This window comes from Enterobacter cloacae complex sp. R_G8 (genome assembly GCF_024599795.1).
GTDB classification, from domain to species: domain Bacteria; phylum Pseudomonadota; class Gammaproteobacteria; order Enterobacterales; family Enterobacteriaceae; genus Enterobacter; species Enterobacter dissolvens.
This window is the reverse complement of record NZ_CP102246.1, coordinates 4529527-4760212: the sequence shown is the minus strand read 5'-3', so window position 1 is coordinate 4760212 and position 230686 is coordinate 4529527. Positions and strand designations below refer to the sequence as shown.

At 54.8% G+C, this 230686-nt stretch carries 208 protein-coding genes, 6 tRNA genes, 3 rRNA genes and 1 pseudogene (2 of these 218 running past the window's edge); 128 read left to right on the top strand and 90 right to left on the bottom strand.

Going from position 1 to position 230686, the window contains the following annotated elements:
* From NQ842_RS22485 to yjdP, 3 genes are all read left to right on the top strand, one after another.
* On the top strand, nucleotides 1–1083 hold the 3' end of the coding sequence (locus tag NQ842_RS22485; protein ID WP_257256352.1) for a hybrid sensor histidine kinase/response regulator. It extends 1194 nt beyond the left edge of the window; 1083 of the gene's 2277 nt are visible here — the last part of the coding sequence; its start codon lies beyond the left edge, outside the window; it ends in the stop codon at nucleotides 1081–1083.
* A 120-nt stretch (nucleotides 1084–1203) separates the two neighbouring features.
* Complete coding sequence (locus tag NQ842_RS22480) at nucleotides 1204–1827, top strand: N-acetyltransferase (RefSeq protein ID WP_063411718.1); 624 nt, start codon at nucleotides 1204–1206, stop codon at nucleotides 1825–1827.
* A gap of 78 nt (nucleotides 1828–1905) precedes the next feature.
* A complete protein-coding gene (gene yjdP / locus NQ842_RS22475; RefSeq protein ID WP_047360190.1) occupies nucleotides 1906–2235 on the top strand; it encodes a DDRRRQL repeat protein YjdP in 330 nt (109 codons plus the stop codon).
* Nucleotides 2236–2287: 52 nt separating this feature from the next.
* Here yjdP and phnP read toward each other — a convergent pair whose 3' ends face one another.
* The 16 genes from phnP to NQ842_RS22395 form a co-directional block, all read right to left on the bottom strand.
* On the bottom strand, nucleotides 2288–3046 hold the full coding sequence (gene phnP, locus NQ842_RS22470; RefSeq protein WP_046889693.1) for a phosphonate metabolism protein PhnP: 759 nt from the start codon (nucleotides 3044–3046) through the stop codon (nucleotides 2288–2290).
* Nucleotides 3047–3055: 9 nt separating this feature from the next.
* The gene (gene phnO, locus NQ842_RS22465; RefSeq protein WP_014830318.1) at nucleotides 3056–3490 is read right to left on the bottom strand and encodes an aminoalkylphosphonate N-acetyltransferase; all 435 of its coding nucleotides are present in this window, start codon (nucleotides 3488–3490) and stop codon (nucleotides 3056–3058) included.
* Complete coding sequence (phnN, locus tag NQ842_RS22460) at nucleotides 3483–4034, bottom strand: ribose 1,5-bisphosphokinase (protein WP_096928758.1); 552 nt, start codon at nucleotides 4032–4034, stop codon at nucleotides 3483–3485. Before phnN ends, phnO begins: the two co-directional genes overlap by 8 nt.
* Nucleotides 4031–5167: an alpha-D-ribose 1-methylphosphonate 5-triphosphate diphosphatase gene (gene phnM, locus NQ842_RS22455; RefSeq protein WP_257256350.1), complete on the bottom strand. Its 1137-nt coding sequence runs from the start codon at nucleotides 5165–5167 to the stop codon at nucleotides 4031–4033. Before phnM ends, phnN begins: the two co-directional genes overlap by 4 nt.
* Nucleotides 5164–5844, bottom strand: a complete 681-nt coding sequence (gene phnL, locus NQ842_RS22450; protein WP_257256349.1) for a phosphonate C-P lyase system protein PhnL — start codon at nucleotides 5842–5844, stop codon at nucleotides 5164–5166. Before phnL ends, phnM begins: the two co-directional genes overlap by 4 nt.
* A gap of 85 nt (nucleotides 5845–5929) precedes the next feature.
* Nucleotides 5930–6685, bottom strand: a complete 756-nt coding sequence (gene phnK / locus NQ842_RS22445; protein ID WP_013095105.1) for a phosphonate C-P lyase system protein PhnK — start codon at nucleotides 6683–6685, stop codon at nucleotides 5930–5932.
* On the bottom strand, nucleotides 6682–7527 hold the full coding sequence (phnJ, locus tag NQ842_RS22440) for an alpha-D-ribose 1-methylphosphonate 5-phosphate C-P-lyase PhnJ (RefSeq protein ID WP_013095106.1): 846 nt from the start codon (nucleotides 7525–7527) through the stop codon (nucleotides 6682–6684). Before phnJ ends, phnK begins: the two co-directional genes overlap by 4 nt.
* Nucleotides 7520–8584: a carbon-phosphorus lyase complex subunit PhnI gene (locus NQ842_RS22435; RefSeq protein WP_058681253.1), complete on the bottom strand. Its 1065-nt coding sequence runs from the start codon at nucleotides 8582–8584 to the stop codon at nucleotides 7520–7522. The genes phnJ and NQ842_RS22435 overlap by 8 nt, the downstream gene beginning before the upstream one ends.
* A complete protein-coding gene (gene phnH / locus NQ842_RS22430) occupies nucleotides 8584–9168 on the bottom strand; it encodes a phosphonate C-P lyase system protein PhnH (RefSeq protein ID WP_014830323.1) in 585 nt (194 codons plus the stop codon). The genes NQ842_RS22435 and phnH overlap by 1 nt, the downstream gene beginning before the upstream one ends.
* Nucleotides 9165–9617, bottom strand: coding sequence for a phosphonate C-P lyase system protein PhnG (gene phnG, locus NQ842_RS22425; protein ID WP_096928762.1), 453 nt, complete (start codon nucleotides 9615–9617; stop codon nucleotides 9165–9167). Before phnG ends, phnH begins: the two co-directional genes overlap by 4 nt.
* Entirely contained in the window at nucleotides 9618–10343 is a 726-nt protein-coding gene (gene phnF / locus NQ842_RS22420) for a phosphonate metabolism transcriptional regulator PhnF (protein ID WP_013095110.1), read from the bottom strand.
* A 20-nt stretch (nucleotides 10344–10363) separates the two neighbouring features.
* The gene (gene phnE / locus NQ842_RS22415) at nucleotides 10364–11143 is read right to left on the bottom strand and encodes a phosphonate ABC transporter, permease protein PhnE (RefSeq protein WP_014830325.1); all 780 of its coding nucleotides are present in this window, start codon (nucleotides 11141–11143) and stop codon (nucleotides 10364–10366) included.
* 52 nt (nucleotides 11144–11195) lie between these two features.
* The gene (gene phnD, locus NQ842_RS22410) at nucleotides 11196–12212 is read right to left on the bottom strand and encodes a phosphonate ABC transporter substrate-binding protein (protein ID WP_257256348.1); all 1017 of its coding nucleotides are present in this window, start codon (nucleotides 12210–12212) and stop codon (nucleotides 11196–11198) included.
* A gap of 23 nt (nucleotides 12213–12235) precedes the next feature.
* The gene (gene phnC, locus NQ842_RS22405; RefSeq protein WP_047360183.1) at nucleotides 12236–13024 is read right to left on the bottom strand and encodes a phosphonate ABC transporter ATP-binding protein; all 789 of its coding nucleotides are present in this window, start codon (nucleotides 13022–13024) and stop codon (nucleotides 12236–12238) included.
* Nucleotides 13025–13160: 136 nt separating this feature from the next.
* Entirely contained in the window at nucleotides 13161–13598 is a 438-nt protein-coding gene (gene yjdN / locus NQ842_RS22400) for a VOC family metalloprotein YjdN (RefSeq protein ID WP_063411711.1), read from the bottom strand.
* Between the two features lie 80 nt (nucleotides 13599–13678).
* Nucleotides 13679–14014 (bottom strand): zinc ribbon domain-containing protein YjdM, encoded by a 336-nt coding sequence (locus NQ842_RS22395; RefSeq protein WP_014830329.1) that lies wholly within the window; start codon nucleotides 14012–14014, stop codon nucleotides 13679–13681.
* A 598-nt stretch (nucleotides 14015–14612) separates the two neighbouring features.
* Between NQ842_RS22395 and crfC the strand changes: the two genes are divergently transcribed.
* Nucleotides 14613–16967 carry a clamp-binding protein CrfC gene (gene crfC / locus NQ842_RS22390; protein WP_257256347.1) on the top strand — a complete coding sequence of 785 codons (2355 nt, stop codon included), beginning with the start codon at nucleotides 14613–14615 and terminating at the stop codon, nucleotides 16965–16967.
* Complete coding sequence (locus tag NQ842_RS22385) at nucleotides 16964–17839, top strand: diguanylate cyclase regulator RdcB family protein (RefSeq protein ID WP_043951548.1); 876 nt, start codon at nucleotides 16964–16966, stop codon at nucleotides 17837–17839. The genes crfC and NQ842_RS22385 overlap by 4 nt, the downstream gene beginning before the upstream one ends.
* A gap of 43 nt (nucleotides 17840–17882) precedes the next feature.
* On the opposite strand, the gene kdgT is transcribed toward NQ842_RS22385, so the two are convergent.
* Nucleotides 17883–18875, bottom strand: a complete 993-nt coding sequence (gene kdgT / locus NQ842_RS22380; protein ID WP_014830332.1) for a 2-keto-3-deoxygluconate transporter — start codon at nucleotides 18873–18875, stop codon at nucleotides 17883–17885.
* 649 nt (nucleotides 18876–19524) lie between these two features.
* On the opposite strand from kdgT, the gene proP reads away from it, so the two are divergent.
* Nucleotides 19525–21027: a glycine betaine/L-proline transporter ProP gene (gene proP, locus NQ842_RS22375; RefSeq protein WP_014830333.1), complete on the top strand. Its 1503-nt coding sequence runs from the start codon at nucleotides 19525–19527 to the stop codon at nucleotides 21025–21027.
* A 33-nt stretch (nucleotides 21028–21060) separates the two neighbouring features.
* Here the strand turns inward: proP and NQ842_RS22370 are convergent, their stop codons facing one another.
* Complete coding sequence (locus NQ842_RS22370; RefSeq protein ID WP_257256346.1) at nucleotides 21061–22014, bottom strand: nickel/cobalt transporter; 954 nt, start codon at nucleotides 22012–22014, stop codon at nucleotides 21061–21063.
* A 497-nt stretch (nucleotides 22015–22511) separates the two neighbouring features.
* Between NQ842_RS22370 and NQ842_RS22365 the strand changes: the two genes are divergently transcribed.
* From NQ842_RS22365 to NQ842_RS22265, 21 genes are all read left to right on the top strand, one after another.
* Nucleotides 22512–24051, top strand: a 16S ribosomal RNA gene (locus NQ842_RS22365).
* An 84-nt stretch (nucleotides 24052–24135) separates the two neighbouring features.
* Nucleotides 24136–24211 (top strand) — tRNA-Glu (locus NQ842_RS22360).
* A gap of 183 nt (nucleotides 24212–24394) precedes the next feature.
* Nucleotides 24395–27299 (top strand): 23S ribosomal RNA (locus NQ842_RS22355).
* Nucleotides 27300–27368: 69 nt separating this feature from the next.
* A 5S ribosomal RNA gene (gene rrf / locus NQ842_RS22350) occupies nucleotides 27369–27484 on the top strand.
* The 16S, 23S and 5S rRNA genes sit together here with 1 tRNA gene alongside, the layout of an rRNA operon.
* 488 nt (nucleotides 27485–27972) lie before the next feature.
* Nucleotides 27973–28503 carry a fimbrial protein gene (locus NQ842_RS22345; protein WP_047360725.1) on the top strand — a complete coding sequence of 177 codons (531 nt, stop codon included), beginning with the start codon at nucleotides 27973–27975 and terminating at the stop codon, nucleotides 28501–28503.
* A gap of 219 nt (nucleotides 28504–28722) precedes the next feature.
* Nucleotides 28723–31197, top strand: a complete 2475-nt coding sequence (locus NQ842_RS22340) for a PapC/FimD family outer membrane usher protein (protein WP_014830336.1) — start codon at nucleotides 28723–28725, stop codon at nucleotides 31195–31197.
* A gap of 41 nt (nucleotides 31198–31238) precedes the next feature.
* Complete coding sequence (locus NQ842_RS22335) at nucleotides 31239–31982, top strand: molecular chaperone (protein ID WP_373371733.1); 744 nt, start codon at nucleotides 31239–31241, stop codon at nucleotides 31980–31982.
* A gap of 18 nt (nucleotides 31983–32000) precedes the next feature.
* Nucleotides 32001–33044 (top strand): fimbrial protein, encoded by a 1044-nt coding sequence (locus NQ842_RS22330; protein ID WP_257256345.1) that lies wholly within the window; start codon nucleotides 32001–32003, stop codon nucleotides 33042–33044.
* 9 nt (nucleotides 33045–33053) lie between these two features.
* Entirely contained in the window at nucleotides 33054–33602 is a 549-nt protein-coding gene (locus tag NQ842_RS22325; protein WP_014830338.1) for a fimbrial protein, read from the top strand.
* A gap of 23 nt (nucleotides 33603–33625) precedes the next feature.
* Entirely contained in the window at nucleotides 33626–34285 is a 660-nt protein-coding gene (locus NQ842_RS22320; protein ID WP_047360722.1) for a transcriptional regulator, read from the top strand.
* Between the two features lie 89 nt (nucleotides 34286–34374).
* Nucleotides 34375–34575 (top strand): DUF4762 family protein, encoded by a 201-nt coding sequence (locus tag NQ842_RS22315; protein WP_013095127.1) that lies wholly within the window; start codon nucleotides 34375–34377, stop codon nucleotides 34573–34575.
* Between the two features lie 114 nt (nucleotides 34576–34689).
* Nucleotides 34690–35307 (top strand): DsbA family protein, encoded by a 618-nt coding sequence (locus NQ842_RS22310; protein ID WP_182382022.1) that lies wholly within the window; start codon nucleotides 34690–34692, stop codon nucleotides 35305–35307.
* 4 nt (nucleotides 35308–35311) lie between these two features.
* Nucleotides 35312–36268, top strand: a complete 957-nt coding sequence (locus tag NQ842_RS22305; protein ID WP_257256344.1) for an ABC transporter — start codon at nucleotides 35312–35314, stop codon at nucleotides 36266–36268.
* 2 nt (nucleotides 36269–36270) lie between these two features.
* Nucleotides 36271–38385, top strand: a complete 2115-nt coding sequence (locus NQ842_RS22300) for a peptidase domain-containing ABC transporter (RefSeq protein ID WP_257256343.1) — start codon at nucleotides 36271–36273, stop codon at nucleotides 38383–38385.
* Entirely contained in the window at nucleotides 38375–39526 is a 1152-nt protein-coding gene (locus tag NQ842_RS22295; protein WP_014830342.1) for an efflux RND transporter periplasmic adaptor subunit, read from the top strand. Before NQ842_RS22300 ends, NQ842_RS22295 begins: the two co-directional genes overlap by 11 nt.
* Before the next feature lie 3 nt (nucleotides 39527–39529).
* Nucleotides 39530–41461: an ABC transporter permease gene (locus NQ842_RS22290; protein WP_257256342.1), complete on the top strand. Its 1932-nt coding sequence runs from the start codon at nucleotides 39530–39532 to the stop codon at nucleotides 41459–41461.
* Nucleotides 41458–42840, top strand: a complete 1383-nt coding sequence (locus NQ842_RS22285) for a TolC family protein (RefSeq protein ID WP_046887427.1) — start codon at nucleotides 41458–41460, stop codon at nucleotides 42838–42840. The genes NQ842_RS22290 and NQ842_RS22285 overlap by 4 nt, the downstream gene beginning before the upstream one ends.
* Nucleotides 42818–44071 carry a beta-ketoacyl synthase gene (locus NQ842_RS22280; RefSeq protein ID WP_014830345.1) on the top strand — a complete coding sequence of 418 codons (1254 nt, stop codon included), beginning with the start codon at nucleotides 42818–42820 and terminating at the stop codon, nucleotides 44069–44071. Before NQ842_RS22285 ends, NQ842_RS22280 begins: the two co-directional genes overlap by 23 nt.
* Nucleotides 44068–44871, top strand: a complete 804-nt coding sequence (locus NQ842_RS22275; RefSeq protein ID WP_013095135.1) for a MaoC/PaaZ C-terminal domain-containing protein — start codon at nucleotides 44068–44070, stop codon at nucleotides 44869–44871. The genes NQ842_RS22280 and NQ842_RS22275 overlap by 4 nt, the downstream gene beginning before the upstream one ends.
* Nucleotides 44858–45109 (top strand): acyl carrier protein, encoded by a 252-nt coding sequence (locus NQ842_RS22270; RefSeq protein WP_050859778.1) that lies wholly within the window; start codon nucleotides 44858–44860, stop codon nucleotides 45107–45109. The genes NQ842_RS22275 and NQ842_RS22270 overlap by 14 nt, the downstream gene beginning before the upstream one ends.
* A gap of 1 nt (nucleotide 45110) precedes the next feature.
* Entirely contained in the window at nucleotides 45111–45848 is a 738-nt protein-coding gene (locus NQ842_RS22265; protein ID WP_050859779.1) for an SDR family oxidoreductase, read from the top strand.
* 36 nt (nucleotides 45849–45884) lie between these two features.
* Here the strand turns inward: NQ842_RS22265 and NQ842_RS22260 are convergent, their stop codons facing one another.
* The 3 genes from NQ842_RS22260 to NQ842_RS22250 all read right to left on the bottom strand — a co-directional run bounded on the left by NQ842_RS22260 (nucleotide 45885) and on the right by NQ842_RS22250 (nucleotide 48297).
* The gene (locus NQ842_RS22260; protein WP_257256341.1) at nucleotides 45885–47006 is read right to left on the bottom strand and encodes an HD domain-containing protein; all 1122 of its coding nucleotides are present in this window, start codon (nucleotides 47004–47006) and stop codon (nucleotides 45885–45887) included.
* 102 nt (nucleotides 47007–47108) lie between these two features.
* The gene (locus tag NQ842_RS22255; RefSeq protein ID WP_046887422.1) at nucleotides 47109–47576 is read right to left on the bottom strand and encodes a FidL-like protein; all 468 of its coding nucleotides are present in this window, start codon (nucleotides 47574–47576) and stop codon (nucleotides 47109–47111) included.
* A complete protein-coding gene (locus NQ842_RS22250) occupies nucleotides 47569–48297 on the bottom strand; it encodes a winged helix-turn-helix domain-containing protein (protein WP_257256340.1) in 729 nt (242 codons plus the stop codon). The genes NQ842_RS22255 and NQ842_RS22250 overlap by 8 nt, the downstream gene beginning before the upstream one ends.
* A gap of 168 nt (nucleotides 48298–48465) precedes the next feature.
* Here NQ842_RS22250 and NQ842_RS22245 point away from each other — a divergent pair, with 168 nt between their 5' ends.
* The gene (locus NQ842_RS22245) at nucleotides 48466–48786 is read left to right on the top strand and encodes a FaeA/PapI family transcriptional regulator (protein ID WP_014830351.1); all 321 of its coding nucleotides are present in this window, start codon (nucleotides 48466–48468) and stop codon (nucleotides 48784–48786) included.
* A gap of 366 nt (nucleotides 48787–49152) precedes the next feature.
* Here NQ842_RS22245 and NQ842_RS22240 read toward each other — a convergent pair.
* The 6 genes from NQ842_RS22240 to aspA form a co-directional block, all read right to left on the bottom strand.
* Nucleotides 49153–49228, bottom strand: a tRNA-Phe gene (locus tag NQ842_RS22240).
* Between the two features lie 119 nt (nucleotides 49229–49347).
* Nucleotides 49348–49923 carry a transcriptional regulator gene (locus tag NQ842_RS22235; protein WP_096927890.1) on the bottom strand — a complete coding sequence of 192 codons (576 nt, stop codon included), beginning with the start codon at nucleotides 49921–49923 and terminating at the stop codon, nucleotides 49348–49350.
* A 48-nt stretch (nucleotides 49924–49971) separates the two neighbouring features.
* Nucleotides 49972–51672, bottom strand: a complete 1701-nt coding sequence (locus NQ842_RS22230) for a protein-disulfide reductase DsbD (RefSeq protein ID WP_257256339.1) — start codon at nucleotides 51670–51672, stop codon at nucleotides 49972–49974.
* Complete coding sequence (gene cutA / locus NQ842_RS22225) at nucleotides 51648–51971, bottom strand: divalent cation tolerance protein CutA (RefSeq protein WP_257256338.1); 324 nt, start codon at nucleotides 51969–51971, stop codon at nucleotides 51648–51650. The genes NQ842_RS22230 and cutA overlap by 25 nt, the downstream gene beginning before the upstream one ends.
* Before the next feature lie 113 nt (nucleotides 51972–52084).
* On the bottom strand, nucleotides 52085–53386 hold the full coding sequence (locus NQ842_RS22220; protein WP_014830355.1) for an anaerobic C4-dicarboxylate transporter: 1302 nt from the start codon (nucleotides 53384–53386) through the stop codon (nucleotides 52085–52087).
* Between the two features lie 116 nt (nucleotides 53387–53502).
* Nucleotides 53503–54939, bottom strand: a complete 1437-nt coding sequence (gene aspA, locus NQ842_RS22215; protein ID WP_014830356.1) for an aspartate ammonia-lyase — start codon at nucleotides 54937–54939, stop codon at nucleotides 53503–53505.
* A 335-nt stretch (nucleotides 54940–55274) separates the two neighbouring features.
* On the opposite strand from aspA, the gene NQ842_RS22210 reads away from it, so the two are divergent.
* Nucleotides 55275–55739 carry an FxsA family protein gene (locus NQ842_RS22210; RefSeq protein ID WP_050859783.1) on the top strand — a complete coding sequence of 155 codons (465 nt, stop codon included), beginning with the start codon at nucleotides 55275–55277 and terminating at the stop codon, nucleotides 55737–55739.
* A 36-nt stretch (nucleotides 55740–55775) separates the two neighbouring features.
* Here the strand turns inward: NQ842_RS22210 and yjeH are convergent, their stop codons facing one another.
* On the bottom strand, nucleotides 55776–56996 hold the full coding sequence (yjeH, locus tag NQ842_RS22205; RefSeq protein ID WP_050859784.1) for an L-methionine/branched-chain amino acid transporter: 1221 nt from the start codon (nucleotides 56994–56996) through the stop codon (nucleotides 55776–55778).
* 178 nt (nucleotides 56997–57174) lie between these two features.
* On the opposite strand from yjeH, the gene NQ842_RS22200 reads away from it, so the two are divergent.
* The 3 genes from NQ842_RS22200 to NQ842_RS22190 all read left to right on the top strand — a co-directional run bounded on the left by NQ842_RS22200 (nucleotide 57175) and on the right by NQ842_RS22190 (nucleotide 59634).
* The gene (locus tag NQ842_RS22200; protein ID WP_003855929.1) at nucleotides 57175–57468 is read left to right on the top strand and encodes a co-chaperone GroES; all 294 of its coding nucleotides are present in this window, start codon (nucleotides 57175–57177) and stop codon (nucleotides 57466–57468) included.
* 31 nt (nucleotides 57469–57499) lie between these two features.
* Nucleotides 57500–59146: a chaperonin GroEL gene (gene groL / locus NQ842_RS22195; RefSeq protein WP_014830359.1), complete on the top strand. Its 1647-nt coding sequence runs from the start codon at nucleotides 57500–57502 to the stop codon at nucleotides 59144–59146.
* 134 nt (nucleotides 59147–59280) lie between these two features.
* Nucleotides 59281–59634, top strand: coding sequence for a DUF4156 domain-containing protein (locus NQ842_RS22190; RefSeq protein ID WP_014830360.1), 354 nt, complete (start codon nucleotides 59281–59283; stop codon nucleotides 59632–59634).
* Nucleotides 59635–59681: 47 nt separating this feature from the next.
* On the opposite strand, the gene epmB is transcribed toward NQ842_RS22190, so the two are convergent.
* On the bottom strand, nucleotides 59682–60710 hold the full coding sequence (gene epmB, locus NQ842_RS22185; RefSeq protein WP_063427024.1) for an EF-P beta-lysylation protein EpmB: 1029 nt from the start codon (nucleotides 60708–60710) through the stop codon (nucleotides 59682–59684).
* A 40-nt stretch (nucleotides 60711–60750) separates the two neighbouring features.
* On the opposite strand from epmB, the gene efp reads away from it, so the two are divergent.
* The 3 genes from efp (at nucleotide 60751) to ecnB (ending at nucleotide 61751) form a co-directional block, all read left to right on the top strand.
* Complete coding sequence (efp, locus tag NQ842_RS22180; protein ID WP_014830362.1) at nucleotides 60751–61317, top strand: elongation factor P; 567 nt, start codon at nucleotides 60751–60753, stop codon at nucleotides 61315–61317.
* Nucleotides 61318–61364: 47 nt separating this feature from the next.
* A complete protein-coding gene (locus tag NQ842_RS22175) occupies nucleotides 61365–61496 on the top strand; it encodes an entericidin A/B family lipoprotein (protein ID WP_014830363.1) in 132 nt (43 codons plus the stop codon).
* A 108-nt stretch (nucleotides 61497–61604) separates the two neighbouring features.
* Nucleotides 61605–61751: a lipoprotein toxin entericidin B gene (gene ecnB / locus NQ842_RS22170; RefSeq protein ID WP_003025482.1), complete on the top strand. Its 147-nt coding sequence runs from the start codon at nucleotides 61605–61607 to the stop codon at nucleotides 61749–61751.
* Between the two features lie 37 nt (nucleotides 61752–61788).
* On the opposite strand, the gene NQ842_RS22165 is transcribed toward ecnB, so the two are convergent.
* Nucleotides 61789–62388 carry a LuxR family transcriptional regulator gene (locus NQ842_RS22165; protein WP_047360715.1) on the bottom strand — a complete coding sequence of 200 codons (600 nt, stop codon included), beginning with the start codon at nucleotides 62386–62388 and terminating at the stop codon, nucleotides 61789–61791.
* Between the two features lie 262 nt (nucleotides 62389–62650).
* Between NQ842_RS22165 and sugE the strand changes: the two genes are divergently transcribed.
* Entirely contained in the window at nucleotides 62651–62968 is a 318-nt protein-coding gene (sugE, locus tag NQ842_RS22160; protein ID WP_014830365.1) for a quaternary ammonium compound efflux SMR transporter SugE, read from the top strand.
* On the opposite strand, the gene NQ842_RS22155 is transcribed toward sugE, so the two are convergent.
* Nucleotides 62965–63495: a lipocalin family protein gene (locus NQ842_RS22155; protein WP_014830366.1), complete on the bottom strand. Its 531-nt coding sequence runs from the start codon at nucleotides 63493–63495 to the stop codon at nucleotides 62965–62967. The two genes, sugE and NQ842_RS22155, sit on opposite strands and share 4 nt — an antisense overlap.
* A 108-nt stretch (nucleotides 63496–63603) precedes the next feature.
* The gene (blaCMH, locus tag NQ842_RS22150) at nucleotides 63604–64749 is read right to left on the bottom strand and encodes a CMH family class C beta-lactamase (RefSeq protein ID WP_257256337.1); all 1146 of its coding nucleotides are present in this window, start codon (nucleotides 64747–64749) and stop codon (nucleotides 63604–63606) included.
* Between the two features lie 133 nt (nucleotides 64750–64882).
* On the opposite strand from blaCMH, the gene ampR reads away from it, so the two are divergent.
* Entirely contained in the window at nucleotides 64883–65758 is an 876-nt protein-coding gene (gene ampR, locus NQ842_RS22145; RefSeq protein ID WP_014830368.1) for a LysR family transcriptional regulator AmpR, read from the top strand.
* A gap of 29 nt (nucleotides 65759–65787) precedes the next feature.
* Here ampR and frdD read toward each other — a convergent pair whose 3' ends face one another.
* Genes frdD through frdA form a run of 4 tightly spaced genes read right to left on the bottom strand, consistent with a single transcriptional unit; the run spans nucleotide 65788 to nucleotide 69081 of the window.
* Nucleotides 65788–66147, bottom strand: a complete 360-nt coding sequence (gene frdD, locus NQ842_RS22140; protein ID WP_013095272.1) for a fumarate reductase subunit FrdD — start codon at nucleotides 66145–66147, stop codon at nucleotides 65788–65790.
* Between the two features lie 10 nt (nucleotides 66148–66157).
* Nucleotides 66158–66553: a fumarate reductase subunit FrdC gene (frdC, locus tag NQ842_RS22135; RefSeq protein ID WP_014830369.1), complete on the bottom strand. Its 396-nt coding sequence runs from the start codon at nucleotides 66551–66553 to the stop codon at nucleotides 66158–66160.
* Between the two features lie 10 nt (nucleotides 66554–66563).
* Nucleotides 66564–67298: a fumarate reductase iron-sulfur protein gene (gene frdB / locus NQ842_RS22130; RefSeq protein ID WP_013095274.1), complete on the bottom strand. Its 735-nt coding sequence runs from the start codon at nucleotides 67296–67298 to the stop codon at nucleotides 66564–66566.
* Nucleotides 67291–69081 (bottom strand): fumarate reductase (quinol) flavoprotein subunit, encoded by a 1791-nt coding sequence (frdA, locus tag NQ842_RS22125; RefSeq protein ID WP_047360712.1) that lies wholly within the window; start codon nucleotides 69079–69081, stop codon nucleotides 67291–67293. The genes frdB and frdA overlap by 8 nt, the downstream gene beginning before the upstream one ends.
* Before the next feature lie 309 nt (nucleotides 69082–69390).
* Between frdA and epmA the strand changes: the two genes are divergently transcribed.
* On the top strand, nucleotides 69391–70368 hold the full coding sequence (gene epmA / locus NQ842_RS22120; protein WP_014830371.1) for an elongation factor P--(R)-beta-lysine ligase: 978 nt from the start codon (nucleotides 69391–69393) through the stop codon (nucleotides 70366–70368).
* A 43-nt stretch (nucleotides 70369–70411) separates the two neighbouring features.
* On the opposite strand, the gene mscM is transcribed toward epmA, so the two are convergent.
* The 3 genes from mscM to rsgA form a co-directional block, all read right to left on the bottom strand.
* Nucleotides 70412–73735 carry a miniconductance mechanosensitive channel MscM gene (mscM, locus tag NQ842_RS22115; protein ID WP_014830372.1) on the bottom strand — a complete coding sequence of 1108 codons (3324 nt, stop codon included), beginning with the start codon at nucleotides 73733–73735 and terminating at the stop codon, nucleotides 70412–70414.
* A 19-nt stretch (nucleotides 73736–73754) separates the two neighbouring features.
* The gene (gene asd, locus NQ842_RS22110) at nucleotides 73755–74723 is read right to left on the bottom strand and encodes an archaetidylserine decarboxylase (protein WP_014830373.1); all 969 of its coding nucleotides are present in this window, start codon (nucleotides 74721–74723) and stop codon (nucleotides 73755–73757) included.
* Between the two features lie 97 nt (nucleotides 74724–74820).
* Nucleotides 74821–75873, bottom strand: a complete 1053-nt coding sequence (rsgA, locus tag NQ842_RS22105) for a small ribosomal subunit biogenesis GTPase RsgA (protein WP_013095279.1) — start codon at nucleotides 75871–75873, stop codon at nucleotides 74821–74823.
* 107 nt (nucleotides 75874–75980) lie between these two features.
* Between rsgA and orn the strand changes: the two genes are divergently transcribed.
* The 4 genes from orn (at nucleotide 75981) to NQ842_RS22085 (ending at nucleotide 77029) form a co-directional block, all read left to right on the top strand.
* On the top strand, nucleotides 75981–76526 hold the full coding sequence (gene orn / locus NQ842_RS22100) for an oligoribonuclease (RefSeq protein ID WP_013095280.1): 546 nt from the start codon (nucleotides 75981–75983) through the stop codon (nucleotides 76524–76526).
* A gap of 185 nt (nucleotides 76527–76711) precedes the next feature.
* Nucleotides 76712–76787, top strand: a tRNA-Gly gene (locus tag NQ842_RS22095).
* A 45-nt stretch (nucleotides 76788–76832) separates the two neighbouring features.
* Nucleotides 76833–76908, top strand: a tRNA-Gly gene (locus tag NQ842_RS22090).
* Nucleotides 76909–76953: 45 nt separating this feature from the next.
* Nucleotides 76954–77029: transfer RNA gene (locus NQ842_RS22085), tRNA-Gly, on the top strand.
* 270 nt (nucleotides 77030–77299) lie between these two features.
* Here the strand turns inward: NQ842_RS22085 and queG are convergent.
* Nucleotides 77300–78439, bottom strand: a complete 1140-nt coding sequence (queG, locus tag NQ842_RS22080; protein WP_014830375.1) for a tRNA epoxyqueuosine(34) reductase QueG — start codon at nucleotides 78437–78439, stop codon at nucleotides 77300–77302.
* Here queG and nnr point away from each other — a divergent pair.
* From nnr to rlmB, 14 genes are all read left to right on the top strand, one after another.
* Nucleotides 78438–79961, top strand: a complete 1524-nt coding sequence (nnr, locus tag NQ842_RS22075; RefSeq protein ID WP_257256336.1) for a bifunctional ADP-dependent NAD(P)H-hydrate dehydratase/NAD(P)H-hydrate epimerase — start codon at nucleotides 78438–78440, stop codon at nucleotides 79959–79961. The genes queG and nnr overlap by 2 nt on opposite strands.
* Nucleotides 79954–80415: a tRNA (adenosine(37)-N6)-threonylcarbamoyltransferase complex ATPase subunit type 1 TsaE gene (gene tsaE, locus NQ842_RS22070; protein WP_013095283.1), complete on the top strand. Its 462-nt coding sequence runs from the start codon at nucleotides 79954–79956 to the stop codon at nucleotides 80413–80415. The genes nnr and tsaE overlap by 8 nt, the downstream gene beginning before the upstream one ends.
* Before the next feature lie 16 nt (nucleotides 80416–80431).
* Nucleotides 80432–81769 carry an N-acetylmuramoyl-L-alanine amidase AmiB gene (gene amiB / locus NQ842_RS22065; RefSeq protein WP_014830378.1) on the top strand — a complete coding sequence of 446 codons (1338 nt, stop codon included), beginning with the start codon at nucleotides 80432–80434 and terminating at the stop codon, nucleotides 81767–81769.
* 9 nt (nucleotides 81770–81778) lie between these two features.
* The gene (mutL, locus tag NQ842_RS22060) at nucleotides 81779–83623 is read left to right on the top strand and encodes a DNA mismatch repair endonuclease MutL (protein WP_257256335.1); all 1845 of its coding nucleotides are present in this window, start codon (nucleotides 81779–81781) and stop codon (nucleotides 83621–83623) included.
* A complete protein-coding gene (miaA, locus tag NQ842_RS22055) occupies nucleotides 83616–84566 on the top strand; it encodes a tRNA (adenosine(37)-N6)-dimethylallyltransferase MiaA (RefSeq protein ID WP_014830380.1) in 951 nt (316 codons plus the stop codon). Before mutL ends, miaA begins: the two co-directional genes overlap by 8 nt.
* An 85-nt stretch (nucleotides 84567–84651) precedes the next feature.
* Nucleotides 84652–84963 (top strand): RNA chaperone Hfq, encoded by a 312-nt coding sequence (gene hfq / locus NQ842_RS22050; protein WP_013095287.1) that lies wholly within the window; start codon nucleotides 84652–84654, stop codon nucleotides 84961–84963.
* 74 nt (nucleotides 84964–85037) lie between these two features.
* Complete coding sequence (hflX, locus tag NQ842_RS22045) at nucleotides 85038–86318, top strand: ribosome rescue GTPase HflX (protein ID WP_014830381.1); 1281 nt, start codon at nucleotides 85038–85040, stop codon at nucleotides 86316–86318.
* 56 nt (nucleotides 86319–86374) lie between these two features.
* Nucleotides 86375–87634 (top strand): FtsH protease activity modulator HflK, encoded by a 1260-nt coding sequence (hflK, locus tag NQ842_RS22040; RefSeq protein ID WP_014830382.1) that lies wholly within the window; start codon nucleotides 86375–86377, stop codon nucleotides 87632–87634.
* A gap of 2 nt (nucleotides 87635–87636) precedes the next feature.
* On the top strand, nucleotides 87637–88641 hold the full coding sequence (gene hflC / locus NQ842_RS22035; RefSeq protein WP_014830383.1) for a protease modulator HflC: 1005 nt from the start codon (nucleotides 87637–87639) through the stop codon (nucleotides 88639–88641).
* A gap of 71 nt (nucleotides 88642–88712) precedes the next feature.
* Nucleotides 88713–88910 carry a DUF2065 domain-containing protein gene (locus NQ842_RS22030; protein WP_013095291.1) on the top strand — a complete coding sequence of 66 codons (198 nt, stop codon included), beginning with the start codon at nucleotides 88713–88715 and terminating at the stop codon, nucleotides 88908–88910.
* Nucleotides 88911–89014: 104 nt separating this feature from the next.
* Complete coding sequence (locus tag NQ842_RS22025; protein ID WP_006178975.1) at nucleotides 89015–90313, top strand: adenylosuccinate synthase; 1299 nt, start codon at nucleotides 89015–89017, stop codon at nucleotides 90311–90313.
* Nucleotides 90314–90505: 192 nt separating this feature from the next.
* Nucleotides 90506–90931, top strand: a complete 426-nt coding sequence (gene nsrR / locus NQ842_RS22020) for a nitric oxide-sensing transcriptional repressor NsrR (RefSeq protein ID WP_014830384.1) — start codon at nucleotides 90506–90508, stop codon at nucleotides 90929–90931.
* A 38-nt stretch (nucleotides 90932–90969) separates the two neighbouring features.
* Complete coding sequence (gene rnr, locus NQ842_RS22015) at nucleotides 90970–93411, top strand: ribonuclease R (protein WP_013095293.1); 2442 nt, start codon at nucleotides 90970–90972, stop codon at nucleotides 93409–93411.
* A gap of 67 nt (nucleotides 93412–93478) precedes the next feature.
* Complete coding sequence (gene rlmB, locus NQ842_RS22010) at nucleotides 93479–94213, top strand: 23S rRNA (guanosine(2251)-2'-O)-methyltransferase RlmB (RefSeq protein ID WP_014830386.1); 735 nt, start codon at nucleotides 93479–93481, stop codon at nucleotides 94211–94213.
* Between the two features lie 90 nt (nucleotides 94214–94303).
* Here the strand turns inward: rlmB and NQ842_RS22005 are convergent, their stop codons facing one another.
* On the bottom strand, nucleotides 94304–95578 hold the full coding sequence (locus tag NQ842_RS22005; protein ID WP_257256334.1) for an MFS transporter: 1275 nt from the start codon (nucleotides 95576–95578) through the stop codon (nucleotides 94304–94306).
* Between the two features lie 193 nt (nucleotides 95579–95771).
* Here NQ842_RS22005 and NQ842_RS22000 point away from each other — a divergent pair, with 193 nt between their 5' ends.
* Nucleotides 95772–97394: an isovaleryl-CoA dehydrogenase gene (locus tag NQ842_RS22000; RefSeq protein ID WP_013095296.1), complete on the top strand. Its 1623-nt coding sequence runs from the start codon at nucleotides 95772–95774 to the stop codon at nucleotides 97392–97394.
* Here NQ842_RS22000 and NQ842_RS21995 read toward each other — a convergent pair.
* The 3 genes from NQ842_RS21995 to bsmA form a co-directional block, all read right to left on the bottom strand.
* Complete coding sequence (locus NQ842_RS21995) at nucleotides 97391–99322, bottom strand: methyl-accepting chemotaxis protein (RefSeq protein ID WP_257256333.1); 1932 nt, start codon at nucleotides 99320–99322, stop codon at nucleotides 97391–97393. The two genes, NQ842_RS22000 and NQ842_RS21995, sit on opposite strands and share 4 nt — an antisense overlap.
* 170 nt (nucleotides 99323–99492) lie before the next feature.
* Nucleotides 99493–99780 (bottom strand): DUF1471 family protease activator YjfN, encoded by a 288-nt coding sequence (yjfN, locus tag NQ842_RS21990; protein ID WP_043951556.1) that lies wholly within the window; start codon nucleotides 99778–99780, stop codon nucleotides 99493–99495.
* Between the two features lie 136 nt (nucleotides 99781–99916).
* A complete protein-coding gene (gene bsmA, locus NQ842_RS21985) occupies nucleotides 99917–100246 on the bottom strand; it encodes a biofilm peroxide resistance protein BsmA (protein ID WP_072203615.1) in 330 nt (109 codons plus the stop codon).
* A gap of 137 nt (nucleotides 100247–100383) precedes the next feature.
* Between bsmA and yjfP the strand changes: the two genes are divergently transcribed.
* Nucleotides 100384–101106, top strand: coding sequence for an esterase (gene yjfP, locus NQ842_RS21980; protein WP_248042252.1), 723 nt, complete (start codon nucleotides 100384–100386; stop codon nucleotides 101104–101106).
* Here the strand turns inward: yjfP and ulaR are convergent.
* Nucleotides 101103–101858 (bottom strand): HTH-type transcriptional regulator UlaR, encoded by a 756-nt coding sequence (ulaR, locus tag NQ842_RS21975; protein WP_013095301.1) that lies wholly within the window; start codon nucleotides 101856–101858, stop codon nucleotides 101103–101105. The genes yjfP and ulaR overlap by 4 nt on opposite strands.
* A gap of 110 nt (nucleotides 101859–101968) precedes the next feature.
* Complete coding sequence (gene ulaG, locus NQ842_RS21970) at nucleotides 101969–103033, bottom strand: L-ascorbate 6-phosphate lactonase (protein ID WP_010427455.1); 1065 nt, start codon at nucleotides 103031–103033, stop codon at nucleotides 101969–101971.
* A 358-nt stretch (nucleotides 103034–103391) separates the two neighbouring features.
* Between ulaG and ulaA the strand changes: the two genes are divergently transcribed.
* From ulaA to NQ842_RS21940, 6 genes are read left to right on the top strand one after another with little or no spacing between them, the layout of a single operon-like run.
* On the top strand, nucleotides 103392–104792 hold the full coding sequence (gene ulaA / locus NQ842_RS21965) for a PTS ascorbate transporter subunit IIC (RefSeq protein WP_046887400.1): 1401 nt from the start codon (nucleotides 103392–103394) through the stop codon (nucleotides 104790–104792).
* Nucleotides 104793–104804: 12 nt separating this feature from the next.
* Nucleotides 104805–105110, top strand: a complete 306-nt coding sequence (gene ulaB / locus NQ842_RS21960) for a PTS ascorbate transporter subunit IIB (RefSeq protein ID WP_004109091.1) — start codon at nucleotides 104805–104807, stop codon at nucleotides 105108–105110.
* A gap of 9 nt (nucleotides 105111–105119) precedes the next feature.
* Complete coding sequence (ulaC, locus tag NQ842_RS21955; protein WP_013095304.1) at nucleotides 105120–105587, top strand: PTS ascorbate transporter subunit IIA; 468 nt, start codon at nucleotides 105120–105122, stop codon at nucleotides 105585–105587.
* 13 nt (nucleotides 105588–105600) lie between these two features.
* Entirely contained in the window at nucleotides 105601–106251 is a 651-nt protein-coding gene (gene ulaD / locus NQ842_RS21950) for a 3-keto-L-gulonate-6-phosphate decarboxylase UlaD (protein WP_013095305.1), read from the top strand.
* A gap of 9 nt (nucleotides 106252–106260) precedes the next feature.
* Complete coding sequence (locus NQ842_RS21945) at nucleotides 106261–107121, top strand: L-ribulose-5-phosphate 3-epimerase (RefSeq protein WP_046887399.1); 861 nt, start codon at nucleotides 106261–106263, stop codon at nucleotides 107119–107121.
* The gene (locus NQ842_RS21940) at nucleotides 107114–107800 is read left to right on the top strand and encodes an L-ribulose-5-phosphate 4-epimerase (RefSeq protein ID WP_047360703.1); all 687 of its coding nucleotides are present in this window, start codon (nucleotides 107114–107116) and stop codon (nucleotides 107798–107800) included. Before NQ842_RS21945 ends, NQ842_RS21940 begins: the two co-directional genes overlap by 8 nt.
* Nucleotides 107801–107892: 92 nt before the next feature.
* On the opposite strand, the gene yjfY is transcribed toward NQ842_RS21940, so the two are convergent.
* The gene (yjfY, locus tag NQ842_RS21935) at nucleotides 107893–108168 is read right to left on the bottom strand and encodes a DUF1471 family protein YjfY (protein WP_014830396.1); all 276 of its coding nucleotides are present in this window, start codon (nucleotides 108166–108168) and stop codon (nucleotides 107893–107895) included.
* Between the two features lie 343 nt (nucleotides 108169–108511).
* Between yjfY and rpsF the strand changes: the two genes are divergently transcribed.
* The 5 genes from rpsF (at nucleotide 108512) to NQ842_RS21910 (ending at nucleotide 111033) form a co-directional block, all read left to right on the top strand.
* Nucleotides 108512–108907, top strand: a complete 396-nt coding sequence (gene rpsF / locus NQ842_RS21930; protein ID WP_014830397.1) for a 30S ribosomal protein S6 — start codon at nucleotides 108512–108514, stop codon at nucleotides 108905–108907.
* A gap of 6 nt (nucleotides 108908–108913) precedes the next feature.
* Nucleotides 108914–109228 carry a primosomal replication protein N gene (gene priB, locus NQ842_RS21925; protein WP_008502895.1) on the top strand — a complete coding sequence of 105 codons (315 nt, stop codon included), beginning with the start codon at nucleotides 108914–108916 and terminating at the stop codon, nucleotides 109226–109228.
* Between the two features lie 4 nt (nucleotides 109229–109232).
* Nucleotides 109233–109460 (top strand): 30S ribosomal protein S18, encoded by a 228-nt coding sequence (gene rpsR, locus NQ842_RS21920; protein WP_000135199.1) that lies wholly within the window; start codon nucleotides 109233–109235, stop codon nucleotides 109458–109460.
* A gap of 41 nt (nucleotides 109461–109501) precedes the next feature.
* Nucleotides 109502–109951, top strand: a complete 450-nt coding sequence (rplI, locus tag NQ842_RS21915) for a 50S ribosomal protein L9 (RefSeq protein ID WP_008502894.1) — start codon at nucleotides 109502–109504, stop codon at nucleotides 109949–109951.
* Between the two features lie 152 nt (nucleotides 109952–110103).
* The gene (locus NQ842_RS21910; protein ID WP_047360702.1) at nucleotides 110104–111033 is read left to right on the top strand and encodes a DMT family transporter; all 930 of its coding nucleotides are present in this window, start codon (nucleotides 110104–110106) and stop codon (nucleotides 111031–111033) included.
* Between the two features lie 46 nt (nucleotides 111034–111079).
* Here the strand turns inward: NQ842_RS21910 and NQ842_RS21905 are convergent, their stop codons facing one another.
* Entirely contained in the window at nucleotides 111080–111724 is a 645-nt protein-coding gene (locus NQ842_RS21905; protein ID WP_014830399.1) for an OapA family protein, read from the bottom strand.
* Nucleotides 111725–111957: 233 nt separating this feature from the next.
* Between NQ842_RS21905 and fklB the strand changes: the two genes are divergently transcribed.
* Together fklB and cycA are read left to right on the top strand one after the other, a co-directional pair.
* Nucleotides 111958–112578 (top strand): FKBP-type peptidyl-prolyl cis-trans isomerase, encoded by a 621-nt coding sequence (gene fklB / locus NQ842_RS21900; RefSeq protein WP_008502892.1) that lies wholly within the window; start codon nucleotides 111958–111960, stop codon nucleotides 112576–112578.
* Nucleotides 112579–112888: 310 nt separating this feature from the next.
* Entirely contained in the window at nucleotides 112889–114298 is a 1410-nt protein-coding gene (cycA, locus tag NQ842_RS21895) for a D-serine/D-alanine/glycine transporter (RefSeq protein WP_047360701.1), read from the top strand.
* 75 nt (nucleotides 114299–114373) lie between these two features.
* Here cycA and ytfE read toward each other — a convergent pair whose 3' ends face one another.
* A complete protein-coding gene (gene ytfE / locus NQ842_RS21890; RefSeq protein WP_014830401.1) occupies nucleotides 114374–115036 on the bottom strand; it encodes an iron-sulfur cluster repair protein YtfE in 663 nt (220 codons plus the stop codon).
* 244 nt (nucleotides 115037–115280) lie between these two features.
* On the opposite strand from ytfE, the gene NQ842_RS21885 reads away from it, so the two are divergent.
* On the top strand, nucleotides 115281–116930 hold the full coding sequence (locus tag NQ842_RS21885; protein ID WP_014830402.1) for a methyl-accepting chemotaxis protein: 1650 nt from the start codon (nucleotides 115281–115283) through the stop codon (nucleotides 116928–116930).
* A gap of 62 nt (nucleotides 116931–116992) precedes the next feature.
* On the opposite strand, the gene NQ842_RS21880 is transcribed toward NQ842_RS21885, so the two are convergent.
* The 3 genes from NQ842_RS21880 to NQ842_RS21870 all read right to left on the bottom strand — a co-directional run bounded on the left by NQ842_RS21880 (nucleotide 116993) and on the right by NQ842_RS21870 (nucleotide 119951).
* Nucleotides 116993–117958, bottom strand: coding sequence for a DMT family transporter (locus NQ842_RS21880; protein ID WP_257256332.1), 966 nt, complete (start codon nucleotides 117956–117958; stop codon nucleotides 116993–116995).
* Nucleotides 117959–118033: 75 nt separating this feature from the next.
* Nucleotides 118034–118858 (bottom strand): AraC family transcriptional regulator, encoded by an 825-nt coding sequence (locus tag NQ842_RS21875; protein ID WP_257256331.1) that lies wholly within the window; start codon nucleotides 118856–118858, stop codon nucleotides 118034–118036.
* Between the two features lie 49 nt (nucleotides 118859–118907).
* Nucleotides 118908–119951, bottom strand: a complete 1044-nt coding sequence (locus NQ842_RS21870) for a GlxA family transcriptional regulator (protein ID WP_029882391.1) — start codon at nucleotides 119949–119951, stop codon at nucleotides 118908–118910.
* A gap of 177 nt (nucleotides 119952–120128) precedes the next feature.
* On the opposite strand from NQ842_RS21870, the gene NQ842_RS21865 reads away from it, so the two are divergent.
* The 8 genes from NQ842_RS21865 to NQ842_RS21830 all read left to right on the top strand — a co-directional run bounded on the left by NQ842_RS21865 (nucleotide 120129) and on the right by NQ842_RS21830 (nucleotide 135370).
* Nucleotides 120129–122027 carry a beta-ketoacyl synthase gene (locus NQ842_RS21865; protein ID WP_047360698.1) on the top strand — a complete coding sequence of 633 codons (1899 nt, stop codon included), beginning with the start codon at nucleotides 120129–120131 and terminating at the stop codon, nucleotides 122025–122027.
* Nucleotides 122028–122117: 90 nt separating this feature from the next.
* Complete coding sequence (locus NQ842_RS21860) at nucleotides 122118–122528, top strand: membrane protein (protein ID WP_014830407.1); 411 nt, start codon at nucleotides 122118–122120, stop codon at nucleotides 122526–122528.
* Nucleotides 122529–122553: 25 nt separating this feature from the next.
* Nucleotides 122554–123381: an iron-containing redox enzyme family protein gene (locus tag NQ842_RS21855; RefSeq protein WP_023619708.1), complete on the top strand. Its 828-nt coding sequence runs from the start codon at nucleotides 122554–122556 to the stop codon at nucleotides 123379–123381.
* A 40-nt stretch (nucleotides 123382–123421) separates the two neighbouring features.
* Entirely contained in the window at nucleotides 123422–131194 is a 7773-nt protein-coding gene (locus NQ842_RS21850; protein WP_257256330.1) for a type I polyketide synthase, read from the top strand.
* Nucleotides 131191–132207: an arylesterase gene (locus NQ842_RS21845; protein ID WP_083021783.1), complete on the top strand. Its 1017-nt coding sequence runs from the start codon at nucleotides 131191–131193 to the stop codon at nucleotides 132205–132207. Before NQ842_RS21850 ends, NQ842_RS21845 begins: the two co-directional genes overlap by 4 nt.
* Nucleotides 132208–132250: 43 nt before the next feature.
* On the top strand, nucleotides 132251–133264 hold the full coding sequence (locus tag NQ842_RS21840) for a 2Fe-2S iron-sulfur cluster binding domain-containing protein (RefSeq protein ID WP_257256329.1): 1014 nt from the start codon (nucleotides 132251–132253) through the stop codon (nucleotides 133262–133264).
* Nucleotides 133258–134427 carry a fatty acid desaturase gene (locus NQ842_RS21835; RefSeq protein ID WP_047360696.1) on the top strand — a complete coding sequence of 390 codons (1170 nt, stop codon included), beginning with the start codon at nucleotides 133258–133260 and terminating at the stop codon, nucleotides 134425–134427. The genes NQ842_RS21840 and NQ842_RS21835 overlap by 7 nt, the downstream gene beginning before the upstream one ends.
* The gene (locus NQ842_RS21830) at nucleotides 134420–135370 is read left to right on the top strand and encodes an alpha/beta fold hydrolase (protein WP_046887589.1); all 951 of its coding nucleotides are present in this window, start codon (nucleotides 134420–134422) and stop codon (nucleotides 135368–135370) included. The genes NQ842_RS21835 and NQ842_RS21830 overlap by 8 nt, the downstream gene beginning before the upstream one ends.
* Here NQ842_RS21830 and NQ842_RS21825 read toward each other — a convergent pair.
* Both NQ842_RS21825 and NQ842_RS21820 read right to left on the bottom strand, forming a co-directional pair.
* Nucleotides 135338–135943, bottom strand: a complete 606-nt coding sequence (locus NQ842_RS21825; RefSeq protein WP_257256328.1) for a 4'-phosphopantetheinyl transferase — start codon at nucleotides 135941–135943, stop codon at nucleotides 135338–135340. The two genes, NQ842_RS21830 and NQ842_RS21825, sit on opposite strands and share 33 nt — an antisense overlap.
* 206 nt (nucleotides 135944–136149) lie before the next feature.
* Nucleotides 136150–136998 (bottom strand): SDR family oxidoreductase, encoded by an 849-nt coding sequence (locus tag NQ842_RS21820; protein WP_257256327.1) that lies wholly within the window; start codon nucleotides 136996–136998, stop codon nucleotides 136150–136152.
* 89 nt (nucleotides 136999–137087) lie between these two features.
* Here NQ842_RS21820 and NQ842_RS21815 point away from each other — a divergent pair, with 89 nt between their 5' ends.
* The gene (locus tag NQ842_RS21815) at nucleotides 137088–137468 is read left to right on the top strand and encodes a helix-turn-helix domain-containing protein (RefSeq protein ID WP_257256326.1); all 381 of its coding nucleotides are present in this window, start codon (nucleotides 137088–137090) and stop codon (nucleotides 137466–137468) included.
* A gap of 98 nt (nucleotides 137469–137566) precedes the next feature.
* On the opposite strand, the gene NQ842_RS21810 is transcribed toward NQ842_RS21815, so the two are convergent.
* Nucleotides 137567–139510 (bottom strand): bifunctional 2',3'-cyclic-nucleotide 2'-phosphodiesterase/3'-nucleotidase, encoded by a 1944-nt coding sequence (locus NQ842_RS21810; protein WP_014830417.1) that lies wholly within the window; start codon nucleotides 139508–139510, stop codon nucleotides 137567–137569.
* Nucleotides 139511–139700: 190 nt separating this feature from the next.
* Between NQ842_RS21810 and cysQ the strand changes: the two genes are divergently transcribed.
* Nucleotides 139701–140441 carry a 3'(2'),5'-bisphosphate nucleotidase CysQ gene (gene cysQ, locus NQ842_RS21805; RefSeq protein ID WP_014830418.1) on the top strand — a complete coding sequence of 247 codons (741 nt, stop codon included), beginning with the start codon at nucleotides 139701–139703 and terminating at the stop codon, nucleotides 140439–140441.
* Here the strand turns inward: cysQ and NQ842_RS21800 are convergent.
* Nucleotides 140435–140992 (bottom strand): YtfJ family protein, encoded by a 558-nt coding sequence (locus tag NQ842_RS21800; protein WP_248063229.1) that lies wholly within the window; start codon nucleotides 140990–140992, stop codon nucleotides 140435–140437. The two genes, cysQ and NQ842_RS21800, sit on opposite strands and share 7 nt — an antisense overlap.
* Before the next feature lie 324 nt (nucleotides 140993–141316).
* Here NQ842_RS21800 and NQ842_RS21795 point away from each other — a divergent pair, with 324 nt between their 5' ends.
* From NQ842_RS21795 to NQ842_RS21780, 4 genes are all read left to right on the top strand, one after another.
* Complete coding sequence (locus NQ842_RS21795; RefSeq protein ID WP_008501430.1) at nucleotides 141317–141523, top strand: DUF1107 domain-containing protein; 207 nt, start codon at nucleotides 141317–141319, stop codon at nucleotides 141521–141523.
* Between the two features lie 264 nt (nucleotides 141524–141787).
* Nucleotides 141788–142273 (top strand): type VI secretion system tube protein TssD, encoded by a 486-nt coding sequence (locus NQ842_RS21790; protein WP_063412890.1) that lies wholly within the window; start codon nucleotides 141788–141790, stop codon nucleotides 142271–142273.
* A 1-nt stretch (nucleotide 142274) separates the two neighbouring features.
* Nucleotides 142275–142691, top strand: coding sequence for a polymorphic toxin type 44 domain-containing protein (locus NQ842_RS21785; protein WP_257256325.1), 417 nt, complete (start codon nucleotides 142275–142277; stop codon nucleotides 142689–142691).
* Nucleotides 142669–143076, top strand: coding sequence for a hypothetical protein (locus NQ842_RS21780; protein WP_014830420.1), 408 nt, complete (start codon nucleotides 142669–142671; stop codon nucleotides 143074–143076). Before NQ842_RS21785 ends, NQ842_RS21780 begins: the two co-directional genes overlap by 23 nt.
* 76 nt (nucleotides 143077–143152) lie before the next feature.
* On the opposite strand, the gene NQ842_RS21775 is transcribed toward NQ842_RS21780, so the two are convergent.
* A complete protein-coding gene (locus tag NQ842_RS21775; RefSeq protein ID WP_013095324.1) occupies nucleotides 143153–144490 on the bottom strand; it encodes a hemolysin family protein in 1338 nt (445 codons plus the stop codon).
* 250 nt (nucleotides 144491–144740) lie between these two features.
* Between NQ842_RS21775 and NQ842_RS21770 the strand changes: the two genes are divergently transcribed.
* Both NQ842_RS21770 and NQ842_RS21765 read left to right on the top strand, forming a co-directional pair.
* Nucleotides 144741–145883, top strand: a complete 1143-nt coding sequence (locus NQ842_RS21770; protein WP_257256324.1) for an HNH endonuclease signature motif containing protein — start codon at nucleotides 144741–144743, stop codon at nucleotides 145881–145883.
* A 10-nt stretch (nucleotides 145884–145893) separates the two neighbouring features.
* Nucleotides 145894–146394: a YrhA family protein gene (locus tag NQ842_RS21765; protein WP_257256323.1), complete on the top strand. Its 501-nt coding sequence runs from the start codon at nucleotides 145894–145896 to the stop codon at nucleotides 146392–146394.
* Between the two features lie 92 nt (nucleotides 146395–146486).
* Here NQ842_RS21765 and NQ842_RS21760 read toward each other — a convergent pair whose 3' ends face one another.
* The 5 genes from NQ842_RS21760 to NQ842_RS21740 all read right to left on the bottom strand — a co-directional run bounded on the left by NQ842_RS21760 (nucleotide 146487) and on the right by NQ842_RS21740 (nucleotide 152565).
* Complete coding sequence (locus tag NQ842_RS21760; RefSeq protein ID WP_257256322.1) at nucleotides 146487–148034, bottom strand: MFS transporter; 1548 nt, start codon at nucleotides 148032–148034, stop codon at nucleotides 146487–146489.
* A 79-nt stretch (nucleotides 148035–148113) separates the two neighbouring features.
* The gene (locus NQ842_RS21755; protein WP_257256321.1) at nucleotides 148114–149136 is read right to left on the bottom strand and encodes a Gfo/Idh/MocA family protein; all 1023 of its coding nucleotides are present in this window, start codon (nucleotides 149134–149136) and stop codon (nucleotides 148114–148116) included.
* A 12-nt stretch (nucleotides 149137–149148) separates the two neighbouring features.
* Nucleotides 149149–150216 carry a Gfo/Idh/MocA family protein gene (locus NQ842_RS21750; RefSeq protein ID WP_014830425.1) on the bottom strand — a complete coding sequence of 356 codons (1068 nt, stop codon included), beginning with the start codon at nucleotides 150214–150216 and terminating at the stop codon, nucleotides 149149–149151.
* Nucleotides 150213–151397, bottom strand: coding sequence for a Gfo/Idh/MocA family protein (locus NQ842_RS21745; protein ID WP_257256320.1), 1185 nt, complete (start codon nucleotides 151395–151397; stop codon nucleotides 150213–150215). Before NQ842_RS21745 ends, NQ842_RS21750 begins: the two co-directional genes overlap by 4 nt.
* Before the next feature lie 16 nt (nucleotides 151398–151413).
* Nucleotides 151414–152565, bottom strand: a complete 1152-nt coding sequence (locus NQ842_RS21740; RefSeq protein ID WP_014830427.1) for a Gfo/Idh/MocA family protein — start codon at nucleotides 152563–152565, stop codon at nucleotides 151414–151416.
* A gap of 192 nt (nucleotides 152566–152757) precedes the next feature.
* On the opposite strand from NQ842_RS21740, the gene NQ842_RS21735 reads away from it, so the two are divergent.
* On the top strand, nucleotides 152758–153816 hold the full coding sequence (locus tag NQ842_RS21735; RefSeq protein ID WP_029882373.1) for a LacI family DNA-binding transcriptional regulator: 1059 nt from the start codon (nucleotides 152758–152760) through the stop codon (nucleotides 153814–153816).
* Here the strand turns inward: NQ842_RS21735 and msrA are convergent, their stop codons facing one another.
* Nucleotides 153817–154458, bottom strand: a complete 642-nt coding sequence (msrA, locus tag NQ842_RS21730; RefSeq protein WP_046887599.1) for a peptide-methionine (S)-S-oxide reductase MsrA — start codon at nucleotides 154456–154458, stop codon at nucleotides 153817–153819.
* Between the two features lie 225 nt (nucleotides 154459–154683).
* Here msrA and tamA point away from each other — a divergent pair, with 225 nt between their 5' ends.
* From tamA to NQ842_RS21715, 3 genes are read left to right on the top strand one after another with little or no spacing between them, the layout of a single operon-like run.
* On the top strand, nucleotides 154684–156417 hold the full coding sequence (gene tamA / locus NQ842_RS21725) for an autotransporter assembly complex protein TamA (protein ID WP_046887600.1): 1734 nt from the start codon (nucleotides 154684–154686) through the stop codon (nucleotides 156415–156417).
* A complete protein-coding gene (gene tamB / locus NQ842_RS21720) occupies nucleotides 156414–160190 on the top strand; it encodes an autotransporter assembly complex protein TamB (protein WP_257256319.1) in 3777 nt (1258 codons plus the stop codon). Before tamA ends, tamB begins: the two co-directional genes overlap by 4 nt.
* Nucleotides 160191–160192: 2 nt before the next feature.
* On the top strand, nucleotides 160193–160537 hold the full coding sequence (locus tag NQ842_RS21715) for a gamma-glutamylcyclotransferase (protein WP_014830431.1): 345 nt from the start codon (nucleotides 160193–160195) through the stop codon (nucleotides 160535–160537).
* Between the two features lie 462 nt (nucleotides 160538–160999).
* Here NQ842_RS21715 and ppa read toward each other — a convergent pair whose 3' ends face one another.
* Entirely contained in the window at nucleotides 161000–161530 is a 531-nt protein-coding gene (gene ppa / locus NQ842_RS21710; RefSeq protein WP_008501423.1) for an inorganic diphosphatase, read from the bottom strand.
* Between the two features lie 309 nt (nucleotides 161531–161839).
* On the opposite strand from ppa, the gene ytfQ reads away from it, so the two are divergent.
* The 5 genes from ytfQ (at nucleotide 161840) to NQ842_RS21685 (ending at nucleotide 168243) form a co-directional block, all read left to right on the top strand.
* Nucleotides 161840–162796 carry a galactofuranose ABC transporter substrate-binding protein YtfQ gene (gene ytfQ / locus NQ842_RS21705; RefSeq protein ID WP_014882271.1) on the top strand — a complete coding sequence of 319 codons (957 nt, stop codon included), beginning with the start codon at nucleotides 161840–161842 and terminating at the stop codon, nucleotides 162794–162796.
* Between the two features lie 130 nt (nucleotides 162797–162926).
* Complete coding sequence (ytfR, locus tag NQ842_RS21700) at nucleotides 162927–164429, top strand: galactofuranose ABC transporter, ATP-binding protein YtfR (RefSeq protein ID WP_047360683.1); 1503 nt, start codon at nucleotides 162927–162929, stop codon at nucleotides 164427–164429.
* Between the two features lie 10 nt (nucleotides 164430–164439).
* Entirely contained in the window at nucleotides 164440–165465 is a 1026-nt protein-coding gene (gene ytfT, locus NQ842_RS21695; RefSeq protein ID WP_014830435.1) for a galactofuranose ABC transporter, ATP-binding protein YtfT, read from the top strand.
* Nucleotides 165452–166453, top strand: coding sequence for a galactofuranose ABC transporter, permease protein YjfF (yjfF, locus tag NQ842_RS21690; protein ID WP_014830436.1), 1002 nt, complete (start codon nucleotides 165452–165454; stop codon nucleotides 166451–166453). The genes ytfT and yjfF overlap by 14 nt, the downstream gene beginning before the upstream one ends.
* 218 nt (nucleotides 166454–166671) lie before the next feature.
* Nucleotides 166672–168243, top strand: a complete 1572-nt coding sequence (locus NQ842_RS21685; RefSeq protein ID WP_046887604.1) for a methyl-accepting chemotaxis protein — start codon at nucleotides 166672–166674, stop codon at nucleotides 168241–168243.
* Here NQ842_RS21685 and NQ842_RS21680 read toward each other — a convergent pair.
* A complete protein-coding gene (locus NQ842_RS21680; protein ID WP_014830438.1) occupies nucleotides 168215–168571 on the bottom strand; it encodes a LysR family transcriptional regulator in 357 nt (118 codons plus the stop codon). The genes NQ842_RS21685 and NQ842_RS21680 overlap by 29 nt on opposite strands.
* A 150-nt stretch (nucleotides 168572–168721) precedes the next feature.
* Nucleotides 168722–169720, bottom strand: a complete 999-nt coding sequence (gene fbp, locus NQ842_RS21675; protein WP_013095345.1) for a class 1 fructose-bisphosphatase — start codon at nucleotides 169718–169720, stop codon at nucleotides 168722–168724.
* Nucleotides 169721–169917: 197 nt separating this feature from the next.
* Here fbp and mpl point away from each other — a divergent pair, with 197 nt between their 5' ends.
* Nucleotides 169918–171291 carry a UDP-N-acetylmuramate:L-alanyl-gamma-D-glutamyl-meso-diaminopimelate ligase gene (gene mpl / locus NQ842_RS21670; protein ID WP_153908230.1) on the top strand — a complete coding sequence of 458 codons (1374 nt, stop codon included), beginning with the start codon at nucleotides 169918–169920 and terminating at the stop codon, nucleotides 171289–171291.
* A gap of 90 nt (nucleotides 171292–171381) precedes the next feature.
* On the opposite strand, the gene yjgA is transcribed toward mpl, so the two are convergent.
* The gene (gene yjgA / locus NQ842_RS21665; protein ID WP_008501414.1) at nucleotides 171382–171933 is read right to left on the bottom strand and encodes a ribosome biogenesis factor YjgA; all 552 of its coding nucleotides are present in this window, start codon (nucleotides 171931–171933) and stop codon (nucleotides 171382–171384) included.
* 95 nt (nucleotides 171934–172028) lie between these two features.
* On the opposite strand from yjgA, the gene pmbA reads away from it, so the two are divergent.
* Both pmbA and cybC read left to right on the top strand, forming a co-directional pair.
* Entirely contained in the window at nucleotides 172029–173381 is a 1353-nt protein-coding gene (pmbA, locus tag NQ842_RS21660) for a metalloprotease PmbA (protein ID WP_043951560.1), read from the top strand.
* A 38-nt stretch (nucleotides 173382–173419) separates the two neighbouring features.
* Nucleotides 173420–173806, top strand: coding sequence for a cytochrome b562 (cybC, locus tag NQ842_RS21655; protein WP_014830441.1), 387 nt, complete (start codon nucleotides 173420–173422; stop codon nucleotides 173804–173806).
* Between the two features lie 69 nt (nucleotides 173807–173875).
* Here the strand turns inward: cybC and NQ842_RS21650 are convergent, their stop codons facing one another.
* Nucleotides 173876–173998: a Hok/Gef family protein gene (locus NQ842_RS21650; protein WP_128569378.1), complete on the bottom strand. Its 123-nt coding sequence runs from the start codon at nucleotides 173996–173998 to the stop codon at nucleotides 173876–173878.
* A 449-nt stretch (nucleotides 173999–174447) separates the two neighbouring features.
* On the opposite strand from NQ842_RS21650, the gene NQ842_RS21645 reads away from it, so the two are divergent.
* The 10 genes from NQ842_RS21645 to NQ842_RS21600 all read left to right on the top strand — a co-directional run bounded on the left by NQ842_RS21645 (nucleotide 174448) and on the right by NQ842_RS21600 (nucleotide 183081).
* On the top strand, nucleotides 174448–174786 hold the full coding sequence (locus tag NQ842_RS21645; protein WP_028027887.1) for a glycine dehydrogenase: 339 nt from the start codon (nucleotides 174448–174450) through the stop codon (nucleotides 174784–174786).
* A 10-nt stretch (nucleotides 174787–174796) separates the two neighbouring features.
* Nucleotides 174797–175159 carry an SFCGS family glycine-rich protein gene (locus NQ842_RS21640; RefSeq protein ID WP_006179053.1) on the top strand — a complete coding sequence of 121 codons (363 nt, stop codon included), beginning with the start codon at nucleotides 174797–174799 and terminating at the stop codon, nucleotides 175157–175159.
* 2 nt (nucleotides 175160–175161) lie between these two features.
* A complete protein-coding gene (locus NQ842_RS21635) occupies nucleotides 175162–175461 on the top strand; it encodes a DUF4312 family protein (protein WP_006810338.1) in 300 nt (99 codons plus the stop codon).
* Nucleotides 175462–175483: 22 nt separating this feature from the next.
* Entirely contained in the window at nucleotides 175484–176260 is a 777-nt protein-coding gene (locus NQ842_RS21630; protein WP_050859678.1) for a DUF4311 domain-containing protein, read from the top strand.
* Between the two features lie 13 nt (nucleotides 176261–176273).
* The gene (locus tag NQ842_RS21625) at nucleotides 176274–176915 is read left to right on the top strand and encodes a DUF4310 family protein (RefSeq protein ID WP_013095350.1); all 642 of its coding nucleotides are present in this window, start codon (nucleotides 176274–176276) and stop codon (nucleotides 176913–176915) included.
* Between the two features lie 42 nt (nucleotides 176916–176957).
* Nucleotides 176958–178091 (top strand): amidohydrolase/deacetylase family metallohydrolase, encoded by a 1134-nt coding sequence (locus tag NQ842_RS21620; protein ID WP_257256318.1) that lies wholly within the window; start codon nucleotides 176958–176960, stop codon nucleotides 178089–178091.
* On the top strand, nucleotides 178075–179193 hold the full coding sequence (locus NQ842_RS21615) for a DgaE family pyridoxal phosphate-dependent ammonia lyase (protein WP_257256317.1): 1119 nt from the start codon (nucleotides 178075–178077) through the stop codon (nucleotides 179191–179193). The genes NQ842_RS21620 and NQ842_RS21615 overlap by 17 nt, the downstream gene beginning before the upstream one ends.
* Nucleotides 179190–179930 carry a KDGP aldolase family protein gene (locus NQ842_RS21610; protein WP_014830446.1) on the top strand — a complete coding sequence of 247 codons (741 nt, stop codon included), beginning with the start codon at nucleotides 179190–179192 and terminating at the stop codon, nucleotides 179928–179930. The genes NQ842_RS21615 and NQ842_RS21610 overlap by 4 nt, the downstream gene beginning before the upstream one ends.
* 84 nt (nucleotides 179931–180014) lie before the next feature.
* A complete protein-coding gene (locus NQ842_RS21605) occupies nucleotides 180015–181151 on the top strand; it encodes a lactonase family protein (protein WP_194516750.1) in 1137 nt (378 codons plus the stop codon).
* A 19-nt stretch (nucleotides 181152–181170) separates the two neighbouring features.
* Nucleotides 181171–183081, top strand: a complete 1911-nt coding sequence (locus tag NQ842_RS21600) for a transcription antiterminator (RefSeq protein ID WP_257256316.1) — start codon at nucleotides 181171–181173, stop codon at nucleotides 183079–183081.
* Nucleotides 183082–183113: 32 nt separating this feature from the next.
* Here NQ842_RS21600 and nrdG read toward each other — a convergent pair whose 3' ends face one another.
* The 5 genes from nrdG to treR form a co-directional block, all read right to left on the bottom strand.
* Entirely contained in the window at nucleotides 183114–183578 is a 465-nt protein-coding gene (gene nrdG / locus NQ842_RS21595) for an anaerobic ribonucleoside-triphosphate reductase-activating protein (protein WP_014830449.1), read from the bottom strand.
* Nucleotides 183579–183664: 86 nt separating this feature from the next.
* Complete coding sequence (gene nrdD, locus NQ842_RS21590) at nucleotides 183665–185803, bottom strand: anaerobic ribonucleoside-triphosphate reductase (RefSeq protein ID WP_014830450.1); 2139 nt, start codon at nucleotides 185801–185803, stop codon at nucleotides 183665–183667.
* Between the two features lie 373 nt (nucleotides 185804–186176).
* Nucleotides 186177–187820 (bottom strand): alpha,alpha-phosphotrehalase, encoded by a 1644-nt coding sequence (gene treC, locus NQ842_RS21585; protein ID WP_257256315.1) that lies wholly within the window; start codon nucleotides 187818–187820, stop codon nucleotides 186177–186179.
* Between the two features lie 51 nt (nucleotides 187821–187871).
* Nucleotides 187872–189290, bottom strand: coding sequence for a PTS trehalose transporter subunit IIBC (gene treB / locus NQ842_RS21580; protein ID WP_096927904.1), 1419 nt, complete (start codon nucleotides 189288–189290; stop codon nucleotides 187872–187874).
* A gap of 127 nt (nucleotides 189291–189417) precedes the next feature.
* Nucleotides 189418–190365, bottom strand: a complete 948-nt coding sequence (gene treR, locus NQ842_RS21575) for a trehalose operon repressor TreR (protein ID WP_014830453.1) — start codon at nucleotides 190363–190365, stop codon at nucleotides 189418–189420.
* A gap of 391 nt (nucleotides 190366–190756) precedes the next feature.
* On the opposite strand from treR, the gene mgtA reads away from it, so the two are divergent.
* Both mgtA and NQ842_RS21565 read left to right on the top strand, forming a co-directional pair.
* On the top strand, nucleotides 190757–193465 hold the full coding sequence (gene mgtA, locus NQ842_RS21570; RefSeq protein ID WP_257256314.1) for a magnesium-translocating P-type ATPase: 2709 nt from the start codon (nucleotides 190757–190759) through the stop codon (nucleotides 193463–193465).
* Nucleotides 193466–193618: 153 nt separating this feature from the next.
* Entirely contained in the window at nucleotides 193619–196003 is a 2385-nt protein-coding gene (locus tag NQ842_RS21565; protein WP_257256313.1) for a beta-N-acetylhexosaminidase, read from the top strand.
* 75 nt (nucleotides 196004–196078) lie between these two features.
* On the opposite strand, the gene gbpA is transcribed toward NQ842_RS21565, so the two are convergent.
* The 10 genes from gbpA to arcA form a co-directional block, all read right to left on the bottom strand.
* Nucleotides 196079–197533 carry an N-acetylglucosamine-binding protein GbpA gene (gbpA, locus tag NQ842_RS21560; protein WP_014830456.1) on the bottom strand — a complete coding sequence of 485 codons (1455 nt, stop codon included), beginning with the start codon at nucleotides 197531–197533 and terminating at the stop codon, nucleotides 196079–196081.
* Between the two features lie 129 nt (nucleotides 197534–197662).
* Complete coding sequence (gene ridA, locus NQ842_RS21555; protein ID WP_006810315.1) at nucleotides 197663–198049, bottom strand: 2-iminobutanoate/2-iminopropanoate deaminase; 387 nt, start codon at nucleotides 198047–198049, stop codon at nucleotides 197663–197665.
* A gap of 74 nt (nucleotides 198050–198123) precedes the next feature.
* Complete coding sequence (pyrI, locus tag NQ842_RS21550) at nucleotides 198124–198585, bottom strand: aspartate carbamoyltransferase regulatory subunit (protein WP_014830457.1); 462 nt, start codon at nucleotides 198583–198585, stop codon at nucleotides 198124–198126.
* A gap of 12 nt (nucleotides 198586–198597) precedes the next feature.
* Nucleotides 198598–199530: an aspartate carbamoyltransferase gene (gene pyrB / locus NQ842_RS21545; RefSeq protein WP_014830458.1), complete on the bottom strand. Its 933-nt coding sequence runs from the start codon at nucleotides 199528–199530 to the stop codon at nucleotides 198598–198600.
* Nucleotides 199531–199564: 34 nt separating this feature from the next.
* Nucleotides 199565–199669, bottom strand: a complete 105-nt coding sequence (locus NQ842_RS21540; RefSeq protein WP_022646880.1) for a pyrBI operon leader peptide — start codon at nucleotides 199667–199669, stop codon at nucleotides 199565–199567.
* Between the two features lie 100 nt (nucleotides 199670–199769).
* The gene (locus tag NQ842_RS21535) at nucleotides 199770–200249 is read right to left on the bottom strand and encodes an arginine repressor (RefSeq protein WP_043951733.1); all 480 of its coding nucleotides are present in this window, start codon (nucleotides 200247–200249) and stop codon (nucleotides 199770–199772) included.
* Nucleotides 200250–200329: 80 nt separating this feature from the next.
* On the bottom strand, nucleotides 200330–201733 hold the full coding sequence (locus NQ842_RS21530) for a YfcC family protein (RefSeq protein ID WP_063426201.1): 1404 nt from the start codon (nucleotides 201731–201733) through the stop codon (nucleotides 200330–200332).
* A 47-nt stretch (nucleotides 201734–201780) separates the two neighbouring features.
* On the bottom strand, nucleotides 201781–202785 hold the full coding sequence (gene argF, locus NQ842_RS21525) for an ornithine carbamoyltransferase (RefSeq protein WP_257256312.1): 1005 nt from the start codon (nucleotides 202783–202785) through the stop codon (nucleotides 201781–201783).
* A gap of 94 nt (nucleotides 202786–202879) precedes the next feature.
* Nucleotides 202880–203791 carry a carbamate kinase gene (locus tag NQ842_RS21520; RefSeq protein WP_125364789.1) on the bottom strand — a complete coding sequence of 304 codons (912 nt, stop codon included), beginning with the start codon at nucleotides 203789–203791 and terminating at the stop codon, nucleotides 202880–202882.
* A 9-nt stretch (nucleotides 203792–203800) separates the two neighbouring features.
* Nucleotides 203801–205021, bottom strand: coding sequence for an arginine deiminase (gene arcA / locus NQ842_RS21515; protein WP_013095371.1), 1221 nt, complete (start codon nucleotides 205019–205021; stop codon nucleotides 203801–203803).
* A 672-nt stretch (nucleotides 205022–205693) separates the two neighbouring features.
* Here arcA and NQ842_RS21510 point away from each other — a divergent pair.
* The 5 genes from NQ842_RS21510 to NQ842_RS21490 all read left to right on the top strand — a co-directional run bounded on the left by NQ842_RS21510 (nucleotide 205694) and on the right by NQ842_RS21490 (nucleotide 212505).
* Entirely contained in the window at nucleotides 205694–206146 is a 453-nt protein-coding gene (locus NQ842_RS21510) for a YhcH/YjgK/YiaL family protein (protein ID WP_046887660.1), read from the top strand.
* 239 nt (nucleotides 206147–206385) lie between these two features.
* Nucleotides 206386–207294 (top strand): 2-keto-3-deoxygluconate aldolase, encoded by a 909-nt coding sequence (yagE, locus tag NQ842_RS21505; RefSeq protein WP_058662016.1) that lies wholly within the window; start codon nucleotides 206386–206388, stop codon nucleotides 207292–207294.
* Nucleotides 207295–207308: 14 nt separating this feature from the next.
* Nucleotides 207309–209276, top strand: a complete 1968-nt coding sequence (yagF, locus tag NQ842_RS21500) for a xylonate dehydratase YagF (RefSeq protein ID WP_257256311.1) — start codon at nucleotides 207309–207311, stop codon at nucleotides 209274–209276.
* A 224-nt stretch (nucleotides 209277–209500) separates the two neighbouring features.
* Nucleotides 209501–210883, top strand: a complete 1383-nt coding sequence (locus NQ842_RS21495) for an MFS transporter (RefSeq protein WP_257256947.1) — start codon at nucleotides 209501–209503, stop codon at nucleotides 210881–210883.
* Nucleotides 210884–210894: 11 nt separating this feature from the next.
* A complete protein-coding gene (locus NQ842_RS21490; RefSeq protein ID WP_257256310.1) occupies nucleotides 210895–212505 on the top strand; it encodes a glycoside hydrolase family 43 protein in 1611 nt (536 codons plus the stop codon).
* 4 nt (nucleotides 212506–212509) lie between these two features.
* On the opposite strand, the gene xynR is transcribed toward NQ842_RS21490, so the two are convergent.
* The 3 genes from xynR to NQ842_RS21475 all read right to left on the bottom strand — a co-directional run bounded on the left by xynR (nucleotide 212510) and on the right by NQ842_RS21475 (nucleotide 214476).
* Complete coding sequence (gene xynR, locus NQ842_RS21485) at nucleotides 212510–213268, bottom strand: DNA-binding transcriptional repressor XynR (RefSeq protein ID WP_257256309.1); 759 nt, start codon at nucleotides 213266–213268, stop codon at nucleotides 212510–212512.
* Nucleotides 213269–213406: 138 nt separating this feature from the next.
* Nucleotides 213407–214411, bottom strand: coding sequence for an ornithine carbamoyltransferase (argF, locus tag NQ842_RS21480; protein WP_257256308.1), 1005 nt, complete (start codon nucleotides 214409–214411; stop codon nucleotides 213407–213409).
* The gene (locus NQ842_RS21475) at nucleotides 214381–214476 is read right to left on the bottom strand and encodes a hypothetical protein (protein WP_213014347.1); all 96 of its coding nucleotides are present in this window, start codon (nucleotides 214474–214476) and stop codon (nucleotides 214381–214383) included. The genes argF (NQ842_RS21480) and NQ842_RS21475 overlap by 31 nt, the downstream gene beginning before the upstream one ends.
* A 99-nt stretch (nucleotides 214477–214575) precedes the next feature.
* Between NQ842_RS21475 and rraB the strand changes: the two genes are divergently transcribed.
* From rraB to NQ842_RS21435, 8 genes are all read left to right on the top strand, one after another.
* Nucleotides 214576–215001, top strand: coding sequence for a ribonuclease E inhibitor RraB (gene rraB, locus NQ842_RS21470; RefSeq protein WP_047742963.1), 426 nt, complete (start codon nucleotides 214576–214578; stop codon nucleotides 214999–215001).
* Between the two features lie 46 nt (nucleotides 215002–215047).
* Complete coding sequence (miaE, locus tag NQ842_RS21465) at nucleotides 215048–215806, top strand: tRNA isopentenyl-2-thiomethyl-A-37 hydroxylase MiaE (protein ID WP_257256307.1); 759 nt, start codon at nucleotides 215048–215050, stop codon at nucleotides 215804–215806.
* A 30-nt stretch (nucleotides 215807–215836) separates the two neighbouring features.
* Nucleotides 215837–216559 carry a topoisomerase II gene (locus NQ842_RS21460; protein WP_257256306.1) on the top strand — a complete coding sequence of 241 codons (723 nt, stop codon included), beginning with the start codon at nucleotides 215837–215839 and terminating at the stop codon, nucleotides 216557–216559.
* 105 nt (nucleotides 216560–216664) lie between these two features.
* Nucleotides 216665–216749 (top strand) — tRNA-Leu (locus NQ842_RS21455).
* A 345-nt stretch (nucleotides 216750–217094) separates the two neighbouring features.
* Entirely contained in the window at nucleotides 217095–218594 is a 1500-nt protein-coding gene (locus NQ842_RS21450) for a class I SAM-dependent DNA methyltransferase (RefSeq protein ID WP_257256305.1), read from the top strand.
* 5 nt (nucleotides 218595–218599) lie between these two features.
* Nucleotides 218600–220084, top strand: a complete 1485-nt coding sequence (locus NQ842_RS21445; protein WP_257256946.1) for a class I SAM-dependent DNA methyltransferase — start codon at nucleotides 218600–218602, stop codon at nucleotides 220082–220084.
* Nucleotides 220077–221216 carry a restriction endonuclease subunit S gene (locus NQ842_RS21440; protein WP_257256304.1) on the top strand — a complete coding sequence of 380 codons (1140 nt, stop codon included), beginning with the start codon at nucleotides 220077–220079 and terminating at the stop codon, nucleotides 221214–221216. Before NQ842_RS21445 ends, NQ842_RS21440 begins: the two co-directional genes overlap by 8 nt.
* A gap of 9 nt (nucleotides 221217–221225) precedes the next feature.
* A complete protein-coding gene (locus NQ842_RS21435; RefSeq protein WP_257256303.1) occupies nucleotides 221226–224288 on the top strand; it encodes a type I restriction endonuclease subunit R in 3063 nt (1020 codons plus the stop codon).
* 80 nt (nucleotides 224289–224368) lie between these two features.
* On the opposite strand, the gene NQ842_RS21430 is transcribed toward NQ842_RS21435, so the two are convergent.
* A complete protein-coding gene (locus NQ842_RS21430; protein ID WP_257256302.1) occupies nucleotides 224369–226270 on the bottom strand; it encodes an N-6 DNA methylase in 1902 nt (633 codons plus the stop codon).
* Complete coding sequence (locus tag NQ842_RS21425) at nucleotides 226267–228000, bottom strand: ATP-binding protein (protein WP_257256301.1); 1734 nt, start codon at nucleotides 227998–228000, stop codon at nucleotides 226267–226269. The genes NQ842_RS21430 and NQ842_RS21425 overlap by 4 nt, the downstream gene beginning before the upstream one ends.
* 262 nt (nucleotides 228001–228262) lie before the next feature.
* Between NQ842_RS21425 and NQ842_RS21420 the strand changes: the two are divergent.
* The 3 genes and pseudogenes from NQ842_RS21420 to NQ842_RS21410 all read left to right on the top strand — a co-directional run.
* Nucleotides 228263–228472 (top strand): annotated as a pseudogene (locus NQ842_RS21420) (hypothetical protein); the annotation flags it as partial.
* Nucleotides 228473–228668: 196 nt separating this feature from the next.
* Nucleotides 228669–229370 carry a hypothetical protein gene (locus NQ842_RS21415; RefSeq protein WP_257256300.1) on the top strand — a complete coding sequence of 234 codons (702 nt, stop codon included), beginning with the start codon at nucleotides 228669–228671 and terminating at the stop codon, nucleotides 229368–229370.
* Nucleotides 229367–229801, top strand: a complete 435-nt coding sequence (locus tag NQ842_RS21410; RefSeq protein WP_257256299.1) for a hypothetical protein — start codon at nucleotides 229367–229369, stop codon at nucleotides 229799–229801. Before NQ842_RS21415 ends, NQ842_RS21410 begins: the two co-directional genes overlap by 4 nt.
* A gap of 37 nt (nucleotides 229802–229838) precedes the next feature.
* Here NQ842_RS21410 and NQ842_RS21405 read toward each other — a convergent pair whose 3' ends face one another.
* Both NQ842_RS21405 and NQ842_RS21400 read right to left on the bottom strand, forming a co-directional pair.
* The gene (locus NQ842_RS21405; RefSeq protein ID WP_221345955.1) at nucleotides 229839–230423 is read right to left on the bottom strand and encodes a bifunctional 2-polyprenyl-6-hydroxyphenol methylase/3-demethylubiquinol 3-O-methyltransferase UbiG; all 585 of its coding nucleotides are present in this window, start codon (nucleotides 230421–230423) and stop codon (nucleotides 229839–229841) included.
* Nucleotides 230423–230686: the 3' portion of an HNH endonuclease domain-containing protein gene (locus tag NQ842_RS21400; protein WP_221345956.1), read on the bottom strand. Its footprint extends 750 nt past the window's final position; only the last 264 of its 1014 coding nucleotides appear in the window; its start codon lies off the right edge, out of view; its stop codon occupies nucleotides 230423–230425. Before NQ842_RS21400 ends, NQ842_RS21405 begins: the two co-directional genes overlap by 1 nt.

Genomic DNA, 230686 nt, shown 5'->3' with positions numbered 1-230686 from the left:
ATGAAGGCCGTCGGACAACTGACGGGCGGGCTGGCACATGATTTCAACAACCTGCTGGCGGTGATTATCGGAAGCCTGGAGCTGACCGATCCCGCCTCCAGTGATGCCCCACGTATTGTCCGTGCGCTCAATGCCGCCGAGCGCGGTGCGTTATTGACCCAGCGTCTGCTGGCGTTTTCGCGCAAGCAATCCCTGACCCCGCATGCGGTAGAGATGAAACCGCTGCTGGAGAATCTCAGAGAGTTGATGCGCCACTCCTTGCCCGCCACCCTGACCCTGGAGATTGAGGCACAATCCCCGGCCTGGGCGGCGTGGATAGACGTCGGCCAGCTGGAAAACGCCATTATCAACCTGGTGATGAACGCCCGCGATGCGATGGAGGGGCAGACGGGGGTAATTAAGATCCGCACGTGGAACCAGCGTGTGACCCGCAGCGACGGGCGCAGACAGGATATGGTGGCGCTGGAGGTGATCGACCACGGCAGCGGCATGTCGCAGGAGGTCAAATCCCGGGTCTTTGAGCCGTTCTTCACCACCAAGCAGACCGGCAGTGGAAGTGGGTTAGGGCTGTCGATGGTGTACGGTTTTGTGCGTCAGTCTGGCGGCCGAGTGGAAATTGAGAGCGCACCGGGGCAAGGTACCACCGTGCGGCTCCATCTGCCGCGCTCGACGCTACCCGCCGTTCCTGAAGATGAAACGCTCTCTGCCACCGCACCCGCAGAAACCGAACGGCTGGTGCTGGTACTGGAAGATGAAGCCGATGTTCGCCAGACCCTGTGCGAGCAATTGCATCAGCTTGGCTACCTGACGCTTGAAGCGGAAAGCGGTGAGCAGGCACTGAACATGCTGGCGGCCTCGCCGGATATCGGCATGTTTATCAGTGACCTGATGCTGCCGGGCAGCCTGAGCGGGGCGGAGGTGATTAACCACGTGCGCAGCCACTACCCGCAACTGCCGGTGTTGCTGATCAGCGGGCAGGATTTACGTCCGACGCACAACCCGCAGCTGCCGGAGGTAGCGCTACTGCGCAAACCGTTTACCCGCGTACAGCTGGCGCAGGCGCTGCGGAAAATCAGCGCTTAAACAGCGAATTTAGGATTTCATCAAGAGCCTGAGTAAAGTCGGTGATGCTAATCTGCGCAAAATTTAGCGGATTAAGATATAAAGGGAATTATGCCGGTACTCACAAAAGGGGACTCACAAATGATCGTGATGCCTACAACATACAGCCCGAATACGGTTGCCAGGTCATTTACGCTCGTAGATGAATTTGAACTCTCCGGTCGGGTGTTACATGTCATTTATGATAGCCAAACGCCCCGGGCTGCAATTATTGAAGCAGATATCGAAACCTTTGATGGCGTTCCCCGACATCGGGTTGTTGCTGCTCTGGATTTACAGCATAAAGCCCATCTGGGAAAGGACATTATCGCAGTAGAACGATGCTGGGAAGATACTCGCATTGTCCAGGTAGAAGGCATTTGCGTCGATCCTGCCGAACGAGACAAAGGGCTGGCGACTCGTCTCTATGAAGCGTTGGTCTTACATTGCGGCGTGACCTTAATCAGCGACTTCGAGCAATATGAGGGTGGAAAGATGCTCTGGCAGAAAATAGCCCGTGAATCCGACCAAGTCGCTGTTTTTGTACTCGACACAGAGCAGGGAGCATTCTGGCCTTATGATGGCAGCAAGGTGATATATGACGGAGGATGTATTCCTGAAGATCGCATATGGAGTCATTCTCCGGACCAAAAATGCTCCGGGATTGTGCTGGTCGCAGAGAATAAACAGCGAGCGCGTCAAATAATGGAAGCGTCGCCTCGCTAAAGAATTTGAGATTCCTCCGCTACCTCTCCCGTTTGCGGTTCATTACCGTAAGGCCAGTTCACCTGCGAGTCTGGCCTTATGAAACGTTACTCTACCGCTCTGTTATTTGGTCTGCTGTCACTCTCCAGCCAACTGGCGCATGCCGATGTGATTGATGATGCCATTGGCAACATTCAGCAGGCGATCAACGATGCCTATAATCCCGGCAGCAGCCGCAGCAGCGATGACGACGATGACGATCGTTATGACGATAATCGTCGCATTGATAGCCGTCAGTATGACGACCGCCGTCGGCAGCTCGAAGACAGACGCCGCCGTCTGGACGAGCGTCAGCGCCAGCTTGATGACGACAGACGACGCCTGGAAGAGGATGAGCGGCGGTTAGAAGACGATTACGATCGCGGTTAAGATCGGCCTGTTGCCCTCACCCCAACCCTCTCCCACGGGAGAGGGAGAAAACTTAATCCAGCACCAACACCATGCCGTCATACCCCGCTTCGATGCCCTGCGGCAGCGGGTTATCCATCATCCACACGTCAAACTGATGGCTGATATGGGTCAGGATCACCTGCGGGCAGCCGATGACCTCGTTTAACGCTTCCACCGTATTCAAATCACAATGGTTGCGCGGCGTCTGCGGGCGCGGTTCATGGCTACAGTCGATGATCATCGCCTGAGGCTGGTTGTTGAGCAGAAATTTGACCGTTTTCTCCGGCAATCCGGCAGTATCAGTGAGCCACGCCACGCGGCTGTGGGCGGACTCCAGCAGATAACCAAAGGTGAGCTTCGAGTGGTTGAGCGGCAGCGGCGTCACCCGCAGGCCCTGCAGCTCAAACATCACAAATGGCTCCAGCGTATGGCTGAAATCCAGAATGCCCGGATGTTTGAACAGGTCGTCACATCCGGCTTCATCCGGCGGGCCGTAGACCGGAATGGTCGCACCCACCCCCCAGCGCAGGGGGAACAGCCCCTGAACGTGATCCATATGGTAGTGGGTCAGCAAAAACTGCTGAAAGCTGCCGGCCGGCCAGTCGTCCATCAGGTGTGGAATACCGGCGTCCAGCAGCGTCACCGCATCGTTGAATTTGACCACCGCGCTGCAGGGGCGACGACGATAGTTATCCTGCAGACGTGCCCGGCGGCACGCCGCGCAATCGCAGCCAAACACCGGGACCAGCTGGGCACTGCCGGTGCCCGTTAACGTGATCGTCAGACTCATCGTGCACCTCTACAACGGTTTGGTGAAACGAAAATGGCTCTGCGTATACCCTTCACGAACATAAAAACGGTGGGCGTCCAGCCGCCGGACGCTGGTGGAGAGCTCCGTCAGCTCCGCGCCTGCCTGCCGCGCGATGTCCTCTGCCCATGCCAGCAGTTGGCTCCCCACTTTAAGACCACGCGCCTCGGGCATCACCACCAGCTCCTGGATTTCGCCGATCCATCTGGCGTGGTGCAGGTGAAACTGCATATGCAGGCCAATCATACCCACCACCTGTCCGTTCAGCTCTGCCAGCTGATAACGCATATTGTGGTCCTGCAGATTGGCCAGATACCCGGCGTGAAACGCCTGGTGATCAAATTCGGCCTGTTTTAACTCGCAGATCAGCGCGTAAACGATTTGTGCATCGTCGGCGGTGGCGGGGCGAAGCGTGCAGTCAGGCATGCTGTTTCTCCTTCTGACGGATAAGCGATAAAACGTTATCGACTGACTGTAGCAAACTTCCGTCGTTGTTGAGGATGTGGCAATCCGCCGGGGTGTAGCGCGCTGCGCGTTCGAGACGCTGCGCGATCTCTTTTTCGCTTTCGCGTCCGCGGCTTTGCAGGCGGCTGCGCAGGACATCCGGCGAAACCTGCAGACAGACCGGCAGCAGCGCCGAGGCATACCGGGCGCGAGCCTGGGGCAGATGTGCACGGGAGCCGTTGACCAGCACGTCAAACCCCGCATGCAGCCACAGGTCGATCTCAATGCCAATCCCGTAGTAGTAGCCGTTGGCGTGCCAGCTGAGCGCCAGCAGATTCTGCCCGGCGCGAGTGAAGAATTCCTGTTCGCTCAGGGCGATATGGTTCTCACTGCCGGCATTCGCCGCCCGGGTAATATAGCGATGCGCGACCAGCAGCTGCGGGTGTTCCCGCTGCCGTAAGGCGGACAGCAGGCTGTCCTTCCCGGAGCCGGATGGCCCCATTAACCAGATGAGTCTTCCCATCAGAACACCCGTTTTCCCTGACGCCAGACGTGGTCGATATGGATGTGCTCGCCCTTACGGTGGGCCAGCACCAGATCCGCCCGTTTTCCTTCGGCTATCTCGCCCCGGTCGTGAAGATTCAGCGCCGATGCCGGATTCCTGGTTACCAGGCGAATCGCCTGCGGCAGCGTGAAGCGGTTGCTGTCGTCATCCGCGACGCGGAAGGCGGCGTCCAGCAGGCTGGCGGGGTAGTAGTCGGAAGAGAGGATATCCAGCAGGCCGAGCGAGGCGAGTTTGCTTGCCGCTACGTTGCCGGAATGCGAGCCGCCGCGCACGATGTTCGGAGCCCCCATCAGCACGTTCATGCCATGTGCGCGGGAAGCCTCTGCCGCCTCAAACGTGGTAGGAAATTCAGCGATCACGCTACCAAGCTGGTGGGATTCGCGGACATGGTCGTGCGTGGCATCATCATGGCTGGCCAGCGCGATGTTACGGTCCCGGCACATCGCGGCAATCGAAAGGCGGTTCGGCTGTGACCATTGTGCCGCCAGCGCCAGCTGCTCTTCCTCGTAGCGCGCCATCTCCACATCGTTAAGAGAATATTTGCCCTGGTAATACTCGCGGTATTTTTCGAGGCTGGCGAACTGGCGCTGCCCCGGTGAGTGGTCCATCAACGAGACCAGTGAGACCGGCTCGCGGTCCACCAGCTTTTCGAACAGCGGCAGGGTGGTGTGGTGCGGCAGTTCGCAGCGCAGGTGCAGGCGGTGTTCGGCGCGGTTGAGGCCGCGCTTTTGCGTCTCTTCCACGGCGTTGATCATCTTCTCCAGATTCTCCAGCCGATCGCCGCCGTCGCGCACGTCACCAATCGCCACCGCGTCCAGCACGGTGGTGATGCCGCTGGCGACCATCAGCGCGTCATGGCTGCTCATCGCCGAATGGGCGGGCCAGTCCACTTTTGGGCGTGGGGTGAAGAATTTATCCAGATTATCGGTATGCAGCTCAATCAGCCCCGGCAGCAGCCAGCCGCCTTCGCCGTCCATCGCTTCGGGCAAATGGCTTCGGGTTTCGGCATACGCGCGGATCGTGCCGTCACGGATCTCAATCGAGCCGTCGATGACCTCATTTTCCAGTACCAGTTTTACGTTATTGATAATCATGCGTTTGTCCCCATCGGGTGCAGTCTGTCTGCCACGCGGTTGCGAACGCTCTCGTCATGGAAGATCCCGACGATCGCCGCGCCGCGTGCTTTGGCCTGTTCGATCAGTTCCACCACCGCCGCGCTGTTTTTGCTGTCGAGCGAGGCGGTGGGTTCATCAAGAAGTAAAATCGGGTAGTCGACGATAAACCCGCGAGCGATATTCACGCGCTGCTGCTCGCCACCGGAAAAGGTCGACGGGGCAAGAGGCCAGAGGCGCTCCGGGACGTTGAGGCGCGTCAGCAGGCTGGCGGCTTTGGCGGCGCAGGTTTCACGCGGCACGCCGAGATCCAGCAGCGGCTGCATGACCACGTCCAGGGCGGAGATCCGCGGGATCACCCGCAAAAACTGGCTCACCCAGCCGATCGTCGAGCGGCGGACTTCCAGCACCTTACGCGCGGGGGCCTGCACCAGGTCGACCCACTCATCGTTGTGGCGAATGCGAATGTGGCCTTCGTCCGGCAGGTAGTTGGCGTACAGGGAGCGCAGCAGGGTCGATTTTCCGCTGCCGGAGTGGCCGTGTAGCACCACGCATTCGCCGCTGTTCACCTTCAGAGAGGCATTCTGCAGCACCGGCAGACGCACGCCGTTTTGCTGGTGGAGCACAAAGGTCTTACTGACATTTTCTACGTGGATCATTTTGGCCTCGTGGCGTTTTCTTGCCGGGTGGCGCTTCGCTTACCCGGCCTACAAGGTACGGCGTTCGTTTTGCCGGGGGGCACCCTCAATTCTGCAACACGGACGACACCAGCAGCTGGGTGTACGGATGGAGCGGATCGTCGAGCACACGGTCGGTTAGCCCACTTTCCACCACCTGGCCCTGCTTCATCACCAGCAGACGGTCCGCCAGCAGGCGGGCGACGCCTAAATCATGGGTGACAATCACCACCGCCAGGTTCAGCTCTACCACCAGACCGCGCAACAGGTCGAGCAGGCGTGCCTGCACGGAGACGTCCAGCCCACCGGTGGGTTCATCCATAAACACCAGCTTCGGATGGGTGACCAGGTTGCGGGCGATCTGCAGACGCTGCTGCATGCCGCCGGAGAAGGTGGTGGGCAAATCGTCGATGCGCGAGGCGGGGATCTCTACATCGGTCAGCCAGCGCTGTGCGGTTTCCCGAATGTTGCCGTAGTGCCGCGCGCCGGTCGCCATCAGCCGTTCGCCGATATTGCCTCCCGCCGAGACCTGACGACGCAGCCCGTCCAGCGGATGCTGATGCACCACGCCCCACTCGGTGCGCAGCAGGCGGCGACGTTCAGCCTCGCTCATGCCATAGAGGGAGGCGCCCTCATACAAAATCTCGCCGTTCTGCGGGGCCAGGCGCGCGGAGATGGACTTCAGCAGGGTGGTTTTGCCCGAGCCGGATTCACCGACAATCCCCAGCACCTCGCCCGGCCACAGCTCGAACGAGACGTCGCTGAAGCCTTTGCCCGGCGCGTAAAGGTGGGTCAGGTTGTTCACTGAAAGCAGCGGTTTCATTGGCTGTTCGCCTCGCTCTGTTGGCGGCAGTAATCGGTGTCGGAGCAGACAAACATCCGTTTGCCCGTGTCATCCAGCACCACTTCATCCAGATAGCTGTGTTTCGAGCCGCAGATGGCGCACGGCTCGTCCCACTCCTGCACCGTGAACGGGTGGTCATCGAAATCGAGACTCTCTACGCGGGTGTAGGGCGGGACGGCGTAGATGCGCTTTTCGCGCCCGGCACCGAACAGCTGCAGGGCAGGCATCATGTCCATTTTCGGGTTATCGAATTTCGGGATCGGCGACGGATCCATGACGTAGCGCCCGTTGACTTTCACCGGATAGGCGTAGGTGGTGGCGATATGGCCGAAGCGGGCGATATCTTCATACAGCTTCACCTGCATCACCCCATACTCTTCCAGAGCGTGCATGGTGCGGGTTTCGGTTTCACGCGGCTCGATAAAGCGCAGCGGCTCCGGGATCGGCACCTGGAAAATCAGAATCTGATCTTCCGTAAGAGGTGTTTCGGGAATGCGGTGGCGGGTCTGGATAAGCGTCGCATCTTCGGTTTTTTCGGTGGTGTTGACGCCCGTCACGCGCTTAAAGAAGTTGCGAATCGAGACGGCGTTGGTGGTGTCGTCGGCTCCCTGGTCGATGACCTTCAGCACGTCTGACTCACCGATGACGCTGGCAGTAAGCTGAATGCCGCCCGTACCCCAGCCGTAGGGCATCGGCATTTCTCGACCACCAAACGGCACCTGATAGCCGGGAATGGCGACCGCTTTCAGGATGGCGCGGCGGATCATGCGTTTGGTTTGCTCGTCCAGATAAGCAAAGTTGTAGCCGCTTAAGTTAGCCATTTTCACGCTCCCGTTGCAGACGTTTCAGCAGTTCCAGTTCGGCCTGGAAGTCAACGTAGTGCGGCAGCTTGAGGTGCGAAACAAAGCCCGCCGCCTCGACATTATCCGCGTGGGCCAGCACGAACTCTTCGTCCTGTGCCGGGCCGGAAATGGATTCGCCGTAGTCCGGCGCCTGCAGGGCGCGGTCTACCAGCGCCATCGCCATGGCTTTACGCTCGCTCATGCCGAAGACCAGCCCGTAACCGCGGGTGAAGTGTGGGGTGTCATCTTCTGGCGCGACAAAACCATTGACCATTTCACACTCCGTCATCAGCAATTCACCGACGTTCACAGCAAAACCCAGCTCTTCCGGGATGATTTCGACGTCGAGATAGCCGCTGCGGATCTCCGCCGCAAACGGGTGGTTACGCCCGTAGCCGCGCTGTGTTGAATAGGCCAGCGCCAGCAGATAGCCCTCATCGCCGCGCATCAACTGCTGCAGGCGAGACGAGCGGGAACAGGGGTAAACCGGGGGCGTGCGGGTGATGTCGTCGGGTTGCGCTCCGGTCTCTTCTTCGGCCTTTGCCAGGCCCTGCTTTGCCAGCAGGCTAAAGACGTGCGGAGACGCTTCCTGCCCGGTCTCCGTGGTGCTGAGCGGCGGCGTTTCGCCGTTCGCCAGCAGGGTAAAATCCAGCAACCGGTGGGTGTAGTCGTACGTAGGGCCAAGGAGCTGGCCGCCGGGAATGTCTTTATAAACGGCGGAAATTCGCCGTTCCAGGCGCATTTCTGCCGTATTGACCGGCTCGCTTACCGCCAGGCGGGGAACGGTGGTGCGCCAGGCGCGCAGCAGAAAGATGGCTTCGACGTTGTCGCCGCTGGCCTGCTTCAGCGCCAGCGCCGCCAGCTCGCGGTCGGCGACGCCGCCTTCGGTCATCACCCGATCCACCGCCAGGTTTAACTGCTGCTCAATCTGGGCGACGCTCAGCTCGGGAAGCTGTTCATCACCCCGTCGTCTGTGCGCCTGTAGCGCATGGGCGGCGGCGATGGCCTTCTCGCCCCCTTTGACGGCAACGTACATCAGCACACCTCCACGTGGGTGGTTCGCGGGATCGCCAGCAGGCGCTCGCCGCAGGTCAGGATCAGGTCAATGCCCAGCGGGAACGGATGCGGGCGTTCGGTCAGCTCATGAATAATGCACTCCGGCAGCTGTGGCGCGACCATGCGTTCGTCGGCAATCCCCGCCCCGGTCAGGCGCAGCATGCGACCACCGCTCAGGCTGGCGACCTGCAGGATCAGCGTGGCGCTGGTCTCCGGTGCTACCGCGCTGCCTTCACTCAGGGCATTGAGCTGCTCATGGCTGATTTGCTCATCGGCAACGGCAAACACCGCCTGACGGGGCTGCTCAACCAGCGGGGCGTTAGTGTGAAAACGCAGATTCTGGCTGGCGATGTCATTGGATAATGTCCCCGAAAGCCACACCGGGGTATCGTTGTCGGCGAGAGTCAGCAGTACGCTGGTGGTCGCCAGGTTCAGCGGCAGCCAGCCCTGGGAGAGCTGATGCAGGGAGACAATTACGCCAGGCTCGCTCATGGCTTTCAGCAGGCGACGAAAACTGTGTTGGGCATCCTGGACAGCCAGGGTAAAAGCGGGTTGAAGCGTCATGCGTTATCTCCGCGAACAAGCGTAAAGAAGTCGACCCGGCTGGTATTGACTTGCGCCTGACGTGCGGCAGTGCGCGCGGCGAGGTCGGCTTCCAGCGGGGCAATCAGGGTTTCCATCAGGGTCTGGAAATGGGGTTGTTCCTGCAGCAGGGCGTCGATCACCGCGCAGCGTTCGGCGTGCGGTTTATCGCGACCGAGCACGTAGCTGTAGCCCAGCGTGCCGCTAGTCAGACGAATGACCGCGCGGGTGAGGGCGGCATCACCGGCGAAAAAGCGCTCCCCGGTGCCGCCCATTCGTGCCTGGATCTGTACCAGGCCAATTTCCGGCGCGCGGAGCGTTTCATAGTCTGGCGTCAGGTTGAGCGCGCTCATGCGACTCGCCAGCGCAACGGGCTGGCTGTGCGCCAGGACGCGCATCCAGCGCTGACGGGTGGAGGTATCGAAATGCATTCAGTGCTCCATGGTGAATTCAATCATGTCGGCGCGGGTCAGGCTGACGGAGTACTCCGTCGCGTTGATCTCGCCGTCACGGTGGTTGAGGGTGCGCACGCAGAGCAGCGGAGCCATGTTGGGAATTTCCAGCACCTTGCTCTCTTTCGCCTGCGCGCGGCGGGCGCTGATGCGCGTCTGGGTACGTTTGAGCACAAGACCCGTGGCGTCCTGCAAAAAGTCATGCAGTGAACCGCTGGAGAAGTGTTGCAGCACCGGCCAGAGGCTCAGGTCGCTGAAGTAGTGATCTATCTGGCAAACGGCCACGCCATTGACCCGGCGCAGGGTGCGCAGATGAACGACGTTGTCACCCTCCTGAATGCCCAGCGCATCGGCGACATGGCTGGAGGCCGGACGCAGCACGGAGAGCAGTTTTTCGCTGGTGGGATGGCTGCCCTGATCGAGCAGGTTCTGGCTAAAGCGCGCCTGTGCATTGAGCGGGTAGTCGAACGGACGCATCAGCACCAGCACGCCGACGCCCTGACGGCGCTGCACCCATCCGCGCTCAACCAGCTGATCGATGGCGCGGCGCAGGGTGTGGCGGTTCACTTCATAGCGGTCTGCAAGCTGCTGTTCGGCTGGCAGGTAGTCTCCGCAGCGGTAATGGGTGCGCAGCTCCACTTCGAGTTTTGCTGCAATCTCTTGCCAGCGGGTAGGGTAACTGGTCGGATGTCTGGATAAGTGCATACCAATCAAAGCCTCGCTTCTCAGATGAAGTGCTTACGCAAACGTTGAGAGAGGAAATCCAGCAGGCTGACGGTGATGATGATGAGTACCATCAGAGCGCAGGTTTGCTGGAACTGGAAACCGCGGATCGCCTCCCACAGGGTGACCCCAATGCCGCCTGCGCCGACCATGCCGACGACGGTGGCGGAACGGACGTTAGATTCGAAGCGGTAGAGCGAATAGGAGATCAGCAGCGGCATGACCTGGGGCAGCACGCCGTAAAGGATCTCTTCAATTTTGTTGGCGCCGGTGGCGCGAATACCTTCGACCGGGCCGGGCTCAATGGCTTCCACCGCCTCGGAAAGCAGCTTGGAGAGTACGCCGGTGGTGTGGATGAACAGCGCCATGACCCCCGCGAACGGCCCCAGACCCACGGCGACCACGAACAGCATTGCGAACACCATTTCGTTAATGGCGCGGCAGGCGTCCATCAGGCGGCGCATCGGCTGATAAACCCACCACGGGACGATGTTTTCCGCGCTCATCAGGCCAAACGGAATGGAGAGAATAACGGCCAGGGCGGTACCCCAGACGGCGATTTGCAGGGTGACAGCCATTTCGCCGAGGTAGTCCTGCCACTGGCTGAAATCGGGCGGGAAGAAGTCGGCAGCGAAGGTGGCCATGTTACCGGCGTCTTTAAACAGCAGCAGCGGATCCATCTCCGCGCCCTTCCAGGAGATAACCAGCACCGCCAGCAGGATGGCCCAGCTGAACAGCGAGAACCAGCTGCGCTTCGGCGGTGGGAGGGTGATGGTTTGCATGTTGACTCCTTTGTGTTTAGTTCCCTCTCCCTGAGGGAGAGGGAGAAAAGCGTTACTGCACCGCTTTATTTACGCTGGTCATCGCACCGAGTGCGGCGGTCAGGCGATCCAGGTCTTCCAGCTGGGCCTGAATGGCCGCCACTTTGCTGGTCTTCTCTTCGTCCTTCAGGCCTTTGTTGTCCTTCACGCCCTGCATCTCTTTAAACAGCGCCAGCTGGCGAATCGGAACCAGCTGCAGGTCGCTTGACGGGCGGAAAGGCGCCCAGCCAAGATGCGCCAGAACGGCTTTCTCTTCCGGCGTTTTGCCGTAGGTCATAAAGAAGTCGTACACCTTGTCCTTGGTGCTTTCAGAGAGGCTTTTGCGCCACACAATGGGGTCGCCAGGGATGAGAGGGGATTTCCAGATCACCTTCAGCTCTTTCAGCTTGTCCGGGGCGGAGGTCTTTAGCTTGTCGAGGTTTTCGGTGTTGTTGGTGGCGACGTCCACCTGCTTGTTGGCCACGGCCAGGGCGTTGGTTTCATGGCTGGCGTTGACGGTGCGTTTGAAGTCGCTGGCAGAGGCATTGTTTTTGGCGAAAACGTAATAACCCGGCACCAGGAAGCCTGAGGTGGAGTTCGGATCGCCGTTGCCGAAGGTCAGTTCTTTGCGTTTGGCGAGCATATCGTTGAGGTTATTGATCGGGCTGTCTTTGTTGACGATCAGCACGCTCCAGTAACCCGGGGAGCCATCGGCAGCAACGGTCTGGGCAAAGACCTGGCCGTTTGCACGATCCACCGCTTCCATGGCGGAGAGGTTGCCATACCAGGCGATGTCCACTTTGTTAAAGCGCATCCCCTGGATGATGCCCGCGTAGTCCGGGGCGAAGAAGGCGTTCACTTTGATCCCCAGTTTGGTTTCCATATCTTTCAGGAAGGGTTCCCACTGAGGCTTCAGATTCTGCTGTGACTCCGTCGAAATAATGCCAAAGTTCAGCTCTTTTTCCTGCTCCTCGGCGTACGCAGGGCTTAACAGGGTGCTGATGCTGAACATGCTGGTGAAAGCCAGCGCGGCAACCGTTTTATAGCTCATTTCCATTCCTCGTAGTGGGGACGTTATGCAGCCTGCGCGTTCTCTTCGACACGGTTAATGCTGCGGTAGAGATGGTCAAAACGTTCGTTATCAAACTGGTGGCTTGCGCCATCAAAGAACACATGTCCCTGACGCAGGGCGACAATGCGCTCGCAGTAGCGCAGGGCGTAATCCACCTGATGCAGCGTCACCACCACGGTGATGCCGTCGTTCTGGTTAATGTCATGCAGGGTTTCCATCACGATGCGGGCCGATTCCGGATCCAGCGAGGCAATGGGTTCATCGGCTAGAATGATTTTTGCTTTCTGCATCAGGGCGCGGGCAATGGCCACGCGCTGCTGTTGTCCACCGGAGAGGGTGGAGACGCGCTGATGAGCGAAGTGAGCCATGCCTACGCGGGTGAGCGCACGCAACGCCTCTTGCTTCTGTAATGGGGAGAACCAGCGCAGACAGGTGCGCCAGAATGGGGTGCTACCGAGCGCGCCAATCAGCACGTTCTCCAGCACCGTCAGTCGATTTACCAGATTAAATTGCTGGAAGATGTACCCTGTCTGCGCGCGGCTTTTGCGGATATCCCGCGCCAGTCGCCCTGCACGCTGTACGGTGTTGCCCAGCAACTCGACGTGGCTTTCCGGGGTGTTATCGCCGGTAATCAGGCCGCTTAAGTGACGCAGAAGGGTGGATTTACCTGAACCGGATGGCCCCAGCAGCGCCACCATGTCGCCCTGCTGGACGGTCAGATCAACGGCATGCAGAGCCTTGTTGTGATGAAAGGTCTTGCTCAGTTTCTCGACGCGGATGACGGTTTGCATATGCTGGGCCTCACAATAAATGTGGCCTCATGCTGGCGCATCAATGTGACATTTGGGTTAAGTGCAGGTTGCGGGAGTTTGAAGAGTTGAGCGGAGTTTGATGACAGGCGGAGGCAGACTGCCCACCGCCAGAAAATTAATGCTGTTGCTTAACGACGTTAATCATCCACGGCACACCGTATTTGTCGGTGACTTTACCGAAACCGTGTGCCCAGAAGGTCTCCTGCCAGGCCATTTCAATATTTCCGCCATCCGCGAGATTGTCGAACCAGCGTTTGCCTTCATTGACATCCTGAGTGTCGAGAACCAGCGTGAACCCGGCGTACTGCGCTTTGCTGCCCGGCGGCAGGCCATCGCTCATCATGATATCGCTGCCCGCAATACGAACGTTGGAATGGGCAATAGCGGAATCCGGGAACTGCATACCAGACGGACAGCCTTCTTCGCTGTTATCGCCTTTGGGCATTTCGCCGAAGGTGATTTTGTAGAGGAGCTCTGCGCCGACGGCCTGCTGATAATAGGCGGTTGCCTCTGCACAGTTACCGGCGAAAGAGATGTAGGGACTTAACGGCATAATCTTTACCTCACGTAAGAAAAGCCCATTAAGTGTAGTGGTTGTATGCCCGGTAAGCGAAGCGCCACCGGGCGGGTAAATCAGTTCTTTTTCACAAACTCGGATTTCAGTTTCATCGGACCAAAGCCATCAATTTTGCAGTCGATATTATGATCGCCTTCAACCAGACGGATATTCTTCACTTTGGTACCGATCTTCAGCATGGAAGAGCTGCCTTTCACCTTCAGGTCTTTCACCACGGTAACGCTGTCGCCATCGGCCAGCAGATTACCGTTAGCATCTTTAACGATCAGCGCGTCGGCATCGTGTGACGGCTCTGCGTCATTCCATTCGTGAGCGCATTCCGGGCAGATGAACATGCCATTATCTTCATAGGTGTATTCAGAATTGCATTTCGGGCAGTGTGGAAGTTGCATAGGGGTATCCTCAAAAAGTGCATAACACGCTGGAAAGTGCCAGCAAAATGACGGCAGAGCGCCGAAAAAGAGGGCAAGTATAACGCAAATCCACACGGTTGTCGGTGATATTGTTTAATAAAAAAAAACCGAAAAGCGTGTTGCGAGTGACACTTTCTGTCAGTCGGTTAAGCGATGCTAACTTCATTAACGCGTTGGGAAGAAATGACACTCAATATATCGAATATTTTATTGCGGCAAATTGCTACGCTCCTCCATTTCGGATAAGGTGAAGCGACACATTGTTATTTATCGCCGGTTTTCGTCGTCATACATCTGTTATGACGGTGAGCCATTCCCTCTCTTTTTAGGTGGGTAAATAATGATGATATATCCTGAAGTTTCTTAAAAATGGGCTACGCTTTTTATCTTTTGGCTATCAGGCCAGGAGTAGAGCTTTACACGCCATGCAAGGATAGCGATTTATTTCTGATTGTCTTCAATCAGTTATATTTCGGTGAACATGTTTTCCACACGTGATCATATAAGCCGAAAAAGATAATTAAAACCAGGTGGCTTAATAAAAGTAATAAATTTGCGTTAAGGAAAGGCTTTTATCATGCACACACAGACCATTTTTGAATTAAGCCAGGAAGCAGAGCGGTTGTTACAGCTCGCCCTGCAAAATCTTGATACGTTGAAATCAATGCCGATGGCGATGATGGAGAGTACCGCGACGGCCATTACGGGTGAAAAGAACAACGTTTTACCTCTGCATTTTAGCGCGCGTGGTGTCGAAGCACAGCAGGCGATGCTGAATAATGAATTACGCAAAATAACCCGACTGGAAATGGTGCTGGCTATTGTGGGAACCATGAAGGCGGGGAAATCGACCACCATTAATGCGATAGTGGGCACCGAAGTGTTGCCCAACCGTAATCGACCGATGACGGCGCTTCCTACCCTGATCCGTCATACGCCGGGCCAGAAGGAGCCGGTGCTGCATTTCTCGCATGTCTCTCCCATCGATGATTTGATCCAGCTGCTGCAGAAAAAGCTCTGTGATGAAGATCGTGGCAAGCTGGCTCAGCGTCTTGAAATTGATAAAGACATGAATACGCTGCTGGAGCGAATTGAAAAGGGGGAAGCTTTCGAGAAGCACCACCTTGGGGCGCAGCCAATCTTTCATTGTCTGAAAAGCCTGAATGACCTCGTCAGGCTCTCTCAGGCGCTGGACGTGGCGTTCCCGTTCTCTGAGTACGCGTCGATAGAACATATACCGGTGATTGAGGTGGAGTTTGTGCATCTTGCGGGTCTGGATGCGCATCTGGGGCAACTGACGCTGCTGGACACGCCTGGGCCAAATGAAGCCGGGCAACCGCATCTGCAAAAAATGCTCACCGAGCAGTTGTCCCGTGCCTCCGCCGTACTGGCGGTGATGGACTATACCCAGCTCAAATCGATTTCTGATGAAGAGGTTCGTCAGGCCATTTCGGTGGCGGGAAAATCGGTGCCTTTATATGCGCTGGTGAATAAATTCGACCAGAAAGATCGCAACAGCGATGATGAAGAGCAGGTCAGGGCGATGATCTCCGGCACCTTAATGAAAGGGAATATCTCACCGGGACAAATTTACCCTGTTTCGTCGATGTGGGCCTATCTGGCGAACCGCGCCCGCTATGAGATGGCGACGCACGGGCAGTTACCGGATCATCAGGAGCAGCGCTGGGTGCAGGACTTTGCCGAAGCCGCGCTGGGACGCCGCTGGCGTACGGCGGACCTGGACGATATCGAGCATATTCGCCATGCCGCTGATTTGCTGTGGGAAGATTCGTTATTTGAACAACCGATCCGCAAACTGATTTACGCCGCCTATGCCAATGCGTCGTTATTTGCGCTGCGTTCGGCGTCGCATAAGCTGCTTAACTACGCGCAAAATGCCAGGGAGCATCTTGATTTTCGCTATCAGGCACTGACGGTCGCCTTTGAGTCGCTGGAACTGAATATTACGCGTCTCGAAGAGGATATGGCCCTGCTGCAGACGCGTCAGCGGGTGGCCAGCGAGGAAGTCAAACACGAAGTGGAGCAGGCCCTTCACGCCACTGACAATTTTATGGCGTTGCAGAAAAAGGCCCTTCAACAGGCGGTTGGACATGTCTTTGAGCGTCACAATATTCTTGCTTTGGCCGGTATTGATCCGCTGAATCATCGCCACGACGAGCCGGACGCGCTGACACAGCTGGTGCTGGATGATGAAGGGCAGGCGCAGATTGCGCTGAGTAAAATCCGCTCTTCCTGCGAGCAGGTCATGCTGGATGCGCAGACAAAAATCAGCCGTGAACTGGCGCTACGTTTTGATCAACTGGAGTCTACGCTGGCGCGTTCGCTGAATGAGGCAATGCGGCCGATCGAACTGCGTATTAAAGAGCAGTTGAGCCATGCCGGCTTCCGGGCGCGGATCAGCTTCCCGGCGTTTCAGGCGAACCAGCTTAACTTCAATACGCGGGCGCTGTTTAACGATGCGATCGCGCAGGACAACCGCCCGGCAGGCCAGCCATCGACCACGGGTAGCGTGCGTGAGACGGTTTCGCGCTGGCTGAACAATCCTGGCTGGGGCTGGGAAGAGTATGTGGCGACACGCACGCGATACGTTATCGATATTGCGCAGCTAAATGACAAATTTACGCAGCATATTGATCTGTTTTGTGAACAAATCCGTAAAGCTTTAACCGCTCAGGTCGATGTCTCTGTTACGGCGGGTATGGCAACGTTCTTTGCAGAATTTTCGTTATGCCTTGCCGGGTTACAGGAAAGCTTGCGTGATAGCCTCGCAGTACGTCAGCAAAATGAGCATTCGACCCGAGCGCTCAGCCAGCTGTTGAAAGAAAGTATTACCACTGCGACGTGGATTCAGGAAGATACCCGACTGTTACGCGATGATATTCAAACCCTTTTCGCGGCAGAGCAACCATGACAACACAGCTACTGGACGGTCCCGGGCGGACGCTGGAGTGTATCCATCCTAAATTTATGGTCGATCTGGTCCAGGGGGTAGACGCGGCGCGTCATACCCACCTGGGGCCGCAACAGCTGCAGTTTCGTGAGCGTTTGACTCAGGAGATCATGACGCATACCCGGCTGCGGCCCTGGGCTATGGCGGGAATGCTCAACGAAAATGCGGCTCTGCGCCTGGGGCTGGCGGAAAAACTTGCCGGTATGCTGGATCCGGGTCATCTCGCGCTGACGCGCATGGCAGACAAACTGGTTGCGCTGCGCCAGCAAACCACTCCACGTGCGCAACAGTCGCCGGGCCTGGTTCAGCAGTATGCTGAACTCTCTTCGCATTTCATTCAACGCGCGGCATATAAAGAAAAGGCGTTAACCCAGCGCGGGTTAACGGTGCAGGCGGGCGAGCATAGCGAGCAGATTTTTACCCGCTGGCGAGCCGGAAACTATGACGGCTGGTCGCTGGCCGGACGCTGCTACATTGTGCTGGAAGAGCTGCGCTGGGGAGCATTTGGCGATGCCTGTCGTCTGGCGAATGAAGACGTGGCGGCAATGCTTAAGGATAACCTGCGCAGTATGGCGGCAAATTATCTGGCGCAGGGGATCAATGCCTCTCCCACTACCCGCCATTTCTATCACCAGTGGCTGACTACGCCCTCCACGCCGGGGATCATCGATCATAAAGATATGCTGGGCTGGCTGGGGGACTGGTGTCAGGCGGATAAACATCCGGTGAGCTGGTCAGTGACACAAAACTGGCAGACGGTCGCGCTGGGTATGCCGCGACTCTGTTCGGCAAAGCGGCTGGTGGATGGGATGGTGGAAGAAATTTTTGGTTGAACCCCTCTCCCCGGCGGGAAGAGGGAGGGTCTGATGCGGTGTGTTAATGATGAAGCTCTACCGCTTTCGGTTCTGTATCCGGCTCGGGGAGATTGCCGAAGCGCTTCGCGTACAGCGCCGTGATGATCGGCACCAGGATCGCGGTGACAATCACGCTGGCGGCAACCAGCGCCGTTGCCGAGGCCGCAACCGGTTCGAAAGCCGGGTTAATCTGGGCAATGATCACCGGATTCGCCACGGCGGCCCCTGCGGCTGAAGAGGCGGCTACACCTGCCGTTCCGTTTCCTCCGCCAATTACGCGATCGGCAATGATCAGCGGAATGCCGGTGATAATAATCACGGCCACGCCCAGGACAATACCCAGCAGTCCGGTATCAAGGATCACGTTCAGGTTAATGGTATTTCCCAGCGCGAAGCCGAAGAACGGGATCAGTACCGGCGTGGCTTTGCTGAAGAAATCGCGCAGATCGTGATCCAGATTACCGAGAGCAAAACCGATCAGGAACGGCAGGATCGCGCCGACAAAGTGGTGTGGTTCAAACGAGGCCAGCCCTGCCGAGCCCAGAATCAACATCGTCATCAGCGGACCGGACTCCAGAGACATCAGCACAAACGCGCCTGACTCCTCTTTTGTACCGTACTGGTTCATCAGGCTGGCATAGAGACCACCGTTGGTCATATCCATCGCGGAGACGATCGCCAGAACGGATAATCCGGCGAAGAATCCGGTCTGAATTCCATTTTCCGGAATGAACAGCGCACAGACCATTGCCACAACCCAGGCCACTGCAATTTTCGTTATAACCAGCGTTCCGGATTTACGTAATACGGTTCCTGTTGCCCGCAGGTTAATAGATGCGCCGATGCAAAAGAACCAGACGGCGAGAATGGGAACGGTGCCCGTGATCATTCCTTTTGTGAAACCACCAAAATAAGCACCCGTATCAGGTGCTAGGGTATTCAGGATGGCGCCCAGTACCAGGGGAACCAGCATCATCCCACCGGGGATGCGTTCTATTGTGGCTTTAATCTTCATGTACAACCCTCACATCATGTCCCGCGTGGCGGACGGAATGCTATGAAAAATAAAATCAATAAATTCAATTAATTGAATGGTTACGAAGCGGGGGGCTTCGTTTTCCATACAATGAAATTAATGTCGTGCTTTTGATTAACGCTGCTCAAAAACACGCTGGACGTTGTGTTCGGATTTATCATGCGATCATTGGAATGATGATTCAATGAAAATAAAACAGTGTTTTAGTTATCTCCATCACATATTCAATGTAAATATTCGAACCATGTTTTAATAATTAAAATTTATGTAAATCTGATGTGAAGCCGAATGGTTTTTTTGAACGTTGGGAACGGAATAATAACGTGCGTGAGGACGTGCTTTTGGGATGGTTGGGAAAGGTCTTCTGTGCCGTAATTGACAAATACTGAACGCAATTGACGATACGGAAAAATATGTGTGAAGTTGATCACAAATATAAACGCTGGTAGGGTAAAAAGGTCATTAACTGCCCAGACAGGCGTCAACAGGTTCGGTTGTATCGACGTAAAACGTCAATGTAAGTAAACCTGCTACGCTTGAATAAGGCGATTCGCATGGAGCGGATCCCCGTTGCACTGTTCACCGGGTGAACTGTGTAATGGACAGGGCTGAGTCTACGAGGAAAGCTATGCTTAGAAGGAAAAAGATTAAACCCATCACGCTTCGCGACGTCACCATCATCGATGATGCAAAACTGCGTAAAGCGATCACTGCCGCCTCGCTCGGTAATGCGATGGAATGGTTCGATTTTGGTGTCTATGGCTTTGTGGCCTATGCGTTAGGTAAAGTGTTTTTCCCCGGCGCCGACCCCAGCCTGCAGATGATTGCCGCGCTGGGTACGTTCTCGGTTCCCTTCCTTATTCGCCCGCTGGGTGGTCTGTTCTTCGGTATGCTCGGTGATAAGTACGGCCGTCAGAAGATCCTCGCTATCACCATTGTCATTATGTCGATCAGTACGTTCTGTATCGGCCTTATCCCCTCCTATGCCACGATTGGTATCTGGGCGCCGATTCTGCTGCTGCTGTGTAAGATGGCTCAGGGCTTCTCCGTCGGGGGAGAGTATACCGGTGCCTCGATCTTCGTTGCAGAGTACTCCCCGGACCGTAAGCGTGGTTTCATGGGCAGTTGGCTGGACTTCGGTTCTATTGCCGGGTTCGTCATGGGCGCGGGCGTGGTGGTGCTGATTTCGACCGTGGTCGGTGAAGAGAACTTCCTGGATTGGGGCTGGCGTATCCCGTTCTTCCTGGCGCTGCCGCTGGGGATCATTGGCCTGTACCTGCGTCATGCGCTTGAAGAGACGCCTGCATTCCAGCAGCACGTTGATAAGCTTGAGCAGGGCGATCGTGAAGGTTTGCAGGATGGCCCGAAAGTCTCCTTTAAAGAGATCGCGACCAAACACTGGCGCAGCCTGCTGGTCTGTATCGGTCTGGTGATCTCCACGAACGTGACTTACTACATGCTGCTGACCTACATGCCGAGTTATCTGTCGCATAACCTGCACTACTCGGAAGACCACGGTGTGCTGATCATTATCGCCATCATGGTGGGTATGCTGTTTGTGCAACCGATTATGGGTCTGTTGAGTGACCGCTTCGGCCGTCGACCGTTCATTATTCTGGGTAGCGTTGCGCTGTTTGCCCTTGCCATTCCGGCATTCATTTTGATTAACAGCAATGTGCTGGGCCTGATTTTTGCCGGCTTGCTGATGCTGGCGGTGATCCTCAACTGCTTCATCGGGGTGATGGCCTCTACACTGCCGGCCATGTTCCCGACGCATATCCGCTACAGTGCACTGGCGGCGGCCTTTAACATCTCAGTACTGATTGCCGGTCTGACGCCGACGCTTGCCGCCTCTCTGGTGGAAAGCACGCAGAATCTGATGATGCCCGCTTATTACCTGATGGTGATCGCGGTGATTGGATTGATTACCGGGATTACCATGAAGGAGACGGCGAACCGTCCTCTGAAAGGGGCGACGCCTGCGGCATCAGATATCCAGGAAGCGAAAGAGATCCTGCGCGAGCACTACGATAACGTCGAGCAGAAGATTGAAGATATTGACGCAGAGATTGAAGAACTGCAGAAAAAACGCTCCCGACTGGTGGACCAACATCCACGCATCAACGAGTAATAAAAAAACCCGCCGCTGGCGGGTTTTCTTTTATTAGCATCCTGCGGCGATGTAATCGCCATTGGCGCTGATGGGGATCACCGTCAGGAACAGGATGGTCGCAAACAGGATCAGAACAATCCCGCCAGCAATCTTGACCGCCGGAACCAGCCAGTTCAGCGAGGTGCTGCCGCCAAACCAGGAAACCGTACGCTCGCGGGCGTAACGCACAGCCAGCGATAGCCCCATAATCGACAGCGCGGTTCCCAGCGACATGGTCATTACCGCAGCCATTCCCCAGGTGACAATGCCCAGCGCGTTCGAGAACATCAGGATCATAATGGCCCCGCTACACGGACGCGCACCGATCGCCAGAATCACACCCAGACGGGTTTTCCAGTCACCCTGCGTCAGGTCTGCACCTGCGCCGTGATGGCCGCAGCCACACTGTTCGTCATGCTGATGAAGAGGCGTAATGGCGGAGATCCTCATCCTGCGCGGACGCAGGCTTTTCAGCGCCTGGTAAATGACAAACGCGCCGAATGCGCCAATAAGGACCGCGCTTATCTTCTCGACATACCAGCGGCTGGTACTGATATCCCCTGAAGCCAGGTTAAACCCCACCGCCAGAATAAACACAAACAGAATGGCGCTGACGCCCTGCAGCATACTGCCAAAAAAAGGGACAACCCGGGCGGCAAGGTCGCTCTCTTTATTGGTACTGAGATAGGTCGTGACAATAAATTTGCCGTGCCCCGGCCCGATAGCATGAAGTACGCCATAGAGGAAAGCGCCGGTTAAAAGCCATAATCCACCGCTGTACTGATGGTTATTAAGCTGCAGAAGGTACATCACCAGATAACGGTGCAGGGTAATTTGTGTGGCAAGGCACCACTGGATGAAAGCACCCCAGTGTGCGTGCAGAGTGAAGCCTGCAATAAGAAGCAGCAGCGTCATGAGGCCTGCGCCAGGGATCCGCCAGTCTCGGGTGAGGCGTTGTGTGGTCATGGATGTCGTCTGTCGGGGAGAATATTTGCCAATAGTATAGTTGATTATCCCCCTCAATCCGTGGGTTCTTATTGTGCTTATGCGTTGTATTGTGGATAAGTCTGTGCGTAAAAGGGTATAAAGCGGGGTTTTGCTGGGGAATACAGCAGTCAGTCATCTTTTTGCAACTTTTCGGTTGCGGTCGCCCGGGAACTCCCTATAATGCGCCTCCATCGACACGGCGGATGTGAATCACTTCACAAACAGCCCGGTCGGTTGAAGAGAAAAAATCCTGAAAATCAGGGTTGACTCTGAAAGAGGAAAGCGTAATATACGCCACCTCGCGACAGAGCGCTGAAGCGCGTCGCAACTGCTCTTTAACAATTTATCAGACAATCTGTGTGGGCACTCAAAGTGACATGGATTCTTAATGTCTTCGGACACTAAATGAATACCAAGTCTCAACGAGTGAACACGTAATTCATTACGAAGTTTAATTCATTGAGCATCAAACTTTTAAATTGAAGAGTTTGATCATGGCTCAGATTGAACGCTGGCGGCAGGCCTAACACATGCAAGTCGAACGGTAGCACAGAGAGCTTGCTCTCGGGTGACGAGTGGCGGACGGGTGAGTAATGTCTGGGAAACTGCCTGATGGAGGGGGATAACTACTGGAAACGGTAGCTAATACCGCATAACGTCGCAAGACCAAAGAGGGGGACCTTCGGGCCTCTTGCCATCAGATGTGCCCAGATGGGATTAGCTAGTAGGTGGGGTAACGGCTCACCTAGGCGACGATCCCTAGCTGGTCTGAGAGGATGACCAGCCACACTGGAACTGAGACACGGTCCAGACTCCTACGGGAGGCAGCAGTGGGGAATATTGCACAATGGGCGCAAGCCTGATGCAGCCATGCCGCGTGTATGAAGAAGGCCTTCGGGTTGTAAAGTACTTTCAGCGGGGAGGAAGGTGTTGTGGTTAATAACCACAGCAATTGACGTTACCCGCAGAAGAAGCACCGGCTAACTCCGTGCCAGCAGCCGCGGTAATACGGAGGGTGCAAGCGTTAATCGGAATTACTGGGCGTAAAGCGCACGCAGGCGGTCTGTCAAGTCGGATGTGAAATCCCCGGGCTCAACCTGGGAACTGCATTCGAAACTGGCAGGCTAGAGTCTTGTAGAGGGGGGTAGAATTCCAGGTGTAGCGGTGAAATGCGTAGAGATCTGGAGGAATACCGGTGGCGAAGGCGGCCCCCTGGACAAAGACTGACGCTCAGGTGCGAAAGCGTGGGGAGCAAACAGGATTAGATACCCTGGTAGTCCACGCCGTAAACGATGTCGATTTGGAGGTTGTGCCCTTGAGGCGTGGCTTCCGGAGCTAACGCGTTAAATCGACCGCCTGGGGAGTACGGCCGCAAGGTTAAAACTCAAATGAATTGACGGGGGCCCGCACAAGCGGTGGAGCATGTGGTTTAATTCGATGCAACGCGAAGAACCTTACCTGGTCTTGACATCCACAGAACTTTCCAGAGATGGATTGGTGCCTTCGGGAACTGTGAGACAGGTGCTGCATGGCTGTCGTCAGCTCGTGTTGTGAAATGTTGGGTTAAGTCCCGCAACGAGCGCAACCCTTATCCTTTGTTGCCAGCGGTTAGGCCGGGAACTCAAAGGAGACTGCCAGTGATAAACTGGAGGAAGGTGGGGATGACGTCAAGTCATCATGGCCCTTACGACCAGGGCTACACACGTGCTACAATGGCGCATACAAAGAGAAGCGACCTCGCGAGAGCAAGCGGACCTCATAAAGTGCGTCGTAGTCCGGATTGGAGTCTGCAACTCGACTCCATGAAGTCGGAATCGCTAGTAATCGTAGATCAGAATGCTACGGTGAATACGTTCCCGGGCCTTGTACACACCGCCCGTCACACCATGGGAGTGGGTTGCAAAAGAAGTAGGTAGCTTAACCTTCGGGAGGGCGCTTACCACTTTGTGATTCATGACTGGGGTGAAGTCGTAACAAGGTAACCGTAGGGGAACCTGCGGTTGGATCACCTCCTTACCTTAAAGAACCTGCCTTTGTAGTGCTCACACAGATTGTCTGATGAAAAGTAAATAGCAAGGCGTCTTGCGATTGAGACTGTACGTCCCCTTCGTCTAGAGGCCCAGGACACCGCCCTTTCACGGCGGTAACAGGGGTTCGAATCCCCTAGGGGACGCCACTTGCTGGTTCGTGAGTGAAAGTCACCTGCCTTAATATCTCAAAACTCATCTTCGGGTGACGTTTGAGATATTTGCTCTTTAAAAATCTGGATCAAGCTGAAAATTGAAACGACACACATGTTATGTGTGTTCGAGTCTCTCAAATTTTCGCAATCATGAAGTGAAACATCTTCGGGTTGTGAGGTTAAGCGACTAAGCGTACACGGTGGATGCCCTGGCAGTCAGAGGCGATGAAGGACGTGCTAATCTGCGAAAAGCGCCGGCGAGGTGATATGAACCCTTGACCCGGCGATGTCCGAATGGGGAAACCCAGTGTGATTCGTCACACTATCGTTAACTGAATACATAGGTTAACGAGGCGAACCGGGGGAACTGAAACATCTAAGTACCCCGAGGAAAAGAAATCAACCGAGATTCCCCCAGTAGCGGCGAGCGAACGGGGAGCAGCCCAGAGTCTGAATCAGCTTGTGTGTTAGTGGAAGCGTCTGGAAAGTCGCACGGTACAGGGTGACAGTCCCGTACACGAAAATGCACAGGTTGTGAACTCGAAGAGTAGGGCGGGACACGTGGTATCCTGTCTGAATATGGGGGGACCATCCTCCAAGGCTAAATACTCCTGACTGACCGATAGTGAACCAGTACCGTGAGGGAAAGGCGAAAAGAACCCCGGCGAGGGGAGTGAAAAAGAACCTGAAACCGTGTACGTACAAGCAGTGGGAGCACCTTCGTGGTGTGACTGCGTACCTTTTGTATAATGGGTCAGCGACTTATATTCTGTAGCAAGGTTAACCGTATAGGGGAGCCGAAGGGAAACCGAGTCTTAACTGGGCGTTAAGTTGCAGGGTATAGACCCGAAACCCGGTGATCTAGCCATGGGCAGGTTGAAGGTTGGGTAACACTAACTGGAGGACCGAACCGACTAATGTTGAAAAATTAGCGGATGACTTGTGGCTGGGGGTGAAAGGCCAATCAAACCGGGAGATAGCTGGTTCTCCCCGAAAGCTATTTAGGTAGCGCCTCGTGAATTCATCTTCGGGGGTAGAGCACTGTTTCGGCTAGGGGGCCATCCCGGCTTACCAACCCGATGCAAACTACGAATACCGAAGAATGTTATCACGGGAGACACACGGCGGGTGCTAACGTCCGTCGTGAAGAGGGAAACAACCCAGACCGCCAGCTAAGGTCCCAAAGTCATGGTTAAGTGGGAAACGATGTGGGAAGGCCCAGACAGCCAGGATGTTGGCTTAGAAGCAGCCATCATTTAAAGAAAGCGTAATAGCTCACTGGTCGAGTCGGCCTGCGCGGAAGATGTAACGGGGCTAAACCATGCACCGAAGCTGCGGCAGCGACACTATGTGTTGTTGGGTAGGGGAGCGTTCTGTAAGCCGTTGAAGGTGGCCTGTGAGGGTTGCTGGAGGTATCAGAAGTGCGAATGCTGACATAAGTAACGATAAAGCGGGTGAAAAGCCCGCTCGCCGGAAGACCAAGGGTTCCTGTCCAACGTTAATCGGGGCAGGGTGAGTCGACCCCTAAGGCGAGGCCGAAAGGCGTAGTCGATGGGAAACAGGTTAATATTCCTGTACTTGGTGTTACTGCGAAGGGGGGACGGAGAAGGCTATGTTAGCCGGGCGACGGTTGTCCCGGTTTAAGCATGTAGGCGGAGGTTCCAGGTAAATCCGGTACCTTTTTAACGCTGAGGTGTGATGACGAGGCACTACGGTGCTGAAGTAACAAATGCCCTGCTTCCAGGAAAAGCCTCTAAGCATCAGGTAACACGAAATCGTACCCCAAACCGACACAGGTGGTCAGGTAGAGAATACCAAGGCGCTTGAGAGAACTCGGGTGAAGGAACTAGGCAAAATGGTGCCGTAACTTCGGGAGAAGGCACGCTGATATGTAGGTGAAGCCCCTGCGGGTGGAGCTGAAATCAGTCGAAGATACCAGCTGGCTGCAACTGTTTATTAAAAACACAGCACTGTGCAAACACGAAAGTGGACGTATACGGTGTGACGCCTGCCCGGTGCCGGAAGGTTAATTGATGGGGTTAGCGGTAACGCGAAGCTCTTGATCGAAGCCCCGGTAAACGGCGGCCGTAACTATAACGGTCCTAAGGTAGCGAAATTCCTTGTCGGGTAAGTTCCGACCTGCACGAATGGCGTAATGATGGCCAGGCTGTCTCCACCCGAGACTCAGTGAAATTGAACTCGCTGTGAAGATGCAGTGTACCCGCGGCAAGACGGAAAGACCCCGTGAACCTTTACTATAGCTTGACACTGAACACTGGTCCTTGATGTGTAGGATAGGTGGGAGGCTTTGAAGCGTGGACGCCAGTCTGCGTGGAGCCGCCCTTGAAATACCACCCTTTAATGGCTGGTGTTCTAACGTAGACCCGTAATCCGGGTTGCGGACAGTGTCTGGTGGGTAGTTTGACTGGGGCGGTCTCCTCCCAAAGAGTAACGGAGGAGCACGAAGGTTAGCTAATCCTGGTCGGACATCAGGAGGTTAGTGCAATGGCATAAGCTAGCTTGACTGCGAGAGTGACGGCTCGAGCAGGTGCGAAAGCAGGTCATAGTGATCCGGTGGTTCTGAATGGAAGGGCCATCGCTCAACGGATAAAAGGTACTCCGGGGATAACAGGCTGATACCGCCCAAGAGTTCATATCGACGGCGGTGTTTGGCACCTCGATGTCGGCTCATCACATCCTGGGGCTGAAGTAGGTCCCAAGGGTATGGCTGTTCGCCATTTAAAGTGGTACGCGAGCTGGGTTTAGAACGTCGTGAGACAGTTCGGTCCCTATCTGCCGTGGGCGCTGGAGAATTGAGGGGGGCTGCTCCTAGTACGAGAGGACCGGAGTGGACGCATCACTGGTGTTCGGGTTGTCATGCCAATGGCACTGCCCGGTAGCTAAATGCGGAAGAGATAAGTGCTGAAAGCATCTAAGCACGAAACTTGCCCCGAGATGAGTTCTCCCTGAGACTTAAAGTCTCCTGAAGGAACGTTGAAGACGACGACGTTGATAGGTCGGGTGTGTAAGCGCAGCGATGCGTTGAGCTAACCGATACTAATGAACCGTGAGGCTTAACCTTACAACGCCGAAGCTGTTTCGGCGGACGAGAGACAGAAGATTTTCAGCCTGATACAGATAACAGAATTTGCCTGGCGGCTTTAGCGCGGTGGTCCCACCTGACCCCATGCCGAACTCAGAAGTGAAACGCCGTAGCGCCGATGGTAGTGTGGGGTCTCCCCATGTGAGAGTAGGGAACTGCCAGGCATTAATTAAGAAGAACCCCGTACCGTAAGGTGCGGGGTTTTTTGCATTTGTTTTCTCCCTCACTCTCACCCTCTCCCTGCGGGTGACTCCATCCGACAGCACAGTTTCTCCCCATGATTAAACAAATTCACATTTCCCTCTACGAAATTTCTTAATTTCCCATTTTTTATATATTTATATATGTGGTAAAAGCATCATAAATTTCAGATTATTCATGCCACTCTGCGAGATATAAGACCCTGTTTTTTGAGTCTTACGAGTTAATAATGCGTATCTATCCCACATTAAATGTATTGCTTTGTGATGAAATTGTGATTTGGTAGCATTTGAATTAGTTCGAACAAACGATGGCAATTAATATTAGGCGAGTTTCATTATTTGCATATCGTTTTAAGAACTAAACCAAGAGTTAATTTCACTCGTGTATATCATTTTTGTAGCGTGACGACTCTTTATTTCTCAGGATATTGGTAAAAACAGGATATTTTATGAAACTGAATAAAGTTGCTATGGCTGTTGCTTTGACCGCAGCTCTGAGTTCAATGTCTGCATTCGCTGATACGACGAATGGCCAGATTGAATTCCAGGGTGAACTGGTGAATACCGCATGTGGTCTGGCGCCAGGCTCAAGCCCGGTAAGCGTTGATTTTGGCCAAATTCCAGTTTCTGCACTGGCTAATGGTGCGCGCGCCGGAAATGTACATCAGAACATTGAACTGCAGCACTGTGACACCACCGTTGCACAAACAGCTGAGATAACGTACTCCCCAACCAGCGTAAACCCAACGGATACGTCTCTGGCTGCCTTCACTTCTGGTACTGCGTCGGGCGCTGGTATTGGCCTGCGTGACAGTGCCAGCCAGGACGTCGTCTGGGGTAACGCAACCACGCCTGTTCAGTTGGTTGATGGCACCAACACCATTCCGTTCGTGGCATATGTGAAAGCAGAAAGCGCAAGTGCGACCGTAACGGCAGGTTCCTTCCAGTCAACGGTTAACTTCGAGATTGCTTATCAGTAATCCGCAGAGCATCGTCAGTGCGGGAATTATCCCGCACTGTTAACGAACGAAAATAAAATGGACATTTAATGCCGCTTTATTTCACTGTCATCGCGATGGAACGATTTACGCGAAAGTCATGACGGCATTTCTCCATATTTTAATTTTAGGTATTAACAAAATAATTATAACGCAGTGGAACGCTGGGCGCTTTTAATGGATTTGTTCAGGACGGGGATCATGTCAGTAAAATTAAAAACGAATCTTACAATTATTGCTCTCCTGGTGATGAATTGCTGCTATGCAGCAATGGCGCGCGGAGAAGAGCGCGTTGAGTTTAATACTGATGTTCTGGATGCTTCAGATCGTACCCGTATTGATCTGTCACGTTTTGCGACAGATAACTATGTCACACCTGGTGATTATCTGCTGGATATCCGTGTTAACGGCCAGTCGGTAGGCCAGGAGAAAATCCGTTATGTGGAATCGCCTGAAGGCAATCGTACGCTGCCGTGTATCAGCGGTGACCTGCTGGACAAACTGGCGCTGAAAGAAGGCGCACGTTCACAGATCGCTCAAATCTATGAAAACTGCTATTCCCTGCAGCGTTTGTCGGGCGCGAAATTAAGCAACTATGCCGGCGTGCTTGATATCACCGTGCCGCAGGCATGGATGAAGTACAACGATCCTGACTGGACGCCGCCTGAACGTTGGGATGAAGGTATTGCCGGCCTGATTTTTGACTACAGCATTAACGGGCAGCTGACTCGTCAATTCAGCGACAATAAAAACTACAGCGCGATATCAGGTTACGGTCAGGCGGGAGCTAACATCGGCGGCTGGCGCATACGCGGTGAATATCAGACCAGCTACTACAGCCAGCACCATCAATCCAGTTTTGACTGGAACCAGATCTACGCCTACCGGCCGTTGCCGATGATGGCGGCAAAACTGACGCTGGGGGAGATTTACCTGAACTCGCAGGTTTTCGATACGCTGCGATTTACCGGGATTAACCTCGCCAGCGATGAGCGGATGCTGCCGCCTGCGCTGCAGGGCTATGCGCCTGAAATCCACGGTATTGCTCGCTCGAATGCCAAAGTGACCGTCAGTCAGAGCGGGCGCGTCATCTATGAAACTACCGTCCCCGCCGGACCGTTCAATATTCAGGATTTGCGCAGTTCAGTGCGCGGTACGCTCGATGTACGCGTTGAGGAGCAGGATGGCTCGGTATCGCTGTTCCAGGTGAATACCGCCAGCATTCCGTATCTCACGCGTCCGGGCTATGTTCGTTACAACCTCTCTGGTGGCACGCCGTCCCGCTATAACCACTCGCTAAAGGGACCGACGTTCCTGTCTGGCGATTTCTCCTGGGGGATCAGCAACGCGTGGTCGCTGTACGGTGGCCTGCAGTCATCGGGTGAAGCCTACACTGCAGCCTCTGTGGGTATAGGTCGTGATCTGAACGCGTTAGGGGCGATCTCTCTGGATGCCACAGAGTCGTGGAGCCGTGAGCCTGACGGCAAACGCCTGAAAGGTACCTCATATAAGTTGAGCTACGCGAAAACCTTCGATGAATACAACAGCTCAATTACGTTCGCGGGGTACCGCTTCTCACAGGAAGACTTCCGCACGATGACGCAATACCTTGATGAGCGTTATCAGGGTTATGACCATGTCGGACGCGAGAAACAGCTCTACACCATTACCGGGAGTAAAACCTTCTGGGCCGGTGAGGCGGGTAAAGCGACGACCGTCTTTCTTACCTGGACCCACCAAAACTACTGGAATCAGCGCAGCCAGGATCGATACGGCATGTCCGTGGGGCGAGCCTTCCGCATTGGCGATATCAACGGCATCAACGCCAATCTTTCTGCTTACCGTACTGATTATAAAGGGCGTAAGGACGACTCAATCTCCCTCTCGCTGTCTGTGCCGATTGGGGATAACACATGGGCGGGTCTGGACGTCCAGACCAACAACGGTAAAACCAGTCCAATGGCGTCATACACCGACAACAGCGACTTCAACAATCTGTGGCGCGTTCGCGCGGGTGCCAGTCAGAACAGTAACGCCAGCGTTGACGGCTATTACCTGCACCGTTCGCAGTGGGCGGAGATTAATACCAACGCAAGCTACCAGCAAAATGAGTTTATGGCGTTAAGCACCACTCTGCGCGGCGGCTTTACGGCGACCCGGCACGGTGCGGCGATGCATAACAGTGGCGCAACAATGAACACGGCGCGGGTCATGGTCGATACCAACGGCATTGGCGGCGTCCCACTCAATGGTGAAAAGTCCCGGACTAACCGCTTCGGTATTGCCGTTGTACCGGATGTAGTGAGTTACAACAGCTTTGATACCCGCGTAGACGTCGACGCCATGGATGGCGATATCGAACCGGCCAGAGCCATCAGTACCAGCACCCTGACTGAAGGGGCCATCGGCTATCAGGCTTTTGGGATGGCGAAAGGGATGAAAATGATGGGCACGTTGCGCCTCGTTGATAACAGCGTCCCTCCTTTTGGGGCAGAAATTTACAACGCCGATGGCGTAAGCGTCGCCATGGTGCTGGAGGACGGAAAGGCATGGCTTGCGGGCATAAACACTAATGAAACCCTGAATGTTATGTGGGGGGGCAAACAGCAGTGCAAAGTAACCGTCCCGCCTGGAGAGAACAACGGACGTTCGGACATGCTTCTGCCGTGCCGTTAATCCTTTAGTAAGCATTATCTCACTGTAATTAAAGGCTAAAAATGAGCAAGAACAGACATAGCAGATATCTTATGGCGGCGTGTGCGCTGAGCCTGGTGGCGGGCTACGCGCAGGCAGGCGTCTCCCTGGATCGGACGCGCATCATCATTACGGAGAAAGAGTCTTCGTCCAGCGCCAATTTGTCCAATACCAGCCCGGATATCCCCTTCCTGGCCCAGTCGTGGGTGGAGGATGAAAAGGGCAATAAGATCACCTCTCCGCTGATTGTACTCCCGCCGTTACAGCGAATTAATGGGGGGCAGAAAGGGATCGCGCGGGTCACTAAAACGGCTGGCATCGAAAAACTGCCGAAGGACAGAGAGAGTCTGTTCTACCTCAACGTCAGGGAAATTCCGCCAAAACCGGAAAAACCCAACACGCTGCAGCTGGCAATGCAATCACGCATCAAGTTGTTTTATCGCCCTGAAGCGGTGATCCCGAAGACAAAGGGGGAAGTTTGGCAGGATCGGGTGGTGTTCCAGAAAAGCGGCAGCGAAATGACCGTGCAGAATCCTACGCCTTACTACGTGACGATCCTCAGCCTGACCAAAGGAGACGGGGTGAAGATCACCCGTTTCCCGGGGATCATGGTTGCGCCTAAATCGAGCCAGACGTTTGCGGTAACGGACGCCGGTGTCAGTCAGTTTTCTATGAAGTTTGTGAATGACTATGGCGGGCATCCGGAGCTGAAATTCCGTTGTGATGGCAATACCTGTAAGGCGTTACCCCCTGCCCAGCAGGGTTAACAAGGAAGGAGCCTGACAATGCAACATCCTTATCCTTATGCCGCTCTTCTGGCGATGTGTGCGCTCGGATTTTCCGGGGCGGCGCGCTCTGTGGTGGACGGTGAAATTAAGGCGGTAAATGGCACCTATGAATACCTGATCAACATTAGCAATCATGATATTACCAGTAATCAGGTCGGTGCTGTCGTTATCGACGAATTTGATCTGGCAGGGATGTTTCAGGGCCGCGCGTACTGCGCGCAGCCGATGATAAGCCAGCCGGTCTATTACACGTCGCAGGCAACGTTAACCCAATCAGGAATGACGGCGGGTTACCTCAAGCTGAATGACTACATGGACGTCAAAATCGAGATCTACATCGGCGGTAATCTACAGCAGTACAAAACCGTACCCTTCGATAACGTCTCCAATAACGTCAATCAGAACTACTGCAACCCCCCCAGCACCATACTGGACAACCAGTTTGCCTCCGGTGCGAAGGGGAAAGTGACCTTTATGATCACCAGGCCCATTATCAACGGGGTCAACTTGCAGGGGTCAGAAATCGCAACACTTTATGGACGACTGGGGCCGGGTGCAATGGGCCAAACGCCACTGTCGCGCGTCACCATCGCTTCAGGCGTCATCACCGTACCGGATAAATGCATCGTGAATCAGGGAACGCCCATTGTCGTCGACTTCGGCAACATTCCGGGGACGGGCAGTCGGCTGGATGGTATCAATTACAGTCAAAACGTACCGATTCACGTCAAGTGCCAGGGCGGCAGTTTTTCCCAGGGAGAGCTGAATATCAAGCTGGGGATCCAGCAAGCTAATCCAGCATTCAGTGACGGTAAATACCTGAGTACGCAGGGAGCCGTCGACCGGTCTGAACTGGGGATCGCGCTGCGTGATAGCAAGGGTAATCCTGTGGTGCCAAACACGTTCTATAACGTGCCGGGATTTTCCCACAACGAAGGTGACTGGAACCTGATCGCCGCGCCGGTGGCCAAAAACACTACCTCGGTTATTCCAGAAGGCGAGTTCCATGCGTCGGCGACGGTTGTGGCTGAATTCCAGTAAGGAGGGAATATGCATCGCATGATAATCATCCTCACCTGTTATCTCACGGTATTCGCTGCGGCACCCGCCTGGGCGCGGGGGGAGTTGATCGGTGGCGATCTTAGCTTTAAAGGCGTTGTAATGGCTTACCCGTGCAGTATTGCGCCAGAGTCGGGTCGGATCCTGGTGGATTTTGGTGAGGTATCAACAAAGTCATTGTATATAAACGGAAAAACGACACCGGTTCCGTTCGCGATTAAATTGCAGGACTGTAATCCGAACGTCTTTAACGCGGTGACGGTAACGTTCAGCGGCATCGCCAACGCCAATATGGCGGACCGGCTGGCCATCAACGCAACAGCGCCGGGTAATGCGGGCGGGGTAGGGATTGGATTGCTGGAGGAGGATGATACTCCCGTGCGCCTGAATGTCGCCACCCGTCCCACTCTCATCAACGACAACCTGTTACGGCTAAGCTTCCAGGCTTTTGTTGAAGCGGAACCCGATGCCGTGGCAAGCGGAACGTTAACTACCGGGCCATTTACCGCCACTGCACATTATACGTTGGATTATCAGTAGCGGCGTTAACCGGGAGCTGCGACATGAGATATCAGTTCTTTCTTTACGATAAAAATATTTTTTATTCGCAAGGAATTAAAATGGTTATTACCAGTTTACTCGCAGAACAAGCGGACGTTTTATATTCCTTAACGGATGATTACGATCAGCTCCTTGTTCAATTACAGCGTCAGGTTAATGACGAGGGTTGCATGTGGATCCTCTGTGATTTAGACAGCCTGCCGCGAGAGCGGCTTCACACGCTGCAATTAATGAAAGAGTTCTATCAGCAGGAAAATAAAAGCCTGATTATTCTCTTAAGCAAACATAATATGCCTCTTTTTTTTGCGCTGTATTCGCTTTTGCCCACCGCGCACTGGTTGCTCAAAACTGAAAATATGGAGAGCATCACGCCTTTTTTTCAGCGTCTGTTGGATAAAACACGTCAGGGATGCTGCTTTAGCGCATCGCTGGTCAACTATACGAAAAAAAAACTTTATGACCGGAGCGTGGAGCCCACGATTTCCGGGAGTGAGTGGTGGTTGATGGAAGAGCTATTTAAGGGAAAATCCCTGTCGCAAATATCAGACGAAGTAAACGTCGACATTCGTCGCTTGAGCTATATCAAACGCCATTTAATGAAGAGGTTGAATATCAGAAGCAATATCGCTTTATTCTCCGCGTTTCGCGGCATTATGCCCTGAATCCGTGAGCCACATTTTCGGTAGAACGCATTACCGATTTAACAGTGCAATATATTGCACGCCATTAACCCGAAGTAAGGAGAACGGAAATGAAAAAACTGACCGCATTTGAAGCCGCGAGGATTGTGGGGGGAACCTGCAAGACGTGTGAAATCACGTATCAAAACGTCACCGTTGGTGGCGTCACCTCCTGTAAGCAGATCACCACCTGTACAGATAAGCATGGCTGTACGACCACAATGAGAGATGCTGATTCCAGCAAATGCGGTGGGATCCCTAACCGCTATTAACATCGACATTGCCTGGGGACTGAACACCCTCAGGCTCTTATTTTCTACCGAGAGAATACGATAGTGACTACCTGTACGCGCAAAACCGCGATCGGTTATTCGATCTTTCTGATTATGATTTCCGTTTTGATTACGGTACTTTGTTACCATATTTTTGTTTTTAAAACTTTTACGAGAGATGATTCGCAGACGCAGGCATTTCGCGAGGTCAGCCCCGACATGCAGGCGAACAGTCCGATTAAAAATGAGCGCAGTATTATCGAAGTTATGTCTTATGGTTGCCATTATTGTGCGGCAAACGAAGAGAACCTCGCGGAATTTAGCCGTACTCTGCCGCCGGACAGCACATTTACCTCTATTCATATTGCTGGCGAGGATAATGGTCTTGCAGCCTATGCACCGCTTTTTGCGACGCTGGAAGTGATGGGGATAGAAAAGCAGATTCGCGACAGTGCGTATAACGCCATTATCACACGCAACGTCGATTTGACGGATGAAAAAAAACTGAACGGTTGGTTAGTCAAAAATAATATTGATGCCGTCAAGTTTAATACGTTCAGGCTAAGCAAGGCGGTAAAAGAACGTCTCAGCGAAATGGCGGCCATTACTGCTTATTATGATATCAACGCCACCCCGATGTTTATTATTAATAAACGCTATGTTGTTGCTCAGGATCGCGAGTTCCCGGCGTTTGCTCAGCGCATTCGGGAATTGCTCGAAGAGGATAAATAATCCCGTGGTCAGATTATTCATAATCTGGAGCGTGTTGAGTTTTAAAAACAGCACGGGAAAGATTGAAGACATTCAGCAAAGGCTTACTCAGTGCGGTGTTTTTTTTCTGAGGAAAATAGTGCGCGTCGTGCCTCTCCCTGTGACGCTGACCGTGGCGAAGGGACTGTGCGCAACGCGACTGTTCGGGCGTGCGTTTCGCTTGCGTAACGCGGTGGCGAATGAAAACGTTCGTTGCCTGACCGGGCAAAAGGTCCGCCTGAACGTGGCCTGGCTGACAGTACGGCGACGCCTGCTGGAAGAGGCCGCCACCTGGGCGCAAAACCCGGCGCTGCTTCAGCAAATGCGTATTTGTGCAGCGGAACTCAATGCGGTGGTTACACCGCTGTACCAACAAAACGCACCCTACATACTGGCGCCGCTCCATACGGTGTCTGACGTACTCGCTGCCATCATTGGTGCCAGCGTCACGCCGGGGAAAGCGAGCGTGGTGGTCTCGTCCAGCGCGGAGCTTTACAGCGCCCCCGCCCGTGCATTAGGCGGCGTAGCACTTGACTACTGTTCAATCCACCAGGAAAACAAAACGCTTGCCAGCAACCTGATGGATCTCATCACCGATGTCGCCGCCGGGCAGCGGAACATGATTATTTTCCCCGATATCACCCCCGACTATACCTCGCAGGCTGAAGGGACGCTGGTGGCGAAACAGCCGTGTCGTTTATTTGGTCGCAGCGCCAGGTTGCACGGTGGTCTGGTACGTCTTTCCGGGGCGATAGCTGCGCAGGTCGTGTTTTATCACCTGAGCTATGACAACCGCCTGCGCATTCACATTCATCCGCCGGTGAGCAACCAGCATGTTGCCAGCGCGCTGCCCGACATCATTGAATCTACCCTGCGAGCGTCCCCGCAGGAGTGGCTCCTGTGGCACAGCCATTCTCTCTACTTTATTAATCACTCACGATAACAATGAAAAACACGATCCCGAATCTGATCTTTCAGGAAGAGACTAACGAGTGCGGACTGGCGTGCGTAGCAATGCTGGCACAAACGCAGGGACAGACGATCTCACTGGAAACGCTGCGCGACATTTTTCCAGCCTCCGACCACGGTACGTCGCTGGACACGCTGATGGCCATTCTGGCGCGGTTGGGCATTGCGACGGCCCCTGTGCTGTTCGAGCATCACGAACTCAGTGAACTCCCGCTGCCAGCCATTTTGCACTACGGCGCGAGCCACTATGTCCTGCTGGCCTGGCGTAAAGGCAACCACGTCTGCGTGATGAACCCGGCGATTGGCGAGCAGTGGCTGCCTTTTGCCGCGCTTAAGCAGGAGATCAGCGGCTATGCCCTGATAGTGGAGCCAGAGCAGAGGCTGGCTGCAGATCCCGCGCTGGCGCGACCGACAGCGGGACAGAGCATGCCTCGGGTGATGAGCATGCAGGAGACGGCGGATATGCCGGGCATATATCGGCTGATGCTGCTGACCTTCATGGTGTCGTTAACGCTGTTTCTGATGCCCACGATGGTGAGTAGTGCCATCAATAAAGCTTTCTCCAGCGTTGAGAGCAGCGGCTTCCCGTACGGCTGGTTTATTCTGGCCTTTGTGGTCTCTTCGCTGATGGCGCTGGGGGTTCGGGCGATCGCCGAGCGCTACATTAAACGCTTTGTGCTGATCCACAGCGGTGTCGGCTTTTCTCGCCTGCTTCAAAACCCCCTCCGTTTTTTTGAAAAACGCGCGCCGGGGGAGATCTTCAGCCGCTTCACGGCCTGGCAGATGGGCCTGCTGCAGAAGATCGAACTGGATAATGGTTTGCGTTCCGATTGGGTGATCGGTGCGATCGCGCTGGCGATCATGTTCTGGATCGCGCCCATCCTGGCGGCGATCTCCGCCATCGGCGTGACGGTGATGGGGATCATCAGCGTCTGGGCCGTGATCCGCGATCGCTGGTTTACCCAGCAGCTACAGCTGAAAAGCGCTGCGCTGAATGATTTTTTCATGGAGACCCTTCAGGGCATATTGACCGTCAAAACCGCCGGGCTGGAAGGGCAGCGTCAGGCGCAGTTTGCCGCCTTAAGCTGCGAACTCTACACATGTCTACAGCGCCAGAAGGTCTATCAACAGGTGAAAGAAGGGCTCTATCAGCTATGCGGCAGCCTGGAGATGGTGGCGTTTATGCTGGTGGTACTGCCGATGGTCCACGGCAAGCAGATCTCGCTGGGCGATTTTTTTGCCTACAGCTTCCTGCGGCAAATCTTCACGTCCTACGTCACGCGGATCTTCTACGCCATCATCCAGAAAACGCAGCTGCACGTGATCGACACCCGCGCACATGCCCTCTTTGCTCCAGGAGGAGAACGCGCGCCCGCGTCGCTGACCGCGGTACCGGCAGCGGATACAACGCCTGCTTTGGCCTTTGAGGCGCTTGGCTACGGGTATGACCCCGCTGTGCCCGTCCTTTCATCCGTCTCATTCTCGCTGCCGGCGGGTGAGCAGATCGCGATAGTCGGGGAGTCGGGGGCCGGTAAAAGTACCTTACTTCGGCTGATCGCCGGGCTGTTTTCGCCTCAGGCAGGAGGATGTTATGCCGCCGGTCGCGCGCTGCCTGCCGCGCAGCTGGCGCAGTATGTCTGTTTGCAAAGCCAGGAGGACATTCTTTTTAACGCCTCGGTGCGTGAAAACATCACCTTATTCGACGCGCACTACCGCGAGCGTGACCGCGGACGGGTTGAGGCCCTGCTTGATGCTCTCATGCTGGGTGACGTGGTGCGTGCATTGCCGGGTGGGCTGGATGCTCTGATCCGCGAAAGCCACGCGGCGCTCTCTCTCGGCCAGCGTCAGCGCCTGTTGCTGGCCCGCGCGTTGTACAGCTCACGTCCGGTGTTATTGCTCGATGAGCCGACGGCCAATCTTGATGACGAAACCGCGGCAATCGTCATGGCAACGGTTCACGCCCACTGTCGCAGGGCCGGTAAGTCGTTGATTGTTGTCACGCATAGCGAGCAGGTTTTATCGGGCTTTCAGCAGGTTTACCACCTGGTCGACGGCAGGCTCAGCCTGCGGGAAGGGAGTGATGAAGCATAAATCTCGCTGGGTGATGCTGGGCTGTGGTCTGGCGTTTGCCGCCGCGATGGCGGGCGTCTGGGTGTCTATGGCCTCGCCCTCACCACATACGCGTTTACCCGTGGACACTATCGGCACCGGCGATATCGAAAAGGTGGTGCTGGTGACGGGGATCCTGAAGCCAGCGGTACAGGTTAACGTCGGTGCGCAGGTCAACGGACAGCTGCGTAAATTGTATGTTCGCCAGGGAGAGCGCGTGAAGAAAGGGCAACTGCTGGCAGAAATCGACCCGACGTTACAGGAATCGGAACTCAGGAATACAAAGGCGCAGCTTGCCAGCGCCCGAGCGCAAAAGCGCTCTGCGCAGGCAATGTTGCTGCGCTACCGTCAGGAGCTGGACCGACAGCGCCTGATGCAGCGCGACGGCTCGGGGGTGCGCAGTGAGTTTGAGCAGGCCAGATCGCAATACGCTGTGCAGGTGCAGCAGATAGCGGTGAGCGAGGCGCAGATTGCACAGGCTGAAATGGCGGTGAAAACGGCGCAGGCCAACCTCAGCTATACCCGCATTGTCGCGCCGGTCGACGGCGAGGTGCTGGGTATTGTGACCCGTGAAGGTCAGACCATCGTTTCTTCGCAAACGGCGCCGACCATCCTGGTGTTGGCGGATCTCGATACGATGCAGGTGCAAACGCGTATTTCAGAAGCGGACGTCCAAAAAATTCATCCCGGCCAGCCGCTCAGTTTTTATGTCATCGCTAATCCGAATAAACGCTACGCCAGTACCATGGGCTATGTGCAGCCTGCGCCGCAGGACGCGATGGAGGCGTCCGGTGAGAGAGGAATGGGCGGGAACGCGCAGGCGATGGCAGTCTACTACACCGGCACGTTCGAAGTGCCTAACGCCGGGCGTGAGCTCAAAACATCCATGACGGCACAGGTATTTATTCAGATCGCCAGGGCCAGCAATGTCCTGCGTGTTCCGGTTGCCGCACTGGGCCAGGCGCTGGATGCCGATCGTTACACCATCACCACCGTTAAAGATGGAAATACGCAGTCCCGCACGATCCGCATTGGCATTCAAGATCGGCAGTACGCCGAAGTGCTGGAAGGGCTGCAGGCGGGCGAACAGGTGGTGCTGGCGCAAGAGACGGAGCGAGGATAGCGGATGGAGCCGATTATCGTATTACGGCGGGTGTGCCGACGATTCCACGCGGGCACTCAAATGTTAGCGGTGCTGAGTGATATTTCACTGACCTTTCATCGCGGTGAAATGGTGGCGATTGTGGGGGCATCCGGCTCGGGTAAGTCCACGCTGATGAACATCATTGGCTGCCTGGACAAGCCCACGTCCGGAGAGGTCCTGATCAACGGTACGCCCGTGCATAACGCGGATAGCCTCTACCTTGCCGATCTGCGCAGCCGTTACCTGGGATTCATTTTTCAGCGCTATCACCTGATGCCGTATCTGACCGCAGAAGAAAACATTGCCATTCCCACGCTGTACACCGCGATGTCGGAACAGGAGCGTACCGCCCGTGTGCAGAGGTTAGCTGTTCAGCTCGGGCTAGAAAACCGTCTCCAGCACCGTCCAGCGGAGCTGTCGGGTGGACAACAGCAGCGGGTGAGCATTTGTCGGGCATTGATCAACGGTGCACACATTATCCTGGCAGACGAACCTACCGGCGCGCTCGACAGTACCCGCGGTAAGGCTCTGATGGGCGTGCTGCATCAACTGCATGCGTCAGGGCACACGGTGATTATCGTTACCCATGACCGCGATATCGCCCGACAGGCGCAGCGCATTATTGAGATTAGCGACGGGCGAATCATCAGCGATGTACGGCACGCTGAGGTTCATCCCTCAACGCTGCTGCCTGAGCAGGACAACGGCCGAGCGTCGCTGGCGAGCCGTTTTCGCGAGTCGGTTCATATGGCCTGGCGTGCACTGCTTGGGCACCGGATGCGCGCGTTTCTTTCCATGCTGGGGATCATCATTGGCATCGCGTCGGTGGTGTCGTCAATGGCCGTAGGGGAAGGCGCGCGGCGGGCGATCGTGGATGAGATAGGCAAGCTGGGAAATACAACACTTGAGATCCGCCCGGGCACCGGATGGGGCAACGCGCGTCCGGACATGGTGCGCGCGCTGTCGATGGAAGACGTGCGCAGTTTGCAGGCGCTGCCGTGGGTGATGGGCGTCTCGCCGGTCGCCAGCAGCACTGCACTCGCGGTGCGCAAAGGTCTGGATTCCTCGATGATGCTGTCAGGGGTATCACAGGACTTTTTCACCCTGCAAGGGCTGCGCGTTGTTCAGGGTAATGGCTTCACGGCGCGCGATGTTGCGGAAGGTGAACCGGTTATGATCCTGGATGAAACCGGGCGAGATACGCTGTTCCCCGGTGGGGAAAATCCGCTCGGTGCACTTGTGCAGATTGCCGGTGCGCCGTGGCGCGTGATCGGCGTGGCCACTCGACCCGGGCCGAAAGTGGTGGGGGGCTTCATGGCGGCGTGGGTTCCGCATACTGCTTTGCAGCAGCGGCTGACGGGGCAAATACCGCTGGAGTCGCTGGTGCTGCGTTTTCAGCCGCCGCTGACATCACAGGAGGCCGCGCAGCGTGTGGAGCGCCACCTGCTGCGGGAACACGGACGAAAAGATTTCTTTATACAAACCGACGATCGGCTGGCGAATGCCATGCAAAAAACGTCGGACTCCATGTCGCTTCTGATTACAGCGATCGCGGCTATCTCGCTGCTGGTGGGCGGCGTGGGTGTGATGAATATCATGCTGGTGTCAGTGACGGAGCGGACGCATGAAATCGGCATTCGATTATCCGTGGGGGCCCGACCCGCAGACATCATGAACCAGTTTCTCATTGAGGCGGTGATGATCTGCGTGCTCGGTGGCCTGGTGGGGGTGTCAGGCGCCTGGCTGGCAGGGCATATTTTTGCCTTCGTGACGGACGCCTTTTCAATGGTATTTACCGTATTCCCGGTGCTGATGGCCTGCGGTTTTTCTGCTGCGATCGGCCTCACGTTTGGTTATTTCCCGGCGCGCAGCGCGGCTCGCCTTAACCCTACGGAGGCGCTGGCTCGCGAATGACTCGATACCTCTTTTTAGCCGTACTGCTACTCCTGGCGGGTTGCCGCGCGATGACCCGCAGCGACTACCAGCGCCCGCTGCTGTCATTGCCCACACAGTGGCCCACGATGGCGGAAAAGGGAACGGAAAACGGCTGGCGTTTTAGCGATCCCCGCCTGTCTCGGGTGATTGAACAGGTACTGGAAAGCAATAACGATCTTGCAGCGGCAGCCCTCACGCTGCAGCAAGCACGCGTTGCGGCAGGGCTCACCAGCACCAACATCTCCCCCGACGTCAGAGTGAGTGGAGCCGCCAGTAACAGTAAAAATGTGCGTCGGGGAGCACCTCCACAGGAGAACTACAGCGGCAGTGTTGCCATCGCCTGGGAGTTGGACCTGTGGGGAAAACTGGCGCGCACCCGGGAGCAAAGCGAATGGCAGGCCAGGGCAAGCGAGCAGGATTACCGTGCAACCGTTCTCTCAACGATGGGCCTCACCGCTCAGCTTTACTGGCGTATCGCCTTGTATAACCAGCAGATCCGCCATCAGCGTGACGGTCTGGCTGTCTCTGAACAGACCGTGCAACAGGTGTCCTCATGGTTTAACGCCGGAAAGGTGGGGAAACTTGATGTTCTGCAAGCACAGCAGGCGCTGCTGGCGCGGCAAAATCAGCTCAGAACGTTGGTTCAGCAGCGCCAGAACACACGCAGTGCGCTGGCACTGATGCTCAACAGGCCGGCGGAACAACATGCCGAAGAATTGCGCGAGCTGGACGTGCATCAGCAGGTGCCTGTGGCACAAAAAACGCCGCTACGGGTGATCGCTCAGCGGCCAGATATTCAGGCTGCTGAGTCGCGCCTGCGCGCCGCGCTTGCGGGTTACGACGCGGCTCGCCTGCAGTTCTACCCCACGCTTTCTCTTGATGCGTCTCTGAATGCCGGGAGCCAGGTTTTTAGCCAGTGGTTCCGCGATCCTATCCGTACGACAGGGGCCGCGCTGGCCTTGCCGTTTATCCAGTGGAACACCCGTCAGCTCACCGTCGCGCAGGCGGATTTAGCGATAAAACAGGCCGCGATCGCGTTTCGTTCTACCGCCTATACCGCACTCGCTGAAGTTGATGAGGCTATGGAATACCGGCTGAGTGCAGATGAGCAACGCAGCCGACTCCATCAGTCGCTGGCGCTTAGCCAGCGGCGATTATCCCTTACGGAAAGCCGTTATCGCGCAGGAGCGGTGGATTTCCAGACGCTGCTCAACGCGCAGGACGATCTGCTGAACACAGAGAACGCCCTCGCGCAAACCCAGTACGACTACCTTTACGCCACGCTGCAGCTCTGGCTGGCACAAGGGGGCGACACGCAAAACAGGATAATGAAAGATGAAGCTGAAAAATGGAGATAATCGGGTGGTTGTTACCGGCTATGGGGCCGTTACCCCCCTTGGCGTGACGGCTGGTGAGAGCTGGCAGGCGATCATGGACTATCGGCTGGGCTATCGCTACGTCGATTACACGGCGCGGAATATCAAAACCCATTTTCTCGGGCTGGTGGACAACGAACCCAGCCTGATTGGGGTTCCTGCCGCCGTCAGACGCCGTCTGCCGCGTTTTGCCCGACTCACGTTTGGCGCGGCGCGTCAGGCCATGGCGATGGCTTTTGGCGGCCAGCCACCGCAGGAGTTCTATAGCCCGCTAGACTGCGGCGCGATCATGGGGACCGGCTGGGGAGGGCTGGACGAAAGCTACGATGCGCAGAGCGATTTTTCGGCAACGGGCTTCGCCTCGCCGTTTAACTGTTTTTATTCGATGCCTAGCGTCACCACTGCCGCCTGTAGCCAGTTCTGGGGGCTCAACGGCTTCCAGAACACCGTGGTAGCGGCCTGTGCGACGGGAACCATCGCCATTGGCGAAGCCTACGAGGTGATCCGCACCGGCAGAGCGCAGATGATGCTGGCGGGGGCCGGGGAGTCGCTGACCAGTCCCTGCGCGATCTGGAATATCGACGTATTAGGGGCGTTAAGTAAAGAAACGCAGGATCCGCAGCGCGCCAGCTGTCCTTTCAGTGCCCACCGTAATGGGTTCGTGCTGTCGGAAGGGGCGGCGGTACTGTGTCTGGAGTCGCGCGAGGGGGCGCTTGCGCGCGGAGCGACCATTCTTGGCGAAATTACGGGTTACGCCAATTTCTCTGACGCCTGGGATTTTACCTCGCCCGCTGAAGACTGCCTTGCGCGCGTGCAAACTATCATCTCCGCGCTGCGGCAGGCCGGACTTGAACCCGAGCACCTGGACTATATTAACGCTCACGGTACCTCGACACCGCTCAATGACATCAACGAAACGCAATCGCTAAAAATGGCGCTGGGAGAGGCGGTCTGGACTGTTCCCATTTCCAGCACAAAGTCTTACTCCGGGCACTTAATTTCAGCCGCAGGCGCGTTCGAGAGCATCGTCTGCCTGCAGGCCATTGCCAGCGGCATTATCCCCGCGACGACCAATTTTCAGCATGCGGATGAGTGCTGTGATCTGGATTATGTCGTTGAAGGGCATCGTCACGCCACTATCCGCCGTACGCTCAACCTGAGCTTTGGGTTTGGTGGCGCAAACGCGGCGTTGATTCTGGAGAAACATTCATGATGACGCTGCGTTACAGCCAACAGGATGCGCGGCTATGGGCTGCATTTTCAGGGGATTACAACCCCGTGCATTTTGATAAAGCCTGGGTGAAATCGCAGGGTGGAAGCCGGCTCAGCGTGCACGGTATGCGCGCCCTGCTGGATGTCAAACGGTTCATCAGTCCGGAAGTTCGCCGCTCATCCTTTCTGAAGTGTACCGTGCGGTTGCGCAGGCCGCTGTGGCGGGATACCACTTATCTTCTGATGTGCGATCCCAACAAGCCTGTTTCAGCCTCCGTGTACGATCTTACCGCTCAAACGGTCTGCCTTTCATGTGCTATCGCGCCGGTTAACCTTTTTGCTGTGGCAGAAGCAGAAAGTCAGCGAGAACTCGGCGCATCAACCATTGCCGCGCTACATCAGACGTTTTTGCCCCTGCTTCCCCACGCACAGCAGTGGCATTTTCTTGATGCCCTGCTGTTTCGCCATCTTCTTCAGGATACCGCGCTGTTACATCAGAAAGACATCGCACCGCTGATACCGTCTGGCCATACGCTGGAGGCGTTGTTTACCCGCTATCCCGTTGTCCAGACCCATCAGGAGGTTGTTTTTGACAGCCATCTGCTCGCGCCCTGGCAGACGGTGCCTTTACCGGAACCGCTTGAGATAGAGACATTACCCGCCACGGTGGTTGGCGATCTTAGATATGGCGCAGTGGTGCGAATTGCTGCGCAAACCCGCTATCAACAACACTACATCAGCAGTGCCGTGACGCTGAAAGTTGGCCCGCTGACAAAAGGAAATGCAAATGAACTCGTATGAAATCATCTACAGCAAAATCAGCGAAATGATTGCTGATGCAAAAGATCTGCCGCTGGAGGCGCTGACACCAGACAGGACGCTGCCGCAGCTGGAACTTGACAGCCTCGATTATGTTGAACTGATGGTACTGGCGAAACGCGAGTTTAACGTGACGCTTACGGCCGAAATGTTTATGAAAAAGCCGCATATGACCCTTCGCGATTTGAGTCTGTACATCGACCTGGAAATGGCTGGCTGAGATGGCAAAGAGATGGATGTTGATCACCGGCGGCAGCAGAGGAATCGGACAGGCTTTGGTGAGCCACCTTCTGCCCGAGTGGAACATTGTGTTTACTGGCCGCAATGAGGCCGGAATTGGCCGTACGCTGGCGCAGGCGCAAGGTCTGCACACGGCAACCTGGGTAAAAGGTTACCGCTGCGATGGCCGCGATGAGGCGGATGTCCAACGGCTGGCGACGTCGCTACTTGACGAGTTTGGCGCACCAGCGGCCATTGTACACAACGCCGGAATGACCCGTGACGCACTGCATATTCATCAAACGGCACGCGACTGGCAGGATGTGCTGACGAACAACCTGGTTGCGCTCGTGAACTGGAACCGAACGCTTTTACCCGCCATGATGATGCAGGGGAGCGGAGCCGTAGTATTGATGTCGTCCGTAACGGCAATAAAGGGCAATAGCGGCCAAACGGCCTATGCAGCCAGTAAGGCCGCAATGATTGGCCTGACGCGTTCGCTGGCGCAGGAGATGGGACGCTTTGGCATTCGGGTTAACTGTCTGGCGCCGGGACTGATTGAAGGTGAAATGGTTGAGGCTATCCCTGAAGCCCGCCTGAAAGCCATGCGGCAGAGCATTCCCTTACGCCGTCTGGGGCAAACGCAGGACGTTGCGCACGCTGTTGCCTTTCTGGCCGGAGAAGGAAGCCGCTATCTCACCGGACAAACGCTGGTGCTGGACGGAGGGCTGTCAGCCTGAGTTAAGGCAGCCGCGAGAAGGGCGACTTCCCGCGGTTCATGACAGGGTCAGTTGATTAATTCGCTGTACCAGAGCGCGTCGTTCTTTGACCGACTCATGGAATATCTGTAATAAAATCGCACTGTGTTGCTGCACGATACCCGCCAGCGCGGGGGTGATTTCCGCCGTTTCACCTACCCGGGCCTTAAATTCGGATGATAGCGTGACCCCCTGAAGTAACGAGGCCAGCCAGATGCTGGCTTTGATAATCGTCACTTCCGGCGGATAAGCGGATTTTGCATCTACGGATTTCTGGAGCTGACACCACCCTGCTATGTCTCTTATTGCCTCAATAGGATAGAGCTCATCCCAAACTGCTTTTCCCTCATCGGCCTGTGCCGGTGTGGCGCACAGGGCCAGGTTCGGGAGATTATGCAATAGCCCTCCGATTTCAATCTTTAAACACTGCACGGGAGGAATACCCATTTCTCTGGCAAGGTATCCCGATATTCGCCCGACCACCAGAGAGTGTTGAACCTCATGTTGACTGAATCCATCTATAATAAACGCCAGCATACCGGCGATATCGCGAAAATTGTGTAATGAGAGGGTGTCGTTATGAATGCGGGGGATTTCTTTAATATAATCGTCAAACTCTGTTGATTGAATTCTTAGCCAAAAATGATCCCTGCTTGCGACCCTTTGGAAGGCATGGATATAGTCAGGTTGAAACAGGTCATTCTCACCGCTGACAATAATTTTTATAATTTCTTCTTGTGCGGTGATGACATCGCTGGCCCGGTAGTGAGAGATTAATACATCCAGACGATCGGCCAGATAGATGATATGGCTTTCTTTCGGGGTTTTAACGCCATTAACACACGCTCCCCAACCATTATTCCATTGGGTATGATGATATCGCACAATGGCATTCAACGGATTCAGTAAAGGTACACTGGCCAGCAATTCCGCCCCCACAGCAGCGTGGTTATTGAGTTCATTATCGTAATAGCTCATAGGCTGGAGGCGAGACTCTTCATTCAGTCCTCCAATATCATGAAGCAGGGCCGCCAGCAGGGTTTTCCGACATTGCGCTGGCGTAAACTGCGACTCTCGTGCCAGGAGCCAGGCAATATACGCCGTTCTGACATGATGCAAGTTAAGCCGAGGGTTGATCATGTCTATTATTTTTGAGATGCAAGCCAGTGATTCTATTAAGTTTATATTCATGATATTGAAAATTTAACTTACGCTGTGCTTCGTTAAAGAAAACCACACAAATTATTTTCGTTTGCAACCATACTGCGGAAATGTGTGGTTACCAAAGAGTAATGTATTATTATTGAATTGATTGAGGTAAATTATTTTGTCGTCTGGCCCTTTGCCAAATAATAAATTTATGGCGACAGTGTCATCAATATTATCTGTGTTGTCGCGCAGGGTACGAACGCTCGTGACTTGATATAAATGCGCGCTGGGGTTGAATTTTTTGTATTTTATCTTGAGCGTTCGCGAAATAATTTGGTTTTTATTGTCATGAGAGAGTAAACCATCGATATTCATGAGGATATGATCGTTCGCCATGTTGATAAAAATCAGCCCTTCAGCATGGACACTTTTTCCGTTAATGTTTTGTACGACAGAAAATTGCGATTCGCAGGAGAAAACAGCGGGGCTGGTAAATGAATACATCCCCCCCGCCAGGAAGAGAGCGAGGCAGAGCAACAGGAAAAAGACGCGCTTAGACATTGTTTTTTTCTCTGTAATAAAAACTTTCGCAGTTACCGTTATCACACTCAACGAGTAGCAATTGTATAATGTTACCTAAGGTTCCATTTATCTGCTTCTTGTAAAGGTACAGTTCTTTTGGCTGCGAACAGTCGAATGGTTGTGTTGTAAAATGAAAGCTATTTTTTACATCCCATAGCGACAGTGCGGGGGATGTAAAAATGATGCATTGGTCATCAACTATTTTATGTACGTTATTCCCTGAATCGACGGTGTGAGGCCTTATTACTAAAAGGATTGACACAATACCTAGCGCGATTATTCGGGCTATCCTTTCAAACACCGAAGGAGGAGGGGGGTTGCGCGTGGCTTCTGAGGCTTTTTCTTCCAGGAACGGGGTACGATACTCGCGGTCGTTATGGATGATGACATCATCTGCAATCTTAAAACCAATGCGGGGAATGGTAGTGATAATCTCTTTTTCCACACCCAGGTCGTTCAGATTTCTGCGTAACGTTGAGATATATTGATTGAGGTTACTATTTGATGCTCTGGCGCCGTACTGATCAAACACGGAATGAAAAATTTCACTTCTGGACAGGATATCGCCGCGGTGATTGAGTAATTCTGCTAATAGACGCGTCGATGTCTGAGATAATTCAACGCAATCCCCGGTAAGCACATTAAGGAGAGATGCATCCTCCGTATCAAAAGTGATAAATCCCTCAATATCGTACCTCATATCCCTCTCCTCCCTAAGCCCTACTTTTCTCTCACATACCGACTGTTTTTGATAAAACAGTATGAAAGCCAGATAAAAACCCTGTTTTTACTTTCATTTGAAGCTAATGTTGCTGGTTGAATCAAGGGATTTCATACTGCTAACTCCTTCAAAACTCAGGAGTCGACAATGAAACTCTCACTGTGTTCATACAACCCGGAGGCTGTACATCCAGGCTACAACGCACCTCACGACAATCTGCAGATGTTAGCGGCGGAAATGGGAATAAGTGGTCTGGCGATGATCAGAGGGCCGGAACAAATGTTGATTCTCAATTTACTTAAAGATCATAGCACGCAGGGACTGTCCACGAGGGAGCTTGCCAATCTGTGCGGTATTTCAATTTATAAAGTTAGACACTTACTTCTTCCGCTGGAAAAATATGGCCAGGTTATACGGGATAAAATGCAAAAGCATCATCAGTGGTTTTTGTCAAAGGATGCGACATAATTACATTTGCATTCTAACAAGGGGTATTTTTATTTGCAACAATGGCACGGAAGTCAAATAGATATATCTAAGACTTTTGAAAAATACTAATTATAATCTCGCGGGACCTTAAGAAAATTCCCAATAAATGTATTAACGTTTCTGTATTAATACTTATGAATCCATGTTTTTTGATTCAAAATAATATTGTTGTATTGCAGCTGAATGCCCTGCTTTACGTTCGAGTGAATCATGCACCGAGGGGCCATGGAGAGTAGATGAGGAAGCGTGAATAGTTTGACGTTGAAAGTCATCTGAGGGGAATGCCCCCCGGTGTTTTGGCGCTGAAAAGCAAAAACCCAGCCATAGGCTGGGTTCTTTAAATAGTGGTGCCCGGACTCGGAATCGAACCAAGGACACGGGGATTTTCAATCCCCTGCTCTACCGACTGAGCTATCCGGGCAACGGAGCGCATTAAACCGCAATCCCACCCGATCGTCAACACTATTTCTGGAAAAGCTGTTCAACTGCTTAAGTTTGCGGCAATGTGCTGACTTCTGAAGCAAACAGGTCAAATTACGCTTACGTCAACGCGCCGCCCATACGGCACTGGGCAAAGCGCAGAATGTCCTCTGCCAGGCGGTGAGCGGTATCCACATCGGCCTGACTCCGGTTCACCAGCATACGGCTCAGGCAGCCTTCCAGCACCAGCTCCATTTGCTTCGCCACCATAGCCGGGTCATCCACTTCAAGCGTGGTCAGCAGCTCGTGGGTGAAGTCGTGCGCCGCGCGTTTTTGCTGATCCGCCAACTGATGGATGGGATGGCCGGGATCGGGGTAGTACGTGCAGGCGGCGATAAACAGACAACCCGGATAGCGGTTGTTACTTACACATTCCGTCAGCGCAGTATAGCGCGCCAGCAGCTTCTGTTCGGCGCTCAGCTCTTCATTCAACATCAGCTGCCTGCGCCAGACATCAACCTGCTGGCTGAGATAGCGCAGGGCATCATAAAGCAGCGCCTCTTTATCGGGCCAGAAGCGCGTAAGCTCATCCAGAGGGTAATCGATACGGTCGGCTACCATCTCAAGCGTGGTGCTGGCGATCCCTTGAATCTCAAGTAATTGCAGGGCTTGTCCCAGTACGTCTTCGCGTTGCACGGTTCTCTCCTCCGTTATTCCCAACGGTTGTCCCGTTTAAAGTGTTGTTTACGGTTGGCGATCGCGCAAATGCGCGCTGAAAGCCGCCGCGTCCATAAACCCGGTTACACGCTGTCCCGGCTGTTCTTCACCCTGTTCATTGAAGAACAAAATGGTTGGCAGGCCGAGCACGTTAAGTTGCTTCAGCAGGGCTTTATCCTGCGCATTGTTGGCGGTCACGTTTGCCTGAAGCAGAACGGTCCCGTTCAGCGCGCCCTGCACCTGCGGGTCGCTAAAGGTGTATTTTTCAAACTCTTTGCAGGCGACACACCAGTCTGCATAGAGATCGAGCATCACCGGTTTGCCGTGCGCCTGCGCCAGGGCGCTGTTAAGTTCATCCACGTTCTTAATCTGAGTGAAATTCAGATGCGCCTGGGTCTGACCCACGGGGGGGCCAAATGCCCAGTCCTGTAGCGGACGCACGCTTACCAGAGCGCCAGCGAGCAGGAGGATTTGCACCAGACGCATCCAGACTCTTTTTGCCCCCAGACTGACGATAAATGCCCAACTGAAGAACGCCACGCCGAGCATCGCCCACAGGCGCATACCCCAGACATCACCGACAATACGCTCCAGCAGGAATACCGGCAGCGCCAGAATGACAAAGCCAAACGCGGTTTTCACCGTCTCCATCCACGGCCCGCTCTTCGGCAGCAGGCGGTTACCAAAGACCGTGACCAGGATCAGCGGCAGACCCATCCCCAGCGCGTACAGGTACAACGTACCACCGCCCAGCCACATATTACCGCTCTGGGCGATATAGAGCAGGATCGCGCTGAGCGGTGCGGTAGTGCAGGGCGAGCAAATCAAACCGGCAATAGCCCCCATCGCAAACACCCCACCTGCTGAGCCCCCCTGTTGGCGATTGCTGAGCAGCGTTAAGCGGGTTTGCAGGGAAGACGGCAGTTGCAGGGTGAAGAGGCCAAACATCGACAAGGCCAGCAGGATAAACACCACCGACAGGCCGATAAGCACATAAGGATGCTGGAGAGCCGCCTGGAATTGTAAGCCGGCCGCCGCAACCACGAGGCCGAGTGCCGTATAGGTTAACGCCATTCCCTGCACGTAAATAAAGGCCAGCAGCAGCGCGCGGGTGGTGGTAAGACGCTGCTTTCCGCCCAGCACTATTCCGGAGATCAGCGGGTACATGGGCAGCACGCATGGCGTGAAGGCGATGCCGATACCAATCAGTAAAGCCCAGAGGGCGGAGAAAGGAAGGCCTGCAGCAGGCTCACCTTCACGTTTCGCCTCTGAAGGGGGAGGGGCAACGGTAGCGGCAGACGCGTTAACTTCGCTGAGCGGAACGATCTTCGTCTCAGGGGGATAGCAGAATCCGGCATCGGCGCACCCCTGGTAAGTGACGGTAAGCGTGGCGCCTTTATCCGCCTGATTCACCGTGACGGGCACGCTTAAACGCTGGCGATAGATTTCACTTTTGCCGTAAAACTCGTCCTTGTGCCATTCGCCCGCAGGCAGTTGCAGCGCGCCCACGCTTGCGTGAGCGGGTGTGATACTGACCTGCTTACGGTACAGGTAATAGCCCTCTTTCACCTGCCAGGTGAGGTTGAGGTCATGCTGATTTTGCTGGAAATCGAAAACGAATGCCTGATCGGCAGGAATAAAGTTCGAACGGCCGGGCGCGTCAAACAACCCGGCAAAGACTGACGTGCTGCACAGCAGCAGGATCAGCGTAAGGAAACGTTGAGCCATGAGAGATAATCGTTATCACCGTTGAGCACTGGCAATACCAGCAGCTCCGGGGTTTGGTAAGGATGATGAGATTTGAGGCAGTCGAGGAGCGCCTGCTGATTTGCCGGGTTGGTTTTGAGCAACATCTGGACTTCATACTCCTGCTCCAGTTTGCCCTCCCAGTAGTAAAGGGAAGTCGCTCCGGGGAGAAGTGTCACACAGGCGGCCAGTTTTTCGGCCAACACTTTAGCGGCGAGATCCTGGGCGGAAGCTTCATCAGGGGCGGTACACAGTACGACAACAGCATCAGGCGTGTTCACAAGTCGACCTCCTCATCACGAAAGGGATCACTATATCACGCAAGGCGATTGGTCATTAATGAAACGGGCCGCAGAGCGGCCCGATTTTAACTATTTTTACAACAACGCGCGGTTTACAGCACGACGCCGCCGATGATAAAGCCGAGGATCACGCACAGCGTAATGGCGACCACACCCGGGATCAGGAACGCATGGTTAAACACATACTTACCGATGCGGGTTGAACCGGTGTCATCCATTTCAACCGCCGCCAGCAGGGTTGGATAAGTGGGCAGAACGAACAGGGCAGAAACGGCAGCAAACGAGGCAATGGCCGTCAGTGGCGTTACGCCCAGCATCAGCGCTGCAGGCATCAGTGCTTTGGTTGTGGCGGCCTGAGAGTAAAGCAGTGTCGCGGCAAAGAACAGCACCACAGCCAGCAGCCATGGGTAGTTATGGAGCAGGTCACCCGCAACGGTCTGGATATCACTGATGTGCGCTTTTACGAAGGTATCACCGAGCCATGCCACACCCAGCACGCACACGCAGGCGCTCATACCGGATTTAAAGGTGCTGGCATTCAGCACTTCACTGGTATCGATTTTACAGGTGATGCTGATCAGGGTGGCGATGGTCAGCATGAATACCACAATCGCTTCGTTACGCGGCAGAACCGGGTTCTGAATGAGGCCTACTGTGTCACTGATGGCCGTGGCGTAGAACATTACCGCCACGATACCGATCAGGAACAGCACCACGGAGCGTTTCGCATGCGGCTTCAGTTCGAAGACCTGGCTACCGCGCAGGCTCACTTCGCCCTTGGCCAGACGTTCCTGATAAACCGGATCGTCTTTCAGTTCAGCGCCGAGGAAGTTACACAGCACGGCGGTGATCATGACTGCAATCAACGTCACCGGAATACAGATCGCCAGCAGCGTCAGATAGCTCACGCCCATGGGTTCCAGGATACCGGCGAAGAACACCACTGCCGCGGAGATAGGCGAGGCGGTAATCGCGATCTGGGAGGCCACCACCGCAATAGAGAGTGGGCGAGATGGACGGATACCCTGTTCTTTTGCCACTTCGGTAATCACCGGCAGCGTGGAAAAGGCAGTGTGACCGGTACCGGCGAGAATGGTCATAAACCAGGTCACCAGCGGGGCAAGGAAGGTAATGTATTTAGGATGACGGCGCAGCATACGCTCCGCCAGACTCACCAGGTAGTCCATACCGCCTGCCACCTGCATGGCGGCGATAGCGGCAATAACTGCCATGATGATTTCGATAACGTCAAACGGGATTGCGCCGGGTTTAATCTGAAAGATAAGGGTAAGAACGAGCACCCCGAGACCGCCGGCAAAACCGATGCCGATACCCCCGAGTCTTGCTCCCAAATAAATCGCCAACAGGACGATGACGAGTTCTGCTCCAAACATAAGGACCTGCCTTGCTTATTAACAAGTTGATATTGAATTGTTGTATTTTGGTAACGCCTAAAAAGAAAAAAGGCACGTCACAAGTGACGTGCCTTTCGGAAGCTTAGCCTGAACGGTTACTGTTCGCTTTCATCGGTATATCGTTTCGCTTTATATGCCGGGTGCATCAGGTTCTGGGCCGAGAAGATATCGTCCAGCTCGGCTTCGGTCAACAGTCCGCGCTCCAGTACGACTTCACGCACGCTCTTACCGGTTTCGGCACAAATCTTACCGACGATATCGCCGTTATGGTGGCCGATGAACGGGTTGAGGTAGGTGACGATCCCGATGGAGTTGTACACGTAGCCTTCACAGACTTCTTTATTCGCGGTAATGCCGTTAACGCATTTTTCCAGCAGGTTGTAGCAAGCGTTAGTCAGGATGTGAATGGATTCGAACATCGCCTGGCCAATCACTGGCTCCATGACGTTCAGCTGCAGCTGACCGGCTTCAGAGGCCATGGTCACGGTCGTATCGTTACCAATAACCTTGAAGCAAACCTGGTTCACCACTTCTGGCACGACCGGGTTCACTTTGGCTGGCATGATGGATGAACCGGCCTGCAGTTCAGGCAGGTTGATTTCGTTCAGGCCAGCGCGTGGGCCGGAAGAGAGCAGGCGCAGGTCATTACAGATTTTGGACAGTTTCACCGCCAGACGTTTCAGGGCGCTGTGTACCATGACGTAGGCGCCGCAGTCGGAGGTGGCTTCAATCAGATCTTCTGCAGGTACGACCGGCAGGTTAGAGACTTCAGCCAGTTTCTGAACCGCCAGTTGCTGATAACCGTCCGGCGTGTTCAGACGCGTACCGATGGCGGTAGCACCCAGGTTCACTTCCAGCAGCAGCTCGGAGGTGCGCAGCAGGTTTTTCGTCTCTTCGTTCAGCAGCACGTTAAACGCGTGGAATTCCTGACCGAGGGTCATTGGCACCGCGTCCTGCAACTGGGTACGACCCATTTTCAGAATGTCCTGGAACTCAACTGCTTTGCGCTGGAAGCCGTCGCCCAGCTGGTTGATGGCGTCGACCAGTTTCACAACCGAGGCATAAACCGCGATGCGGAAGCCGGTTGGGTAGGCGTCGTTGGTGGACTGACATTTGTTAACGTGATCGTTCGGGTTCAGGTACTGGTATTCACCTTTCTGGTGACCCATCAGCTCCAGGCCGATATTTGCCAGTACTTCGTTGGTGTTCATGTTGACGGAGGTACCCGCGCCGCCCTGATAGACGTCAACCGGGAACTGGTCCATGCATTTGCCGTTGTTCAGCACTTCATCGCAGGCCGCGATAATCGCATTTGCCGCGCTTTTAGGAATGGTTTGCAGCTCTTTGTTTGCCAGCGCTGCCGCTTTCTTCACCATCACCATGCCACGGACAAACTCAGGAATGTCGCTGATTTTGCTGTTGCTGATGTAGAAGTTTTCAATCGCTCTCAGAGTGTGGACACCGTAGTAGGCATCCGCTGGAACTTCCCTGGTACCCAACAAGTCTTCTTCGATACGAATGTTGTTTAACATGTGAACCTTCTTTTCAAGCTGCCGATGGATTGTACTAAACACACAGTATTTATGTGGTTTTGAATATTTTCTGACCGACGATTATTCCCTCAATCGGCCAATTGCTCGAGATCATATGCTGATGATAGCGAATTGCCGTAAGCTGGATCACTTATTATCGACCCGATTCCATGATAATTATTAATCTGTGAAATGGGTCACCGCTTTAATATTTCCAAAAAAAATATCCGTGCAAACCGATTGAATTTTAGCTAACCGTCCTCATCTCTTACAGACGCGTGTCGCGAACACATTCAGACAGGGGCCAAAAGGCACCTGCCACACAGGAGACGCCAGTGCGCTGGATACCGTTTATTGCTTTCTTTCTCTATGTTTACATTGAGATTTCCATTTTTATCCAGGTCGCCCATGTGCTGGGCGTCCTGCTGACGCTGATTCTGGTGATTTTCACCTCCGTCATCGGCATGTCGCTGGTACGTAATCAGGGTTTCAAAAATTTCCTGTTAATGCAGCAGAAGATGGCCGCAGGCGAGAGTCCGGCGGCCGAGATGATCAAAAGCGTATCGCTGATTATTGCCGGTCTGCTGTTAATCCTGCCGGGCTTCTTCACCGACTTCCTCGGTCTGCTGCTGCTGTTGCCGCCGGTGCAAAAACACCTGACCCTGAAGCTGCTGCCGCATCTGCGCTTTAGCCGGATGCCGGGCGGCGGATTCAGCACCGGGCCTGGTGATACCTTCGAAGGGGAGTATCAGCGTAAGGATGACCAGCACGAACGTTTAGATCATAAAGACGATCGGTGATGTTGTTGCCCGGTGGCGCTTCGCTTACCGGGCCTACTACAGCGCCACCCACAGCCCGGCCAGCATGACGACGGCGTACACACTCTTCCAGCCCACCATCGCCAGTAGCAGCAGGCAAAGCACTCCCCCGACAACCGCCAGTGCTTTATAGCGACCTTTCAGCAGACGACAACCCGCCAGCATGCACAGCAAGTAGATCATAATAAATATGCCGTTGGCGTAGATGATTAGCGCGTCCAGATTGATCTTCAGCGCGTAAATACACAATGTGCTCAGGACGCAACTCCCCAGCACGGTATTAAGCGCATTCAACGGCAACTGACGTTTAGACAACTGCGCAAGACGACTCGCCGGTTTATCGCGCGCCTGTGACCACACCAGCCGCGCAAAGCTCTGGATGTAAATATTCAGGCTGGCAAAACAGGCCAGATAGCCAATCACGCAGGCCACCCAGAGCGCTTTTACACCAAACAGCTCCACCACAATCCCCGGTAGCGAAGCGGCGGCCGCGTTATCTGCACCGTATGCGTCAAAGTGCAGCACCAGCACGGTACAGGCCCAGTACACGGTGCCTGCCAGCAACAGGCCAATCATCAGGGCACGCGGAAAATCGCGCTCGGGATGCTTGAACTCAGAGGCCAGATGGGCGAACGCTTCCAGGCCGACAAAACACCAGAACATGACTGAAAGCGCAGCGAACAGCTGCGAATGATCAATATCTTTCACTGCCGGGAACGGAATTTCTGCCACGGTAATATCACCCGCCCACCAGATTGCGGCAATCAGCGCGACAATCAGCACCGCAACGATCGTTTGCAGGTTGGCGCTGGAACTGGCCCCGCGTGAGCCAACCCACCAGACGAGAGCCAGTGTACCCAGCTCGGCCAGGAGCAGAGCTTCGTCGCGCCAGCCAAAAAGCGCCTGACCAAAACCGGTGGCGATATGCAGCGCCGCAGGCAGACCCACCGGGATCACAGAAAGGAACAGCCAGCCGGTGACACGTTGCAGACGGGGGCCAAACGCCATGCCGACAAAGTGCGCCACACCGCCCGCGCTGGGAAAATGTCGCCCCAGTACGGCGAACACAATCGCGACGGGGAAGACGAGCACAATCAGCACCGGCCATGCCCACAGGCTGTTATTTCCAGCAACCAGCGCCGCCAGTGCAGGCACCGCAAACACCCCTGTACCTAACAAAGAGGTTGAGAGCAGACCAACCCCCTGCGCCAGCCCCAACTCCTGCTTGAGTCCACTCATTGACATCGTCCCGCCACCACTCAAAGAGAGGCGATGGTAACACTTTCGCAAATTTTTTTTCGACTGCCCCTTGAAGGGGGAAAAAGCTATCCCCATCTCTCAGGGCACTAGCCGGAAAACCGCGTGCGGCCCGGCGTCATCCATAACTGATAATGACTTTCTCAAAGGAGAGCTATCAATGAGTATTCGTCCGTTACATGATCGTGTGATCGTCAAACGTAAAGAAGTTGAAACCAAGTCTGCGGGCGGCATCGTTCTGACCGGTTCTGCAGCAGCAAAATCAACGCGTGGCGAAATCATCGCTGTCGGTAAGGGCCGCATCCTGGAAAACGGAACTGTGCAGCCACTGGACGTTAAAGTTGGTGACATCGTCATTTTCAACGATGGCTACGGCGTGAAATCCGAGAAGATCGACAATGAAGAAGTGTTGATCATGTCCGAGAGCGACATTCTGGCAATTGTTGAAGCGTAATTTACGCACGAGAATTTGAGGAAATAAGAACATGGCAGCTAAAGACGTAAAATTCGGTAACGACGCTCGTGTAAAAATGCTCCGCGGCGTAAACGTACTGGCAGATGCAGTTAAAGTGACCCTGGGCCCGAAAGGCCGTAACGTAGTGCTGGATAAATCTTTCGGCGCGCCAACCATCACTAAAGATGGTGTTTCTGTTGCACGTGAAATCGAGCTGGAAGACAAGTTCGAAAACATGGGCGCGCAGATGGTGAAAGAAGTGGCCTCTAAAGCGAACGACGCTGCAGGCGACGGTACCACCACCGCGACCGTACTGGCGCAGGCGATCATCACTGAAGGTCTGAAAGCCGTTGCTGCGGGCATGAACCCAATGGATCTGAAACGTGGTATCGACAAAGCTGTCGCGTCCGCTGTTGAAGAACTGAAAGCGCTGTCCGTACCATGCTCTGACTCTAAAGCCATTGCTCAGGTTGGTACCATCTCCGCTAACTCCGACGAAACCGTAGGTAAACTGATCGCTGAAGCGATGGATAAAGTCGGTAAAGAAGGCGTGATCACCGTTGAAGACGGTACCGGTCTGGAAGACGAACTGGACGTGGTTGAAGGTATGCAGTTCGACCGCGGTTACCTCTCCCCATACTTCATCAACAAGCCAGAAACTGGCGCTGTTGAGCTGGAAAGCCCATTCATCCTGCTGGCTGATAAGAAAGTCTCCAACATCCGCGAAATGCTGCCAGTGCTGGAAGCCGTTGCGAAAGCAGGCAAACCGCTGGTTATCATCGCTGAAGACGTTGAAGGCGAAGCGCTGGCGACCCTGGTGGTTAACACCATGCGTGGCATCGTGAAAGTGGCTGCGGTTAAAGCACCTGGCTTCGGCGATCGTCGTAAAGCCATGCTGCAGGATATCGCTACCCTGACCGGTGGTACCGTGATCTCTGAAGAGATCGGTATGGAGCTGGAAAAAGCGACCCTGGAAGACCTGGGCCAGGCGAAACGTGTTGTGATCAACAAAGACACCACCACCATCATCGATGGCGTGGGTGAAGAATCTGCTATTCAGGGCCGCGTTGGTCAGATCCGTAAGCAGATCGAAGAAGCGACCTCTGATTACGACCGTGAAAAACTGCAGGAGCGCGTAGCGAAACTGGCAGGCGGTGTAGCGGTCATCAAAGTTGGTGCGGCTACCGAAGTTGAAATGAAAGAGAAAAAAGCACGCGTTGACGATGCCCTGCACGCGACCCGTGCTGCGGTAGAAGAAGGCGTGGTTGCGGGTGGTGGTGTTGCGCTGGTGCGTGTTGCCGCTAAACTGGCTGGCCTGACCGGTCAGAACGAAGACCAGAACGTGGGTATCAAAGTTGCGCTGCGCGCGATGGAAGCGCCTCTGCGTCAGATCGTTTCCAACGCCGGTGAAGAACCTTCTGTTGTCACCAACAACGTGAAAGCGGGCGAAGGTAACTACGGTTACAACGCGGCGACGGAAGAATACGGCAACATGATCGACTTCGGTATTCTGGACCCAACTAAAGTGACCCGTTCTGCTCTGCAGTACGCGGCTTCTGTAGCGGGTCTGATGATCACTACCGAGTGCATGGTAACCGACCTGCCTAAAGGCGATGCGCCTGACTTAGGTGCTGCTGGTGGTATGGGCGGCATGGGTGGAATGGGCGGCATGATGTAATCGTGCGCTTTATGTCGTAGAATGTGAAAAACCCCCGGGCAGAAATGCTCGGGGGTTTTTCTTTTGGTCATCTTTTTAGTATAAGGTTTACACACGGACAACTATTGTCCAGCTTATTGAAAACGAGGAATAACATGCGCGTAAAAGTCTGTGCAGGGATCGTAGGAGCAGCATTGCTGCTGGCGGGTTGTAGCTCCAGCAATGAGCTGTCTGCAGCGGGTCAGGGCGTTCGCTTTGTTGAAGATAAGCCGGGTAACGAGTGCCAGTTTTTAGGCACGGCAACCGGTGAGCAAAGCAACTGGATGTCGGGCCAGCATGGCGAAGAGGGTGGCTCTATGCGTGGTGCAGCAAATGCCCTGCGTAACCAGGCTGCAGCGATGGGCGGCAACGTGATTTACGGGGTAAGCAGCCCGACGCAGGGTATGTTGTCCAGCTTTGTGCCAACCGCCAGCCAAATGAATGGCCAGGTCTATAAGTGCCCGAACTGATTGCCTTTTTCCCTCTCCCTGTGGGAGAGGGTTAGGCTGAAGGGAAACTAGCTCTGCCTTAGCTGTAAATCCAGCGGCGTCTTGCTCGGTTCACCGCCAATCTCACGTGCCAGCTTCGGCACCATATAGCCTGACACCAGCGTTAACAGTTCACGCACGATCTGCCGCGCTTCTTCATCCGTCACCATGAAATGCGCTGCGCCCTGAACGCGATCCAGTACGTGCAGGTAATAGGGCATCACCCCCGCATCAAACAGGGCGTTGCTGAGGTCCGCCAGCACGCGGGCATTATTATTCACGCCGCGCAGCAACACGCTCTGGTTCAGCAGCGTCACGCCTGCCTTACGCAAACGCACCATTGCGGCACGAAAAGCATCATCAATTTCATTGGCGTGATTGATATGATTCACCAGCAGCACCTGCAAACGAGATTGCTCCAGGCGGGAGACCAGTCCGTCAGTGATTCGCGCCGGAATGACAATCGGCAGACGGCTGTGAATGCGCAGACGCTTAATATGCGGGATGGCTTCAAGCTGGGTCAGCAGCCAGTCCAGCTCATGATCTTTCGCCATCAGCGGATCGCCGCCGGAAAAAATAATCTCATCCAGTTCCTGATGGGCGGCGATATAGTCCAGTGCGACCTGCCAGTTGCGTTTATTTCCCTGATTTTCGGCATACGGGAAGTGTCGACGGAAGCAATAACGACAATTTACCGCACAGCCGCCTTTCACCAGCAGCAGGGCGCGATTCAGATACTTGTGCAGCAAACCCGGTACCACACTGTTCTGCTCTTCCAGCGGATCGGTGCTGTAGCCCGGTGCCGTAATGAACTCTTCCTGCGAGGTAAGCGTCTGTTTTAATAATGGATCGTCAGGATTACCTTTCTCCATACGAGCAACAAACGCGCGGGGAACACGCAGGGCGAAAAGTCGCTTCGCCTCCCGGCCGGCCAGCAAATCGGTATGCTGTTCGAGCTCAAGAAGACGTAGCAATTCATCAGGACTGGTGATTACATCGGCAAGTTGCGATAACCAATCTTCTCTGGACGGGGTGTTTAGGGTTACAATATGCGCCATTTTGTGGCTAAGCTACCAGTTAACAAATTTAGAGGGCCTTATGGCAACGTACTATAGCAACGATTTTCGTGCTGGTCTTAAAATCATGTTGGACGGCGAACCGTATGCGGTTGAAGCCAGCGAATTCGTTAAACCAGGTAAAGGCCAGGCATTTGCACGCGTTAAGCTGCGCCGCCTGCTGACCGGTACCCGTGTCGAAAAAACCTTCAAGTCTACTGACTCCGCTGAAGGCGCTGATGTTGTCGATATGAACCTGACTTACCTGTACAACGACGGTGAGTTCTGGCACTTCATGAATAACGAAACGTTCGAACAGCTGTCTGCTGATGCTAAAGCCATTGGCGATAGCGACAAATGGCTGCTGGACCAGGCTGAGTGCATCGTGACCCTGTGGAACGGCCAGCCTATCGCTGTTACCCCACCGAACTTCGTTGAACTGGAAATCGTTGAAACCGATCCGGGCCTGAAAGGTGACACCGCCGGTACGGGTGGTAAGCCTGCGAAACTGTCTACCGGTGCCGTGGTTAAAGTGCCACTGTTCGTACAGACTGGCGAAGTGATCAAAGTGGATACCCGCTCCGGCGAATACGTATCTCGCGTGAAGTAATGGTTAAGGCGCAGCGTTGCTGCGCCTGATTTCTGCAGGCAGGGATGATGAAACGTACCATTAAAATTCTGCTTCTGTTAGCGCTGTCCAGCGCGTTGCTTTCCGGCTGTAATACCACACGTGGAATGGGGGAGGATATCCAGGATCTCGGTCATATCATTTCTCACGCCGCCAGCTAATCCCGTCTAATTTTCCTAAAAATGCTTCCTTTTCCGTCAACTGACGGGATCTTGTCTATTCTTAAGTTGCTATACACAAAACAACTCTGGCTATAAAAGGAAGATATTATGGTTAAGAAGACAATTGCAGCGATCTTTTCTGTCCTGGTACTCTCTTCAGTTTTAACGGCCTGTAATACCACGCGTGGCGTTGGTCAGGACATTTCTGAAGGTGGTAGTGCAATCTCAGGTGCGGCAACTAAAGCTCAGCAGTAATTTAAAAACGGTACGGACCCGTACGGGTTTCGTACCGTCAGTTTTCTGATTCCTGCAGGGATAAAAACGGGGAAAAGCGTGTATCCATATGCAGTTTCATGCGGATATTTCGCTTATAGGTATACACCGTTTTACCATTAATGCTCAGATGAGTGGCAATCTTCTGGTTGCTGGCGCCATCCATCCACAACGTCAACACCTTCTCCTCCTGGCGAGTCAGCAGAGGTGTAGCCACTGCGGGGATCTCCACGCTCGCGCGAGTGGTTAACGCATCATTGATGACCGTTGCCAGTGCCTCCAGTTCGGCATTTTTTTTAAGCGAAGCCCAGATGGGGAACTGTGCCAGATAGCCTGCCATCTCTTTATCCTCACCCGACTGCAGCAAAATGAACGGCACGTTTTCGCTGGCGTTCAGCAGGGAAGAGAGTTGCTGGAAATGGTGAATATCCTGCATGAAGCCGTGCAGGTCAGCGATAACCACCGACGGTTTCCACTGCAGAATATGCTCTCTGGCGAGGATGAGATTATTCAGCCCGGTCACGACGAAGTGCCCAGGAAACAAACCGGAATGATTGAGCCACGCTTCAAACCCCGCGCGGGTGAAGTGACAACGGTCAATCAAAAGAATTTTGAACATAATAGATTCGCAGTCGGCTAGTGGTTTGGCTTCCTGCCATCAGAAAGCACATCATGATAGAGAAGTCGGATGAGTGATAAATGCCTGAACTACGCGCCATACTGAGGCTATTTCTTGCCTTAACATGTTCAGCACAAAGGGATTGAAAAAAAATCGTTCGTTAACCAAAATATGACGCTTAATCTTTGCCTTACGGGACGACCCGTAAGGGTTTCGTTCACCGGGGACGGCCCCAACTTACCGCTAAGTTAAGGAGCCTGATATGTCCTGGATTATTCTTTTTATTGCCGGCCTGCTCGAAGTGGTCTGGGCAATTGGTCTGAAGTACACCCACGGCTTTACCCGCCTGACTCCCAGCGTGATTACCGTTACCGCGATGATCGTGAGTATCGTCCTGCTCTCATGGGCGATGCGCTCGTTACCTGTGGGGACGGCCTATGCTGTCTGGACGGGCATTGGTGCGGTGGGGGCGGCGATTACCGGGATTTTGCTGCTGGGAGAGTCGGCGAGTCTGGCGCGTATCGCCAGCCTCGCGCTGATTGTGTGCGGCATTATCGGGCTGAAACTCAGCGCCCACTAATGTGGTTGTTCTACCCAAATGAGTTTTGACACATCAAACCCTTGCCGGGTCGCAACGTCCAGCATCTGCTGTTTCATCTCTGACGAAATGGTCGGCGTGCGGGAGAGTATCCACAAATAGTCGCGATCCGGCCCGCAGACCAGCGCATGGCGGTACTCTCTGTCGAGGGCGATGACATTGTATCCGCCATAGAACGGGCCAAAGAACGAGACTTTTAGTGCGGCCCGTCGCGGGTCGCCGGTAAAGTATGCTTTTCCCGTCGTCTGTTGCCACATCTGCCGATCCGGATTGTATCCGCGATTGATCACCTGAATACCGCCGTCGTCCATCGAACTGTAATGTGCGGTGACTTTCTCTAACCCCCGCTCAAACCGATGATCGAGGCGGGCAATTTCATACCATGTTCCAAGGAATCGTTGGGCGTCGAAATTGCTCACAACAGTGACGCCGGAAGGAGGGGTAGGGGAGCTGCAGGCAACCACTAAAAACGCGGCTGTCACCGCGGCGATAACAGGCAGAATGCGCATAGGAGTTTCCTTACTGTTTTTTGTTAAGTGTAGATGACAGCAGGGAAATTGCGGAAGATTGTGCGGCGTGTTTCGCCGGGTAAGGGGAAGCCGCTACCCGGCAATGTTTTACTGCAGCGTGTCGAGGATACGGTAAGCCGTTTCCACCCGTAGCGGGTTCGGATAGCTTTTATTCGCGAGCATCACAATACCGATCTGCTTTTCAGGAATAAACGCCACGTAGCTGCCAAACCCCCCCGTAGAGCCCGTTTTATGCACCCAGGAGGCTTTCACTGGCGGAGCCGGAGGATTCACTTCTGCTGCCGGTAACGGCGCCAGTGCGACCTTATTGTCGCTGCCATCCACCACGGTTTTGGCGTCGACCGGCCAGTTGAGCATCTCCCAGCCTAACCCTTGATACATAGCACCCACGCGCCAGTAGCGAGACTGAGCCAGCGCAATACCCTGCTTCAGAGAGGGCTGCTGGATTGTGTCCGGTGCCATATTGGCCATCACCCAGCTCGCCATATCTTTGACGTTAGATTTCACGCCATAGGCTTCTGCATCCAGCAGACCCGGCGAAACGTGGACCGCTTTACCCTCACGATAACCCCATGCGTAATGCGGCTCTTCAGCGTGTGGAATGTTTATCCACGTATGGTTGAGTTTCAGGGGCTTAAAGACCCGCTCCGTCATGGCCTCCTCAAAGCGCATGCCGGAAGGTTTAACCGCCAGTGAGCCAAACAAACCGATGCTGGTGTTGGCGTACAGACGCGTAGTACCCGGGGCCCACTTTGGCTGCCAGGACTGGTAGAAACGCAGCAGAGAGGCGTTATCGGTGACAGCATCCGGCACCTGCAACGGCAATCCACCTGCGGTATAGGTTGCCAGATCGAGCAGGCGAATGCCCTGCCACTGCTTGCCCGTCAATTCAGGCCAATATTTCGTGACCGGGTCGGCCAGCGAGATCTCTTTGCGGGCAATGGCATCGCCACCCAGCACCCCGGTGAAAGTTTTGCTGACGGAGCCCAGCTCAAATAAGGTTTGCGGTGTGACAGGCTTATTCGCTGCGACGTCTGCTTTACCAAAAGTAAAATAGTGCGGCTGACCCTGATAAATGACAGCCACGGCCATACCGGGTATGGCCTGCGCTTTCATCAGGGGCGTAACGTTACGTTCCACGACGTTAGCCAGCTGTTTTTCTGACATTGGCGCGGCAAAGGCAGAGCAGGCAACGCTGAGCAACAGTGCACAGCTTAGGGATTTTTTCATCATCAGTTATCTTCCGTAATAGCGAGTCAAGGGGGATGTCCGGGCCCGTCAGACGTTCGTAGTCTGGGTGATTTGACTGTGGCTGACAAACGGTTAAATTTAGCATTAGCTGTTAATTTTTCTAACGGATGGGACTATGACGCGCAGCTATCTTCCTCTTAATTCGCTTCGGGCGTTCGAAGCCGCCGCCAGGCACCTCAGTTTTACTCATGCCGCTATTGAACTGAATGTCACCCATTCAGCGATTAGCCAGCACGTGAAGGCGCTGGAGCAACACCTTAACTGCCAGCTGTTTGTCCGCGTTTCGCGCGGGTTGATGTTGACCACCGAAGGCGAGAATCTGCTGCCGGTGCTGAATGACTCCTTCGATCGTATCGCAGGCATGCTGGATCGCTTTGCTAACCATCGGGCGCAGGAGAAGCTGAAAATTGGCGTGGTGGGGACCTTTGCCACTGGGGTGTTATTCTCACAGCTGGATGATTTCCGTCGCAGTTATCCGCATATCGATCTTCAGCTTTCGACCCACAACAATCGCGTCGATCCGGCAGCGGAGGGGCTTGATTACACCATTCGCTACGGCGGGGGAGCGTGGCACGGCACGGAGGCGACGTTCCTCTGTTCAGCGCCGCTGGCACCACTTTGCACGCCGGACATTGCAGCCGCGCTGCACACCCCTGCCGATATCCTGAAGTTTACCCTGCTGCGCTCTTACCGGCGCGACGAGTGGACCGCCTGGATGCAGGCCGCCGGAGAAAACCCGCCTTCACCCACGCATCGGGTGATGGTGTTTGATTCGTCGGTCACTATGCTGGAGGCCGCACAGGCCGGCACAGGCATTGCTATCGCCCCTGTCGATATGTTTACCCATCTGCTGAACAGCGAGCGCATTGTGCAGCCGTTTACGACGCAGATTGATCTTGGCAGTTACTGGCTAACGCGGCTGCAGTCACGCGCGGAAACCCCGGCAATGCGTGAATTTGCTCAGTGGCTGGTGGGGAAGATGCAGAAATAACAGGCCCGCCGGATGGCGGGCCTGGTGTATCAGATAGTGACCACGGCAATCAGCGTTACCACGGTCAGGATGGTTGCCAGACCGTAGAACACCCATTTACCGCTCGGTACGTGGATCTTCAGATCATGCATCGCATGATGGATACGGTGCAGGCCGCACCACAGCGGCAGGACAATCATCAGGAAGATGAATACCCGGCCAATAAAGCTACCTGCAAAGGCCAGGACGCGCTCATAGCTCAGCGCGTCGCCAGGGAACAGCCCCAGCGGCAGCATAATGCCGACCAGCAGGATAATGACCGGCGCAATAATGGCACTCCACATGCCGCCTGCGCCAAACAGTCCCCAGAAAACCGGCTCGTCAGAACGTTTTGGATTTGGATTGATCACAGGTGTCTCCTTACCAGAACAGTGCGACAAACAGAATCACCACAGTGACAATGGCTGTCACTCCCCAAAGCCCTTTAATGACCGGCTCCGGCCCCATTTTCTCGCCTTTTACAATAATATTCGCCGCTTTTGGCGCCAGTTCAAACCAGGTTTTGGTATGAAGCAGGGCGGCCGCGAGCACAATCAGGTTCAGGATCACGATGATGGGGTTTTGCAGGAACCCGACAAAACTGGCCCAGGTTTCAGGGCCATGTTTGAGGGCAAAGACGCCATACATCAGTTCAAGGCTGAACCAGACCGCAGGCACCGCAGTGCCTTCACGCAGCATATAGAAGCGATAAAACGGCAGTTTCTTCCACCAGGTGGACGGCATCGGCCGCACGTAGGCTTTGCGTTTAGTCGTCATCATGCACTCCTTAGCGTGGTTTCAGGGTGGCGATAAGAAAGTCTTTCGAGCTTTCCACTTTACCCTGCTGAATAGCGGCGGCCGGGTCGACGTGCTTCGGACAGACTTCGGAGCAGTAGCCCACAAAAGTACAGCTCCAGACGCCGTTCTGGCTGTTAAGCTGCGGCATACGTTCTTTTTTACCGTGGTCGCGGCTATCCTCGTTGTAGCGGTGCGCCAGCGTAATCGCCGCCGGGCCGATAAACTCAGGGTTCAGACCAAATTGTGGACATGCGGCGTAGCAAAGACCGCAGTTGATGCACCCGGAGAACTGATGGTATTTCGCCATCTGGGCGGGCGTCTGGGTATTCGGTCCCTGATCCGGCGTACGCGGGTTGCCAATGATGTACGGCTTAATGGCTTCCAGGCTTTCGATAAAGTGGGTCATATCGACTACCAGATCGCGCTCAATCGGGAAGTTGCCCAGCGCTTCAACCTTGATCCCCTTGGTGTAATCACGCAGGAAGGTTTTACAGGCCAGCTTCGGCACCTTGTTTACCATCATGCCGCAGGAGCCGCAGATGGCCATGCGGCAGGACCAGCGGTAGCTCAGGTCCGGTGCCAGGTTGTCTTTGATATAGCCGAGCGCATCCAGCAGAGAGGTTTGCTCGTCATAGGGCACTTCATAGAAAGCGCTGTGCGGCGCGGTGTCCACTTCCGGGTTGTAGCGCACCACTTCAACTTTCAGGGTTTGCATCTCAGCCATTCGCCTTCTCCTTCTTTTCGGCGGCTTCTGCTTCTGCGCCGTAAACGCGCTTCGCCGGTGGCAGCGTTGTGATCTTCACGTCGCTGTAGTCCAGACGAGTGGTGCCATCCGCGTCGCGCCAGGCGAGGGTGTGTTTCAGGAAATTGACGTCGTCACGTTCGGTACAGCCCTCATCAAGACGCTGATGCGCCCCGCGTGACTCTTTGCGTGCCAGAGCGGAGTGCGCCATGCATTCCGCGACGTTCAGGCCGTGACCGAGCTCGATGGTATAAAGCAGGTCGGTGTTGAATACGCTGGAGGTATCGGTGATGCGCACGCGTTTGAAACGCTCCTGCAGTTCCGCCAGCTTATCGACGGTTTTCTGCATCAGCTCTGGCGTACGGTAGATACCGCAGCCTTCTTCCATCGACATACCCATTTCGTCGCGTATTTTCGACCAGTTTTCGTTACCTTCCTGGTTGACCAGGCCTTTCAGTCGTTTCTCGACGTCAGCGACCTGCGCGTCCAGTGCTGCGCCGTTGGCTTCGCCCGTTGTTGCGGCACGCTCCATCGCGCGTTCGCCCGCCATGCGGCCAAAGACAACCAGCTCAGCCAGCGAGTTTGACCCGAGACGGTTGGCACCGTGCAGGCCGACAGAGGAGCACTCGCCGACGGCGAACAACCCTTTGATGCGCGTTTCACACTGCTGGTCGGTTTCAATCCCGCCCATGGTGTAGTGCGCTGTGGGGCGTACCGGAATTGGCTCTTTCACCGGGTCGACACCCACGTAGGCTTTTGCCAGCTCGCAGATGAACGGCAGACGTTCCAGCAGTTTCTTCTCGCCGAGGTGACGCAGGTCGAGGTAGACCACATCGCCGCGTGGCGTAGCGATCGTGTTGCCTTTGCGCCACTCATGCCAGAAGGCCTGAGACACTTTGTCGCGCGGGCCGAGCTCCATGTATTTGTTTTTCGGCTCACCGAGCGGGGTTTCCGGGCCCATGCCGTAATCCTGCAGATAACGGTAGCCGTTCTTGTTGACCAGAATACCGCCTTCGCCGCGGCAGCCTTCCGTCATCAGGATGCCGGAGCCTGGCAGGCCGGTAGGGTGATACTGGACGAATTCCATATCGCGCAGCGGCACGCCGTGGCTGAGCGCCATACCCATACCGTCACCGGTGACGATGCCGCCGTTGGTGTTGTAACGGTAAACCCGGCCCGCACCGCCCGTTGCCATCACCACCGCGTTAGCGCGGATCTGGACGAGCGTGCCTTCCATCATGTTCATCGCCACCAGACCGCGCGCATGACCGTCATCGACCAGAATATCGAGGACAAAATGTTCGTCAAAGCGCTGAATTTGTGGGAACTGAAGGGAGGTCTGGAACAGGGTATGCAGCATGTGGAAGCCGGTCTTATCGGCGGCAAACCAGGTGCGTTCGATTTTCATTCCGCCGAAGCGGCGAACGTTAACACTGCCGTCCGGACGGCGGCTCCACGGGCATCCCCACTGTTCAAGCTGGGTCATCTCCGTTGGACAGTGGTGTACAAAGTAGTCAACGACATCCTGTTCGCAAAGCCAGTCGCCCCCTGCAACCGTGTCGTGGAAATGGTATTCGAAGCTGTCATGATCCTGCGCAACGGCGGCGGATCCTCCTTCTGCGGCAACCGTGTGGCTGCGCATCGGATAGACTTTTGAAATCAGTGCGATTTTAGCGTTGGGATTAGCCTGTGCTGCAGCAATCGCAGCACGTAATCCAGCCCCGCCAGCGCCTATTACGGCAAGATCGGCTTGAAAAGTTTGCACGACATTCCTCCAGATTTTTGTTATTTCGCAACGCGATAAACTAAAGGTAGCCCACCTGTCCGTAAGGACGATTGCGAAAGCGTTTCCACTGCTCCTTTATGGGTAAAACAGTATAACCGCGTGAACGACAGGGAAATTTGACGTGTTCGATTTTTTTGCTGTTCTGTGCGGTGATTTATCATCGTGAATAATGAATTCCGTCACATGATAGTTGCCCTAAATGAAATGCAATTTTTACTGTGCAAAATTTGTCTCTGTGCGTGCTAACGAGTAGACTTCGTGCCCTTGTCTGAAATCGGAGAATTACCCATGAGCGAAACGGCCACCTGGCAGCCGAGCGCATCCATCCCTAATCTGCTGAAACGCGCTGCAATTATGGCGGAGATCCGCCGCTTCTTTGCTGACCGCGGAGTCCTTGAGGTGGAAACGCCGTGCATGAGTCAGGCAACGGTAACGGATATTCATCTGGTACCGTTTGAAACCCGTTTTGTTGGCCCCGGCCATTCACAGGGCATGAACCTCTGGCTGATGACCAGCCCGGAATACCACATGAAACGCCTGCTGGCGGCAGGGTGTGGCCCGGTGTATCAGCTGTGCCGCAGCTTCCGCAATGAAGAGATGGGGCGTCACCATAATCCGGAATTCACCATGCTGGAGTGGTACCGTCCGCATTACGATATGTACCGCCTGATGAACGAGGTGGACGATCTGCTGCAGCAGGTTCTGGACTGCTCAGAAGCGGAAACGCTCTCTTATCAGCAGGCTTTCCAGCGTTATCTGGAAATTGATCCATTGTCAGCGGATAAAACCCAGCTGCGCGAAGTGGCGGCAAAACTGGATCTCAGCAACGTGGCAGATACCGAAGAAGATCGCGACACGCTGCTGCAACTGCTCTTCACCTTTGGGGTTGAACCGCAGATTGGCAAAGATCGTCCCACTTTCGTCTACCACTTCCCGGCAAGCCAGGCTTCTCTGGCGCAGATCAGCACTGAAGATCACCGCGTGGCGGAGCGTTTTGAGGTCTATTACAAGGGCATTGAGCTGGCGAATGGTTTCCACGAACTGACCGACGCCCGCGAACAGCAGCAGCGTTTTGAGCAGGATAACCGCAAGCGCGCCGCGCGCGGTCTGCCGCAGCAGCCTATTGATACTAACCTGCTGGAGGCCCTGAAAGCGGGTCTGCCGGATTGTTCCGGCGTGGCGTTGGGGGTGGATCGTCTGGTGATGCTGGCGCTGGGCGCGGAACAGCTGGGCGATGTGATTGCTTTTACCGTCGATCGAGCCTGACGGCAGTACCCCCTCTCCCCTGGGAGAGGGGGTGCGGACTGGCTTACAAACTCCCCGCCGGGCGTTTACGCGCCGCAGAGGTTAATGTTTTTCCTGTCTTAAGTCCGTCCAGGCTTTCCAGACGCATCTGGAACGGTGGGAACGGCATATCAATACCGTGCTCACGGAAGCCAGCCAGAATCAGCTGGTGGATCTCATGGCGCAATGGCATACGGTGCCCCATTTCGGCGGCGTAAATACGCAATTCGAAAATCTGGATACCCTGCTGGAGATCGACCAGGAACACTTCCGGCGCCGGGTTATCGAGTACCAGCGTGCAGCGTTCGGCGGCGGTGTAGAGGATCTGCGTGACCTCTTCACTGTTGGCATCTGATGGCGCCGGTACCGTCAGCACCACACGCGTGACGGAGTCTGACAGCGACCAGTTGATAAACTGCTCGGTGATAAACGCCTTGTTGGGCACGATGATCTCTTTGCGATCCCAGTCGCTGATCGTGGTGGCGCGGGTGTTGATCTTCGTGATGCTGCCCGTCAGATCGCGGATCGTTACCGTATCGCCAATACGAATCGGTTTTTCAAACAGGATAATCAGGCCGGACACAAAGTTAGCGAAAATCTCCTGCATGCCAAAGCCCAGACCAAACGTCAGCGCGGCAACCAGCCACTGCAATTTAGACCACTCAATACCAATCATGGAGAACCCAACCATCCCGCCAAAGAGCAGAATCAGGTATTTGGTGATGGTGGTAATGGCATAGCCCGTACCAGGAGTTAAATCCAGGTGCTGCAACAGCGCCAGCTCCAGCAGCGCCGGGAAATTACGCACCAGCTGCGTGGTGATGATCAACACCAGAATGGCAATCAGCACCGCACCTAAGGTTATGGGCTCCAGGCTCTCCACACCCTGCACCGTGGACGTCACATCCCACAGCGAGATGTTCTCCAGGAAACCAAACGCGGAGTGGATTTCCGACCACAGGAAGATCACCGACAGCAGCGCAATCAGCATCAGGATGGAGCGTACCAGACGCAGAGACTGGGTGCTGATAGCGTCGAGATCCAGTTCAACCTCGTCCGCATCCATCGTGCCTTCAGTGCTGTTGACGTGGTTTGGTTCATCCTCACCCCGCGCACGCTGGGCGAGGATCTCTGCCCGACGGTGCTTGGCCCGGTCAAACGCCAGACGGCGTCGCTGGATCAACATCCCGCGGCGGATGACGTGATAGATCACCAGCAGCAGGAACCAGATGGCAACGGAGGTTTCCAGTCGCGCCAGCAGAGCCTGCGAGGTCGCCAGGTAACCCACCGCCGCTGCCAGCATGGCAATCAGAGGGGCGCACAGCAGCAGGTTCCACAGCATGCGGTTAAACATGTTGTCGCCGCTGCCGGTTTTATCCAGATAGAGCGGTATTCCAGCCCGTTTCAGGCTCAGCGTGACGATGGCCAGCGCGCCGCATATCAGCATAAAGCAGAGACGGCCCAGCGAGCCCGAGAACTCCCGATCATTGAGATTATCAAACATGATCAGCGCCATAATCAGCGGCACAATCAGCCCGATGCTCATCAGGTAGTAACGCATGGCGCGCGCCACGCGATTACGCGGCCAGCCAAAGTGGGCGATGAACAGACCATTTGGTCGCGCAAACGTGGCGCAAATCATCACTACCCACAGCAGGGGAACGGTGGCGGTGACGCCATCGCCAATGGCGACCGCGAGCGGGTAGGGCCAGGCCTCCCGCAGGCCGTATCCGAGCGTCATCCACAGGACCGGCAGCGGCGAGGCGACAAGTATTGACCAGAATACGGTACGCAGCGTCAGCCAGAAGTGATCCTGCGTGACCTTACCCACCCGGGCGCTGGAACGCTCCAGGAAGCGGGTGAAGTGCCTGCGCGAGTAAATACTAAAGCCCACCAGGATTAACGCGCCCAGAAGAGGGAAAATGGTCTCTTTGCTGGTGAGCATCATCACGCTGGCTTTTCCAAGCTGGCTGAAGGTATCCAGCGAGATCAGACGGCGCAGATCCTGGACGATGTCGATCGGCCATGAGAAAGTCAGTGGGCGCACGTCAGAGGTCCAGAAGAGATAACGGTGCGTTGCCTCGTTGACCTCTTTCAGCGCATCTTCCAGCTGGCTGTTGGAGACCTTCAGCTTGGTCAGCTCCAGAATCAGCGTGTCCCCACCCTGTAACAGGGAGTTCAGCAGCTCGCGCTGGGTCCGCAGCTGGGCTTCCAGAATACGGTTCTGCTCGCTGGTAAGAGGTTGTCCATCGGCCTGACGGATCTGGCGGATTTGCGGCTGTTTATTGAGAAGGTCTTCATAGTGCAGGCGTTGCACACGCAGTTGCGCCATCTCGGTATCCAGCTGCTGCGGTTTTGGCATCTCCGGCAGGCGTGAAACCTGGGCGCGTAACGCCTCACCCAGCAGGTTGGACGAGCCCAGCCACTGAGACTGCTCGCGCAGGGTATTGAGCGCCTGGCGAACCTGAAGGGTTTGATTGGTGGCCTGACGCTGCTGCGACGCCACCAGATCCATACGCTGTGCCTGCTGATTCAGTGCTGCAGACAGCTCACGGTTAACCTTGAACTGGTCAACGATACCCGCAGGCAGGTTAGCGCTGTTTTCCGCCAGCAGTTCGGTACTTTCCAGCGCGCGCTCGGCTTCACGCTGACGCTGGCTGTTGAGCAAATTACGGAGTGCCTGCAGGTAAGCATCGAGCTGTTCGCTCTGCTTTTGTGCAAGCTCAGAGCGCATCCGCGACAGCTCCTGGCGGTTATTTGCCGAGAGTTGCGCCAGCTCCAGTTCATCGACCAGCGCTTTGAGTCTGGCTGATTCCGCCTGAAGCGACAGATTTTGCGCCTGGTTTTGCGGCGTGTTACCCGTTTGGGTACCGACGCGGCGCTCAACCTCGTTGAGCTGACGGCGGGCATCGGTTTGCTGTTGCGGAAGCTGGCTCAGCGAGTCTGCAATTTCGCGGGCGCGTTCCTGCTCCTGCTGTGCCAGACGGCTTTTTTCCAGAAGCTGACTGCTGACCTGCAGGATCTCCTGATTCAACGCGTCGGACGTCATGCCAGCAGGCACATCGCGCGGTTCATCGCGCAGATTGTTCAGCTGGGTACGTAGCGTTTGCGAGAGTTTGGGGAAGTTGTCGATAACCTGCTGATATTGCTGAGCGCGCTCAAGAGAGCCTTTCCGCTCCTCAAGCGCATTCAGTGCAGACTGGAGCGACTCAACGGTCTCTGGCTGAGCGGGTTTTGCCGCTTTCGCCTGCTCCAGTTCCTGAGTTATCTGTTTTGCGTCGGGGGCTGTCGCTGCGTACGCCCCCATGCTGAGGCACCAGGCCATCAGTAGTACGATAATCGGGCGCACGTCAGCGTTCCTTCTGTTGTTAGCCTTCGTCTTTTTTGTCGTCAACCAGCGGGCTGGCGTCGTGTTCGGCCTTGATCTCTTCTTCCGGGAGCGGCGCAGGCTCTGCATCCGGCGTCACGAAAGGTTCAGTCGAGACCGCCAGCGGCTGGCCGAGTTTGGTGACTGACAGACTCTGCAGCTGTTCAGCCAGCTTCACTTTACCAGGGGCGAAGAGGTTGATAACCGTGGAACCCAGTTTGAAGCGACCCATCTCCTGGCCTTTCAGCAGAGCGACCGCGCCTTCCTCCTCACCGGCAGGCCAGGTCCAGCGTTTGATCACGCCTTCACGCGGCGGGGTGATGGTTCCAGCCCAGACGGTTTCGATGCTGCCGACAATCGTTGCACCCACCAGAATCTGTGCCATTGGGCCAAATTCAGTATCAAACAGGCAGATGACGCGTTCGTTACGCGCGAACAGGTTGGGTACGTTTTGCGCGGTCAGGTGGTTCACGGAGAACAGATCGCCCGGCACGTAGATCATTTCACGCAGGATCCCGTTGCACGGCATGTGCACGCGGTGATAGTCACGCGGAGAGAGGTAAGTGGTAGCGAAGGTACCGTTGCGGAACAGATCCGCCATCAGGTAGTTACCTGCCAGCAGCGCTTCCAGGCTGTAGTTATGGCCTTTCGCCTGCAGGATTTTGTCGTCTTCGATGTTACCCAGCTGGCTAATCACACCATCTGCAGGCATCACCAGCACGTTAGGATCGGTATCAACCGGGCGGACTTCGTCGCGCAGCGGGCGCACGAAGAATTCGTTGAAGGTGCGATAGCTGGCGGTATCTGGCTTCTGCGCCTCTTTCATGTCGACCTTGTAATATTTTACGAAAAGGTCGATGACCAGTTTGGTCAGCCAGCCCGCTCGTTTGCTCGCGCCCCAGCCCGCCAGGCGAGTGAGCCACAGTTTTGGCAGAATGTATTGAAGCGAAAGTTTAAATGCGTTTAACAAGGTAGCCTCCAGGCCATTTTTTGTCGTTCCTGATCCGGCTGTAATCAGCCGGAACCTGAAAAAAGGGGGACGATTTTAGCGATGCTTAGCTTAGTTGTCAGTTATCAGAATCAGAAAAGTTTTTACGCGTTTTTACCTGATCCATGCTCTCAAGAATGCGGTGGTAGTTATCAAAGCGGGTCTCCGCAATCTCACCTTTCTCGACCGCTTCGCGGATGGCACAGCCCGGGTCGTTATCGTGTTTACAATCCCGGTATTTGCAAGCACCTAAATAATCATGGAATTCGACAAATCCGTTGAAGATTTGTTCCGGCTCAAGGTGCCACAAACCGAATTCGCGCACCCCGGGGGAGTCAATCACATCGCCGCCATGCGGGAAGTGGTAAAGACGAGAAGCGGTGGTGGTGTGCTGGCCCAGACCCGAAACATCAGAGACATCGTTGGTCAGGATCTCTTGCTGGAGACCGAGAAGATTATTCAGCAGGCTGGATTTCCCTACGCCGGACTGACCGGCAAAGATGCTGATGCGCCCGGTCAGCGCTTCTTCTAAGGGTTTCAGGCCATCTTTGGTGTAGCTGGAGACCATCAGCACGCGATAACCGATCTTACGGTAGATATCCATCTGCTCATTTACGAAGTCCATACCTTCGTCATCCAGCAGATCGATCTTGTTCAGGACGATGATTGGCTCAACCTGTAACGTTTCACAGGCGACAAGATAGCGGTCGATAATATTGAGCGACAGCTCGGGTAAAATCGCCGAGACGATGACGATCTGGTTGATATTGGCGGCAATGGGTTTCACCCCGTCGTAAAAATCGGGACGGGTAAGTACCGACGTACGCTCGTGTACCGCTTCAACGATACCTTTGACCGTTACGCCTTCTGCCGCCTCTTTACCCGGACGCCAGACAACGCGATCGCCGGTGACCAGCGAACGGATAGTCCGTCGAATGTTGCAACGGTGGATCTCACCGTCGGCGGATTCCACGTCGGCATGCATACCGAAACGGCTGATGACGACGCCTTCCGTCGGCTCACCAAACAGGTTGTCGTCGTAATCGACCTTCTCCGAAGTGGTTTTAAGACGGCGCTGGTGGTTGGCATTCACGCGGCGCTGCTGCCCTTTGGAGAGTTTATTTTTACTCAATCGCGCTGGCTCCTGGTCGCCCGTAAGGGGCAAAACCTCTATGATACACTCTAATTAATACTAGTTAACCTGCTACAGCCGGTTATGCGAGAAGGGTGGAAAATAACATGAGCGCGGATGAAAACAACCTGATTTGGATCGATCTTGAAATGACCGGGCTGGATCCCGAGCGCGATCGCATTATTGAGATTGCCACGCTGGTCACCGATGCTAACCTGAATATTCTGGCGGAAGGGCCAACCATTGCGGTGCATCAGTCCGACGATCAGCTGGCGTTGATGGATGAGTGGAACGTGCGTACCCACACCGGCAGCGGGCTGGTTGAACGGGTGAAGGCGAGCACCATGGGTGACCGGGAGGCAGAGCTGGCGACGCTTGAGTTTCTGAAACAGTGGGTTCCGGCGGGCAAATCCCCTATCTGTGGTAATAGCATTGGCCAGGATCGTCGTTTCCTGTTTAAGTACATGCCGGAACTGGAGTCGTACTTCCACTACCGTTATCTGGACGTGAGCACCCTTAAAGAGCTGGCGCGCCGCTGGAAACCTGAAATCCTCGATGGCTTTAAAAAGCAAGGGACGCATCAGGCGATGGACGATATCCGAGAGTCCGTCGCGGAGCTGGCGTACTATCGCGAAAACTTTATTAAGCTGTGATTTTTAGACCTGGTGCCTTGCGTGGCCGGGTTTTTGTCGTTAAATTGTTCAGCTTGCCGATTTAATAAGCATTTGAACTGAATTTCGAAAAAATCGCGTTGAGGGGGGTTGCAGCTAAAAGGATTTCTCGTATAATGCGCCTCCCGTAACGACAGAGAATTACGCGTTACGACAGCAACAAATTTGCGGGAATAGCTCAGTTGGTAGAGCACGACCTTGCCAAGGTCGGGGTCGCGAGTTCGAGTCTCGTTTCCCGCTCCAAAATTTGAAAAGTATCGCAAGATACGCCAGCACCAGAACACCCAAGCGGGAATAGCTCAGTTGGTAGAGCACGACCTTGCCAAGGTCGGGGTCGCGAGTTCGAGTCTCGTTTCCCGCTCCAAAATTTGAAAGTATCGCAAGATACGCACAGCTTCAGAACACCCAAGCGGGAATAGCTCAGTTGGTAGAGCACGACCTTGCCAAGGTCGGGGTCGCGAGTTCGAGTCTCGTTTCCCGCTCCAAATTCTTCTTGATATCAAAAATATCCACAGCGATAAGATGCGTTGGGGACGTTTTCTATTACTTCCGAAATACTCTTGTAAACAGAGTTATCCACAGATTTCGGGTCTGGCTGAAACCTCGCAAAAAGTTAGCAGGGTGAATAGTATCTCTGTAACTTGCTGTATCTGCTTGAGAAAATTTGATTTCAAAATGTTATTGAGATCACTTGACCTCATCTCCAGCCCTGATGCTGCTTGAGTTTGTAATTTTATTCACAGGCTGTGAATAGTTCACGCATCCCGTGGAAGCCCTTTTTCGATCACCCTCACCAGGCGTTGTTTTTGCGGTGGTTGTACCTCAACCACGCAGGCATTTCGCTTCTCGATCTGCTGCGCAATCGCCCACTCTATGTGTTCATCGAGAAGTGGGTGCTCACCTCTACGGCTCTCAAGCGCCCGGATATTCGCTTCATCCCACGGGGCATTCCCTAGCGCAACGGCGACATTACGCAGCCAGCGCAAATGGCCAATACGGCGAATGGCTGAACCTTCCGTCACTTTCAGAAACCAGGCTTCACTCCAGGCGAACAGTTCAATGAGCTGTGGGGCATGCAGCGCCTTACGCGGGCTGAAATCCTCTTCGTCCGTGAGTTGCGAATAGCGGTTCCACGGGCAGATTAACTGGCAGTCGTCGCAGCCGTAGATGCGGTTGCCGATAAGTGGCCGAAATTCTTCAGGGATTGCCCCTTCCAGCTCAATGGTGAGATAGGAGATGCAGCGCCGGGCATCCACCGTATAGGGCTCCACGATAGCGCCCGTCGGACAGATGGTCATACAGGCCACGCAGCGCCCACAGCCTTCTTCTACCGGGCCATCTACCGGCAGCGGTAAATCAATCAGCAGTTCACCAAGGAAAAAGAACGATCCGGCGTCGCGGCTCAGAATAAGTGAGTGCTTACCCGTCCAGCCAAGCCCGGCTTTTTCAGCGATCGGGCGCTCAAGAACAGGCGCAGAGTCGACAAACGGTCTAAAATTCAGCGAAACACAGTGCTGCTGAATAGTTTCGCCGAGTTTTTTTAGCCGGTTACGCAGAAGTTTATGGTAATCACGCCCCAGGGCATACCGGCTGACGTAACCCAGAGAGGGATTTTTTAACGTACGCGCAAAGGCCGCGTTTGCAGGCAGGTAGTTCATGCGTACGCTGATAACGCGTAATGTACCCGGCAACAACTCGTGTGGACGGGCCCGCATCATGCCATGACGCGCCATCCACTCCATTTCGCCGTGGTATTGTTTGTCCAGCCAGGCCTGCAGTTTCGGCTCGCTGGCGGAGAGGTCGGTATCGGTGATCCCCACCTTCTGGAAGCCCAGTTCAGCACCCCACTGTTTTATATTTTGCGCTAATTGATTGAGATCGAGGGGCTGTGACATGACGGACCATACAGTGAAGAAAAACCCCGCAAGTATACCACATTCCATCTGGCATGCGGATGACCTCAGACGCGCCGAAAAAGAGGCCGCGGACAGCCTTGGCATTACCCTTTATGAACTCATGCAACGGGCGGGCGAGGCGGCATTTAACGTTGCCCGCAGCGCGTACCCGCAATCCGCTCACTGGCTCATTTTATGCGGACACGGCAATAACGGCGGTGATGGTTACGTCGTCGCCCGTCTGGCGGTCGCGACAGGTCTCCGCGTTACGTTACTGGCGCTGGAGAGCGATAAGCCGCTGCCGGAAGAAGCCAGCGCCGCGCGGGAAGCCTGGCTGAATGCAGGCGGAGTGATTCATGCATCCGATATCGTCTGGCCAGAGGATGTTGATCTGATTGTTGATGGCCTGCTGGGCACCGGGTTACGTAGTGCGCCCCGTGACAACGTTGCCGCTCTGATTGCGCGCGCCAATGCCCATACTGCGCCGGTGGTGGCCCTGGATATTCCCTCTGGCCTGATGGCAGAAACCGGTGCGACGCCGGGAGCGGTGATCATGGCTGCGCAAACCGTCACGTTTATTGCCCTGAAGCCGGGGTTGCTCACCGGGAAAGCGAGGGATGTGGTGGGCATATTACACCATAACGCCCTGGGGCTGGAGAGCTGGCTTGCCGGGCAGGAGACACACCTTTCCCGCTTTGATGCCACGCAGCTTAGCCACTGGTTGCCGCCGCGTCGGCCAACGTCGCACAAGGGCGACCACGGCAGGCTGGTCATCATTGGCGGCGATCGCGGTACGGCCGGCGCTATCCGGATGACAGGGGAAGCGGCTCTGCGCAGTGGCGCGGGGCTGGTACGGGTGCTGACTCGCGGTGAAAACATCTCCCCCATTATTACAGCCCGACCGGAACTGATGGTGCATGAGCTTACGCCGCAGACCCTTGAAGAGAGCCTTGAATGGGCGGATGTGGTGGTGATTGGCCCGGGCCTGGGGCAACAGGCCTGGGGTAAGCAGGCGCTGCAAAAGGTCGAGAATTTTCGTAAACCGATGCTCTGGGATGCCGACGCGCTGAACCTTCTGGCAATCAACCCGGATAAGCGTCACAATCGCATCCTGACGCCACACCCCGGCGAAGCCGCGCGGCTGCTTAACTGCAGCGTGGCAGAAATTGAAAGCGATCGCTTACTTTCTGCCCGCCGTCTGGTAAAACGTTACGGAGGTGTTGCGGTTCTGAAAGGGGCGGGAACCGTTATCGCAAGCGATGAGGCACTGGGCATTATCGATGCCGGAAATGCGGGCATGGCGAGTGGCGGAATGGGCGATGTGCTTTCAGGCATCGTCGGCGCATTGCTTGGACAGAAACTTCCCCTTTATGATGCAGCCTGTGCTGGCTGCGTGGCTCACGGTGCGGCGGCTGACAGCCTGGCTGCACGGTATGGCACACGCGGGATGCTGGCCACCGATCTTTTTTGCACGCTGCGGCGTGTTGTTAACCCGGATGTGATTGACGTAGAAAATGACTAATCGAGCGATTCCTTTACCTGATGAACAAGCCACTTTAGAACTCGGCAAGCGCGTGGCGCAGGCCTGTCAGGGGGCGACTGTCATTTATCTTTATGGTGATTTAGGTGCGGGTAAAACCACCTTCAGCCGGGGTTTTCTGCAGGCGTTAGGCCATAACGGGAATGTGAAAAGCCCAACCTACACGCTGGTAGAGCCGTACACTCTTGAAAATCTCATGGTGTATCACTTCGATTTATACCGACTTGCGGATCCTGAGGAGCTGGAATTTATGGGGATCCGTGATTATTTTGCCAATGATGCCATCTGCCTGGTGGAGTGGCCGCAACAAGGTGCGGGTGTGTTGCCTGACCCGGATGTCGAAATTCACTTAGATTACCAGGCACAAGGGCGTGAGGCGCGCATCAGTGCTGTTTCCTCATCAGGCAGTTCCTTACTGGCGCGTTTAGCCGGTTGAGCGTAGGGATGACGGGATGATAAATCGCGTTAAAGGTTGGTTAGTGGCTGCCACAGTGCTGCTGTGCGCGCAGGCTGGTGCGGCAAGCCTCTCGGATATTCAGGTGTCGAACGGGGAGAGTCAGGCCCGGATCACGTTCAGTTTTATGGGCGACCCTGAGTATGCTTTTTCACAACCAGACAGCCGCAGTGTGGCGCTGGATATCAAACAAACCGGTGTGATCCAGGGGTTGCCGTTGCAGTTCAGCGGGAACAACCTGGTCAAAAGTATCCGTTCGGGGACGCCAAAAGACAGCCAGTCATTGCGCCTGGTGGTCGATCTGACCGAAAAGGGTAAAACGCGGGCGGTGAAGCAGCAAAACGGCGCAAATTATACGGTGGTGTTTACCATCAACGCTGACGCGCCTCCACCACCGCCACCGCCGCCGGTTGTGGCGAAGCGCGTGGAAGAGCCGGTTTATACCCCGCGTCCATCTCAACCTGCGCGTAATCCGTTTAAAACCGACAACGATCGCATGACCAGCGTCACCAGCAGTAACACCGTGACGCGCCCGGCGGCCAGCGCGCGTCGTGTGGTCAGCGGTGATAAAGTGATTATCGCCATTGATGCCGGTCACGGCGGGCAGGATCCTGGGGCAATTGGCCCGGGCGGTACGCGCGAGAAAAACGTGACCATCGCCATTGCCCGTAAGCTACGGACCCTGTTGAACGATGACCCGATGTTTAAAGGCGTGTTGACCCGTGACGGCGATTACTTTATCTCCGTGATGGGACGCTCAGACGTGGCGCGTAAGCAAAATGCCAATTTCCTGGTCTCCATTCATGCGGATGCCGCACCAAACCGTAACGCCACGGGGGCATCGGTATGGGTGCTTTCGAACCGTCGGGCGAACAGTGAAATGGCCAACTGGCTTGAAGAGCATGAGAAGCAGTCCGAACTGTTGGGTGGTGCGGGCGATGTGCTGGCCAACAGCCAGTCTGACCCGTATCTCAGCCAGGCGGTGCTCGATTTACAGTTCGGTCATTCCCAGCGCGTCGGGTATGATGTCGCCACTAATGTACTGAACCAGCTGCAAGGCATCGGGGCATTGCATAAACGCCGTCCGGAGCATGCGAGCCTCGGGGTTCTGCGTTCGCCGGACATTCCATCGATCCTCGTGGAAACGGGCTTTATCAGCAATAACAGCGAAGAGCGTTTGCTGGGCAGTGACAGCTACCAGCAGCAAATTGCCGAAGCGATTTATAACGGTCTGCGTAAATACTTTGAGGCACATCCGCTGCAGTCTGCGCCGCAGGGCGGTGCAGCCCAGACGGCCAGTGCCGTGCTGCCGGGTGAGATGACCGCGACCAACTAAGGAGAATTCATGCCGATTCAGGTTCTACCGCCGCAGCTTGCGAACCAAATCGCCGCCGGTGAGGTGGTGGAGCGCCCTGCGTCGGTGGTGAAGGAGCTGGTCGAAAACAGTCTCGATGCGGGAGCCACCCGCATCGACATTGATATCGAACGTGGTGGCGCAAAGCTGATTCGCATTCGTGACAACGGGTGTGGCATAAAAAAAGACGAGCTGGCGCTGGCGCTGGCGCGTCACGCCACCAGTAAAATCGCCTCTCTGGACGACCTTGAAGCGATCATCAGCCTCGGATTTCGCGGCGAGGCGCTGGCCAGTATCAGCTCGGTTTCCCGTTTAACGCTGACCTCCCGTACGGCCGAACAGCAGGAAGCCTGGCAGGCCTACGCCGAAGGGCGTGATATGGACGTTACGGTCAAGCCTGCGGCGCATCCTGTCGGCACGACGCTCGAAGTGCTGGATCTCTTCTACAATACTCCCGCCCGCCGTAAGTTTATGCGCACCGAGAAGACCGAATTCGGTCATATCGATGAGATTATCCGCCGTATCGCGCTGGCGCGTTTCGATGTCACCATCAACCTCAGCCATAATGGCAAGGTGATGCGTCAGTACCGCGCGGTAGCGGAAGGTGGGCAGAAAGAACGTCGTCTGGGCGCTATCTGCGGTACGCCGTTTCTGGAACAGGCGCTGGCCATTGAATGGCAGCACGGCGATCTGGCCCTGCGCGGTTGGGTTGCCGACCCGAACGCCAGCAGTGCCGCCTTCGCGGAGATCCAGTATTGTTACGTGAATGGTCGTATGATGCGCGACCGTCTGATCAACCACGCCATTCGTCAGGCCTGCGAGGATAAGCTCGGCGCGGATCAGCAGCCTGCGTTTGTGCTTTATCTGGAAATCGACCCGCATCAGGTTGATGTTAACGTCCATCCCGCCAAGCATGAAGTTCGGTTCCATCAGTCGCGACTGGTGCACGATTTTATCTATCAGGGCGTGCTGAGCGTCCTGCAGCAGCAGGTTGAACCCACGCTGCCGCTGCAAAACGAAGAGCCCGTTCCGCGTCCGATACCGGAAAACCGTGTTGCGGCGGGGCGCAACCACTTTGCCGAGCCTGCCGTCGCGCGTGAAGCGGAAGCGCCGCGTTTCTCATCGGCGGGGAGCGCACCGCGACCCACCGGCGCAAACTATCCCAACGCCCAGCCCGGCTATCAAAAGCAGCAGGGGGCGTTGTACCGTAAATTGCTGGAAACCCCCGCAGTTACGCGTAAAGAGCACATTGAGGTGCAAACGCCTTCGCTGGAAGGGCATAGCCAGAGCTTTGGCCGGGTGCTGACGATTATCGCCCCGGATATGGCGTTACTCGAACGTGAGGGCAAGCTTATGCTGCTGGCTCTGCCGGTTGCGGAACGCTGGCTTAAACAGGTGCAACTGACCCCGGGTGAAAACGCGGCTTGCGCTCAGCCGTTACTGATCCCGGTTCGGCTAAAAATATCCGCTGATGAAACAAGGGTATTGCAGCGCGCAGAGGCCCAACTGGCGCAGATGGGGATAGAAATGGTACTGGAATCACAGCATGTGACAATTCGTGCAGTGCCTTTACCCTTACGCCAACAAAATTTACAAAACTTGATTCCTGAACTGATAGGCTACCTGGCGCAGCAAACGTCGTTTGATGCCGCCAACACCGCGCAGTGGATCGCCCGCCATTTGGCCAGCGAACATACGCCGTGGAGTATGGCGCAGGCGATTAGCGTGCTGGCAGAGGTGGAACGCCTTTGTCCGCATCTGGTGAAAGCACCGCCGGGTGGATTATTACAACCTGTTGATTTACAAACGGCGATGACCGCCCTGAAACATGATTGATATCAGTAAGGCGAGCCTGCCTAAGGCGATTTTTTTGATGGGCCCTACGGCCTCCGGCAAAACGGCGTTAGCTATTGAGCTTCGTAAAGTTTTGCCCGTAGAGTTGATTAGTGTCGATTCTGCCCTCATCTACCGAGGAATGGACATCGGCACAGCGAAGCCAGACGCAGACGAACTGCGCGCGGCACCGCATCGTTTGCTGGATATTCTCGACCCGGCTCAGGCCTACTCCGCAGCGGATTTTCGCCGCGATGCCTTAGCCGAGATGGCCGAGATAACGGCGGCGGGACGTATACCGCTGTTGGTTGGCGGAACCATGCTCTATTTCAAGGCGTTGCTGGAGGGGTTATCTCCTCTGCCATCAGCGGATCCTGAAATAAGAGCAAAAATTGAGCAGCAGGCGGCAGAGCAGGGGTGGGACGTTTTGCATCAGCAACTGGCAGAGATTGACCCGGTTGCCGCAGCACGGATCCATCCAAATGATCCGCAAAGGCTTTCCCGGGCACTGGAAGTTTTTTTCATTTCGGGTAAAACTTTAACGGAACTGACGCAAACGTCAGGAGACGCTCTGCCGTATCAGGTGCATCAGTTCGCCATCGCCCCGGCGAGCCGTGAACTGCTCCATCAACGAATTGAGCAGCGTTTTCATCAGATGTTGGCTTCAGATTTTGAAGCAGAAGTGCGGGCGCTATTTGCCCGTGGAGATTTGCATACGGATATGCCTTCCGTTCGTTGTGTGGGATACCGCCAGATGTGGTCATACCTTGAAGGCGAGATTTCATATGATGAAATGGTTTATAGAGGTGTTTGCGCCACGAGACAGTTAGCGAAGCGCCAGATCACCTGGTTGCGCGGTTGGGAAGGTGTTCACTGGTTAGACAGTGAAAAACCGCAACAGGCGTTAAACGAAGTGATTGAGGTTGTTGGTGATATCGCTCACTGAATGTGTACAATTGAGACGTATCGTGCGCAATTTTTCAGAATCGCAAGGTTCTAAGTACAAAACAAGCATATAAGGAAAAGATAGAATGGCTAAGGGGCAATCTTTACAAGATCCGTTCCTGAACGCATTGCGTCGGGAACGTGTTCCAGTTTCTATTTATTTGGTGAATGGTATTAAGCTGCAAGGTCAGATTGAGTCTTTCGATCAGTTCGTGATCCTGTTGAAAAACACGGTCAGCCAGATGGTCTACAAGCACGCTATTTCTACTGTTGTTCCGTCCCGTCCGGTATCCCATCACAGCAATAACGCTGGCGGCGGCACTGGTAGTAACTACCATCATGGCAGCAACGCGCAGGGTTCTTCTGCTCCTGCGCAGGACAGCGACGAGACCGAATAAGGTTTCGCACTGTTATCCACACGGGGAGCCAGGGATCCTGCGTTCCCCGCTGATCTTTTTAGAGGGTTTTACGCTTGTTTGACCGTTATGATGCCGGTGAGCAGGCGGTGCTGGTACACATCTATTTTTCGCAAGACAAAGATATGGAAGACCTCCAGGAGTTTGAATCTCTGGTCTCTTCCGCCGGTGTCGAAGCAATGCAGGTGATTACCGGTAGCCGTAAAGCGCCGCACCCAAAGTATTTTGTTGGTGAAGGTAAAGCAGTAGAAATTGCGGATGCCGTAAAAGCAACCGGTGCGTCAGTCGTGTTGTTTGATCATGCGCTGTCTCCGGCGCAGGAGCGTAACCTGGAAGCGCTTTGCGAATGCCGTGTTATCGATCGCACGGGGTTGATTTTAGATATTTTTGCTCAGCGTGCACGCACCCATGAGGGTAAGCTGCAGGTTGAGCTGGCGCAGCTGCGCCATCTGGCCACGCGTCTTGTACGTGGCTGGACCCACCTTGAACGACAAAAAGGCGGGATTGGTTTGCGCGGTCCGGGTGAAACCCAGCTCGAAACCGACCGCCGTTTGCTGCGTGGCCGTATTACCCAGATCCTCTCACGTCTGGAAAGAGTCGAGAAACAGCGTGAGCAGGGACGTCGGGCGCGCACGAAAGCCGACATCCCGACGGTGTCGCTGGTGGGGTATACCAACGCCGGTAAATCCACCCTGTTTAACCAGATTACCGAGGCCCAGGTCTATGCCGCAGACCAGCTGTTTGCGACCCTGGACCCGACGTTGCGTCGTATAGACGTGGCGGATGTGGGGGAAACCGTGCTGGCGGATACCGTAGGGTTTATCCGCCATCTGCCGCATGACCTGGTGGCCGCGTTTAAAGCCACCCTGCAGGAGACGCGTCAGGCGACCCTGCTGCTGCACGTGATTGATGCTGCAGATGTTCGCGTGCAGGAAAACATCGACGCGGTGAATGTGGTGCTGGAAGAGATCGAGGCCCACGAGATCCCAACGCTGTTGGTGATGAACAAGATCGACATGCTGGATGAATTTGAGCCGCGTATCGATCGTGATGAAGAGAACAAACCGATTCGGGTCTGGCTTTCTGCCCAGACCGGTATTGGTGTGCCACTGCTTTTCCAGGCTTTGACAGAACGTCTTTCCGGTGAGGTAGCCCAGCACACGCTGCGACTGCCGCCACAGGAAGGCAGGCTGCGCAGCCGGTTTTATCAGCTTCAGGCGATAGAAAAAGAGTGGATGGAGGATGACGGCAGCGTGGGGATGCAGGTGCGTATGCCGATCGTTGACTGGCGTCGCCTCTGTAAACAAGAACCTGCGCTGGTCGACTATATCGTCTGATCGGAAAGGGTATGCCTGAATAATTCGCCCTTGCATAACAAATATGGAGCATATACATGGCGTGGAATCAGCCCGGTAATAACGGACAGGACCGCGACCCGTGGGGAAGCAGCAATAATCAAGGCGGCAACTCTGGGGGAAATGGCAACAAAGGTGGTCGCGATCAGGGGCCGCCGGATCTGGATGATATCTTCCGCAAGCTAAGCAAGAAGCTTGGTGGGCTCGGTGGAGGAAAAGGGTCTGGCTCGGGTGGCAATTCTACCCAGGGCCCGCGCCCGCAAATGGGTGGCCGCATTGTGGGCATTGTGGCCGCTGCCGTGGTCATCATCTGGGCTGCCAGCGGGTTCTACACCATTAAAGAAGCCGAGCGCGGCGTGGTCACCCGTTTTGGTAAGTTCAGCCATCTGGTTGAGCCGGGCCTGAACTGGAAACCGACCTTCATTGACGACGTGACCGCAGTGAACGTGGAATCGGTGCGTGAGCTGGCCGCTTCCGGCGTGATGCTGACCTCTGACGAGAACGTGGTGCGCGTTGAGATGAACGTACAGTATCGCGTGACCGATCCAGAACGTTATCTGTTTAGCGTGACCAGCGCAGATGACAGCCTGCGTCAGGCCACCGATAGCGCCCTGCGCGGCGTGATCGGTAAATACACCATGGACCGTATTCTGACCGAAGGTCGTACCGTTATTCGTAGCGATACCCAGCGTGAGCTGGAAGAGACCATTCGTCCGTACAACATGGGGATCACCCTGCTTGACGTCAACTTCCAGGCCGCTCGTCCGCCGGAAGAGGTGAAAGCCGCGTTTGATGATGCGATTGCCGCGCGTGAAAACGAACAGCAGTACATCCGTGAAGCAGAAGCGTACACCAACGAAGTTCAGCCTCGTGCTAACGGTCAGGCGCAGCGTATTCTTGAAGAAGCACGTGCCTATAAGACTCAGACGATCCTGGAAGCACAGGGTGAAGTGGCTCGTTTCGCGCGCATTCTGCCGGAATATAAAGCGGCTCCGGAAATTACCCGTGAGCGTCTCTATATCGAGACCATGGAAAAAGTGCTGAGCCATACACGTAAAGTGCTGGTTAACGACAGCAAAGGTGGAAACCTGATGGTACTGCCGCTGGATCAGATGCTGAAAGGCGGTTCTGCACCGGCAGCGAAAGACAACAGCGGTGCCAATAACCTGCTGCGTCTGCCACCTGCATCGTCCGGTAGCTCAAGCGCAACAACCACGCCTTCTTCGAACGATGGTGACATTATGGACCAACGCCGTGCTAACGCGCAGCGTAACGACTACCAGCGTCAGGGGGAATAAGGATGCGTAAGTCAGTTATTGCGATCATCGTCATCGTACTGGTCGTACTTTATACCTCTATCTTTGTAGTGAAAGAGGGCGAGCGCGGGATTAAGTTCCAGTTCAGCAGCGTCGTCCGTGACAGTGACAAGCGTCCGGTGATTTATGAGCCGGGTCTGCACTTCAAGGTGCCTTTTATCCAGTCTGTGAAGACGCTTGATGCGCGTATCCAGACCATGGATAACCAGGCTGATCGTTTCGTGACCAAAGAGAAGAAAGACCTGATCGTTGACTCCTACATTAAGTGGCGTATCAGTGATTTCAGCCGTTACTTCCTGGCAACAGGCGGTGGTGATGTTTCTCAGGCGGAAGTGCTGTTGAAACGTAAATTCTCTGACCGTCTGCGTTCTGAGATTGGTCGTCTGGATGTGAAAGACATCGTGACCGACTCCCGTGGTCGTCTGACCCTGGAAGTACGCGATGCGCTGAACTCCGGTACTGCAGGTACGGAAGACGAAGTGGAAACGCCAGCGGCGGACGATGCGATTGCCAAGGCGGCTGAACGTGTTCAGGCTGAAACCAATGGCAAGGTACCGGTGATCAACCCGAACAGTATGGCTGCACTGGGTATCGAAGTGGTGGATGTGCGTATTAAGCAGATCAACCTGCCGGCAGAAGTGTCTGAGGCGATCTACAACCGTATGCGTGCAGAACGTGAAGCGGTAGCCCGTCGTCACCGTTCACAGGGTCAGGAAGAGGCTGAGAAACTGCGTGCAGCCGCGGACTACGAAGTGACCAAGACGCTGGCGGAATCTGAGCGTCAGGGCCGTATCCTGCGTGGTGAAGGTGATGCGGAAGCCGCGAAGCTGTTTGCCGATGCGTTTAGCCAGGATCCAGACTTCTACGCCTTTATCCGTAGCCTGCGTGCTTACGAGAATAGCTTTAAGAGCAACCAGGATGTGATGGTGCTCAGCCCGGACAGCGATTTCTTCCGTTATATGAAGACGCCGACTAACGCAACGCGATAAACTCAGGTTAGTTTGAGTATTCAAACCACCGCTCCCAACGGAGCGGTGGTTTTCTTTTATGAGGATTAAAAATGAATTCAACGATCTGGCTGGCCCTGGCGCTGGTTTTAGTCCTGGAAGGCCTGGGGCCGATGCTTTATCCGCGCGCCTGGCGTCGCATGATCGCCACCCTGAGTCAGTTGCCGGATAATATTTTGCGCCGATTCGGTGGCGGTCTTGTGGTTGCTGGCATTGTTATCTACTACATGTTGAGGAAAACGATTGGCTGATCAAAAAGTGATCGGATTTGGCATATTTTGGGGTCAAAAAGTGCTGTATATCTGAAAAAGCGATGGTAGAATCCATTTTTAAGCAAACGGTGATTTTGAAAAAAATGGGTAACAACGTCGTCGTACTGGGCACCCAATGGGGTGACGAAGGTAAAGGGAAGATTGTTGATCTTCTGACTGAACGGGCTAAATATGTTGTGCGCTACCAGGGCGGTCACAACGCAGGCCATACTCTCGTAATCAACGGTGAAAAAACCGTCCTCCATCTTATTCCATCAGGCATTCTCCGCGAAAACGTCACCAGCATCATCGGTAACGGCGTAGTGCTGTCTCCGGCTGCGCTGATGAAAGAGATGAAAGGTCTGGAAGACCGTGGTATCCCGGTTCGCGAGCGTCTGCTGCTCTCCGAAGCCTGCCCGCTGATCCTTGATTATCACGTGGCACTGGACGTTGCGCGTGAAAAAGCGCGTGGCGCGAAAGCGATCGGCACCACCGGTCGTGGTATCGGCCCGGCTTATGAAGACAAAGTAGCTCGTCGCGGTCTGCGCGTGGGCGACCTGTTTGATAAAGCGACCTTCGCTGAAAAACTGAAAGAAGTGATGGAATATCACAACTTCCAGCTGGTGAACTTCTACAAAGCTGACGCTGTTGACTACCAGAAAGTGCTGGATGACGTCATGGCGATTGCTGACATTCTGACCGGTATGGTTGTTGATGTGTCCGATCTGCTTGACCAGGCACGCAAGCGTGGCGATTTCGTCATGTTCGAAGGTGCGCAGGGTACGCTGCTGGACATCGACCACGGTACCTATCCGTACGTAACCTCCTCCAACACCACCGCAGGTGGCGTGGCGACGGGTTCTGGCCTGGGTCCGCGTTATGTGGATTACGTTCTGGGTATCATTAAAGCGTACTCCACTCGCGTGGGTGCGGGTCCATTCCCGACCGAGCTGTTTGATGAAACCGGCGAGTTCCTGTGCAAGCAGGGTAACGAGTTTGGCGCGACCACCGGTCGTCGTCGTCGTACCGGCTGGCTGGATGCGGTTGCTGTGCGTCGTGCAGTGCAGATCAACTCCCTGTCTGGCTTCTGCCTGACCAAGCTGGACGTACTGGACGGCCTGAAAGAAGTGAAAATCTGCGTCGGCTACCGCATGCCAGATGGCCGTGAAGTGACCACCACGCCGCTGGCTGCTGACGACTGGGAAGGCATCGAGCCAATCTACGAAACCATGCCAGGCTGGTCTGAGACCACCTTTGGTGTGAAAGAGCGTAGCGGCCTGCCGCAGGCGGCGCTGGATTACATCAAGCGCATTGAAGAACTGACCGAAGTGCCGATCGACATTATCTCTACCGGCCCGGATCGTACTGAAACGATGATCCTGCGCGACCCGTTCGACGCATAATCTTCGTGACTGCTGGCCTGCGGGGAAACCCGTAGGCTGGATAAGCGTAGCGCCATCCGGCGACCGCTCCTGGATCTCCGCTTTTTCGCCCCGTCTGTCAAATAAATTAGCCGCTAACTATCTGGCTGGTTTATCATCATTAATGAATCACTTTGCGGTCTATCCGCGTTTTCCTTTTTTCCTGAGGTTGATGTGCAGTTAACAAGTTTCACCGATTACGGCTTACGTGCGCTGATCTACATGGCGTCGTTACCCGATGGGAAAATGACCAGTATCTCTGAAGTAACAGAGGTCTACGGCGTGTCCCGTAATCATATGGTCAAAATAATCAATCAACTTAGTCGTGCCGGATACGTTGCTGCCGTCCGCGGGAAAAATGGTGGGATCCGTCTCGGTAAACCGGCGCAAAGTATTCGTATCGGGGATGTGGTACGTGAACTGGAGCCATTATCTCTGGTGAACTGCAGCAGCGAGTTCTGCCACATTACGCCCGCTTGTCGCCTGAAACAGGCGCTTTCTCTGGCCGTGCAAAGTTTTCTCAAGGAACTGGATAACTACACGCTGGCCGATTTGGTTGAAGAGAATCAACCGCTTTATAAATTATTGCTGGTGGAATGAAGAAAATTTCCACCGGAGCTGACAACGGAGGAACCGATATGTCACATGATCCTTTCCAGGAACGCGAAGCTGAAAAATACGCGAATCCTATTCCCAGCCGCGAGTTCATCATTGAACACTTAACAAAACGCGAAAAACCCGCCAATCGTGAAGAACTTGCTGTTGAATTAAACATTGAAGGTGAAGAGCAAACTGAAGCCCTTCGCCGCCGCCTGCGTGCTATGGAGCGCGACGGGCAACTGGTCTTTACCCGCCGCCAGTGCTATGCGCTACCAGAACGCCTCGACCTGCTGAAAGGGACCGTCATTGGTCACCGCGACGGTTACGGTTTTCTGCGCGTAGAGGGCCGTAAAGACGATCTCTACCTCTCATCCGAACAGATGAAAATGTGTATCCATGGCGACCAGATCCTGGCGCAGCCGCTGGGTGCCGATCGTAAAGGTCGTCGCGAAGCACGTGTGGTTCGTGTGCTGGTGCCAAAAACCAGCCAGATCGTTGGCCGCTACTTTACCGATGCCGGTGTAGGCTTTGTGGTACCGGATGACAGCCGTCTGAGCTTCGATATCCTGATCCCGCCTGAAGAGGTGATGGGCGCGCGCATGGGCTTTGTGGTGGTGGTGGAGCTTACCCAGCGTCCAACGCGTCGCACCAAAGCGGTAGGGAAAATTGTGGAAGTGCTGGGCGATAACATGGGTACCGGCATGGCTGTTGATATGGCCTTGCGTACGCATGAGATCCCTTACATCTGGCCAAAAGCGGTTGAAGAGCAGATTGTGGGCCTGAAGGAAGAGGTTCCGGAAGAGTCCAAAGCGGGACGTGTGGACCTGCGCAGTCTGCCGCTGGTCACCATTGATGGTGAAGACGCCCGTGACTTCGATGACGCCGTATACTGCGAGAAAAAACGCGGTGGCGGCTGGCGTCTGTGGGTTGCTATCGCGGACGTGAGCTATTACGTTCGTCCCCACACGCCACTCGATAACGAAGCGCGCAGCCGTGGTACGTCGGTCTACTTCCCGTCTCAGGTGGTACCGATGCTGCCGGAAGTGCTCTCCAATGGCCTCTGTTCCCTGAACCCGCAGGTTGATCGCCTGTGTATGGTTTGCGAGATGACCATCTCCAGTAAAGGTCGCTTAACCGGTTACAAGTTCTACGAAGCGGTGATGAGTTCCCATGCGCGCCTGACCTATACCAAGGTCTGGCATATGCTGCAGGGGGACCAGGATCTGCGTGAGCAGTATGCGCCGCTGGTCAAACATATCGAAGAGCTGCATAACCTCTACAAAACGCTGGATCAGGCACGCGAAGAGCGCGGTGGGATCTCGTTTGAAAGCGAAGAGGCGAAGTTTATCTTTAACGCTGAACGCCGCATTGAGCGTATCGAACAGACCCAGCGTAACGATGCACATAAGCTGATCGAGGAGTGTATGATCCTGGCGAACATTTCGGCGGCCCGTTTCGTCGAGAAAGCCAAGGAACCCGCGCTGTTCCGTATCCACGATAAACCGTCGACGGAAGCGATCACCGCGTTCCGCTCCGTACTGGCTGAACTCGGTCTGGAGCTGCCTGGCGGTAACAAGCCAGAGCCGCGCGATTATGCCGAGCTGCTGGAATCCATTGGCGATCGCCCGGATGCAGAAATGCTGCAGACCATGCTGCTGCGCTCCATGAAGCAGGCGATTTACGATCCGGAAAACCGTGGTCACTTCGGTCTGGCGCTGCAGTCTTACGCCCACTTTACATCGCCGATCCGTCGTTATCCGGACCTGTCTTTGCACCGCGCGATCAAGTATCTGCTGGCGCAGGAGCAGGGCCATAAAGGAAACACGACTGAAACCGGCGGGTACCACTATTCCATGGAAGAGATGCTGCAACTGGGTCAGCACTGTTCCATGACCGAGCGCCGTGCCGATGAAGCGACGCGCGAAGTCTCTGACTGGCTGAAATGCGACTTTATGCTGGATCAGGTCGGTAACATTTTCAAAGGCGTCATTGCCAGTGTGACCGGGTTTGGTTTCTTTGTTCGTCTGGACGAGCTGTTTATCGACGGTCTGGTGCATGTCTCCAGTCTGGATAACGACTACTACCGTTTCGACCAGGTCGGGCAGCGTCTGATTGGCGAATCGGGTGGACAGACCTATCGCCTTGGCGATCGGGTGGAAGTGAAGGTCGAAGCCGTCAACATGGACGAGCGTAAGATTGACTTCAGCCTGATCTCCAGCGAGCGCGCGCCGCGTAACGTAGGGAAAACCGCGCGTGAGAAGGCGAAAAAAGGCGGTAACGGCAACGCGAGCGGCAAACGTCGTCAGGCGGGCAAGAAAGTAAACTTCGAGCCGGACAGCGCGTTCCGCGGTGAGAAAAAGCAGAAGCCAAAAGCGGCGAAGAAAGAGGCTCGCAAGGCGAAAAAGCCGTCTGCGAAAACGCAGAAAATTGCTGCTGCGACCAAAGCGAAGCGTGCAGCGAAGAAACAGCAGGCGGAGTAAATCCTCCCCTCACCCTGACCCTCTCCCCAACGGGGAGAGGGGGAATTACCTATTATGAGAATCATCAATGAGTGAAATGATTTACGGCATCCACGCGGTGCAGGCCCTGCTGGAGCGCGCACCGGAGCGTTTTCAGGAAGTGTTTATTCTGAAAGGGCGTGAAGACAAACGTCTGATGCCGCTGATCCACGCACTGGAAGCGCAGGGCGTGGTGATCCAGCTGGCCAATCGCCAGTTCCTGGATGAGAAAAGTGAAGGTGCGGTTCACCAGGGAATTATTGCCCGCGTGAAGCCAGGTCGTCAGTATCAGGAAAACGATCTGCCGGATCTGATTGCTGCACTGGATAACCCGTTCTTCCTGATCCTTGATGGCGTGACCGATCCGCACAACCTCGGCGCGTGTCTGCGTAGTGCTGATGCGGCAGGCGTTCATGCGGTGATCGTGCCGAAAGATCGTTCTGCACAGCTGAACGCGACGGCGAAGAAAGTGGCCTGTGGTGCAGCGGAAAACGTTCCACTGATCCGCGTCACCAACCTGGCGCGCACCATGCGTCTGCTGCAGGAAGAGAATATCTGGATCGTCGGTACCGCCGGTGAAGCAGATCATACCCTGTATCAGAGCAAAATGACCGGCCGACTGGCGCTGGTGATGGGGGCGGAAGGTGAAGGCATGCGTCGCCTGACGCGCGAGCACTGCGATGAGCTGATCAGCATCCCGATGGCGGGCAGCGTGTCGTCCCTGAACGTTTCTGTTGCAACGGGTATTTGCCTGTTTGAAGCGGTACGTCAGCGCGCAGAATAAACAGCAAGGCCGTCCTGTGGACGGCCTTTTGTGTTTTCTCCCTCTCCCGGTGGGAGAGGGCCGGGGTGAGGGCACCAGACGGTGACAACCTCACTCCTCCAGCGCCCGCAAATGGTCATCCTTCCTGAGCGTCATCAGCGCCACAATACTCACCACCGCCGTCGCCATGACGTAATATGCCGGAATATCGAGGTTTCCCGTCTCTTTAATCAGCCCGGTAATGATCAGCCCCGCACACCCCGAGAAAATGGCATTCGACAAGGAATACGCCAGACCGAGCCCGGTATAGCGCACGCGCGTCGGGAACATCTCTGAGAGCATTGCCGGCCCTGGACCTGCGAGCATGCCCACCAGACCGCCCGCAATCAACACCACGATCGCTTTCACCGCCAGGGTACTCGACTCCGCCTGCAGAATTTTCAGCAGCGGCAGGGCGAGGATCAGCAGTAACGTGGTGGCGATAATCATTACCGTGCGGCGGCCGATCCTGTCGCTCAGGATCCCCGACGGAATAATGGTGAGCGCAAAGCCGATATTCGAAATCACGGCTATTAACAGTGCCTGGTTAAATCCGGTGTGCAGTGCCGATTGCAGATAGGTCGGCATAATCACCAGATAGGTATAACCCGCCGCCGACCAGACCATCACCCGGCCAATTCCCATCACGATCGCTTTAATTGTGGCGACGGTACTGGCCTGTGCGATGAGCGGTTTTTCCTGCTGCTGCACGAAGCTCGGCGTCTCTTCCATACTCACCCGCAACCAGAGCGCCACCACCCCCATGGGCAGGGCCAGGAAAAATGGGATACGCCAGCCCCAGTCATGCAGGGCTTCTGGTGTCAGTAAGGCAGAAAGCAAGGCGACAATACCCGCGCCCGCTAACAGCCCCAGCGCCACCGTGAACGACTGCCATGCGCCATACAGACCACGTTTACCGCGGGGTGCAAATTCCGTCATCAAGGAAACGGCACCACCGTACTCACCCCCCGCGAACAATCCCTGCAGGATGCGCAGCAGCGTAACGATCAGCGGCGCAGCGATACCGATGCTGGCATAGACTGGCACAACACCGATGGCGGCGGTGGCGAGCGTCATCAGCACCAGCACAATGATCAGCGTCGGTTTGCGGCCAATACGGTCGCCGATGCGGCCAAACACCACCGCCCCCAGTGGGCGGAAGAAGAAAGCGATGGCAAATGAGGCGTAGGTGAGGAGCAGGCTGGTCAGCCCCGACTCACCTTCAAGCTGGAAGAAGTTTTTTGCAATCACGGTGGCCAGAAAGCCGTAGACCGCAAACTCATACCACTCGATGAAATTACCAATGGAGCCTGCAATTAACGCACGCTTATGCGCATTCGGTTGCATAACTTTCCTCACTGAAAGGGGTAAGAATAAATTATTCAATAAAAGTGAAGTGATGAAATAGTTTATTCTTATGTTCTGTGAGCTATTTCACGAATGATATCAGCGGGATCGCTACCGTGTGACCTTACTCCCATGCAGCGTGCACGGGGTCTGTCCATACTTATCTTCATTGCCACTGAAGGAGGGAGACAGCATGCACTGGCAAACACATACCGTTTTTAACCAACCCGCACCGCTTTCGAACAGCAACCTTTTTCTCTCTGATTGTGCCCTGCGTGACGCGGTGGCTCGCGAAGGCGCGGAGTGGGATAGCGAGCTGCTGGCCAGTATCGGCCAGCAGTTAGGTACGGCGGAGTCACTGGAGCTTGGCAGGCTGGCGAACGTCAATCCGCCGGAGTTACTCCGCTATGACCCCACCGGTGAGCGGCTGGATGATGTCCGTTTTCACCCCGCCTGGCATCTTCTGATGCAGGGGCTGTGTGCTAACCGGGTGCATAACCTGGCGTGGGAAGAGGAGGCGCGTAAAGGCTCCTTTGTCGCTCGCGCCGCGCGCTTCGTGTTGCATGCTCAGGTTGAGGCCGGAACGCTGTGTCCCGTGACCATGACGTTTGCCGCCACGCCGCTGCTGCAACAGGCGCTGCCTGAACCTTTCCAGAACTGGCTCACGCCGCTACTGAGCGATCGTTATGATCCTCACCTTGCCCCTGGAGCCCAAAAGCGCGGCCTGCTGATCGGCATGGGGATGACGGAAAAACAGGGCGGCTCGGACGTGCTCAGCAACACCACCAAAGCGGAAAAGTGCAGCGACGGCAGCTACCGGCTGGTGGGTCATAAGTGGTTTTTCTCCGTGCCACAAAGCGATGCGCATCTGGTGCTGGCGCAGGCGAAAGGCGGGTTGTCCTGCTTTTTTGTTCCTCGCTTTTTGCCTGACGGGCAGCGCAACGCCGTGCGCCTGGAGCGGCTGAAAGACAAGCTCGGCAACCGCTCTAACGCCAGCAGTGAAGCGGAGTTTCTGGATGCGTCCGGTTGGTTGTTAGGGGAAGAGGGGGAAGGGGTACGACAGATCCTGCGCATGGGCGGGTTAACGCGTTTTGACTGCGCTCTGGGCAGCCATGGGTTGATGCGTCGGGCATTATCCGTGGCGCTGTACCACGCCCATCAGCGGCAGACGTTCGGAAAAAACCTCATCGATCAGCCGCTGATGCGTGACGTCCTGAGCCGCATGGCGCTGGTGCTGGAGGGGCAAACGGCGCTGCTGTTTCGCCTTGCCCGGGCGTGGGATAAACGCGCCGATCCGCAGGAGGCGGCCTGGGCGCGGCTTTTCACACCAGCCGCGAAATTCAGCGTCTGCAAAGCGGGTATCCCGTTTGTGGCAGAGGCGATGGAGGTGTTGGGCGGCATCGGGTACTGCGAGGAGAGTGAACTCCCCCGCCTGTATCGCGAGATGCCGGTGAACAGCATCTGGGAAGGCTCAGGGAACATCATGTGTCTGGATGTTCTGCGCGTTCTGGCGAAGCAGCCGGGTATGTTCGATCTGCTGGCAGAGGATTTTGCGCAGGTAAAAGGCCAGGACAGGCACTTCGATCGCAGCTGGCGACAGTTGCAGCAAAAGCTGCGTAAACCGCAGGAGGCGCAGGGCCGGGAGATTGCGCATCAGCTATTCCTGCTGGGCGCCGGAAGCCAGATGCTGCGGCACGCATCCCCACCTGTCGCGCAGGCCTGGTGCCGTATGATGCTGGATACCCGTGGCGGCACACTGATGACAGAGCAGGTTCAAAGTGACCTGCTGCTGCGCGCCACGGGCAGAGTGGGCTAGTTTTTAAGCTGGAACAGGCTCACCAGCTGGGTCAGGTGCGACCCTTTCTCGCGCAGCGATTGTGCCGTTTGCTCGCTGCGCGAGACGCGATCGGCGTTGATGTGGGAGGCTTCACCAATATGGGTCATGGCCAGATTCACCTGACGGATCCCCGCCGACTGTTCGCGGGATGCATGGTTGATCCCGGTCACCAGTTGGTTGATGTTATCGATGTGCGCGATGATGGAATCCATCGCCAGACGCGTCTGCTCTGAGAGCGCATGGCCTTCACTCACCTTGTTCAGCGTGTCGCCAATTAACTGCTCAATCTCTTTCACGGCGTTAGCGCTGCGTGCCGCCAGGGCGCGCACTTCCTGCGCGACTACAGCAAACCCTTTTCCGTGTTCGCCGGCGCGTGCAGCTTCAACTGCCGCATTAAGCGCCAGAATATTGGTCTGGAAAGCAATCGACTCAATCACGCGCGTGATGTCCTCGATGCGCTTTGAGGCGTCGCGAATAGCATCCATGGTGGAGACTGCGTTCGTCACCGTCTCGCCCCCCTGATGCACCACGCGTGAGGTTTCCCCCACCAGCTGCTGCGTCTGTTCCATATTGGCCGCGTTTTGCTGCACGGTTGCGGCGAGTTGTTCCATACTCGCAGAGGTCTCTTCAACGCTGCTGGCCTGTTTGTTGATCTGCTCTGAGATCTCACCGGTATCAGAGGCCAGGGCGTTGGTCCCCAGATGGATCTCGCCTGCGGCCTCGCGTACCTGCAGGACAATTTTTTCCAGACCGCCGCCGATCCCGTTGATGGCGTCGATAAGCTGGCCAACCTCGTCCTGACGGGTAACGGCCAGGCTGGCACGCAAATCGCCCGCAGCATACTGCCGGGCAAGGTGAATGACGTTACGCAGCGGGCGCGTCAGCATGCGACGAATGATGATGACAAACAGCGCGGCAAACAGGACTGACAGCGCCACGCCTGCCAGCAGGAAGCGATCCCGCATCGTGGTGACGCTTGAGAGCAGGACCGATTTATCCACTTCCCCCACAATGGTCCAGTTCCAGCCCGGCAGCGGCGTGTAGGCCATTTTCACGATACGACCGTCCTCACTTACGCGTTCCAGCGTACCCGGGGTATTGCTCAGCAACTGCTGCTGGGTGGCGCTGTCCCACTCAGGCAACTGGCCTTCTCTGCTCGTGTGGAACAGGAACTGTCCGCGCGTTTTGCCGTTGCTGCGATCCAGCACGAAGAAGTGTCCGCTGTCACCTAAACGGCGATTGAGGATTTTTTCGCGCATTACGTTCCAGGAGTGAGTGAGGTCCACACCAACAAAAATGATCCCAATGACCTGGCCTTCTGCGTTTTTGAACGGCTGATACTGGGTGATATAGCGCTTGCCGAACAGCAGCGCCAGACCGCGATAGACCTCGCCTTTAGTGACGGCCGCATAGGCCGGGCTGGCAGTGTCCAGAACGGTACCCATTGCCCGATCGCCATTCTCTTTGCGCAGGGAGGTGGCGACACGGACAAAATCATTACCGCTACGTACAAACAGGGTCGAGATTGCCCCTGTACGCTTGAGGAAATCGTCAGAAAGGGCATTGTTTTCATGCAGGCCCGTTTCTCCCCCTTTCAGAAGGGGCACGCTAAGCCCGTTAATGGTCTGGAGTTGACTGCTGTCGACGCTCAAAGGCTGCGGTAAAAAGGTAGTGAACAGCCGGGTATAGCTCTCGACCTCTTCGCTCAGACTGGTGTTAAACATCTGTACCATATCAACCATACCGGTGGACTGGTTATGCAGGTCTTCTACCGCAAGGGCTTCAAGCTGCTGGCTGGCTTTATGGCTGAGCAGAAAAGTGAAAAGCAAAAACAGCGTGGCGACACTCACACCGGTAAGAAGCGATAGCTTTGCGCCCAGACCCGCACGGCGAAAAAAGGTGATCATAAATTGCTCATTATTGAAAAGGTATGGCTTTTCAACGGCAGGGCAGAGCTAACATTTACTTAAAAAATGTAACAAAATGTTATCAAATTGTTTTTTATGGCTTTGAAGGGAGATAAAAAATTTGCAAAAACGAAAAGCCACTAAAAATAAGTGGCTTTTATCGGAGATAATTAGACATAGAGAATAGCTTGTACGCGCCAATGATCGCTACGGTTATCTTCCTGCATCTGTACAATGCGATACCAGGAAGCGCCCTGTTCATCGGCTTTTAATGCCACGACACGTTCAACATCTTGCGGGCTCCCCGAAATGTTATTGACGGAGATCTGGCCAATTTCATTAAGGCCAGTGACGCAATCAGCACTGGCGAATTCTGCTGACTGTGCAGTCGTGCTCACAAGGCCTGCCGAGAGCAACAGAGAGGTCAAAGCAAGAGTTCGTTTCATTGTCAGCTCCATTTCACATTTCTCCGGTATCCGCCGGGCACTCCTTCGCAAATAAACTCACTTCCATTGTCGCGGGCATGGAGTTTATTGTGGACAGGAAAATGTCTATGGACGCAAAGCAGTGTAAATGTCGTTCAAATGAAGATCGTTATTTACGGTACAAAATAGCCTGTGAGTACCACTGGCCCGTAATGATGGTTTCATCGATCATAATGATGACGTAATAATCTGCTTTAGCGGCGGCAGCTTGCGCCTTTATTGACTCCTCTGCGTCATCCGGGGATCCGCGAACCAGCGCGGAGACGGTACCCATTCGTTGTAATCCTTCCGTCTGATTACGACGAATCTCCTGCGGATGATCGGCGACCGGGGGAGCGGGTTGCGGTGTCCCCTGTAGCGCACTACAGCCACTGAGCAGAAACAGCAACAATAAAGTAGCAAACCTGCGCATAACCATATCTCGTTTCCTGATAGCCATAGTGTAGTTGTCTGCGAATTTAGTTTTGGGGGAATGTTCCCGAAGTGTTATCTGGTACGTATATTTCGAATGAAAATATCGTGAAAGCGTAATCCAGTTCTCAACATTATGAATCATTCATCAGCACAGGGTCGACAATGATTGAAATTGAAACTCGCCGCCTCGGCAATCATGAAATATTACACGCTATCCCTGCGGGGAAACATGCGCAACCGCTGCCTGTTGTGGTTTTTTATCATGGCTTTACCTCATCAAAGCTGGTTTACAGCTACTTTGCGGTGGCGCTGGCGCAGGCCGGTTTTCGGGTAGTGATGCCGGATGCGCCCGATCACGGTGCACGTTTTACCGGTGATGAACAGGTGCGACTGGGGCAGTTCTGGCAGATTTTACACGGTAGCCTGAGCGAATTTGCCGGGCTGCGCGATGCGCTTTACCAGGCGGGGCTGGTGGCGGATCAACGGCTGGCGGTGGCCGGCGCATCGATGGGGGGAATGACGGCGCTCGGGATCATGGCCCGTCACCCTGAGGTGACCTCTGTGGCGTGCCTGATGGGCTCGGGCTATTTTACGTCATTGTCAAAAACGCTGTTTCCACCGCAAGACGCGACGGAGATTGACGCGTTGCTGGCCGAATGGGAAGTGACCCGGGCGTTACCGCGTCTGGCCGATCGCCCGTTGCTGTTGTGGCATGGTGACGCGGATGATGTGGTGCCCCCTGGCGAAACCTTCCGTCTCCAGCAGGCACTACAGCGCGAAGGGCTGGACGGCAACCTGACCTGCCTGTGGGAAGTGGGGGTTCGCCACCGTATCACGCCAGCGGCGCTGGACGCGACGGTGGATTTTTTCCGCCAGCATCTTTAAACGCGCAGAATTTTGACGCCCTGATCTTCCAGCTTCTGGAGGATCTCTGGATTGGCATGTTTGCCGGTGATCACCATGTCAATCTGCTCGGCGCGGCTGAACAACATCCCTGCACGCTCGCCGACTTTGCTGCTGTCGACCAGTACGACGAGCTTGCCCACGACGTTAAGCATATTTTGCTCAGCCATCGCAGTTAACATGTCGGTTTTGTAGAGCCCATCCGCGGTCAGGCCTTTGCCGCTGGTAAACATCCAGTGCCCCGCATAGAGGCTGTTTTCACTGTCCTGCGGGCTGAGGGTAATGGACTGGCTCTTATTATACTGGCCGCCCATGATCACCACGCTTTCATGTTCCTGATCGATGAGATAGTTAGCCAGTGGCAGATAGTTGGTGATGATTTGCACCGGTTTACCGCACATCTCGCGGCCCAGCAGAAATGCCGTGGAGCCACAGTTGATCACCACGCTCTCACCCGGGTTGACCAGCTGCGATGCGGCTCTGGCAATGCGCACTTTTTCATCGTGGTTTTGCGCCTGATGGATGTTCATCGGTGTCCAGCGAGGGCGCTGCTGGCTGATGGCTTCCGCGCCGTTACGGACTTTTTTCAGCTTACCGCTCTCATCCAGCTTATTGATGTCTCGTCGCGCCGTCGCGGGGGAAATCCCTAAACGTTCGATCACTTTCTCGACGGTGATAAACCCTGTTTGCGCCAAGAGTTCCAGTAATATTTGATGCCGTTGCGCTTCCGTCATGAGCTATTCCGATAAGAATTGATTTGAAAAGATGATATTTGAAATAGCGTGAAATTACTAAAATAAATATGAAATCGCCAGACGCAAGGTCTGGCGATGGGGTTTCACAATCAGAGGAATGACTTGAACGGCAGGTCTGGCTCAATGGTGAAGCAATCATCGAAACCGCGTGGGTAGTGATACTCGAGATTGTCTTTGTCCAGCGGCCAGGTGAACTTACCGCCTACCTGCCAGATAAATGGCTTGAAGCCATACTTCAGACGGTCTTTTTTCATCTCCCACAATACGCGGATTTCCTGCGGATCGGCCTGGAAGTTTGACCAGATATCGTGGTGGAAAGGAATCACCACTTTGGTGTTCAGTGCTTCCGCCATGCGCAGCATATCGGCGCTGGTCATTTTGTCGGTAATGCCGCGCGGGTTCTCGCCGTAGGAGCCCAGCGCCACGTCAATCTGATGCTCGTTACCATGCTTCGCATAGTAGTTGGAGTAGTGAGAATCACCGCTGTGGTACAGGGAACCGCCAGGGGTTTTAAACAGATAGTTTACTGCTCGCTCATCCATGCCGTCTGGCAGGACGCCAGCGGCTTTCTGGTCAGCGGGCAGGGTGATCAGCGCGGTGCGGTCAAAGGCGTCCAGCGCGTGGATTTCAATGTCTTTAATTTTCACCACGTCGCCTGGTTTCATGACGATGCAGCGCTCTTTCGGCACGCCCCAGCCAATCCAGAGATCCACGCAGGTCTGCGGCCCGATAAACGGCACGTCGTCCGCACAGTTTTGCATCACCGCTGCCGCCACGTTTACATCGATGTGATCATTATGATCGTGGGTGGAAAGGACGGCGTCGATCTGGCGAATGGCAAAAGGATCAAGAACAAACGGCGTGGTACGCAGGTTCGGCTGCAATTTTTCTACACCTGCCATGCGCTGCATCTGATGACCTTTTTTCATTAGCGGATTGCCGTGGCTCTGTTTGCCGGTACCGCACCAGAAATCAACGCAAATATTGGCGCCACCCTCGGATTTCAGCCAGATGCCGGTGCAACCCAGCCACCACATTGCAAACGTACCAGGAGCAACCTGTTCCTGCTCAATCTCTTCATTCAGCCAGCTGCCCCATTCCGGGAAGGTGCTCAGAATCCATGATTCACGGGTGATGGTGTTCACTTTACTCATCGTTTTGACTCCTGGTTTAATCAAAAGTAATCATTAGGTGATTTGTTGTGATTAATGCTGGCACTCTTTGAATCGGTTTGCAACGAGTAAATTGAGGAAATTTATCTTCGCCATGTCACAGATAATCCATTTTTACGTTGTTAGAATATCCGCTATCAATGATTAATTGCATGAATTGTAAGAAATAATTTATTCGTCAGAATCGGTAGTGAAAATCATTACTAACAGCATGGAAATAATTTGCGTGATACGTCACAAATAATCAAATGCAATCTTGTGGTGATTATTTGTGATTAATAGAGTGATGGCACCAACCGAACAGGGATTACCCCTCGTGTTCTCATTTCTGGAGAGAGTTATGGAGATCCTCTACAACGTCTTTACCGTGTTCTTTAATCAGGTAATGACTAACGCCCCGCTTTTGCTGGGTATCGTGACGTGCCTGGGCTACATCCTTCTGCGCAAAAGCGTCAGCGTCATCATCAAAGGCACAATCAAAACCATCATTGGTTTCATGCTGTTGCAGGCGGGTTCAGGCATTCTGACCAGTACCTTTAAACCCGTTGTTGCCAAAATGTCTGAAGTGTATGGCATCAACGGTGCCATCTCTGACACCTACGCGTCGATGATGGCCACCATTGACCGCATGGGCGATGCCTACAGTTGGGTGGGCTACGCGGTACTGCTCGCGCTGGCGTTGAACATCATTTACGTTCTGCTGCGCCGCATTACCGGCATCCGCACCATCATGCTGACTGGTCACATTATGTTCCAGCAGGCCGGGCTGATTGCGGTGTCTCTCTATATCTTCGGCTACCCCATGTGGACCACGATTATCTGCACCGCTGTGCTGGTATCGCTTTACTGGGGTATCACCTCCAACATGATGTACAAGCCGACGCAGGAAGTGACTGACGGCTGCGGTTTCTCCATCGGCCATCAGCAACAGTTCGCCTCGTGGATCGCTTACAAGGTTGCGCCATATCTGGGTAAAAAAGAGGACAGCGTTGAAGACCTCAAGCTGCCGGGCTGGCTGAATATCTTCCACGACAACATCGTCTCCACGGCGATCGTAATGACCATTTTCTTCGGCGCCATTCTGCTCTCCTTCGGGATTGACGTAGTACAGGCGATGGCGGGTAAAACACACTGGACAGTCTATATCCTGCAGACCGGTTTCTCCTTCGCGGTGGCGATTTTCATCATTACCCAGGGCGTGCGCATGTTTGTTGCCGAGCTCTCTGAAGCCTTCAACGGGATCTCTCAACGCCTGATTCCTGGTGCGGTACTGGCAATTGACTGTGCGGCTATCTACAGCTTTGCGCCAAACGCGGTGGTATGGGGCTTTATGTGGGGCACCATCGGCCAACTGATTGCGGTAGGCATTCTGGTCGGCTGCGGCTCATCCATTCTGATTATTCCTGGCTTTATCCCGATGTTCTTCTCCAACGCCACCATTGGCGTCTTTGCTAACCACTTTGGCGGCTGGCGTGCAGCGCTCAAGATCTGTCTGGTGATGGGCATGGTGGAGATCTTCGGTTGCGTGTGGGCGGTCAAGCTCACCGGTATGAGCGCCTGGATGGGCATGGCGGACTGGTCAATCCTGGCCCCGCCAATGATGCAGGGCTTTGCGTCCGTCGGGCTGGCCTTTATGGCCGTCATTATCCTGATTGCCTTGGCTTATATGTTCTTCGCTGGCCGTTCTCTGCGAGCTGAAGAAGATGCGGAAAAACAAACAGCAGAAGTTTCTGCTCACTAAGGAGTTTCGATTATGACCGTACGTATCCTGGCTGTGTGTGGCAATGGGCAAGGTAGCTCCATGATCATGAAGATGAAAGTGGACCAGTTTTTAACCCAGTCAAACATTGACCACACGGTGAACAGCTGCGCGGTGGGTGAATACAAAAGTGAACTGAACGGCGCCGATATCATCATCGCGTCTACCCATATCGCCGGTGAAATTAGCGTTTCTGGCAACAAGTATGTCGTGGGGGTACGCAATATGCTCTCCCCTGCGGATTTCGGCCCAAAACTGCTGGAAGTGATCAAAGCGCACTTCCCGCAAGATGTGAAGTAAGGACGCCACATGAAACTACGTGATTCGCTGGCTGAGAATAACTCCATCCTTTTACAGGCCGAGGCCAGCACCTGGCAGGAGGCGGTGAAGCTGAGCGTGGATCTGCTGGTTAAGGCCGATGTTGTCGAGCCGCGTTATTACCAGGCCATTCTTGATGGTGTGGCGCAGCATGGTCCTTATTTTGTGATTGCGCCAGGACTAGCGATGCCGCACGGCCGCCCGGAAGAGGGCGTGAAGAAAACCGGCTTCGCGCTGGTAACGCTGAAAACGCCTTTGGTGTTTAACCATGAAGATAACGACCCGGTCGACATCCTGATCACCATGGCGGCCGTCGATGCCAATACCCATCAGGAGGTTGGCATCATGCAGATCGTTAACCTGTTTGATGACGAAGCGAATTTTGATCGTTTACGCGCCTGCCGCACCGAGCAGGAAGTGCTGGATTTAATTGATAACGCCACAGCGGCGGCAGTTTAAGAAGGAATTGAAAATGTCATTACCAATGTTGCAGGTCGCGCTGGATAACCAGACTCTGTCCGATGCGTATGAAACCACCCGCTTGATTGCGGAAGAGGTGGATATTATCGAAGTTGGCACCATTCTGTGCGTAGGTGAAGGCGTGCGCGCCGTTCGCGATCTGAAAGCGCTCTACCCGCATAAAATCGTGCTGGCCGATGCCAAGATTGCCGATGCAGGCAAAATTCTCTCCCGCATGTGTTTTGAAGCTAATGCCGACTGGGTCACCGTGATCTGCTGTGCAGATATCAACACTGCGAAAGGTGCGCTGGATGTGGCGAAAGAGTTCAACGGCGATGTGCAGATTGAACTGACCGGTTTCTGGACCTGGGAACAGGCCCAGGCGTGGCGCGATGCTGGCATTCAGCAGGTCGTTTATCACCGCAGCCGTGATGCGCAGGCCGCCGGCGTGGCGTGGGGAGACGCAGATATCAGCGCCATTAAACGTCTTGCTGACATGGGCTTTAAAGTGACCGTTACCGGTGGCCTGGCGCTGGAAGATCTGCCGCTGTTTAAAGGTATCCCTATTCACGTCTTTATCGCGGGTCGCAGCATTCGTGATGCCGCGTCTCCGGTGGAAGCGGCACGTCAGTTCAAACGTTCAATCGCTCAGCTTTGGGGCTAAGGAGCGGGTATGTTGTCTAAACAGGTCCCGCTTGGCATTTATGAAAAGGCACTCCCCGCGGGGGAGTGCTGGCTGGAGCGGCTGAAACTGGCGAAACAGTTGGGCTTCGATTTTGTCGAAATGTCCGTGGATGAGACCGATGAACGTCTTTCTCGCCTCGACTGGAGCCAGGAGCAGCGTCTGGCGCTGGTGAGTGCGGTCGCCGAAACGGGCGTGCGCGTGCCGTCCATGTGCCTTAGTGCCCACCGTCGTTTTCCGCTTGGCAGTGAAGATGATACGGTGCGCGCGCAGGGGCTGGAGATCATGCGTAAAGCCATTCGTTTTGCGCAGGATGTGGGTATTCGCGTGATACAGCTTGCCGGGTATGACGTTTACTATCAGGAAGCCAATGACGAAACGCGTCGTCGTTTTCGTGACGGCCTGAAAGAGAGCGTTGAGATGGCTAGCCGCGCGCAGGTGACGCTGGCGATGGAGATCATGGACTATCCGTTAATGAACTCGATCAGCAAGGCGCTGGGCTATGCGCATTACCTGAACAATCCGTGGTTCCAGCTCTATCCTGATATCGGCAACCTGTCGGCGTGGGATAACGACGTACAAATGGAACTGCTGGCGGGGATGGGCCATATCGTCGCGGTTCATGTCAAAGATACGCGTCCTGGGGTATTCAAAAACGTTCCGTTCGGCACCGGGGTGGTGGATTTCGAACGGTGCTTCCAGACGCTCAAACAGGCGGGGTATTGCGGACCTTACCTGATTGAGATGTGGAGCGAAACGTCAGATGACCCGGCAGGTGAAGTGGCTAACGCTCGCGACTGGGTACGGGAACGTATGGCACGGGCCGGCTTACTGGAGGCTGAACATGCGTAACCTTAAGCAGCAGGTCTTTGACGCTAATATGGATCTTCCGCGCTATGGACTGGTGACCTTCACCTGGGGAAACGTCAGCGCCATCGACCGTGAGCAGGGGCTCGTGGTGATTAAGCCCAGCGGCGTGGCATATGACGCCATGAGCCCTGACGATATGGTGGTGGTTGATCTTGAGGGTAACGTTGTCGACGGCAAATGGCGCCCTTCTTCAGATACAGCCACCCATCTGGCGCTCTACCGGCGTTACCCTTCTCTTGGCGGCGTAGTGCATACGCACTCTACGCATGCCACAGCCTGGGCACAGGCGGGGCGGGCAATTCCGGCTCTGGGAACCACGCATGCGGACTACTTCTTTGGTGACATTCCCTGCACGCGGGCACTCACGCAGACAGAAGTGGAAGGCGAGTACGAGCTCAACACGGGTAAGGTCATTATCGAAACGCTGGGTGAGAGCGAACCGCTGCACACGCCGGGCATTGTGGTCTATCAGCACGGTCCGTTCGCCTGGGGTAAAGATGCGCATGACGCTGTCCATAACGCGGTAGTCATGGAGGAGGTGGCTCGTATGGCGTGGATTGCTTGCGACATCAACCCACAGCTTCAGGGCATTGATGATTACCTGATGAACAAACACTTCATGCGCAAGCATGGGCCTAATGCTTATTACGGGCAGAAGTGAGTCAGAACCAAAAAAAAAGCCCCCGGGCAGGGGGCAAGTCAAACTATGGCTATGTTCTCTTTGTTGGCTTTCCTGGTGCTAGCGTTAAAAGGTTATCGGTAAATATCTGCACTGGCGTGCATATTGCCGTTGCTGCCGGGCTCACGCATCAGTATGACGTGATAGTAATTTGCCCCCTGAGCATCGGTTTCTTTATTAAGAGCCTGATCTGCTTCGCTCTCTGTGGCGAAATTATGATTGATGTAAATTACGCCTAAGCTCTGCACATCATCCATGTTTCTGGCCTGTCGGCTGTCTATCTTGATGGCTGCCATCGCGTTTGCACTGAGCAAAAGCGCAGCCATTACGGCAATTGCGATTTTTTTCATGATATGCGCTCCACGACTGCGTGCTGTGAGACGGTTGATTGCTCTCCTTCGGTGTTTAAATGGTCTCTGATTAAAGTGTAATCACTTATCCGGCGAGGATGCGTGACCATTTCTGATGCAGTTGTTCAAAAAAACAACGCTTCCTGATGCGATTAATTTTAAATCACCCACTTAGACCAGCTTTGCGGTTTGTGCGAATTATTTGTGCAATCAGCTTGAGTTTCCAGGGGCGCGCAAGTATTATGACGCGTCAATTTTTCAGCCGACCTTTAACACGTTCCTTGCCTCCCCGGGCCTCGGCTGACCCAGACAGGAGGCTGAATAATCCGTAAGGAGCAATTCGATGCGTCATTACGAAATCGTTTTTATGGTCCATCCTGACCAGAGCGAACAGGTTCCGGGTATGATCGAGCGCTACACTGGTGCAATCACTGCAGCAGCGGGCACGATCCACCGTCTGGAAGACTGGGGCCGCCGTCAGCTGGCTTACCCGATCAACAAACTGCACAAAGCACACTACGTTCTGCTGAACGTTGAAGCTCCGCAGGAAGTGATCGATGAGCTGGAAACTAACTTCCGCTTCAACGATGCCGTTATCCGCAGCATGGTTATGCGTACTAAACACGCAGTTACCGAAGCATCTCCGATGGTTAAAGCGAAAGACGAGCGCCGTGAGCGTCGCGATGATTTCGCAAACGAAACCGCAGATGATTCTGATGCTGGGGATTCTGAAGAGTAATTTCTGATGACCAACCGTCTGGCGTTGTCCGGCATCGTATGCAGGGCTCCCCTTCGAAAGGTCAGTCCATCAGGAATTCCGCATTGCCAGTTCGTGCTTGAGCATCGTTCTGTGCAAGAGGAAGCCGGGTTTCACCGGCAGGCGTGGTGCCAAATGCCCGTTATCATTAGCGGACACGAAAACCAGGCCATTACTCACAGTTTAACGGTCGGTAGTGCAGTAATCGTTCAGGGGTTCATCTCTTGCCACAAGGCAAAGAACGGTCTGAGCAAAATGGTTCTGCATGCCGAGCAGATTGATTTGATAGATTCTGGAGACTAGCCATATGGCACGTTATTTCCGTCGTCGCAAGTTCTGCCGTTTCACCGCGGAAGGCGTTCAAGAGATCGACTATAAAGATATCGCAACGCTGAAAAACTACATCACCGAAAGCGGTAAGATTGTCCCAAGCCGTATCACCGGTACTCGTGCAAAATACCAGCGTCAGCTGGCTCGCGCTATCAAACGCGCTCGCTACCTGTCTCTGCTGCCGTACACTGATCGTCATCAGTAATCGGGCACGGTCCATTAATACGACTTTAAGAGGATAAGGTAATGCAAGTTATTCTGCTTGATAAAGTAGCAAACCTGGGCAGCCTGGGTGATCAGGTAAACGTTAAAGCGGGCTACGCTCGTAACTTCCTGGTTCCACAGGGCAAAGCTGTTCCTGCTACCAAGAAAAACGTAGAGTTTTTCGAAGCACGTCGTGCTGAACTGGAAGCCAAACTGGCTGACGTTCTGGCGGCTGCTAACGCTCGCGCTGAAGCAATCAACGCACTGGGCACTGTTACCATCGCTTCCAAAGCTGGCGACGAAGGTAAACTGTTCGGTTCCATCGGTACCCGCGATATCGCTGATGCAGTTTCTGCAGCAGGCGTTAAAGTGGCTAAGAGCGAAGTTCGTCTGCCGAACGGTGTTCTGCGTACCACTGGTGAGCACGAAGTTGACTTCCAGGTTCACAGCGAAGTGTTCGCTAAACTGGTTGTTAACGTTGTAGCTGAGTAATTTTTTACTCTGCTCGCGTCAAAGCGCCGGCCTTGTGCCGGCGTTTTGCTTTTTAAAGCCTGCTGAACGTCACTTTACATCTTGTATGGTAGCTATTCCTGACGCATTCTCTGATAATAAAATGAAACGCAATTTTATCTTTGAGATTTGCCATGGAAACCGCTCTGTCTACGCCCGTCTTTGCCCGTCGCAATGTAGCCTACGCCTGCGCTACACTCTGCTGTCTGCTCTGGGGTAGCTCTTACCCGGCCATTAAAAGTGGCTATGAACTCTTTCAGATCGCAACCGATGATATTCCGTCAAAAGTCGTCTTTGCCGGGTACCGTTTTCTGTTCGCCGGGGCATTGCTGCTGCTGTTTGCGCTGGCTCAGCGTAAACCCATCGCCAGGCTCACGCCCACGCAGTTTGGTCAGCTTACGATCCTGGGGCTGACGCAGACCACCATTCAGTACACCTTCTTTTATATCGGGCTGGCGTACACCACGGGCGTTAATGGCTCGATCATGAACGCCACCGGCACCTTCTTCAGCGTACTGCTGGCGCATTTTATCTACCTCAACGATAAGCTCAGCTATAACAAAACGCTGGGCTGTATTCTGGGGTTTGCCGGGGTGATGCTGGTGAACTTCCACAGTGGTCTCAGTGATTTCCGTTTTGTCTGGAATGGTGACGGGTTTGTGGTGCTGGCGGCGTTCATCCTCTCCGCCGCCACGCTGTACGGAAAACGTATCTCCCAGACGGTCGATCCGACGGTGATGACCGGCTGGCAACTGGGTATTGGTGGCCTTGCCCTGGTGGCAGGGGGATATGCCACGGGTGGGACGCTGGAAGTGCATAGCCTCACCGCGGTGGCAGTATTGGGGTATCTGACGTTGCTCTCATCCGTCGCCTTCGCTCTGTGGAGCGCCCTGCTGAAAGTGAACCGCGTCAGTATGATTGCCCCGTTCAACTTTGTGATCCCCGTCGCCGGGACGGTACTGTCCGCTATTTTCCTGGGGGAAAACATCCTGGAGATTAAATACGCGATTGCGCTGGTGCTGGTCTGCTCGGGGATCTGGTGGGTGAATAAACGGAGTGCCTGAGAACAAAAGTGCCGGGTGGCGGCTTCGCCTTACCCGGCCTACGCCATTACCGTGCTCTGATAAAACTGCCGTCTGGCTGGCGGGTAAACAGCACCTGTTGGCCATTACCCGTATCAATCGTTAACCCAGTCACCACGCCGCTGGCATTCTGGCGGATCTGCACCATCTGGCCGTTCTGCAGGTTACTGAGCGGCTTGCCCGCACCTTCTACCTGGGCCATCGCATAGACATCGGTTGGTGGCAGGTTGTGATCGCGGAACAGCTGAGCAAGCGTTTTGCCCGGCTCTACGCGGTAGGAGCGCCACTGCTGCTCAATACCGGTGGGCTGCTGTGTCTGTGGTTCAGACGGGGTGACGGCCTGCTCCTGCGGTTGTTCTTCCTGAATCGGCTCTGGCTCAACCGGAGCAACCTGACCCGGATCGTTAGACGGCGTCACAAGCTGTGTCTGCATAGGCTGCGCGTCAGGTTGCGGACGCGTTTGCGACTGAAGATCCAGTTGCGCATTGCGGGTGACTGGCGCAGTGTCGACATCATCGCCGCCAGAAGGGAGCAGGAAACCGACGATCACCAGCAGCGCACCAATGATGATCCCTCTGCGATGCAGGGGAGGTAGCGGGTCCATAATGCGAAAATTGTCCGGCGCCTGCCAGATTTTCGCCAGGGTAGGTTTCAGTTCAAATCGCCCGGGCATGGCTCTCCTCCTGCTCCGCGTCTTTTTTATCCTGTGCTCCGAAGTATAGTTCGCTAACTGCCTGAACGGCGTAGCAAACCCGACATCCGTGACATCCGTTCGGGATTAATCCTGGTTACCTCTATTGTTTCTGTTTCGTCGCAGTTTGTCACCTTAACTTCAGACAAAGTTTTACCCATAAGGGCATGGCTGCTATGCTGCCCGCTACTTTAAATGTGATGGAAGGAAAACCCATGACCACCCCGACTTTTGACACTATCGAAGCGCAGGCAAGTTACGGTATCGGCTTGCAGGTAGGACAGCAACTGAGCGAATCCGGCCTGGAAGGTCTGTTACCAGAAGCGCTGGTGGCGGGTATCGCTGACGCGCTGGAAGGCAAACAGCCAGCCGTTCCGGTTGATGTTGTCCACCGTGCGCTGCGTGAAATCCACGAACGTGCTGACGCAGTGCGTCGCGCGCGCTTCGAAGAGATGGCGGCAGAAGGCGTGAAATATCTGGAAGAGAACCGTGAGCGTGAAGGCGTGAACAGCACCGAGTCTGGCCTGCAGTTCCGCGTAATCAACCAGGGCGACGGCGCTATCCCGGCACGCACTGACCACGTTCGCGTGCACTACACCGGTAAACTGATCGACGGTACGGTATTCGACAGCTCTGTTGCACGCGGTGAACCGGCTGAATTCCCGGTTAACGGCGTTATCGCAGGCTGGATTGAAGCCCTGACCCTGATGCCAGTCGGCTCCAAATGGGAACTGACTATCCCGCACAACCTGGCGTACGGTGAGCGTGGCGCTGGCGCGTCCATCCCGCCATTCAGCACCCTGGTGTTTGAAGTCGAGCTGCTGGAAATCCTGTAATCGGCTTTTCTTATTTCCTCTCTCCGTCCGGGGAGAGGAAAATAGTGTTAAAACCTATAGTTACGACGGAATCAATATTTTATCTTGCAAACGAAACTGTTGCGTGTATTTTTGTGAGCTGTTTCGCGCTGTATGAGTGATATGACACTCACTTCCAACATATTATTAACATAATATCTAAATCATAGTATTCATCCCGCCGATTCTTACCTAATATCGATAAACCCTTACAGAGGGACCGTCATTTATTTGACGTTTTAAAGGCCAGAAGAGCCTTAACAACACAGACAGGCATAAACAGGAAAATTACATGGTAGATCAGGTCAAAGTCGCCGCGACAGAAGAGGCGACGTCTGAACAGTCGCTACGGCGCAATCTCACAAACCGTCATATTCAGCTTATCGCCATCGGGGGTGCCATCGGTACCGGGCTGTTTATGGGCTCAGGCAAAACCATCAGTCTTGCCGGGCCGTCGATCATTTTCGTTTATATGATCATCGGTTTTATGCTCTTTTTCGTGATGCGTGCAATGGGTGAATTGCTGCTCTCCAACCTCGAATACAAATCTTTCAGCGATTTTGCTTCCGACCTGCTCGGCCCCTGGGCGGGTTATTTCACCGGCTGGACCTACTGGTTCTGCTGGGTCGTGACCGGCATGGCGGATGTCGTCGCCATTACCGCCTATGCGCAGTTCTGGTTCCCCGGTCTGTCGGACTGGGTCGCCTCGCTGGCGGTGATTGTTCTGCTGCTGAGCCTCAACCTCGCTACCGTTAAGATGTTCGGTGAGATGGAGTTCTGGTTCGCGATGATCAAGATTGTCGCTATTGTGGCGCTGATTGTGGTGGGCCTGGTAATGGTGTTGACGCATTTCCAGTCGCCAACCGGCGTACAGGCTTCGTTTACCCATTTGTGGAATGACGGCGGCTGGTTCCCGAAAGGCATCAGCGGCTTCTTTGCCGGTTTCCAGATTGCGGTGTTTGCCTTTGTGGGGATTGAGCTAGTCGGAACCACCGCTGCGGAAACCAAAGACCCGGAAAAATCCCTGCCGCGCGCAATCAACTCCATTCCGGTTCGTATCATCATGTTCTACGTCTTCGCGTTGATCATTATTATGTCCGTGACGCCGTGGAGCTCCGTTGTGCCAAGCAAGAGCCCGTTCGTTGAGCTGTTCGTGCTGGTGGGACTGCCTGCGGCAGCGAGCCTGATTAACTTCGTGGTGCTAACGTCGGCTGCGTCGTCGGCGAACAGCGGTGTGTTCTCAACCAGCCGCATGCTGTTTGGCCTGGCGCAGGAAGGCGTTGCGCCGAGCGCGTTTGCCAAACTCTCTAAGCGTGCCGTACCGGCGAAAGGGCTGACCTTCTCCTGCATGTGCCTGCTGGGTGGTGTGGTAATGCTCTACGTGAACCCGAGCGTCATCGGTGCGTTCACCATGATCACCACCGTCTCGGCGATCCTGTTTATGTTCGTCTGGACGATCATCCTCTGTTCCTACCTGGTGTATCGTAAACAGCGCCCACACCTGCACGAGAAATCAATCTACAAGATGCCATTAGGCAAGCTGATGTGCTTGGTGTGTATGGCATTCTTCGCGTTCGTGCTGGTTCTGCTGACGCTGGAAGATGACACCCGTCAGGCGCTGATCGTCACGCCGCTGTGGTTCATTGCGCTTGGATTGGGCTGGCTGTTCATTGGTAAGAAACGAATGGCAGGCGTAAGGTAAAAGCAAAACGGCAACTTCGGTTGCCGTTTTTAGTTTTTGCACCCTCTCCCTGTCATCAGGCTTCAGTGGCCTTTTTTATTCCCCTGCCAATGCTCGCGGGAACAGAACGTTGTTCTCAAGACTGATGTGTTCCATCAGGTCGTCGATCATCTCGTTAATACCGTTGTACATCGCTTTCCATGTGGTGCAGGCTTCTGGCGGCGGCGTGACGTTATTGGTGGTGTGTTTGATGACTTCCAGCAGCTCACCCGCGTCGTCATGTTCGCTTTCCATCACGCTAATTGGCCCCATCGCCTGGCTGCCCATTCCCTGTTTGACCATCGGGAAGAGGATCTGCTCTTCTTTCATCATGTGGCTGGTGAGTTCTTCATGCAGCATGGTCAGGTATTTCGCCAGGCCGCGCGGCACGGAAGGTTTGTCGGCGTGTACGCGCTCCACTTTGGTCGCCTGCAGGATCAGCTCCGGCAGCTGTTCACGGTGGCGGTCGTGGTAACGCACGATAATGTGGTCGATGATTTCGGCAAGCGGGGCCGTGCGCCAGTCTTTGTCGATGGGCTGCTCTGCCAGCTGCGCCAGTTCCGCTTCAATGAGCCCGACATCCAGTTCTTTGCGCGAGGCCGCACGTGCCAGGGTTTGCTTACCGCCGCAGCAGTAATCCATGTCGTATTTACGAAACAGCGCAGAAGCGCGAGGGATGGAGAGCGCCAGCTCGCCGAGGGGTTGGTCGCGGAAGGCCATAGCAGTTACCTCATCATCAAGAATATAAGATGCATATTAAATGCATCTTTATGGCAGTGCTATAACCCTTTAGAGGCAAGGGTGAAAATGCGATGTGGATCACAAAAAAATTCCCGCGTTTAACTCACTGAATGAACGCAGAAAATGACTTTAGAAACTTTTTTACAGTGGAGAAACAGTAAACAACCCGCCGCGCCTGCCGATATATCCACGTCAGACAACCTGCATATAACAAAGGCAACGCATGTTTAAACGTATAAAAGTCATTACCCTTTTGATTTCGGTGCTGCTTGTGCTCGGCATCATGCAACTCGTCTCCGCCGGTATCTTTATTAACGCGCTGAATAACGACAAAGATAACTTCACCGTGTCGCAGCTATCCAGCAAGAACGTGGCGGAGTTTACCGATGCATGGATTAGCCTGAACCAGGCACGCGTCACCCTGAACCGCGGCATGCTGCGTCTGCAAAGTAGCATGGCTTCGCAGATTAACGGCGGGCAGCTCAACGAGCTGGTGAACACGGCGAAAAACCTGCTGGCCAATGCCCAGTCTCATTACGACAAATACTATGCCTTACCGAATACCCCAGGGCTGGATCCCAACCTGGCGAACCGCCTGGAAGAGCAGTATCGCAATTACTCCGCGACGCTGACCCAAATGAACGTTTTGCTCTCTCAGGGCAATCTGGAAGAGATGTTCAAGCAGAATGCGGAGCAGAAACAGACCGCGATGCAAAATGTGTACCGGGAATGGCGTGAAGCCCAGGCCGTGCTTACGGACAAAGGGATCAAAGATAACGAAAGCGATTACAAGCGTATCCTGTGGATCCTCTCTGCGGTCATGCTGCTGGTGATTATCGTGATTATCTCCAGCTGGATTGCCATGCGCCGTGTGCTGCTGTTGCCGCTGCAGGATGTGATAAGCCATATCCGCGCCATTGCCGCCGGTGATTTAACCCAGCCGATCCATGCTGAGGGTAAAAACGAGATGGCCGTGCTGGCGCAAAACGTCCAGGAGATGCAAACCGCGCTGGCAAACACCGTGGGCGTGGTGCGTGAAGGTGCGGATACCATTTACACCGGTGCGGGGGAAATCTCTGCGGGCAGTAACGATCTCTCTTCCCGTACCGAACAGCAGGCTGCCTCGCTGGAAGAGACGGCTGCCAGTATGGAGCAGCTGACGGCAACGGTGAAACAAAACGCCGACAATGCCCGTCAGGCTTCCCGTCTGGCGCTTGATGCCTCCTCAACGGCGAAGAAGGGCGGTAACGTTGTGGAAGGCGTCGTCCGTACCATGGACGAAATCGCCACCAGCTCCAGCAAAATTGCTCAAATTACCAATGTCATTGACGGCATTGCCTTCCAGACGAACATTCTGGCCCTGAACGCGGCGGTTGAAGCGGCGCGCGCCGGTGAGCAGGGGCGTGGCTTTGCGGTGGTTGCGGGTGAAGTGCGTACGCTCGCTCAGCGCAGCGCCCAGGCGGCGAAAGAGATCAAAGCGCTGATTGATGACTCTGGTGAGCGGGTTAACGCAGGCTCGCAGCTGGTGAACGAGGCCGGAGCGACCATGGCGGAGATTGTTAACGCCGTGACTCGCGTCACTGACATTATGGGCGAAATCGCCTCTGCGTCTGATGAGCAGAGCCGCGGGATCGATCAGGTGGGCCAGGCGGTAGCTGAGATGGATCGTGTTACCCAACAGAACGCCTCGCTGGTGGAAGAGTCTGCGGCCGCGGCCGCCGCCCTGGAAGACCAGGCGGCACGCCTGAACGAAGCGGTAGCGGTGTTTAAAATTGCCCGCAGCCAGGCGGTTAAGGCGGCTCCGGTAAAAACCTATACGCCAAAGGCGCAGCCCGTCGCTTCTGCGTCTGAAGCTAACTGGGAAACGTTCTAAAGGCTTGCCCGGTGGCGGCTACGCCTTACCGGGCCTATGTTTTTGCAGGCCCTGCAAACGCCTCACATCTCCGACGCCGGAACGACCATCGGTTTTTCCGGCTTCGCTCTTACCGCCATCACTACCCCCATCACCAGCAGCACTATTCCGCAGGCCGTTAACAGCGGCGGTACGCTCTGGCGCATCAGGAAGGTGTACAGCAGCCCGGCCAGCGTTTCGAAGACAATCAGCGGCCCTAAGATCACCGTTGGCAGTTTCTGGCTGGCGATATTCCAGCACAGTGCCCCCACCCAGGAACAGAGCACAGCGATAGCGATCATCAGCCCGACAAAGACCCACGGCCGCGGCCCGAAGGGCAGGGCGAAGTCCGGCTGTTGCTGAGCAGACCAGATACAGGCCCCGGCATAACCCACCAGCGAGACTGGCAGCGTCACCAGCGCCTGCGCCGTTGCCCACATCATTGGATGTTTATCCGGATTCTCCCGCAACCAGCGCGCATTACGCAGGGCATACCAGGCCCAGCAGGCGACGGAAATAAACGCTAAACCGATCCCCGAGCCATAACGCCAGACGCTGAAATCAGCGAGCCCGTGGCGAAGCTCAGCAATGTTCACACAGACCAGCCCGACGCCCGTGCAGATCAGCGCGGGCACCATTTTTGACCATGCCAGTTTGCCATCGCGCTGGCTGTACAGCAGGTTTGCAAAGACGGGGATGACGACGGGCAGCGTGCCGATAATCATGGTCGACACCGGGGCACCGGTACGCTGAATGGCGCTCGCCAGGCAGACGTAATAGATAAGGTTGCCCATCATGGTCAGCGCCAGCGCGGTCATCCAGTCCTGGCGGTTGAGCTGACGTAAACGCGTACGACCGAGCCAGGCCAGCGGCAGGGCAATCAACCCCAGCGCCAGATAGCGTCCGGTTGACTGCAGGGCCGCCGGATACTCGGGCACAATCAGCGGGCCGACAAAAATCAGCCCCCACATCAGCCCTGCCAGCAGGGCATACAACACGCCACTAATCATTATTCCATCCACATCAATTAACTTTGTACTCAGTGTAGAAGGGGGGATTGCGCGCGTATTGTATGAGATTGCGCATCAGCGCCCGATAACTTGTTTCTGGTAGCGGACGGGCGTAATCCCGTAGCGGCGGGTAAACGCGCGGGTTAAATGCGACTGGTCGGTCAGCCCGGTCGCGGCGGCCACTTCGGCGGCGGGCATACCGTGCGTAAGGAAGCCTTTGGCGCGCCACAGACGAATAGCCATCAGCATCTGGTGCGGCGTAACGTGGAAATGGGCTTTAAACTGGCGCTGAAAATGGTAAGGGCTGAGAGAAACCACGTTGGCCAACTCGTCCAGCGTCACGGCGTGCATGTAGTTGTCGTGCAGATACTCGCGTACCCGTTCGAACCGGTGCGCGCCTTCCTTAATTATTGGGGCGTGATGGGCCAACGGCTGGAAGGTCTCAATCAGATCCAACAGCAGTCCTTTTTGCGCAAGCGGGTCCTGGGTATGCCACAGGCCGTAGATCAGCTGGCCGATTTGCTGCGAACGCAGCGGGTCGTGGCGGGTAACCTCGCTAAACCACCAGTGACGCAGGCCAGTCACCTCTTCCAGTAAAGCGGGTTCGATGTAAACCATCCGGTAGCGCCAGCCACCTTCGGTGGCCGATTCTCCGGTGTGGATCTCGTCCGGGTTCATGGTGACAACGGATTTTTCAGCGGCCAGGTGCTGGGTACCGCGATAGCGAAAGCGCTCGGCACCAGTTTCGATGGTGCCGATGCCGAAGGCTTCATGCGTGTGAGGCTCAAAGGCGTAGTCAGCGATATGCGCGTGATAAAGTTCCAGACCCGGCAACTGCGCCAGATGGCGAAAGCGCGCGCTGTCTCTCTCATCGCTAAATTGTTCCGGTACGCCTTGCACACTGATTCTCCTCGGGGGCTATCTTGTGATTATCAGAGATGATCCGGGATTATGCACTAAACATCTTTGCGCGAACGGTCTTACGGTAATCCCCCGGTGAAACCGTGGTTTTATGTTTAAACTGGCGATTAAAGTGCGCAATATCCTGATACCCAACCGCGTTGGCGATCTCCTGAATACACAGGTTGGTTGATTGCAACATATTCATGGCTAACTCAATTCTGGCGGTTAATAAATATTGCAAAGGGGACATGTCAGTGGCGTTTTTAAAACGACGATTAAAGTTGCGCAAACTCATGCCAGCCATATCGGCAAGATTTTGCATTGATATATCTGAGGCGCAGTTGGCTTTAATCCAGGTCTGGATTTGCACAATATTTTCATCGGGATGGGGTTTGTTTTCTTCGCTGTAGCACTGACGATCAAACTGGCTACGAATTTCATGGAAAAATGTCCGTTGAGTATGTGTGGCTACCCGTTTTCCATATATCGTTTCAATAAAATGAATTGTCAGATCTGACAAGGCCTTAACGCTGGCGGCGCAGTAAATATTTTCGGCCTGGGTGAGAAAATGTTTAGTTTGTAATTTAACGCTGGGGTAATCGCGTGAGAATTGCCGGAAGTAGTGCCAGTGGGTGGTGGCGGGTTTCCCGTTAAGCAACCCTGATTCCGCCAGAAAACAACAGCCGGTTCCGACGGCAGCGATGCGGGTGCCTCGTGCGGCCTGCTCAGAAAGCCACGCCAGCAGCTCAGGCTGTTGTCTGACCACCGCGCGAGGGTTGCGCCACAGAGCCGGGATATAAATAACATCGTAGTGTCTGTCGTCGGCAAGCGTGGTGTCGGCAGTAATACTGAAGCCACTGTGCGTGCGGATCGGCAAACTGTTTATGCCGATGGTATTGACCTTCAAAATGCTTTCGGGTCGACAGAGCCTGAAACGCGATCGCTTTGCTGGGGGCGTATCTGTGTTGGCGTTTGTTTTTTGCTCAGCTAAATAGCTACTGGCCGCTGATTTCCACATTTCAATCGGTAGACTGAGGCCGGAACTTAGCATGCGTTCACATAACACAAATCCTATTTGTGTATTTGTCATTTTTGATTAATACCTGTTTTGACTATTATTTTTGGTAGCTCATCTTTAACCTGGCCAAAAAAGTCAGCATTTTGGCTGGTTTTTCATATTAGCTTTTGTTGGCGATTTGTAAACTAATATCTGTAAATTGTCTTAGCTTGATAACAAAATAAATTCACGACCAATACAGGATGGATTATGGTGAAATTACCCGTAATAACAGCATTTGGTGGCTATGGTCCGGCTGGTCGTAGTTCTTCACATCATGCATTTCGCCGAATGGTTATTGAGTCATTATCCGAAGAGGAACGGCAGCAGACGTTATTATCGCTTGCCATCCTGATGGGCATTCTTAAATATGATGAAGGCGGATATTGTGACATTTCCGGTAAAAGATTCACGCCCGATCAGGCTGCCGCGACGATAAAGAACGAGGCGCTTGAAGGATCCCTTATCAGAAAAATCACGGACGATTATTTTGATGTTGATGCCATCGTTAGTCATGCAAAATTGAATATGGCTTCGGACGAAAACGGTTTTAGTTTTATTATTTCTTCCAGACAATTACCTCAACCCTTACCGCAGGGATGGCATGCTGAGGAATTAACGGATCAGCGCGTGCGCATTACCGTCCGGGGTGATATGGACTGTAGAATTGAGACGCTGTTGCGCACGGAAGTTCAGGCCGCAGGTTTGCTGCCGCAAGGATTCCGGCCGGGTGACTATTACAATTCACAGTTTCACCCGCGGGCGTTGCAAATGGCCGTTGTCGGGGCGTCAGATGCGATCAACGCTATGGGGATCCCGTGGCGGGATATACAGGCGAAAATTTCGCCGGATCAGCTGGGTATCTACTCGGGCAATATTATGGGACAGCTCGACGAGTATGGCTTTGGCGGAATGTTGCAGTCGCGTCTCAAGGGCCATCGCGTCAGCGCCAAGCAGTGTCCGCTGGGCCTGAACAGCATGTGCGCCGATTTTCTCAATGCCTATGTATTGGGTAGCGTGGGCCACACCAGCGCCACGCTGGGAGCATGCGCCACGTTTCTTTATAACCTGAATGCGGCCGTCGAAGACATAAAAGCAGGGCGCATTCGCGTAGCCGTGGTAGGCAGCGCAGAAGCACCGGTTACATCAGAGGTGATTGAAGGTTTTGATGCCATGGGCGCGCTGGCGACAGAGAGCAAACTCAGGCATATCGATCAGACGGAGACGGCCGACTGGCGCAACAGCAGCCGTCCGTTTGGCAACAGCTGTGGGTTTGTGATCGCCGAGTCCAGCCAGTATATCGTGTTGATGGACGACGAACTGGCGATGCAGCTCGGCGCAGAGATCCACGGTTCTGTGGGAAACGTCTTTATCAATGCTGATGGCTATAAGCGTTCGATTGCTTCACCGGGGCCGGGGAATTACATCACTATGGCGAAAGCTGTCGCCTCTGCAGTGTCGATGGTTGGACTGGAGACGGTGCAAAAGGGATCGTTTATCCAGGCTCATGGTTCAAGCACGCCGAAAAATTGTGTCTCGGAAGCGGATATTTTTGACCGTGTTGCGCAAGCCTTTTCGATTCACGACTGGCCGGTGACGGCGGTAAAATCTTACCTGGGGCACTCCCTGGGGCCTGCCAGCGGGGACCAGTTGATAAGCTGTCTCGGTGTCTTCCGCTATGGCATTTTACCGGGCATTAAAAGCGTGCCGCACATCGCGCCGCAGGTGAATAACGCGCGTTTACACATCCCTGTTCAGGACTGCAAATTAGAGGATGAACAGGGGCATATTGCGTTTATTAATTCAAAAGGCTTCGGCGGTAATAATGCCACGGGGGTGGTTTACTCGCCGAAGCTTACCCAACAATGGTTGCGCAAACGCTATGGCGAACCGGCCTTTGCAGATTATCAGCAGCGTAACCGCCAGGTGCAACGACAAGCCCGTGCTTACGATGAAGCTGCCTCTCACGGCGAATTAAACGTTATTTATCTGTTTGGACAGCAGGGGATAAATGAAGACGATATCAATATTGATATGAATGGCATCACTATTCCCGGCTTTGAAAAGCCTATTTCGTTTGCGAGGGAAAAAGAATATAGCGATTTTTAAACGTCATATTCGGACTAACAAGTAATAAACCAGGGTGCCTGACGTTCTTCAGGTGCCTTATATTTGTGCACAAAAATCAGGAGAAAAAGAGTGGCTAATCTCAGTGCAATACTGATTGCCTTTGGCTGGAGTGGTATTGTTGTCGGTATATTAATGGGTGGATTAATGGGAATGTATGCCTTTAAGGGACCTTTCCGCGCTCCTAAAGGCCATGAAAATTATACTGATTTAAATCGCCGGATGTTAAGGTTGGCACATATCGCGTTTATTATGTTGCCCTTGATATCCATGCTCTATGGAATGTGTATTGATAGCCTCGCGGTACCTTATCTCTATAAATATTACGCGGTTATTTGCATGATGATACTTTCGGTGGGTATTCCGGTACTGTTGATTGCATCATGTTTTTATCTACCGTTTAAGTATGTGCAGGTTATCCCGTTTAGTTGTGGAATGTATGCGTTAGTTGTAATGGCAATTGGCAGAGTCTCTGCCCTGTAAATTTTCACTCATCTGAGATATTAAAATGACATCATTACTGAATACCCGCCAGTTGGGCCGGGACGCTATTGTCTCGACGGTTGATCAGCGCGTTTACCGCGAGAATCGTGCATTTGCCAACCGGCTTATCGACAGGGTTGAATCTCATCCGCTGATGCGCAACCCCATTCTCTCAAAAATGACCAGCGGCGAATTTGATATTCAACAGATGCGTGTATTTCATCTGGAGTTTTATCACGCGTTTGCACAGGTCTTCACCGATGCTGTGATTGAAGCCTTGAGCGCGGCGAAACAACTGGAAGCACCGCTGGGTGCACAAGCGAAAATGGCAGCGCGTTTTCTGCTGCAAATCAACCTGCTGGATGAGCTCGGCTTCCATCCGGGTGAAGACAACGAAGGTAATTACAACGGCCAGCCTGCGCTGGCGCACTACGTACAGTTCTTTAATACCATCCAGCAACTGGGGATGACTGAGCAGGAGGTGAAAGCCTGGCTGCCGATGTCCAGCTCACTGGCCTGCCGCGCGACGTTTGAGAACGCATATGGCGATTATACCCGGTTGGTTGGGCTGCTGGCCGTGGCAGAGACGGTCTTCCATGACTTCGCCACGCCGTGGGCGAAAGGCGTGGATAAAGCGACGGATATTGACGTCACACAGGGCTATCACAGCATTCATGTGGAAAGCGAGACGGGAGAGTCCATTGAAGATGGTCACTCTGAGGATGCATGGATCCTGTTCTGTCAGGCAATTACGGAAGACCGCTATCGCGAAATGGAACAGCACGTCGATCTGTGGCTGAAAGTCTGGAACGACTTCTGCAACGACCTGCTGGCAGGCCGCGCCGGAAAATAATCTTCTCACCTTCATTATCTTTAAAAATATAGAGCGAATTATGATGCCGTCTCTTCAGTTGTTTAACAGGGGATATCATTCCTTCAACCAGCTATTGCCCGAACTTGCTGTTCAACAGACTTCGCAGACGGCATTTGAATTCGTACGCAGCGCCAGAGATATTCACAGTCAAAATTATCAGCAATTACATCAGCGTGCCGCATCGCTTGCCGATGCATTAATGCAGTACGGGCAGCGTGGTGACCGGGTAATATTGCTTTACCCTGATGGTGAAGATTTTATTGGCGCTTTTTTTGGCTGCCTTTATGCCGGAATGGTAGCCGTCCCCGTCCCGATGCCCGCCAAATCGTCGGGAAGTGCGTGGGAGCGTTTCGTTGGCGTATTGCGCAATGCGCAAACGGAATTTATTGTTACGACCGCCAAAGGGGCTGAGACGTTAATCCAACTGGCGTTGCCGCTTTCCCCACTTATTTTTACCTTCGATCTGACTGATAACATCGCACTGCCTTCCGGTTATCGCCTGCATTATCTGGAGCGTCATTTCTCCGGGGCATTTCACCCGGTTTCGGTCACTGAAAACGATCTCGCCTTTTTACAGTACACCTCAGGGTCGACGGGCGCGCCAAAAGGGGTGATGGTGACACATGGCAACCTGTGGTCGAACTCGCTCGCCATCCACCACTTTTTCGGTCATCACAGCGAAAGCCGGGGCATGATTTGGCTGCCGCATTTTCATGATATGGGGCTGATCGGCGGATTATTGCAGCCCGTGTTTGGGGCGTTCCCCTGCCGGGTGATGTCACCCATGATGTTAATGAAGAACCCTTTTAACTGGCTTAAGCAAATTTCTGATTACCAGGCGACAACCTCCGGCGGGCCAAATTTCGCCTACGATTTGTGCGTACGTAAGATCAGCAGAGATCAGGTTGAGGCGTTAGATCTCTCGCGCTGGGATGTCGCGTTTTGTGGTGCAGAGCCCATTCGTCCCGCCACGCTGCAACAGTTCAGCGAGCACTTTGCACCTGCCGGATTCCGTTCTGGATCGTTCCTGCCGTGCTATGGCATGGCAGAAACCACGCTCATTGTCACCGGTATGGAAAAAGGGCGGGGACTGCGCGTGGCTGACGATGCCGGGGTGGTTTGTTGTGGGCACGCCCTGTCCGACACCAGTGTTTGCATCGTGGATCCTGAGCTCCACCAGCCGCTGGCTGAAGGGGAAAGTGGCGAGATCTGGTTACGTGGACCGGGTGTGGCCGCTGGGTACTGGAATAATAATACCGCCACGCGTGAAGCATTCCAGGCGCGTCTGGCTGATAATCCGCATCCGTGGTTGCGCAGCGGCGATATGGGGTTTCTCCAGGGCAGCCATCTGTTTGTCACCGGGCGGCTTAAAGAGTTGCTGATAGTGAATGGTCAGAATCACTATCCCACGGATATAGAAGAGACGATACGCCAGTCCGACCCTGTTCTGGCGGAAGCGACGGTCTGTGTCTTCGCCAGCGAAGCCGAACGCCCGGTTGCGCTACTTGAGGTGATGACACGCACTAAAAATAGTCTTGATATGCCGACGTTGGCACCGCGCATTCATGCCGCTGTGGCGGAGCGTCACGGCATCACGCTGGATGAGTTACTCCTCGTCGGACGCAGGGCGATACCCCGTACTACCAGCGGAAAGTTACAGCGTACCCGCGCAAAAGCGATGTACCAGCAGGAGATGCTCGAAGTGGAGTGGCGCAGCCGCCAGGCATCTATGACACCCGCCACGGCAGAAAGCACGCAGGGGTTGGCGGCGCTGATCGCCGGGATAATCAGCACTGCGACGAATGCCACAATCAGCGAATCTCAATGGGATGAGGCGTTTATCGGCTTTGGCATGAGCTCGCTTCAGGCGGTCGGCGTGATTGGCGAACTGGAGCAGCATTTGGGGCGCGAGCTCTCTCCGGCGTTGATCTATGACTATCCCACCATCAATCAGCTGGCCACTGCGTTGGGACAATCCGCAACAGCACAGCCTGTCCAGACGGCTGGCGCAGACAGCGCCATTGCGGTGATCGGTATCGGCGTCGAACTGCCCGGACATAGCGGCGTGGAGGCACTGTGGACGCTGCTGCTGCAAGGTCACAGCACCACCGGTGAAATCCCGGCACACCGCTGGCCGGACTCCATGCTTGAGGGATTCAACCGCAAAGGCAGCTTCTTTGAACATGTCGACGAGTTCGACGCTGGCTATTTTGGTATTTCGCCACGTGAAGCGGTGTATATCGATCCGCAGCATCGCCTGCTGTTAGAAACGGTACAACAGGCGCTCACCGATGCCGGGCTTAAAGCCTCCTCCCTGCGCGGCAGCGATACAGCGGTTTATGTCGGGATCAGCGCCAGCGATTACGCTCTGGCCTGCGGCGATAACGTCTCGGCGTACAGTGGTTTAGGGAACGCGCACAGTATCGCGGCCAACCGAATTTCCTATCTTTATGATTTAAAAGGTCCAAGTGTTGCGCTCGACACGGCCTGTTCGTCGTCGTTAGTGGCGATAGAGGGGGCAATGCAAAGTCTGCGGACTGGACGTTGTTCACTGGCGATTGCCGGGGGCGTCAATCTGGCGCTGACGCCGCATCTGCAAAAAGTCTTTACCGAAGCCCAGATGCTGGCCCCCGACGGTCGCTGTAAAACCTTTGACGCCCGTGCTGATGGCTATGTTCGTGGTGAAGGGTGTGGCGTCGTAGTGCTCAAACCGTTGACGCAGGCGCTGGCGGATGGCGATCGCGTATATGCCACGCTGGTGGCGAGCGCCGTGAATCAGGATGGCCGCAGTAACGGTATTACCGCACCGAATGGCCCGTCGCAGCAGGCTGTCATCCGGCGGGCGATGGCAGAGGCCGGGGTCGATAGCGACAGCATCGACTATATCGAAGCCCACGGCACGGGGACGGCACTCGGCGATCTGATCGAGTATCAGGCGCTGGAAACGGTATTCACCGATCGCAAGACTTCGGTTCCGGTGCAGGTGGGGTCAATTAAAACCAACATTGGCCATCTGGAGGCGGCGGCGGGTGTGCTGGGCGTGGTGAAAACCTCGTTGATGTTGTATTACCAGCAATATGTGCCGCACCTCAATTTTGCACAGAAAAACCCACATATCGCTGCAATTAGCCGCCATGTCGACGTTTGCGGGGGGCAAACCATCCCCTGGCACTCCGCTTCCGGTGTGCGCTACGCGGGCGTCAGCAGCTTCGGTTTTGGTGGCACAAACGGGCATGTGATATTGCGCAGCGCGCCGGCGGTTAAAAAATGCCAACAGCCCGCGACTCCACATACCGTGCTGCTGATCAGTTCTCATGATGAAAAGGGATTTTACCTTCAACGGGAGGCCATTCAGGCCGGATTATCCGCCCGTCAGGAGAGCGAGACTGCCACCTGGTGTCGTCTGGTGAACACCCGCTACGATGCCGCGCGGTATCGCGGCGTGGCGTTTGGCACGGATCGCACACAGCTGACGGAGAGCCTTGCACAGCTTGCTGCCAACAAGGCAGGTAAAGCTCAACCTCAGGTCTGGCTCTTTCCGGGGCAGGGCACCCAGCAAATCGGTATGGGGGCGGAGCTGTATCACCACCTGCCAGGCTATCGCGAGCGTTTTGATGCGCTGGCGGCGACCATTCAGCAGCGTTATCAGATTGATATCACCCAGGCGTTGTTCGCCCGTGACGAGGTCTGGCAGCGCTGCGCCAGGACCTGCCAGCTCTCACTCTTTGCCTGCAGTTACGTGCTGGCACAGAGCGTAATGCACTTTGGTCTGCGCCCGGCTGCGGTCATGGGTCACAGTCTGGGAGAGTATTGCGCAGCGGTCATCGCCGGTCATCTCTCGCTGGATGACGGGCTGGCCATGGTTCATCAGCGTGCGTGTCTGATGTCGGCCCTGACGCAGGAAGGGGCGATGGCGGTGGTGTTCAGCGGAGAAGCCGATGTGCGCCAGGCGATTGCACCCTGGGCGGGCGATATTGATATTGCCGCCTTCAACACGCCGACGCTCACAACCATTGCAGGAAGTACGGCCGCGATTGATGCCTGTCTTCATGCCCTCTCAACCCAGGGCGGCCATGCGCGAAAAATTAAAACCACCAGCGCATTTCACTCTTCCATGATGGATCCGATCCTCGGAGCCTGGCGCGAGTGGCTGGTCAATAACGTCACCTTCTCCAGTGGAAATATTCCGTTTTACAGCAACCTGAACGGGAAGATGTGTGAACGAACTGATGCCGATTACTGGTGCCAGCAAATTCGCCAGCCCGTGCATTTCCTGCAGAGTGTGCAAAACGTGCTGGCGCAAGGTGAGTTCACCTTTATCGATCTGAGTGCGGACAGTTCGCTGGGCAAATTTGTGAGTGCAACCGACCGTCGTCACCGGGTGCTGGCCGCAGGCGACCGACGACATGAGTACAAATCACTGCTGATGCTGCTGGGTACGTTGTGGCAGCAAGGGCACGACATCGACTGGAACAGGCTCTATTGTGCGACCACGCGGGAGACATTACCCCTGCCTGCTATCCAGTTCTGCCGCAAACGTTACTGGCTGGCGGGTAAGACGCCAGCGCAGACCCCATCTGCAAAAGAGGACGCTATGTCACATCAACACCATTTAGCCGCTGAAATAAAAGCGATTATCGCTGGTTTTCTTGAGGCGGATCCCGCCACGCTTGACGATTCACTGCCCTTCCTGGAAATGGGAGCAGATTCGCTGGTTTTGCTGGATGCCATCAATACCATTAAAGACCGCTACGGGGTTGCGATCCCGGTTCGTGCGCTGTTTGAAGAGCTCAATACGCTGGAGGCGGTGATCGCCTTTGTGGTGGAGCATGCACAGACAGAGACGGCTGCGGTGCCGGTCAGTGTCACACACACCGCCAGCCCGCCGTCGCAGCCCAGCGGGGCGATGCCAGTGCAGGCCAGCAAGCCGGAGGCGGAGCATGTTCAGGCGCTGATCGCCCGCCAGCTGGAGCTTATGTCGCATCAGCTCCAGCTGCTGAACGGTACGCCGCACCCTGTCCCGCAGACTGCAGCCACAACAATGTCGGTTGTCACGCCACCTGCGCCAGTTGTGGCTCCGACCGCACCGGCAAAAGCCAGTGCGCACAGCAGCTGGTTTAAAAAAGAGACCAAAAAAGTTTCTCTGGGCAGCGAGCGCGATCGTCATCTGGCGCAGCTCACCCAACAGTTCGTCGACAAAACGGGCGGTTCGAAACGTAATGCCCAGCAATACCGTGCCGTACTGGCGGATAACCGGGCCTCTGCCGGCTTTCGTTTATCCACCAAAGAGATGCTTTATCCCTTAGTGGGAGAGCGCTCTGAAGGTTCTCGCATCTGGGACGTCGATGGCAACGAATATATCGATTTTACGATGGGGTTTGGCGCCAACCTGCTGGGGCATGCTCCGGCGTGCGTGCAGCAGGCCGTTGCCGACCAGCTGGCGCAGGGGATGCAGATTGGCCCTCAAAGTGCATTGGCAGGCGAGGTGGCAACCCTTATCAGCGAGCTAACGGGACAGCCGCGCGTGGCGTTTTGTAACTCCGGATCTGAAGCGGTAATGAGCGCGGTGCGCCTGGCGCGCGCCGTGACGGGAAAAAATAAGGTCGCACTGTTTGGCGGCTCGTACCACGGTGTATTTGACGGCATTCTCGGACGTCAGCAGGGCGGCAAAACTCCTGAGCGCGCTACACCGATTGCCGCAGGTACGCCGCAATCGCTGGTGGATGACCTGCTGGTACTTGAGTACGGCAGCGAAGAGAGCCTGGCACTGATCGCCCGCTACGCGGCTGAACTGGCGGTGGTCATTGTCGAACCGGTGCAGAGCCGTTATCCCGATCATCAGCCACGGGAGTATCTGCATACCCTGCGTGAACTCACGGCGACCCATAATATTGCGCTGATGTTTGACGAAGTGATCACCGGTTTTCGTCTCGCGACGGGCGGGGCGCAAGCCTATTACGGTGTTCAGGCGGATATCGCCTCTTACGGGAAGATCGTTGGCGGTGGGCTGCCGATTGGTGTCATTGCAGGATCCCGACGCTTTATGGACAGTATCGACGGCGGGTTCTGGCAGTATGGCGATGACTCCTGGCCACAGGCGGAACTGATCTTCTTTGCCGGGACCTTCTCCAAGCATCCGCTGACCATGGCGGCAAGCAAAGCGGTGCTGGAGTACATCAAAGCGCACCCGGCGTTGTATGACGACATCAACCAAAAAACCGCACGTCTTACCCGGTCGCTCAATACCTGGTTCGCCGTGACCGGTACGCCGATTGAGATCGTGTCAGCCGGGAGTCTGTTCCGTTTTAAATTTAACGGCAACTACGACATCCTGTTCCACCATCTGATGCTGCGCGGCATCTTTATCTGGGAAGGACGTAACTGTTTTGTCTCGGTGGCGCATTCTGACGAGGATATCGACCGGTTTATCACGGCAGTAAAAGAGAGCGTAAACGCCATGCGCGTGGATGGCTTCTTTGGTCTGGAGGGGATACGTCCTGACACGCCGTATGCCGCGACCGACAGCCAGCAGCGTTTCCTGCAACTGGCGGCGCAGGATGAAAGCGGATTGTTGGCGGGGAATATTGGCGGTGTTATTGAGACCGCGCGCGACGTAGACAGCGATATTATGCGCGAAGCCTGGCACCTGCTGAGTGCGCGACATGAGGCATTGCGTATGCAGTTTACTGATGCCGGTGAACTGCGGGTGTCGTCGGAGACTGAGGTTGATTTCCGTGAGGAAAACGCGGTGCCTGCGACTTGTCTCGCAGATTTTGCCGCACAGCCTTTTAACCTCGCCACCGCACCGCTGGCTCGCCTTTTGCTCATCCGTCATGAGGGTAAGACTACGCTTGCTATTGCGGCACATCACACGGTGGCCGATGGCTGGTCGTTTATGGTGATGCTGCGCGAGTTGCTGCATCTTTACGATGCGCTGGCGGCGGGCAAACGTCCTGAGTTGACGGCGGCGGTAAGCTATCTGCAGGTGATCCGCGCGCAGAAGAGGGTAGATGAGGCGGCACTCACACAGCGTCTGGCAGCCTTCCCTGCGAGACGGTTAACGCCTGACGCGCTTACTGTGCTGGAGCCTTCTCTGACGTATCAGGGACAGCGTCTGATGCAGCGTCTGACCTATCCGGGTCTTGCCGGACAACTGCGCAAAGCCTCCGCTGAACTGCGGGTGACCCGTTTCGCCATGCTCAATGCGCTCTTTATCCTCACCCTTGAGAAAACGCTCGGCCATGGCCGGGTACCTGTCGCTGTGCCGGATGCGGGGCGCGATTTCGAACAGAGTGACGCGATTGTCGGACAGTGTGTCAGGCTGCTGCCGCTGTGCATTGACAGCGCGGCCTGTGCGTCGTTGCACGAGATGGCTGGGGCGATACATAACATGATTGTTGCGCAGCGCGACGAAGCTGCACTGCCGTCTCGCTGTTTCCAGGGACCGACTGCGGCACTGCCGTCTCGCTGTTTCCAGGGACCGACTGCGGCACTGCCGTTACTGGCAACCTTTAATGTCGAGCCGCATGCTCCGCTGGCAGAAATGCGACAGTGGCAGGCCAGTTTGTCCCTGTTACCGGTGAGCGCCGTAGAGTTCCCGTTAATGATCAATATTCTGGAGATGAAAGAAGGGTTGTCGGTCGAGCTGGACTACCAGTTGCGCTATTTCACCCGGGAGCATGCAAATGCGCTGCTTGAGCAGTTCCTGAGGGCGATAACCGTACTGGCAGAACACGGACCTGACGCTGCCGGAGCTTTATTCTCTTCGTCAGAGGTGCTGGCAGCTTCATGAAAAAACTGATGATTCTCATCCTGGTGGGCGCCATTCTGGCGTTCATCATAAATCTGCTCATTGATGCCGGACTGTTTTATCAGGTGCAGGAGAGTGGCGGGAAGCTGTGTCAAAAAATAAACGGTATTGAGGGGGCGGAAGATATCGCCCCCTTACAGGAAGGGGATGCGATAGCCAGCAGTCTCAACCGTCACGGTACCGCGCCCGGCGCGCTCTATTATCTCAACGGCGGTGATACGCCACGGCGGTTACCGGGCGATTATCCGCAGGCCTTTTTCCCGCATGGGATTGATGTCTGGCAACAGGAGGGTGAGACGTGGGTCTATGTGGTGAACCACCGCCCTCAGCAGGACAGCATTGATGTGTTTCGCTTTAACCGCGCGCAGATGCGCCTGGAATACCAGCCTTTTCTGTCTCAGCGCGTCGGGAAAAATATCAATGATATCAGCGTGATTGATAAAACCCGCTGGCTACTAACGCGCGATCACCGCTGGTCAGGGTTTGCCGGCAGGATGGAAGACTATTTGCGTCTGCCGCTGTCCAGTGTGCTTCTGGTCGATAACGGGAAATTGCATACCCTGATTGATGGCCTGCACTTTGCCAATGGCCTCTACTACAACCGCCAGCAGGGACGACTGTACGTGGCGGAAACCACCCATGGTGAAGTGAGCAGCTGGGAATGGCGGCCTCACGATTATGTTCCCGTCCTGCTGGGACGTTTTAGCGGGCTGCATGGGGTCGACAACATCATGCCTGATGGTGAGGGATTGCTGGTGGCGGCTCATCCGCAGCTTCTGAAGTTGGCTGCTTATCAAAAGGATGCGCAGGCGCGTTCGCCGTCGATGGTGTGGCGGCTGACAATCGGCACCGAAGGTGCGGTGCAGCAGGCCACTGTCCTCTATCAGAGCCACGGCGAGGCACTGGCCGCGATAAGCGTCGCTGCGCCAGTGGGGAGAAAGGTGATGATGGGTAGCGTTTTCGATGACGGCGTACTGCTGTGCGGAGGGCAATAAGATGCTGAAGAGATGTTTTTTCCGGCGTAGGGACTTTCAGGGGGTGCTGGAAGGACGGGCCTTCCCGCTGATATCCGGCCATACGCTACTGGAAAGCGCGCTCAATGCCGGGGTGCAGTTGCCGTATCACTGCCAGGTTGGAACCTGCAAATCCTGCCTGTGCCGGGTGGTCAGTGGCAAGACCCGTTCGCTTGTCGAGCTGGGGCATCTTCTCAGTCAGGAGGAGATTTCAACGGGCCACGTGCTGGCCTGTCAGTGCCTGCCGCAATCGGATCTGACGCTGGCTACCGCGTCCACCGCCTGCACCTCTGCGCGTGTCACCCAGGTTGAGCCGCTCTCGTCAACCGTATGGCGTGTCACGCTCCTGACTGCACGGGCGCTGCCTTTTCTACCCGGACAATCTGTGCAGATCGGCCTCGAAAAGTCGCGAGATGTCCGCCATTTTTCCGTGAGCTGGCCAAGCCAGGGGCGGGAAATGGTTGTGGATATCACGCGCCGGGAACAGGGCGGCTTTTCTCCGGTGTTGTGCGATGCGCGCACCATTGGTCGGACGGTCTGGATCTCAGATTGTCAGGGGCAGTTCGGCCAGCAGGATGACGGTAAAGGTCCGCTGCTGGCCATCGCCAGCGGCTCGGGGCTCGGCACCACCCTTGGGCTGGTACGCGCCGCGTTAGCGCGTAATCCCCGGCGTGAAGTGATGTTCATTCACGCGGTTCGCCAGCGGCAGGACAAATTCGACCTGCATGAACTGCAGCGCCTGCGCCGCCACTACCCCGGTTTTCACTTTCTGCATGCACTGTCACAGGAGAGTGCGGCGCAGGAGCATGAGCTGGCGGGCCGTGTGACCCGTTGGCTTGAAGACTGGCGCGCCCTCTATCCCGGCCCGACACAGGCGGCAGACTGGCGAGTAATGATTTGCGGCAATCCTGAGTTGGCGCAGGCGTGCCAGCAGAGACTGCTTGCAGGAGGCGTTAAAAGCCACTTGCTTGAAATGGACTGTTTTTCGCCACCGATCGGGGCGATAAGCAACGATAAAAATAAGGAGCCTGTATGTTGAGCTATCTGAGATTTGCCCTTGTGCCCTGTCTGTTTTTACCGCTAACCGCACTGACGACCCTGCTCGGCGGCGGGTGGATAGGGGTGTCGATGCTTTGCGTGACGTTGAGCTATGTCTTCTTCGACAACGTAATGAAGCATGACACCGCCGACCATCACTACCGACTACCGGCATTGCTGGCGCTGATCCCCTATTTACAGCTTCCTGCGGCGGCACTGGCGTTATTTGCCGTGATCTGGCAGGCTGCGCCGGGCGATCTGCTGGGGTTTGGCGCATGGCTTAGCGCCCTGACGGATCACAACATTATGGCGCTGCATGACCTCGCGATGCCGGAGCTGCTGCTGGCGGCAGTGTCCACCGGCTATACCATGAGCACCAATACCGTGGTGGCCCATGAGCTCATCCATAAAACACATAGTCTGGTGGCGATGATTGCCGGGCGCTGGCTTCTGGCACTGGTGGGCGACGCACAATTTTCGATTTCCCATGTTTATTCGCATCACCCTAACGTGGCGACCCCGGCTGATGGTGCAACGGCCCGCCGTGGAGAGAGTGTGTATCGCTTCTTTATTCGTTCGTCCCTGGCGCAGTATGCCGAATCCTGGCAGGTGGAAACGCAGCGCCTGTCGCTGCTGAAATCGCGCAGCGTCCTGCTGGCGAATCGGGTGACGCGCGGGGTGCTGATGAGTCTTTTGGTGGTTACCGTCTGCGTGATGGCGGCGGGCGTCAGGGGCGGGCTCGCCTGTCTTGTGGTCATGCTGGTGTCCAAATTCCTGTTCGAAACGGTGAATTACATCCAGCATTACGGGCTGGTACGCGTTCCCGGTACGCACGTGGAGCCGCGTCACAGCTGGGATTGTCATAACCAGGCCTCATCCGCCGGTCTGTTAAACCTGACACGCCATTCCGATCATCACACTCATCCGCGTCGCGAATACTGGAATTTACAGGCGCATAGCTATGCGGTTGGGATCGAAAAGGGATATGTCGCACACATTTTCTTCGCGCTGATACCGCCGATGTGGTTTAAACGCATGGAGGCAAAGCTCGCGTACTGGGACGAGCACGTCGCCACCGATGCGGAACGCGCATTGATCCGTCAGTGCGAATTACCTGCGGGTAATTCAAACGTTCCTTGTGTTTCTGGAGAGTCCCATGAGTGAGCAATTTGATCAGCTTATCGAGCAAGCCTACCAACAATACCGTGGACCGGCGTACCTGCGCTCCCCGCTGATTGCGTGTGTTAAAACCGGGATCCGTTTGATGGATCGGGTTGTACCGGGGCCGACGGCCGACTGGCTGGGGAATCGCTTTTTTACCCCGCGCCGGATGCCATCGCGAGTGAGTGATAAAGAGATGAACGGCCTGGCGAGCCGCATTGAGCACCTTACCCTGAGTAATCATAAGCATGCGGTGGTGTATTACTGGGGAGTTGAGGGGCCAAAGGTATTACTGGCGCACGGATGGGAGTCGAGGGCATCTCATTTTGCGCAGCTTATCAAAACGCTGGTTGAACAGGGTTTTCAGGTGGTGGGCTTTGACGCTCCCGGACATGGTGACGCGGAAGGAAACCAGAGCAGTATCGTTGAATTTATTGAAATTATTGAGCGGCTGGCGCACCAGGAAGGGGGCTTTGACGGCATCGTGGCACACTCGTTTGGCGGTTTATCGGTTATTAACGCCGTCAAAGCGGGGTTGCGAACCCGTGCGTTGGTTATCGTGGGCGCCCCCACCCACTTCAGTGGGCTGGTGACGAAATATTCCGCGATCCTCAATCTCCCGGACCGTCAGCAGCAGCGGCTACGCCGATATATTGAACGCTACTTTGGCATTGGCGAGGCGGTCTGGCGGCGTTTTAACGCGTATGAGGGATTGCAGGATATCGATCAACCCGTGCTGGTCATTCACGATAGCAGCGATGACATCGTACTGCGGATCGAAGCAGAGTGTCTGGTGAAAGCATGGCCCGGTGCACGGCTGGCCGAAACGCACGGTCAGGGTCACAATCCGTTGCGCCGCCCGGGGGAAGGCATTGACAGGGTGATGGACTGGCTGGCCCCCTTGCAGAGGTCTTCAGGCCATGAGCGTGATAACTCTGTCGCCTGAAAGGTGATAGTAGCCTTGGATCTGGCTGCCTTTAATGTGACGCGCTGAAAGCGTTCGGGTCAGTTCAAGGGTGATCCTCTGGTGTACAGGCTCTATTTTGCATACGCGGGCTGCGTCAAAGTCTAAGACGCGGCCAACGACAGGATAGAGCGCTTTATACAGACTCTCCTTCGCCGAAAAAGTGATGAGCTGTGCTCTACCAGCCTCCATCGGGCAGGTTGCAAGGTATGCCTGCTCCTCAGAGGTGGTAAAGAGATGTGCGGTTCGCTGCATTATCTCCGGTGCAGAAAACTCAATATCAATGCCTGGCGTCAGGCCTGAATCTTCAGGTACAACTACCGCCAGAGCCCATTCATGTGAGTGTGAGATACTACCTCGCCACCCGGCAGGCCAAAGCGGAGAGCGGTCCGGGGCGGTGCCCGGCGTGCCGTCACAGCCACAGGATTGCAGTATTCTCTGCGCGGCATAACGTGCGGCAAGGTACTCCGCTTTGCGTTTTACCACGGCGCTGTGGAGCTTTGCGGGAAAGGGGATGCCCCATTCAGCAAATAGTCCGTCGTGATAATCAGACATGACGAACGAGACCATGCAATAGCGCAGCGCGGGGAGAGGCACGATGTGTCCCATCTCAGCGGTATAGATAAAAAGGGGCGCTGAATCCGTGTTTATGGCTGTCAACATAGCAGAGGCACTGGCAACGAAAGTGGGGGACAGAATGCCATATAAGTGCAGGCCGGGTAAGGAGAATTACCCGGCATCGCGAAAAAATGGTTTTCCCGTTACAAAATGGTTTTAACGCTTTCAGCCAGCGACGTGGTTGGTCGCCCAATCAGTTTGCTCAGCGTATGGCTATCATCAAAGAGCCCGCCTTTAGATGCGCCCATATCAGAGTCCGCCAGCATATTCGCCAGCCCGGCAGGCAGGCCGACACTCTTCAGCGCAGCGGCGAAATCCGCTTCGCTCATGTTTTGATAAACCACCGGTTTACCGCTCTGCTTGCTCAGTTCAGCCGCCAGTTCGCTCAGCGTCCACGCGCTGTCGCCTGCCAGTTCATAGACCTTGCCAGCGTGGCCCTCTTCCGAAACCACTTTTGCCGCTGCCGCCGCGTAATCCGCTCGGGTGGCTGAGGCGATTTTGCCTTCACCTGCGGCACCGATAAACACGCCGTGTTCCAGCGCAGGCGGCGCGCTCGCCAGGTAGTTTTCGGTATACCAGCCGTTGCGCAGCAGGGCATAAGGAATGCCGGATGCCGCCAGCGCTTTTTCCGTGGCAACGTGCTCAACGTGCAGGCCCAGCGGTGAGTTATCCGCATGCAGCAGGCTGGTGTAGGCGATAAATGTCACGCCAGTCGCTTTGGCAGCGTTGATGACGTTCTGGTGCTGCGTGGCGCGCTGACCCACTTCGCTGGATGAGATCAGCAGAAGTTTCTCCACACCCTTCAGCGCTGTGGTCAACGCGGCCTGGTCGGTGTAATCGCCCTGACGAACCACAATACCCTGCTGGCTCAGAGCTTCCGCTTTCGCCGGGTTACGCACAATAGCCACAATCTGGTTTGCCGGGACGGTTTTTAACAGCTGTTCGATAACGAGGCGGCCAAGCTGGCCGGTAGCGCCGGTAATCGCGATCATGATCAATCTCCTTCGTGTTTGTCTGGTGTTGTGGCACACTAGCACCATAACTAACTTTTAGTAAGTACGTACAAAAAGGTAAGTATTAAATGACGATACCGACACTCAGCGAACAAATGCGCGATGGTAATCTCTTCGCGGAGCAGTGCCCGTCCAGAGAGGTGCTCAAACATGTCACCAGCCGCTGGGGGGTTCTGATCCTGGTGGCGCTACGTGATGGAACGCACCGCTTCAGCGATCTGCGCCGTAAAATGGGCGGCGTGAGCGAGAAGATGCTGGCCCAGTCGCTGCAGGCACTGGAGCATGACGGTTTTGTCGATCGCGTTTCGTATCCTGTTGTACCGCCGCACGTTGAGTATAGCCTGACGCCGCTTGGCGTAGAGGTGAGCGAGAAAGTGGCCGCGCTGGCGGACTGGATAGAGGTGAATACGCCGAAGGTGCTGGCGAGCCGGGATGAGCGTGCGGCGTAAAAGCCGGGAATGTGCGGTCTGATGCCCTCACCCTAACCCTCTCCCACAGGGAGAGGGAATAAACACTAAAAACAGTAACGTGCGTTGCCGTTTTGCTTTTACTTACTTAAATCCACCTGATAAATGGCGAACCCGATATCATCCGTCGCCACCTTCTTCATCGGATACTGCGCCTTCTCCTTAATAAACGCCGCAGCCTTATCCGACGGGGACGTTTCAATGCGAATATCCAGTGGGGTATCGCTGTGGATCGGGGCCAGACGCCAGTTGTTATCGACCGCCGGATGAATCTCTCCCGCCTTTTTCGACTCTGCGCTGATCCAGGCGGCCAGCACTGAGCGGTTCTCATCCGGGGATGCAAAGGCAATGTGGCTATCGCCGGTGCCGGCAAATTTGCCGCCATACGCGCGATAGTTATTGGTCACCACCAGGAAGGTGGCCGCCGGATCGACAGGCTTGCCCTTGAAGGTCAGGTTTTTGATGCGCTCTGCCTGCGGATGAATGGCCTGACACTCGCCGTCATATTTCGCGGGTTGGGTGACATCAATCTGATAATCCACCCCGTCGATAACGTCGAAGTTATAGGTGCGGAACCCGTCCCAGTTAATCAACGACTGCGGCTTGCTGCTCTTCGGATCGATCTGGTTAAACTGCCCGGCGGAGCATTCCAGCCACTCTTTCACCTCTTTACCCGTTGCTTTAACCACGACCAGTGTGTTCGGATAGAGATAGAGATCGGCGGCGTTACGGAACGTCAGCTGGCCTTTTTCCACTTCAACGTAGCTGGCCGGATCATTTTTACGTCCGCCCACTTTGAACGGTGCGGCGGCGGAAAGCACCGGCAGGTTGGCTAAGTCCGGATCGCCCTGAACAAAATGTTCGGCATAGGCTTTCTGCGCCATATTGACCACCTGAACGGTTGGGTCATCCTGTACCAGCGCCAGATAGCTGTACATGTTGTCGGCGGATTTGCCGATCGGCTTGCTGACGAATTCGCGGGTGGCGTCGTGGTCATGTTTGAGCACGTCGAGAAGTTTTTGGTCTTCAGCCGCCAGTGATTTTTTGGCGGCAGCATCGTAAATGGGGCGCGCTTCGGCTTTGGATCCGGTCACCTTCCAGCTGCCGCTGTCGTTATTGAGCACCAGATCCACCACGCCAAGATGGTCGCCCCACATGCCGGGCATTACCGCCGGCACGCCGTTGAGCGTTCCCTTGTCGATGTCTGCCCCTTTGATGCTGGCAAAATCCTTACCCGGGAAGACCGCATGAGCGTGGCCGAAGAGGATCGCGTCCACGCCCGGCACTTCGCTCAGGTAGTAAACTGAGTTTTCCGCCATCACCTGGTACGGATCGGCCGAGAGGCCCGAGTGGGCGACAACGACCACAACATCCGCCCCTTTTTCACGCATCTCCGGTACGTATTTACGCGCCGTTTCGGTGATGTCGTTAACGGTGACTTTGCCGGTGAGATTGGCTTTATCCCAGGTCATGATCTGGGGAGGTACAAAGCCGATGTAGCCAATTTTCAGCGTCTGCTTTTTACCGTCCTGATCAACAACCTCGGTCTCTTTAATCAGATAAGGGGTGAAAAGCGGCTTTTTGGTCTTAACGTCGATGATATTGGCGTTAACGTACGGGAATTTTGCGCCTGCCAGCGCATCGTGCAGGTATTTCAGACCATAGTTGAATTCGTGGTTCCCGAGGTTGCCGACGGTATAATCCAGGGTGTTCATCGCTTTATACACCGGGTGGATCTCGCCTTTTTTCAGCCCCTTTGCCGCCATGTAGTCACCCAGCGGACTCCCCTGAATCAAATCACCGTTGTCGACCAGCACGCTATTTTTCACTTCATCGCGGGCGGCATTGATCAAACTTGCCGTGCGTACCAGTCCGAATTTTTCCGTAGGGGTATCTTTGTAGTAATCGAAGTCCATCATATTGCTGTGCAGGTCGGTGGTTTCCAGAATACGGAGATCGACCGTCGCCGCCTGTACGCTCGCTGCAATCAGCGTCGCCAGGAGCGTTGCGCTAAACTTAATCATCAGAGGAGTCCTTTTTTCGATCCAGGCCACAAAAGAATATGTATCTATCGTTTGTTGCTTACAGAAGTGTGAATCCTGCCAGAAAAAAGGGCGATGAAACCGGAATTGCTTCACAGATAGCGGAATTGTTCACATTACGATATAAATAAAACAACGAGTTATGCCCACTGCGTTAACGAAGAGGTGGAGAATGTTAGATAAAATTTGTCAGCTCGCACGGGATGCGGGTGATGCCATTATGCAGGTGTATGATGGCGCACAACCGATGAATGTCGTCAGCAAGGCGGATGATTCCCCGGTCACAGCGGCGGATATCGCGGCGCATGGCGTGATCATGAAAGGGCTACAGGCACTCACGCCAGAGATCCCCGTGCTTTCCGAAGAAGCGCCGCAGAGCTGGGATGAGCGCCAGCACTGGCAGCGTTACTGGCTGGTCGATCCTCTTGACGGCACCAAAGAGTTTATCAAGCGTAACGGTGAATTCACCGTGAATATCGCCCTGATCGACAAGGGTAAAGCGGTGCTTGGGGTGGTCTACGCGCCGGTAATGAAAGTCATGTACAGCGCTGCGGAAGGCAAAGCCTGGAAGGAAGAGTGCGGCGTGCGTAAGCCAATCCAGGTGCGCGATGCGCGTCCTCCGCTGGTGGTTATCAGCCGCTCGCACAGCGACAGCGAGCTGGAGGAGTACCTGCAACAGCTGGGTGAACACCAGACAACGTCGATTGGCTCATCGCTCAAATTCTGCCTGGTGGCGGAGGGGCAGGCGCAGCTCTACCCGCGTTTCGGGCCGACGAACGTCTGGGACACGGCAGCCGGCCACGCGGTAGCCGCGGCCGCGGGTGCGCATGTTCATGACTGGCAGGGCAAGCCGCTGGACTACACCCCGCGCGAATCATTCCTCAATCCTGGCTTCCGGGTCTCTCTTTACTGAGCCAGTAGCTTGTGCAGCAGATCAACCACCTGCTGCACCTCTTCCTGGGTCAACGCCCCGTCTTTTACCCACTGCACCTGGCCATTTTTATCCAGCACGATAATCGCGGAACTCTCTTCCTCAAGCTGCCAGGCTTTGCGCATCACGCCGTTGCTGTCGACAATAAACTGCGACCACGGGTAGAGCTTTTTGTTGCTCTCAAGGCTTGAGCGCACAAACATCCCGGAGCCAGGGATGGCATCGTCGGTGTTCACAATGGTGGTGGTCTGATAGCGGTCATGCGGGAATTTTGCGGCCTTGATCGCTTCCACCAGGTTTGCGTTTTTCTCTTTTGCAGATGTACGACCGGCAATATGTTGTACAACTCTCACTTTGCCCGCGAGCTGCGCGCTATTCCACGGTTTGTAGCTAAACTTATCATTGTCGAGAATCAATTCTCCCCGGTCAGCAATGCCGACTGGCGGTACGCGTTGTCCTTTTTCAATGTTGTGGGCACTCGCCCACAGGGGCAGGAGCAGGCATGCGGCTGCAAGAATGTTACGTAGGGTCATGGTGTTTCCTTATTGTATGCAGGTGATCCGACCACTTGGTCTTACGCTTTTAATCATAAGTGCGATCAATGGGCTTTTCCCGCAATCCCGATGCCAGTTTGCGGGCGAACGCACATATCCATGAAAAAATGACGGCTTATACTGCCTGTCGTCACAGTTTGAAAAGATTATTCTGAATAATTGTAATCAAACGGTAAATAAACTTATGCACACTGGGTAACAACGTAGTTCTGGTCTATAGTCATTGGGCAACAAAATTTGCGCTCAGAACAGTCGGGCCGATTGTGGCGCCGCAAGAGCGTATGATTCGCAGGAGATACAAGAATGAAAATTTTCCAACGCTACAACCCGCTTCAGGTGGCGAAGTACGTGAAGATCCTGTTCCGTGGACGGTTGTATATCAAGGATGTTGGCGCTTTTGAGTTTGATAAGGGCAAGATCCTTGTCCCAAAAGTGAAGGACAAACAGCACTTGTCTGTGATGTCCGAAGTCAACCGTCAGGTTATGCGTCTGCAAACTGAGATGGCTTAACCAACGTGCTATGCAGTAGTTAAAAAAAACGGCTCCCGATGGGAGCCGTTGATGTTTGTGGGGGGAAGTATAATTCTGACTCTGTTGTATCGGTAAATTTCTGGTTGCCACTTTCCAGAGGAAGTATGAGTTTGTGTAGTTATTCTTAAACGCTCTTTCAGTGCTCTCGCTTTGATATAAAACAATAAAAAATTGATTCTCTATTGGCCTTATTGAATAACGCATAAAGAATGCTCATCTCATTAACGAAAAGGAGTTATAAGGATGGCTATTCCTGCTTATTTATGGCTGAAGGATGACGGTGGTGCGTTAATAAAAGGTGCTGTTGACGTACAAGATAGAGAGTCAAGTATAGAGGTAAATGGGTTTTCACATAATGTATCTATTCCAACAGATCCATTGACAGGAAAAATTACCGGAACAAGGAAGCACTCAAGTATCCTCTTTATGAAAGAATTTGATTGTTCATCTCCCTATCTGTTCAAGGCGGTTTGTAGCGGTCAAACGTTAATAAGCGCAGAGTTTAAATGGTATTGTATTAACGATGCGGGTCAGGAAGTTGAGTATAACAACATGTTTCTTGAAAACGTAAAAATTGTCGGTGTTTCGCCTGTCATGCATGATACGAAAGATGCTTCGAAAGAGAAACATAATCACCTTGAATGTGTTGAGATGCGATATGAAAAAATAACATGGAAACACTGTGATGGGAATTTGCTCTTTTCCGATAGCTGGAACGAAAGGGCATAACATGAGACGTCCAGCGATTGCTGTTAAGCCTCAACCTCCTTATGATATTTCTTCATTTTCTCCACCTGGCGTTTCGTTATCAAACAACATGATGATTGCGCGGTTCCATTATGGCCCGTCAGCGCTGACCTACTTATGGTTTTATAAGCAAGTAAGAGGGCATGGCCCTTGGGATTATAAAAACATATTAGGCAGGCAATACGAAAATTTTGGGAATTTTCATTTCGGAGCGGTAGGCATTGCCGCCGGAATTCAACCCGAGATATTATTGCGGGCAGCTGGACTTGCTCAAATTCTTGCAGGGATCAGCGACCCTGGTTTTAAAAATTATCAAGGGCCAGATTCACATGGGGATGATCCAACCGATCAGACATGGATTAGAGCAGGAATAGACTATGCTCAACGCTCTGGTTTTTAAAAAGAAGTGGCTATATATAATCGTCATGATTATTTTGTTAGGGTGTGGCATATGGCGTGTAGTTGATGAGTTTCTTTACCTTGAGCAGGATATTATACGTCGAGAAAAAGTTGGTGACTTGTCAACTTTAATTATTACTGAAAGTAGTGCTGGAGCAACCACTCCATATGTATACCAATATTACCTATACTCTGCGAAAAAATCGGATGCGGATTTTTTAAATGATCTAAGAAGTGGCTATGAACCTTTCCTGGTGACTACCGCCTCAGATGTGTATGTAAAAATTGAAGATAATTCTATCCATCTTAAGGTTAGTGGTGACATCTTTAAATTTAATAACGTTGCAGGCTATAGTTTTATATATATGGATTCATCACCGTTCTAATTTTTTTTATCAATGTCAGATACGTACTGCATATGAGTGAAAAAAGAAAGGGCAGTTAATCACTGCCCTTTTGTTATCACGCTGACACCTTCTCTTCCGCATCCGGCAGCTTCGGCACCAGCACGGTCGGTTTGTTATCAATACGCGTCACCAGCAACTGGTCGATGCGGTAGTTATCAATATCCACCACTTCAAACTTGTAGCCGGAGAACTTCACCGAGTCGGTGCGCTTTGGGATTTTACGCAGCATAAACATCATAAAGCCGCCGATGGTCTCGTAGTTGCCTGACTGCGGGAACTCGTCGATATCCAGCACGCGCATCACGTCGTCGATTGGCGTTGCGCCGTCAATCAGCCATGAGTTCTCATCACGCGCCACAATCTGCTCTTCCAGACCCTGGCCGACCAGGTCACCCATCAGCGTGGTCATGACGTCGTTGAGGGTAATGATGCCCACCACCAGCGCGTATTCGTTCATGATAACGGCGAAGTCTTCACCGGCGGTTTTGAAACTTTCCAGCGCTTCAGAGAGCGTCAACGTGTCCGGTACAATCAGGGTATTGCGGATCTGCACGCCGCTGTTGAGCGCCAGGCTTTGGTTCGCCAGCACGCGGTTCAGCAGATCTTTGGAGTCCACATAGCCGATGATGTGGTCGATATCTTCATTACAGACCAGGAATTTAGAGTGCGGGTGCTCCGCGACTTTATTCTTCAGGCTCTGCTCGTCTTCATGCAGATCGAACCAAATCACGCTTTCACGGCCCGTCATGGAAGAGGGCACGGTACGGGATTCCAGCTCGAACACATTTTCGATCAGCTCATGCTCCTGCTTACGCAGCACCCCGGCCAGCGCACCGGCTTCTACAACGGCGTAGATGTCGTCGGAGGTGATGTCATCTTTACGCACCATCGGCAGTTTAAAGATGCGGAAGATGACGTTCGCCAGGCCGTTGAAGAACCACACCAGCGGACGGAACACGAACAGGCAGAAGCGCATCGGGTTGATGATACGCAAAGCCACAGCTTCTGGCGCAATCATACCGATGCGTTTCGGGGTCAGGTCAGCGAACAGGATGAACATCCCGGTAACCAGCGAGAAGGAGAGAATAAAGCTCATCTGCTCGGCAAGTTCGGCGGACATGTACTGGACGAACAGGCTGTAAAAGGCCGGAGAAAACGCTGCATCCCCCACGATACCGCCGAGAATAGCGACCGCGTTCAGGCCAATTTGTACCACGGTGAAGAACGTTCCAGGATTTTCCTGCATCTTCAGGATACGGGAAGCATTGATGTTGCCTTCGTCGGCAAGCAGCTTAAGTTTGATTTTACGGGACGCGGCCAGCGAGATCTCGGATATCGAGAAAAATGCGCTGACGGCTATCAGACAAAGTATTACTAAAATACTGTTTAACATAGTTTATCCGGCTTCTCGCCAGATCCTCGGAAGGGAAGTTGATACCATTTGTGTGGAAACACATTGAACGTCAGCTCGTAGCGTTGAGCTGATTATTTCAGCGGGTAGTATAGCGTAAAGAGATGTAAACCTGCCAGAGGTCACATTTTGGTGTACTCATGGGAAATCCGCGGGAGCAGGTCACAACAATCGTTTGTTTTCAATACGTTGTGGTTATAAAATGCGCAGATCGTTACCAAAAGGAGTTGGTATGAGTTTTAGCTTACCGGGATTTAACGTGTTTTACCTGTCCAGGGATAACCTTGAACCAGAGAAGTATGAGTTGATTACTCGCCCTTCTGTCACATGGGATTACATCAGACAGGAGTATGAATTCGATGACAGGTACCGTGATCATTATCATGTCGAAGGGCTCAGGCCACGACCATCCTGTTCACGTAGCTATGCTTATCAGAACAATCATGCTAATGGATTCAACACAGAAAAGCGGCTGAGATATCTTGTCTTCAGAGGTGAAGTTGTGATGTTAAACCGTTACGGTTCCCCTGGAGAACTTTTCTATATTGATGAAGAAGGCCAGCTTATCTGCAGGAATGACCATGTGTTTGAAATGAATGGGGCTGAACAGATCCTGAGAGAGTACAGGAATTCTGTAGGGTGCAGATACTACCGTTCAGGAAAGCCCCGCCCAACTTCGTTTGCTTTATCTTTCTCAGGTGGCATATCAGCCCCCGCTTCTGAGCCGACATACCAGGCAATTAACAGCAAGGCCGCAGGACGTCTACTTGCGGCTGGCGGTGTCTACAATGGTAACGTTGAAGGTTTCAGGAAAACAGCTGAGCAGTTAGGTGGAGATGCTGTTAAGGGATATGAACAAGTATTGAATGAACAGACAGCAGGTACAGCTATTGCGGCGGCTTCAATTCTGTTAGCGAAACGACCTAATAGTGAGTCTTTTGGAGAAGTGTATAACTACTTAGGTAAAGTAAGGGGAGAGACAAAACTATTAAACAATATAGAAGTGAAAGAAATAAATTACATAAAACGTGATCCTTCTGAAACTATGTTACTGAGGAAAGAATTTAATAATACAGTGAGGAAGAAATTTCTTAATCAATTATCCAATTCTTCAGATGCAGCTAACGTCTTCGAACCTTCAGATTTGTTCAAAATGAGTAAGGGTACAGTACCAGATGGCTGGGAAGTTCATCATAAACTACCATTGGATGATGGTGGCACAAATGCCTTTGATAACTTATCATTGATTGAAAAAGAACCGTTTCATAAGGTGTTAACAAATATGCAGAGAACATCGACAAGAGGTATGCTACCGGGAGACAGCAAAGTAACTCCATGGGTTATGCCTACTGGCTCGATTTATCCGCTTAAATAATTTGATGGGTATGAAAATGAAATCAAATGTAACAGAACTACTAATAGAATTAAGAAAGATGATGACTGATTTAGAATACCCAGTACAGCAACCTATTAACACATCATTTCTTGATAGTCTAACAAAAGGACATAGAAATACTGCATCACCAATACTGGATCAAATCGGGAATGAAACTTGTCTTCTTTTAGTGAATCAACCTGATTATACTACATTCATCAAAACAATGGATGGATTTGAGTATAACGGGCTGACAATGTTTAGTTTATCAATTCCAGAACCAATAGTTAAAAACTTGTTCATTATGAATGAGTTTTATCGCAATAATGATTATTTAGATCCCGAATTACAAGAACGATTAGTTATTGGGGAGGATGGAATGTCATTGTTTACTTATGATGCAAAAATGAATTTATTTGAAATTCGTGACAATGCCTCTACAGAGTCGATATATGGTTCCTTTGATAATTTCAATGACTTTTTAAGTGAAATACTTGACTCTGTAAAATAAAAATTATTTCAGTGAGTCTAAATCCACTTATAGGTCTAACATTACAGCTAGTAAGAGGCCGGGCAGGCGGGGAACCGGCCCGGCGGGACGCGCTATTTTGCGGCTGATAACCCGACGTTGTTCACCGCACGACGGGCAGCATCGCCTCCCCACACCTGATCGTACTCATAGCCTGTGAGCTGTTTTATCACCACACGGGTATTGGCATCGCAGTCGCGGTAATCGCCGCCCAGCTTACGGCGGGCAATCTCCTTGAGAAGCAGTTTATGCGTCTCGCGGGTGAGCTTGAACTTATAGGTAGTGAAGAAGCTCACCGCCAGCAGGGCTGCCGTCGCGAAGATCATCAGGCCTATAATCGCCCCCAGCGCGCTTTCAGGCTGTGCGCCGCCGCCCTTCACAAAGCCGGACTCCTGCAGGACCAGGCCAATAATCATGATGGCGATCGCCACGGTGCTTTTGCGGGTCAGGACCATCACTCCGGCAAAAATCCCTTCGCGGCGCTGCTGCGTCACCATCTCGTCAATATCCGGAATGAAGCTGTAGATGTTCCACGGTATGTAATAGAGGCCAGAGCGCGCGGCACCGAGCAGGATAAAGACCGCCGAGAACAGCAGTGTGGGCACCTGGGTTTTGGTCAGGTAGACCGTAAACAGGAACGCCAGGACCAGGAAAATACAGCTGTAGGAGAGACGCAGGGCGCCAGACGGCGTCATGTTCAGCCGGTTCAGGAGCAGCATAAATCCATACGTGCCAGGTACCGAGGCGAAAGCCGCAACGCTCAACCAGCCCGACACGGCTGCCGCGTCCTGGCTCAGGCAATACACGACATAATACGTAAACACCGAACCGAATACGTCCATCGCCGTAAACGAAAAGATATAAATAATAATATGCAGGCGAAACGCACGAATACGGAAAGAGGAAAAGAGATCCAGCACCAGATATTTCAGGTGATTAACGATTCCGCTGCTGCGCTGATTATCCACTTTAAACGTGGACTCCTGTTGCACATTTTTCGCTTCCCAGGTGGTGTACCAGGTAATAAATACCGCAATACAGAAGACGCAGGAGAATATCAGCCCGGTAAGCGTATAGGTAAACGGATTATCTTTCCCCGTGAACTGCATAATGACGCCGGGTACGGAAACCGCAAGAAAGCCGCCGAGCTGGGAGCAGATCATGCGCACGCCGGAGAGACGGCTACGCTCTTCATACCGGTTAGTCATTTCTGCGGCCAGGGTTTCCCAGGGCACCAGCACCATCGCTGACAATAGCTCAATAGAGAGGTAAGTGCCCAGGTAATACCAGTAACCCATGTCTGTCAGCCACAGCAGGGCATACAGAAACATTAAGGGCGAACTGAGTAATAAAAAGAAGCGGCGACGGCCAAATTTACGCCCGAGCCAGGTATCACCGAAATTATCAGTAATATAACCCATAATCGGGCTTAATAACGCATCAATGACGCGGGCAATAGCAAATATCGAACCCGCTTCGACGACAGAGAGCCCGCAATAGGTGGTGTAAAAAAATAAAAGCCAGGTGCCGATAATGGCGAAAGCGCCTCCGCCAAACAGATCGGTTATACCGTAGCCGAGCGCCACGCCATAACCCACTCTACGTTCAGTTGGTTTGACCATAATAATATCCAGTGTAGGGTAATGTTTAACCCGATCTGTCGGGTCGTTTTTTATTTACTGCTGGAATACAAATTACGTTCTATTTATTGATTTCTATCCATTGCCGTAATTGAGATGATCGATAAATAGCCTCCACAAGGGTGAGTGATTTCCCGGCTTCACCGATATCGGTGTAATCCGTGTAACCGGGGTGGGTGATAGTCTGATAAAAACGACGGATCGCCTGATGGTGGCCCAGGCCCCAGTAGCTTTTGACCGAACCGTCCGGGGAGTCGTCGCAGGCGAGCCTGACGCGCTCGCCCGGCGTCACGCGCCAGAGCGTGTTGTCGTTCAGCAGCAGCGAGCCCTGCTCGCAGTGGATCTCCATCAGAAGCGGGGAATCGGTGGTATTGCAGTTGCTGGCGTAAAACAGGCCGCGCGCGCCGTTAGCAAAGTGCAGCGTAGCCATCGCGCTGTCTTCGCCTTCCGTCACGTCCGCCAGCTCACCGCTATCCACCACGCCTTTCACATGCGTCACGCCGCCGGCGAACCACTGCATCAGGTCGAGGGTATGAATGGCCTGGTTGATCAGCAGGCTGCCCCCTTCCGTAGCCAGTCGCCCACGCCACGGACTCCGGGTGTAGTACGCACCCGAGCGCGACCACGTCAGCACCGCTTTGATGCTGAGCATTTTTCCCAGCTCGCCTTCGTCCAGCGCCTGACGAATGCGCAGGCTGGTGGGGTTGAGCCGGTTCTGATAACACACGCCGAGCAGACCCGACGCCTGGTCAGCGGCGCGGGAGATATCCACCAGTTCGCTGCTGTTCATGCCCACCGGTTTTTCGCAGAAAACATGCTTTCCGGCAGCGAGGGCCGCCAGGATCATGCTTTTATGCTCAAAGTGCGGCGTGCAGATATGGACCACGTCGATGGCTTCATCCAGCAGCATCTCCCGGTAATCCTGGTAGAAGCGGCACTGATAGCCTAATGCCAGCTTCAGACCTTTGACGCTGTCGATATCTGCCAGCGCGCGCAGCGCAACGTTGGGGAGCTGGCGCAGCGCATTCACGTGGCAACCGTGAATCGCTCCGGCGCCGATCACCGCCGTGTTCAGGAGCTTCATTGTCGCCTCCTGTTAGTTCGTGGCGTTGGCCAGCATCTGTGCCTTCACGCAGAGCTCCGCCGCCTTAAAGGCGTGAGCCTGGGTCATGGCATGTTCAGTACGATGCAAACAGTCGAGGATCAGTTCGCCAAAGAACGGGAAACCGACCTGGCCGGCGACCGGATAACGGAACTCTCCCTCTTTATTGACGAGATACACCACGTCCTGTTCGCCACGAGTAAGATCGACATACTTGCGGATCTCGATATAGCCTTCGGTGCCGAGCAGCGTCAGGCGGCCATCGCCCCAGGTCGAGAGCCCGTCAGGAGTAAACCAGTCGCAGCGGAAATAGCCGCTGGCGCCGTTTTCCCCTTTCAGCATGGCATCGCCAAAATCTTCGAAGGCGGGATACTGCGGGTGTTTAACGTTCCGTACCTGGCTTGCCACCACAGAGGCGTCGCTGTTGCCGGTGTAAAACAGGAACTGCTCAATCTGGTGGCTGCCGATATCGCACAGAATGCCGCCGAAATAGCGCCGATCGTAGAACCAGTCCGGGCGGCCGGTCCCTTCCCGGTGCGGGCCCGTCCCCAGCGTTTGTACGACGCGGCCAATGGCCCCTTGCTGCACCAGCTGTCCGGCAAAGACCGCGCTCTCAACGTGCAGGCGCTCGCTGTAGTACACGGCGTATTTCCGGCCCGTTTTTTCCACCATGGCTTTGGCATCCGCCAGTTGTTCAAGGGTGGTAAGAGGGGCTTTATCGGTGAAGTAGTCTTTGCCTGCGGCCATCGCTTTCAGCCCCAGCGCGCAGCGCTCCGCGGGAATGGCGGCGCCAGCTACCAGACGCACCTCGTCGTCGGCGAGTATGACATCCAGGGAGTCTGCAACCCTGGCCTGCGGATACTGCTGAATGAATTTGTCCACTTTTGCCGGATCGGGGTCGTAGACCCATTTCAGCGTGGCGCCCGCTTCAATCAGGCCGTTGCTCATGCCGTAGATATGACCGTGGTCGAGCGCGGCAGCGGCAAAGACAAACTCTCCTTCCCTGACAACGGGCTGAGGTTTACCCACCGGCGCGTAGTTCATGCCGTCATTTTTGTTCATGGTGTTACTCCTTCATCCAGATTTTTGCCCAGGGGAATCGCCCCGACTTCGCTGAAGTTGGCGACGCTTGCGGATTTTTCATAAAAACGGGGGGCGAGGGCGTTGGTCCCACCGGTACGGTAAAACGGGTCATCGCGTTGAATCGGCAGCGAAACCACGGAGCGGGTGATGGCGGATTTATAGATCGCGGTTATCAACTCCTGCGAGCGTTTGCCCTGCAGGCCATCCACTAACGGCGCCGTGCCGTGCTCAATGGCATAAAGCAGGTCGTTAATCTGCCCGGTGTGTAACGTCCATTCGAGCTTCGGCGTCTCGTGAAAAACGGCGTTAAGCTGCGCTTCCCGCCCCAGGTCCCGATCCTCCTGGGGGAAGCCGTTATCAGCGCTGACGCTGGCAAAGGCCTGCCACGGTGCGGAGATGCGCGCCTTTTCACCCTGGATAATGATTTTTTGATCTTCCCCGTGGTGCACGACCGAGGCGGTTAGCTGGGTGAGTGCGCCGCTGGGGTATTTAAAAATTGCGGCGCTGAGATCTTCGACTTCAGCGTTGTCGTGCGCCACGTTGGTCATCATGGCCACCACCTCGGACGGAAAGCCCAGCATCCACTGAATGGCGTCGATGTGGTGCACCGCGTGGTTAAGGGTGCAGCCGCCACCCTCTTTTTCCCAGGTGCCGCGCCACCACAGGTCGTAGTAGCAGTGTCCGCGCCACCAGAACGAGTCCACCTGGGCATGGCTCACGTTGCCCGCAAGGCCCGAATCCAGCGCCGCTTTTAAACGCCAGAAGGCATCGGTAAAGCGATTTTGAGCGATGATGGCGAGCAATTTCCCGCTGGCCTGTTGTGCGGCGATCATGGCGTCGCACTCCTCCAGCGAGGCGGCCATCGGTTTTTCGCACAGCACATGGCAACCCGCATTGAGGGCATTAATGCTTATCTCAGCATGAACGTAGGGCGGCGTGCAGACATCGACGATATCGATATCTGGCTCTGCCGCCAGCATCTGCTGGTGGCTTTCATACACGCGTGCATCCGTCAGGTTGTAGCGTGCTTTTTTCTCGTGGGCTTTTTCCGGGTAAATATCGACCAGCGCGACGATCCGGCAGCGTTGGCCAAACTGCAAATAACCCTGAATATGGTTATGCGAGATATTTCCTGTTCCCACGATAGCGACATTTAACATCGTTTCTTCTCCTGAGTTACCAGGTGCCGGAGGCATCCAGCGTGACGCTGGCGGTCTCTTTAGCCACTGAGGTGCTGATACGCTGTTGAAGCAAGCGCAGATACTGTTTCTCGTTGAGCGGGAGGTCGACCCAGTCGTCGGTCCAGGTGGAGAGGTGCATGGCGTTGGAGAGCGTTAACCCGTGGATCCCTTCCAGCCCCGGGGCAATGAGTGGCTCGCCGCGCAGGATGGCGCCGCAGAAATTGGCGGTAATGACGTGGTGTTCGCTGCATTCCGGGCCGACGGGAAGCGTGACCTCCCAGCATTCCGGTTCACCAAAGCCGTTTTGCCAGCGGGCGTTGAAGGCGGTTTCGGATTCCCGCAGCCGCCAGTAGCGCAGTTTCCCTTCTTCGACGACCACCTTGCCGCGATCGCCGACGATCTCCAGCCGGTTGGTCCCCGGTGTTTCTGCCACGGTCGTGATAAACACGCCCGTCGCACCGTTGGCATACTCAGCGTAGGCGGTGACCTCGTCTTCCACTTCAATGTCGCGGTGCTTACCAAACTGGCAAAACGCGCGCAGACGGACCGGCATGCCAACCAGCCACTGCCAGAGATCGAGCTGATGCGGGTCCTGATTGAGCAGTACGCCGCCGCCTTCTCCTTTCCAGGTGGCGCGCCAGCCGCCGGAGTTGTAGTAGCTCTGCGAGCGATACCAGTTGGTAATGATCCAGTTGGAGCGGCGGATCTCACCCAGCTCGCCGCTGTCGATCAGATCTTTCACCTTCTGGTAGAGCGGGTTCGGGCGCTGGTTGTACATGATGCCGAACACCACATCACACTCCCGGGCGCAGGCGTTCATCTCCTGAACCTGGGCGGTATACACGCCCGCCGGTTTTTCACACAGGGTGTGGATGCCGTGGCGCATCGCCAGCATCGACAGACGCGGATGCTCGTAGTGCGGCGTCGCGACAATCACCGCGTCGATAAGCCCGCTCTGGAGCATCTCCTGCGCGTCGCTGAAGAGGGGGAGGGAGCCGACCAGCTGGCGAATGGCCGGATGCTTTTCCGGTGCATTATCACAAACCGCCGCCAGGCAGGCGTCACTGACCGTACCCGCCAGTAAATAACGCGCGTGGACCGTACCGATATTACCTATTCCGATAATGCCAAAACGTACCTTCTCCATGTCACACCTTAATTTCAGTTGAAATGAGGGATGACCGGAAAATAGGAAAGGGGAGCCGCAGCGACAATGTGTTTTTGTGAGAATACTCGCAAGCTGTTTAAGTAATCTCCAGGCTCTCTGAAATTTGGTTTTAAAATCAAAGCGCTGTTTCTGCAAATATTTGCAAAAACTGATTGAGAGCGAGGTCACACTATGCCGGGCAGGTTAAAAATGGAGGAGATTGCGACCCTGACGGGGTATTCCGTCAGCACGGTTTCGCGGGTATTAAGCGGCAAGTCTTATGCCAGCGATAAAGCCCGTGACGCGATCGTTCGCACCGCGCGCGAATTAGGTGTACTGGAGGCAATGGCAAGCGGACGGCTGTTAATTAACGGTATCGCTGTCTTTGCCCCGGAAAGAACCTTTCAGGGACGTGGAGACATTTTTTATCTGGAAGTGACCAAAGGCATTGCAGAAGCGTGCGCCCCGCATAACGTGTGGGTCAGTTGCTGTGGCTTAGAAGAGCAGCACGCCGACGTGAAATTATTTATGGAAAAGGCCAGCCATAAGAATATCAACGCGATAATTATTATTGGGACTGATGATTCCACCATCTTTAAACTGGCGAGCACGCTGAATAAGCCCTGCGTATTGATTAACTCCGTTGATCGGGATCGGGTGCTGGACGCCGTGTCACCCGATCACCGGGCGATTGGTTTCACCGCCATGCAGTACCTTTTTGAGCAGGGGCACCGCCGTGTGCTCACGCTCACCTGCCTGCGGCGTGAGACGCTGTATGCGCGTCTGGACGGCATTAAAGAGGCGTACCGCCATTTTCACGTGGCCTTTGATCCCCAGCGTGATTTGCTGGTAACAGAGTGGTTTACGGCAGAGGAGGCCGAGCGGGCGCTGGATGCATGGCTGTTAAGTCATGACAGATCGCAGTGGCCAGAGGTGATTTTCCCGAACAGTACCAGCATGACGGAGGGAGTGATCAGGGCGCTAACGCGCCACGGGCTGCGCATTCCGGAAGACATTTCGCTCATTACGACCGATTTTGCATGGAATTTAGCGCACCGTCTGGAAAAGCCGATCACGGGCGTCACGGTGCCCTGCCGTGAACTGGGGATTGAGGCCGTACACCTGCTGCAAACGCGGCTCAACCGACCTCAGGCGCCGGTCTATAACCTGCTGTTGCAGGGCAAGGTTATGGATTATGGTTCTGTCAGCAATGCCACGCGCCACGCGGCTCGCGTGGCGCTGGATCAGTAATCAGGCAAGCTGCGGCGGCAGGCACACGCCGATGCCCCCGATACCGCAGTAGCCGTACGGATTTTTGTGCAGATACTGCTGGTGGTCGTCCTCGGCATAGTAGAACGGCTTCGCGGTGGTGATTTCCGTTGTCACCTCGCGCGTATCGCCTGCGTCGCGCATGGCCTGCTGGAAACGGTCCTTACTGGCGAGTGCGGCGGCTTCCTGCTCCGGCGTGAGCGGATAAATCGCCGAACGATACTGGGTGCCATGGTCATTACCCTGACGCATACCCTGCGCCGGGTCGTGGTTTTCCCAGAACACCTGCAGCAGCTGTTCATAGCTGATGACGGACGGGTCGTATACCACGCGTACGGCTTCAGCATGACCGGTCTCGCCGGAGCAAACTTCGCGGTAGGTGGGGTTTGGCGTATATCCGCCCGTGTAGCCCGCCGCGGTGCTGTAGACGCCAGGCAACTGCCAGTAGAGGCGTTCCACGCCCCAGAAGCAGCCCATGGCAAACAGGGCGATTTCCATGCCTTCAGGTACGTTGGTCATGGAATGGCCATTCACGGCGTGTAAGGTTGCGACTGGCATAGGGGTGTTGCGTCCCGGTAATGCATCTGCTTGTGAAACCAGATGCTTTTTGTCGAATAAACTCACGATGGGGCCTCCCGGGGTGCGATGTTTCGGTTAAGGTTGTCACGAAGCGTTTAATTGAACACAATAAATGCGCTGAATGAGTCTAGATTTAATCATAAGAAATATTTGGGTGTTACACCCTTTTTCAACCCGAGAATTGGGTTTTTTGGCTAACAGGCCGTCTTTTGCCGCGGAGCGGCACTTCATTTGCTTCCAGGGTGGAAACAGGGATATTCAGGAGAGAACGTGACAAAAATCCGCCAGTTATGTTTGGTCAGTGTGTTGCTGACAAGCGGGGTTGCCAGCGCGGCGAATGTCCGTTTGCAGGTTGAGGGGTTATCCGGGGCGCTGGAAAAAAACGTGCGCGCACAGCTGTCGACGATTGAAAGTGACGAAGTGACGCCAGACCGGCGTTTTCGCGCGCGCGTGGATGATGCTATCCGCGAAGGGCTAAAAGCGCTGGGATATTACGAACCTACCATCGATTTCGATCTCCGCCCGCCGCCAAAGAAGGGGCGGCAGGTGCTTATTGCCCGCGTTTCACCGGGGGAGCCGGTGTTGATTGGTGGCACCAATGTGGTGTTACGCGGCGGCGCGCGTACCGATCGCGATTACCTGGATCTGCTCAGCACGCGACCTAAAATCGGTACCGTACTGAATCACGGTGATTACGACAGTTTCAAAAAATCGCTAACCAGCGTCTCCTTACGTAAGGGCTACTTCGACAGCCAGTTCAATAAAAGCCAGCTGGGCATTGCGCTGGACCGACGCCAGGCCTTCTGGGATATCGACTACGACAGCGGCGAACGCTACCGCTTTGGCGATGTGACGTTCGAAGGCTCGCAAATTCGTGAAGAGTATCTGCAAAACCTCGTGCCGTTCAAAAAGGGTGACTACTACCAGTCACGCGATCTGGCCGAGCTGAACCGCCGCCTGTCGGCAACCGGGTGGTTTAATTCGGTGGTTGTCGCACCAGAGTTTGAAAAATCACGCAAAACCAAGGTATTACCACTGCACGGCGTGGTTTCACCCCGCACCGAAAACACCATTGAGACCGGGGCTGGCTATTCGACGGACGTGGGGCCGCGCGTGAGGGCGACCTGGAAAAAGCCGTGGATGAACTCGTACGGCCATAGCCTGACCACCAGCGCCAGTATCTCTTCGCCGGAACAGCAGCTCGACTTCAGCTACAAAATACCGCTGCTGAAAAACCCGCTTGAGCAGTACTACCTGGTTCAGGGGGGCTTTAAGCGTACCGATCTGAACGATACTGAGTCTGATTCCACCACGCTTGCTGTATCCCGCTTCTGGGATCTCTCCAGCGGCTGGCAGCGCGCCATTAACCTGCGCTGGAGTCTTGACCACTTTACCCAGGCCAACGTCACCAACACCACCATGCTGCTCTATCCGGGGGTGATGATCAGCCGTACCCGCTCACGCGGCGGCCTGATGCCGACCTGGGGGGATTCCCAGCGTTACTCTATCGATTACTCCAACACCATGTGGGGTTCCGATGTGGATTTCTCGGTGATTCAGGCGCAAAACGTCTGGATCCGTACGCTGTATGACAAACATCGCTTTGTGATGCGCGGCAACCTCGGCTGGATTGAAACCGGCGACTTCGACAAAGTCCCGCCTGACCTGCGCTTCTTCGCCGGGGGCGACCGCAGTATCCGCGGCTATAAATACAAATCCATCGCGCCTAAAGATGATGACGGTAAGCTGATCGGGGCCTCCAAGCTGGCGACCGGCTCGCTGGAGTACCAGTACAACGTCAGCGGAAAATGGTGGGGCGCGATGTTTGTGGACGGCGGCGAAGCGGTGAGCGATATCCGCCGCAGCGATTTCAAAACCGGCGCGGGCGTAGGCGTGCGCTGGCAGTCACCCGTCGGGCCCATCAAGCTCGACTTCGCCGTGCCGGTGGGTGACAAAGAAGAACACGGTTTACAGTTTTACATCGGTCTGGGGCCTGAATTATGAGTTTATGGAAGAAGATAAGCCTCGGAGTACTGATTTTTATCGTGCTGCTGCTCGGTACGGTGGCGTTTCTGGTGGGAACGACAACCGGCCTGCATCTGCTGTTTAACGCGGCGAACCGCTGGGTACCCGGGCTGGAAATCGGCCAGGTCACGGGCGGCTGGCGCGATCTACGTCTGAAGAATATTCGCTACGAGCAGCCTGGCGTTGCGGTCAACGCGGGCGAGTTTCACCTTGCCGTCAGGCTGGGTTGCCTGCGGGACAGTAAGCTCTGCGTCAACGATCTGTCGCTAAAAGATGTGAACGTGGCGATTGATTCGAAGAAAATGCCGAAATCAGCGCCGGTTGAAGAAGAGGACAGCGGCCCGCTGAATCTCTCTACACCGTACCCCATCGCCCTTTATCGGGTGGCGCTGGACAACGTGAATATCAAAATCGACGACACCACCGTGTCGGTGATGGATTTCACCTCCGGCCTGCGCTGGCAGGAGAAAAACCTCACCCTGACGCCAACCTCCTTGCAGGGATTGCTGATCGCGCTGCCGAAGGTAGCGGACGTGGCGCAGGAAGAGATTGTCGAGCCGAAGATCCAGAACCCACAGCCGGAAGAGAAACCGCTGGGTGAAACGCTGAAAGATCTGTTCTCGAAGCCCGTCCTGCCGGAGATGACGGACGTGCATCTGCCGCTGAACCTGAATATCGAAGCGTTCAAGGGCGAGCAGCTGCGTCTGACCGGTGACACCGATCTCACGGTCTATAACATGTTGCTGAAGGTCAGCAGCATCGACGGCAACATGAAGCTCGACGCGCTGGATATCGACACCAACCAGGGCTCTGTCAATGCCTCGGGTCATGCCCTGCTGCGTGACAACTGGCCGGTGGATATTACCCTGAACAGCGCGCTCAACATCGACCCGCTGAAAGGCGAAAAGGTGAAGGTGAAAGTGGGCGGCGCGCTACGCGACAAGCTGGATGTCGGGGTGAATCTCTCCGGCCCGGTGGACATGGTCCTGCGGGCGCAAACCCAACTGGCGGAAGCCGGATTGCCGCTTAATCTTGAGGTGGTCAGCAAGCAGCTGTACTGGCCGTTCACCGGCGAAAAACAGTTCCAGGCCGATGACCTGAAGCTGAAGCTGAGCGGCAAGATGACCGATTACACCCTGTCGTTCCGCACCGCCGTGAAGGGGCAAGGTGTGCCGCCAGCCACGATCACGCTGGATGCAAAAGGCAATGAACAGCAGGTTAATCTCGACAAACTGACCGTAGCGGCGCTGGAAGGCAAAACCGAGCTGACCGCGCTGCTCGACTGGCAGCAGGCGATCAGCTGGCGCGGTGAGCTGAAGCTTACGGGGATTAACACGGCGAAAGAGGTGCCGGACTGGCCGTCAAAACTGGATGGTCTCATCAAAACCCGTGGCAGCCTGTACGGCGGCACGTGGCAGATGGATGTCCCGGAAATTAAGCTCGCCGGTAACGTGAAGCAGAACAAGGTTAACGTTGAAGGTTCGCTCAAAGGCAACAGCTACCTGCAGTGGATGATCCCGGGTCTGCACGTGGCGCTGGGGCGCAACACGGCGGATATCAAAGGTGAACTGGGCGTGAAAGAGCTCAACCTGGACGCCACTATCGACGCACCAAATCTGGATAACGCCCTGCCGGGCCTTGGCGGTACGGCGAAGGGGCTGCTTAAGGTGCGCGGCACGGTGGATGCGCCGCAGCTGCTGGCGGATATCACCGCCAGTAACCTGCGCTGGCAGGAGCTGTCCATCGCCCGGGTTCGCGTTAACGGGGATGTGAAATCCACCGATCAGATCGGCGGTAACCTGAACCTGCGCGTGGAGCGCATTTCTCAGCCGGACGTGAACATAAATCTGGTCACCCTGGATGCCAAAGGCAACGAGAAGCAGCACGACCTCCAGCTGCGCGTGCAGGGCGAGCCGGTTTCCGGGCAGCTTCATCTGACGGGGAGCTTCGACCGCAAAGCGGAGCGCTGGAAGGGGACGCTCGACAACACCCGTTTCAACACTCCGGTAGGGCCACTGGTGCTGTCACGCGCTATTGCCCTGGACTACCGCAATGCCGAACAAAAAATCAGCATCGGGCCGCACTGCTGGACTAACCCGAATGCGGAGCTGTGCGTGCCGCAAACCATTGACGCCGGGGCAGAAGGGCGTGCGCAGATCACCCTCAATCGTTTTGATCTGGCGATGTTAAAACCGTTCATGCCGGATACCACTCAGGCGAGCGGCGTCTTTAGCGGGAAGGCCGATGTGGCCTGGGATACCACCAAAGAGGGGCTGCCACAGGGCAGCGTGACGCTTTCTGGCCGCAACGTGAAGGTGACACAGGATGTCAACAACGCGCCGCTGCCGGTGGCGTTTGATACCCTGAACCTGAGCGCCGATCTGCACAACAACCGGGCAGAGCTGGGGTGGCTTATCCGCCTGACCAATAACGGTCAGTTTGACGGTAAGGTGCAGATTACCGACCCACAAGGGCGACGTAATCTGGGCGGGAACGTCTCTATCCGCAACTTCAACCTGGCGATGGTTAACCCGATTTTCTCGCGCGGTGAAAAAGCGGCGGGGCTGCTCAACGCGAACCTGCGGCTGGCGGGGGACGCGCAAAGCCCGCATCTGTTCGGGCAGATGCAACTCAACGGCGTGGATATCGACGGTAACTTTATGCCGTTCGATATGCAGCCAAGCCAGATTACGATGAACTTCAACGGGATGAGCTCAACGCTGAACGGCTCGGTGCTGACCCAGCAGGGGCAAATCAACCTCAGCGGTGACGCCGACTGGAGCCAGCTTGATAACTGGCGCGCCCGTATCGCCGCGAAAGGCAGCAAGGTGAGGATCACCGTGCCGCCAATGGTACGCCTGGACGTGTCGCCGGATATCGTCTTTGAAGCGACGCCAAGCCTCTTTACCCTCGACGGCAACGTTGACGTGCCGTGGGCGCGCATCGTGGTCCACGAGGTGCCGGAAAGCGCGGTAGGTGTCTCCAGTGATGAGGTGATGCTCGACAACAACCTCAAGCCGGTTGATCAGAAGAGCGCGGGCATCCCGATCAACAGCAATCTTACCGTGCACGTGGGGAATAACGTTCGTCTGAACGCGTTTGGGCTGAAGGCACGTCTGACGGGCGACCTGAAAGTGGCGCAGGATAAACAGGGGCTTGGCCTGAACGGGCAGATCAATATTCCTGAGGGGCGCTTCCATGCCTATGGTCAGGATCTGATTGTGCGTAAAGGTGAACTGCTGTTCTCCGGTCCACCGGATCAGCCGCTGCTGAATATCGAAGCGATTCGTAACCCGGAAGCGACTGAAAACGACGTGATTGCGGGCGTGCGCGTCACCGGTTCGGCCGACGAGCCGAAGGCGGAGATCTTCTCCGACCCGGCGATGTCACAGCAGGAAGCGCTCTCTTATCTGCTGCGTGGCCAGGGCCTGGATAGTGGCCAAAGCGACAGTGCAGCGATGACCTCGATGTTAGTGGGCCTGGGGGTTGCACAAAGTGGCCAGGTTGTGGGTAAAATCGGTGAGACGTTTGGCGTAAGTAATCTGGCGCTGGACACCCAGGGCGTGGGTGACTCCTCGCAGGTAGTGGTCAGCGGTTATGTACTGCCGGGTCTGCAGGTAAAATATGGCGTGGGGATCTTTGACTCGCTGGCAACTCTCACGTTACGCTATCGCCTGATGCCTAAGCTATATCTGGAAGCAGTGTCCGGCGTAGACCAGGCACTTGATCTGCTCTATCAGTTTGAGTTTTAGCAATGCGAATATTTGTCTACGGCAGTTTACGAACCAAGCAAGGCAACAGTCACTGGATGACCAATGCCCTGCTGCTGGGGAATTACAATATCGAGAACTACCAGTTGTACAGCCTGGGCCACTATCCAGGCGCGGTTCCCGGCGAAGGAACAGTACAGGGTGAAGTTTATCGTATTGATAACGCGACACTTGCCGAACTTGATGCCTTGCGCACCAGGGGCGGTGAATACGCGCGCCAGTTGATCCAGACGCCGTACGGAAGTGCGTGGATGTACGTCTACCAGCGTCCGGTCGAAGGGTTAACGCGGATTGTAAGCGGTAACTGGTTAGACAGAGACCAGTACTGAAAAAACAACGCCACCGTGAGGTGGCGTTGTTTTTTTGTTCCTTCAACTCTCTGCTGAATCCCGGCGACGGGTTAAAAACAGAGGAACAAACAGCATGATGTACGGGGCAATAAGCCATAACAGGCACAAGGCGCGTGAACGGCCATAGTAGTTTATGCACCGCGTATTGCTTGAAATGATGGGCAGGAAAAACAGTAAAAACAGCAGAATCGCATAATCACTTCGATAAGGGATCCATAAGTACCCCAAAAACCAGGCAAGCTGGAATGCCAGGATGCAGAGATACTGCCATTTACTGTCTTCGCCGTAACAGTCAAACGCCTTTATGTAGCCCATCTTTATGCTTTGAAGAAAGAAACTTAGCATGTATAACGCTCACGATCGCGACGGTCAGAAGTGCTTTTGTTTTTCAATGGCAAAAAAAGCCCCGACCAGCGGGGCTTTATCAATTTGCAGTGAGAATTACTTCTTAGCAGCGCGTTCGAAAGAGGCGATGATTTCTGCTTTCGCCGCTTCTGCGTTGTCCCAGCCGTCAACTTTAACCCACTTGCCTTTTTCGAGGTCTTTGTAGTGCTCGAAGAAGTGAGTGATCTGCGCTTTCAGCAGTTCTGGCAGGTCGTTCACATCTTTGATGTGATCGTACTCTTTGCTCAGCTTGGTGTGCGGTACCGCAACCAGTTTCGCATCTTCGCCGGATTCGTCGGTCATTTTCAGCACGCCAACTGGGCGGCAGCGAATGACAGCGCCTGGCTGCAGTGGGTATGGCGTTGGAACCAGCACGTCAACCGGGTCACCGTCCAGAGACAGGGTGTGGTTGATGTAACCGTAGTTGCATGGGTAGAACATCGCGGTAGACATGAAACGGTCTACAAACAGCGCACCGCTCTCTTTGTCCACTTCGTATTTGATAGGATCTGCGTTAGCCGGGATTTCGATAACAACGTAGATGTCTTCTGGCAGTTCTTTACCCGCAGGGACGTTGAGTAAGCTCATGTCTGTGTCCTTTAAAATGGATGGTAAACAAGTGGCAGGTATTATAGCCAACTGGCGCTGAATGTCTTCGCCTGTTTTCGTCTTCTCTCCGCGTTCGTCTCACTTTTCAGACCGATTCCATGACAGAAAAATCCATAAACTCAGCCGCATTTTTCATGGAGAAATGAAAGCGATTACAAACTTGTGATTAACGTTTTATTCACTTTTCTGAAGTGTGATGTAACGCAATTCGTTACATATTTCATTGGCTATAGTCATTTCGCAGAACATCTTTTAACCAACAATAACTCACCCTACGAGGACGTTCATATGTGGAAGCGCTTACTTCTTGTCACAGCAGTTTCGGCAGCCATGTCGTCTATGGCGATGGCCGCACCTTTAACCGTAGGATTTTCGCAGGTCGGCTCTGAATCAGGCTGGCGTGCGGCAGAAACCAACGTTGCGAAAAGCGAGGCCCAGAAACGCGGCATTACGCTGAAGATCGCCGATGGTCAGCAAAAACAGGAAAACCAGATTAAAGCCGTGCGTTCGTTTATTGCGCAGGGTGTGGATGCCATCTTTATTGCGCCCGTTGTGGCGACCGGCTGGGAGCCTGTCCTGAAGGAAGCGAAAGACGCTGAGATCCCGGTCTTCCTGCTCGATCGTTCCATTGATGTAAAAGACAAATCTCTCTATATGACCACCGTGACCGCCAACAACGTTCTTGAAGGGCAATTAATTGGTGACTGGCTGGTGAAACAGGTGGATGGCAAGCCGTGTAACGTCGTTGAGCTGCAGGGGACGGTCGGCGCGAGCGTGGCCATCGACCGTAAGAAGGGGTTTGCTGAGGCCATCGCCAAAGCGCCAAACATTAAAATTATCCGTTCTCAGTCCGGCGACTTTACCCGCAGTAAAGGTAAAGAGGTCATGGAGAGCTTTATCAAGGCTGAAAACAACGGCAAGAACATCTGCATGGTTTACGCCCACAACGATGACATGGTGATCGGGGCGATTCAGGCGATTAAAGAAGCGGGCCTGAAACCGGGCAAAGATATCCTCACCGGCTCTATCGACGGCGTGCCGGACATCTACAAAGCGATGATCGACGGCGAAGCCAACGCCAGCGTGGAGCTCACGCCAAACATGGCCGGTCCGGCATTCGATGCGCTGGAGAAATTCAAGAAGGACGGCACGATGCCTGAGAAGGTGACGGTCACCAAATCCACCCTCTACCTGCCGGATACCGCCAAAGAAGAGTTAGAGAAGAAGAAAAATATGGGCTACTAAGCCTCTCGCCCCTCACCCCAGCCCTCTCCCGGAAGGGAGAGGGAGAAAGGCAGGGCGGAGCTGGAAATTAACAATTGGCACGATCAATCCCCTCTCCCCTCCGGGGAGAGGGTCAGGGTGAGGGGGAACCATGACCACTGAACAACACCAGGAAATCCTCCGCACAGAGGGCTTGAGTAAATTCTTTCCCGGCGTAAAAGCGCTGGATAACGTTGATTTTAGCCTGCGACGCGGCGAGATCATGGCGTTGCTGGGCGAGAACGGTGCGGGGAAATCGACGTTGATTAAAGCCCTGACCGGGGTTTATCACGCCGATCGCGGCACCATCTGGCTGGAAGGTAATGCCATATCACCCAAGAATACCGCCCATGCGCAACAGCTGGGGATCGGGACGGTGTACCAGGAAGTGAACCTGCTGCCGAATATGTCGGTGGCGGATAACCTGTTTATTGGCCGGGAGCCACGACGCTTTGGCCTGCTGCGCCGCAAGGAGATGGAAGCGCGGGCGACAAAACTGATGGCGTCTTACGGCTTCTCTCTCGACGTACGCGAGCCGCTGAACCGTTTTTCCGTCGCCATGCAGCAGATTGTCGCGATTTGTCGCGCTATCGACCTCTCGGCAAAAGTGCTGATCCTTGATGAGCCCACCGCCAGCCTCGATACCCAGGAAGTGGAGATGCTCTTTACCCTGATGCGCCAGTTGCGCAATCAGGGCGTGAGCCTGATCTTCGTCACCCACTTCCTCGATCAGGTGTATGAGGTGAGCGATCGCATTACGGTGCTGCGCAATGGCAGCTTTGTCGGTTGCCGCGAAACGCGTGAGCTACCGCAGATTGAACTGGTCAAAATGATGCTCGGCCGCGAGCTGGATACCAATGCGCTCCAGCGCGCCGGCCGTACGCTGCTGAGTGAGAAACCGGTCGCCGCGTTCAGCGATTTCGGTAAGAAAGGGGTCATCTCACCGTTTAACCTGGAGGTGCGCCCCGGTGAAATTGTCGGTCTGGCGGGGCTGTTAGGCTCGGGTCGTACCGAAACCGCCGAGGTGATCTTCGGGATCAAGCCTGCCGATAGCGGCACTGCGTTGATCAAAGGTAAACCGCAAACCCTGCGCTCGCCGCATCAGGCTTCCTGCCTGGGGGTGGGCTTCTGCCCGGAAGACAGAAAAACGGATGGCATTATTGCCGCCGCCTCGGTGCGGGAAAATATCATTCTGGCCCTGCAGGCACAGCGTGGCTGGCTGCGTCCGATCCCACGGAAAGAGCAAAACGCCATTGCCGAGCGCTTTATCCGCCAGCTCGGTATCCGTACCCCGAGCGCGGAACAGCCAATAGAGTTTCTCTCCGGTGGCAACCAGCAGAAGGTGCTGCTTTCCCGCTGGCTGCTGACCAAACCTCAGTTCCTGATCCTCGATGAACCGACCCGTGGCATTGACGTGGGGGCGCACGCCGAAATTATCCGCCTTATCGAAACCCTGTGCGCGGACGGGCTGGCGCTGCTGGTCATCTCGTCTGAACTGGAGGAGCTGGTGGGCTATGCCGATCGCGTCATCATCATGCGCGATCGCAAGCAGGTGGCAGAGATCCCGCTGGATAAACTGTCCGTTCCGGCAATCATGAATGCCATCGCGGCGTAAGGAGTGAATCGTGATGTCTCGTTCGCTTTCGCAAACTGGCGAAACAAAGCGCCGCTTCAACTGGCCAACCGGCACGCCGCAAATCGCCGCGCTGCTGGTGGTGTTGCTGGTCGATAGCCTGGTCGCACCGCATTTCTTCCAGATAATCGTGCAGGATGGCCGCCTGTTCGGCAGCCCGATCGATATTTTAAACCGTGCCGCACCCGTCGCGCTGCTGGCCATTGGCATGACGCTGGTGATCGCCACCGGCGGGATCGACCTTTCCGTTGGCGCGGTGATGGCCATTGCCGGGGCGACGGCGGCCTCGATGACCGTCGCCGGGCACAGCCTGCCGGTGGTATTGCTGGCGGCGTTAGGCACCGGCGTGCTGGCCGGGCTGTGGAACGGCATTCTGGTGGCGGTGCTTAAAATCCAGCCGTTTGTTGCCACGCTGATTTTGATGGTGGCCGGGCGCGGTGTGGCGCAGCTTATCACCTCGGGGCAGATTGTTACTTTTAACTCGCCGAACCTGGCGTGGCTCGGGAGCGGTAAGCTGCTCTTCTTCCCCACGCCGGTCATCATTGCGCTGGTGACGCTGGTGGTATTCTGGCTCTTCACCCGCAAAACGGCGCTCGGCATGTTCATTGAAGCGGTGGGGATTAATATTCGCGCCGCGCGCAACGCAGGCGTCAACACCCGGCTGATGGTGATGCTGACCTACGTGCTGAGCGGCGTGTGCGCCGCCATTGCCGGGGTGATCGTCGCGGCAGATATTCGTGGGGCCGATGCCAACAACGCCGGGCTGTGGCTGGAGCTGGATGCGATCCTGGCGGTGGTGATTGGCGGCGGGTCGCTGATGGGCGGGCGTTTTAACCTGCTGCTCTCGGTGATTGGCGCGCTGATCATTCAGGGGATGAACACCGGGATCCTGCTTTCCGGGTTCCAGCCGGAGCTCAACCAGGTGGTGAAAGCGGTGGTCGTGCTCTGCGTGCTGATCGTTCAGTCACCGCGCTTTGTCAGCATCATTAAGGGGATCCGTGGCCATGATAAAACGTAATTTACCGTTAATGATCACGCTGGGCGTGTTTGTGCTGGGTTATCTCTACTGCCTGACCCAGTTCCCGGGGTTCGCCTCGACGCGTGTAATTTGCAACATTCTGACGGATAACGCCTTTTTAGGCATCATCGCGGTCGGTATGACCTTTGTGATCCTCTCCGGGGGGATTGATCTCTCTGTCGGGTCGGTGATCGCCTTTACCGGCGTGTTCCTCGCCAAAGCGATCGGTTTCTGGGGCATCTCGCCGCTGGTGGCCTTCCCGCTGGTGCTGGTGATGGGCTGTGCGTTTGGCGCCTTTATGGGGCTTCTGATTGACGCACTCAAGATCCCGGCCTTTATCATTACCCTTGCGGGGATGTTCTTCCTGCGCGGCGTGAGCTACCTGGTATCAGAGGAGTCGATCCCGATCAACCATCCGGTGTACGACACGCTCTCCAGCCTGGCGTGGAAAATCCCCGGCGGTGGCCGCCTGAGCGCGATGGGGCTGCTGATGCTGGGCGTGGTGGTGATTGGGATCTTCCTTGCCCATCGCACCCGGTTTGGTAATCAGGTTTATGCCATTGGCGGCAACGCGACCTCGGCCAACCTGATGGGGATCTCCACCCGCAGCACCACCATTCGCATCTATATGCTCTCCACCGGGCTGGCGACGCTGGCGGGGATTGTCTTCTCCATTTACACCCAGGCGGGTTACGCGCTGGCCGGGGTTGGCGTTGAACTGGATGCGATTGCCTCTGTGGTGATTGGCGGCACGCTGCTCAGCGGCGGGGTGGGGACGGTGCTGGGAACACTGTTTGGCGTGGCAATCCAGGGGCTGATCCAGACCTATATCAACTTTGACGGCACGCTCAGCTCGTGGTGGACGAAAATCGCCATCGGCATTTTACTGTTTATTTTTATTGCCCTGCAGCGCGGTCTGACGGTGCTCTGGGAGAACCGCCAGAGCTCGCCTGTTACCCGCGTGAACACATCAGTAACAGAGCGATAATATGCTGAATTTGCTTAAAGTCTATACACTAAATCATTCAAGTTGCATCAAGGCGGCAAGTCTGCGAATCCCCGGGAGCTTACTCAAGTAAGTGACTGGGGTGAGCTGACGCAGCCAACGCAGAGGCAGCTTGAAGGATGACGTGTATAAACATTTTCCGGTAGCGGCCGATACTTTTTGTTTATGCCCAGAAATATCTCGCTACCGGAAATAACATCATGCTTAAAACGCTATCGATTCGTACCGGCTTGCTCTCTTTACTGGCCGTTATGACCCTTCTGCTGCTGATTGTCAGCGGCATTGGCATTTATGCCCTCACACAGAGTTCTTCGTCACTTCAGCGCATCAACCACCTTCAGGGTGAGCAGATGGTGCAGCTCAATTCTGGCTATACGCTGATCCTTCGTGCGCGCAACGAGGCGGGCCAGGCCGTCAGAATGATGGAAATTGGTCTGCTGGACGATGCCGCGAAATCGGTGAAAAGCATTAATCAGGAGATCGCCCTGGCGCAAAAAACGCTGAAAGGCGTGATCGACGCAGGCGTGGCCGATCCCCAGGGACAGCAGTTGCTGGATAAGGTGGCGGCCAGTCTGGCGGCTTATAACCAGCAGGGGATCAACCCAATGCTGAAAGCGCTGAACGAACAGAGCGCAGACAGCTATTACGATCTGCTGGAGAGTAAGCTCATTCCGGTGGCAAAGCAGTTTGATAACGATATGCAGGCGTTCCAGATGTGGAGCGACGCGCGCGGGAAAGCGGAAGTCAGCGCCGTGCAGTCGAGCAAAACGCGGGTTCTGATCCTGATCGTTGTCGCGGCGCTGCTGACGGCAGGCATCATTGTGCTGGCCTGGCTGGTGTTGCGCCACATGCTGCTCAAGCCGCTGTCAGCGTCGATTGCGCAGCTGGAAAACGTCGCCGCGGGGGATTTAACCCACACGCTGAATGCCCCGGCGAGCCAGGAGTTCAACCGTCTGAACGCTGCTATCGAAGGGATGCGTCAGTCGCTGATGCACTCGGTGCTGCGGGTCCGCGATGCCAGCTCGCAAATTGATACCGGCAGCCGCGAGCTGACGGCGGGAAACAGGGATCTTGCCGAGCGCACGGAATCCACCGCCACCTCGCTGGAGCAGACCGCCGCCAGCATGGAACAGATCACCGCCACGGTGAAACTTAACGCGGATAACGCCGAGCAGGCGCACCAGCTGGCGAAATCAGTGTCGGATACCGCCGATCACGGCAGCGAAATGGTCTGCTACGTGATTGAGAAAATGCGTGATATCTCCGGCAGCTCGGCGCGCATTGCTGACATTCTGAGCGTCATTGATGGCATTGCCTTCCAGACCAACATTCTGGCGCTGAACGCCTCCGTGGAAGCGGCGCGTGCGGGCGAGCAGGGGCGCGGTTTTGCCGTCGTCGCGGGCGAGGTGCGCAATCTTGCCAGCCGCAGCGCTGATGCGGCAAAAGAGATCCGCTCGCTTATCAGCGACTCGCAGACTCACGTCAATGAGGGCAGTGAGCTGGCGCAGCAGGCGGGCGAAACGATGGATGAGATCGCCACCGAAGTGCTGCGCATGACTAAACTGATGCGCGAAATCGCTACCGCGTCTCAGGAACAGAGCCGTGGCATTGAACAGGTGAATATTGCGGTGAATCAGATGGACGAAACCGCGCAGCAGAATGCGGCGCTGGTGCAGCAATCCTCTGCCGCGACGCGCTCGCTGGAGGAGCAGTCGCGCCAGCTGATGGAAGCTATGTCATCATTCAAACTGACGACGCAGACTGCCGCATAATATTTCCCGGCCCTGGTGCACTCTGCGCCAGGGTATTATTCTCCGGCGAATTAATTGCGCTAATATTTTCGTGAATATTCCCAAGTAATATTTCCAGCGAGCGGGTTAAGGTTAACGCTTTTTCAGTCGGTTCAAGATATAACCCTTTGCGGAAAAATAGCGGCTCAGCAAAAAGCTGGCTAAAGCGCTTTAACGCCAGGCTCACGGCCGGGCGCGACATCTCAAGACGGACAGAGGCCTTCGCCATGCTGCCGCAGCGGACCACTTCAATAAAGACAGGAATAAGATTTAAATCAATGCCGGTATTGGCACGGGAATAGTTTTTCATCACGATTACGCTCCAGGAAATATCTGTCAAACTGTTATGGAAATAATGCAGGAGCGAATCTGAATATTAAAGCGCGTTTTTTATAAACACTTATACGGTAAAATATATAAATGGGTTGGGGAGCCAGACGGGCTCCCCGGGAGAGTGGTATTACGCGTCCGGATACTCACGGATAAAACGTTCAACGTCTTCAACCATATGGTTGTTGCCGACGAAGAAGGAACGACGCTGGTGCAGACTTTCTGGCACGATGTCCAGAATACGCTCTTTACCATCGCTCGCCTTGCCGCCCGCCTGTTCCGCCAGGAACGCCATCGGGTTGCATTCATACAGCAGACGCAGCTTGCCGTCCGGGTGGCTGGCGGTGCTTGGGTAGAGGTAAATGCCGCCTTTCAGCAGGTTACGGTGGAAATCCGCAACCAGAGAACCGATATAGCGGGAGGTGTAAGGGCGCTGCGTCGCTTTATCTTCTTCCTGGCAGAATTTGATGTACTTCTTCACGCCAGTCGGGAACTTGATGTAGTTGCCTTCGTTGATGGAGTAGGTGTTGCCCTTCTCCGGGAAGCGCATACGTTCCTGACACAGGCAGAAGACGCCCAGCGACGGATCGTAAGTAAAGGCATGAACGCCACAGCCGGTGGTATAGACCAGCATGGTGGAGGAGCCATACACGACATAACCGGCAGCAACCTGCTGACTGCCCGGCTGCAGGAAATCTTCTTCTGTCACCGGCGTGCCAACAGGCGTGACGCGGCGGTAGATGGAGAAAATGGTACCGACAGAAACGTTAACGTCGATGTTGGAGGAGCCGTCCAGCGGATCCATCAGAACAACGTATTTCGCGTGTTCACACCCTTCGAATACGACAATTTCATCTTCTTCTTCAGAGGCGATACCCGCAACGATGTCGCGCGCGCGCAGTGCAGCTTTCAGTTTTTCATTTGCGAACAGATCGAGTTTCTGTTGAACCTCGCCCTGAACGTTCTCGGCACCGCTGGCACCCAGGATATCGACCAGACCGGCCTTGTTGATATCACGGTGGATGATCTTAGCGCCCAGCTTTATTGCCGACAGTAAAGCAGTGAGTTCACCGGTAGCATGAGAAAACTCGTGCTGCTTTTCGACAATAAATTCACCTAACGTTTTCATAACACTTTCCCTGCATCTTTGTGAGTAGAGCGATTGTATGTTCACTAAAACGACTAATGCCCAACAATCTTAACAAATATTCAAATAGTAGCGCAGTGGTGAATCGCGCCAGCAATATACGGATTTACCTGAAATGCGTTTCACACCCGCTAACATGTGAGTAAAATGTGCGCCACATTGAAGAAGGATAGTGACGTATGCGCATTCATATATTGGGGATTTGTGGCACTTTCATGGGCGGACTGGCAATGCTGGCGCGCTCGCTGGGCCATGAAGTGACAGGTTCGGACGCCAATGTGTATCCGCCGATGAGCACGCTTCTGGAGAAACAGGGCATCTCTCTGATTCAGGGTTATGATGCCAGCCAGCTGGATCCCGAGCCGGATCTGGTGATCATTGGCAACGCCATGACGCGGGGTAATCCGTGCGTTGAGGCGGTACTGGAACGCAATATTCCGTTCATGTCTGGCCCACAGTGGCTGCATGATTTCGTCCTGCGCGACCGTTGGGTTGTCGCCGTGGCCGGTACGCACGGCAAAACCACCACCGCCGGTATGGCGACCTGGATCCTCGAAGCCTGTGGTTACAAGCCGGGCTTTGTGATCGGCGGCGTTCCGGGTAACTTCGACGTGTCTGCGCGTCTCGGTGACAGTCCGTTCTTTGTGATCGAAGCCGATGAGTACGACTGTGCGTTCTTCGACAAGCGCTCCAAGTTCGTACACTACTGCCCGCGCACGCTGATCCTCAACAACCTTGAGTTCGATCATGCGGATATCTTTGACGACCTGAAAGCCATTCAGAAACAGTTCCACCACCTGGTGCGCATCGTTCCGGGCCAGGGCCGTATTATCCTGCCGGAGAACGACATCAATCTTAAGCAGACCATGGCGATGGGCTGCTGGAGCGAGCAGGAGCTGGTGGGTGAGCAGGGCCACTGGCAGGCGAAAAAACGCAACGTGGATGCCTCGGAGTGGGAAGTGTGGCTCGACGGCGAGAAAGTGGGTGAGGTGAAGTGGGGCCTGGTTGGCGAACACAACATGCACAACGGCCTGATGGCGATCGCGGCCGCACGCCATGTGGGTGTTCAGCCTGCGGATGCGGCGAATGCACTGGGCTCGTTTATCAATGCCCGTCGCCGTCTGGAGTTGCGCGGTGAAGCCCACGGCGTGACGGTGTATGACGATTTCGCACATCACCCAACCGCTATTCTGGCAACACTTGCAGCGTTACGCGGCAAGGTCGGCGGTACCGCGCGTATTCTGGCGGTGCTGGAGCCACGCTCTAACACCATGAAAATGGGCATCTGCAAAGACGATCTCGCGCCTTCCTTAGGACGTGCTGACGAAGTCTTCCTGCTGCAGCCACAGCATATTCCATGGCAGGTAGCTGAAGTGGCCGATGCCTGCATTCAGCCTGCGCACTGGAGTGCGGATGTTGATGCTTTGGCGGATATGGTGGTGAAAGCCGCTCAGCCGGGTGACCATATTCTGGTGATGAGTAACGGCGGTTTTGGTGGGATCCATCAGAAGCTGCTGGACGGTCTGGCGAAAAAGGCCGAGGCTGCAGAGTAAAAAAAGCCCGGTGGCGCTAGCGCTTACCGGGCCTCTATTCTCTCTTCTCCCTCTCCCCTTTGGGGAGAGGGTCAGGGTGAGGGGAAAGGATTACTCTTCGTTCTCAGACAGCTCACGCAGATACTGGAAAATCAGGCGCGCGGACTTCGGCGGCTTATTCCCTTCTTTCTCTTTCTTCGCGTTACGGATCAAGGAACGCAGCTGCTGGCGGTCGGCATCCGGCCACAGGTTCAGGACTTCCGGTACCGCATCATCACCCTGTTCAATCAGACGATCGCGGATCTGCTCCAGCTTGTGGAACAGCGCAACCTGCTGGTTGTGGCGGTTTTTCAGTTTATCCAGCGCCTGGCGGATCGGATCGACGTCGCGCTGACGCAGCATTTTACCGATAAGCTGAAGCTGGCGACGACGGCCTTCTTTTTTGATTTTCTGTGCCAGTTCAATGGCATCACGCAGATCCTGGTCGAGCGGGATCTTATCCAGCGCGTTTTTACCCAGTTCCACCATTTCTGCGCCAAGCTGTTTTAACTCTTCGGCGTCGCGTTTAATTTCACTTTTACTGACCCAGATGATCTCATCATCTTCGTCTTCGATGTCATCACCGGGAACGTCGTCGAGCCAGTCTTCGGGCTGCTTAGTCATGTCAGGCTCCTTAAAAAAAGAGGCTAATGTTACCAGTTAAGACGCGCACTGAAAAACGGTTCTCTGTTAGACTTCAGTTAACTCTCTCTTACAGTATGGCATTTGCGATGAAAGTAACCTCACAAGTTGAAGCGCAGCGTAAGATTCTGGAAGAAGCCGTCTCCACCGCGCTGACGCTCGCTTCAGGTAAATCAGATGGCGCCGAAGTGGCGGTCAGCAAAACCACCGGCATTAGCGTGAGCACCCGCTATGGCGAAGTGGAGAATGTAGAATTTAACAGCGATGGGGCGCTGGGGATCACGGTCTATCACCAGAATCGCAAAGGCAGCGCGTCGTCTACCGATCTCAGCCCCGATGCCATTGCCCGTACGGTGCAGGCGGCGCTGGATATTGCGCGTTACACCTCCCCGGATCCTTACGCTGGCGTGGCGGATAAAGATCTGCTGGCGTTTGACGCCCCGGATCTCGATCTTTTCCACCCGGCGGAAGTCACCCCGGATGAAGCCATCGAGCTGGCCGCGCGTGCCGAGCAGGCGTCTTTGCAGGCGGATAAACGCATCACCAATACCGAAGGCGGCAGTTTCAACAGCCATTACGGCATCAAAGTCTTCGGCAACTCGCATGGCATGCTGCAGGGCTACTGCTCAACCCGTCACTCGCTCTCCAGCTGCGTGATCGCCGAAGAGAACGGCGATATGGAGCGGGATTACGCGTACACCATCGGCCGTGCGCTGGGCGATTTGCAGTCGCCGGAGTGGGTGGGTAAAGCGTGTGCCGAGCGCACGCTGTCTCGCCTGTCGCCGCGTAAGCTCTCCACCATGAAAGCCCCGGTCATTTTTGCCAATGAAGTGGCGACCGGTCTGTTTGGTCATCTGGTGGGGGCGATTGCCGGGGGATCGGTTTACCGTAAATCGACGTTCCTGCTCGACTCACTGGGCAAACAGATCCTGCCCGAATGGCTGACCATTGAAGAGCACCCGCATCTGCTGAAAGGGCTGGCCTCCACGCCATTCGACAGCGAAGGCGTGCGCACGGAACGCCGTGATATCGTCAAAGACGGTGTGCTGACCCAGTGGCTGCTGACCAACTACTCCGCGCGCAAGCTTGGGCTGAAAAGTACCGGGCATGCAGGCGGCATTCATAACTGGCGGATTGCCGGACAGGGCCTGAACTTTGAGCAGATGCTTAAAGAGATGGGCACCGGTCTGGTCGTCACAGAACTGATGGGCCAGGGCGTGAGCGGCATCACCGGGGATTATTCTCGCGGGGCTGCGGGTTTCTGGGTCGAAAACGGCGAAATTCAGTATCCGGTAAGCGAAATTACCATTGCCGGCAACCTGAAGGACATGTGGCGCAATATCGTTACGGTCGGTAACGATATTGAAACACGTAGCAATATACAGTGTGGTTCTGTATTACTGCCGGAAATGAAAATCGCCGGACAATAGAGATAGCGTTTTGTTAATAATAAAAAAGGAAGTGAGCAATGCGTAAACACCTGTTAGCGATCGTCGCGGCTTCAACGCTGGTTCTTGGCTCTTCTGCGTTTGCTGCCGATCTTGAAGATAACATGGATATCCTCAGTGAAAACCTGAAGGTCGTTCAGAAGACGGACAATGCGGCGGAAATGAAAGGCGCTTTGACCAAAATGCGTGAAGCGGCGCTGGACGCGCAAAAAGCGACACCGCCAAAGCTGGAAAGCAAAGCGGCAGACAGCGCAGAGATGAAAGACTACCGCCACGGTTTTGACGTGCTGGTTGGTCAGATTGACGGCGCGCTGAAGCTCGCTAACGAAGGCAAAGTGAAGGAAGCCCAGGCGGCAGCCGACCAGTTTGTCGCGACGCGTAACACGTATCACAAAAAGTATCGTTAATTGGGTGCCTGAGCTGTACGTCCTTTCCCGTATGCGGGGGCGCAGTTAGCGCCCCCGCATCTTTGCTCCCTACTGGCCGGAGCGACACTCCATCCGCGCTGTCACTTCGAGCGAGCCGTTTCGAAAACGGATCTCGCACAGTGTTTTCCTCGTCACCAGCGTTAAGATGATTATCGTCAAAGCAATAATCATCAAAACCCGGATAATTGGGGATTGGCGTTTCATGGATGCCTCCTTGCTGTAAAGCGGGCGAGGTAGCGAACTCCACGGTCCGACGTGTCGTTTCGAGCCCCCGCCCTGATTTTTTATCAGGCGGGGCTTTCCACTTTCCGTCCCATGCCTGAGACGGTCAGTCTCAAGCACCCGCCGCCACTCTAGCGAATCCCCATAAGAAAACCTTATCCACGTCACATTTCTACGAGTCGGCTCGTAATCTTTTCCGCTTCGCTCTCCCCATATTTGCCGTCAGATAACGTGATATTCATCACGCAAATACAGCGATTTATCCAGATTCAGCCTATTTATGTGGCACAGATCACTGCTGCGGCTCGCCTTTCCACTTCGAAGTGGAAAACAACTCGCTACAAACCCTTCATCGCCAACGTTAGTTTTATTCCAGAGCCATTAACGGGGTAAGACCAGTGAGTAACGGAGCGGTAATGAACGACGTTGGGGATCAGGCGGAGCAAACAGAAAAGCTCGCGAACACCATGCTGCAGCAGGTTTACGCCCTGCTGGCCCGGCACAACATCATCCCCAATGCAGTACAGGAACAGATGCTCACCTCCCATGTCCGCGCGATGGCGCACCGGTCCGTGACCGGCGAGCCGCTGCCGGAAGTGGAGGCAGAGCTGTTCGACGAAATTTCACCGGATTCAATGCGGCTCGCCCGTGAAGTGGTAGCGCAGTTTGGCAACCTTCCTGACGAAGAAGCCTGGCTGCTCTCCGTTCACTTTGAAGTCGCGAAAGACAACCTTTAAGGAGCAACACATGGAACAGATTACAGTCGTGATTGGCGATCGCCTGGGTAAAGGCCAGAAAGTGGCTGCCGGTGTGGAAAAAGCGGGTGGACGTGCGGTTGTCGTGCCGGGTATGGCGGCAGATATGAAACTCGGCGACGTCATGAAAGCGGAAAACGCCACCTTCGGCATCTCCTTCTGCGGCAGCGGCGGCGCGGGTGCCATCACGGCGCAAACCAAATATGGCTACAAAGCGAAATACGGCATGCGCTCCGTGGATGAGGGGGTGACCGCCATCAACGAAGGCTGCAACGTGCTGGGCTTTGGCTTTATGGATAAAGAAGAGCTGGGTGAGCGTCTGGTGCAGGCGTGGCAGAAGAAGCACGGCGCATAAGCATGAAAGAACAGTTCACAACCACGGTGAGAGTGAAGGGGAAGGGCGACGCCAAAGCGCGCGCCTTTGCCGACGCGCTCAACCACGTTCAGGCCGCGGTGATGAAAGCCTCACCGCATATCTTACTGCGTATTGAGCCACAGGATGTGCAGGTCGTTCAGGCGCAAGAAGCGGTGCGTAAAGAAGCCTTTCTGTTCTTCTTTTTGCGCCGGGAAAGACGCACCTACAGCGTGGAGCTGGATGTGACCGTCAACGTGACCGCCATCAATCTTGACCAGGTGGATTTCGTCACGCAACGCTGATTATTCATAAAAGGGCAGACTGATGTTCTTAATTATATTAATAAAATCGCTCATCATTGGCGGCCTGGTGGGCGTCGGTGTGGGGGCCGGGGCTGCACGCATGTTTCATGCGCCTACCACTCAGGGGATGGGCGCGTTTCGTACGTTGGGGGAACTGAACTCCTGCGAAGGGGACCCAGCGTCTCACTTCTCCTTTGGGTTAGGCTTCTTCTTTAACGCCTGGGCCTCTTCCGTGGCCGCAGGGGCTTTCACACAGGACGTTGACCACCGCATCATCCCAAACTGGGGTGCCGCAGCCTTGATGATCAAAAACCGTAACGTCGGCGAAACGCTGCACGATCCCCGCAAAATGGCGATTGCCTGCGGCATCATCGGCATGATTGTCGTCACCTTCCTTAACCTGACTGCCTCCTCCGTGCCGGCCGCGCTGCAGGTCACCGCCGTGAAGGTACTGGTACCGGCGGCAAACCTGCTGGTCAACACCGTGATGCCGGTGATCTTCTGGCTGGCGGCCATCGACGCGGGTAAAAAATCGGGTTTCTGGGCCACCATCTTTGGCGGCGCGGCGCAGTTGATTATGGGCAACGCCGTACCGGGCCTGGTACTGGGGATCCTGATCGGTAAAGGCGTGGAAGAGAGCGGCTGGAACCACGTCACCAGGGTGATGATGGCGGCTATCGTTCTGCTGTTCGTGCTGAGCGGCTTCTTCCGCGGCTTCGACATGAAGATGATCGAATCCTTCCATCTGACCGTGCCGAACTGGCTCGATATGATCCACAACTCGCTCAGCGGTAAATAACAGGAGCCTCTGAATGGAACAGAATAAAGGTTTTTGGTATGCCGACTGGTCGTTCCCGATCTTCGTTGGCCTGCTCTCCTCCGGCGTATTTGCCGGGACGCACATGTACTACCTCTACGGCATCGGCGCGTTTAACGAAGTGGCCTTCGTGGCGATGCTGAAGGCGGGAATTGATACCGGTGTATACGGCGCGGTGGCGGCGTTCGGCGCGAGCTTCCTGTTCGCACGCATCATCGAAGGATCGCTGGTAGGGATCCTCGACATCGGCGGGGCGATCCAGACCGGCGTGGGTCTTGGTGTGCCGGCACTGCTGTTGGGTGCGGGGATCATGTTCCCGGTGACCAACTTCATTGCCTCGCTCATTACCGGCCTGGTGATTGGTCTGGCGATCGGCTACGTCATCATCCTGGCGCGTAAGTTCACCATCAACCAGAGCAACTCCACCTACGGGGCGGACGTGATGATGGGCGCGGGCAATGCCTCCGGTCGTTTTCTGGGTCCGTTGATTATCCTCAGCGCCATGACCGCTTCCATTCCGATTGGCGTCGGTTCCCTGCTGGGCGCGCTGCTGTTCTACATCTGGCAGAAGCCGATCACCGGCGGTGCCATCCTTGGCGCCATGATTTTAGGCTGGCTGTTCCCGGTCGCCCTTTAATACCTGCGGGCGCGCTGGCGCCCGCCTTATCAGGAGAACCCCATGTTTGATTTACTCCTGCGCCGTGCGCGCCTTAGCGACGATACCCTGACCGATATCGCCATTCTGGACGGGAAAATTGCCGCAACAGGCGACATAGACGCTCCCGCCCGCAAAACGGTGGAGCTGAACGGTGACGTGTTCGTCAGCGCAGGCTGGATCGACTCCCACGTCCACTGCTACCCGAACTCCCCCATTTACCACGACGAACCGGACAGCGTGGGTATCGCTACCGGCGTCACCACCGTAGTGGATGCGGGCAGTACCGGTGCCGATGACGTGGATGATTTCTATGACATTACCCGCAAGGCCTCAACCGAGGTCTTTGCCCTGCTGAATATCTCCCGCGTGGGGCTGATTGCCCAGAACGAGCTGGCCAATATGGTGAATATTGATGCCGATGCCGTGAAGCAGGCGGTGAAACGCCATCCTGACTTTATCGTCGGGCTGAAAGCGCGCATGAGCAGCAGCGTGGTGGGTGAAAACGGTATTACGCCGCTGGAGCGTGCGAAAGCCATTCAGAAAGAGAACGGCGACCTGCCGCTGATGGTGCACATTGGCAATAACCCGCCGAATCTGGATGAAATTGCCGAGCTGCTGAGCTCGGGCGACATCATTACCCACTGCTACAACGGCAAGCCAAACCGCATTCTGACGCCTTCCGGCGAACTGCGCGCCTCCATTGCCTCTGCCCTGAAACGCGGCGTGCGGCTGGACGTCGGTCACGGTACGGCGAGCTTCAGCTTTGAAGTGGCGAAACGCGCTATCGCGATGGGCATTCTGCCGCACACCATCAGCTCGGATATCTACTGCCGCAACCGCATCAATGGCCCGGTGGGCTCGCTGGCAAGCGTGATGTCGAAATTCCTCGCCATCGGCATGTCATTGCCGCAGGTGATTGATTGCGTCACCGCCAACGCCGCCGACGGCCTGCGCCTGTCGCGCAAAGGGCGTATCGAACCCGGCCTCGACGCCGACCTGACGCTGTTCACCCTTAAACGCCAGCCAACGCTGCTGGTGGATGCTGAAAACGACAGCCTGCAGGCTGAACATATTCTGGTGCCGCTTGCCGCGATCCGCGCGGGCAAGGGCTACATGACCGAACAAGGGAGCACGGAACATGCCTTCGATTTATGAGAAGTACCACTTAAAGCAAGTCATCAACACCTCTGGCCGCATGACGGCGCTGGGTGTCTCCACGCCACGCCCGGAAGTGGTGCAGGCGGCGATGGACGGCATGAATCACTATTTCGAGATGAAGGATCTGGTCAACAAAACCGGGGAATACATCGCGAAGCTGCTGGAGGTGGAAGGGGCGACGGTGGTCTCCTGCGCATCCGCGGGCATCGCCCAGTCCGTGGCGGCGGTGCTGGTGAAAGACAGCGACTGGCTGCTGGAAAACCTGCACGTCACTCCAGTTGAGAACAACGAAATCGTTCTACCGAAAGGCCACAACGTTAACTTTGGCGCGCCGGTGGGCACCATGGTGGCGCTGGGCGGCGGCAAGCTGGTGGAAGCGGGTTACGCTAACGAATGCTCAGCCGATCAGCTGGCGGCGGCGATCACCCCGCGCACGGCGGCGATCCTCTATATCAAATCGCACCACTGCGTGCAGAAAAGCATGCTCAGCGTTGAGCAGGCCGCGGTTGTGGCGCGCAAACACGATCTGCCCCTGATCGTCGATGCCGCAGCGGAAGAAGATCTGCATACCTATTACCGCTCCGGTGCCGACCTGGTGATCTACAGCGGCGCGAAGGCAATTGAAGGGCCAACCAGCGGGCTGGTGATCGGCAAAACCCAGTACGTTGAGTGGGTGAAGCGCCAGACGGCGGGCATTGGCCGCGCCATGAAGGTGGGTAAAGAGGGGATCCTCGGTCTGACCTGCGCCATCGAACACTACCTGACGGCGACCAAAGAGAGTGGGACGGAGATGGTGGCGAAGATGACACCGTTTATCGATGCGCTCAACACCCTTAACGGCGTCACCGCGCGCGTGGTCTGGGACAGTGCCGGTCGCGATATCGCGCGCACCGAGATTAAGTTTGACGAAGCCGTAACCGGCATCGGCACCGGCGAGCTGGTGAATGCCCTGAAGCAGGGCGAATACGCCATTTATTTCCGCGGCTACAAGGCCAACGAAGGGATTATCGAAGCGGACGTGCGCAGCGTGAACGCTGAGCAGTTGAACATTGTGTACCGCCGCATAAGCGAAGTGTTAGGACAGGAGAAAAAGGCATGAAACTGACCCCCAATTTTTACCGTGACCGCGTCTGCCTGAACGTGCTGGCAGGCTCAAAAGCGAATGCCAGCGCCATTTACGAGGCGGCGGAAGGTCATGTGCTGGTGGGCGTGCTCTCCAAAAATTACCCGGACGTGGCCAGTGCGGTTGCTGATATGCGTGAGTACGCGGCGCTGATTGATAACGCGCTCTCGGTAGGCCTGGGGGCGGGTGATCCGAACCAGTCGGCGATGGTGAGCGAAATCTCCCGTCAGGTGCAGCCGCAGCACGTTAACCAGGTTTTCACCGGCGTGGCCACCAGCCGTGCGCTGCTGGGGCAGAACGAATCGGTGGTCAACGGGCTGGTCTCGCCGACCGGCACCGTCGGGATGGTGAAAATCTCCACCGGCCCGCTGAGCAGCGCGGCACCGGACGGCATTGTGCCGGTTGAAACGGCGATCGCCCTGCTGAAAGACTTTGGCGGCAGTTCAGTCAAATACTTCCCGATGGGCGGTCTGAAGTGCCGTGACGAATACCAGGCCGTGGCGGAAGCCTGCGCCCGTCACGACTTCTGGCTGGAGCCGACCGGGGGTATCGATCTGGAAAACTACGAGGCGATCCTGCAGATCGCTCTGGACGCGGGCGTGAGCAAAATCATTCCGCATATTTACAGCTCGATTATCGACAAAGCCAGCGGCGATACGCGTCCGGATGATGTGCGTACGCTGCTTGCGATGACGAAGACGCTGGTGAAGTAAAAACTGCCCCTCACCCCGGCCCTCTCCCTTTGGGAGAGGATTAGGGTGAGGGGAAACACACCGCACCAACCTGAAGGAGCCACCATGCACACCCGTACCTTGCTTGTCGCTTCACTCTCTTTACTGGCTAACGCCGCTATCGCCCAGACGCAGTACGCCTGGGTCGGCACCTACAACCCCAACGGGGAAGGGCTGTACCGCTTTACTGTGGACCCGCACACCGGTGCGCTCAGCGATAAAATGCTGGTCAGCAAGCTACCGAATGCCGCGCAACTGACCGTCTCTCACGATGGCAAAATGCTGTATCTGGCAAGCGAAGTGGAGCAGGGCGTGGTGCAGGCGCTGCGTATTGGTGCCAGCGGCGAACTGAGCGAGCTGAATCAGATCTCCTCCGGTGGTGCGGGGCCGGTGTATCTGTCGCTCACGCCGAACGGGCGTCATCTGCTGGTGGCAAACTACGTAAGTGGATCGATCGCCGTGCTGTCGATCAAAGCCGATGGCAGCCTGGGTGACGCCACGGACAAACGTCAGGATCAGGGCGAACCGGGTGCGGCAAAACCGGAAGCCGCTGTGGAGGGCAGTTTTGCCATCAGCGATCATAATGGCCCCCATGCGCACATGATCGCCGCCGATCCGAGCGGGAAATATGTGTTTTCCACCGATCTGGGGCTGGATCGTATCTACCAGTACCGCTTTGACGATCGAACCGGCAAGCTGACGCCGAACGATCCGCCGTTTATCAGCGCCTCCTCAAAAGGGGCCGGGCCGCGGCACTTTGTCTTTACGCCGAAGGGGGATGCGCTGTGGCTGATTAATGAAGAGGCGTCAACGCTCACCCATTATACGCTGGACAGCAACGGCAGGCTGAAAGAGGGCAAAACGCTCTCCGCGCTGCCAGAAGGTTACAAAGGCACCAGTTTTGCGGCCGGGCTGGTGCTGAGCTCAGATGGTAAACAGCTGTATGTGGCTAACCGTTTGCATAACAGCATCGGGCACTTTACCGTAACAGCGGAGGGCACGCTGACGCATCAGGACGATGTCTGGACGCGTGGCGACTACCCGCGCACCCTGACGCTCGATAAACAGGGGCGCTGGCTGTACGTCATGAACCAGCGCAGCGACAACATTACCCGTTTCCGCGTCGGTCAGGACGGCAAGCTAAGCTTTGAGTCAGACTATACCCCGGTCGGCAGCCCATCCCAGATGGTCATTTCACCCTGAGCAGTAAGAGGACAACGACGTGCGATTTCCGAACCAACGTTTAGCGCAACTTTTCGATCTGTTGCAAAACGAGACGCTGCCGCAGGACGAGCTGGCGCAGCGGCTGTCGGTCTCCACGCGAACCGTCCGGGCGGATATTTCCGCCCTGAACGCGCTGCTGGCAAGCCACGGCGCGCAGTTTATCCTTAGCCGTGGCAATGGCTACCAGCTCAAAATTGACGATGCGGTACGTTATCAGCAGCTACAGGCTTCCCACCCGCGCGCGCTGCGCATTCCCCGTACCGGGCCGGAGCGCGTGCATTATCTGGTGGTGCGTTTTCTCACCTCGGCGTTTTCACTCAAGCTGGAAGACCTGGCCGATGAGTGGTTCGTCAGCCGCGCCACGCTGCAGAGCGACATGGTGGAGGTGCGGGAGTGGTTCCACCGCTACAACCTGACGCTGGAAACGCGTCCACGCCACGGCATGAAGCTGTTTGGCAGTGAGATGGCGACCCGCGCCTGTCTGACCGATCTGCTCTGGGAGCTGGCCCAGCAGGACAGCCTGAACCCGCTGGTGACCGACGTGGCGCTCAATGCCGGAGTAGCAGAGCAGATGGTGCCCGTACTGCACGAGGCGCTGACGCGGCATCACATCCGCCTGACCGACGAAGGCGAGCTGTTCCTGCGACTCTACTGCGCGGTGTCGGTTCGCCGCATCAGCGAGGGGTATCCGCTGCCGGAATTCCACGCCGAAGATGTGGAAGAGAACGTGCGTGACGCGGCGAAAGATATCGCGGTGACCATCCAGCAACTGGCGGGCAAAGCGCTTTCCCCTTCGGAAGAGAGCTGGCTATGCGTGCATATCGCCGCGCGGCAAATCCAGGATATCGCGCCGAGCGCCATCAATGCGGATGACGACGAAGCGCTGGTCAACTACATCCTGCGCTATATCAACACCCACTATAACTACAACCTGCTCAGCGACGAGCAGCTGCATGCGGATCTGCTTACCCATATCAAAACCATGATCACCCGCGTGCGGTATCAAATCATGATCCCGAATCCGCTGCTGGATAACATCAAGCAGCACTATCCGATGGCGTGGGATATGACGCTGGCGGCAGTCTCAAGCTGGGGCAAATACACGCCATATGTGATCAGCGAAAACGAGATTGGCTTCCTGGTGCTGCATATTGGCGTCGGGCTGGAGCGCCACTATAACATTGGCTACCAGCGCCAGCCGCGCGTGCTGCTGGTGTGCGATGCCGGTAATGCCATGGTGCGCATGATTGAGGCGGTGCTGCAGCGCAAATACCCGCAGATTGAGGTCACACGCACGCTTACGCTTCGCGAGTACGAGCAGACGGAATCCATTAGCGAAGACTTTGTGATCTCAACTGCCCGCGTCAGTGAAAAGTCAAAGCCGGTGGTGATGATTGCCCCGTTCCCGACGGACTACCAGCTGGAGCAGATTGGCAAGCTGGTGCTGGTGGACAGAACCCGTCCGTGGATGCTGGATAAATACTTCGATGCCGCGCATTTCCGCATTCTCAACGCCCCTGTGGACCAGCAAACGCTGTTCCGCGAGCTCTGCGTCCAGCTTGAAGAGGAGGGCTTTGTCGGGGCGGAGTTCCTCGACTCGGTCGTTGAACGTGAAGCCATCGTCAGCACCATGCTCGGCGACGGCATCGCGCTGCCGCACTCACTGGGTCTGCTGGCACATAAAACGGTGGTCTATACCGTGCTCGCCCCGCACGGCGTCCAGTGGGGCGACGAAACCGCCCACGTCATCTTCCTGCTCGCCATCAGCAAAAGCGAATACGAAGAGGCGATGGCGATCTACGATATTTTCGTCACCTTCCTGCGCGAGCGTGCGATGTCACGGCTCTGTAGCTGCGGTGATTTTGCCGGGTTTAAGGCAGTGGCGATGGAGAGTTTGAGCCGGTTTTGAAAAGAGGGCGGATAGAGGATATCCGCCGTCGATCACCGTAGATGATGCACAACCTGGTTACTGCTGCCGCGCCAGATAAGCGCCGGGTCTTTTAAATCCTGCACAAATTTGCCGTCAACCAGCACGTTAATCAGATCCACCACTTCCCTTTGCTGAGCATTCAGTTCATCCAGCTTATAGCCCGTCCAGACCCAGATATCTTTTCCTGCGCACTCGCGGCGAATGCGTTTCACCAGCTTCAGGATCTCCGGCACGTTTTGCGGATGCAGCGGATCACCGCCGGAGAGCGAAATCCCCTGGCGTTTGATGCGGGTGTCGTTGAGATCGTTAATGATCCGGTCTTCCATCCCGGCGGTAAACGGCATGCCGGAATTGAGGCGCCAGGTACTTTTGTTGTAGCAACCAGGGCATTCGTGCACGCAGCCTGAGACAAAAAGAGTGCAGCGGGTGCCGGGGCCGTTAACGATGTCGACGGGGTAGTACTGGTGATAGTTCATAGTGTTAACCTGATGTGATGCCTTTAACCCTCACCCCGGTCCTCTCCCACGGGGAGAGGGCCAGGGTGAGGGGGAGAACACGGAACTTACCCGATCTGCCCATTCCCTAAATGCTTCACGCGGCGTTTCACCTCTTCCTGCTTGCCGGCGTTGAACGGACGCGCATCCGGGCTGCCAAGATAGCCGCACACGCGGCGGGTCACCGATACGCGGGCCGCATCGTGGTTGCCGCATTTCGGGCAGGTAAAGCCTTTACTGGTACACTCAAACTCGCCGGTAAAGCCGCACTCGTAGCACTCGTCGATAGGCGTGTTGGTGCCGTAATACGGCACGTGCTGATAGCTATAATCCCACACGTCTTCCAGCGCCTTCAGGTTGTGCTGGATGTTCGGATACTCGCCGTAGCAGATAAAGCCGCCGCTGGCGATAGGGGGATAGGCCGCTTCAAAGTCAATCTTGTCGTACGGGTTCACCTTTTTCTCCACGTCCAGGTGGAAGCTGTTGGTGTAGTAACCTTTGTCGGTCACCCCTTCCACAATACCGAACTCGGCGGTGTCCAGACGGCAGAATCGGTCGCACAGGTTTTCGCTCGGCGTGCTGTACAGGCTAAAGCCGTAGCCGGTCTCTTCTTTCCACTGGTCAACGGCATCGCGCAGACGCTGAACAATGGCGATGCCTTTCTCGCGCAGGGCGTCGCTGTCATACATATGCGTGTTACCAAACAGCGCGTTGATGGTTTCGTGAATGCCGATATAGCCCAGCGAGATCGACGCACGACCGTTTTTGAAGATCTCAGACACGTCGTCGTCCGCTTTCAGACGCACGCCGCAGGCCCCTTCCATATAGAGGATCGGCGCCACGCGCGCCTTGACTCCTTCCAGACGGGCGATGCGGGTCATCAGCGCTTTACGCGCCAGCTGTAAACGCTCATCCAGCAGCGTCCAGAAGGCCGCTTCATTCCCTTTGGCTTCCAGCGCGATGCGCGGCAGGTTCAGGCTGATCACACCCAGGTTGTTGCGGCCGTCATGCACCTGCTCACCGTTTTCGTCCTCATACACGCCAAGGAAGCTGCGGCAGCCCATCGGGGTTTTAAACGAACCGGTGACTTTCACCACCTGGTCGTAGTTCAGAATGTCCGGATACATGCGCTTGCTCGCGCACTCCAGCGCCAGCTGTTTAATGTCGTAGTTCGGGTCACCAAACTTATGGTTCAGGCCGTCGCGGATGGCGAACACCAGTTTCGGGAACACTGCCGTTTTGCGGTTTTTGCCAAGACCGGAGATACGGTTACGCAGAATAGACTGCTGAATCAGGCGCGATTCCCAGCTGGTTCCCAGACCAAAGCCGAACGTGACAAATGGCGTCTGACCATTAGCGGTATGCAGCGTGTTCACCTCGTACTCCAGCGACTGGAACGCGTCATAGCACTCTTTCTCGGTGCGGGAATGGGCGTAGCCGTCGGCATCGGGGATCTGCCACTCTTCCGCCGTTTTACGGTGCTTTTTAAAGCTGGCGGTAACAAACGGGGCCAGCACTTCATCAATGCGGTTAATGGTGGTGCCGCCGTAAATGTGGCTCGCGACCTGGGCGATAATCTGCGCCGTGACGGCCGTCGCCGTGGAGATAGACTTCGGCGGCTCAATCTCGGCGTTACCCATTTTAAAACCGTGGGTCAGCATGCCTTTCAGGTCGATCAGCATGCAGTTGAACATCGGGAAGAACGGCGAGTAGTCGAGATCATGGTAGTGGATCTCACCGCGCTCGTGCGCCGACACCACGTCGCGCGGCAGCAGATGCTGACGGGCATAGTGTTTGGCGACAATACCGGCCAGCAGGTCGCGCTGGGTCGGGATCACTTTACTGTCTTTATTGGCGTTTTCATTGAGCAGGGCGGAGTTGGTCTGTTCGACCAGGCCCCGGATCTCCTGATTCAGGCGGCCGCGCTTCTCACGCTGGACGTCGCGGTCGTGGCGGTACTCAATATAAGCGCGCGCTAACTGCTTGTAAGGACCAGACATCAGCTGGTTCTCAACCGCAGTCTGGATCTCGCTGATATCCACCTGGCTGCGTTCGTTCATCTGGCGGCTAACGACGTCTGCGACGGTGGCGCAGTAATCTGCGTCATCGACTCCCGCTGCTTTCGCTGCACGCAGAATGGCTTCCTGAATGCGCTCTGATTTAAACGGCACTTTACAGCCATCACGTTTCATCACATGCGGTGTCATGATCACTCCATTTTAAAAACAGGTTATCCACAGAGGTGGGGAAGTATGCACCGGATGGATTATCAGCCAGCCCAATGACTTCCCGCGTTCCCGACCCTTGTTATCCACAATTCCGGAGAGCGGAGTCGCCGTCTTGTTGTTGGAATAGTAGACGATAAATACAAGATGTTGGGTCGGTCAGCATTTTAAGTTCTATATATAGTGATTTGCATCAAACATGTTTGCGATTTTTTTGATTCAGAACAAAGTAAAAAGACGAGAGTACACACGGCGGGCGCTGGAGCGAATGTAAATCCGCAAAGGAAAAATCTGATTAATTATTCAACAAAAACAGTAAAGTACACCGGGCGCTGCTGTTGCGCCCGGCGGGAGATTACGCCTGTAGCCACCAGACGGCTTCAAACGGACGTAGCGTGGTGGGGTGGGGGGCCGGGTAGTTACTCATGAGGGCTTGCCACTCACCGCTGAGAACGTCTGATTCCCATTCATGAGACTGATGGCTGAGGTTAGCCACCACCACCAGGGTTTGCCCCTGCCACTGGCGGCGATAACACCACAGGGACGGATGTTCCGGCAGCAGATCCTGATAATCGCCCCACGTCAGCACCGGCAGGGTTTTGCGCAGGCGAATCAGCGACTGGTAGGAATAAAACACCGAATCAGGATCGTCCAGCGCCGCGCGGGCGTTGACCGTCTCGTAGTTGTCGCAGACGCCAATCCACGGCTCACCTTCGGTAAAGCCCGCATTGTGCGAGGCATCCCACTGCATCGGCGTGCGCCCGTTATCACGCGACTTACTCGCCAGAATCGCCAGTAATTCGTTCGGATCGCGGCCGTTAGCCCGCAGTTCGGCGAACATGTTCAGGCTTTCCACGTCGCGGTAATCGGTGATGCGGCTGAAGTGCGGGTTGGTCATGCCAAGCTCTTCACCCTGATAGATATACGGCGTGCCCTGCATCCCGTGCAGCACCATGCCCAGCATTTTCGCTGCCGGTACGCGGTGTTCGCCTTCATCGCCAAAGCGCGACACAATGCGCGGCTGATCGTGGTTACACCAGAACAGCGCGTTCCACGCTTTGTTATGCATCCCCTGCTGCCAGTGGTTGAAGAGCGTTTTCAGCGCTACGAAATCCGGTTTTGCCAGCGTCCATTTTTCGCCGCCGGGGTAATCCACCTTCAGATGATGGAAGTTAAAGGTCATCGACAGTTCGCGCCCGTCGAGAGACGCATACTGCTGGCAGTTCTCCAGCGAGGTGGAGGACATCTCGCCCACCGTCATCAGATTACGCGGCGTAAAGACGTCGCGGCTCATCTCCTGGAGATATTCATGAATGCGCGGCCCGTCAGTGTAGAAGCGGCGACCGTCGCCAATATCGTCATTCGGGAAAGCCTGATCTTTCGAAATCAGGTTAATCACATCCAGACGCAGGCCGTCCACGCCGCGATCGGCCCAGAACTCGCACACCTTTTTCAGCTCGGCGCGCACGGCCGGATTCTCCCAGTTGAGATCCGCCTGCTCCGGGGCGAAGAGGTGCAGATAATACTGCTCGCTCTCGGCGTGCCAGCGCCAGGCGTTGCCGCCGAATTTGGAGCGCCAGTTGTTGGGAAGCTGCTCCGGCGTGCCATCGCGCCAGATATAAAACTGGCGGTACGGGCTGGCTTTATTCAGTGATTTACGGAACCAGGCGTGCTGGGTTGACGTGTGGTTAAACACCATATCCAGCACGATGCGAATGCCGCGTTCATGCGCCTGGGCGACCAGCTCGTCAAAGTCATCCAGCGTGCCGTACGCCGGGTCGATGGCGGTGTAATTCGCCACGTCGTAGCCATTATCCACCTGCGGGGAGATGTAAAACGGCGTCAGCCAGATGGCGTCAATACCCAGGGTTTTCAGGTAGTCCAGCCGCTGCGTCACGCCGCGCAAATCGCCGGTGCCGCTGCCGGTCGTGTCCTGAAAACTTTTTGGGTAAATCTGATAGATGACGCCGTTCTGCCACCAGTGAGGAAGGGTATTCATAATGCGTTCCTGCAAATGCGAAGGGGCGCAACTGCGCCCCGAAAGATGAAGTTAAACAATCTGCAGCGCGCCCTGACGGAACTTACGCTGGTAAACCACGGTGGTGAGCGCCATAGGGACGATGATCGCGATGGCCATCGCCAGGGCAAAAACCTGCCAGAAAGTAGGCTGAATGGAGAGAATACCCGGCAGGCCACCGACGCCGATGCCGTTCGCCATCACGCCGTTGAGACCACACACGAGACCCGCCAGACCCGAGCCGATCATGGCGCAGAGCATCGGGAAGCGGTATTTCAGGTTGATACCGTACATCGCCGGTTCGGTAACGCCGAGATACGCGGAGATGGCGGCCGGAACGGAAATTTCACGCTCGTTATGCTTACGGCTGACCAGAATAATGCCCGTTACGGCAGATGCCTGAGCGATGTTAGACAGCGCGATAATCGGCCAGACCGGCGTGCCGCCAAGGCTCTGGATCATCTGCATATCAATCGCCAGCGTGGTCTGGTGTACGCCGGTGATCACCAGCGGGGCGTACAGGAAGCCGAACAGCGCGGCACCAATCGGCGCGAAGCTGCCGGTCATCAGGTGACGGACGGCAAAGGCCACGCCGTCGCCGATCATGCGGCCAAACGGACCGATAAAGGCGTGCGCCAGGAACACCGCCAGGATCAGCGAGCAGACCGGCACCACCACCAGATAGAGGTAATCCGGCACAATCCGTTTCAGGCGCGTCTCAATAAAGCCCAGCGCCAGACCCGCCAGCAGTGCCGGGATCACCTGCGCCTGATAGCCCACTTTGGCGATGGTGAACAGGCCAAAGTTCCACACTTCCGGCGCCTGCTGACCAAGTAAGTAAGCGTTCATTAACTGCGGAGAGACCAGCGTTACGCCGAGTACGATACCCAGAATCGGGGTACCGCCCATTTTGCGTACGGCGGACCAGCAAATCCCCACCGGCAGATAGAAGAAGATCGCTTCACCAATCAGCCACAGGAAGTCGTAAATGGTTTTCAGCGCCGGGTACATCTGCGCCAGGGTTTTGCCGTCGCTCATCGGCACATCACCGATGACGTTACGGAAGCCTAAAATTAAGCCCCCGCTGATCAGCGCCGGCAGCAGCGGGAAGAAGATCTCTGCGAAGTGGGAGATAAGCTGCTCGTGCCATTTCATATTCTGGCGCGCGGCCTTTTTAGCCTGCTCTTTATCCGCCGCGCTGTGCCCGGTAGTGGCAAGCAGAGCCTGATAGTAATCGCCCACTTCGGTACCAATAACCACCTGGAACTGCCCGGCGTTGGTGAAGCAGCCTTTCACCATCGAAAGCGCTTCAATCGCTTTCGGATCGGCTTTAGCCGGATCGTTCAGCACGAAGCGCAGGCGGGTAATGCAATGGCTGACCGTCGCGATGTTTTCGCGACCGCCCACCAGGACGATCAGCTGATCGATATCTGCTTGTTTGACTTTACTCATCATGAAACCTCATGACAGATGGGAAGGGTGTAATGACCTGAGCGCAAGCCTACTCCTTCAGCGGGACGGCGAAAATGGGAACGTTCCCGAAATCGGGCGAAGATCACAATAAACCGATTTATGGCGGTTATGAAAGGTGGGCGGGAATGACGATTTGGCGGGGCTCTGCGCGCCCGTTGATCTGCTCAATCAGCTGTGCGGCGGCCTGACGGCCGGACTCGGCGTAGCCCGGATCGACGGTGATGATCTCCGGGTGCAGGAACTTCATCAGCGGGGTACTGCCTACGCTGGCGACCTGCAGCTCGTCGATGCGCTGTTCCTGTAAATATTTACTCGCACCCAGCGCCAGGGTATCGGTCGCGCACACCAGCGCGGTGGTCTGCGGGGTCAGCACGCTGGCGACCTGCTCATAGCCCTGCTTCATACCAAGCCCGGGCAGGGAGGCCACGGCAGAGAGGTTGTGCTTTTTGCAAAACGCCAGATAGGCTTCATGACGGCGTTTGCCGGTGGTGACGTCCGCGTGCGGTACGCCAAGATAGCTGATATGGCGATGGCCTTTTTCGTACAGGCGCTGCATCAGGGTAATAATCGCCCCTTCATCGTCATAGCAGACGGACGCAAAGCCGTGGGCATCGCGTGCCAGCAAGACCAGCGAGGGTTGCCAGGGTTTGAGCATCTCCTCTTTAATGCCGGTAAAGCCAAACAGCACCACGCCGTCGATGTTGCGTCGCTCAAGCATCCCCAGATGCTCTTCCACCAGCTGTGGCGAGAACTGGCTCTCCATCATGATCGGATCGTAACCCTGCTCATAGAAGGCGGGCAGCATGGTCTGTACGGCGAGGTTTTCTGACAGGGAATCCAGACGCGAGACAATAATGGCGACCACTTTATCGCTCTGTCCGCGCATGGCGCGTGCGGAACGGGAAGGGGAAAATCCGTGCTGATTCATCACCGCCTCGACGCGCTCGCGCGTGCGTTCACTGACACCGCTCTCGTTGTTCAGCACGCGCGATACGGTGGATTTCCCCACGCCGCTTAAACGCGCAATGTCTTTAATCGTAAGGCGGTTTTGCATGCTGTATTCCCTGTAACAACGATAACGGTGTCAAATGAGCCTAATGCTATAGCGCTAATTCGCTATGGGCAAAGTCTGGTTTACGTTCGGTTTATTTGAGGGTGGGTATAATACCGCCCGACGCGCTGCTTAGGGTACGGTTAAATCCTTATACTGCGCGGCGTAACCCTTATTTTTACTTACCGGAGGCGACATGGATCCCGATCCCACACCTCTCCTGACCAGGAGACCCCCTTCTTTCCGGTAAGCCAGCCTTGTGCTGTCTCACCGGTGATGTGAGGCAGCAACGTTCTGAACGTTCCTGCTTGAAAATTTAAGTGCCTGTCAGGTACGGCTTTGCCACGCCTGCAGGAAAGACTGCGTCCGCCCAGGCGGATGCGGGGGAATGACTATGTTTAAAAATATCACCCGGCAGCTACAGGCGCTGCTGAGCCGCCACCTGCCACACCGTCTGGTTCAGCGCGATCCGCTGCCAAACGGCAAAAATTTCTCCGGCGCCACTATTCCCGCCAGCCTGACCGAGCGCTGCCTCAACGTGGCGGCGATGGATGAGAACGAAGTCTGGCGCGCCTTTAACGGACACCCGGAAGGGCTGAATGCGGCTGAAGTGCAAAAAATCCGGGCCGTGCATGGCGACAACCTCATCCCGGCGCAAAAGCCTGCGCCGTGGTGGGTGCATTTGTGGATCTGCTACCGCAATCCCTTCAACCTGCTGCTGACCGTGCTGGGCATTATCTCTTACGCCACTGAAGATCTGTTTGCCGCGGGCGTTATCGCCCTGATGGTGGGGATCTCCACGCTGCTGAACTTTATTCAGGAAGCGCGCTCCACCAAAGCGGCGGATGCCCTGAAAGCGATGGTCAGCAACACCGCGACCGTGTCGCGCGTGATTAACGATCTGGGTGAAAACGCCTGGGTCGAACTGCCCATCGACCAGCTGGTGCCGGGCGATCTGGTGAAGCTCGCCGCCGGGGATATGATCCCGGCGGATTTACGCATCATCCAGGCACGCGATCTGTTCGTGGCCCAGGCCTCGCTCACCGGGGAGTCCCTGCCGGTAGAAAAGGTGGCGCGAACTCGCGATCCGCAGCAGATGAACCCGCTTGAGTGCGACACCCTGTGCTTTATGGGCACCACGGTGGTTAGCGGCACGGCGCAGGCGATTGTCACCGCCACCGGCGGCAATACCTGGTTTGGTCAGCTTGCCGGACGTGTGACAGAGCAGGAGAGCGAGCCGAATGCGTTCCAGAAAGGGATTGGCCGCGTCAGCATGCTGCTGATCCGCTTTATGATGGTGATGACGCCGATTGTGCTGCTGATCAACGGCTACACCAAAGGCGACTGGTGGGAAGCCGCGCTGTTTGCGCTCTCCGTTGCTGTGGGCTTAACGCCGGAAATGCTGCCGATGATTGTCACCTCCACCCTGGCGCGCGGGGCGGTGAAGTTGTCAAAACAGAAGGTGATCGTTAAACACCTCGACGCCATTCAGAACTTTGGCGCGATGGACATTCTCTGCACCGACAAAACCGGCACGCTGACGCAGGATAAAATCGTGCTGGAGAACCACACCGATATCGCCGGTAAAACCAGCGAACGCGTGCTGCACAGCGCCTGGCTGAACAGCCACTACCAGACCGGGCTGAAAAACCTGCTCGATGTCGCGGTGCTGGAAGGGGTGGATGAAGAGTCTGCCCGCTCACTTTCTGGCCGCTGGCAGAAGGTGGATGAGATCCCGTTCGATTTTGAGCGCCGCCGGATGTCGGTGGTGGTCAGCGAGCAGCCGGATGTGCACCAGCTGATCTGCAAAGGCGCGTTGCAGGAGATCCTCAATGTTTCCACCCAGGTGCGCTACAACGGCGACATCGTGCCGCTGGACGACACCATGCTGCGCCGCATCAAACGCGTCACGGATAACCTGAACCGTCAGGGGCTGCGGGTGGTGGCGGTGGCGAGCAAATTCCTGCCTGCGCGCGAGGGGGACTATCAGCGTATCGACGAATCCGATCTGATCCTCGAGGGTTATATCGCATTCCTCGATCCGCCGAAAGAGACCACCGCTCCGGCGCTTAAAGCGCTGAAGGCCAGCGGGATCACCGTGAAAATCCTTACCGGCGACAGCGAGCTGGTGGCCGCCAAAGTGTGCCACGACGTGGGGCTGGACGCGGGTGACGTGGTGGTAGGCAGCGATATCGAACACCTCAGTGACGACGAGCTGGCTCAGCTTGCCCGGCACACCACGCTGTTTGCCCGCCTGACGCCGATGCACAAAGAGCGTATCGTCACCCTGCTGCGTCGCGAGGGGCACGTGGTGGGCTTTATGGGCGACGGCATCAACGACGCGCCCGCGCTGCGTGCGGCGGATATCGGTATCTCCGTGGACGGGGCGGTGGACATCGCCCGCGAAGCGGCAGACATCATCCTGCTGGAAAAGAGCCTGATGGTGCTGGAAGAGGGGGTGATCGAAGGGCGTCGGACCTTTGCCAACATGCTGAAATACATCAAAATGACCGCCAGCTCCAACTTCGGTAACGTCTTCAGCGTGCTGGTGGCGAGCGCGTTTCTGCCGTTCCTGCCGATGCTGCCGCTGCATCTGCTGATCCAGAACCTGATGTACGATGTCTCTCAGGTCGCCATCCCGTTTGATAACGTCGATGACGAGCAGATCCAGAAGCCGCAGCGCTGGAACCCGGCGGATCTGGGGCGTTTTATGCTCTTCTTTGGCCCGATCAGCTCCATCTTTGACATTCTGACCTTCTGCCTGATGTGGTTTGTGTTCCACGCCAATACGCCGGAACATCAGACCCTGTTCCAGTCCGGCTGGTTCGTGGTGGGGCTGCTGTCGCAAACGCTGATTGTGCATATGATCCGCACCCGTCGTATTCCGTTCATCCAGAGCCGTGCCGCCTGGCCGCTGATTGTGATGACGGGGATTGTGATGGCGCTGGGTATCGCGCTGCCGTTCTCACCGTTGGCCAGCTACCTGCAGCTGCAGGCCTTACCGCTGAGCTACTTCCCATGGCTGGTGGTGATCCTCGCGGGCTATATGGTGCTGACGCAGATGGTGAAAGGGTTTTATGCGCGTCGGTATGGGTGGCAGTAAAAACATACCCTCTCCCCTTTGGGGAGAGGGGACTGGCTTTCCTCTCAAATTCAACAACCTGTGATCGCCGTCGGCGCATTCGCTTGACGACAAATTGAGCGCATGTTACCAGAATGTTTTGCCTGTATTTGGCCCGTCAGATAAGGAACATTCATGTTACGGTACAGTCTCTTAACCGCCGGGCTGCTGCTCGGCGCGTCAGCGTTTGCCGCCCCGGCAGGCGATCTTCCCCTGATGCCCTGGCCTGCGAAGGTTGAACGCCCGACCACTCAGGGCGCGCTGGTGCTTAATAATCAACTCTCCGTAAGCGTCAGCGGAGACGATCTCGGTGACGCCGTTAACCGCCTGCGCCAGCGTATTGCCCTGCAAACCGGCTGGACGCTGCAGCCGCAGACCGACAAACCCGAAAAACCGACCATCCGCATTGCCATCGCCAAAAAAGTGAAGCCGCAGCCGCTGCCGGACAGCGACGAAAGCTACAGGCTGACGGTGGATGCCAACGGGGTGGATATCTCCGCCAACACCCGCTTCGGCGCGCTGCGCGCTATGGAAACGCTGCTCCAGCTGGTGCAAAACGGCGCGGAAAACACCTCTGTACCGTGGGTGACCATTGAAGATTCCCCGCGCTTCCCGTGGCGCGGGCTGCTGCTGGACTCGGCGCGCCACTTTATCCCGCTGGCGGATATCAAACGCCAGATCGACGGTATGGCCGCGGCAAAACTCAACGTGCTGCACTGGCATTTAACCGACGATCAGGGCTGGCGCTTCAGCTCAACGCGCTATCCTAAGCTGACCCAGCTTGCCAGCGACGGGCTGTTCTACACGCCGGAGCAGATGCGCGAGATTGTCCGCTATGCCGCCGCGCGCGGTATCCGCGTCGTGCCGGAGATCGATATGCCGGGCCACGCCTCGGCCATTGCCGTGGCCTACCCGGCGCTGATGAGCGCGCCGGGGCCGTACGAAATGGAGCGCCACTGGGGAGTCTTAAAGCCGGTGCTGGATCCGACCAGGGAGGCCACTTACGCCTTTGCTGACGCGATGGTCAGCGAACTGGCGGCGATCTTCCCCGATCCCTATCTGCACATCGGTGGCGATGAGGTGGACGACAGCCAGTGGAAAGCGAATCCGGCCATTCAGCAGTTTATGCGCGACCACAAGCTGGCGGACAGCCACGCGCTGCAGGCGTATTTCAACCGCAAGCTGGAAACGATCCTTGAGAAACACCACCGGCAGATGGTGGGCTGGGATGAGATCTACCATCCCGATCTGCCCAAAAGCATTCTGATCCAGTCCTGGCAGGGGCAGGACGCGCTGGGACAGGTGGCGCAGAACGGCTACAAAGGGATCCTCTCGACGGGCTTCTATCTCGATCAGCCGCAGTCCACCGCTTACCACTACCGCAATGAGATCGTGCCGCAGGCCTTAAACGGCGTGGACGTGATTGCCGACACTGACAGCGCCCAGAGCTGGGCCTTCTCCATGCCGCGTCTGAAAGGCAAGCCGGTCGAAGGCAGCTTCACGCTGGTGAAAGGGGAGTCCGGCTGGCGCGGATTTATTGATTTTGCCGGCAAGTCACGCCGCGCGGTGGATAACATTGCGTGGCGCGATGACAATCAGGTGACGTTTACCGTTGATACCTGGATGGGCGAAACGCGCCCGGTGGTGTCGGTTGATAACGATACGCTCACGGGGTATTTCCTGGTGGGGAACGTCCGCTACCCGATCAGCGGCACGCGTCTGGATGAGGTCCCCAAAGGCACCCCGCCGGTAGTGCCGGATACCGCAAATCAGGCCAGCCTCATCGGCGGCGAAGCCGCGCTGTGGGCGGAAAACGTGGTCGCGCCGGTGCTGGATATCCGCCTGTGGCCGCGTACCTTTGCGGTGGCGGAGCGCCTGTGGTCCGCGCAGGACGTCAACGATGTCGACAACATGTACACCCGCCTGCAGGCGATGGACAGCTGGTCGACGGTCTCGGTCGGGCTGCAGCAGCACACCCAGCAGCAGGTGCAGTTCACGCGCCTTGCCGGGAATGCCGATACGCTGCCGCTGCAAATCCTCGCCCAGGCGGTGGAGCCTGCGCAGTATTACACTCGTCAGCATCTCAAATTCCAGGCCGGAAACTACCATCAGTTTGAGCCGCTCAACCGCTTCGCGGATGCGCTGAACGCCGAAAGCGCCACCGTGCGCCAGATGAACAAATGGGCCGACCGTCTGGTGAGCGACGCCGAGGATACCGAAAGTGCCGACGCGCTGCGCCATGTGTTTAACCGCTGGCAGAGCAATACCAGCGACGCGCTGGCACTGAGTGAAAACAGCTATCAGCTGAAGGCGATCAAGCCGGTGATTCAGGAGGTGGATAAGCTGGCCTCGATTGGCCTGAGGCTCACCGATCTGGTGGCGCGTCAGGGCACGCTGGACGATAAAGAGATCGCCTCGATTCAGAGTGAGCTGGATAACGCGGCGAAGGTTCAGGACGAAGTGGTGATTGCGGCGGTGTACCCGCTGGAGACGCTGCTGCGCGCGACGCGGAATCAGTAACCCTCTCCCAGGGGGAGAGGGAATTTATACACCCTCTCCCTTTGGGAGAGGGCCGGGGTGAGGGAATCAGACGACTCAGTGCTTAAGCACCCACGCCTCTTTCCAGTGTGAACCTGTGCCCGGCTCAAACTGGGTCGCATACTTGCTCCACTGCACGCAGTAGCCGCTGTACGGGAAAGGCTTACACTGGTAGGTCTTACCGTCTTTTGGCTGCAGCACCACGGTGCCCGCTTTGTACGACGCGATGTTATCCGGGAAGATGTAGTCATGCTGACCGGTGCTGTTGTCCGCCGCGGCTTCCTCTTCCAGCATCAGGTTCAGCACATCCTGCGCAAACAGCGTGCCGTCTTTATTGGTGGCGTAGTACTTCAGCATGTGGTGACCCGCCTCAACGCCGGTCAGCGTCAGGGTGACGTCCTGATTAGCGTTGTTCATCTCCTGCTTCAGATACCCTTTTTCCGCCCCGTGATGGTTCATGACGTGGGCTTCGAAATCGACGTTACCGTGGGTATTCACATGGAAGGTGACGGTCGCATTGCCGTTCTCGATTTTGCTGTAGTGCAAATTGCTGACGGCGATGGTTTCGTTGACCTCCTCCTTCTGCTCTTCGTACGAAATCGCAACGGACTGCAGGGCGCTGCCCTCTTTGACGAATACGCTGTTCGCGCCATGGACCGGGCTAATCTCGCCACCCTCATCCTTCACCCCGACGCGAATGTCCTGGTGCGCGGTGTTAATTTTCTGCGCCAGATCGTACGACCACTGGTTGGCATCCGCCTGCGCGGCCGTGGCGATCGTCATTTCCGTGCGCAGGGACGTCACTTCACCGTGCGCATCGAAGAAGCGAGCAATGACCTTATCGCCGACGTTCAGGTTATTTCCCGCAATCTGGCCGCTGAGGACTTTGCTCCACTCTGATTCAATGCCGGCACCGTCATCCGGGGTAACATTGCCGCCGTTACCGAAATCAACGTCAATGGCCTGGTAGAAACTGTTCGAGGTATCCGCTATTTCCCAGACGCCATAAATCACTTGGTAACCCGTTCGCGCAGGTACATTACAGGTCATGGCTTTCCGCATCGCGGGGGCCTGGCCATTTCCATTCACGGTACAGAACGGGGTTAATTCAAACTGATCGCGGGTCAGGGGTTTATTCGGATCCCAGTTTTGTTTGGTGATGTAGTAACGCCAGTTGGTGGTTTTGTGCGGCGCGGTGTGATACCAGACAAACTCATGTGGGCCGGCAGTCATGGGGCTTTTCGTCCACGCGTTCAGGCTCTGTTTATCCAGCTGGGAGTAATTCGCAATCCCCGCGCTGGCAAGCTGGCCGTCTGGCGGCATCGCACCGCCCGGGAAGCCGGAGGTTTTCTCCACACTCTGCGGTTCATACTGAACGGAGCCACAGTCAATGTTTTGACCGAGCTTGCACATATAAGCGCGGCTGGCAGGGGATTCAATATATCCGTGCGCTAAAGCGGATGAAGCAACGGTCAGGGTCGCCATCGCAAGGGCAATCTTTGATAATTTCATTGTTAGTCCATTAATAATAAATACGCAGGGTGATGTTATTAATGGCGGGGGGGAAGATCATGCTGTGGTGAGAGGAAAAATAACCAAAAAAATGGACAGCCGAAGCCGCCCATTCTCTGCTGCTATCAATCAGCGACGTACGGCAATCGCTTCGATTTCAATTTTCACGTCTTTTGGCAGACGAGCCACTTCCACGCAGGAGCGCGCCGGGAAAGAGGCGTTATGCTCGGTGAAGAACGCTTCGTAAGTGGCGTTAACGGTGGCGAAATCGTTCAGATCTTTCACGAAAACGGTGGTTTTCACGATGTCGCCCACTTTCAGGCCTGCGGATTCCACGATCGCCTGCACGTTTTCCAGCGACTGACGCGCCTGCGCCGCTACGTCGGCTGGCACTTCACCGGTCTTCGGGTTCACCGGGATCTGGCCAGAGGTAATAATCATGCTACCCAGATCAACGCCCTGAACGTATGGGCCGATAGCCGCTGGTGCATTTTCCGTCGCGAGTACTTTGGTCATGATTTCTCCAGAATAACAGCTGATTTAAGAGTCCCGGCCATTATAGGGAGGCCGGGATCCTTTACCAACCTCAATTAGTTGGCCAGCACCACATAATGAGAAAACTCTTTTTCGCAGTATTTGCATTTGAGTGCGATGTCATCGGCGCGTTTTTTCACTGCGAAACTGGAGGAAACCGGCTCCGCGTGGCTGATGCAGTTGCTGTTCGGGCAAACCAGCACGCTCTCAATCCGCTCCGGCAGGCTTGGGCGTGATTTACCCACCACGTCGTAATCGTCGATGCGGTTCACTGTGGCGTCCGGCGCGTAAAGCGACAGCTGGTTAACCTGCTCGTCGGTCAGGAAGGTATTCTCGATCTTGATCAGGTCCTTGCGGCCCATTTCGCCTGACGGCAGGTTCAGGCCAATGGTGATGCGCTGGTCGGTTTCGGTCAGTTTGAACAGCGTCAGCAGCTTAAAACCGACCTGCGCAGGGATGTGGTCAATCACGGTGCCACGTTTGATGGCTTCAACCTGGAGTTTGTTATCGTGTGTCATTGTCGTTTCCCCTTACAGAGCCAATTCGCGATTCAGAACCAGTGCCAGTAACGCCTGGCGGGCGAAGATGCCGTTTCCGGCCTGCTGGAAGTACCAGGCGTGCGGCGTTTTATCCACGTCTGTGGTGATCTCATCGATGCGTGGCAGCGGGTGCAGCACCTTCATGTTGTCGCGCGCGCCCTCGAGGTCGCTGGCGCGCAGCACAAACTGCGCCTTCACGTTGGCGTACTCGGACGGATCCAGACGCTCTTTCTGCACGCGGGTCATATACAGAATATCCACGTTGCCCATCACCTCTTCGATGCTGGCGTGCAGGCTCCACGGGATGCCTTTTTCGTCCAGCATGTCGAGGATGTACTGCGGCATCGCCAGCGCGTCCGGGGCGATGAAGAAGAAGCGGTTGCCGTTGAATTTCGCCAGCGCCTGGGTCAGGGAGTGAACCGTGCGGCCATATTTCAGGTCGCCGACCATGGCGATGTTCAGGTTTTCCAGACGGCCCTGGGTCTCCTGAATGGTGAACAGATCCAGCAGGGTTTGCGTTGGATGCTGGTTGGCGCCGTCACCGGCGTTCAGCACCGGAATACCGCCGGAGAACTCGGTCGCCAGACGGGCTGCGCCCTCCTGCGGGTGACGCATTACAATCGCGTCAACGTAGGTGCTGATCACTGAAATGGTGTCCGCCAGGGTTTCGCCTTTTTTACCCAGCGACGTGTTGCTGCTGTCTGAGAAGCCTACCACGCTCGCGCCCAGGCGGTGCATGGAGGTTTCAAAGGAGAGGCGGGTGCGGGTCGAGGCTTCAAAGAAGCAGCTCGCAATCACCTTGTGCTTCAGCAGCTCCGGTTGCGGATTGGCCTTCAGTTTTGCCGCGGTTTCCAGAACCAGTTCCAGCTCTTCGCGGCTGAGGTCGTTTATGGAAATGATGTGTTTTTGATAAAGCGGATTCATGTTTATCTCCTGACGCCGGGCAAAAAAAAGCCCCTCAAATGAGGGGCTCTGGGAATAGGTTTAGCAACGGGAAGAAAAACGGCAGGCCAGCGTCTGATTTCAGACGCGGTAAGACGTTATGTCGAACACGCTTGACCATGCTTCCTCCCGGCAAATTGTCGGGCATTATACGCACCCCGATGTCCGGATCAAGCAATTTAATGCACGCTTTACTCAATGCAAACGGTTCTTTATGAATATTAATGCGTTCTGAGTAAATAATTAATTTGCTTATGCACCAGCGCGGTACGCTTCACCACCCGGGGGGCGACCCAGACAATACTGCTTCCGGCAACCACGCCTAAAATTTCCGGTAACTGGTGATAATCCAGAATGCGCGCCACCGCGCGGCCATATCCGGCCACGGTATGAATAAGGATAAATTCGCTATTATGCTCCACGCTGACCACCATTTCGGAAACGGTACGCGCGGCGTCGGGGGCAGGGCGCAGAAGAGGATTCAACGAATAAATCTTTAGCCCTTTGGCATTTCGAATTTTTATGACACCAAGCAACTTGAGCAGACGTGAAACGGTGGACTGGCTGATGGTCTCAAAACCACGCTCCTGCAAATCGCGGCGAATCTCTTCCTGGGAGAGATAGCTCTTTTCCGCGATCAGACGCTGGCACACCGTAAGCTGCAGTTGCTCTTTGGGAGAGTACTCTTCGTAATCCATCATAGTTCCCATATTAGTTCCCGAAATAACCGGTGGCACCGCACCGATCCGTAGGCCGGATAAGCGCAGCGCCATCCGGCAAATTACAACACTGCCCCCAGGCTTAACGCCACCATGATCACCACCGTCAGGATCGCCAGCAGCGGCGCCACCCATTTCAGGTAGCGCACGTAGGGCACGCGGGCGATAGCCAGCCCGCCCATAACCACCGCAGAGGTGGGCGTCACCAGGTTAACGATACCGGAGGCTGACTGGTAAGCCGTGACTACCAGGTCGCGGTTGACGTTAGCGAAATCGGCAAGCGGTGCCATGATCGGCATCGTCAGAACGGCCAGGCCGGATGAAGAAGGCACAAGAAACGACAGCACCACCTCCAGCCAGTACATCACGTTGATAAACGCCACCGTGGACAACCCGCTGACCAGCCCTTCCGCGCTGTGTAAAATGGTGTGGGTAATCATGCCCTTATCCATGATGACTACGATACCGCGGGCAATGCCGATAATCAGCGCGACGCCCAGCAAATCTCGTGCGCCGTTGATAAACGTCGAGGTCAGCTCCTCTTCACTCATGCGGGCGATCAGGCCGACGATAATGGCACTGGCGAGAAACACCGCCGAGATCTCCGCCATCCACCAGCCCAGCACCGCCACGCCGTAAATCATCACCGCGAAGGCGAGGGCGAAAATGACCAGGATGATTTTGCGCACCGGGGTAAATTCCAGCGACTGTTCCCCCTTGTTGCCAAGGAAATGGGCGCGGTTCTCTTCCTGTTTGTCTGCGACGATGGAGAGAGACGGATCCTGGCGCACCTTACGGGCGTAACGCATTACCCACGCCACGCAGATGATCCAGCCGATGACCAGCAGCGCCACGCGCAGGGCGATACCGTTGGTGAAGGGGATCCCGGCGGCGTTGGCGGCGATCACCGTGGCGAAGGGGTTGATGGTGGAGCCGAGTGTGCCGATCCCCGCGCCGAGCAGCACGGTGGAGGCCGCGACAACCGGATCAAAACGGGCGGCAAGCATTACCGGCACCAGCAGGGTGTAGAACGGCAGTGACTCTTCGGCCATGCCGTAGATGGTGCCGCCTGCGGCGAACAGCGCCATCAGGATCGGGATCATCCACTCTTCACGCCCGCGTAATCGCGTGGTGACGCGCTCGATCCCGGCGTCGATCGCCCCGGTTTTGGTGACGATCCCGAGAAATCCCCCGATGATCAGGATAAACAGCGCTACGTCGATCGCCCCGGCCTGGCCGGACTCCGGATCGTACAGCCCGGCAATGGGAGCCATCAGGACGGAAACCAGCCCCTGCGGGTGGGCCGCCACGTGCGCGTAGGTTCCGGCAACCGGCACATCCTTGCCGAGCGCCTCGTTCATTGCCATATGGTACTGCCCGGCCGGCACAATCCACGTCAGCACGGCCACGACGGCAATCAGAAAAAAGAGAATGGTGTAAGCTGAGGGAAACTTAAACTTGCCCATGATGTTCTCCTGAACCCCGGCGCACCCCGCGGCGCGCCGGGCGGTGATTAGTCGCCGAGTGTCGCCACCATGACCGCTTTAATGGTGTGCATGCGGTTTTCTGCTTCGTCGAAGACGATGGAGTTCGGTGATTCGAAGACCTCTTCCGTCACCTCCAGCCCCTTCAGCCCGTACGCCATCTCGATCTCGCGGCCCACTTTGGTGTGCTCGTTGTGGAACGCGGGCAGGCAGTGCATGAACTTGACGTTCGGGTTGCCGGTGGCTTTCATCACCTGCGCGTTAATCTGATACGGCTTCATCAGGCTGACGCGCTCGGCCCAGGCCTCCTTCGGCTCGCCCATGGAGACCCACACGTCGGTGTAGAGGAAATCGGTCCCCCGCACGCCTTCTTCCACGTCGTCGGTCAGCGTGATGCGCGCGCCCGTCTCTTTGGCGATGGCGCGGCACTGCTCAACCAGACCCGCTTCCGGCCAGAAGGATTTCGGCGCGACGAGGCGGATATCCATCCCCATCTTGGCTGCGCCGACCATCAGGGAGTTGCCCATGTTGTTGCGCGCGTCGCCGAGATAGGCAAAGCTCAGCTCCGGCAGGGTTTTGCCCGGCGAGTGCTCCAGCATGGTCATCAGGTCGGCGAGGATTTGGGTGGGGTGGAACTCGTCGGTCAGGCCGTTCCACACCGGTACGCCCGCGTATTCGCCCAGCTCTTCGACGATGGCCTGGCCGTAGCCGCGATATTCGATGCCGTCATACATGCGGCCCAGCACGCGGGCGGTGTCTTTCATCGACTCTTTATGGCCGATCTGCGATCCGCTTGGGCCGAGGTAGGTCACCTGCGCGCCCTGGTCAAACGCGCCCACTTCAAAGGCGCAGCGGGTGCGGGTGGAGGTTTTTTCAAAAATCAGGGCGATGTTTTTCCCGACCAGGGTTTTCTTCTCGCGCCCGGCTTTTTTGGCCGCCTTCAGCTCGATGGCGAGGTCGATCAGGTACTGGATCTCTGCCGGGGTGTAGTCCAGCAGTTTGAGGAAGTTGCGGTTTTTCAGGTTGATGGTCATGGGTAAATCCTTTTTAAATTAATGTCTAAGACCTTACCCCTCACCCCGGCCCTCTCCCCAAAGGGGAGAGGGTTAGGGTGAGGGGAGAGTGTGCTCAATTACGAATCAACGTGCCTTTCTCGCCCGCGAGGATCTCCGCGCCGTCGGCCAGCGCGCCGATCCCGGCAATCCCGTTGCAGGCCTCAACAAACTCGCGGCAGGCGGCGACCTTCGGCCCCATAGAGCCGGCGTCGAACGCCATGCCCTTGAGCAGTTCCGGCGTCACCTGCGCCAGCGGGCGCTGGGTTGGTTTGCCCCAGTCGAGGTACACCGCGTCGGCATCGGTGAGGATCAGCAGGGCATCCGCCTCAATCTGACGCGCCAGCAGGGCGGCGGAGAGGTCTTTGTCGATCACCGCCTCAATGCCGTGATAGCCGTTGGCGTTTTCCACCACCGGCACGCCGCCGCCGCCGTTGCAGATCACCAGGTGGTCGCGCTGGATCAGCGCCGCGATGGCATCGCTCTCAACGATGCGTTTCGGCTGGGGAGAGGGCACCACGCGGCGGAAGTAGCTGCCGTCGGCCCTGAACACCCAGCCTTTTTCCGCCTGTAGCGTTTTTGCCTGGGCTTCGCTGTAGACCGGGCCGATGTACTTGGTCGGGTTGCTGAAGGCCGGGTCGTCGGCGTCCACCTCCACCTGAGTGAGCAGGACGCTCACCTCGCGCTGGGGCAGGCTGTTTTTTAGCGCCTGCTGGAGCATGTAGCCGATCATCCCCTGGCTTTCGGCGCCGAGAACGTCCAGCGGGTAGGGGGCGACTTTGTCGTAGGCGCTGTTCTGCAACGCCAGCAGCCCGACCTGCGGCCCGTTGCCGTGCACCAGCACCACGCGCCACTGCGCCGTCAGCCCGGCGATGGTGCGGGCCGCGAGGTCGATGTTTTTACGCTGGATCTCGGCTTCCAGCGGTTCGCCGCGTTTGAGCAATGCGTTGCCGCCCAGGGCCACAACCAGAGTGGGTTTTCGTTCCATAGTGGCTCCTTAAATTCCGTCGCGTTCCAGTGGGCAGCTCATGCAGCGCGCGCCGCCGCGACCGCGTCCCAGTTCGTCGCCCGGGATTGGCAGCACGGTGATCCCCGCTTTGTCGTATTTCTCGTTGGTCCAGACGTTGCGCTCGTAGCCGATCACCACGCCCGGGCGGATGGTGAGCACGTTGTTGGCGTCGTTCCACTGCTCGCGTTCAGCTTCAAAGGCGTCGCCGCCGGTGGTGATCAGGCGTACCTGATTAATGCCGAGCGCTTTCTCGATGGCGTGCAGCAGGTCGGTTTCCTGGGTGCGCAGCAGGCCGCCGCGTCCGTCCGGGGTGAGCGTCCAGCACTGGGCGTCTTTACGCACCACTTCCGGGTAGACGGAGAACGTGTCCACGTCGATGTGGGTCATGACGGTGTCGAGGTGCATGCAGGAGCGGTGTTTTGGCAGCTCAACGGCGATCACACGCTCGGCCTGGCGATGTTTAAACAGGCTGTTGGCGAGGAACTCCACGCCCTGCGGGGTGGTGCGTTCAGACATGCCAATTAATACCGCGCCGCGGCCAATCACTAATACGTCGCCGCCCTCCAGAGTGGCGTGGTCATAATTAATATTCTCGTCGCCGAAATACTTAATAAATTCGCCATCGGCGAATGCCGGGTGCCAGCGATATATGGCTCGCAGGTTATTGGTTTCACGCTGGCGGGCCGGTTTGGCCATCGGGTTAATGGAGACGCCGTTATAAATCCAGCACGAGGTATCGCGGGTAAATAAATGGTTTGGCAGCGGCTTCATAATAAAATCATTCGCCGTGTGGGTATCCACCACCATATTTTTAATCGCCGCCGGAATTTCACCGTAGGTTAATCCGCCGCTCAGTCTGCGCGCCAGTTCCCGGTGCGGCATATCTGCCAGCCAGCCGCGCACGTCGCTGGCAAAGGTTGGGCCGAGGCGATAGTCGGAGATTTGCGTCTCCAGCAGCCAGGCCTTCGCCTCCGCAATATCAAGCGTTTGGGTGAGAAGGTCGGTCAACAGCAGGACTTCCACACCCTGCTCGCGCAGCGTGTTTGCGAAAATGTCATGCTCCTCACCCGCCCGCTCAACCGAGAGCACATCATCAAATAACAGCTCCTGACAGTTTGATGGGGTTAAGCGTTTAAGACTTAAATTAGGGCGGTGCAGCATCACGCTACGCAATTGACCAATTTCAGAACCGACATAATGCTTTTCCATAATTATTCCTTTAACTGTTTTTCAGAATAAAAAGGGCATGCGCCATATTCGTGTAATGATATGGCGGCTAAGCTCAATTGATTTCGTGGTCAATAGTAGGCGCTTAAATAAACCGTATTGTGACGTTGCTCACGTGAAATTAGGTATTGAGGGGTTTGTTTTCATTTGCATGATTCGCATCAGATAATGATTAATTTGATATTATTAACCGGTGAATAGCTAAGCAGGATCCGTTGGCATTATTTGAACTTGTTATTATTTTGTAGAATTTAATGTTTTGACATATTTGGTTATGTTGTTGATTTCAAATGATTTAATTCCGGTCGCGGAATGGCTATGCAGAATAGCCAATTAACTATTTTTGACTTAAGAAAAATCAATAAATAATTATGGAATTTAATAGCAAATAATCAAAATGATAAAGTGTGAAGCTGGCGCGAGTTTTATGATGAAGGCAGTACGATCAGTGAGTTAGCGCCACGGCATCGTCACGACGCGCTGAGGTTATGCATAACAACTGCATAAATGCCTGCGAGGGATTAACAGCAAATTAACACCTTTCCCGATAAACATGCGTTCGCGCAACTCTCCGCGAAAAAGGGCTGGTATGGCAGTTTGAATTCTCGTATAAAAGATAAAAATGAAACAGTGTTTTATAATGAGGGTTTGATTATGATTATCGGCAACATCCACCATCTGCAAGTCTGGCTACCAGAACCCCTGCGTCAGGCCATTGAGCACGTTAAAGCCCACGTCACCGACGCCACGCCGCTGGGCAAACACGATATCAACGGCAACAACCTGTTTTATCTGGTCTCCGAAGACATGACCCAGCCGTTTGCCGAGCGCCGCGCGGAGTACCATGCGCGCTATCTGGACATTCAGATTGTGCTCAAAGGGCAGGAAGGGATGACGTTCAGTACCTTGCCACACGGCACGCCGGACACCGACTGGCTGGCGGACAAAGACATCGCGTTCCTGCCGGAAGGCGAGCAGGAGAAAACCGTGGTGCTGAGCGAAGGGGATTTCGTGGTGTTCTGGCCAGGTGAGGTGCATAAGCCGCTGTGCGCGGTGGGCGCGCCTGCTAAGGTCAGGAAAGTGGTTGTTAAGATGTTGGTGGGGTAATTTTCCCTCACCCCGGCCCTCTCCCAAGGGGAGAGGGTGTAAAAGTTCCCTCTCCCTGTGGGAGAGGGTTAGGGTGAGGGCACCAGACCGCACCCACGCATAATGTGATCCAGCTTAAATTTCCCACACTCCTTCTTCCCTTCTCATTTACCTGCGCTTTTTCTGCGTCATAGTATGATCGTTAAATTAATGAACACCGTTCTATAATGTAGAACAAATTGATTCAGCAAGGAGATCTCATGCCGCAGTCCGCGTTGTTCACGGGAATCATTCCCCCTGTCTCCACCATTTTTACCGCCGATGGCCAGCTTGATAAGCAGGGCACCGCCGCGCTGATCGACGATCTGATCGCGGCTGGCGTTGACGGCCTGTTCTTCCTGGGCAGCGGCGGCGAGTTCTCCCAGCTCAGCGCCGAAGAGCGTAAAACCATTGCCCGCTTTGCTATCGATCACGTCGATCGTCGTGTGCCGGTGCTGATCGGCACCGGTGGCACCAACGCCCGGGAAACCATTGAACTGAGCCAGCACGCCCAGCAGGCGGGGGCGGACGGCATCGTGGTGATCAACCCCTACTACTGGAAGGTGTCTGAAGCGAACCTGATCCGCTACTTCGAGCAGGTGGCCGACAGCGTTACGCTGCCGGTGATCCTCTATAACTTCCCGGCGCTGACCGGGCAGGATCTAACCCCGGCGCTGGTGAAAACCCTGGCCGACTCGCGCAGCAACATCGTCGGCATCAAAGACACCATCGACTCCGTGGCCCATCTGCGCAGCATGATCCACACCGTCAAAGCCGCCCATCCGCACTTCACCGTGCTGTGCGGCTACGACGATCATCTGTTCAATACCCTGCTGCTCGGCGGCGACGGGGCGATCTCGGCCAGCGGCAACTTTGCTCCGCAGGTGTCGGTGAATCTTCTGAAAGCCTGGCGGGATAAAGACGTGGCGAAAGCGGCTGAGTATCATCAGACCTTACTGCAAATACCGCAGATGTATCAGCTGGATACGCCGTTTGTGAACGTCATTAAAGAGGCGATTGTGCTCTGCGGCCGCCCGATTTCTACCCACGTGCTGCCGCCCGCCTCTGCGCTGGACGAGCCGCGTAAGGCGCAGCTGAAAACCCTGCTGCAACAGCTCAAGCTCTGCTGAGCCGGACGATAACCATGACCATCGAGAACATTTTCACCCCGCAGGATGATGCGTTTTATGCCGTCATCACCCATGCGGCGGGGCCGCAGGGCGCGCTGCCGCTGACCCCGCAGATGCTGATGGAATCCCCCAGCGGCAATCTGTTTGGCATGACCCAGAACGCCGGAATGGGCTGGGACGCCAACAAGCTGACCGGCAAAGAGGTGCTGATTATCGGCACCCAGGGCGGCATCCGCGCCGGGGACGGACGCCCGGTTGCGCTGGGCTACCACACCGGGCACTGGGAGATCGGCATGCAGATGCAGGCGGCGGCGAAGGAGATCACCCGCAACGGCGGGATCCCGTTTGCGGCCTTCGTCAGCGATCCGTGCGACGGTCGCTCGCAGGGCACGCACGGCATGTTTGATTCCCTGCCGTACCGCAACGACGCGGCGATCGTATTTCGTCGTCTGATTCGCTCCCTGCCGACGCGCCGGGCGGTCATTGGCGTGGCGACCTGCGATAAAGGGCTGCCTGCCACCATGATTGCGCTGGCCTCGATGCACAATCTGCCGACCATTCTGGTACCGGGCGGGGCGACGCTGCCGCCCACCGTGGGGGAAGATGCGGGCAAGGTGCAGACCATAGGCGCGCGCTTCGCCAACCATGAACTCTCCCTGCAGGAGGCCGCCGAGCTGGGCTGTCGCGCCTGCGCCTCGCCGGGCGGCGGGTGTCAGTTTCTCGGCACGGCGGGCACCTCGCAGGTGGTCGCGGAAGCGCTGGGTCTGGCGCTGCCGCACTCCGCGCTGGCGCCTTCCGGGCAGGCGGTGTGGCTGGAGATCGCCCGCCAGTCGGCGCGGGCGGTGAGCGAGCTGGATAACCGCGGCATCGCCACGCGCGATATCCTCACCGACAAAGCCATCGAAAACGCCATGGTGATCCACGCGGCGTTCGGCGGCTCCACCAATTTACTGCTGCACATCCCGGCCATCGCCCACGCGGCGGGCTGTACTATTCCGGACGTTGAACACTGGACGCGCGTCAACCGCAGGGTGCCTCGCCTGGTAAGCGTGCTGCCCAACGGCCCGGACTACCACCCGACCGTGCGCGCGTTCCTCGCGGGCGGCGTGCCGGAGGTGATGCTCCATCTGCGCGATCTCGGCCTGCTGCACCTGGATGCGATGACCGTCACCGGCCAGACGGTGGGCGAGAACCTCGACTGGTGGCAGGCCTCCGAACGGCGGGCGCGCTTCCGCCAGTGCCTGCGCGAGCAGGACGGCGTGGATCCGGATGACGTGATCCTGCCGCCCGAGAAGGCAAAAGCGAAAGGGCTGACCTCGACGGTCTGCTTCCCGACGGGCAACATCGCGCCGGAAGGATCGGTGATCAAGGCCACGGCCATTGACCCGTCGGTGGTGGGTGCCGATGGTGTTTACCGTCATACCGGCCGGGCGAGGGTGTTTGTCTCGGAAGCACAGGCCATTAAGGCCATCAAGCAGGAAGAGATTAAACAGGGCGATATCATGGTGGTGATCGGCGGCGGGCCGTCCGGTACCGGCATGGAAGAGACCTACCAGCTCACCTCTGCGCTCAAACACATCTCGTGGGGCAAAACGGTGTCGTTAATCACCGATGCGCGCTTCTCGGGCGTGTCGACGGGCGCCTGCTTCGGCCACGTGTCGCCGGAGGCGCTGGCGGGCGGGCCGATTGGCAAGCTGCGCGACAACGACATCATCGAGATTGCCGTGGACCGCCTGACCCTGACGGGCAGTGTGAACTTTATCGGCACGGCGGACAACCTGCTGACGCCGGAAGAGGGGGCGCGCGAGCTGGCAGTCAGGCAGACGCACCCGGACCTGCACGCTCACGACTTTTTGCCGGACGATACCCGCCTGTGGGCGGCATTGCAGTCGGTGAGCGGCGGCACCTGGAAAGGCTGCATTTATGACACCGATAAAATTATCGAGGTAATTAACGCCGGTAAAAAAGCACTCGGACTTTAATAATTTTCTGAGCGATACCGTCTACGGGAAATATTCCGTGGACGGTTTTTGCGTATCTTAAATTTATCAATATAAACAATGTGTTGTGATATATCGTTGGCGTCACAAAAGCAAAATATCGTAATTCGGAAATAAGATATGACCATTGCTGGTTAATTGAACAGCTCATTACACTCCATTAACACGATGTTGTGAAATCAGCATACGAAAATAAAGGTGCGATGATGATGCAATTAACCATGAAAGATAAAATTGGCTACGGACTGGGTGACACCGCCTGCGGCTTTGTCTGGCAGGCCACCATGTTCCTGCTGGCCTACTTTTATACCGACGTGTTTGGCCTGTCGGCGGGCATTATGGGCACGCTGTTTTTGGTCTCCCGCGTGCTCGACGCCGTGACCGACCCGCTGATGGGGCTGCTGGTGGACCGCACCCGTACGCGCTACGGTCAGTTCCGCCCGTTCCTGCTGTGGGGGGCGATCCCGTTTGGCATCGTCTGCATGCTGACCTTCTACACGCCGGATTTCTCCGCGCAGGGCAAAATCATCTACGCCTGCGTGACCTACATTCTCCTGACCCTGGTTTATACCTTCGTTAACGTGCCGTATTGCGCCATGCCGGGCGTCATTACCGCCGACCCGAAAGAGCGTCACGCCCTTCAGTCGTGGCGTTTCTTCCTGGCGGCGGCGGGCTCGCTTGCCATTAGCGGCATCGCGCTGCCGCTGGTCAGCATCATCGGCAAAGGGGACGAGCAGGTGGGCTATTTCGGCGCCATGTGCGTGCTGGGGCTGACCGGCGTGGTGCTGCTCTACGTCTGCTTCTTCACCACCAAAGAGCGCTACACCTTTGAGGTGCAGCCGGGCTCGTCGGTGGCGAAAGACCTTAAGCTGCTGCTGGGCAACGGACAATGGCGGATCATGTGCGCGTTCAAGATGATGGCGACCTGCTCCAACGTGGTGCGCGGTGGGGCGACGCTCTACTTCGTCAAATACGTGATGGATCACCCGGAGATGGCGACCCAGTTTTTACTCTACGGCAGTCTCGCCACCATGTTCGGCTCGCTCTGCTCCTCCCGACTGCTGGGGCGCTTCGACCGCGTTACCGCCTTCAAGTGGATCATCGTCGCCTACTCGCTGATCAGCCTGCTGATTTTCGTCACCCCGGCGGAGCATATCGCCCTGATTTTCGCCCTCAACATCCTGTTCCTGTTTGTCTTTAACACCACCACGCCGCTGCAGTGGCTGATGGCCTCTGACGTGGTGGATTACGAAGAAAGCCGCAGCGGGCGACGCCTCGACGGGCTGGTGTTCTCCACCTATCTGTTCAGCCTGAAGATTGGCCTGGCAATTGGCGGGGCGGTGGTGGGCTGGATCCTGGCGTATGTCAACTACTCCGCCAGCAGCAGCGTGCAGCCGGTCGAGGTGCTTACCACCATCAAAATTCTGTTCTGCGTGGTGCCCGTGGTGCTCTACGCGGGCATGTTCATCATGCTGTCGTTTTATAAGCTCACCGACGCCCGCGTGGAGGCCATCAGCCAGCAGCTGATCAAGCACCGCGCGGCGCAGGGCGAGGTCGTTCCCGACGCCGCGACAGCCGCATCCCATTAACCGGAGGCACTATGCAAATCACTAACCCGATACTCACCGGCTTCAACCCGGACCCGTCCCTGTGCCGCCAGGGCGAGGACTACTACATCGCCACCTCGACCTTCGAGTGGTTCCCCGGCGTGCGCATCTATCACTCCCGCGATCTGAAAAACTGGTCGCTGGTCAGTACGCCGCTGGACCGCGTGTCGATGCTGGACATGAAAGGCAACCCGGACTCCGGCGGCATCTGGGCGCCGTGCCTGAGCTACGCTGACGGCAAATTCTGGCTGCTCTACACCGACGTGAAGATTGTCGACTCGCCGTGGAAAAACGGTCGTAACTTTCTCGTTACCGCGCCCTCCATCGAGGGGCCATGGAGCGAGCCGATCCCGATGGGCAACGGCGGGTTTGACCCGTCCCTGTTCCACGACGACGATGGCCGCAAGTACTACCTCTACCGCCCGTGGGGGCCGCGCCACCACAGCAACCCGCACAACACCATTGTGATGCAGGCGTTTGACCCGCAGACCGGCACGCTCTCACCGGAGCGCAAAACCCTGTTTACCGGCACGCCGCTCTGCTACACCGAAGGCGCGCACCTCTATCGCCATGCGGGATGGTACTACCTGATGGTCGCCGAAGGCGGCACCAGCTACGAGCACGCCGTCGTGGTGCTGCGTTCCAAAAATATCGACGGGCCGTACGAGCTGCACCCGGAGGTGATGATGATGACCAGCTGGCACCTGCCGGAGAACCCGCTGCAGAAGAGTGGCCACGGCTCGCTGCTGCAGACCCACACCGGGGAGTGGTACATGGCCTACCTCACCAGTCGCCCGCTGCGCCTGCCCGGCGTGCCGCTGCTGGCCTCCGGCGGACGCGGCTACTGTCCGCTGGGGCGCGAAACCGGTATCGCCCGCATTGAATGGCACGACGGCTGGCCATACGTAGAAGGCGGCAAGCACGCGCAGCTGACCGTAAAAGGCCCGCAGGTGGCTGAACAGCCTGCATCCATTCAGGGCAACTGGCGGGAGGACTTCGACGGCAGCACGCTTGACCCGGAACTGCAGACCCTGCGCATCCCGTTCGACGACACCCTCGGCTCGCTCACCGCGCGGCCCGGCTACTTACGGCTCTACGGCAACGACTCGCTCAACTCGACCTTTACCCAGTCGACCGTGGCGCGCCGCTGGCAGCACTTCGTCTTCCGGGCGGAGACGCGGATGCAGTTCTCGCCGGTCCACTTCCAGCAGAGCGCGGGGCTGACCTGCTACTACAACAGCAAAAACTGGAGCTACTGCTTTGTGGACTACGAGGAGGGGCAGGGGAGAACCATCAAGGTGATCCAGCTCGACCACAACGTACCGTCATGGCCGCTGCACGAGCAGCCCATTCCGGTACCGGAGAGTGCGGAGAGCGTCTGGCTGCGGGTGGACGTGGATACGCTGGTTTACCGCTACAGCTACTCGTTCGACGGCGAGACGTGGCACACCGTGCCGGTAACGTATGAGGCGTGGAAACTGTCGGACGACTACATCGGCGGGCGCGGCTTCTTCACCGGCGCGTTTGTGGGGCTGCACTGCGAGGACATCAGCGGCGACGGCTGCCACGCGGACTTCGACTACTTCACCTACGAGCCGGCATAACGGCTCAGGTCGGGTAGCCCAGCGCGCGTGAGAGCTGGAGCCCGGCCTGCTGAAGCTGCTCGCGGAAATCAGCCAGCTCTTCGTCGTCCACGCGGGAGGTCAGCGTCGACAGGCTCAGGGCGGCAATCACGCGGGATTCATGGTTCCACACCGGCACCGCCACGCAGCGCACGCCCTGCTCGTTCTCTTCGCTATCCAGGGCGTATCCCTGCTCGCGGGTCTGCGCCAGGGCGGCCATTAAGGCTTCGCGAGAGGCGAGGGTGGAAGGGGTATAGGTGGTGTACTGATAGCCCTCCAGCAGGGCGTTCAGTTCGGTCTCGCCCAGCCAGGCAATCAACACCTTGCCGATGGCGGTGGCGTGAACCGGCAGACGGCGGCCAATGCGCGAATAGGCGATGGCGGCCAGCTTGCCTTCAATCTTCTCGATATAAACCCCTTCACGCCCGTCCAGGATCCCCAGATGGGTGGTCTGCCCGGTCAGCCGGGAAAGCTCCGTCAGCCAGCCTTTCGCCTTCTGCCGAATATCGATGGAGCCCACGACGAAATGACCGCGCTCGACCAGCTTCATGCCGAGGCGATACTTGCCGTTCTCCGGGTTCTGATCGATATAGCCGTGAAGCTGCAGGGTTTTTAGCAGCGAGTGGAGGGTACTCTTGCTCAGCCCCATCAGTTTGCTGATGTCGGTGATCTTAAGCTCGGTGGCCTGCTCGTTGAACAGGTCGAGGATCTGCAACGCACGTTCAACAGACTGAATAATCGGCATAATGCTGGCATGTCCACGCTGGAATTAAGGCGAAAACGTACCTTTTTCGGGGTGAAAAATCAATGAAGCAGAGCCGTTTTGCTCCCTCTCCCTGTGGGAGAGGGCCGGGGTGAGGGCACCAGCGCGCAGAGGATCCAATCAACCCCCAAGCGTCGCCACCATCACCGCCTTAATCGTATGCATCCGGTTTTCCGCCTGGTCAAACACGATGCTCGCCGCCGACTCAAACACCTCGTCCGTCACTTCCATCCCGCCATGCAGGTCGAACTCCTTCGCCATCTGCTTGCCGAGCGTGGTCTGGTCGTCATGGAACGCCGGCAGACAGTGCAGGAACTTCACGTCCGGGTTGCCGGTGAGCGCCATCATCTGTGCGTTTACCTGATACCCACGCAGCAGCGCAATCCGCTCCGCCCACTTCTCTTTGGCTTCACCCATCGACACCCATACGTCAGTATAGATAAAGTCCGCACCCTTCACGCCTGCCGCCACGTCTTCCGTCAGGGTGATCTTCCCGCCGTGCTTCTGGGCCAGCGCGCTGCACTCCGCCACCAGGCTCTCTTCCGGCCAGCAGGCTTTCGGGGCCACCAGGCGCAGATGCAGCCCGGTCAGCGCCGCTGCTTCCAGCATTGAGTTGCCCATGTTGTTGCGCGCGTCGCCCGCGTAGACCAGCGTCATCTCGTTAAACGCCTTGCCCGGCAGGTGCTCCTGCATGGTCAGCAGGTCCGCCAGCAGCTGCGTTGGGTGGAACTCGTTGGTCAGCCCGTTCCATACCGGCACGCCCGCGTACTGCGCCAGCGTCTCGACCACTTCCTGGCCGTGACCGCGATACTGAATGCCGTCGTACATCCGCCCAAGCACGCGCGCGGTGTCCTTAATTGACTCTTTATGCCCAATCTGGCTGCCGCTCGGCCCTAAATAGGTGACGCGCGCGCCTTGGTCAAATGCGGCAACTTCGAAAGAGCATCGTGTACGGGTTGAGTCTTTTTCGAAGATGAGCGCGATGTTTTTGCCAGTAAGTTTTTGTACTTCCTTGCCATTTTTTTTATCGGCTTTGAGCTGTGCGGCAAGAGTCAGCAGAGAAGTGAACTGTGCAGGGGTAAAGTCGAGCAATTTCAGAAAGTGTTTCTTGTACAGATCAGACATTTTATCCTCACATGGCGAACGCCACTTATTGAATTAAAATTCACTTTATATGTGTAATTATTCATTTGCAACCCCGTTTAACAAATCTTTCTCACAAAGGTGGAGGCAAACACGTCCGTGTGTGAAAATAGAAGTATCTGCCGCACTTTAAAGAGGAATGAGCCATGGCAAACCCGGAACACCTGGAAGAACAACGCGAAGAGACGCGTCTGATTATTGAAGAGCTGCTGGAAGACGGTAGCGATCCGGACGCGCTGTACACCATCGAGCACCATTTCTCTGCGGATGATTTCGACGCGCTGGAAAAAATGGCGGTGGAAGCTTTTAAACTGGGTTACGAAGTGACCGAGCCGGAAGAGCTGGAAGTGGAAGAGGGCGATACCGTCATCTGCTGCGACATCCTGAGCGAAGGCGCGCTGAAGGCGGAGCTGATCGACGCGCAGGTCGAACAGCTGATGAACCTGGCCGAGAAGTTTGAAGTGGAATACGACGGCTGGGGAACCTACTTCGAAGATCCGAACGGTGAAGACGGCGAAGAAGGCGACGACGAAGATTACATCGACGAAGACGACGACGGCGTGCGTCACTAAGCGTTTCAGGCGGTGGCGCACGCCACCGCTTTTTCAAGGCAGAACCATGGATTACCCGCAGATACTCGCCCCTGTACTCAACTTCCTCCAGTGCCCGACCCCGCAAGCATGGATTGATAAAGCCCGCGACCCGGCGAACCTGCCGCTGCTGCTCACCGACCACATGGTGTGCGAGCTCAAGGCCGCCCAGACCGCGCTGCTGCTGGTGCGTAAATACGTCGCCGACGAAAGCGGTGCCGACGCGCTGCTCGAGTGGCTCAAACCTTACGAGCAGTTCACCTTCCGCGACGGCCCGGAGCCGGACTTCATCGCCCTGCACAGGCAGATTGGCAAAAGCGTGATGCCCAAAACCGACGACCCGTGGGGCCAGGCGCTCATCGACAGGATGGTGCTGCTGATTAAAGAGGAGCTGCACCACTTCTGGCAGGTGCGCGAGGCGATGCTGGCCCGCGACATTCCCTACGTCAAAATCACCGCCAGCCGCTACGCCAAAGGGATGCTGAAGGAAGTGCGCACCCACGAGCCGCTGACGCTGATCGACAAGCTCATCTGCGGCGCCTACATCGAAGCCCGCTCCTGCGAACGCTTCGCCGCGCTGGCCCCGTTCCTTGACGACGACCTGCAGAAGTTCTATCTCTCGCTGCTGCGCTCGGAAGCGCGCCACTATCAGGACTACCTGACGCTGGCCCAGCAGGTGAGCGACGACGATATCTCACCGCGCATAAAGCTTTTTGGCGAAATTGAAGCCACACTTATCTCGACACCGGACAACGAGTTTCGCTTCCACAGCGGCGTGCCGGTGTAAACCGGCATAACTCAAGGATAAGGATGCGAGATGAATAAAACGTGGACCCGTATTGTGATTGTCGTCATTGCGGCTGCCGCCGTGGCGTTCTGGGTGTTTTTCGACAGGCAGCGCGCCCCGGAACGACAGATGGATAACGCCCTTAACGCGATGCCCGCCTGGCAGGTGATTAAGGAGCAGGAGCCCGCGCTGCATCAGCGCATCCTCGACCAGATGGCCGCCCTGCAAAAAGCGGGCGAGCCGGAGCAGCAGATTATCGACACCATCCAGCCGCAGATCCTGCATCTGCAGATGACGCGCCTGCAAAACGCCCCGGACGCCAACGTGGTGAACTACATGACCATCAACATGGAACAGACCGCCGCCATCCAAAAGGTGAGCGACGACGCCTGTTTCCGCTTCCTCTACCCGATGGTGAAGGGCGGCATCAACCCGATGCGCATGCTGGATAAAGACCTGATGGCCCGGCGCATGCAGGCCGACGCCGACATGATGCGCGCGGCCTACGGCAAAAACCGCCACACCGTGACCCAGGCCGAGCGCGAGGCGGCAGTCGAAGATGTGCGGCCGATTATGAAGGAACTTGCCGATAAGTACGGTGAGGACATCCAGCTGCTGCAGACACCGGAGAAGGCGGTGGGCAAAGAGAAGCTCTCCTGCGATATGGTGCAGGAGATGTGGGCAAAGGTGCTGGCGCTGCCGGAGCAGAAGGCGGCGAGGGTGATTCGGCTGGCGGTGTCTGAGCTGGACTGACGGTAGCGCTGGTTTTTTGGGCACTTAGCGCGGGTTTCGCGCGTCGTCGCTTGCATGGCGGCGCGCGACAGGTATAATCCACAACGTTTCCGCATCCCCTTCAGTGCCGAAGTGGCGAAATCGGTAGACGCAGTTGATTCAAAATCAACCGTAGAAATACGTGCCGGTTCGAGTCCGGCCTTCGGCACCAAAAGATGCAAATCAAAGTCGCTTAAGGGCGGCTTTTTTTGTGTCTGAAATCCGTGAAAAATTGCTATTCCCACTCACAATGCTGGAGCTGTCATGATGAAGTTATAACTATAATCATGCACAACGACACTAATCACGCCTGATGTTAAAAAGGCTGGTTTATGGGCGTAATAATTCTTACGATACTAACCTACCGGCTCAGATGTTAACTCCATAGCACTATGCTTTCAAAAAATGCTTCCGAAAGTCTAACGACGAAGACTGAAGTGAAAGATTGCTTTTCAACTACGGCATAGATGTTTTGTTGTACAAGGTTCCGGCGTCGCAGAATCGAAAAGAGAAGACAATGACACTGATTAACCTAAAAGACCTCGAGGCCCATCTTTGGCATGCAGCCCATATTATTACTGGGCCTATTGATGCGTCAGATTACAAAACGTACATTTTCCCCATCCTGTTCTTCAAGCGCATTTGTGATGTATATGACGAAGAATTTGCCGATGCGATGGAGAGCGTTGGGGATGCAGAGCTTGCCAAGGGGAAGATGTTTCACCGTATTCAGATACCAGAGAATTGTCACTGGCGCGATGTTTTCGCTGAGACCAAAGACATTGGCCAGGCCTTAAAAGACTCCTTCCGTGGTATAGAACTGGCAAACCCTAAACTGCATGGTATTTTTGGGGATGCCAGTTGGACCAATAAAGAACGCCTTTCAGATGAGTTACTGGCTACGCTACTTAATCACTTCAATAAGGTGAACCTGGGTGTTGCAAGTGTCCGTGATGATGTCATGGGCCGCGCATATGAGTATCTAATCAAACGTTTTGCAGACAAAGCTAACAAAAAAGCTGGTGAGTTCTACACCCCACGCACAATCGTTCGTTTGATGGTTAACATTCTCGATCCAAAAGCGGGTGAGAGTGTTTACGATCCAGCCTGTGGCACAGGCGGTATGTTGCTCGAGACGATTTACCACGTAAAAGAAAACGGTGGCGATCCGCGCTTGCTAAAAATCAAAGGTCAGGAGAAAAACCTGACGACGGAAGCTATTGCACGGATGAACCTGTTCCTCCACGGTCAGGAAGACTTCGATATTGTTCGGGGGGATACGTTACGCGAACCTAAGTTTTTAAAAAGTGATCGTTTAGAAACCTTCGATTGCGTTGTTGCCAACCCACCGTTTAGCTTGAAGGAGTGGGGATACGATCTGTGGTCTAATGATCTCTATGGCCGTAAGCAATATGGCTTGGCACCTAAAACAAATGGTGATTTTGCCTGGGTGCAGCATATGTTTGCTTCACTTAACGACAATGGGCGTATGGCTGTCGTATTACCTCATGGTGTGCTGTTTCGTGGCGGATCTGAGGGGGCAATTCGAACCAAATTGTTGCAAGAAAATCGCATTGTAGCGATTATTGGTGTCGCTTCCAATCTGTTCTACGGCACTGGTATTCCTGCGTGTATTTTGGTGCTGCGCAAATCACGCCCGGCAACTCATAAAGATCATGTATTGATCATCAATGCTGAAGAAATCTATACCAAGGGGCGTGCGCAGAATACGCTGTCCAACAAGCAGGCCGATGACATATACCAAATCTATCATGACCAGGCGCAACAGGGTCCAGATGCAAAAGAAATCGAAGGTGTAGCGCGCTGGGTTCCTCTAAAGGAGATTGAAGAAAATGACTTCAATCTAAATATTGCTCGTTATGTGCAAAAGCCACTCGAAGAAGAAACCATCAGTGTGGAAGAGGCGCTCAAAGATTTTCAACGGAAGCTGGCTGAACTGGAAAAAGCAGAAGAGGAGCTGGAAGCCTTGCTTATCAAAGAAGGGTTCGAAGTATGAGTTCCATGAGTAATAAAAAACTGGAAGAGCTGCTCTGGGGAGCTGCTGAGTTTCTTCGCGGCCAAATCGACGCTTCAGACTACAAGCAGTATGTCTTCCCCTTGCTATTTTATAAACGCCTGTCAGATGTCTATCTGGAAGAATATAACGAGGCGATGGAGCTCCATGAAGGCGATGCCGAATATGCCGCCATGCCGATGTTTCACCGTTTCAACATTCCAGTTGAAGCCAGTTGGGAAAAGGTCCGCAATACCAGTAAAAACATCGGTGAAGCGATCCAGAATGCGCTTCGACTAATTGAAGCCAATAACCCGCGTTTACATGGCGTCTTCGGTGATGCGCAGTGGACCAACAAAGAGCGCCTGCCCGATCATCTGCTGGCTGATCTGATTGAACATTTCAGTAAAATCCCGCTCGGCATTAAATCTGTCGCCCAGGATGATCTTGGTGAAGCCTACGAATACCTGATTAAAAAATTCGCTGATGATTCCGGCCATACGGCAGCAGAGTTCTACACCAACCGAACAGTCGTACATTTAATGACGCGCATTATGGGCTTAAAACCGGGTGAAACTGCCTATGACCCAACGTGCGGTACTGGCGGGATGTTGCTAAATGCAGTGATGGATCTCCGTGCAAGAGGTGAAGAGTGGCGCTCTGTGCACCTTTATGGACAGGAGGTGAACCTGTTAACCTCTGCTATCGCCCGTATGAATATGTTCCTCCACGACATTGAAGAGTTTGATGTACTGCGCGGCGATACTCTGGCCGAACCTAAGTTTATTGAAAACGATCGACTTAAGCAGTTTGATGTAATTTTTGCCAACCCGCCGTACTCCATCAAAAAATGGAATCGTGACAAGTTTGCTGCCGATCCATATGGTCGTAATCTTTATGGCGTACCACCGCAAGGCTGCGCTGATTATGCTTTTTATACCCATATAATCAAAAGCTTAAAACCCGATACCGGTCGTGCTGCTATGCTTTGGCCACATGGTGTTCTGTTCCGCGATTCCGAGCAGAGCATTCGTAAACAGGTGATTGAATCTGACATTATTGAAGCGGTAATTGGTTTGGGACCGAACCTGTTTTATAACTCGCCGATGGAATCTTGCGTGGTGGTGCTTAATTGCAATAAATCAGCTGAGCGCAAAAATAAGGTTCTGTTTATCAATGGGGTAGAATATGTTACCCGGGAGCGAGCGCATAGTCGCTTATCAGATAATGATTTGGCGGTGTTATGCGAGGCTTTTTTTAATCCGGATATGCAAAGCCACATTACTGCTTTAGTAGATATCGAGGCTATTAAAGATAATGTCTACAACTTATCGATACCACTGTATGTCCAAGCACAAAGTAGTGTCGAAACTCATGACATTCAGCATGCTATAGAGGCATGGAAAATCAGCCGCGTGCAATTAAAAAAACATACTAATAAATTATTCGATAGCCTCACGAAGTTAGGTTATGAGGTGGAGAAAAATGACTAGTAAACAAAGAATTAAGTTTGGTGATATTTGCCGAGAAGTAAAGATTACCACCAAAGATCCGATTGCCGATGGTTATGAACGATATATTGGTCTGGAGCACTTGGATTCTGGCTCGCTCAAGATTAAACGTTGGGGAATAATCGAAGAAGATAATCCAAGTTTTACTCGGGTTTTCAAAAAAGGTCATATCTTATTTGGAAAACGTCGCCCTTATCTTAAAAAAGCGGCAATTGCAGAGTTTGATGGGGTATGCTCTGGTGATATTATTGTTTTAGAATCTAATCAAGACGAGATAGTCTCTACTTTATTGCCATTTATCTTGCAGAAGGATTTGTTTTGGGATCACGCGATTAAGACATCAAGCGGTTCTCTATCTCCAAGAACTAAATTTACGTCGTTAAAAGCTTTCGAACTTACAATTCCGTCGAGGTCAGAACAAGTTAGTGTTTCTAATTTATTGAAAAGTAATTTGAAAAACTACGCTCTAGGTATGGATGCATTAGACACATTGGCCGTGTATCGTCAAAAGCTTATTGATTCTTTTTTTGAAAGATTTTCAAGTTATCCACAATTACCGTTGGTTGATCTAATTTCAATTAAAAATGGTTATGCATACAGTGGTAAAAACATCGGCGATGAAGAAACAGATTCTGTAATTGTTACCCCCGGTAATTTTCATCTAGGAGGTGGGTACAACGCTTCCAAAGATAGATTTTATAGTGGTGATGTTATCCGTGACTTTAAGTTACGTGGTGGTGATTTAATCGTGAATATGACTGATCTTTCAAAGGATGGTGATACATTGGGGTTGCCAGCCTTCATTCCAGAGTCTAGTAAGAAATATCTACATAATCAGAGGGTTGGTTTGGTGGAGTTTAGATCGCAAGAACTTAAACCAAGTTTCTTGTTTATGTTCATGTGTTCTACTCAATTTAGAAGAAAAATAGTTGCAACGAGTAGCGGTACGACTGTTAGGCATACATCTGTCGCAAAATTGTTGGACTTTAATCTTCCTATACCGCCTGTTGAACTTCAGATTTCTGCAAGTAATGCTAATAAGCATTTAGAGGAACTTAAGTGCAATTTGCAACGTAGAGAAAATATCTATAGAAGTATAATTAACACATTCTAAAGGCCAAGCATGTTTAACGAACAAACCGTTACAGAAAATGGAATTATCGACCGCTTAAAAGGATTAAGCGGGGTCAAGTGGACTTACTGCCACGGTGAAAACCTGCCTAAACAAGCGCAGGATATCTTCGTTGATGAGTGGCTAAAAGACGCGCTTTGTTCGTTAAACCCTGATATCGGCAGACAGCCTGACTATGCCGATGAGGTCATTTACAAACTGCGAGGAGTGGTTTTAGAAACTCGCCATACCGGTTTGGTAAAGGCCAATGAAAACTTCCAGGAATGGTTGATGGCCGACAAAACCTTGCCTTTTGGCGAGAATGGCGACCATATCACCATCAATCTGATTGATTTTGACAATATAGAAAATAACCACTTTGTGGTGGCACAGCAGGTCCACTATATCGCGGCCACTGAAGTCTATTTTGATATTGTCCTTTATGTGAACGGTATACCACTGGTGGTGGGCGAAGTTAAAACCGCAACGCGCCCTAGCGTGACCTGGCAAGACGGTGCCGCCGACTTCATGGGGGGCAAAAAGTACTATTGGAAAAATGTTGAATCTTTCTTTGTACCTAACTTGCTGTGTTTTGCCAGCGAAGGTAAAACTTTTGCCTATGGTGCAATTAATGCTCGTGTTAAAGACTGGGGGCCCTGGCATAATACTGAGCTTCGTGATGAGATTCTGCCGGGATTAGCATCGGTACTCAACAGCTGCGAGAGTTTGTTAAACCCGCAAACCTTATTACAGTTACTGGAATCTTTTGCATTATTTTCAACCGTCAAAACGGGCAAGAATACTCCGCCTAAACGCGTTAAAATCCTGCCGCGTTACCCGCAATTTGAAGCAGCAAAACAAATCGTTGAGCGTGTTCGCAGAGGCTATCCCAAAAAAGGTCTGATTTGGCATTTCCAGGGATCGGGTAAATCCTTGTTGATGCTTTACGCCGCTAAAATGCTGCGTGCCGACAATGCGTTAAAAAACCCAACGGTACTCATCGTAGTGGACCGGCGAGATCTGGACAGCCAAATTAATGAAACCTTTGGTGGAGCCGACGTTAAGAATCTGATAAAAGTGCAAAGCTGCAAAAAGTTGGGCGAATACATTGAGCAAGACAGCCGTGGCATTTTAATCACCACTATCTTTAAATTTAAAGATATCGAAATTGATGATAGCAACCCCAATGGCCTGAACAACCGTGACAACATCATTGTGTTGGTTGACGAAGCCCACCGTACCCAGGAAGGTGGATTAGGCGAGAAAATGCGCTGGGCGATGCCCAATGCCCACTTCTATGGCCTGACTGGTACTCCGATTTCTGGCATTGATCGTAATACATTCAAGTTGTTCGGTGCTGAAGAAGATCCAGGGCGCTATATGAGCCGCTATAGCTATAAGCAGTCGATCCGTGACGGCGCGACTAACCCCGTGAAGTTTGAACCTCGGCTGGCCGAACTCCGAGTGGATCGCGATGCTATCAACGAAGAATTCGAGCAACTTGCTACTGAAAACAACCTGGATGAAGAAGAAAAGGCAGCATTGTCCAGACGCGCCGGCAAGCTGGCTATTATGCTGAAATCTCCCAGACGTATGGCTGCGGTGAGTAATGACATTGTTGAGCATTTTACCAGCCATGTTATGCCGAAAAAGATGAAAGGCATGGTGGTAGTGTATGATCGCGAAGCCTGTGTGCAGATGTATTATTTGCTCGGTGAAAAGCTCGGTTTTAATGCAGTTGAAGTGGTTATGAACGTTGACCAGGCTCCGGTTAAAGCTGAAGAGGGTGGTAAAAAAGATAAGCTCAACAAGGACTGGCTCAAATGGCATGACGAATTGGGGCTACCTGTTAAACAAGCCGATTTCGAACGCTGGCAGCACATTGATGCGGAAGAGCAGGTACAGAAGGATCTGATTGAATGCTTTAAAGATCCTGTGCATCCGTTACAGCTTATCATCGTTACCGCCAAGTTGCTTACTGGCTTTGATGCACCAATTTGCTACTGCATGTACCTCGATAAGCCTCTACGCGATCATACTCTTCTTCAGGCTATGTGCCGAACCAACCGGTTGTACGAAACCGATGATGTACGCAAGGACATGGGATTAATTATCGACTACCTCGGTGTTTTCGAAAATCTGCGTACCGCTCTGGCCTATAATCCTGAAGAAGTTGAAGGGGTTGTGGAAGGAATTGAGGCATTTAAAGAGCTATTGCCGCTGCAATTGAATAAATGTCTATCCTTCTTCCCTGGTGTGGATCGTTCCATAGAAGGTTTTGAAGGTATTATGGCCGCGCAAGAATGTCTGCCAACTAACGAGAAGCGTGATGAATTCGCTGCCAGCTTTGGAGTGTTATCTAAGTTATGGTCAGCTATCAACCCAGATCCTTTTTTGACCCCTTATCGTCAGGACTATAAATGGCTGGCGCAAATTTATGAATCGGTGCGTCCGGTGGGGCAGACAGGTGCGCTTGTTTGGGCTGCGCTTGGTCCTGAAACCATCAAAATGATCCATGAGCATACTGATATCAATCGTATTCGCGATGATATTGACGAGTTGATCATGGACGAGCACGCTATTTTTACCCTGACCGCTAAAGAACAGGAACAACGCGCCAAACGCCTGGAGATTGATCTTATGGGGCGTTTGCGCGGTAGCCATGATCCTAAATTTGTGGCATTGGGTGAGCGTCTGGAAAAACTGCGTCAGGACTATGAAGCTGGTGTTATCAAGGCTATCGACTGGTTGAAAGGTCTATTGGATGCTGCGAAAGAGACCGTACAAGCCGAGCGCGAAACGGGCGAGCGCCCAGTAACTGAAGCTGATAATAAACAGGCTTTGACCAAGCTTTTCCTCGAAACACGCCCAGAAACTACTCCAAAGTTAATCGGTGATGTTGTTGAGCAAATCGATAAGATCGTTAAAGCAACCCGCTTCGATGGCTGGCAAAACTCCAACAGTGGCCCGCGTGAAATCCAAAAGGCGCTTTTGCTGACCTTGGCCCAGTTTGGACTAGGGAAAGATAAAGAGTTGTTCAGGAAGGCGTATGGGTACATTGAGGAGCATTATTAATATTAGCTTCGGAAGTATAGATATTACAATGTACTTGCAACTAGTAGCAGGGTGTTTTATAGACACCCTACTACTGTGAACTATTTTATTAAAAGACCTTTATACAAATTCTCTTTAAGTGCTTGCTTATCATTCATTATTTTTTCAATGAGCTCATTATATTGTTCAAGCGTATTATCTAACTCATCAAGCCACATATTTAATTTATGCTGAGTCGTTAAAGATGGAATGCTAACTTCTACATTTTTTATTTGTGTTGTGGTTAAATATTGCTGAGCGGTGCCAACGGCGAGCCTTCTTAAGTTTAAAGTAGATAGTAATTTTGCAAGGTAGGGTGTTAAAATCTTATTTGGTGCATCATTCTTAATAATTAACGAGTTATTTGTCACCCAAATGTCACCCTGAACATACCGAACGTTTCCACAAAGAGCTCCGACCTTACCAATAATAATATTTTCACCATTTTCCATTGCCTCATCATTATATCCAATAACTCCATTTCCGCCATATACAGGAATTGGTCCTGCGGATAATAGTTTATTTTTCTGTAATAAATTTCCAGATTTTATTTTTGCAACATTGCCAACTTTAATTCTTTCAAATTCATATTCATGAGAATGATTTTTTATTGTTGATTCTAGTGTTGCTATTTTTTCTCTTAATAAAGATAACTCGGCTAGTAATAATTTATTATTACGTATTGTCTGTTCAATGTTAGATATAGAATTACTAAAGAACTCATATGAGTTTCGCTCTTTATCTTTTAAGAGTAAATCATAAGATAAAGGTGTGTCACTCATATCTATAATCCAGGAGTGCTCTGTTATTCTTCTTTTTTTTCCAGAATCTAAAAAATCTATAAAATCATCGAATTTTATAGTATTTGTACGTGAGTATTTTTCACCATTATTTAAATTGTAGAAAAATATTCTATCAGTTGGGCCAGAATTACTTATAAAAAGAATACATAGTTTTACTGCAGTGTAGGGCAATAATGCGCCCGACGGTATGGATAAAATACATTCTAAATTATAATTTTTGAAAATCTTATCTTTAAGAGTAATGCATTCTTTACTCACATCATATAAAAAACGCTCTGGTAATATTATGGCTGCTTTGCCATTAACACTGAGAGAATCAATAACATGCTCTAGGAAGTAATAGTCTAGATTAGGTCCTTTGTAATGGGTGTTAATATGAACGTTATCCCATCCGCTCTTTTTCCCAAATGGTGGGTTAGTTAAAATAAAGTCATATTTTTCATTTGTATAATTTTGTTCCAAACTATCTTTTAGGATTATTTCAAAATTAAATACTTCATTGATTAAAAGATTAACAATTGAGATTAAACAGGCAAATGATGATGTGTCATTACCAATAAGGGAGTAATTTAAATTGTTGCTCAAGTTATTGCTATTAATATGTCGTGCTGACTCTATTAATAAACCTCCGGTACCACATGCTGGGTCGTAGATTGATTTGCCATCTGTAGGTGATAACATTTCAACCATGAGCTGAACTATAGCAGAAGGAGTAACATATTCCCCAGATCGACCAGATTCATTAACCATCCTAAGAATTAAAGATTGGTAAGAATTTGCATATTGATAGAACTCTGTGAGTGAATGTATATGTGAAAGAGAATGATCTATATGTTTAATTATTTCATGGTCATTGATATTGTCAATTAAAAAATCGATCTTGCTCATGAGTTTTTCATGCACGTCATGGTTTGTATTTTTTATATCTAACGATAAAATAAAGTTTTCATATAACTGCTTGTAATGAATTTTAATTTCATTAATGTTGTTGCCTGATAAGTTTTTTATATCTAAAACCATTTTATTATGTTCATGCAGATATAATTTTATATAATGAAAAAAAACAAACAATGAAATTAACTCTACCGCTTGTTCAGTATTTCTTATCGAGCTCTTTTTCTTGATTGTTGTAAGCATTTCTTCAAATAAAGAGGCATTCATTTTAATTTCTCCACCAAAAAATTGTACATATTCTCTATATCATCACTAATTTCAGAGGGTGGTATAAGTTCTATATATGAATAAAGTTTTGATATATCTAATCCTATACCTTCAGAATCAATTATTTCTGTGATACAAGGTTTTACGTTAAGCCGACTAATTGCTGGATTGTCTCCGGGATTATTTTCTTTTAAATAGCTGTTAGCTGGAAGATCTCCATTGTTTATTCTTTCGATAAATCCATGATGAGACAATGCGGTATAAGATAATAAGTAGTTTTTTATTTCTCTTCTTTTCCATGCAAGGAGGTATATTTTATTTTTGTTTTTATTTTCCAACTTCGTTATATGCTTCGAATATTCACTTCCATTGACTTGAACCCCGTCTTTCTGATAGGTAATTGGAGCCTCGTCTTTGTCGCAGATCATAAATATTCTTTTGACTTTTTTTTCAGGGTTTGTATTTAAAAGCGAATTAATCCACTCTAATTTTGGTTTTGCGAACTCTTGATTTAAATTATCGTAACCAGAGGACTGTTTTATAGCATGGAGGCAATCTAACTTTGATACATCAAGTCCTTTTTTCTTTGCTAAAGCATAAAAAATAGTCCAATCGTTATAATCATCCATTAGTACAATGTTTTCTAGTTTACGACACACTTCGAACTGAACATCTGATATTCTTGTTAAGACAGATAAACGTTCTATTATAGTTTTTATTTTATCGTCTTCTTTTATTTTTCCTTTATCAACAATCTTTAAGTTTTTAAAATCATTATCAGCGGCTGTAATTGAGTCTAATAGATGGGTGGTTGTTATCGCATAACCATTGATACTATGTAGTCGATGCCATAAGAGCTCAATATTCTTGTAATGTAAATGGGAATCTATCTCATCTAATAAGAATAAAGTGTTAGGACTATCAAAAATATCAAGCAGAGAGTATAAAAAGAGTACCTGATACTCCCCATCGCTAATATCATTCAGTTCGATATTGTTTTTAAACTCTAGCTGTAATGATGGTTTTATTATAAAGTAATCATTATCTGCTGCTTGAGTGAAAAATGTTATGATAGGATCAAAAAAGGAATCTTCTGCTTGTTCAAATGATGGGTTGAAAAAATTTGAATGAGTTAGCAATATCTCTTGAGCTTCAAGTGGAGACTCGAAATCGTAATCAGCATTAACAATATTATTAATGAAACTTTCTAAAGTCCTATGATAAGCTGAATACCTTAAAGTATATTCAATGCCTTGCTCTTCTTGTGCTAATGCCATTTTTACTCGATTAACGTAAGCCGAATTTACTCGGACCGTCAATGTAAGCTTGCTTGATATATCATCACTTTTATCATCTGATGCATCAATATAGCCTTTCTCACATAAAAAATTTCTAACAAGACCATTTGATTTACAAATTGTGGATATGAATATTAGTAACTTTGACCATGATTTATCGTAATAACAGCAATCTAAATTTAGTCCTCGATTCGCTTGTCTTTCATGAGAAAGATAATCAGAAAAATACGTTGAATATTTCTCGTTTTGCCCAGAGGAAAAACAAACAACTTTTGTTTCTGGTAGGTATTTTTTCGTTAAACAATTAATAAATACAGATTGTAAAACTGAGGATTTGCCAGCACCATTTTCACCAATTAAAGCAGTTATCTTTTCAAAAAAGATATTTTGCTCTCTATCATATAAGGTATTTTTGGGTAACATGATTTGCATTTCTATAGTTCCACTTTTTTAATTGTCTGCAACAGTCATTTTTAAAATTCTACTTCCCTTAGTCTGGTCCATTACAGTCTCGACCAAATCATCTTTAACTCTATGATGGTAGCAATGCGCTCTGCCCTATAAGACCATATAATAATCGTTTCTTCTGTACAAACAAATCGTTGCGCTCTTACTCGCTAGTGCACAATTTTCAACCATGAACTATGTCAACATCAACAAAATCAATAGTTTTATTTAAGTCACAGGATGGGGAATGGACAGCAATACTCAAGGATTCACTTCATACTGGCGTAATACCTTAGCTGATGCCGAGTCTGGAAAAGGGACATTTGAGCGCAAAGATGAAGAGTCATTTAATCAGTGGATGGATGTCGATCGGGGCAGGTTGGATGAAAAGATCGTGCAGTCGTTTTTCGAGGACGAAGACGAGCAGGTTAAGACCGTCGAGGTAATGTTACGTCCGGTCGAAATGTCACCTGTTTTTTTGCTATGAGGCGATGATATCACCTCTATTCAGGTGGCCTAATTTAGTGTGCCACTACACGAAAACACTCGATGCTCATACTGCGCCTCGGTCGATTCATTCTCTAACACTTGTCTGGACTGCCAAAAAAATCGTCTATAACATAGCCAGTTAGACTACATATGGAGATGTAAGCATGAGCACCAGAAGAGAGATTAAGGATGGGGCACTATTCGACGTTCTCGACAGAGGAATCGTCTACACCGAGGTGTTAGGCTGGCTTGATATGGGACATGCCCGTGGCAATGACGTGGCGGCGCTCAAACGTCAATTCGTCGAGGGAGAGCGTAGCAGTAAGCCATCTTATTCCGTCATGTATCGGCAAGATATGGGCGTCATAAAATTCAAATCACGGCTCGGCGTGGGGAAGTTCTCTCACTGGGAAATTAAGCGTGGCCGGAGTACCAAAGACATTAACAGAATCATGCTGGCGATGATGATGAACACCGCTTCCAGATTCGAAGGGCTGCAAAGCCTGCGTTCATTCTCCTGGTATACGGACAGCGGCTTTAGCGGTGAAGATTTGGTGTCTGACCTGTTCGGATTCTATCGGGCAATTATTCCTGGCCGGTACGGCTATCGTCTCAAGCCAGTGAGCTATGAATCAGCCGCTCGCCGCTGGGATTATTACGGTGCTATCGGTACCCATAAAAACCATGGCTTTCGCCCGATTCTCTTTCCTGATCCACAGGATCAGTGTGTGCGGCATCAGCCGTATATGGTCAATCTTCCGCATTTTATGACATGGCTTCGGCCGTGGGACGATTTCACATCCGGAGTGGTGAAGGTCATTACAAACGATGGGACATCGCTCTCATTCATGGGGGCTAAGCTATGACAATCCTTTTAAAAGCCCTGAAGTGGTGTGCACTCTCGGTCGCCACAGTCTTTATCCTCGGATGGCTGTTTGTCTGGCTCGTGGCATCGGGTTCGGATGAAACGACGGTTTACACCGAAAATGACTTTTTCCACTACCACACGCTGACAGATAAGGATATTGAAAACGCCCCGCGTATCACGGACGACTACTATTTCGAGGCGCATCCCGGCGATGGCTATGCCCCTTCAAATAGCATCTTCTTTAAAGATGCTACAGGTGCAGCGCCGTTACGCGCGTATCTCGAAACGCTGGGATACACCAAGGAAAAGCGTCGCCTTGGGGAAAAGGAAATCTGGTCAAAACCCGATCAGGTAAAAGGGGACATTTTCTATCTGTACTTCAACGCCGCTGCGGGTGAAGTTGAGCTGACCAAAGTGATGAGTGACTGAGTTAACTTACTCCGTGTCGATTAGCATCGCCTGACGATCAAGCGGCGTTTTTTCGTAATATCCCATTCAGCCATGTCTCATCTCTGTCCGGGCGGTTATCCTTAGTCTCCCACAGCGAAACGATCCCTATCCCCGGTACCGCCTTCAGCAACTCCTGCAACCCCTCTTCATCCAGATCCGTAAACCGTCTTTCACCCTGCACCCGCTCACCTTTGCCATACTTAAAGGACACGTACCAGACGCCGCCAGGCTTAAGCGCATCCGCAAGTTTCTGCATCACAGCAGGCAACTCAGAAGAGGGGACATGCAACAAAGAGGCACAACACCAGATCCCATCGTACTGCGCCTTACCGTCGATCTCTGAAAATGTCATCAGCTGCACGGGTAACCCGGTATGTTGCCTTGCCAGCTCCACCATCGCGAAAGAGGCATCAAAAGCATCCACCTGATAACCCATCTCATGAAAGGCTTTTGCATCCCGTCCTGAACCGCAGCCCGCATCCAGAACACGGGCACCGTTAGGCAGATGTTGGGTAAAAGCTTCGTATAGCGGGGTCATATCAACATTGACCGTGCCATCGAAGAAATCCTGCGCGTGGTTCTGATAGTAGTGAAGTGTCATTAAAACGTTGCCTCGCCTTCCGCGTTGGGTTTCCAGGTATGGATAAGTTTGCCCAGCGCGGCCTGCCAGTTACGCTGAAGAAAGCTTTTCCGTGCTTCAGGACGTTGCCCTGTCTGTAGAACAATCGTCTCATGTAACGGCAGTTTGCTCTGAATAAAATACTCATTGCGGGTGTGTAACCGCTGCAGGAGCCTGAGCTCGGGAATGCGTGCCGACTTGCCTTCAACGCCACGGTTACAACATCGACAGGCCAGCACTAAGTT

Bases quoted from the DNA above. Each gene is read 5' to 3' on its own strand.
- NQ842_RS22480 (WP_063411718.1), top strand. From the start codon at position 1,204: ATGATCGTGATGCCTACAACATACAGCCCGAATACGGTTGCCAGGTCA.
- yjdP (WP_047360190.1), top strand. From the start codon at position 1,906: ATGAAACGTTACTCTACCGCTCTGTTATTTGGTCTGCTGTCACTCTCC.
- phnP (WP_046889693.1), bottom strand. From the start codon at position 3,046: ATGAGTCTGACGATCACGTTAACGGGCACCGGCAGTGCCCAGCTGGTC.
- phnO (WP_014830318.1), bottom strand. From the start codon at position 3,490: ATGCCTGACTGCACGCTTCGCCCCGCCACCGCCGACGATGCACAAATC.
- phnM (WP_257256350.1), bottom strand. From the start codon at position 5,167: ATGATTATCAATAACGTAAAACTGGTACTGGAAAATGAGGTCATCGAC.
- phnL (WP_257256349.1), bottom strand. From the start codon at position 5,844: ATGATCCACGTAGAAAATGTCAGTAAGACCTTTGTGCTCCACCAGCAA.
- phnK (WP_013095105.1), bottom strand. From the start codon at position 6,685: ATGAAACCGCTGCTTTCAGTGAACAACCTGACCCACCTTTACGCGCCG.
- phnJ (WP_013095106.1), bottom strand. From the start codon at position 7,527: ATGGCTAACTTAAGCGGCTACAACTTTGCTTATCTGGACGAGCAAACC.
- NQ842_RS22435 (WP_058681253.1), bottom strand. From the start codon at position 8,584: ATGTACGTTGCCGTCAAAGGGGGCGAGAAGGCCATCGCCGCCGCCCAT.
- phnH (WP_014830323.1), bottom strand. From the start codon at position 9,168: ATGACGCTTCAACCCGCTTTTACCCTGGCTGTCCAGGATGCCCAACAC.
- phnG (WP_096928762.1), bottom strand. From the start codon at position 9,617: ATGCATTTCGATACCTCCACCCGTCAGCGCTGGATGCGCGTCCTGGCG.
- phnF (WP_013095110.1), bottom strand. From the start codon at position 10,343: ATGCACTTATCCAGACATCCGACCAGTTACCCTACCCGCTGGCAAGAG.
- phnE (WP_014830325.1), bottom strand. From the start codon at position 11,143: ATGCAAACCATCACCCTCCCACCGCCGAAGCGCAGCTGGTTCTCGCTG.
- phnD (WP_257256348.1), bottom strand. From the start codon at position 12,212: ATGAGCTATAAAACGGTTGCCGCGCTGGCTTTCACCAGCATGTTCAGC.
- phnC (WP_047360183.1), bottom strand. From the start codon at position 13,024: ATGCAAACCGTCATCCGCGTCGAGAAACTGAGCAAGACCTTTCATCAC.
- yjdN (WP_063411711.1), bottom strand. From the start codon at position 13,598: ATGCCGTTAAGTCCCTACATCTCTTTCGCCGGTAACTGTGCAGAGGCA.
- NQ842_RS22395 (WP_014830329.1), bottom strand. From the start codon at position 14,014: ATGCAACTTCCACACTGCCCGAAATGCAATTCTGAATACACCTATGAA.
- crfC (WP_257256347.1), top strand. From the start codon at position 14,613: ATGCACACACAGACCATTTTTGAATTAAGCCAGGAAGCAGAGCGGTTG.
- NQ842_RS22385 (WP_043951548.1), top strand. From the start codon at position 16,964: ATGACAACACAGCTACTGGACGGTCCCGGGCGGACGCTGGAGTGTATC.
- kdgT (WP_014830332.1), bottom strand. From the start codon at position 18,875: ATGAAGATTAAAGCCACAATAGAACGCATCCCCGGTGGGATGATGCTG.
- proP (WP_014830333.1), top strand. From the start codon at position 19,525: ATGCTTAGAAGGAAAAAGATTAAACCCATCACGCTTCGCGACGTCACC.
- NQ842_RS22370 (WP_257256346.1), bottom strand. From the start codon at position 22,014: ATGACCACACAACGCCTCACCCGAGACTGGCGGATCCCTGGCGCAGGC.
- NQ842_RS22345 (WP_047360725.1), top strand. From the start codon at position 27,973: ATGAAACTGAATAAAGTTGCTATGGCTGTTGCTTTGACCGCAGCTCTG.
- NQ842_RS22340 (WP_014830336.1), top strand. From the start codon at position 28,723: ATGTCAGTAAAATTAAAAACGAATCTTACAATTATTGCTCTCCTGGTG.
- NQ842_RS22335 (WP_373371733.1), top strand. From the start codon at position 31,239: ATGAGCAAGAACAGACATAGCAGATATCTTATGGCGGCGTGTGCGCTG.
- NQ842_RS22330 (WP_257256345.1), top strand. From the start codon at position 32,001: ATGCAACATCCTTATCCTTATGCCGCTCTTCTGGCGATGTGTGCGCTC.
- NQ842_RS22325 (WP_014830338.1), top strand. From the start codon at position 33,054: ATGCATCGCATGATAATCATCCTCACCTGTTATCTCACGGTATTCGCT.
- NQ842_RS22320 (WP_047360722.1), top strand. From the start codon at position 33,626: ATGAGATATCAGTTCTTTCTTTACGATAAAAATATTTTTTATTCGCAA.
- NQ842_RS22315 (WP_013095127.1), top strand. From the start codon at position 34,375: ATGAAAAAACTGACCGCATTTGAAGCCGCGAGGATTGTGGGGGGAACC.
- NQ842_RS22310 (WP_182382022.1), top strand. From the start codon at position 34,690: ATGATTTCCGTTTTGATTACGGTACTTTGTTACCATATTTTTGTTTTT.
- NQ842_RS22300 (WP_257256343.1), top strand. From the start codon at position 36,271: ATGAAAAACACGATCCCGAATCTGATCTTTCAGGAAGAGACTAACGAG.
- NQ842_RS22295 (WP_014830342.1), top strand. From the start codon at position 38,375: ATGAAGCATAAATCTCGCTGGGTGATGCTGGGCTGTGGTCTGGCGTTT.
- NQ842_RS22290 (WP_257256342.1), top strand. From the start codon at position 39,530: ATGGAGCCGATTATCGTATTACGGCGGGTGTGCCGACGATTCCACGCG.
- NQ842_RS22285 (WP_046887427.1), top strand. From the start codon at position 41,458: ATGACTCGATACCTCTTTTTAGCCGTACTGCTACTCCTGGCGGGTTGC.
- NQ842_RS22280 (WP_014830345.1), top strand. From the start codon at position 42,818: ATGAAGCTGAAAAATGGAGATAATCGGGTGGTTGTTACCGGCTATGGG.
- NQ842_RS22275 (WP_013095135.1), top strand. From the start codon at position 44,068: ATGATGACGCTGCGTTACAGCCAACAGGATGCGCGGCTATGGGCTGCA.
- NQ842_RS22270 (WP_050859778.1), top strand. From the start codon at position 44,858: ATGAACTCGTATGAAATCATCTACAGCAAAATCAGCGAAATGATTGCT.
- NQ842_RS22265 (WP_050859779.1), top strand. From the start codon at position 45,111: ATGGCAAAGAGATGGATGTTGATCACCGGCGGCAGCAGAGGAATCGGA.
- NQ842_RS22260 (WP_257256341.1), bottom strand. From the start codon at position 47,006: ATGATCAACCCTCGGCTTAACTTGCATCATGTCAGAACGGCGTATATT.
- NQ842_RS22255 (WP_046887422.1), bottom strand. From the start codon at position 47,576: ATGTCTAAGCGCGTCTTTTTCCTGTTGCTCTGCCTCGCTCTCTTCCTG.
- NQ842_RS22250 (WP_257256340.1), bottom strand. From the start codon at position 48,297: ATGAGGTACGATATTGAGGGATTTATCACTTTTGATACGGAGGATGCA.
- NQ842_RS22245 (WP_014830351.1), top strand. From the start codon at position 48,466: ATGAAACTCTCACTGTGTTCATACAACCCGGAGGCTGTACATCCAGGC.
- NQ842_RS22230 (WP_257256339.1), bottom strand. From the start codon at position 51,672: ATGGCTCAACGTTTCCTTACGCTGATCCTGCTGCTGTGCAGCACGTCA.
- NQ842_RS22220 (WP_014830355.1), bottom strand. From the start codon at position 53,386: ATGTTTGGAGCAGAACTCGTCATCGTCCTGTTGGCGATTTATTTGGGA.
- aspA (WP_014830356.1), bottom strand. From the start codon at position 54,939: ATGTTAAACAACATTCGTATCGAAGAAGACTTGTTGGGTACCAGGGAA.
- yjeH (WP_050859784.1), bottom strand. From the start codon at position 56,996: ATGAGTGGACTCAAGCAGGAGTTGGGGCTGGCGCAGGGGGTTGGTCTG.
- NQ842_RS22200 (WP_003855929.1), top strand. From the start codon at position 57,175: ATGAGTATTCGTCCGTTACATGATCGTGTGATCGTCAAACGTAAAGAA.
- groL (WP_014830359.1), top strand. From the start codon at position 57,500: ATGGCAGCTAAAGACGTAAAATTCGGTAACGACGCTCGTGTAAAAATG.
- NQ842_RS22190 (WP_014830360.1), top strand. From the start codon at position 59,281: ATGCGCGTAAAAGTCTGTGCAGGGATCGTAGGAGCAGCATTGCTGCTG.
- epmB (WP_063427024.1), bottom strand. From the start codon at position 60,710: ATGGCGCATATTGTAACCCTAAACACCCCGTCCAGAGAAGATTGGTTA.
- efp (WP_014830362.1), top strand. From the start codon at position 60,751: ATGGCAACGTACTATAGCAACGATTTTCGTGCTGGTCTTAAAATCATG.
- NQ842_RS22175 (WP_014830363.1), top strand. From the start codon at position 61,365: ATGAAACGTACCATTAAAATTCTGCTTCTGTTAGCGCTGTCCAGCGCG.
- ecnB (WP_003025482.1), top strand. From the start codon at position 61,605: ATGGTTAAGAAGACAATTGCAGCGATCTTTTCTGTCCTGGTACTCTCT.
- NQ842_RS22165 (WP_047360715.1), bottom strand. From the start codon at position 62,388: ATGTTCAAAATTCTTTTGATTGACCGTTGTCACTTCACCCGCGCGGGG.
- sugE (WP_014830365.1), top strand. From the start codon at position 62,651: ATGTCCTGGATTATTCTTTTTATTGCCGGCCTGCTCGAAGTGGTCTGG.
- NQ842_RS22155 (WP_014830366.1), bottom strand. From the start codon at position 63,495: ATGCGCATTCTGCCTGTTATCGCCGCGGTGACAGCCGCGTTTTTAGTG.
- blaCMH (WP_257256337.1), bottom strand. From the start codon at position 64,749: ATGATGAAAAAATCCCTAAGCTGTGCACTGTTGCTCAGCGTTGCCTGC.
- ampR (WP_014830368.1), top strand. From the start codon at position 64,883: ATGACGCGCAGCTATCTTCCTCTTAATTCGCTTCGGGCGTTCGAAGCC.
- frdC (WP_014830369.1), bottom strand. From the start codon at position 66,553: ATGACGACTAAACGCAAAGCCTACGTGCGGCCGATGCCGTCCACCTGG.
- frdB (WP_013095274.1), bottom strand. From the start codon at position 67,298: ATGGCTGAGATGCAAACCCTGAAAGTTGAAGTGGTGCGCTACAACCCG.
- epmA (WP_014830371.1), top strand. From the start codon at position 69,391: ATGAGCGAAACGGCCACCTGGCAGCCGAGCGCATCCATCCCTAATCTG.
- orn (WP_013095280.1), top strand. From the start codon at position 75,981: ATGAGCGCGGATGAAAACAACCTGATTTGGATCGATCTTGAAATGACC.
- nnr (WP_257256336.1), top strand. From the start codon at position 78,438: ATGACGGACCATACAGTGAAGAAAAACCCCGCAAGTATACCACATTCC.
- queG (WP_014830375.1), bottom strand. From the start codon at position 78,439: ATGTCACAGCCCCTCGATCTCAATCAATTAGCGCAAAATATAAAACAG.
- tsaE (WP_013095283.1), top strand. From the start codon at position 79,954: ATGACTAATCGAGCGATTCCTTTACCTGATGAACAAGCCACTTTAGAA.
- amiB (WP_014830378.1), top strand. From the start codon at position 80,432: ATGATAAATCGCGTTAAAGGTTGGTTAGTGGCTGCCACAGTGCTGCTG.
- mutL (WP_257256335.1), top strand. From the start codon at position 81,779: ATGCCGATTCAGGTTCTACCGCCGCAGCTTGCGAACCAAATCGCCGCC.
- miaA (WP_014830380.1), top strand. From the start codon at position 83,616: ATGATTGATATCAGTAAGGCGAGCCTGCCTAAGGCGATTTTTTTGATG.
- hfq (WP_013095287.1), top strand. From the start codon at position 84,652: ATGGCTAAGGGGCAATCTTTACAAGATCCGTTCCTGAACGCATTGCGT.
- hflK (WP_014830382.1), top strand. From the start codon at position 86,375: ATGGCGTGGAATCAGCCCGGTAATAACGGACAGGACCGCGACCCGTGG.
- hflC (WP_014830383.1), top strand. From the start codon at position 87,637: ATGCGTAAGTCAGTTATTGCGATCATCGTCATCGTACTGGTCGTACTT.
- NQ842_RS22030 (WP_013095291.1), top strand. From the start codon at position 88,713: ATGAATTCAACGATCTGGCTGGCCCTGGCGCTGGTTTTAGTCCTGGAA.
- NQ842_RS22025 (WP_006178975.1), top strand. From the start codon at position 89,015: ATGGGTAACAACGTCGTCGTACTGGGCACCCAATGGGGTGACGAAGGT.
- rnr (WP_013095293.1), top strand. From the start codon at position 90,970: ATGTCACATGATCCTTTCCAGGAACGCGAAGCTGAAAAATACGCGAAT.
- rlmB (WP_014830386.1), top strand. From the start codon at position 93,479: ATGAGTGAAATGATTTACGGCATCCACGCGGTGCAGGCCCTGCTGGAG.
- NQ842_RS22005 (WP_257256334.1), bottom strand. From the start codon at position 95,578: ATGCAACCGAATGCGCATAAGCGTGCGTTAATTGCAGGCTCCATTGGT.
- NQ842_RS22000 (WP_013095296.1), top strand. From the start codon at position 95,772: ATGCACTGGCAAACACATACCGTTTTTAACCAACCCGCACCGCTTTCG.
- NQ842_RS21995 (WP_257256333.1), bottom strand. From the start codon at position 99,322: ATGATCACCTTTTTTCGCCGTGCGGGTCTGGGCGCAAAGCTATCGCTT.
- yjfN (WP_043951556.1), bottom strand. From the start codon at position 99,780: ATGGAGCTGACAATGAAACGAACTCTTGCTTTGACCTCTCTGTTGCTC.
- bsmA (WP_072203615.1), bottom strand. From the start codon at position 100,246: ATGGCTATCAGGAAACGAGATATGGTTATGCGCAGGTTTGCTACTTTA.
- yjfP (WP_248042252.1), top strand. From the start codon at position 100,384: ATGATTGAAATTGAAACTCGCCGCCTCGGCAATCATGAAATATTACAC.
- ulaR (WP_013095301.1), bottom strand. From the start codon at position 101,858: ATGACGGAAGCGCAACGGCATCAAATATTACTGGAACTCTTGGCGCAA.
- ulaG (WP_010427455.1), bottom strand. From the start codon at position 103,033: ATGAGTAAAGTGAACACCATCACCCGTGAATCATGGATTCTGAGCACC.
- ulaA (WP_046887400.1), top strand. From the start codon at position 103,392: ATGGAGATCCTCTACAACGTCTTTACCGTGTTCTTTAATCAGGTAATG.
- ulaB (WP_004109091.1), top strand. From the start codon at position 104,805: ATGACCGTACGTATCCTGGCTGTGTGTGGCAATGGGCAAGGTAGCTCC.
- ulaC (WP_013095304.1), top strand. From the start codon at position 105,120: ATGAAACTACGTGATTCGCTGGCTGAGAATAACTCCATCCTTTTACAG.
- ulaD (WP_013095305.1), top strand. From the start codon at position 105,601: ATGTCATTACCAATGTTGCAGGTCGCGCTGGATAACCAGACTCTGTCC.
- NQ842_RS21945 (WP_046887399.1), top strand. From the start codon at position 106,261: ATGTTGTCTAAACAGGTCCCGCTTGGCATTTATGAAAAGGCACTCCCC.
- NQ842_RS21940 (WP_047360703.1), top strand. From the start codon at position 107,114: ATGCGTAACCTTAAGCAGCAGGTCTTTGACGCTAATATGGATCTTCCG.
- yjfY (WP_014830396.1), bottom strand. From the start codon at position 108,168: ATGAAAAAAATCGCAATTGCCGTAATGGCTGCGCTTTTGCTCAGTGCA.
- rpsF (WP_014830397.1), top strand. From the start codon at position 108,512: ATGCGTCATTACGAAATCGTTTTTATGGTCCATCCTGACCAGAGCGAA.
- priB (WP_008502895.1), top strand. From the start codon at position 108,914: ATGACCAACCGTCTGGCGTTGTCCGGCATCGTATGCAGGGCTCCCCTT.
- rpsR (WP_000135199.1), top strand. From the start codon at position 109,233: ATGGCACGTTATTTCCGTCGTCGCAAGTTCTGCCGTTTCACCGCGGAA.
- rplI (WP_008502894.1), top strand. From the start codon at position 109,502: ATGCAAGTTATTCTGCTTGATAAAGTAGCAAACCTGGGCAGCCTGGGT.
- NQ842_RS21910 (WP_047360702.1), top strand. From the start codon at position 110,104: ATGGAAACCGCTCTGTCTACGCCCGTCTTTGCCCGTCGCAATGTAGCC.
- NQ842_RS21905 (WP_014830399.1), bottom strand. From the start codon at position 111,724: ATGCCCGGGCGATTTGAACTGAAACCTACCCTGGCGAAAATCTGGCAG.
- fklB (WP_008502892.1), top strand. From the start codon at position 111,958: ATGACCACCCCGACTTTTGACACTATCGAAGCGCAGGCAAGTTACGGT.
- cycA (WP_047360701.1), top strand. From the start codon at position 112,889: ATGGTAGATCAGGTCAAAGTCGCCGCGACAGAAGAGGCGACGTCTGAA.
- ytfE (WP_014830401.1), bottom strand. From the start codon at position 115,036: ATGGCCTTCCGCGACCAACCCCTCGGCGAGCTGGCGCTCTCCATCCCT.
- NQ842_RS21885 (WP_014830402.1), top strand. From the start codon at position 115,281: ATGTTTAAACGTATAAAAGTCATTACCCTTTTGATTTCGGTGCTGCTT.
- NQ842_RS21880 (WP_257256332.1), bottom strand. From the start codon at position 117,958: ATGATTAGTGGCGTGTTGTATGCCCTGCTGGCAGGGCTGATGTGGGGG.
- NQ842_RS21870 (WP_029882391.1), bottom strand. From the start codon at position 119,951: ATGACAAATACACAAATAGGATTTGTGTTATGTGAACGCATGCTAAGT.
- NQ842_RS21865 (WP_047360698.1), top strand. From the start codon at position 120,129: ATGGTGAAATTACCCGTAATAACAGCATTTGGTGGCTATGGTCCGGCT.
- NQ842_RS21855 (WP_023619708.1), top strand. From the start codon at position 122,554: ATGACATCATTACTGAATACCCGCCAGTTGGGCCGGGACGCTATTGTC.
- NQ842_RS21850 (WP_257256330.1), top strand. From the start codon at position 123,422: ATGATGCCGTCTCTTCAGTTGTTTAACAGGGGATATCATTCCTTCAAC.
- NQ842_RS21845 (WP_083021783.1), top strand. From the start codon at position 131,191: ATGAAAAAACTGATGATTCTCATCCTGGTGGGCGCCATTCTGGCGTTC.
- NQ842_RS21835 (WP_047360696.1), top strand. From the start codon at position 133,258: ATGTTGAGCTATCTGAGATTTGCCCTTGTGCCCTGTCTGTTTTTACCG.
- NQ842_RS21830 (WP_046887589.1), top strand. From the start codon at position 134,420: ATGAGTGAGCAATTTGATCAGCTTATCGAGCAAGCCTACCAACAATAC.
- NQ842_RS21825 (WP_257256328.1), bottom strand. From the start codon at position 135,943: ATGTCTGATTATCACGACGGACTATTTGCTGAATGGGGCATCCCCTTT.
- NQ842_RS21820 (WP_257256327.1), bottom strand. From the start codon at position 136,998: ATGATCGCGATTACCGGCGCTACCGGCCAGCTTGGCCGCCTCGTTATC.
- NQ842_RS21815 (WP_257256326.1), top strand. From the start codon at position 137,088: ATGACGATACCGACACTCAGCGAACAAATGCGCGATGGTAATCTCTTC.
- NQ842_RS21810 (WP_014830417.1), bottom strand. From the start codon at position 139,510: ATGATTAAGTTTAGCGCAACGCTCCTGGCGACGCTGATTGCAGCGAGC.
- cysQ (WP_014830418.1), top strand. From the start codon at position 139,701: ATGTTAGATAAAATTTGTCAGCTCGCACGGGATGCGGGTGATGCCATT.
- NQ842_RS21800 (WP_248063229.1), bottom strand. From the start codon at position 140,992: ATGACCCTACGTAACATTCTTGCAGCCGCATGCCTGCTCCTGCCCCTG.
- NQ842_RS21795 (WP_008501430.1), top strand. From the start codon at position 141,317: ATGAAAATTTTCCAACGCTACAACCCGCTTCAGGTGGCGAAGTACGTG.
- NQ842_RS21790 (WP_063412890.1), top strand. From the start codon at position 141,788: ATGGCTATTCCTGCTTATTTATGGCTGAAGGATGACGGTGGTGCGTTA.
- NQ842_RS21785 (WP_257256325.1), top strand. From the start codon at position 142,275: ATGAGACGTCCAGCGATTGCTGTTAAGCCTCAACCTCCTTATGATATT.
- NQ842_RS21780 (WP_014830420.1), top strand. From the start codon at position 142,669: ATGCTCAACGCTCTGGTTTTTAAAAAGAAGTGGCTATATATAATCGTC.
- NQ842_RS21775 (WP_013095324.1), bottom strand. From the start codon at position 144,490: ATGTTAAACAGTATTTTAGTAATACTTTGTCTGATAGCCGTCAGCGCA.
- NQ842_RS21770 (WP_257256324.1), top strand. From the start codon at position 144,741: ATGAGTTTTAGCTTACCGGGATTTAACGTGTTTTACCTGTCCAGGGAT.
- NQ842_RS21765 (WP_257256323.1), top strand. From the start codon at position 145,894: ATGAAAATGAAATCAAATGTAACAGAACTACTAATAGAATTAAGAAAG.
- NQ842_RS21760 (WP_257256322.1), bottom strand. From the start codon at position 148,034: ATGGTCAAACCAACTGAACGTAGAGTGGGTTATGGCGTGGCGCTCGGC.
- NQ842_RS21755 (WP_257256321.1), bottom strand. From the start codon at position 149,136: ATGAAGCTCCTGAACACGGCGGTGATCGGCGCCGGAGCGATTCACGGT.
- NQ842_RS21750 (WP_014830425.1), bottom strand. From the start codon at position 150,216: ATGAACAAAAATGACGGCATGAACTACGCGCCGGTGGGTAAACCTCAG.
- NQ842_RS21745 (WP_257256320.1), bottom strand. From the start codon at position 151,397: ATGTTAAATGTCGCTATCGTGGGAACAGGAAATATCTCGCATAACCAT.
- NQ842_RS21740 (WP_014830427.1), bottom strand. From the start codon at position 152,565: ATGGAGAAGGTACGTTTTGGCATTATCGGAATAGGTAATATCGGTACG.
- NQ842_RS21735 (WP_029882373.1), top strand. From the start codon at position 152,758: ATGCCGGGCAGGTTAAAAATGGAGGAGATTGCGACCCTGACGGGGTAT.
- tamB (WP_257256319.1), top strand. From the start codon at position 156,414: ATGAGTTTATGGAAGAAGATAAGCCTCGGAGTACTGATTTTTATCGTG.
- NQ842_RS21715 (WP_014830431.1), top strand. From the start codon at position 160,193: ATGCGAATATTTGTCTACGGCAGTTTACGAACCAAGCAAGGCAACAGT.
- ppa (WP_008501423.1), bottom strand. From the start codon at position 161,530: ATGAGCTTACTCAACGTCCCTGCGGGTAAAGAACTGCCAGAAGACATC.
- ytfQ (WP_014882271.1), top strand. From the start codon at position 161,840: ATGTGGAAGCGCTTACTTCTTGTCACAGCAGTTTCGGCAGCCATGTCG.
- ytfR (WP_047360683.1), top strand. From the start codon at position 162,927: ATGACCACTGAACAACACCAGGAAATCCTCCGCACAGAGGGCTTGAGT.
- yjfF (WP_014830436.1), top strand. From the start codon at position 165,452: ATGATAAAACGTAATTTACCGTTAATGATCACGCTGGGCGTGTTTGTG.
- NQ842_RS21685 (WP_046887604.1), top strand. From the start codon at position 166,672: ATGCTTAAAACGCTATCGATTCGTACCGGCTTGCTCTCTTTACTGGCC.
- NQ842_RS21680 (WP_014830438.1), bottom strand. From the start codon at position 168,571: ATGAAAAACTATTCCCGTGCCAATACCGGCATTGATTTAAATCTTATT.
- fbp (WP_013095345.1), bottom strand. From the start codon at position 169,720: ATGAAAACGTTAGGTGAATTTATTGTCGAAAAGCAGCACGAGTTTTCT.
- mpl (WP_153908230.1), top strand. From the start codon at position 169,918: ATGCGCATTCATATATTGGGGATTTGTGGCACTTTCATGGGCGGACTG.
- yjgA (WP_008501414.1), bottom strand. From the start codon at position 171,933: ATGACTAAGCAGCCCGAAGACTGGCTCGACGACGTTCCCGGTGATGAC.
- pmbA (WP_043951560.1), top strand. From the start codon at position 172,029: ATGGCATTTGCGATGAAAGTAACCTCACAAGTTGAAGCGCAGCGTAAG.
- cybC (WP_014830441.1), top strand. From the start codon at position 173,420: ATGCGTAAACACCTGTTAGCGATCGTCGCGGCTTCAACGCTGGTTCTT.
- NQ842_RS21650 (WP_128569378.1), bottom strand. From the start codon at position 173,998: ATGATTATTGCTTTGACGATAATCATCTTAACGCTGGTGACGAGGAAA.
- NQ842_RS21640 (WP_006179053.1), top strand. From the start codon at position 174,797: ATGGAACAGATTACAGTCGTGATTGGCGATCGCCTGGGTAAAGGCCAG.
- NQ842_RS21635 (WP_006810338.1), top strand. From the start codon at position 175,162: ATGAAAGAACAGTTCACAACCACGGTGAGAGTGAAGGGGAAGGGCGAC.
- NQ842_RS21630 (WP_050859678.1), top strand. From the start codon at position 175,484: ATGTTCTTAATTATATTAATAAAATCGCTCATCATTGGCGGCCTGGTG.
- NQ842_RS21625 (WP_013095350.1), top strand. From the start codon at position 176,274: ATGGAACAGAATAAAGGTTTTTGGTATGCCGACTGGTCGTTCCCGATC.
- NQ842_RS21620 (WP_257256318.1), top strand. From the start codon at position 176,958: ATGTTTGATTTACTCCTGCGCCGTGCGCGCCTTAGCGACGATACCCTG.
- NQ842_RS21615 (WP_257256317.1), top strand. From the start codon at position 178,075: ATGCCTTCGATTTATGAGAAGTACCACTTAAAGCAAGTCATCAACACC.
- NQ842_RS21610 (WP_014830446.1), top strand. From the start codon at position 179,190: ATGAAACTGACCCCCAATTTTTACCGTGACCGCGTCTGCCTGAACGTG.
- NQ842_RS21605 (WP_194516750.1), top strand. From the start codon at position 180,015: ATGCACACCCGTACCTTGCTTGTCGCTTCACTCTCTTTACTGGCTAAC.
- nrdG (WP_014830449.1), bottom strand. From the start codon at position 183,578: ATGAACTATCACCAGTACTACCCCGTCGACATCGTTAACGGCCCCGGC.
- nrdD (WP_014830450.1), bottom strand. From the start codon at position 185,803: ATGACACCGCATGTGATGAAACGTGATGGCTGTAAAGTGCCGTTTAAA.
- treC (WP_257256315.1), bottom strand. From the start codon at position 187,820: ATGAATACCCTTCCTCACTGGTGGCAGAACGGCGTCATCTATCAGATT.
- treB (WP_096927904.1), bottom strand. From the start codon at position 189,290: ATGAGTAAAGTCAAACAAGCAGATATCGATCAGCTGATCGTCCTGGTG.
- treR (WP_014830453.1), bottom strand. From the start codon at position 190,365: ATGCAAAACCGCCTTACGATTAAAGACATTGCGCGTTTAAGCGGCGTG.
- mgtA (WP_257256314.1), top strand. From the start codon at position 190,757: ATGTTTAAAAATATCACCCGGCAGCTACAGGCGCTGCTGAGCCGCCAC.
- NQ842_RS21565 (WP_257256313.1), top strand. From the start codon at position 193,619: ATGTTACGGTACAGTCTCTTAACCGCCGGGCTGCTGCTCGGCGCGTCA.
- gbpA (WP_014830456.1), bottom strand. From the start codon at position 197,533: ATGAAATTATCAAAGATTGCCCTTGCGATGGCGACCCTGACCGTTGCT.
- ridA (WP_006810315.1), bottom strand. From the start codon at position 198,049: ATGACCAAAGTACTCGCGACGGAAAATGCACCAGCGGCTATCGGCCCA.
- pyrI (WP_014830457.1), bottom strand. From the start codon at position 198,585: ATGACACACGATAACAAACTCCAGGTTGAAGCCATCAAACGTGGCACC.
- pyrB (WP_014830458.1), bottom strand. From the start codon at position 199,530: ATGAATCCGCTTTATCAAAAACACATCATTTCCATAAACGACCTCAGC.
- NQ842_RS21540 (WP_022646880.1), bottom strand. From the start codon at position 199,669: ATGGTCAAGCGTGTTCGACATAACGTCTTACCGCGTCTGAAATCAGAC.
- NQ842_RS21535 (WP_043951733.1), bottom strand. From the start codon at position 200,249: ATGATGGATTACGAAGAGTACTCTCCCAAAGAGCAACTGCAGCTTACG.
- NQ842_RS21530 (WP_063426201.1), bottom strand. From the start codon at position 201,733: ATGGGCAAGTTTAAGTTTCCCTCAGCTTACACCATTCTCTTTTTTCTG.
- argF (WP_257256312.1), bottom strand. From the start codon at position 202,785: ATGACCATCAACCTGAAAAACCGCAACTTCCTCAAACTGCTGGACTAC.
- NQ842_RS21520 (WP_125364789.1), bottom strand. From the start codon at position 203,791: ATGGAACGAAAACCCACTCTGGTTGTGGCCCTGGGCGGCAACGCATTG.
- arcA (WP_013095371.1), bottom strand. From the start codon at position 205,021: ATGGAAAAGCATTATGTCGGTTCTGAAATTGGTCAATTGCGTAGCGTG.
- NQ842_RS21510 (WP_046887660.1), top strand. From the start codon at position 205,694: ATGATTATCGGCAACATCCACCATCTGCAAGTCTGGCTACCAGAACCC.
- yagE (WP_058662016.1), top strand. From the start codon at position 206,386: ATGCCGCAGTCCGCGTTGTTCACGGGAATCATTCCCCCTGTCTCCACC.
- yagF (WP_257256311.1), top strand. From the start codon at position 207,309: ATGACCATCGAGAACATTTTCACCCCGCAGGATGATGCGTTTTATGCC.
- NQ842_RS21495 (WP_257256947.1), top strand. From the start codon at position 209,501: ATGATGCAATTAACCATGAAAGATAAAATTGGCTACGGACTGGGTGAC.
- NQ842_RS21490 (WP_257256310.1), top strand. From the start codon at position 210,895: ATGCAAATCACTAACCCGATACTCACCGGCTTCAACCCGGACCCGTCC.
- xynR (WP_257256309.1), bottom strand. From the start codon at position 213,268: ATGCCGATTATTCAGTCTGTTGAACGTGCGTTGCAGATCCTCGACCTG.
- argF (WP_257256308.1), bottom strand. From the start codon at position 214,411: ATGTCTGATCTGTACAAGAAACACTTTCTGAAATTGCTCGACTTTACC.
- NQ842_RS21475 (WP_213014347.1), bottom strand. From the start codon at position 214,476: ATGAATAATTACACATATAAAGTGAATTTTAATTCAATAAGTGGCGTT.
- rraB (WP_047742963.1), top strand. From the start codon at position 214,576: ATGGCAAACCCGGAACACCTGGAAGAACAACGCGAAGAGACGCGTCTG.
- miaE (WP_257256307.1), top strand. From the start codon at position 215,048: ATGGATTACCCGCAGATACTCGCCCCTGTACTCAACTTCCTCCAGTGC.
- NQ842_RS21460 (WP_257256306.1), top strand. From the start codon at position 215,837: ATGAATAAAACGTGGACCCGTATTGTGATTGTCGTCATTGCGGCTGCC.
- NQ842_RS21450 (WP_257256305.1), top strand. From the start codon at position 217,095: ATGACACTGATTAACCTAAAAGACCTCGAGGCCCATCTTTGGCATGCA.
- NQ842_RS21445 (WP_257256946.1), top strand. From the start codon at position 218,600: ATGAGTAATAAAAAACTGGAAGAGCTGCTCTGGGGAGCTGCTGAGTTT.
- NQ842_RS21440 (WP_257256304.1), top strand. From the start codon at position 220,077: ATGACTAGTAAACAAAGAATTAAGTTTGGTGATATTTGCCGAGAAGTA.
- NQ842_RS21435 (WP_257256303.1), top strand. From the start codon at position 221,226: ATGTTTAACGAACAAACCGTTACAGAAAATGGAATTATCGACCGCTTA.
- NQ842_RS21430 (WP_257256302.1), bottom strand. From the start codon at position 226,270: ATGAATGCCTCTTTATTTGAAGAAATGCTTACAACAATCAAGAAAAAG.
- NQ842_RS21425 (WP_257256301.1), bottom strand. From the start codon at position 228,000: ATGCAAATCATGTTACCCAAAAATACCTTATATGATAGAGAGCAAAAT.
- NQ842_RS21415 (WP_257256300.1), top strand. From the start codon at position 228,669: ATGAGCACCAGAAGAGAGATTAAGGATGGGGCACTATTCGACGTTCTC.
- NQ842_RS21410 (WP_257256299.1), top strand. From the start codon at position 229,367: ATGACAATCCTTTTAAAAGCCCTGAAGTGGTGTGCACTCTCGGTCGCC.
- NQ842_RS21405 (WP_221345955.1), bottom strand. From the start codon at position 230,423: ATGACACTTCACTACTATCAGAACCACGCGCAGGATTTCTTCGATGGC.